Origin of the sequence: Streptomyces sp. CA-106110, assembly GCF_050936285.1 — a bacterium.
Lineage (GTDB): Bacteria > Actinomycetota > Actinomycetes > Streptomycetales > Streptomycetaceae > Streptomyces.
This window is the reverse complement of sequence record NZ_JBNJNB010000001.1, coordinates 10,383,064-10,613,749: the sequence shown is the minus strand read 5'-3', so window position 1 is coordinate 10,613,749 and position 230,686 is coordinate 10,383,064. Positions and strand designations below refer to the sequence as shown.

186 protein-coding genes, 4 tRNA genes, 9 pseudogenes and 1 riboswitch (2 of these 200 running past the window's edge) are annotated in these 230,686 nt (G+C 69.3%); of the genes and pseudogenes, 96 read left to right on the top strand and 103 right to left on the bottom strand.

Annotated features, from left to right (window positions below; all coding sequences use genetic code 11):
• Window positions 1-590, top strand: the 3' portion of a protein-coding gene (locus ACQEXA_RS48980) for an SGNH hydrolase domain-containing protein (protein WP_433133097.1). The gene continues 10 nt to the left of window position 1, outside the view; 590 of the gene's 600 nt are visible here — the last part of the coding sequence; its start codon lies off the left edge, out of view; its stop codon occupies window positions 588-590.
• A 323-nt stretch (window positions 591-913) separates the two neighbouring features.
• Here the strand turns inward: ACQEXA_RS48980 and ACQEXA_RS48975 are convergent, their stop codons facing one another.
• The gene (locus ACQEXA_RS48975) at window positions 914-1,486 is read right to left on the bottom strand and encodes a TetR/AcrR family transcriptional regulator (protein ID WP_359411385.1); all 573 of its coding nucleotides are present in this window, start codon (window positions 1,484-1,486) and stop codon (window positions 914-916) included.
• Between the two features lie 828 nt (window positions 1,487-2,314).
• Between ACQEXA_RS48975 and ACQEXA_RS48970 the strand changes: the two genes are divergently transcribed.
• The 3 genes and pseudogenes from ACQEXA_RS48970 to ACQEXA_RS48960 all read left to right on the top strand — a co-directional run bounded on the left by ACQEXA_RS48970 (window position 2,315) and on the right by ACQEXA_RS48960 (window position 5,497).
• Window positions 2,315-3,583: an FAD-dependent monooxygenase gene (locus ACQEXA_RS48970; RefSeq protein WP_432923805.1), complete on the top strand. Its 1,269-nt coding sequence runs from the start codon at window positions 2,315-2,317 to the stop codon at window positions 3,581-3,583.
• Window positions 3,584-3,760: 177 nt separating this feature from the next.
• Window positions 3,761-4,136 (top strand): annotated as a pseudogene (locus ACQEXA_RS48965) (VOC family protein).
• 122 nt (window positions 4,137-4,258) lie between these two features.
• Window positions 4,259-5,497 carry an IS701 family transposase gene (locus tag ACQEXA_RS48960; protein ID WP_432938892.1) on the top strand — a complete coding sequence of 413 codons (1,239 nt, stop codon included), beginning with the start codon at window positions 4,259-4,261 and terminating at the stop codon, window positions 5,495-5,497.
• 247 nt (window positions 5,498-5,744) lie between these two features.
• Here ACQEXA_RS48960 and ACQEXA_RS48955 read toward each other — a convergent pair whose 3' ends face one another.
• Window positions 5,745-7,073: an IS701 family transposase gene (locus tag ACQEXA_RS48955; protein ID WP_432933157.1), complete on the bottom strand. Its 1,329-nt coding sequence runs from the start codon at window positions 7,071-7,073 to the stop codon at window positions 5,745-5,747.
• A 414-nt stretch (window positions 7,074-7,487) separates the two neighbouring features.
• Here ACQEXA_RS48955 and ACQEXA_RS48950 point away from each other — a divergent pair.
• The 4 genes from ACQEXA_RS48950 to ACQEXA_RS48935 all read left to right on the top strand — a co-directional run bounded on the left by ACQEXA_RS48950 (window position 7,488) and on the right by ACQEXA_RS48935 (window position 10,209).
• Window positions 7,488-7,559, top strand: a tRNA-OTHER gene (locus ACQEXA_RS48950).
• An 8-nt stretch (window positions 7,560-7,567) separates the two neighbouring features.
• A tRNA-Asp gene (locus ACQEXA_RS48945) sits at window positions 7,568-7,639 on the top strand.
• A gap of 30 nt (window positions 7,640-7,669) precedes the next feature.
• Window positions 7,670-9,010: an SDR family NAD(P)-dependent oxidoreductase gene (locus ACQEXA_RS48940; protein WP_432923807.1), complete on the top strand. Its 1,341-nt coding sequence runs from the start codon at window positions 7,670-7,672 to the stop codon at window positions 9,008-9,010.
• Window positions 9,010-10,209, top strand: a complete 1,200-nt coding sequence (locus tag ACQEXA_RS48935) for a ribonuclease inhibitor (protein WP_432923809.1) — start codon at window positions 9,010-9,012, stop codon at window positions 10,207-10,209. Before ACQEXA_RS48940 ends, ACQEXA_RS48935 begins: the two co-directional genes overlap by 1 nt.
• An 84-nt stretch (window positions 10,210-10,293) precedes the next feature.
• On the opposite strand, the gene ACQEXA_RS48930 is transcribed toward ACQEXA_RS48935, so the two are convergent.
• A complete protein-coding gene (locus ACQEXA_RS48930) occupies window positions 10,294-12,120 on the bottom strand; it encodes an AAA family ATPase (protein ID WP_433133095.1) in 1,827 nt (608 codons plus the stop codon).
• A complete protein-coding gene (locus tag ACQEXA_RS48925; RefSeq protein WP_433133093.1) occupies window positions 12,121-13,536 on the bottom strand; it encodes a DUF2201 family putative metallopeptidase in 1,416 nt (471 codons plus the stop codon).
• A gap of 90 nt (window positions 13,537-13,626) precedes the next feature.
• Between ACQEXA_RS48925 and ACQEXA_RS48920 the strand changes: the two genes are divergently transcribed.
• Window positions 13,627-13,701: transfer RNA gene (locus ACQEXA_RS48920), tRNA-Trp, on the top strand.
• A gap of 12 nt (window positions 13,702-13,713) precedes the next feature.
• Here ACQEXA_RS48920 and ACQEXA_RS48915 read toward each other — a convergent pair.
• Window positions 13,714-14,556: a hypothetical protein gene (locus ACQEXA_RS48915; RefSeq protein WP_432923815.1), complete on the bottom strand. Its 843-nt coding sequence runs from the start codon at window positions 14,554-14,556 to the stop codon at window positions 13,714-13,716.
• A 223-nt stretch (window positions 14,557-14,779) separates the two neighbouring features.
• Complete coding sequence (locus ACQEXA_RS48910) at window positions 14,780-15,676, bottom strand: adhesin (protein WP_432923817.1); 897 nt, start codon at window positions 15,674-15,676, stop codon at window positions 14,780-14,782.
• A 600-nt stretch (window positions 15,677-16,276) separates the two neighbouring features.
• Here ACQEXA_RS48910 and ACQEXA_RS48905 point away from each other — a divergent pair.
• Entirely contained in the window at window positions 16,277-16,972 is a 696-nt protein-coding gene (locus ACQEXA_RS48905) for an alpha/beta fold hydrolase (protein ID WP_432923819.1), read from the top strand.
• Window positions 16,973-17,063: 91 nt separating this feature from the next.
• On the opposite strand, the gene ACQEXA_RS48900 is transcribed toward ACQEXA_RS48905, so the two are convergent.
• The 5 genes from ACQEXA_RS48900 to ACQEXA_RS48880 all read right to left on the bottom strand — a co-directional run bounded on the left by ACQEXA_RS48900 (window position 17,064) and on the right by ACQEXA_RS48880 (window position 26,795).
• The gene (locus ACQEXA_RS48900; RefSeq protein WP_433133091.1) at window positions 17,064-18,479 is read right to left on the bottom strand and encodes a hypothetical protein; all 1,416 of its coding nucleotides are present in this window, start codon (window positions 18,477-18,479) and stop codon (window positions 17,064-17,066) included.
• A 242-nt stretch (window positions 18,480-18,721) separates the two neighbouring features.
• Window positions 18,722-19,264 (bottom strand): HAD domain-containing protein, encoded by a 543-nt coding sequence (locus ACQEXA_RS48895; protein WP_432923823.1) that lies wholly within the window; start codon window positions 19,262-19,264, stop codon window positions 18,722-18,724.
• Between the two features lie 250 nt (window positions 19,265-19,514).
• Entirely contained in the window at window positions 19,515-20,069 is a 555-nt protein-coding gene (locus ACQEXA_RS48890; protein ID WP_432923825.1) for a GNAT family N-acetyltransferase, read from the bottom strand.
• Between the two features lie 256 nt (window positions 20,070-20,325).
• Window positions 20,326-24,501, bottom strand: a complete 4,176-nt coding sequence (locus ACQEXA_RS48885) for a S8 family serine peptidase (protein WP_432923827.1) — start codon at window positions 24,499-24,501, stop codon at window positions 20,326-20,328.
• A gap of 791 nt (window positions 24,502-25,292) precedes the next feature.
• Window positions 25,293-26,795, bottom strand: coding sequence for an alkaline phosphatase family protein (locus ACQEXA_RS48880; protein ID WP_433133089.1), 1,503 nt, complete (start codon window positions 26,793-26,795; stop codon window positions 25,293-25,295).
• 134 nt (window positions 26,796-26,929) lie between these two features.
• On the opposite strand from ACQEXA_RS48880, the gene ACQEXA_RS48875 reads away from it, so the two are divergent.
• Window positions 26,930-28,390 (top strand): IS1380 family transposase, encoded by a 1,461-nt coding sequence (locus ACQEXA_RS48875; RefSeq protein WP_432923289.1) that lies wholly within the window; start codon window positions 26,930-26,932, stop codon window positions 28,388-28,390.
• 585 nt (window positions 28,391-28,975) lie between these two features.
• Here the strand turns inward: ACQEXA_RS48875 and ACQEXA_RS48870 are convergent.
• Complete coding sequence (locus ACQEXA_RS48870; protein WP_432920489.1) at window positions 28,976-29,302, bottom strand: PH domain-containing protein; 327 nt, start codon at window positions 29,300-29,302, stop codon at window positions 28,976-28,978.
• An 88-nt stretch (window positions 29,303-29,390) separates the two neighbouring features.
• Between ACQEXA_RS48870 and ACQEXA_RS48865 the strand changes: the two genes are divergently transcribed.
• On the top strand, window positions 29,391-29,711 hold the full coding sequence (locus ACQEXA_RS48865; protein WP_432923833.1) for a helix-turn-helix domain-containing protein: 321 nt from the start codon (window positions 29,391-29,393) through the stop codon (window positions 29,709-29,711).
• Here ACQEXA_RS48865 and ACQEXA_RS48860 read toward each other — a convergent pair.
• Entirely contained in the window at window positions 29,680-30,036 is a 357-nt protein-coding gene (locus tag ACQEXA_RS48860) for a hypothetical protein (RefSeq protein WP_432923835.1), read from the bottom strand. The two genes, ACQEXA_RS48865 and ACQEXA_RS48860, sit on opposite strands and share 32 nt — an antisense overlap.
• Window positions 30,037-30,812: 776 nt before the next feature.
• On the opposite strand from ACQEXA_RS48860, the gene ACQEXA_RS48855 reads away from it, so the two are divergent.
• On the top strand, window positions 30,813-31,562 hold the full coding sequence (locus ACQEXA_RS48855) for an SDR family NAD(P)-dependent oxidoreductase (protein WP_432938894.1): 750 nt from the start codon (window positions 30,813-30,815) through the stop codon (window positions 31,560-31,562).
• A gap of 36 nt (window positions 31,563-31,598) precedes the next feature.
• Here ACQEXA_RS48855 and ACQEXA_RS48850 read toward each other — a convergent pair whose 3' ends face one another.
• A complete protein-coding gene (locus tag ACQEXA_RS48850; protein WP_433133087.1) occupies window positions 31,599-32,957 on the bottom strand; it encodes an IS4 family transposase in 1,359 nt (452 codons plus the stop codon).
• A 375-nt stretch (window positions 32,958-33,332) separates the two neighbouring features.
• On the opposite strand from ACQEXA_RS48850, the gene ACQEXA_RS48845 reads away from it, so the two are divergent.
• Both ACQEXA_RS48845 and ACQEXA_RS48840 read left to right on the top strand, forming a co-directional pair.
• The gene (locus ACQEXA_RS48845) at window positions 33,333-35,267 is read left to right on the top strand and encodes a P-loop ATPase, Sll1717 family (protein ID WP_432923837.1); all 1,935 of its coding nucleotides are present in this window, start codon (window positions 33,333-33,335) and stop codon (window positions 35,265-35,267) included.
• A 33-nt stretch (window positions 35,268-35,300) separates the two neighbouring features.
• On the top strand, window positions 35,301-35,537 hold the full coding sequence (locus tag ACQEXA_RS48840; protein ID WP_359391840.1) for a hypothetical protein: 237 nt from the start codon (window positions 35,301-35,303) through the stop codon (window positions 35,535-35,537).
• A 10-nt stretch (window positions 35,538-35,547) separates the two neighbouring features.
• Here the strand turns inward: ACQEXA_RS48840 and ACQEXA_RS48835 are convergent, their stop codons facing one another.
• Entirely contained in the window at window positions 35,548-39,261 is a 3,714-nt protein-coding gene (locus ACQEXA_RS48835) for a WD40 repeat domain-containing serine/threonine protein kinase (RefSeq protein WP_433133085.1), read from the bottom strand.
• A gap of 815 nt (window positions 39,262-40,076) precedes the next feature.
• On the opposite strand from ACQEXA_RS48835, the gene ACQEXA_RS48830 reads away from it, so the two are divergent.
• From ACQEXA_RS48830 to ACQEXA_RS48815, 4 genes are all read left to right on the top strand, one after another.
• A complete protein-coding gene (locus tag ACQEXA_RS48830) occupies window positions 40,077-41,066 on the top strand; it encodes a nitrilase-related carbon-nitrogen hydrolase (RefSeq protein WP_432923841.1) in 990 nt (329 codons plus the stop codon).
• Between the two features lie 49 nt (window positions 41,067-41,115).
• Complete coding sequence (locus ACQEXA_RS48825; RefSeq protein ID WP_432923843.1) at window positions 41,116-41,820, top strand: hypothetical protein; 705 nt, start codon at window positions 41,116-41,118, stop codon at window positions 41,818-41,820.
• A gap of 560 nt (window positions 41,821-42,380) precedes the next feature.
• The gene (locus tag ACQEXA_RS48820) at window positions 42,381-42,827 is read left to right on the top strand and encodes a nitroreductase family deazaflavin-dependent oxidoreductase (protein ID WP_432923845.1); all 447 of its coding nucleotides are present in this window, start codon (window positions 42,381-42,383) and stop codon (window positions 42,825-42,827) included.
• A gap of 105 nt (window positions 42,828-42,932) precedes the next feature.
• A complete protein-coding gene (locus ACQEXA_RS48815) occupies window positions 42,933-43,802 on the top strand; it encodes an aldo/keto reductase (RefSeq protein WP_432923847.1) in 870 nt (289 codons plus the stop codon).
• A gap of 264 nt (window positions 43,803-44,066) precedes the next feature.
• Here ACQEXA_RS48815 and ACQEXA_RS48810 read toward each other — a convergent pair.
• Window positions 44,067-44,297: pseudogene (locus tag ACQEXA_RS48810) on the bottom strand (NADPH-dependent FMN reductase); the annotation flags it as partial.
• Between the two features lie 30 nt (window positions 44,298-44,327).
• Window positions 44,328-45,596: an ISL3 family transposase gene (locus ACQEXA_RS48805; RefSeq protein WP_433128623.1), complete on the bottom strand. Its 1,269-nt coding sequence runs from the start codon at window positions 45,594-45,596 to the stop codon at window positions 44,328-44,330.
• 207 nt (window positions 45,597-45,803) lie between these two features.
• Between ACQEXA_RS48805 and ACQEXA_RS48800 the strand changes: the two genes are divergently transcribed.
• Window positions 45,804-46,421, top strand: coding sequence for an IS607 family transposase (locus ACQEXA_RS48800; protein ID WP_433133083.1), 618 nt, complete (start codon window positions 45,804-45,806; stop codon window positions 46,419-46,421).
• Entirely contained in the window at window positions 46,418-48,385 is a 1,968-nt protein-coding gene (locus tag ACQEXA_RS48795) for a zinc ribbon domain-containing protein (RefSeq protein WP_433133081.1), read from the top strand. The genes ACQEXA_RS48800 and ACQEXA_RS48795 overlap by 4 nt, the downstream gene beginning before the upstream one ends.
• A 9-nt stretch (window positions 48,386-48,394) precedes the next feature.
• Here the strand turns inward: ACQEXA_RS48795 and ACQEXA_RS48790 are convergent.
• Window positions 48,395-48,790 (bottom strand): annotated as a pseudogene (locus ACQEXA_RS48790) (flavodoxin family protein); the annotation flags it as partial.
• 305 nt (window positions 48,791-49,095) lie between these two features.
• Between ACQEXA_RS48790 and ACQEXA_RS48785 the strand changes: the two are divergent.
• Window positions 49,096-49,725, top strand: coding sequence for an HAD family hydrolase (locus ACQEXA_RS48785; RefSeq protein ID WP_432923855.1), 630 nt, complete (start codon window positions 49,096-49,098; stop codon window positions 49,723-49,725).
• A gap of 133 nt (window positions 49,726-49,858) precedes the next feature.
• On the opposite strand, the gene ACQEXA_RS48780 is transcribed toward ACQEXA_RS48785, so the two are convergent.
• The 3 genes from ACQEXA_RS48780 to ACQEXA_RS48770 form a co-directional block, all read right to left on the bottom strand.
• Window positions 49,859-49,932, bottom strand: a tRNA-Gln gene (locus tag ACQEXA_RS48780).
• 78 nt (window positions 49,933-50,010) lie between these two features.
• Window positions 50,011-51,384, bottom strand: a complete 1,374-nt coding sequence (locus ACQEXA_RS48775; protein WP_432923857.1) for a hypothetical protein — start codon at window positions 51,382-51,384, stop codon at window positions 50,011-50,013.
• A gap of 40 nt (window positions 51,385-51,424) precedes the next feature.
• On the bottom strand, window positions 51,425-52,030 hold the full coding sequence (locus ACQEXA_RS48770) for a DinB family protein (RefSeq protein ID WP_432923859.1): 606 nt from the start codon (window positions 52,028-52,030) through the stop codon (window positions 51,425-51,427).
• A gap of 410 nt (window positions 52,031-52,440) precedes the next feature.
• Between ACQEXA_RS48770 and ACQEXA_RS48765 the strand changes: the two genes are divergently transcribed.
• Window positions 52,441-53,079: an HD domain-containing protein gene (locus ACQEXA_RS48765; protein ID WP_359391900.1), complete on the top strand. Its 639-nt coding sequence runs from the start codon at window positions 52,441-52,443 to the stop codon at window positions 53,077-53,079.
• Between the two features lie 242 nt (window positions 53,080-53,321).
• Here ACQEXA_RS48765 and ACQEXA_RS48760 read toward each other — a convergent pair whose 3' ends face one another.
• From ACQEXA_RS48760 to ACQEXA_RS48750, 3 genes are all read right to left on the bottom strand, one after another.
• The gene (locus tag ACQEXA_RS48760) at window positions 53,322-53,627 is read right to left on the bottom strand and encodes a hypothetical protein (protein ID WP_433133080.1); all 306 of its coding nucleotides are present in this window, start codon (window positions 53,625-53,627) and stop codon (window positions 53,322-53,324) included.
• A gap of 57 nt (window positions 53,628-53,684) precedes the next feature.
• Complete coding sequence (locus ACQEXA_RS48755) at window positions 53,685-54,074, bottom strand: hypothetical protein (RefSeq protein WP_433133078.1); 390 nt, start codon at window positions 54,072-54,074, stop codon at window positions 53,685-53,687.
• A gap of 134 nt (window positions 54,075-54,208) precedes the next feature.
• Window positions 54,209-54,574 (bottom strand): DUF4440 domain-containing protein, encoded by a 366-nt coding sequence (locus tag ACQEXA_RS48750; protein ID WP_432923864.1) that lies wholly within the window; start codon window positions 54,572-54,574, stop codon window positions 54,209-54,211.
• Between the two features lie 316 nt (window positions 54,575-54,890).
• Between ACQEXA_RS48750 and ACQEXA_RS48745 the strand changes: the two are divergent.
• Window positions 54,891-55,313: pseudogene (locus ACQEXA_RS48745) on the top strand (DUF2083 domain-containing protein); the annotation flags it as partial.
• A 22-nt stretch (window positions 55,314-55,335) separates the two neighbouring features.
• Complete coding sequence (locus tag ACQEXA_RS48740) at window positions 55,336-55,986, top strand: histidine phosphatase family protein (RefSeq protein ID WP_432923866.1); 651 nt, start codon at window positions 55,336-55,338, stop codon at window positions 55,984-55,986.
• Window positions 55,987-56,499: 513 nt separating this feature from the next.
• Here the strand turns inward: ACQEXA_RS48740 and ACQEXA_RS48735 are convergent.
• The 5 genes from ACQEXA_RS48735 to ACQEXA_RS48715 all read right to left on the bottom strand — a co-directional run bounded on the left by ACQEXA_RS48735 (window position 56,500) and on the right by ACQEXA_RS48715 (window position 60,649).
• Complete coding sequence (locus tag ACQEXA_RS48735; protein ID WP_432923868.1) at window positions 56,500-57,252, bottom strand: CbtA family protein; 753 nt, start codon at window positions 57,250-57,252, stop codon at window positions 56,500-56,502.
• A 21-nt stretch (window positions 57,253-57,273) separates the two neighbouring features.
• Window positions 57,274-57,495, bottom strand: a complete 222-nt coding sequence (locus tag ACQEXA_RS48730; protein ID WP_031170427.1) for a CbtB domain-containing protein — start codon at window positions 57,493-57,495, stop codon at window positions 57,274-57,276.
• Window positions 57,496-57,532: 37 nt separating this feature from the next.
• Window positions 57,533-57,673: riboswitch (cobalamin riboswitch) on the bottom strand.
• 160 nt (window positions 57,674-57,833) lie between these two features.
• Window positions 57,834-58,910, bottom strand: a complete 1,077-nt coding sequence (locus tag ACQEXA_RS48725; protein ID WP_433133076.1) for an enoyl-CoA hydratase/isomerase family protein — start codon at window positions 58,908-58,910, stop codon at window positions 57,834-57,836.
• Between the two features lie 299 nt (window positions 58,911-59,209).
• Window positions 59,210-59,773, bottom strand: coding sequence for a hypothetical protein (locus ACQEXA_RS48720; RefSeq protein ID WP_433133074.1), 564 nt, complete (start codon window positions 59,771-59,773; stop codon window positions 59,210-59,212).
• 198 nt (window positions 59,774-59,971) lie between these two features.
• On the bottom strand, window positions 59,972-60,649 hold the full coding sequence (locus tag ACQEXA_RS48715) for an ArsR/SmtB family transcription factor (RefSeq protein WP_432923874.1): 678 nt from the start codon (window positions 60,647-60,649) through the stop codon (window positions 59,972-59,974).
• A gap of 85 nt (window positions 60,650-60,734) precedes the next feature.
• Between ACQEXA_RS48715 and ACQEXA_RS48710 the strand changes: the two genes are divergently transcribed.
• From ACQEXA_RS48710 to ACQEXA_RS48695, 4 genes are all read left to right on the top strand, one after another.
• Window positions 60,735-62,117 carry an MBL fold metallo-hydrolase gene (locus ACQEXA_RS48710; RefSeq protein ID WP_432923876.1) on the top strand — a complete coding sequence of 461 codons (1,383 nt, stop codon included), beginning with the start codon at window positions 60,735-60,737 and terminating at the stop codon, window positions 62,115-62,117.
• Window positions 62,114-63,394, top strand: a complete 1,281-nt coding sequence (locus ACQEXA_RS48705) for an MFS transporter (RefSeq protein ID WP_432923878.1) — start codon at window positions 62,114-62,116, stop codon at window positions 63,392-63,394. The genes ACQEXA_RS48710 and ACQEXA_RS48705 overlap by 4 nt, the downstream gene beginning before the upstream one ends.
• 139 nt (window positions 63,395-63,533) lie before the next feature.
• On the top strand, window positions 63,534-63,992 hold the full coding sequence (locus tag ACQEXA_RS48700; RefSeq protein ID WP_432923880.1) for a hypothetical protein: 459 nt from the start codon (window positions 63,534-63,536) through the stop codon (window positions 63,990-63,992).
• Window positions 63,993-64,097: 105 nt separating this feature from the next.
• A complete protein-coding gene (locus tag ACQEXA_RS48695) occupies window positions 64,098-65,021 on the top strand; it encodes a hypothetical protein (protein ID WP_432923882.1) in 924 nt (307 codons plus the stop codon).
• 141 nt (window positions 65,022-65,162) lie between these two features.
• Here the strand turns inward: ACQEXA_RS48695 and ACQEXA_RS48690 are convergent, their stop codons facing one another.
• The 3 genes from ACQEXA_RS48690 to ACQEXA_RS48680 form a co-directional block, all read right to left on the bottom strand.
• Window positions 65,163-66,428 carry a DUF418 domain-containing protein gene (locus ACQEXA_RS48690; protein WP_432923884.1) on the bottom strand — a complete coding sequence of 422 codons (1,266 nt, stop codon included), beginning with the start codon at window positions 66,426-66,428 and terminating at the stop codon, window positions 65,163-65,165.
• A 316-nt stretch (window positions 66,429-66,744) separates the two neighbouring features.
• Window positions 66,745-67,641: an N-acetylmuramic acid 6-phosphate etherase gene (murQ, locus tag ACQEXA_RS48685; protein WP_359391816.1), complete on the bottom strand. Its 897-nt coding sequence runs from the start codon at window positions 67,639-67,641 to the stop codon at window positions 66,745-66,747.
• 78 nt (window positions 67,642-67,719) lie between these two features.
• On the bottom strand, window positions 67,720-68,667 hold the full coding sequence (locus tag ACQEXA_RS48680; protein ID WP_432923886.1) for a MurR/RpiR family transcriptional regulator: 948 nt from the start codon (window positions 68,665-68,667) through the stop codon (window positions 67,720-67,722).
• A gap of 214 nt (window positions 68,668-68,881) precedes the next feature.
• Here ACQEXA_RS48680 and ACQEXA_RS48675 point away from each other — a divergent pair, with 214 nt between their 5' ends.
• From ACQEXA_RS48675 to ACQEXA_RS48660, 4 genes are all read left to right on the top strand, one after another.
• Window positions 68,882-69,883, top strand: a complete 1,002-nt coding sequence (locus tag ACQEXA_RS48675; RefSeq protein ID WP_433133072.1) for an N-acetylglucosamine kinase — start codon at window positions 68,882-68,884, stop codon at window positions 69,881-69,883.
• Between the two features lie 8 nt (window positions 69,884-69,891).
• A complete protein-coding gene (locus ACQEXA_RS48670) occupies window positions 69,892-71,478 on the top strand; it encodes a sodium:solute symporter (protein ID WP_432923889.1) in 1,587 nt (528 codons plus the stop codon).
• An 85-nt stretch (window positions 71,479-71,563) separates the two neighbouring features.
• Window positions 71,564-72,742, top strand: a complete 1,179-nt coding sequence (locus ACQEXA_RS48665; protein ID WP_432923891.1) for an anhydro-N-acetylmuramic acid kinase — start codon at window positions 71,564-71,566, stop codon at window positions 72,740-72,742.
• Window positions 72,743-72,795: 53 nt separating this feature from the next.
• Window positions 72,796-75,663: an FAD-binding and (Fe-S)-binding domain-containing protein gene (locus ACQEXA_RS48660; RefSeq protein ID WP_432923893.1), complete on the top strand. Its 2,868-nt coding sequence runs from the start codon at window positions 72,796-72,798 to the stop codon at window positions 75,661-75,663.
• A gap of 225 nt (window positions 75,664-75,888) precedes the next feature.
• Here the strand turns inward: ACQEXA_RS48660 and ACQEXA_RS48655 are convergent, their stop codons facing one another.
• Window positions 75,889-76,560, bottom strand: a complete 672-nt coding sequence (locus ACQEXA_RS48655) for a TetR/AcrR family transcriptional regulator (protein ID WP_432923895.1) — start codon at window positions 76,558-76,560, stop codon at window positions 75,889-75,891.
• Window positions 76,561-76,618: 58 nt separating this feature from the next.
• Between ACQEXA_RS48655 and ACQEXA_RS48650 the strand changes: the two genes are divergently transcribed.
• The gene (locus ACQEXA_RS48650; RefSeq protein ID WP_432923896.1) at window positions 76,619-78,232 is read left to right on the top strand and encodes an FAD-binding oxidoreductase; all 1,614 of its coding nucleotides are present in this window, start codon (window positions 76,619-76,621) and stop codon (window positions 78,230-78,232) included.
• Window positions 78,233-78,305: 73 nt separating this feature from the next.
• Here ACQEXA_RS48650 and ACQEXA_RS48645 read toward each other — a convergent pair whose 3' ends face one another.
• On the bottom strand, window positions 78,306-79,127 hold the full coding sequence (locus ACQEXA_RS48645; protein WP_432923898.1) for an MBL fold metallo-hydrolase: 822 nt from the start codon (window positions 79,125-79,127) through the stop codon (window positions 78,306-78,308).
• A gap of 47 nt (window positions 79,128-79,174) precedes the next feature.
• Between ACQEXA_RS48645 and ACQEXA_RS48640 the strand changes: the two genes are divergently transcribed.
• The gene (locus ACQEXA_RS48640) at window positions 79,175-79,600 is read left to right on the top strand and encodes a MerR family transcriptional regulator (protein ID WP_432923900.1); all 426 of its coding nucleotides are present in this window, start codon (window positions 79,175-79,177) and stop codon (window positions 79,598-79,600) included.
• A 104-nt stretch (window positions 79,601-79,704) separates the two neighbouring features.
• On the opposite strand, the gene ACQEXA_RS48635 is transcribed toward ACQEXA_RS48640, so the two are convergent.
• A complete protein-coding gene (locus tag ACQEXA_RS48635; RefSeq protein WP_432923902.1) occupies window positions 79,705-80,400 on the bottom strand; it encodes a TetR/AcrR family transcriptional regulator in 696 nt (231 codons plus the stop codon).
• A gap of 112 nt (window positions 80,401-80,512) precedes the next feature.
• Here ACQEXA_RS48635 and ACQEXA_RS48630 point away from each other — a divergent pair, with 112 nt between their 5' ends.
• On the top strand, window positions 80,513-81,889 hold the full coding sequence (locus tag ACQEXA_RS48630) for a serine hydrolase domain-containing protein (RefSeq protein WP_432923904.1): 1,377 nt from the start codon (window positions 80,513-80,515) through the stop codon (window positions 81,887-81,889).
• 371 nt (window positions 81,890-82,260) lie between these two features.
• On the opposite strand, the pseudogene ACQEXA_RS48625 reads toward ACQEXA_RS48630, so the two are convergent.
• From ACQEXA_RS48625 to ACQEXA_RS48610, 4 genes and pseudogenes are all read right to left on the bottom strand, one after another.
• Window positions 82,261-83,772, bottom strand: a pseudogene (locus ACQEXA_RS48625) (glycoside hydrolase family 15 protein); the annotation flags it as partial.
• Window positions 83,773-83,789: 17 nt separating this feature from the next.
• Window positions 83,790-84,899, bottom strand: coding sequence for an enolase C-terminal domain-like protein (locus ACQEXA_RS48620; RefSeq protein WP_432923906.1), 1,110 nt, complete (start codon window positions 84,897-84,899; stop codon window positions 83,790-83,792).
• Window positions 84,896-85,222: a pyruvate decarboxylase gene (locus tag ACQEXA_RS48615; protein ID WP_432923908.1), complete on the bottom strand. Its 327-nt coding sequence runs from the start codon at window positions 85,220-85,222 to the stop codon at window positions 84,896-84,898. Before ACQEXA_RS48615 ends, ACQEXA_RS48620 begins: the two co-directional genes overlap by 4 nt.
• 43 nt (window positions 85,223-85,265) lie before the next feature.
• Window positions 85,266-88,346, bottom strand: coding sequence for an FAD-binding and (Fe-S)-binding domain-containing protein (locus ACQEXA_RS48610; protein WP_432923910.1), 3,081 nt, complete (start codon window positions 88,344-88,346; stop codon window positions 85,266-85,268).
• A gap of 485 nt (window positions 88,347-88,831) precedes the next feature.
• Between ACQEXA_RS48610 and ACQEXA_RS48605 the strand changes: the two genes are divergently transcribed.
• Window positions 88,832-91,138 carry a SpoIIE family protein phosphatase gene (locus ACQEXA_RS48605; RefSeq protein WP_432923912.1) on the top strand — a complete coding sequence of 769 codons (2,307 nt, stop codon included), beginning with the start codon at window positions 88,832-88,834 and terminating at the stop codon, window positions 91,136-91,138.
• Window positions 91,139-91,252: 114 nt separating this feature from the next.
• On the opposite strand, the gene ACQEXA_RS48600 is transcribed toward ACQEXA_RS48605, so the two are convergent.
• The 8 genes from ACQEXA_RS48600 to ACQEXA_RS48565 all read right to left on the bottom strand — a co-directional run bounded on the left by ACQEXA_RS48600 (window position 91,253) and on the right by ACQEXA_RS48565 (window position 100,125).
• Window positions 91,253-91,939 carry a response regulator gene (locus ACQEXA_RS48600; protein ID WP_432923914.1) on the bottom strand — a complete coding sequence of 229 codons (687 nt, stop codon included), beginning with the start codon at window positions 91,937-91,939 and terminating at the stop codon, window positions 91,253-91,255.
• Between the two features lie 61 nt (window positions 91,940-92,000).
• Window positions 92,001-92,657: a response regulator transcription factor gene (locus tag ACQEXA_RS48595; protein ID WP_359391898.1), complete on the bottom strand. Its 657-nt coding sequence runs from the start codon at window positions 92,655-92,657 to the stop codon at window positions 92,001-92,003.
• Window positions 92,549-94,237 (bottom strand): ATP-binding protein, encoded by a 1,689-nt coding sequence (locus ACQEXA_RS48590; protein WP_432923916.1) that lies wholly within the window; start codon window positions 94,235-94,237, stop codon window positions 92,549-92,551. Before ACQEXA_RS48590 ends, ACQEXA_RS48595 begins: the two co-directional genes overlap by 109 nt.
• Window positions 94,234-95,550, bottom strand: coding sequence for a universal stress protein (locus tag ACQEXA_RS48585; protein ID WP_432923918.1), 1,317 nt, complete (start codon window positions 95,548-95,550; stop codon window positions 94,234-94,236). Before ACQEXA_RS48585 ends, ACQEXA_RS48590 begins: the two co-directional genes overlap by 4 nt.
• A gap of 12 nt (window positions 95,551-95,562) precedes the next feature.
• The gene (locus tag ACQEXA_RS48580; protein ID WP_432923920.1) at window positions 95,563-96,096 is read right to left on the bottom strand and encodes a potassium-transporting ATPase subunit C; all 534 of its coding nucleotides are present in this window, start codon (window positions 96,094-96,096) and stop codon (window positions 95,563-95,565) included.
• A 93-nt stretch (window positions 96,097-96,189) separates the two neighbouring features.
• Window positions 96,190-98,268 (bottom strand): potassium-transporting ATPase subunit KdpB, encoded by a 2,079-nt coding sequence (kdpB, locus tag ACQEXA_RS48575; protein WP_433133070.1) that lies wholly within the window; start codon window positions 98,266-98,268, stop codon window positions 96,190-96,192.
• A gap of 79 nt (window positions 98,269-98,347) precedes the next feature.
• A complete protein-coding gene (gene kdpA, locus ACQEXA_RS48570; RefSeq protein ID WP_433133068.1) occupies window positions 98,348-100,036 on the bottom strand; it encodes a potassium-transporting ATPase subunit KdpA in 1,689 nt (562 codons plus the stop codon).
• A complete protein-coding gene (locus tag ACQEXA_RS48565) occupies window positions 100,036-100,125 on the bottom strand; it encodes a potassium-transporting ATPase subunit F (protein WP_189308987.1) in 90 nt (29 codons plus the stop codon). Before ACQEXA_RS48565 ends, kdpA begins: the two co-directional genes overlap by 1 nt.
• A 515-nt stretch (window positions 100,126-100,640) precedes the next feature.
• On the opposite strand from ACQEXA_RS48565, the gene ACQEXA_RS48560 reads away from it, so the two are divergent.
• From ACQEXA_RS48560 to ACQEXA_RS48535, 6 genes are all read left to right on the top strand, one after another.
• Window positions 100,641-100,787 (top strand): hypothetical protein, encoded by a 147-nt coding sequence (locus ACQEXA_RS48560; RefSeq protein ID WP_432923926.1) that lies wholly within the window; start codon window positions 100,641-100,643, stop codon window positions 100,785-100,787.
• Between the two features lie 190 nt (window positions 100,788-100,977).
• Window positions 100,978-101,715: an SDR family oxidoreductase gene (locus ACQEXA_RS48555; RefSeq protein WP_432923928.1), complete on the top strand. Its 738-nt coding sequence runs from the start codon at window positions 100,978-100,980 to the stop codon at window positions 101,713-101,715.
• Between the two features lie 298 nt (window positions 101,716-102,013).
• On the top strand, window positions 102,014-102,511 hold the full coding sequence (locus ACQEXA_RS48550) for a hypothetical protein (RefSeq protein ID WP_433133066.1): 498 nt from the start codon (window positions 102,014-102,016) through the stop codon (window positions 102,509-102,511).
• 69 nt (window positions 102,512-102,580) lie between these two features.
• Entirely contained in the window at window positions 102,581-103,477 is an 897-nt protein-coding gene (locus ACQEXA_RS48545; protein ID WP_432923932.1) for an RNA polymerase sigma-70 factor, read from the top strand.
• 153 nt (window positions 103,478-103,630) lie between these two features.
• Window positions 103,631-104,269 (top strand): TetR family transcriptional regulator, encoded by a 639-nt coding sequence (locus ACQEXA_RS48540; protein ID WP_432923934.1) that lies wholly within the window; start codon window positions 103,631-103,633, stop codon window positions 104,267-104,269.
• Window positions 104,266-104,919 carry a class I SAM-dependent methyltransferase gene (locus tag ACQEXA_RS48535; RefSeq protein WP_432923936.1) on the top strand — a complete coding sequence of 218 codons (654 nt, stop codon included), beginning with the start codon at window positions 104,266-104,268 and terminating at the stop codon, window positions 104,917-104,919. Before ACQEXA_RS48540 ends, ACQEXA_RS48535 begins: the two co-directional genes overlap by 4 nt.
• Window positions 104,920-105,081: 162 nt before the next feature.
• Here the strand turns inward: ACQEXA_RS48535 and ACQEXA_RS48530 are convergent, their stop codons facing one another.
• Window positions 105,082-107,604, bottom strand: a complete 2,523-nt coding sequence (locus ACQEXA_RS48530; RefSeq protein WP_433133064.1) for a SpoIIE family protein phosphatase — start codon at window positions 107,602-107,604, stop codon at window positions 105,082-105,084.
• Between the two features lie 375 nt (window positions 107,605-107,979).
• On the opposite strand from ACQEXA_RS48530, the gene ACQEXA_RS48525 reads away from it, so the two are divergent.
• The 6 genes from ACQEXA_RS48525 to ACQEXA_RS48500 all read left to right on the top strand — a co-directional run bounded on the left by ACQEXA_RS48525 (window position 107,980) and on the right by ACQEXA_RS48500 (window position 113,814).
• Window positions 107,980-109,041: a bifunctional class I SAM-dependent methyltransferase/NUDIX hydrolase gene (locus ACQEXA_RS48525; RefSeq protein ID WP_433133062.1), complete on the top strand. Its 1,062-nt coding sequence runs from the start codon at window positions 107,980-107,982 to the stop codon at window positions 109,039-109,041.
• Between the two features lie 795 nt (window positions 109,042-109,836).
• Window positions 109,837-111,066: a GH25 family lysozyme gene (locus tag ACQEXA_RS48520; protein WP_433133060.1), complete on the top strand. Its 1,230-nt coding sequence runs from the start codon at window positions 109,837-109,839 to the stop codon at window positions 111,064-111,066.
• A 74-nt stretch (window positions 111,067-111,140) separates the two neighbouring features.
• Window positions 111,141-111,920, top strand: a complete 780-nt coding sequence (locus ACQEXA_RS48515; protein WP_432923942.1) for a D-Ala-D-Ala carboxypeptidase family metallohydrolase — start codon at window positions 111,141-111,143, stop codon at window positions 111,918-111,920.
• Between the two features lie 56 nt (window positions 111,921-111,976).
• Entirely contained in the window at window positions 111,977-112,291 is a 315-nt protein-coding gene (locus tag ACQEXA_RS48510; protein WP_432923944.1) for a hypothetical protein, read from the top strand.
• 45 nt (window positions 112,292-112,336) lie between these two features.
• On the top strand, window positions 112,337-112,627 hold the full coding sequence (locus ACQEXA_RS48505; RefSeq protein WP_432923946.1) for a hypothetical protein: 291 nt from the start codon (window positions 112,337-112,339) through the stop codon (window positions 112,625-112,627).
• Between the two features lie 509 nt (window positions 112,628-113,136).
• Window positions 113,137-113,814 carry a hypothetical protein gene (locus ACQEXA_RS48500; RefSeq protein ID WP_433133058.1) on the top strand — a complete coding sequence of 226 codons (678 nt, stop codon included), beginning with the start codon at window positions 113,137-113,139 and terminating at the stop codon, window positions 113,812-113,814.
• A gap of 46 nt (window positions 113,815-113,860) precedes the next feature.
• Here the strand turns inward: ACQEXA_RS48500 and ACQEXA_RS48495 are convergent, their stop codons facing one another.
• The 6 genes from ACQEXA_RS48495 to ACQEXA_RS48470 form a co-directional block, all read right to left on the bottom strand.
• Window positions 113,861-114,979, bottom strand: coding sequence for a PP2C family protein-serine/threonine phosphatase (locus ACQEXA_RS48495; RefSeq protein WP_433133056.1), 1,119 nt, complete (start codon window positions 114,977-114,979; stop codon window positions 113,861-113,863).
• A 291-nt stretch (window positions 114,980-115,270) separates the two neighbouring features.
• Complete coding sequence (locus ACQEXA_RS48490; protein ID WP_432924069.1) at window positions 115,271-115,789, bottom strand: GNAT family N-acetyltransferase; 519 nt, start codon at window positions 115,787-115,789, stop codon at window positions 115,271-115,273.
• 174 nt (window positions 115,790-115,963) lie between these two features.
• Window positions 115,964-116,425, bottom strand: a complete 462-nt coding sequence (locus ACQEXA_RS48485; protein WP_432924071.1) for an SRPBCC family protein — start codon at window positions 116,423-116,425, stop codon at window positions 115,964-115,966.
• 82 nt (window positions 116,426-116,507) lie between these two features.
• Window positions 116,508-117,140 (bottom strand): helix-turn-helix domain-containing protein, encoded by a 633-nt coding sequence (locus ACQEXA_RS48480; RefSeq protein WP_432924073.1) that lies wholly within the window; start codon window positions 117,138-117,140, stop codon window positions 116,508-116,510.
• Window positions 117,140-117,829, bottom strand: coding sequence for a hemerythrin domain-containing protein (locus ACQEXA_RS48475; protein WP_433133054.1), 690 nt, complete (start codon window positions 117,827-117,829; stop codon window positions 117,140-117,142). Before ACQEXA_RS48475 ends, ACQEXA_RS48480 begins: the two co-directional genes overlap by 1 nt.
• Window positions 117,830-118,304: 475 nt before the next feature.
• Window positions 118,305-119,036, bottom strand: coding sequence for a MerR family transcriptional regulator (locus ACQEXA_RS48470; RefSeq protein WP_432924077.1), 732 nt, complete (start codon window positions 119,034-119,036; stop codon window positions 118,305-118,307).
• Window positions 119,037-119,090: 54 nt separating this feature from the next.
• On the opposite strand from ACQEXA_RS48470, the gene ACQEXA_RS48465 reads away from it, so the two are divergent.
• A complete protein-coding gene (locus tag ACQEXA_RS48465; RefSeq protein ID WP_432924079.1) occupies window positions 119,091-119,378 on the top strand; it encodes a hypothetical protein in 288 nt (95 codons plus the stop codon).
• A 203-nt stretch (window positions 119,379-119,581) separates the two neighbouring features.
• Window positions 119,582-120,061 carry a DUF6210 family protein gene (locus ACQEXA_RS48460; RefSeq protein WP_432924081.1) on the top strand — a complete coding sequence of 160 codons (480 nt, stop codon included), beginning with the start codon at window positions 119,582-119,584 and terminating at the stop codon, window positions 120,059-120,061.
• Between the two features lie 45 nt (window positions 120,062-120,106).
• On the opposite strand, the gene ACQEXA_RS48455 is transcribed toward ACQEXA_RS48460, so the two are convergent.
• Together ACQEXA_RS48455 and ACQEXA_RS48450 are read right to left on the bottom strand one after the other, a co-directional pair.
• A complete protein-coding gene (locus ACQEXA_RS48455) occupies window positions 120,107-120,232 on the bottom strand; it encodes a hypothetical protein (RefSeq protein ID WP_432924083.1) in 126 nt (41 codons plus the stop codon).
• A 142-nt stretch (window positions 120,233-120,374) separates the two neighbouring features.
• Window positions 120,375-121,139, bottom strand: coding sequence for an alpha/beta hydrolase (locus tag ACQEXA_RS48450; protein WP_432924085.1), 765 nt, complete (start codon window positions 121,137-121,139; stop codon window positions 120,375-120,377).
• Between the two features lie 364 nt (window positions 121,140-121,503).
• On the opposite strand from ACQEXA_RS48450, the gene ACQEXA_RS48445 reads away from it, so the two are divergent.
• The 3 genes from ACQEXA_RS48445 (at window position 121,504) to ACQEXA_RS48435 (ending at window position 124,759) form a co-directional block, all read left to right on the top strand.
• Window positions 121,504-121,902, top strand: coding sequence for an OsmC family protein (locus ACQEXA_RS48445; RefSeq protein ID WP_432924087.1), 399 nt, complete (start codon window positions 121,504-121,506; stop codon window positions 121,900-121,902).
• A 276-nt stretch (window positions 121,903-122,178) separates the two neighbouring features.
• The gene (locus tag ACQEXA_RS48440; RefSeq protein ID WP_432924089.1) at window positions 122,179-122,727 is read left to right on the top strand and encodes a DUF1062 domain-containing protein; all 549 of its coding nucleotides are present in this window, start codon (window positions 122,179-122,181) and stop codon (window positions 122,725-122,727) included.
• 676 nt (window positions 122,728-123,403) lie between these two features.
• Window positions 123,404-124,759: a purple acid phosphatase family protein gene (locus ACQEXA_RS48435; protein WP_433133052.1), complete on the top strand. Its 1,356-nt coding sequence runs from the start codon at window positions 123,404-123,406 to the stop codon at window positions 124,757-124,759.
• A gap of 88 nt (window positions 124,760-124,847) precedes the next feature.
• On the opposite strand, the gene ACQEXA_RS48430 is transcribed toward ACQEXA_RS48435, so the two are convergent.
• Window positions 124,848-126,071: an MFS transporter gene (locus ACQEXA_RS48430; RefSeq protein ID WP_433133050.1), complete on the bottom strand. Its 1,224-nt coding sequence runs from the start codon at window positions 126,069-126,071 to the stop codon at window positions 124,848-124,850.
• A gap of 167 nt (window positions 126,072-126,238) precedes the next feature.
• Between ACQEXA_RS48430 and ACQEXA_RS48425 the strand changes: the two genes are divergently transcribed.
• Both ACQEXA_RS48425 and ACQEXA_RS48420 read left to right on the top strand, forming a co-directional pair.
• Complete coding sequence (locus ACQEXA_RS48425; protein WP_432924094.1) at window positions 126,239-126,514, top strand: hypothetical protein; 276 nt, start codon at window positions 126,239-126,241, stop codon at window positions 126,512-126,514.
• Between the two features lie 9 nt (window positions 126,515-126,523).
• Entirely contained in the window at window positions 126,524-126,904 is a 381-nt protein-coding gene (locus ACQEXA_RS48420) for an alpha/beta hydrolase (protein ID WP_433133048.1), read from the top strand.
• Between the two features lie 184 nt (window positions 126,905-127,088).
• On the opposite strand, the gene ACQEXA_RS48415 is transcribed toward ACQEXA_RS48420, so the two are convergent.
• The 4 genes from ACQEXA_RS48415 to ACQEXA_RS48400 all read right to left on the bottom strand — a co-directional run bounded on the left by ACQEXA_RS48415 (window position 127,089) and on the right by ACQEXA_RS48400 (window position 133,565).
• Window positions 127,089-127,673 (bottom strand): DUF1707 SHOCT-like domain-containing protein, encoded by a 585-nt coding sequence (locus ACQEXA_RS48415; RefSeq protein WP_433133046.1) that lies wholly within the window; start codon window positions 127,671-127,673, stop codon window positions 127,089-127,091.
• Between the two features lie 313 nt (window positions 127,674-127,986).
• Window positions 127,987-128,337 (bottom strand): hypothetical protein, encoded by a 351-nt coding sequence (locus ACQEXA_RS48410; protein WP_359400163.1) that lies wholly within the window; start codon window positions 128,335-128,337, stop codon window positions 127,987-127,989.
• Between the two features lie 177 nt (window positions 128,338-128,514).
• Window positions 128,515-130,638, bottom strand: coding sequence for a SpoIIE family protein phosphatase (locus tag ACQEXA_RS48405; RefSeq protein WP_433133044.1), 2,124 nt, complete (start codon window positions 130,636-130,638; stop codon window positions 128,515-128,517).
• 539 nt (window positions 130,639-131,177) lie between these two features.
• Window positions 131,178-133,565, bottom strand: coding sequence for an ATP-binding cassette domain-containing protein (locus ACQEXA_RS48400; protein ID WP_432924103.1), 2,388 nt, complete (start codon window positions 133,563-133,565; stop codon window positions 131,178-131,180).
• Between the two features lie 454 nt (window positions 133,566-134,019).
• Here ACQEXA_RS48400 and ACQEXA_RS48395 point away from each other — a divergent pair, with 454 nt between their 5' ends.
• Entirely contained in the window at window positions 134,020-134,586 is a 567-nt protein-coding gene (locus tag ACQEXA_RS48395) for a CGNR zinc finger domain-containing protein (protein WP_432924105.1), read from the top strand.
• Between the two features lie 514 nt (window positions 134,587-135,100).
• Here the strand turns inward: ACQEXA_RS48395 and ACQEXA_RS48390 are convergent.
• On the bottom strand, window positions 135,101-136,330 hold the full coding sequence (locus ACQEXA_RS48390) for an IS701 family transposase (protein WP_432923500.1): 1,230 nt from the start codon (window positions 136,328-136,330) through the stop codon (window positions 135,101-135,103).
• A 60-nt stretch (window positions 136,331-136,390) separates the two neighbouring features.
• Here ACQEXA_RS48390 and ACQEXA_RS48385 point away from each other — a divergent pair, with 60 nt between their 5' ends.
• Complete coding sequence (locus ACQEXA_RS48385) at window positions 136,391-137,527, top strand: HoxN/HupN/NixA family nickel/cobalt transporter (RefSeq protein ID WP_433133042.1); 1,137 nt, start codon at window positions 136,391-136,393, stop codon at window positions 137,525-137,527.
• A gap of 94 nt (window positions 137,528-137,621) precedes the next feature.
• Window positions 137,622-139,865, top strand: coding sequence for a SpoIIE family protein phosphatase (locus ACQEXA_RS48380; RefSeq protein WP_433133040.1), 2,244 nt, complete (start codon window positions 137,622-137,624; stop codon window positions 139,863-139,865).
• 179 nt (window positions 139,866-140,044) lie between these two features.
• On the opposite strand, the gene ACQEXA_RS48375 is transcribed toward ACQEXA_RS48380, so the two are convergent.
• On the bottom strand, window positions 140,045-140,497 hold the full coding sequence (locus ACQEXA_RS48375) for a MarR family winged helix-turn-helix transcriptional regulator (RefSeq protein ID WP_433133038.1): 453 nt from the start codon (window positions 140,495-140,497) through the stop codon (window positions 140,045-140,047).
• A 383-nt stretch (window positions 140,498-140,880) separates the two neighbouring features.
• On the opposite strand from ACQEXA_RS48375, the gene nthB reads away from it, so the two are divergent.
• The 8 genes from nthB to ACQEXA_RS48335 all read left to right on the top strand — a co-directional run bounded on the left by nthB (window position 140,881) and on the right by ACQEXA_RS48335 (window position 147,886).
• Window positions 140,881-141,552, top strand: a complete 672-nt coding sequence (gene nthB, locus ACQEXA_RS48370; RefSeq protein WP_433133036.1) for a nitrile hydratase subunit beta — start codon at window positions 140,881-140,883, stop codon at window positions 141,550-141,552.
• Window positions 141,549-142,148 (top strand): nitrile hydratase subunit alpha, encoded by a 600-nt coding sequence (gene nthA, locus ACQEXA_RS48365; RefSeq protein WP_432924112.1) that lies wholly within the window; start codon window positions 141,549-141,551, stop codon window positions 142,146-142,148. The genes nthB and nthA overlap by 4 nt, the downstream gene beginning before the upstream one ends.
• Window positions 142,145-142,519: a nitrile hydratase accessory protein gene (locus ACQEXA_RS48360; protein WP_432924114.1), complete on the top strand. Its 375-nt coding sequence runs from the start codon at window positions 142,145-142,147 to the stop codon at window positions 142,517-142,519. The genes nthA and ACQEXA_RS48360 overlap by 4 nt, the downstream gene beginning before the upstream one ends.
• A gap of 379 nt (window positions 142,520-142,898) precedes the next feature.
• Window positions 142,899-143,921, top strand: a complete 1,023-nt coding sequence (locus ACQEXA_RS48355; RefSeq protein WP_432924116.1) for a hypothetical protein — start codon at window positions 142,899-142,901, stop codon at window positions 143,919-143,921.
• Window positions 143,922-144,131: 210 nt separating this feature from the next.
• Complete coding sequence (locus ACQEXA_RS48350; RefSeq protein ID WP_432924118.1) at window positions 144,132-144,791, top strand: hypothetical protein; 660 nt, start codon at window positions 144,132-144,134, stop codon at window positions 144,789-144,791.
• Between the two features lie 453 nt (window positions 144,792-145,244).
• Entirely contained in the window at window positions 145,245-146,003 is a 759-nt protein-coding gene (locus tag ACQEXA_RS48345; RefSeq protein ID WP_433134771.1) for an NPP1 family protein, read from the top strand.
• A 268-nt stretch (window positions 146,004-146,271) separates the two neighbouring features.
• Complete coding sequence (locus ACQEXA_RS48340) at window positions 146,272-147,276, top strand: helix-turn-helix domain-containing protein (RefSeq protein ID WP_432924120.1); 1,005 nt, start codon at window positions 146,272-146,274, stop codon at window positions 147,274-147,276.
• Window positions 147,277-147,460: 184 nt separating this feature from the next.
• Window positions 147,461-147,886 carry a GNAT family N-acetyltransferase gene (locus tag ACQEXA_RS48335; protein ID WP_432924122.1) on the top strand — a complete coding sequence of 142 codons (426 nt, stop codon included), beginning with the start codon at window positions 147,461-147,463 and terminating at the stop codon, window positions 147,884-147,886.
• 153 nt (window positions 147,887-148,039) lie between these two features.
• Here the strand turns inward: ACQEXA_RS48335 and ACQEXA_RS48330 are convergent, their stop codons facing one another.
• From ACQEXA_RS48330 to ACQEXA_RS48310, 5 genes are all read right to left on the bottom strand, one after another.
• Window positions 148,040-148,699, bottom strand: coding sequence for a protein-L-isoaspartate(D-aspartate) O-methyltransferase (locus ACQEXA_RS48330; RefSeq protein ID WP_432924124.1), 660 nt, complete (start codon window positions 148,697-148,699; stop codon window positions 148,040-148,042).
• A gap of 53 nt (window positions 148,700-148,752) precedes the next feature.
• On the bottom strand, window positions 148,753-149,049 hold the full coding sequence (locus ACQEXA_RS48325) for an antibiotic biosynthesis monooxygenase (protein ID WP_432924126.1): 297 nt from the start codon (window positions 149,047-149,049) through the stop codon (window positions 148,753-148,755).
• 672 nt (window positions 149,050-149,721) lie between these two features.
• Complete coding sequence (locus ACQEXA_RS48320; protein WP_432924128.1) at window positions 149,722-152,031, bottom strand: SpoIIE family protein phosphatase; 2,310 nt, start codon at window positions 152,029-152,031, stop codon at window positions 149,722-149,724.
• Window positions 152,032-152,808: 777 nt separating this feature from the next.
• Window positions 152,809-153,819, bottom strand: coding sequence for a DUF427 domain-containing protein (locus ACQEXA_RS48315; RefSeq protein ID WP_433133034.1), 1,011 nt, complete (start codon window positions 153,817-153,819; stop codon window positions 152,809-152,811).
• Entirely contained in the window at window positions 153,791-154,660 is an 870-nt protein-coding gene (locus ACQEXA_RS48310) for an alpha/beta fold hydrolase (RefSeq protein WP_433133032.1), read from the bottom strand. The genes ACQEXA_RS48315 and ACQEXA_RS48310 overlap by 29 nt, the downstream gene beginning before the upstream one ends.
• Before the next feature lie 494 nt (window positions 154,661-155,154).
• On the opposite strand from ACQEXA_RS48310, the gene ACQEXA_RS48305 reads away from it, so the two are divergent.
• The gene (locus ACQEXA_RS48305) at window positions 155,155-156,915 is read left to right on the top strand and encodes an MOSC domain-containing protein (RefSeq protein ID WP_432924132.1); all 1,761 of its coding nucleotides are present in this window, start codon (window positions 155,155-155,157) and stop codon (window positions 156,913-156,915) included.
• A gap of 243 nt (window positions 156,916-157,158) precedes the next feature.
• Here ACQEXA_RS48305 and ACQEXA_RS48300 read toward each other — a convergent pair whose 3' ends face one another.
• Window positions 157,159-157,986 (bottom strand): enoyl-CoA hydratase/isomerase family protein, encoded by an 828-nt coding sequence (locus ACQEXA_RS48300; RefSeq protein WP_432924133.1) that lies wholly within the window; start codon window positions 157,984-157,986, stop codon window positions 157,159-157,161.
• Between the two features lie 162 nt (window positions 157,987-158,148).
• Here ACQEXA_RS48300 and ACQEXA_RS48295 point away from each other — a divergent pair, with 162 nt between their 5' ends.
• The 5 genes from ACQEXA_RS48295 to ACQEXA_RS48275 all read left to right on the top strand — a co-directional run bounded on the left by ACQEXA_RS48295 (window position 158,149) and on the right by ACQEXA_RS48275 (window position 165,920).
• The gene (locus ACQEXA_RS48295; protein WP_432924135.1) at window positions 158,149-159,048 is read left to right on the top strand and encodes an alpha/beta hydrolase; all 900 of its coding nucleotides are present in this window, start codon (window positions 158,149-158,151) and stop codon (window positions 159,046-159,048) included.
• Between the two features lie 158 nt (window positions 159,049-159,206).
• Complete coding sequence (locus ACQEXA_RS48290) at window positions 159,207-159,704, top strand: winged helix-turn-helix transcriptional regulator (protein ID WP_359400229.1); 498 nt, start codon at window positions 159,207-159,209, stop codon at window positions 159,702-159,704.
• Between the two features lie 114 nt (window positions 159,705-159,818).
• On the top strand, window positions 159,819-160,823 hold the full coding sequence (locus ACQEXA_RS48285; RefSeq protein WP_432924137.1) for a YihY/virulence factor BrkB family protein: 1,005 nt from the start codon (window positions 159,819-159,821) through the stop codon (window positions 160,821-160,823).
• Window positions 160,824-160,993: 170 nt separating this feature from the next.
• Entirely contained in the window at window positions 160,994-161,899 is a 906-nt protein-coding gene (locus tag ACQEXA_RS48280) for an NAD(P)H-binding protein (RefSeq protein WP_432924139.1), read from the top strand.
• A gap of 328 nt (window positions 161,900-162,227) precedes the next feature.
• Window positions 162,228-165,920 (top strand): S8 family serine peptidase, encoded by a 3,693-nt coding sequence (locus ACQEXA_RS48275; RefSeq protein ID WP_432924141.1) that lies wholly within the window; start codon window positions 162,228-162,230, stop codon window positions 165,918-165,920.
• A gap of 122 nt (window positions 165,921-166,042) precedes the next feature.
• Here ACQEXA_RS48275 and ACQEXA_RS48270 read toward each other — a convergent pair whose 3' ends face one another.
• The 8 genes from ACQEXA_RS48270 to ACQEXA_RS48235 all read right to left on the bottom strand — a co-directional run bounded on the left by ACQEXA_RS48270 (window position 166,043) and on the right by ACQEXA_RS48235 (window position 179,275).
• Window positions 166,043-167,839 (bottom strand): FUSC family protein, encoded by a 1,797-nt coding sequence (locus ACQEXA_RS48270; RefSeq protein ID WP_433133030.1) that lies wholly within the window; start codon window positions 167,837-167,839, stop codon window positions 166,043-166,045.
• Between the two features lie 211 nt (window positions 167,840-168,050).
• Window positions 168,051-170,246 (bottom strand): alpha-galactosidase, encoded by a 2,196-nt coding sequence (locus tag ACQEXA_RS48265; protein WP_432924145.1) that lies wholly within the window; start codon window positions 170,244-170,246, stop codon window positions 168,051-168,053.
• Between the two features lie 88 nt (window positions 170,247-170,334).
• Entirely contained in the window at window positions 170,335-171,696 is a 1,362-nt protein-coding gene (locus tag ACQEXA_RS48260; protein ID WP_432924147.1) for an ABC transporter substrate-binding protein, read from the bottom strand.
• Window positions 171,693-172,730 carry an acetylxylan esterase gene (locus tag ACQEXA_RS48255; protein ID WP_432924149.1) on the bottom strand — a complete coding sequence of 346 codons (1,038 nt, stop codon included), beginning with the start codon at window positions 172,728-172,730 and terminating at the stop codon, window positions 171,693-171,695. Before ACQEXA_RS48255 ends, ACQEXA_RS48260 begins: the two co-directional genes overlap by 4 nt.
• On the bottom strand, window positions 172,724-175,141 hold the full coding sequence (locus tag ACQEXA_RS48250; protein WP_432924151.1) for a glycoside hydrolase family 95 protein: 2,418 nt from the start codon (window positions 175,139-175,141) through the stop codon (window positions 172,724-172,726). The genes ACQEXA_RS48255 and ACQEXA_RS48250 overlap by 7 nt, the downstream gene beginning before the upstream one ends.
• Window positions 175,142-175,176: 35 nt before the next feature.
• Window positions 175,177-176,115: a carbohydrate ABC transporter permease gene (locus ACQEXA_RS48245; protein WP_359400253.1), complete on the bottom strand. Its 939-nt coding sequence runs from the start codon at window positions 176,113-176,115 to the stop codon at window positions 175,177-175,179.
• Window positions 176,116-176,126: 11 nt separating this feature from the next.
• Window positions 176,127-177,152, bottom strand: a complete 1,026-nt coding sequence (locus tag ACQEXA_RS48240; RefSeq protein ID WP_433133028.1) for a carbohydrate ABC transporter permease — start codon at window positions 177,150-177,152, stop codon at window positions 176,127-176,129.
• A 56-nt stretch (window positions 177,153-177,208) separates the two neighbouring features.
• Window positions 177,209-179,275, bottom strand: a complete 2,067-nt coding sequence (locus ACQEXA_RS48235) for a fibronectin type III domain-containing protein (protein ID WP_432924156.1) — start codon at window positions 179,273-179,275, stop codon at window positions 177,209-177,211.
• A 349-nt stretch (window positions 179,276-179,624) separates the two neighbouring features.
• Between ACQEXA_RS48235 and ACQEXA_RS48230 the strand changes: the two genes are divergently transcribed.
• The 3 genes from ACQEXA_RS48230 to ACQEXA_RS48220 all read left to right on the top strand — a co-directional run bounded on the left by ACQEXA_RS48230 (window position 179,625) and on the right by ACQEXA_RS48220 (window position 183,067).
• Window positions 179,625-180,776, top strand: a complete 1,152-nt coding sequence (locus tag ACQEXA_RS48230; protein ID WP_432924158.1) for an ROK family transcriptional regulator — start codon at window positions 179,625-179,627, stop codon at window positions 180,774-180,776.
• Window positions 180,777-181,189: 413 nt separating this feature from the next.
• On the top strand, window positions 181,190-181,405 hold the full coding sequence (locus tag ACQEXA_RS48225; RefSeq protein ID WP_432924160.1) for a hypothetical protein: 216 nt from the start codon (window positions 181,190-181,192) through the stop codon (window positions 181,403-181,405).
• Window positions 181,406-181,711: 306 nt separating this feature from the next.
• Window positions 181,712-183,067, top strand: a complete 1,356-nt coding sequence (locus ACQEXA_RS48220; RefSeq protein WP_432924162.1) for a mycothione reductase — start codon at window positions 181,712-181,714, stop codon at window positions 183,065-183,067.
• Window positions 183,068-183,177: 110 nt separating this feature from the next.
• Here the strand turns inward: ACQEXA_RS48220 and ACQEXA_RS48215 are convergent, their stop codons facing one another.
• Both ACQEXA_RS48215 and ACQEXA_RS48210 read right to left on the bottom strand, forming a co-directional pair.
• On the bottom strand, window positions 183,178-183,402 hold the full coding sequence (locus ACQEXA_RS48215; protein ID WP_432924164.1) for a hypothetical protein: 225 nt from the start codon (window positions 183,400-183,402) through the stop codon (window positions 183,178-183,180).
• Complete coding sequence (locus tag ACQEXA_RS48210; protein WP_432924166.1) at window positions 183,399-184,034, bottom strand: AAA family ATPase; 636 nt, start codon at window positions 184,032-184,034, stop codon at window positions 183,399-183,401. The genes ACQEXA_RS48215 and ACQEXA_RS48210 overlap by 4 nt, the downstream gene beginning before the upstream one ends.
• Before the next feature lie 240 nt (window positions 184,035-184,274).
• Between ACQEXA_RS48210 and ACQEXA_RS48205 the strand changes: the two genes are divergently transcribed.
• Window positions 184,275-185,507: an FAD-dependent oxidoreductase gene (locus tag ACQEXA_RS48205; protein ID WP_432924168.1), complete on the top strand. Its 1,233-nt coding sequence runs from the start codon at window positions 184,275-184,277 to the stop codon at window positions 185,505-185,507.
• 82 nt (window positions 185,508-185,589) lie between these two features.
• Here the strand turns inward: ACQEXA_RS48205 and ACQEXA_RS48200 are convergent, their stop codons facing one another.
• Both ACQEXA_RS48200 and ACQEXA_RS48195 read right to left on the bottom strand, forming a co-directional pair.
• On the bottom strand, window positions 185,590-186,366 hold the full coding sequence (locus ACQEXA_RS48200) for a polysaccharide lyase family 7 protein (RefSeq protein WP_433133026.1): 777 nt from the start codon (window positions 186,364-186,366) through the stop codon (window positions 185,590-185,592).
• Window positions 186,367-186,402: 36 nt separating this feature from the next.
• Window positions 186,403-186,873, bottom strand: a pseudogene (locus ACQEXA_RS48195) (RICIN domain-containing protein); the annotation flags it as partial.
• 5 nt (window positions 186,874-186,878) lie between these two features.
• Between ACQEXA_RS48195 and ACQEXA_RS48190 the strand changes: the two are divergent.
• A pseudogene (locus ACQEXA_RS48190) lies at window positions 186,879-187,136 on the top strand (ABC transporter permease); the annotation flags it as partial.
• Window positions 187,137-187,271: 135 nt separating this feature from the next.
• On the opposite strand, the gene ACQEXA_RS48185 reads toward ACQEXA_RS48190, so the two are convergent.
• A complete protein-coding gene (locus ACQEXA_RS48185; protein ID WP_432924172.1) occupies window positions 187,272-188,156 on the bottom strand; it encodes a helix-turn-helix transcriptional regulator in 885 nt (294 codons plus the stop codon).
• Window positions 188,157-188,337: 181 nt separating this feature from the next.
• Here ACQEXA_RS48185 and ACQEXA_RS48180 point away from each other — a divergent pair, with 181 nt between their 5' ends.
• From ACQEXA_RS48180 to ACQEXA_RS48170, 3 genes are all read left to right on the top strand, one after another.
• A complete protein-coding gene (locus ACQEXA_RS48180) occupies window positions 188,338-189,297 on the top strand; it encodes an SDR family NAD(P)-dependent oxidoreductase (RefSeq protein WP_432924174.1) in 960 nt (319 codons plus the stop codon).
• A gap of 306 nt (window positions 189,298-189,603) precedes the next feature.
• Window positions 189,604-190,788, top strand: coding sequence for an acyltransferase family protein (locus ACQEXA_RS48175; RefSeq protein WP_432924176.1), 1,185 nt, complete (start codon window positions 189,604-189,606; stop codon window positions 190,786-190,788).
• Between the two features lie 557 nt (window positions 190,789-191,345).
• Window positions 191,346-192,140: an SGNH/GDSL hydrolase family protein gene (locus ACQEXA_RS48170; RefSeq protein ID WP_432924178.1), complete on the top strand. Its 795-nt coding sequence runs from the start codon at window positions 191,346-191,348 to the stop codon at window positions 192,138-192,140.
• A 151-nt stretch (window positions 192,141-192,291) separates the two neighbouring features.
• Here ACQEXA_RS48170 and ACQEXA_RS48165 read toward each other — a convergent pair whose 3' ends face one another.
• Window positions 192,292-192,933, bottom strand: a complete 642-nt coding sequence (locus ACQEXA_RS48165; RefSeq protein WP_432924180.1) for a GAF and ANTAR domain-containing protein — start codon at window positions 192,931-192,933, stop codon at window positions 192,292-192,294.
• Between the two features lie 545 nt (window positions 192,934-193,478).
• Window positions 193,479-194,039 carry a Fur family transcriptional regulator gene (locus ACQEXA_RS48160; RefSeq protein ID WP_433133024.1) on the bottom strand — a complete coding sequence of 187 codons (561 nt, stop codon included), beginning with the start codon at window positions 194,037-194,039 and terminating at the stop codon, window positions 193,479-193,481.
• 477 nt (window positions 194,040-194,516) lie between these two features.
• Here ACQEXA_RS48160 and ACQEXA_RS48155 point away from each other — a divergent pair, with 477 nt between their 5' ends.
• The 3 genes from ACQEXA_RS48155 to ACQEXA_RS48145 all read left to right on the top strand — a co-directional run bounded on the left by ACQEXA_RS48155 (window position 194,517) and on the right by ACQEXA_RS48145 (window position 199,347).
• Window positions 194,517-195,653 carry a PP2C family protein-serine/threonine phosphatase gene (locus tag ACQEXA_RS48155; protein WP_432924184.1) on the top strand — a complete coding sequence of 379 codons (1,137 nt, stop codon included), beginning with the start codon at window positions 194,517-194,519 and terminating at the stop codon, window positions 195,651-195,653.
• 315 nt (window positions 195,654-195,968) lie between these two features.
• Window positions 195,969-198,452, top strand: a complete 2,484-nt coding sequence (locus ACQEXA_RS48150) for a SpoIIE family protein phosphatase (RefSeq protein ID WP_433133022.1) — start codon at window positions 195,969-195,971, stop codon at window positions 198,450-198,452.
• Between the two features lie 22 nt (window positions 198,453-198,474).
• Window positions 198,475-199,347, top strand: coding sequence for an amidohydrolase family protein (locus ACQEXA_RS48145; protein ID WP_432924188.1), 873 nt, complete (start codon window positions 198,475-198,477; stop codon window positions 199,345-199,347).
• 78 nt (window positions 199,348-199,425) lie between these two features.
• Here the strand turns inward: ACQEXA_RS48145 and ACQEXA_RS48140 are convergent, their stop codons facing one another.
• The 4 genes from ACQEXA_RS48140 to ACQEXA_RS48125 form a co-directional block, all read right to left on the bottom strand.
• Window positions 199,426-199,902 carry a (2Fe-2S)-binding protein gene (locus ACQEXA_RS48140; RefSeq protein WP_360992187.1) on the bottom strand — a complete coding sequence of 159 codons (477 nt, stop codon included), beginning with the start codon at window positions 199,900-199,902 and terminating at the stop codon, window positions 199,426-199,428.
• Between the two features lie 8 nt (window positions 199,903-199,910).
• Window positions 199,911-202,247: a molybdopterin cofactor-binding domain-containing protein gene (locus tag ACQEXA_RS48135; RefSeq protein ID WP_433133020.1), complete on the bottom strand. Its 2,337-nt coding sequence runs from the start codon at window positions 202,245-202,247 to the stop codon at window positions 199,911-199,913.
• A 191-nt stretch (window positions 202,248-202,438) separates the two neighbouring features.
• Window positions 202,439-203,659: an RNA-guided endonuclease InsQ/TnpB family protein gene (locus ACQEXA_RS48130; RefSeq protein WP_433133018.1), complete on the bottom strand. Its 1,221-nt coding sequence runs from the start codon at window positions 203,657-203,659 to the stop codon at window positions 202,439-202,441.
• A gap of 811 nt (window positions 203,660-204,470) precedes the next feature.
• Window positions 204,471-204,986: a lamin tail domain-containing protein gene (locus tag ACQEXA_RS48125; protein WP_432924195.1), complete on the bottom strand. Its 516-nt coding sequence runs from the start codon at window positions 204,984-204,986 to the stop codon at window positions 204,471-204,473.
• A 431-nt stretch (window positions 204,987-205,417) separates the two neighbouring features.
• Here ACQEXA_RS48125 and ACQEXA_RS48120 point away from each other — a divergent pair, with 431 nt between their 5' ends.
• On the top strand, window positions 205,418-205,756 hold the full coding sequence (locus tag ACQEXA_RS48120; protein WP_433133016.1) for a hypothetical protein: 339 nt from the start codon (window positions 205,418-205,420) through the stop codon (window positions 205,754-205,756).
• Between the two features lie 54 nt (window positions 205,757-205,810).
• Here ACQEXA_RS48120 and ACQEXA_RS48115 read toward each other — a convergent pair whose 3' ends face one another.
• Both ACQEXA_RS48115 and ACQEXA_RS48110 read right to left on the bottom strand, forming a co-directional pair.
• On the bottom strand, window positions 205,811-207,103 hold the full coding sequence (locus ACQEXA_RS48115) for an MFS transporter (protein ID WP_432924199.1): 1,293 nt from the start codon (window positions 207,101-207,103) through the stop codon (window positions 205,811-205,813).
• A 274-nt stretch (window positions 207,104-207,377) separates the two neighbouring features.
• Entirely contained in the window at window positions 207,378-208,013 is a 636-nt protein-coding gene (locus ACQEXA_RS48110) for an isochorismatase family cysteine hydrolase (protein WP_432924201.1), read from the bottom strand.
• A gap of 168 nt (window positions 208,014-208,181) precedes the next feature.
• On the opposite strand from ACQEXA_RS48110, the gene ACQEXA_RS48105 reads away from it, so the two are divergent.
• Both ACQEXA_RS48105 and ACQEXA_RS48100 read left to right on the top strand, forming a co-directional pair.
• Entirely contained in the window at window positions 208,182-208,748 is a 567-nt protein-coding gene (locus ACQEXA_RS48105; RefSeq protein WP_432924203.1) for a TetR/AcrR family transcriptional regulator, read from the top strand.
• Between the two features lie 142 nt (window positions 208,749-208,890).
• Window positions 208,891-209,592 carry a TetR/AcrR family transcriptional regulator gene (locus ACQEXA_RS48100; protein WP_433133014.1) on the top strand — a complete coding sequence of 234 codons (702 nt, stop codon included), beginning with the start codon at window positions 208,891-208,893 and terminating at the stop codon, window positions 209,590-209,592.
• Between the two features lie 143 nt (window positions 209,593-209,735).
• Here ACQEXA_RS48100 and ACQEXA_RS48095 read toward each other — a convergent pair.
• Window positions 209,736-210,791 (bottom strand): annotated as a pseudogene (locus ACQEXA_RS48095) (PP2C family protein-serine/threonine phosphatase); the annotation flags it as partial.
• Window positions 210,792-210,949: 158 nt separating this feature from the next.
• On the opposite strand from ACQEXA_RS48095, the gene ACQEXA_RS48090 reads away from it, so the two are divergent.
• Window positions 210,950-212,653: an IS1634 family transposase gene (locus tag ACQEXA_RS48090; RefSeq protein WP_433129969.1), complete on the top strand. Its 1,704-nt coding sequence runs from the start codon at window positions 210,950-210,952 to the stop codon at window positions 212,651-212,653.
• Window positions 212,654-212,766: 113 nt separating this feature from the next.
• Here ACQEXA_RS48090 and ACQEXA_RS48085 read toward each other — a convergent pair.
• Window positions 212,767-212,955 (bottom strand): annotated as a pseudogene (locus tag ACQEXA_RS48085) (PAS domain-containing protein); the annotation flags it as partial.
• 397 nt (window positions 212,956-213,352) lie between these two features.
• Here ACQEXA_RS48085 and phoU point away from each other — a divergent pair.
• A complete protein-coding gene (gene phoU, locus ACQEXA_RS48080; protein WP_432938915.1) occupies window positions 213,353-214,021 on the top strand; it encodes a phosphate signaling complex protein PhoU in 669 nt (222 codons plus the stop codon).
• 32 nt (window positions 214,022-214,053) lie between these two features.
• Here the strand turns inward: phoU and ACQEXA_RS48075 are convergent, their stop codons facing one another.
• From ACQEXA_RS48075 to ACQEXA_RS48060, 4 genes are all read right to left on the bottom strand, one after another.
• Window positions 214,054-214,251 carry a hypothetical protein gene (locus ACQEXA_RS48075; RefSeq protein WP_433133012.1) on the bottom strand — a complete coding sequence of 66 codons (198 nt, stop codon included), beginning with the start codon at window positions 214,249-214,251 and terminating at the stop codon, window positions 214,054-214,056.
• A gap of 25 nt (window positions 214,252-214,276) precedes the next feature.
• On the bottom strand, window positions 214,277-214,702 hold the full coding sequence (locus ACQEXA_RS48070) for an SsgA family sporulation/cell division regulator (RefSeq protein ID WP_432924209.1): 426 nt from the start codon (window positions 214,700-214,702) through the stop codon (window positions 214,277-214,279).
• Between the two features lie 221 nt (window positions 214,703-214,923).
• Entirely contained in the window at window positions 214,924-215,232 is a 309-nt protein-coding gene (locus ACQEXA_RS48065) for a hypothetical protein (RefSeq protein ID WP_432924211.1), read from the bottom strand.
• A 215-nt stretch (window positions 215,233-215,447) separates the two neighbouring features.
• Window positions 215,448-215,828, bottom strand: a complete 381-nt coding sequence (locus ACQEXA_RS48060) for an isochorismatase family protein (RefSeq protein ID WP_432924213.1) — start codon at window positions 215,826-215,828, stop codon at window positions 215,448-215,450.
• A 402-nt stretch (window positions 215,829-216,230) separates the two neighbouring features.
• Between ACQEXA_RS48060 and ACQEXA_RS48055 the strand changes: the two genes are divergently transcribed.
• From ACQEXA_RS48055 to ACQEXA_RS48045, 3 genes are all read left to right on the top strand, one after another.
• Entirely contained in the window at window positions 216,231-217,112 is an 882-nt protein-coding gene (locus ACQEXA_RS48055) for a hypothetical protein (RefSeq protein ID WP_432924215.1), read from the top strand.
• Between the two features lie 146 nt (window positions 217,113-217,258).
• Window positions 217,259-218,005 carry a class F sortase gene (locus ACQEXA_RS48050; protein WP_432924217.1) on the top strand — a complete coding sequence of 249 codons (747 nt, stop codon included), beginning with the start codon at window positions 217,259-217,261 and terminating at the stop codon, window positions 218,003-218,005.
• Between the two features lie 512 nt (window positions 218,006-218,517).
• The gene (locus ACQEXA_RS48045) at window positions 218,518-219,939 is read left to right on the top strand and encodes an MFS transporter (protein ID WP_432924219.1); all 1,422 of its coding nucleotides are present in this window, start codon (window positions 218,518-218,520) and stop codon (window positions 219,937-219,939) included.
• 268 nt (window positions 219,940-220,207) lie between these two features.
• Here ACQEXA_RS48045 and ACQEXA_RS48040 read toward each other — a convergent pair whose 3' ends face one another.
• The 5 genes from ACQEXA_RS48040 to ACQEXA_RS48020 all read right to left on the bottom strand — a co-directional run bounded on the left by ACQEXA_RS48040 (window position 220,208) and on the right by ACQEXA_RS48020 (window position 226,828).
• On the bottom strand, window positions 220,208-222,127 hold the full coding sequence (locus tag ACQEXA_RS48040) for a glycoside hydrolase family 5 protein (RefSeq protein ID WP_433133010.1): 1,920 nt from the start codon (window positions 222,125-222,127) through the stop codon (window positions 220,208-220,210).
• Window positions 222,128-222,750: 623 nt separating this feature from the next.
• Entirely contained in the window at window positions 222,751-223,332 is a 582-nt protein-coding gene (locus tag ACQEXA_RS48035) for a recombinase family protein (protein ID WP_432924223.1), read from the bottom strand.
• A gap of 177 nt (window positions 223,333-223,509) precedes the next feature.
• Window positions 223,510-223,881 carry a VOC family protein gene (locus ACQEXA_RS48030; RefSeq protein ID WP_432924225.1) on the bottom strand — a complete coding sequence of 124 codons (372 nt, stop codon included), beginning with the start codon at window positions 223,879-223,881 and terminating at the stop codon, window positions 223,510-223,512.
• A 212-nt stretch (window positions 223,882-224,093) separates the two neighbouring features.
• Window positions 224,094-224,795, bottom strand: coding sequence for a hypothetical protein (locus ACQEXA_RS48025; protein ID WP_432924227.1), 702 nt, complete (start codon window positions 224,793-224,795; stop codon window positions 224,094-224,096).
• A gap of 350 nt (window positions 224,796-225,145) precedes the next feature.
• Window positions 225,146-226,828, bottom strand: coding sequence for a recombinase family protein (locus ACQEXA_RS48020; RefSeq protein ID WP_432924229.1), 1,683 nt, complete (start codon window positions 226,826-226,828; stop codon window positions 225,146-225,148).
• Here ACQEXA_RS48020 and ACQEXA_RS48015 point away from each other — a divergent pair, their 5' ends adjacent.
• Window positions 226,829-227,161, top strand: a complete 333-nt coding sequence (locus tag ACQEXA_RS48015) for an antibiotic biosynthesis monooxygenase family protein (RefSeq protein WP_432924231.1) — start codon at window positions 226,829-226,831, stop codon at window positions 227,159-227,161.
• Between the two features lie 321 nt (window positions 227,162-227,482).
• On the opposite strand, the gene ACQEXA_RS48010 is transcribed toward ACQEXA_RS48015, so the two are convergent.
• Window positions 227,483-228,406 (bottom strand): NADP-dependent oxidoreductase, encoded by a 924-nt coding sequence (locus ACQEXA_RS48010; protein ID WP_432924233.1) that lies wholly within the window; start codon window positions 228,404-228,406, stop codon window positions 227,483-227,485.
• A 249-nt stretch (window positions 228,407-228,655) separates the two neighbouring features.
• Between ACQEXA_RS48010 and ACQEXA_RS48005 the strand changes: the two genes are divergently transcribed.
• The 3 genes from ACQEXA_RS48005 (at window position 228,656) to ACQEXA_RS47995 (ending at window position 229,987) form a co-directional block, all read left to right on the top strand.
• Entirely contained in the window at window positions 228,656-228,961 is a 306-nt protein-coding gene (locus ACQEXA_RS48005) for a hypothetical protein (RefSeq protein WP_433133008.1), read from the top strand.
• A gap of 217 nt (window positions 228,962-229,178) precedes the next feature.
• Window positions 229,179-229,448, top strand: coding sequence for a hypothetical protein (locus ACQEXA_RS48000; protein ID WP_359392828.1), 270 nt, complete (start codon window positions 229,179-229,181; stop codon window positions 229,446-229,448).
• Complete coding sequence (locus tag ACQEXA_RS47995) at window positions 229,445-229,987, top strand: hypothetical protein (protein WP_432924237.1); 543 nt, start codon at window positions 229,445-229,447, stop codon at window positions 229,985-229,987. Before ACQEXA_RS48000 ends, ACQEXA_RS47995 begins: the two co-directional genes overlap by 4 nt.
• Before the next feature lie 47 nt (window positions 229,988-230,034).
• Here the strand turns inward: ACQEXA_RS47995 and ACQEXA_RS47990 are convergent, their stop codons facing one another.
• On the bottom strand, window positions 230,035-230,686 hold the end of the coding sequence (locus tag ACQEXA_RS47990; protein WP_433133006.1) for an MMPL family transporter. 1,583 nt of this gene lie beyond the right edge of the window; only the last 652 of its 2,235 coding nucleotides appear in the window; its start codon lies beyond the right edge, outside the window; the stop codon is at window positions 230,035-230,037.

The following is a 230,686-nucleotide window of genomic DNA, read 5'->3' as shown; positions in this document are numbered from 1 at the left end:
TCGGGGATTCCTGGGCTCGGGACGCGGCTACCGGGATCACTGCGGCCTTTGGCGGAAAGGGGCAGGTCAAGGATGCCTCAGCACTCGCCTGCGGGATCCGCAAGCCGATCAATCCGATGCCGAACAGGAATTGTCCGAACTGGGAGGTCGAGTGGCCTGCCCTGATGGACAAGGTGCGACCGGACGCGGTTCTGCTGAGCGTTCAGTGGGATGCGGCCGAGCAGCAGATCGGCCCAGGCGGGAAACTGGTGACGATTCGCGACGACGAGGCGCGCAGGAGGTTTGTCACCAATCTTGACCGAGCCATCCGGATCCTCTCCCGGAGGAGGACCCCGGTCTACGTCTTCGAGTCCACCTTTCAGCACTCCCCGGGTTCAGTGGGGACCTTGCTGTCCGGGATTCTTCTGGAATTCAGCAAGAAGTATCCTGGGGTACATTACCTGGATATCTACCACCAGCTCTGCAATGATTTGAATCAATGCCCGAGGGAGATTTCCGGAGTACCGGTATACGGCACCAACGTGCACTGCAGCAAGGAAACCAAAGTGCGCCTTGGGAATTGGATTCTCAATTCGATGTTTCATCGATAGACGGCGCGCAACGAAAAATGCAGTCCAGCGACTAAAGGAATGAAGTTAGTACGCCAGCCGTAGATCGTGATCTCCGCTGGGTGCTAGCTGGCGCAGTCAGCAAGGATGTCGGACGCGTATTGCATCGGGTCCTTTCCTTTTCTGGCGGCCTCAGCGACAGACACTAGATACGCCGTCAGTTCACTGGGGTCTATGTCCCTGGGTGGCGCTGAATGAGGTCATCCCGCAGACCGCGGCGGCGTCCCTCGCTATGAGTGCTCAGTACGGCCTACGGCGCCATCGACAGGGATCTCCCAGCAGGGGGCGACTTCTGCGCGGCCGACTCACGCGCCTGGCGATCCTTCCCGGTCTGCGGGGGCGGGTCCCTTCGAGACCGGGAGGTGGCCGTGCAAGAGGAGGCTGACGAGTTGGTCCACCACCGCCTCGCCCGGCGGTATGTGGTTCACCGCGGCCAGGTACACGACGGTTCCGGAGTAAATGTCGACCATCAGTGAGGTATCGGTGTCCGGCGGCAACCGGCCTTCGAGGCGGGCCCGCTCCAGCAGGTTCTCGACCGACGCGCGGCGGGGTTCGATGAGTTCGGCGAAGGCTCCGGTGCCGGTGGGATCCTCGATCACGTCGGCGAGAAGCGCTGGGAGGATCAGGCAAGTGGGCATGGCGGAGACGAGCTCGATAGTGAGACGGACGGCCGTGCGGAGGTCGGCTTCGAGGTCGCCGGTCTCGTGGATGGGAGGCAGGGGGACTTCCCCGCTGAGGGCCTCGATCACGAGTGCGGCCTTGTTCGGCCACCACCGATAGATGGTGGCCTTGCTGACTCCGGCGCGCCGGGCGATGCCTTCGAAGGTTAGCCGCTGGTATCCGACCTCGCCGAGGAGGTCTTTCGTGGCTCGGAGCACGGCTTCGTGAGATTCCCGGCGACGCCGACGCGAGTCAGGCGCGATGTGGTCGGGTTGGGCGTACTCAGGAGCCACAGTGCTCTGGCGGCCGTCTTGCCTCCTGGGAGTGTCCACCGCATGTCTCCCTTGTGAGCCACTGGAACCCATTGATTTTGCCGGAAAAGTGGCCCTATATTGACGAAACGGTGCGTTTCGTACTGTATGCTCCGTCTTGTACTCAATAGTAAGATCCGCAAGCCTGCTTGGAAAATGCTGGGACGTGGTTCAGCAGGTCCGGCGGGTGGATCACCACGCGTCAGACCCGCGCGCAGGATCTGGCGCCTATGGGCGTTCCCCCTGAGCGCCCGAGATCCCTGTTGCGACCCCCCGGAAGGGGGACATCATGCGCGCAACTACGAGCAGGATGCGGCGGATAGCCGCTGTGATCTGCACGGCACCCATCTTTGCCATCGCGGCCGGAGCCGGCGCTGCCAGCGCGGCCGTCTCCCCCCCGTCGTCCCATGTCGCTTCGGACTACAGCAAGAGCCTGGGAGATCGCCTCTCCCACGGTGACGGCTGGGGCTGGGGTTGGGGAGACGGTGGCGGCTGGGGTTGGGGAAACGGTGGCGGCTGGGGTTGAGGAGACTGCGGCCACTCCGGTGACGGCTGGGGTTGGGGAGACCGCGGCGGTGGCGGGCACGGCTACTGACGCTCCAGCGTGGTGAGCTCGCGATCAACGTTCGGCAGTTTCGTGAGTGCCGAATCCGGATGCCCGGACACCTCGGGCATCCGGACCCGTCTGAAGCGACAGGCCTCTCATCCGACTGATAGTCGGGGCGGTGGGTAGCGGTGAGGATCGTGTGCGTCGGTGCGGGGCCTGCGGGACTGTACTTCGCGATCTCGGCCAAGTTGCGCGATGCCGGGCACGAGATCACCGTTTATGACCGTGACCCGCCCGCGGCCACCTACGGCTGGGGCGTCGTGTACTGGGACGACCTGTTGGACGTCCTCTATGGCAACGATCCGGAAAGCGCGCAGGAGGTCACCGCCAGGTCCGTGCTGTGGCAGGACCAGGAGGTGCGTGTGCACGGCTCGGGCGGCGAGCAGACGGCGCACTTCGGGGGTTACGGATACAGCATCAGCCGATCTGCATTGCTCGACGTCCTGGCCCGGCGTGCCTCGCAGCTCGGCGTCGACGTCCAGTATGGCCACCGCGTTGCAGAACACTCGACGCTTCCCGAAGCGGACCTTCTCGTTGCCGCCGACGGAGCGACCAGCGGGATCCGGGGACAGAGCGCAGCGTTCGGAACCCGCATTGAAATCGGTCTCAATCCCTACATCTGGCTCGGCACGGACCAGGCGTTCCGCAGCTTCGTGTTCAGCTTCGAGCAGACGTCCGCCGGATGGATCTGGTTTCACGCCTACCCATCGGTCGCGGGAATCAGCACCTGCATCGTCGAATGCTCACCGCAGACCTGGCACAGTCTGGGACTCGACGTGCTCGGCCGCGACCAGGGAGTGGAACTGCTGGAGGACACGTTCAAGCGCGCGCTCGACGGCCACCGCTTGATCAGTCGATCACGGGGCGCACCGGCGCACTGGCAGCGCTTCGCGCACGTGACCAACAAGACCTGGTACCACGGCACGACGGTGCTCGTCGGCGACGCTGCCCACACCACCCACTTCACGCTGGGGTCGGGCACCAGACTGGCGATCATCGACGCGATCGTCCTCGCACACAGCCTGCAGAAATACCTTGACGTGCAGGACGCCCTGCGGGAGTACGACCGCCATCGCCGCGCGGAACTCCATCCGGTGCAGGCGGCCTCGCGTACGAGCATGGCGTGGTTCGAGCACTTGGACCAGTACATCGACCGCGACGCTGTGGCGTTCGCGCACGCCATGTCGGTACGCCACGGCGGCCAGAGCCCCTGGCACCACCAACTGCACCTTGCCACCCAGATCGCTGCCGTACGCACGGCACGCCGCGCCTTTGCCACTGGCCGACGTTGGTACCTCGCCCGCCGGCGAGGAGAAGGAAAAGACGACCAGTCACGTCAAACTGGCCGACTACCCTGCCCGTCCGGACTTGATCAGCAGGGAAGCCGTGACGGGTAGACAGTGGAGGTATGGGCCTTCGACGTCGCATTGCAGATCTCCTGCCGACGCGGTCCTGCGCGACGACGTAGCCATGATGGTGAGTCAATCCTTGCTCATGCGGTAATAACTTCGCTGTTCAGGAGGCTGGTACTCCAGCTGCAGATCGTGATCAGGCGTCATGAGACGCTGCCCTTCGTGATCGCCAAGCTGCAGTGCGTGGCGTTGGACTGTGCCGATGTCGTTGAGCTGTCCGGTTCTACCAGTCGCTTCTCGGTGGCGTAGTGAACCAGCCGGACCCGCGGTGGTCGCTCGGCGAGGGCTGGGCGACGCTCCACACCGACGGTGGGTTCGTGCTGGCCTTCCATCGCGTGGAAGACCATCGGCCGCCGCGGTGGCCGGACTCCGCTCACCCTCAGCAGTTCCACCTCGACCTGGGGTCAAGGACCTGGAACGAGCCCAGGAAGACGTTCTCAGGCGGGGCGCCACACTGCTCGACGAAGGTGATGGAAAGCGGAGTTGGCGCATTTTTGCGGATCCGGCAGGACACCCGTTCTGTCTCGTCCGGGACTGACAGGGACACCGAAAAGGTGCGGCCACCGGTGATCATCATGAGTTGTGTGGACTAACGACGAGACGGTGGCCGCAGGCCACAGCATAGATCCCGCCCGATGGCGGGAGGCGTTCGAGGTGGCCATGAGCCGGATCGCGGGCCGCTTCAGCCGCTACGAACCGCGGCTGCGGGCCGGGCGGCTGGTGCTGGGCCTGCTGTCTGACCTGCCGCGCAAAAACTGCTGGACGATCGCGGAGTGGGCCGGGGAGACCAGCCCGCACGGCATGCAGCATCTCCTGTGCCGGGCTGTCTGGGACGCCGACGCCGTCCGCGACGACGTGCGCGAATACGTCGTCGAGCACCTCCACGACGAGGCAGCGGTGCTGGTCGTCGACGAGACCGGCGACGTGAAGAAGGGCACCCATACCGTCGCCGTCCAGCGCCAGTACACCGGCACCGCCGGCAGGATCGAGAACTCCCAGGTCGCGGTCTTCCTCGTCTACGCGGGCGAGCGGGGACACGCGGCGGTGGACCGGGAGCTGTACATCCCGCGCTCCTGGACATGCGACCCGGATCGCTGCCGGGCAGCGGGGCTCGGCGAGGACACCGTCTTTGCGACCAAGCCGGAACTGGCCCGCACGATGATCGAACGCTTCCTGGACGCCGGACACCACGTGGGCTGGATCACCGGGGATGAGGTCTACGGCGGCAACCCGAAACTGCGCACGGCTCTGGAGAAACGCGGCATCGGCTATGTCCTCGCGGTGGCCTGCTCGGCCGAAGTGACCACCGGTGCGGGCACCTTCCGCGCCGATGCCCTGGTGAAGAAGGTGCCGAAGCGGGCCTGGCAGAAGCTCTCGGCTGGACGCGGTGCGAAGGGACAGCGGTTCTACGACTGGGCCGTCATCGATCTCACCGAGGCGGCGCCGGGCAGCCGCCAACTGCTGATCCGCCGCAGCCGCACCACCGGCGAACTCGCCTACTACCGCTGCTTTTCACCCCGGCCGGTGCCGCTGACCGAGCTGGTGCGGGTCGCCGGATCCAGATGGCGTGTGGAGGAAACCTTCCAGACCGAGAAAGGGCTGGCCGGACTCGATGAGCACCAAGTCCGCCGCTACCCCTCCTGGACCCGCTGGGTCACCTTCGCGATGCTCGCCCACGCCTTCCTCGCCGTCGTCCGCGCCGACGAACACGCCCGCAACCCCGCCCCGGACGGGCTGGTCCCGCTGTCCTGCAACGAGATCCAGCGCCTGTTCATCACGCTCGTCGCCCAGCCCCTCCACGACATCGCCCACCGACTCGGCTGGTCCGACTGGCGACGTCGCCACCAGCAGCGATCACGCACCAGCCACTACCAGCGACAAGCCGCATCCCAGACATGAAGATCACGATCTACAGCTGGAGTATTAGTTCCTTCAGTTGGAGATCAGCGGCCCCGCTGTAGTTTGAGGACCGGTGGGTGGCGGCCGTGCCGTGGGGTGTTCGGCTTCGCGGGCACGGTTGCGCCGCCTGTGACAGGCGCGGGCGACGGCCTGGTGGCAGCGTCGCCACCAGGACCAGTGCAGGCCGTGGCGGATCCGCTCGGCCGGGGTGGGCTGGGGTGCCATCACCCACAGCAGTCGGGCGATTTCATACGCCGTGAACGCGATAGCGGCGGTGCCGGTAGGGCTGGTGGGATCGGCGAGGTCCCCCTGTGTGGCCGGGAGGCGTGTCCAAGCTGGCGTGCAGGATCTCCGCGACGCGGTCGGGGCCGGGGGCGGGCTCCTCGTCGCGGGTGGCGGCCGCGGCCTGGACAGCCAGGAAGGCCGCGGCCAGCTGGGCCAGGGTGATGTGCCGGTACCAGCCGTGGAAGGAACGCACCTCGTAATCGGCCATCCCGGCGGCCGACTTCGCGAGCTTGATCGCTTCCTCCACTCGCCAGCGGGCCCCGGGTACACAGACCAGCTCTTCCACGGTGGTCTCGGGCGGGCCCCAGGCCAGGTAGTAGTCGCGCCCGGTGGGGGTCTGCGGCCGTCGCCGGGCGATGAACCACCGCGCCCACGCCCCGTCGCCGGTCTCCGCCTCAGGGTCGGGGATAGGGCGTACCCACCACTGCCAGACGCGGGAGTCGAGCTGGGAGGGGCCGGCCGGCAGGGTGACCCAGTCGTCCTCGGCGGCGTGCCGCTCCACCAGCCTCGCGGCGTGCCGCCAGCCGGGACGGGGCAGCACCGTGTGGTTGGCCTGCACGTTCACCGCGTAGGGCAGATGGTGCTCCTCCAGGAAGACGCGGAAGGCGCCGTCGCGTCCATAGACCTCATCGGCGGCCACCCACACCCGGTCCTCGGGAAGGTTGGGCAGCGTACGGGCGATCATCTGCTCGGCCAGGCGGGGCTTGGTGGCGAAACCGACGGTGTCGGGGACGTGTGCGGCGCGGCAGCGGGCCCGGTCCTCGGTCCATTCCCGGGGCTGGTAGATCTCCCGGTCGATCAGTGCCTGCCCGCGTCCGGTGGCCCAGGCGGCCATCACCCCGATCTGGCACGGGAAGACCCCGCCGAGCGTGCCGGAGTACTGCCTGGCCACCCCGACCGAGGCCCGGCCCTTCTTGGCGAAGCCGGTCTCGTCGACCACCAAAACCCCCGCTCCGCCGGGCCCAGCTCCCCTCCCGCCGTCGTCCAGGCCATCGATGACGTAGCGTCGGGTGAAGTCCCGCAGCGCATCGACGTCCCAGACCGAGCGGTCCAGCAGATGCTGCTGCCCCCACGGCTCGGCGTCGCCGCCGTACTCGGCAAGCTGCCAGCCATTCTTGCGTGACACCGGGGAGAGCAGGCCGCGGATGCACCGCGCGGCCCGCATCCGCAGATCCGCCCGCGGGAAGATCCCGCCAACCTCCACCAGCAGGTTCTCCAACTGATCGGAGAACTCCTCGGCCCGCTCCCGATCGGTGATCTCCGGCATAATGTCCAGTAACTCCGCCTTCATACAAGGCAGTTACCCCCACACGATGACCGAGGAACTACAGCGGGGCCGCTGATCTCCAACTGAAGGGTTAGTTGCCGGGAGGAAGCCCTTCGGGCGGCAACAAAAACACGTGCCCATGCTCTAGCTATTGCCATTGCCACCACCCGCTCTGACGTGGCGGCGGCTAGGGCGCGCACGGCCTGTGTGTGGCGCCTGCCCTCGGCCCGCTTGCGGTCACCGATCTGCGCCGTGCCCGCCCCACGCCGCTGATCAGCATGTGGGAACGCCTCGAACAACCTCGCCGTGAATGTCTCCAGGTCCTTCCGGGCTTCGGCAATTCCCTGGGTGGCATGACATGACGACGCCGCCCGCGGTCGAACAGACATGCCCCTCCTGAATGCAACTGAGCAGGCTCTACTAGGATCTGGGGCGCGTCCGGACATAGCGCAGAGGCAGGCGCACGCACTGCGTAGGCGAATCACGCCGGTTCGAATCCGGTCGTCCGGACGCTTCCGGGTCCCGTAGAGCAGAGGCAGACTCGCCGCCTTGTCAGGGCGGATACGCCGGTTCGAATCCGGCCGGGACCACGGTGCGGCACGGACACGGGGCGGGAACGGATGGGCGAGGCGACCGGCGGGACGTTCAGCGAGGCCGAACTCGCGGTCTTCCACCAGGTGGTGGGCAAGCTGCGGGCGCTGCCCGTCGACGACCCGGTGCGGCTGCAGGCTGAGCAGGTCGCGTCCTCCTTCGCGCGCGACGGGCGCCTCCGTCGGCGCAAGGCCCGGGGCACCGAGGTGTCCGCGGCGGATGCCGCCGTGATGGCCGCCACCGCGACCGGCGCCCCGGACCGGCGCGAGGACGCCCCGCTGGCGGTGCCCGGCAGTGGAGGAGTCTTCCGCAAGCCACGCCACTGCTATGTCTGCAAGTCGTCCTACCGACAGGTCGACACGTTCTACCACCGGCTGTGTCCTGACTGTGCCGCCGACAACCGGCGCCGCCGCGCCCTGAGCACCGACCTCTCCGGCCGCCGTGCCCTGCTGACGGGCGGCCGGGTGAAGATAGGTTTCCAGCTGGCGCTGATGATGCTGCGGGACGGCGCCGAAGTGCTGGTCACCACCCGCTTCCCGCACGACACCGCTCGCCGGTTCCGCGCCGCGCCCGGCAGCGAGGCATGGCTGGACAAGCTCACCGTCCTCGCCGTCGATCTGCGCGACCCGCGCCAGGTACTGGGCCTGTGCGAGGAACTGCGGCAGGAGGGGCGGCCGTTGGACATCCTCGTCAACAATGCGGCACAGACCCTGCGTCGGCCGCCCCAGTCGTACGCACTGCTGGCCGCCGGCGAGTACGACGCCCTGCCCGAGGGCGCCCGCCGGGCGCCCGGCTTCACCCCGATGCGGATACTGCCCGGCTCGGCCGCGTCCCTGCCTGCCGTGCTGCGCGAGGCTGACGAGGCCGGGCTGCTGCCCGACCCGTCCCCCGAGAACTCCTGGTCGGCCCGGCTCGGCGCACTCGACCCCGCCGAGGTGCTGGAGACCCAGCTCGTCAACGCCCTCGCTCCGGCGCTGTTGTGCGACCGACTGCTACCGCTGCTGCTCGCCTCCCCGCACGCGCGTCGCTACGTGGTCAACGTCACCGCTGTGGAGGGCAGGTTCGCCGTCCGCAACAAGACCTCCGGCCATCCGCACACCAACATGGCCAAGGCCGCGCTAAACATGCTCACCCGCACCAGCGCCGCCGAACTCGCGGAGCAGGGCGTCCATATGTGCGCGGTCGACACCGGCTGGATCACCGACGAGAACCCCGCCCCCAAGAAGGCCCGGATGACGGGCGCCGGGTTCCGCACTCCGCTGGACATCGTCGACGGCGCGGCCCGCGTCTACGACCCGATCGTGCGTGGCGAGGCCGGCGACCCGGTCTCCGGCGTGTTCCTCAAGGACTACCAGGAGGCGGCGTGGTGATGGTGGACCCGATCGAGCCGGAGGTCGGTTTCGCGGGCGTGCCGTCCGTCGTGCCGCGTCCGGTGGCCGACCTCGTCCCGCTGCTGGACTGGCTTCGGGCGGGCCGCCCGGCAGGGGAGCGCCTGGACTTCACGGCCGGTACGGCACTGCCCGACGGCCGGCTCGACCTGTGCAAGCAGGCGCTGGGCGCGCAGGGCGCCGCACTGGTCGCCGAGGCTCTCGGTCAGGGCCCTTCCCCGGTACGGCACCTGCTGCTCGGCACGGACGCCCTCGGCGACGAGGGCGCCGTCGCGGTGGCCGGGAGCGCCGCGCAGGTCGATACGCTCTACCTCGGCTGCAACGGCATCACTGCGGGCGGCGCATGCCGCATCGCCGACCAGCTGCGCGCCTCGCCGCACGTCGTCACCGGCATGTGGCTCAAACGGAACCCGCTCGGCAGCGCCGGAGGCAGCGCGGCGGCCGCACTCATCGACTCCGCACGGTCGTTGCGCACCCTCGACCTCGTCCAGACCGGTCTCGACCCGACCGGTGCCGCCGCACTCGGGGACGCTCTCCTGGTCGCCGCCGGCAACGGCCGCCGCATCGAGCGGCTCTTCGTCGGCGGCAACCCGCTGGAAGAGGCCGGAGCGCAGGTGCTCGCCGCGGTGATCGCCGAGGGCGCGGTGAACGAACTGTACGTGTCCGCCGCCCGGTTGGGCGACGCGGGCGCCCTCCGGCTCGCCGCCGTGCTGGAGCGGGCGCCGTACGGGCGGCTGACGCGCCTGTCGGTCGCGAGCAACGGCATCGGACCGCAGGCCGCGGCCCGGCTGGTCACGGCCGCCACCGCGGCCGGGGTCGCCCTGCTGGACCTCGGCCGGGTCCGCGCGGCGGCCGTGCTCGGCGCGGCCGACAACCACGTCGACCTGGCGGCCGCCGAAGCGATCGCCGAAGCCCTCGCCACCGCCGAGCACCGCCTCGCCCACCTGGTCCTCAGCCACACCGGGATGCGCAGCCGTGAGGCCCACCGCCTCCTCGACGCCGCGCCCCGCGCCGCCATGGCCACTCGCTTCGTACTCGGCCCCGGCATCGCCGGTAGCATCAAACGCCGCCTCGCCGCCCTCAGCGCCCACATCCCGGCACCCGCCGTCCCGCCCGACGTGGCCGCCGTCCGCAGCGTCCACCGGACGGCGGCGCCGCGTGGCGCGGACACCGGCGCGTAGCGGGTCGACGCACAGCGGGTCGACGCACACGACGCATAGCGGCTCGGCCCGCCGGACGGGACCGGCGCCGTGACGTCCGGCTGCTCAGCGCTTCCGCATCCCCATGAACACCTCCGTCCAGAACCGCTGCTGCTTCTCCGACACCCCCACCAGATAGGTGGCCCGCAGCTTCGCCGGCAGCAAGGCCACCAGCCGGGTTACCGCGGCGCGGTGCTTCTTCAGCTGGGACAGCTCCGCGTTGGCAAGGATCTGGTGGACGACATCACTGTCGCCACCGCCCTCCGCGGACTGATCGGCCGCGCGCCGCAGCCGTGCCTCCCACGCGTCCACGTCGCGGGCCAGTTCCCGCAGACCGGTCACGGGGCGGCCGCGCAGGCGGTCGATCAGCGCGGTGAGCGGCACCGGTGCGTACTCCCCGTCGCCGAGGTAGACGGTCGCCATCTCCAGCGGCAGCCCGCGCCGGTGCAGCTTGATCAGCCGCTCCAGGGTCCGCTTGGTGATCCAGGCGCGGCCCTCCTCGTCGATGTCGTGCTTCCACCACTCCAGCACCGTCTCGGCGTCCTTGCCGTACCGGGCGATCAGCCACTCGTTGGCCGGGATGTCCTCCGGCTCCACCTCCAGCGAGGCCGTGAACCGGGTCGCCTGCGCGATGTTGTTCCGCGACACCAGCAGCTTGCGGCCCAGATGGTACGGCGGGTTCTGCACTGCTATCTGCGCCCGCAGGTTCTCGATCGGCCGTCCGGCCAGCGACCACTCCTGAGTGATCTCCATCAGCTTGGCGAACGCCGCCTTGTCCTTGGGCCGGTTGTACTCGTCCCACACGATCGCCTTGGGCTCGGGCCCGGTGAACTTCGCGGCGAGCAGGTTTTCCAGCGTGCCGTCCGGCGAGGGCACCGGAGCGCAGAGGTCCTCCACGTTCGTCACCGGTAGCGAGAAGTACAGCGCGTCCCGGCCCAGGCCTTCACGGACCGTCTCCCGCACGAGCTCCGTCTTTCCGCAGCCGGGCGGGCCCTGCAGCAGCACCGTCCAGCGGTTGCGCAGCGCCGCCCGCAGCACCCGCCGCACCGGGTCCGGAATCCGCGCCGGGTCGGGCACCCCGACGGCTCGTGCGATGCGGTCCAGGATCTCGGTCGTGCGGTTCTGGCCGGGCCGGCCGTCCGGGCTCGGCTCGGCTAGCCGAAGCCGCTCGCCGTCCACCAGGGGCAGCCCCCACCGCAGCGGGAAGCCCTCGCGTGCGTTGGCGAGGACGTGGTCGAGTGTGCGTGGCGAAAGGAGTTCGCGCAGCGCCGGCGGCAGCGACGCCCACAGCGCGAACACCTCCGTCAGGTCCCACGGGCGGTACTTGGCCGCCAGATGGCGCCGCCAAGAGGTGTCGTTGGCGGTGATCCGCATCGTCACCATGCGGTCCAATAGCGCCAGATCGCTGCGCCGGGCCGATGTCTCGGCCAATGACTCGTTGTCCGTGAGGAAGACGCCGATGCAGCCCAGCGCCCGCAGATCATGCTCGCCGAGCGTCCAGTTGCAGGCGATCTGCATCAGCTGCGACTGGATCGTGTCGCCCGCCTGTAGCGAGTCGTCGATGAGCAGCACGTAGGGCCGGCTCGGCTTGAGCTGGCTCATCACCAGCTGGCGCAGCACCAGTTCGCCCGTGTGCGGATCCTGCACCGGCGCGTTGACCAGCAGGTCGTCGGGCGTCAGGTTCGCGGCCGGGACGTACACCAGCGTGGCGTCGGGGTGGGCGCGAGCGATGTGCGAGAAGAACGTCGCCGTCTTGCCGATGCCGTGCTCGCCGAAGATCTGCCCCGTCTGGCCCAGGTCGATCATCGCGTCGATGAACTCCTCCAGACGCGAGGGGTCATCGGGCCGACGCCGGCCGAGGGTTGCCATCAACTCCGGTGTCTCAGTGCTCATTTACCGCGATCCTGTCGTGACGCGATGGCAGTCCATCGCCGGTGTGTGCGTCTCAGGCCACTCGTTGCCGACCTGCGTGATCAGCCAGATCCACTTCTCCGGCTCGGCAGGGGTGATCGGCGCCGCGTATCCGTCGGTGAGCACGACGACCGCGTCCGGGGTGACGTCGAACCGGCGGCCGTTCACCTCGGTGCGGCCCTCGACGTAGTCCGCGACCACCTGGAAGCTGGTGCCGCCCCCGCCGTAGACCCGCTCCCCCGGCCGGAACGGCATCACCACGGCGTCGAAGGACAGCCAGTGCGCCTCGACGCCGTCGATCCGGCCGACCAACTCGGTCAGCCACCGGATGACGTGGTCGGGCATCGATCCGGAGGTGTCGTAGGCGACGACGAGGACCTTCTCCCGCACCGGGCCGCGGCGCGCGAGCAGCGGGGCCTGGCCGAGGGCCATGAGCAGGGCGCCCCGCTTCTTCGGGTACACCAGCCGCTCGCCGTCGCGCAGTTTCGAGCCGAGCACGTCGACCAGCCAGCGCTGCCACCAGTCGACCGTCTGCGTGCGCGCGGTCTCGCCGCGCAGCATGCCCGCACCCAGGTTCCCCCAGATCCGCGCCGCCCGCGCGGAGCCCTCTTCCGTACGGCCCATCAGATCCAGCAGCTCCCGCTCCACGCCGGCGTGCCCGCGCCGTGCCGCCAGCAGGGAGTTGAGCAGGGCCGGGAAGGTCACCTGATCGACGGTCTCCTGGTCCAGCGGTACGGCGGCATCGTCCGACGCGCCCAGATGCACGCACAGCCGGCGCTCCGGCACCGGTGGGTGATGCATCCGCTTCAGCTCGCCGTACACCCGCATGTCCGTCTCGGTGAACGCCTCGTACGCCACCGGCTCCAGCCCGTGGGCCGTCAGATCCGCGACATAGGCGTCGTACACCTGTCGCGGGTCGACACCCGTGGGCCGCCCGTCGAGCAGGGGCAGTTCCTCGCGGCCCAGCCGGACCAGCGCCACGTGGTTGATGGACACCTCGGCGGCCAGCTCGAAAACCGGGTCGGCGCGCAGTTCGGGCTCGGCGAACAGATGCCGGTGTACGAGGTGGCGCGCCTCGTGGAACAACACGAACTTCACGCCGTCCAGGCCGAGTCCGACGAAGAAGTCCGGGTTGTACAGCAGCAGGCAGGTGCCGTCCCCCGAGGCCACCACGGCGGCCGTGTCCACCGCCGTCGTCGGGATCTGATGACGGCACTTGGCGTACAGCCACGACGCCACCGCGGACTCCTTCAGCCCGAAGTCCAGCAGCGCGGCCTCCTTCAGCCGCCGCGCCTCGGCGACGAGATCGGAATCCGCCGGACGGTACCGCTCCAGCGCCCTGCGGTCGGCCAGTTCCACCACCGGAGCGCGCAGCCGCCCCCCGTCCCCGTACGCCATGTGCTCTCCCCCGTGGTGCAGGTCCCCCGGGTTCCATTGGTACCAGCCGCCACTGACAGCGAGCCAAGGCATTACGCTCGGCGGCAAGGCGGGGTCGTAGCGCAGAGGCAGTCGCACCGGTCTCCAAAACCGGACCACGCTGGTTCGAATCCAGCCGCCCCGCCACTCACCCACCGGTCAGGCGATGGCGCCCGCGGTCGCGATCAGCTCGGGGGCGGTGCCGTAGAAGGTGCCCATCAGCCGTGCCAGAACCGCCCACGCCTCCTCGCGGTCACCCAAGTGGTCCCGGACGAACGGGCGCAGAGCGTCCCTGGCGGCTTGGATCCGCGCCGGGAAGAGCAAGGGACCGAGGGACAGCACGTCCAGGACGCGGACCGCTGGGCCGTGGGCAGTCGCGTACTCCGCGGGTCCGTCGAGGACACCCGCCTGCCGCACCCGATGGGTGAACCTGGGGTGCGAGCCGAACTGTGCGCGCAGCGCGGGCGGGCAGTCCGGGCGTACGGACAGCGCCCAGCGCGCGTAACCGGGCAGCGGGTGCTGGGTGTCCGCCTCGGTGACCGTCCGCCAGTCCGCGCGGGTCAGGACCATGGACGCGGCCTCGCGTCCCCTGCGCATGGAGTCGGCCTCGCGCAGCGCGCCGACGAGGCCGAGGCGCTGGTAGCTCTCCGGGACTTGGGGTTCCTCGGATTGCATCACGCGGTTCACGGGGACGGACTGCGCGCGGCCGGGGCCGAACGGCACTCCGCGGGCGACGGCCCGGCGCAGACCGGTGTCGGTGATGATGTGCCGCCACACCACCGCGTTGAGCTTCGGGTCGTCCTCCTCCAGGATCCACAGCGCCACGGAGGCCGGCAGTCCCTCCCGCGCCCAGGTCCAGGCACGTTCCAGCCGCAGCCGGGCAGCCGAGATGTCCTCTGGTCCGGGCAGTCCGGTGCGCGCCCGGACCCGGGCGGCGGTCTCCTCGTCGGTGAGGCCGAGCAAAAACCCGGCCGCCCGTTCCGCGGCGCTGTTGTCAGACATGAGGGCATGATGCCGCAGGCCAAGGCAGCCCCGCACCGAGGAATCGACCTTGTGTACGACCGTTGTTGCGCGCCCTCAGTCCGGTCCGGCCCGAAGGTGTGCAAAGACCTGCGCCGCTTGCTCCTCGAGGCCATCCGTCCAGGGGCCAGTCCCCGTCACCGATGGCCCCACTCGGCTTCTCGCACCGTTGGATCCGTGGCAGCCCGCACGTCTGACCCGGCTCTCAGGGCCCAGCCTGGCAAGTGATCTTCATCTGGGCCGCCGCATGGTGGGCGTACGTAGGGCCGTCGTCGTCCCAGTCCTGACCGCGGTCAAGCATCCGCACCGCGATACGGCCCTCCTTCAGACGGTACGTGCCCGCGTTGACAAGCGTGCCCCGGTTCGCCCGCTGATCGACCTGGAAGGTGGCGTACGCGCTGTTCTCGTCTCGCGGGTCGGAAAGCACACGGTACGTCGTCGGGTCGCCGCCCACATCTCGGCTGTCGCCGGTGGGTACGAAGACGCCGATCGCGCACGTGCCGTACGCACGGTCCACCGACCACCACCACAGCGCCCCGTTGTCGTTGTCCTGCGTCCGACTGCCCGACATGGGCACGGCGGCGTAGGAGCCGTCGCATGAACCGCCGTCGTAGCCGCCGTGGTCAACGGTGTACCAGCCTTCGATGCCGTCGGAGTAGCGGCCGTACTCGGCGTAGCCGCCGTATGCCCCGGAGGCGCAGCCGTGTCCGACCCAGGCCGAGTAGTGGGCAGGTTCCGGCTTGGGGTCGGCGCCGGAGTTCTGGGTACCGCTCGGCTTGGCGGAGTGAGAGTGGGCGGGGGTGGAGGTGGAGGACGCGGGGGATCCGGAGAGAGTCGGATCCGGCAGCGCCGGGGCGTCCGTGGGCAGGATCAGCCTCGGGTTCGACACGTGATGTGCCCCCGCGCTTACTCCGCCGCTCCGCGTCGTCCCCGCATCGGAGGTGAGGGACGATGCAACAAGCGGGATCCCGGCGCCGACCACCCCAGACAACAAGACCAGGGCGCCCAGCGCGACGCCTGCCTTGTGCGGACGCGACAGCGCCTTCCAGCGGCCGTAGGGCGTCTCGCGGACTATCCACGGATCCCGGCTCTGCTTCCTCATTCGGCCGAACCCGCAGGAGCATGGAGTTCCTGGGAGCGTGTTTCCATTCCCGCCGCACCGCTCACATGCCATCGAAGGTCCCTCTGGTCTGTACTAACCAGGCGATCAAGGTTTTTCGAGGGGGACCACTATGCACGAGGTCACCACGCAGAGGTAGTGGTCTGCCATGACGAGGAAGACAAAGGCGAATCAGGCGAGTGGTTCCGACGGGAATGCGACGAAGTGAGCACCCTTCGGCATGCCGAGTGACGGGCCGCCCGCCAACACCTCGTTGAGACGCTCGTCCCAATCCGCGCCGGCGGGCCACCGCCCGCATGAGCACAACGAGTTGGGCCAGATTCCGAGCCCTGAGAGCACCGGTGCTTGCTCGCGGGCCGAGTTACGGCCGTCGCTTGCGGCCCTACAGATGGCTCGCCTTTCCCGCAGGCCACTTGCCCATCGCGGCGTAGCCGACAAGACCGACCGTCAGCAGCCATCGGCGCGGTCAGCCATTGAAGTTCGGGGCCTGGGGTTGAGGGCTCGGGCCGCTGGCCCGGGATGGTGGTTCGCCGCCGGTGAACGCCGATCCTGCGGCAAGGTTTTTGTGCATACTCTCCCTACATGGTTGATCAGCACTCGGTCGATGTGGGAGAAATCCGGCTGGCCTATCAGGTGTCGGGTCCGCCGGATGCGCCGCCACTGGTCCTGTTGCACGCGCTGGGCGAGGACGCGACCGACTGGGAATCGGTATTGCCCGTCCTCGCACGTTACCGACGCGTGTATGCCCCCGACCTCCGAGGGCATGGCCGCAGCACCTGGCCGGGGGAATACTCGCTCGAACTCATGCGAGCCGATGTGCTCCGGTTCCTCAACGAGCTGGACTTGGCCCGAGTGGATGTGATCGGGCATTCCATGGGCGGGATTGTGGCCTACCTGCTCGCGGCGGACCATCCGCAGCGAGTGAGCCGGCTCGTCCTGGAGGACGTTTCGATTCCACGTCCCCGGAAACCGAGTACCCCGACCAGGCCGGACGGCGATCTGACCTTCGACTGGAATATGGTGCTGGCCGTCAGGCGGCAGATCGACGTGCCTGACCCCAGATGGCTGGAGCGGCTCAGCATGATCACCGCCGGGACCCTCGTGGTGGCCGGCGGTCCAGGCAGCCATGTGTCTCAGGACGGCGTCGCCGAGCTGGCCGACCATATCCCCGACGGGCAGATGGTCACCATCCCGGTCGGGCACCTGATCCACCGTGCAGCGCCGGAGGCATTCGCAGAGGCGGTTGTGGCGTTCCTGCTGACGGAGAAGAACGCCTGACCCACCTGCCGACCCCGAGCGCGCGGTCACAACCCATTGCGGGGCGGCACGGGTGCCGACCGACCTGGTCGGCACCCGCCTGCCGAATGCGTCAGCGGCGCCAGATCACAGCAGAGGTGTTGTTCGCGTCGAGGGTCACATCGCCGCTCCAGGTCAGGAACGACTGCTGGGGACGGTAGTCCTGGCCGAGGAAGAAGCCCCGGTTGATGCCGGTGACGTGCACCGTGGCGCCCGTGTCGGTGCCGACGACCACTCGATGGACGCTCACCTCGGCGATGTCCTCGGCCTTGGTGCCGGCGGGCAGCTCGACCGTCGTGGCCGCCGGGAGGTCACGGCTGATCGACCAGGTCGGATCGACGTGGTGGGAGAGGTAGACAGTCTGGCCGGAGACGATACGCACACCGAGCGAGACTCCGACCCAGGACGCACCCGTATTGGCCGGCTCAGTGCTCTTCTTGACCACCGCATACAGGTAGTTGCGCTGGTCGCTCATGTCGGGCGTGAACTGCGTGGACGCCGACGGAGCCTCGACCTTGTGCTCGCGGAGCATCTCCTTGGCCATGATCTCGTAGGTCCACGGGTTGACGTCCATCAGGTACTCACGAGGCTGGCCGGCCGGCAGCGTCTGGAGAGTCGAGAGGAAGAAGCGCATCGGGTCGTCGACGACGTCGCACATGTTGTTGTTCGACGTGCAGGTCTCCAGCAGGGCGTGATCGCCCTCGTACTTGCCACTGAAGTGCAGCGTCCCGTGGTTGGGGGCCTGGTACGTGTCGCTGCCCGCAACCCGGTTGCCGTGCTCGTCGACCTCGACGGAGTAGATCCACTCGATGTCGGTCGTGCGACCCCAACGAGCCATCAGCGCCGGGGTGTTCGTCCCGCCGTCCTCGTTGCTCCAGACGACCGAGTAGGTGAGGATCTGGTGACCGGGTGTGGCCGCCGGGACGACCTCATGCCATGCGATGAGCGGCGTGTCAGTCGTCGCGTTCTGGTACGGGCTGCCGAGGTCGGTGAGGCTGCGCCCGTAGACGACCGGTGCGTAGCGCAGCACCAGATACTCGGGGCTGTCAGGGGCGTAGGTCGTGACCCGCAACGAATCCACAAGAGCGGAGGTGGCGGCCGCCGGGGAGCGCTCGTCGGAGAAATGCAGGCGCAGGATGTGCACGCCCGCCTTGAGGTGACCGAGCGCCAGCTGCCGGTGAAGGGGCTGCCCGCCGGAGACGACAAGGTCGGTGGCGTAGTGTCGGTCCACGGAAATGGAGACCACCGCCGACTCGGCACCCGCCACGGCCCAGTCGGTGCCCGGCGCCTCGGCGTTCAGGTCGATGACGGCCTCGCCTGATCTCGACACGACGACCGGCACCCGCACATCCGGGTGATCCCGGCGCACCTGGATGTGTCTCGAGTGAGAGCTCTTGCTCGGCAGGGTGTCTGCCGTGGCCGGCGCGGAAAGTCCCGCTACGGCCATGAAGGCGACGACCGGCGCGGTTATCAGTTGGACGACTCGCATCAGATTTCCTTGATCGAAGGGAATCCCTCACGGGCGGTCAAGGTGGTGCGGTGCGACCGTGCGACGTGACCCGCGAGCGACACTGGTCAGCGGCAGGTCTAGTGGGCGAGATTGACCAGGGGACGAAAATCTGGGGTCAGTTCGCCAAAGGACTTAGAAGTTCGCCGATTTCCGTCCCGTCGGCGGAGCTGGACCACGTGGGAAGGGGCGTGCCAGTACGGACCGTTGAGGTGCGCCCTCACCTACTGACTCCCCACTGCCCCGGCGCCGTTTGACACGGCAGTACGGAGCCAGCCGGCAAGCGCGGAGAAGTCATCGTCGGTGAGGCCGTCCTTCGGATCTACGCGGTGAAGCAGCGATGGTTCCGGGTGCTGTGCCGCGACCCAGAGGCGGTCCATGGCGGTGATCTCGTCGTCGACCCAGACGAACGGTCGGCGGCCGGCCCATTCGACCAGGTGGCGGGTCTTCCAGTGCAACCCGCGCGGGCGGTCGTCGACGGACGGCTCCGGCCACTCCACCACAGGCAGGCGCGGTAGCCCGATCCGCGGGGCGACGAACACGTTCGCGTCGTCCATCCATGTCGAGGCCCACACCAGGTCGCACCCCAGCGCCATCAGGCGCGGCCCCACCGTGGGGTCGAGCCGCTCCAAGAGGGGATTTTCCTGATCAGGGAGCTTCTCTGAGCCAGGAGCAGCGGCCTGAAGCCGACTGGGTGACGACCCGAACGCAATCAGTGGTCCGTCTACGTCCAGGAACAGGAGAGTGCGCTCCGCTGAGCCGGTCATATGGGCACGATAGCCCTGTGAGGCGCAGAGGCGGCCCCGGGCATTCTGCCGTGCTCGTCGTGCCCAGTCGCGCCGATCGTGCGAGGAACCACGCGCAACCAAGGTGGCGAGTGGGCACAGCGCCAGGCACCAGTACCTCCTTGACCGTCTCTCCTGGTCAGGCGCCGTTTCGCGTGGCGGCAGGGGTGGATTTTGAACCCACGCCGGCCAGCGCCATGACGGCTTTCAAGACCCTGTGGGACTGACTCGTCTACTGAGAGCCCGCCGTCGCACGCCCCTGGGAGGTCCATTCGTCGGCGAGGAGGCCAAGGACGACTTCATCCTTGAATTCGCCACACACCCAGGCCGCGCGCCGCAGCGTACCCTCGATGACGAACCCCGCACTCCTCGCAGCCGCGATCATCGCCGCGTTGTCGGCCAGCGTCTCCACCTGCAGTCGCTGCATACCGCGTACCACGAAGCCGTACTCGCACAGTGTGTGGACGAGGTCCGAGCCGAGCCCACGCCCCCGGAAGGAGGGGAGCAAGGAGAGCCCGAGGTGCGCCGCCCTGTTGTGCGTGTCGATGCCCCACAACGCTGCCGCACCGGCCAGGGCCTGCGTTTGGAGCTCGACCACCGAGAACGAGGCCGCCTCCTCCGACAGCTCAGTGACCGAAAAAGGTGAGTCGGTTCCGGCGGCTATGGGCCGCCAAGGACGAGGATCGGTACCTGACCGGACCGCCACGTCGTCGTAGAGCTCCTTGTGAAGGACTGCCACGTCCGCCTCGTACCGGGCCCGCAGCCCGATCTCTTTACCGCGTATCACCTGGTATGAGTACCGCACACGCAGGTGCCGATCAAGGGATTTCCGGACCGCCGCCGAGCCCACAAAGGCGACGACGTCCCCCACGCCACGCTTGGCGTCGCCCGCCTGCGCAACCTCACGCTCACCGGATGACAGCCGTCCGGGAAACGGATGGGCCGCCGTCACGCGGAACGCGTGCCTGGGCAGGTGCCGCACATGCCGCAGGTCCGCGGGCGCCGTGGCGCCCGCGGACCCGGGGTGTCGAGCAGTGGTCGGATCAGTAGGAGAACTGCTGGATCTGGCTGCCGTCGCCTGCGTACGTCCAGCCGGTCCGGGTTTCCGGGTCGAGCTGGACGGCGCGTTCGTGATGGCTGTCGAGCCGGCCGTTGTAGGAGCCGAACTGCGGGTACTCCACGCCGGTCACGGTGCCCACCGTCTGACCCGTCTTCAGGTCTACGACGACGATGCGGCCGGTCGCGTTGTTGTCGGTGAAGCCGTACTGCTGAAAACCACCCATCGGCTTCAGGTCCGGCAAGCGGAAGGCGAACAGCCCCAGTTGGTGCTCACCGTCGACGGCGAGCGCGACAGGCGCTTGCTGCATTCCGAGATTCACCGGGTCCCCGCTGGGCAACTGCCCGAAGTACCCGGTGCCGGCAAAGTTGACGCTGAACGAGTGGTACCACGTTTCGTAGAGGTTGCCCTTCTCGTCGGAGGCGAGGTTCCCGGCGCAAGGCGTTCCCCCCTGGCTGTGAGTGACCGTTCCGTTGTCCAGGTCGACCGCGGCCACCGTGCCGGACCCCATCGAGGCCAGACAGTTGATGGTGCTCCCGGTCTTCTGCGCGGAGAAGACGCCGGTCGACTCGTCCACGTCCAGCAGGCCGTAGGTGGTGCGGCCGTCCGGGGTGGGGTCGAGCTGAAGGGCCGTGCCCAGGGCACCGGTTGCCGTGTCCACGGGGAGCGCGAAGCCCGCACGGTCGCTCGAACGGTAGGCGAGCACCGCTGCGCGGTTTCGCTTGGTGTCCACGCGTCCGCCCGTCACGACGTACTGGTCGTCGACCCGGACGGGGCTGCCGACCGCGTCGCCGGTGCTCGTGTCGTAGGTCTCGAGCCACTGCTCGCCGGTGGTGGTCTGCTTGTGCAGGACGAGCGTGTGGTGGGCGGAGTCGACGCCGAACACCTCGTAGATGGAGCCGTACGCGGGGTCGCTGGTCAACTTGCGCCCATAGGTTCCGGTGGCGGCGTTGTAGTCGTACACCGAACCTTCACCGGTGGGACTTTCCACCGACGCGACGGACGTGCCGCCGGGGACGATCGCGAAGTTGGTCAGGTTGGTGCCGTCGGGAGCCAATCCGTCGTCGTATGCCAGCAGCGACGTCGGCGAAGCCTGGCCGATGGTCTTGCCGTGCCGGTCGACGGCGAACACCCGCAGGTCGTAGGCGATCGACGAGGGCAGCTTGAGGTCGAGGGCGTCGAGTTCCACCGTGCCTCGCGTGCCCTTCAGCGACCGGTCGAGCGTGGCCGGGCTGTTCACCCCGTCGTGGTCGCGGACGGTGCCGTTCTGGTTGCTGACCAGGTTGTACGAGTTGTACATGTTCGGTCCGGGCGCGGAGAACTCCAGCAGCGTGCCGGTGGCACCCTCGACCCGCGATACGTCGTAGTGCACCGAGAACCGCGGTGAGGACCGGCCGATCTCCAGCAGGTGCCCGAACTCTCCGGATGCCTTTGCCGCCAGAGACGGCGCCGCCGGGCGTTGCGAGGGAGAACCGCCGTCGACCCGGAGCGAGGCGAACTCGCCGTACGCCGCGGCGCCCCTGGCGCCGCCAGCGGGATTCTGGACGATACCGATCCCGTAGATGCCGCCGCCGGCGGAGAAAGCGCCGGCCGGGACGGTGACCGTGCCGCGAAGTCCCGTGAGCGGAGCGGTGTAGGAGGCGGAGAAGATGGGCGCCGCCGCGGGGTTCCAGTGGCCGACTCCCGACACGACCAACTGGGGCGAGTTGACGTTGCGCACTCCGGTGAGGTCGTAGCTCACCTGCACGGAGTGCCCCGCCTTGACCACGGGCTGGACCACAGGGGCCAGGGCCTCGGCATAGCCCCCGTCGGTGGGACCGAAGGTCAGCTCGTGGCCGGCCGAGGCCAGCACCTGGTGGCCGCGGCGCACCTCGAAGGTCAGCGAGACCTGACGGTCCGTCGTAGAGACGACCGGCAGCCCGGCCGCGGTCAGCATCTGGCTGGGTGTCAGCCGGATCGCCGGCACATCCGAGGTGAACTCGTGACTCCCGATACGGAGTGCGTAGCTGACGCCCTCCTGGTCGGGCAGGCCGGTCACGTCGGCGCCGATCGTCACCGGCCCGACCAGGCCCTCGCCGGTGGCGCCGGCGCCCGTGCCCGGTCCGGCCAGGTCGATGCGTCCGGGGTCGGTGGCCTCGAGGAACGTGCCACCGAGCCCGCCCGTGGTCTGGCGATGCGCCACCGAGACCCGGACGATCCGGGGCGTGCCCGTGCCGGCGTCGCTGCCGTGTGCCTTGGCCAGGACCGCCTGCACAGCGGCTGTGACATCGAGCTGCGGGCCTACGTGCAGCGGCTGGTCTATCTGCGGCGGGGTGGCCACGGCCCGGCCGGTGCGCTCCAGCAGCGAACGGACGTCATCGGGCGACGGGTGCTGCCCGGTCAGCCGGGATGCCTGCAGCACGACAGCGGCAGCGGCAGCGATTTCGGGCGCGGACGCCGAGGTTCCTCCGCTGAGGACCTCCGCCACGGACTGGGCGCTCTGGCCCTGGTGCTCGAAGGCGGGGATGCCGTCGCTGGGCGCCGAGACGTCCACGCGCGTGCCGAATCCCGAGGAGAAGATTCCGGAACCGTTGAGCCTGGTGGTCGCCCAGGTCCCGTTGGCCGACGCGGCTCCGCCGTTCTGCGGCGGAACGGACAGCGTGTCGTCGGTCGTGGTACCGCCCGCGGCGATCGCGCCGGAGTCCAGCACCTTGCTGGGCGTGGTCGACACCTGGTCGTCGTCGATCCGGGTGGTGTCGGCGGCCTTGCGCGTCACGTCGGTGGCGGTGCTGCCGCCGTCGGGGCCGACGGCGGCGTTGGTGTAGAGCCTGGTCCCGTCATTCGACGAGACCACCACGGTGATGCCGTACTGCTTCACGATCGACGCGATCACGCTCTGCTGGACCGGGTCGTCCTCAAGGTAGCGGCCGGGGAACCCCATAGCGTCCGTGCCGTAGCCCAGGCTGGCGGTGATCACGTCGGGGCGCGGCTGCTGCCGTGCGGCGGCCAGCAGCGCCACCGCGATCTGACTGAACGTCGGCTGCTGCGGGACGACGAGCCGGTACTTCGCCCCCGGGGCGATGCCCAGCAGATCGGAGTACCCACTGCCCTCCATGCCCGGGCGCTGCCGTTCGTGCGGAAGCGGCGCCATCACGGAGAAGTCGAGCAGCACCTCACCCAGTGCGGAGTCCTGCCCCTGGGTCGAGCCGGTCGCGTCGAGTGCGCCGGTCGCGTCCGCGGTATAGGTAGGGATCAAGGGCATCGTGGGGATGTCCAGGTACCGCTGCCCGTTCTGGACGACGGTTGTCGGCCCCGCTGCGCCCAGGTTCGGCGTCGACGCGTCGGTGAGGTCGCCGACCGAGACGTTGGTGATGGTCTCACCGGTACCGGGCAACTGGTCGAACTTCTGCTTGAGCACGCTGTAGGCGCCCGTCGCGTTGACGCCACCGGCGTTGAGGAAGCTCTGCATCGAAGTACCGAGAGCCGCGTTGCCGGGCACACCGTCGGAGCCGGTCGAACGGCTGCCCTGCCCCTTCGCCGACGAGCCGGCCTTCCCCGCCATGGCCTTCAGCGAGGAGGGCAGCGGCACGGAGCCGCTGTTCATCGGGGAGACGGTCTGATCGGGCTCGGCGTAGACGACACCGGGTGTGGCGGCCAGCGCCCGGGCAGCCGCCGCAGTGTCACCACCGGCGAGCTGGACGACCTGGACCTTGGACAGGTCGATCGCCCCGGTGCCCAGCTTGGCCTTGGCGGCCGAGCGCAACTGCTGGGCCTGGGCGGTCGGGAGACCCGGCACCAGGGGGCGCATGGAGACCGCGTGGGCACGGTGGAGCGCGGTGTTGACTGTGGTGTCTGAGGTCAGCGGGGTACGGACCTGCAGATTGCGCTGCTTGCCCAGCGACTTGCCCGTCACCTGGGTGGCCGAGCCGAGGACCACAAGCACCTGGTGAGGGCTGTTCTTCGCCGACTGCGCGGGTGTGGGCTTCAGGAACGAGCGCCACGGACCGAGCGCTGAGGATCCGGGTGTGGAGGGCGAAGCGACCCCCGCAGACGTACCTTTCGCACCGGAATCGGCCGCCGTCGCTCCGGTGGCCGTCGCGTACTGCACGGGTGTGCCGAGCAATACGGCCGCACTGGCTATGGTGACGACGCCGCGAGCGATCGCTCGTCTCCGCCGATTCATGGGCACTCCACTTCTTCTTACGAAAGAACTCGGAGGAAGCACAGAGAAGGCGCCAGCCCCCGAACAGCGCCCACGCTGGTGGGGAATCTTTCAACGTGGAAAAGCCGGCACAAGATGACGAGGGTGGCGGACTTCCGTCAACTGGCGAGAAGTCGCCACCGAATCGACGAAATTGCGCGGTATTTAACATGCCGGGTATTGACGGCGGAATCAGAGTGACTCCAACACATGCCTGCCGCCTGCCGCGGTGAGCGCCCGGGGTCGGCAGACGGCGGCAGGGACGGCTCGCGACGCGGATCCGGCCGCAGGACTCACCGCGCCGCACCAGCTCCCGACGGCGGCCCTTCGCGGTGGCGTTCACGCTCGCCGCACGGGCGCAGTAGCGTTGGCGAGCTCCCCGGGTACCGACTGCGGGGCGCACGAGCAGATGGGCCCACGTCGACGTATCCGATCCTGGCCGGCCCCTGCTGCGGGTCCTGACACCGACGACATCGCCTCCACGTCGCCGTCGCCGGGGGCTCGTTCTGCGACGTCGGGGCATGGCGCGGCCTGCGCCTCCACTGGACCACGGGATGTCCGAGCCGCCGATGACGGTCACCGTACGTCGCGGCGAATGCTGGGCCATCACCTTGCTGGGGTTCAACTGATCGGAGCTTGCATCGATATGGCGGAGCCCCCCGTCGGCGAGCCGAGGCTGCAGGACGGAGGCCTTGACGATCGCCGGAGCTGGCGCTGGCGCGTGGATCCGGGTGCGGCCCACGGAAGGCCGCACCCGGCGGGATGTCGCGGTGTTACGGCGTGGGCAGGGTGTTGGCGTTGACGCCGACGTCGACGGTCTGCCAGCCCACGCTGCCGTTCGGGCCCTCGGCCTTGATCCGGTAGTACCCGGCCTGGGTGAAGGTTGTGACGAACGAGGCCCAGCCGTCGGTGAGGTTCACGGTGCTCGGGAAGTTCGCGGGCACCGCTACGCCCCTAGGCGGGGTGATCGTCAGGGTGACCGGCCCATTGGCGGCGGAGTCGAGCGAGAGCCCGCTGCCGTTCGCCTCCAGGTAGAAGGTGGCCTTGGAGTTCAGCTTGGGGATCGGGGCGTGGGAGGTGTCCGTGCCGCCCCGGAAGGCGAGCGTGTCCGCGGGCGCCACTGGCATCTGCGGCGCGGGCAGGGGCGCCTGGTCGAAGTCGAAGGCGTCGCTCAGGTCGTTCTGCTTGGCGTTCAGGTTGTTCAGAGGCGGCATGTCCCACTGCTTCTGCATGAACGACAGGATCGACATGTTCGTGGTCTCCGGGTGGAAGACCCCCTCGCGCACGTACGGGGAGACGATCATCGTGGGCGTGCGCGACCCGTAGCCGTACTGGTTGTTCATCGGCGGGGCAACGTGGTCCCAGAAGCCACCGCCCTCGTCGTAGGTGACGAAGATGGCTGTGGAATTCCAGTCGGGGCTCTTGGCCACGGTGTCGACCAGCTGCCCGATCCAGGCGTCAGGGTTGCCGAGGTCCTCCTCCGGCTCGCCGCTGTAGTCGACGCCGGGGCGCACGAAAGAGAAGTCAGGCAGGTTACCTGAGGATGCGTCGGAGATGAACTGGTCCGTAGTGCTCAGGTCCGTCAAGTCCGGCGGGACGATCTTCTCCCAGATGGTGCCCGTCAGATGGGTCCGCGGTACGCCGTAGTACACCTTGCCGGTGCGGTTGTGGGCCGCGAGCTCGTCGAAGATCGAGTTCCAGGGCTTGGTGTCGTTCGGGTTGAGATCGTTGTACATCCAGTCGTGACCGTCGGCGTTCAGCGCGTACATCACGTTCGGCTGGGTCGGCGCGATCACGGGCTGGAAGTTGTGGTCCTCCAGCGCGTAGTGGCTGGCGAGGTACTGCTGGTTCGGAGTGAACTCCGGTCCGAACTCGGTGATGGACGCCATGCCCTCGCCGGGGAACATGGTGTAGTGGTCCATGAGGTAGCCCTTGTGGGGCTCGTAGTCCATCATCATCTGCTCGGCGGCCCGGCCGTTGGCTATCCCGCTGTAGACGTCGCCCTCGTTCGGGGAGGCCCACACCGGACTGACATCGGGGGCGGAGTGGTACGTGGCGTTCGGGTTCTGCAACGAGGTGCCGGACGGGATGCCGTCGGCCCCCGGGAAGTTGCCGAACAGGTTGTCGAACGAGTGGTTCTCCAACATGATTTCGACGACGTGCTTGATCGGCGACGCGCTGGTCTGAGCCGCGGGCGCGGCCGCGGGCGTCGGCGCCGCGGACGCGATCTGCGTCGTCAGGCCGACGAGCGCGGCGATCGACCCGGCGGCCATCATGAGCCGTGTGCGCTTGACCTCATGAATTCAGCTGCGACGGTCACCTGACGCACCAACAGGAGAAGGGTGCCTCCCGCCTGCGATGATCTGGACTGTCTAGATCAAAACCGTCGCAGAGAAGAGGCACCCAACAGGTGCAGGCTACCGAATGGGATCACCGGCTTGCTGTGCGGGCCGACGGCAAGAACCTGATCGGCCACGCGGGCGTGGTGCTGCTGCGGAAGGTCGCCGACCGCGTCGGTCTGGCCACCGCGCTGAGTGCGGCGTTACCGAAGGGCACCGGGCCGGGCTGGCGGGACCGGGGCATGGCGCTGGTCCAGCTGGCCTGTGCGATCGTGCTCGGCGCGACGAACGTCCTTCAGGCCGAGCAACTCCAGTACCACTGGCGGCCGGTGTTCCCGCGGCCGGTCTCGGACAGCACCCTGCGCCGCGCCCTGGCGGCGATCGACGGCCCGGTCGCGGCCCGGGTGGAACGCGCCCGCGCCGCGATACGCCGCGTGGTGTGGATGCTGCTCGCCCTGCGCCCCGGCGGCTTCCCCTGGATCGCGGTGTGCGGCCGGGAGGTGACCGGCTGGTACGTCCTCGATTTGGACGCGACCATCGTCACCTGCACCAGCCGGAAGGAAGGCGCGGCGGGCACCTTCAAGGGCAGCTTCGGCCACATGCCGCTGGGGGCGTGGGTGGCCAACACCCGCGAGTGCGTCGCCATGCTGCTGCGGCCCGGCAACGCGCCGCCCAACGACGTCGCCGACCACAAGAGGGTCCTGGCCGCCGCGCTGCGGCAGCTCCCGCTGCCGCTGTGGTCGAAGCTGCTGGTCCGGATCGACGGCGCGGCCTTCAGCCACGACGTCCTCGACCACCTCCAGCGCCTGACCACCAGCCGGCGCCGGGTGCGCTGGGTGACCGGCTGGGCGATCAACGCCACGGACGAGCAGGCCATCGCGCTGCTGCCCGAGACGGCGTGGACGGCCGCGCTGCGGCAGGACGGCGAGGTCCACGAGATCAAGGGCCCCGACGGCGAATGGATCTCCTACCAGGTCGCCGAGCTGACCGGCCTGCGCGACCTGACCGGCTGGCCCAAGGGGATGCGGCTGATCGTGCGCCGGGTCAAGCCCTCGCGGCGGGACGCGAAGAAGCTGACCGCCTTCGAGAAGCGCACCGGCTGGCGCTACCAGATCATCGCCACGAACGTCCCCGCTCACCAGGGACTTTCCGGGATTCCCGGCTCCGGGCAGGTGTGGTTCGTCGACGCCCTCTACCGTGACCACGCAGAGGTCGAGGACCGGGTGAAAGCCATCAAGCGGGTCGGCCTCGGGTTGCTGCCCTCGAAGTCCTGGCAGTTGAACGCCGCCTGGGTGCTGGCCGCCACGATCGCCGCCGACCTCGACGCATGGACCCGGCTCCTCCTCCTGCACGACGAGCCCGAACTCGCCGCAGCCGAGCCGGAGACGATCCGCATGAAGCTGTACCACCTGCCCGCCCGACTCACCGCCCACGCCCGCAGGCGCACCCTGCACCTCGACCGCACCTGGCCCTGGACAGCAGCGTTCACCACCGCCTGGCAGCGGGCCACCCAGCTCCCGGCCCTCACCTGACGGCCGGCCACCGCCCCGACGACACCGGAAAGGACAGCACCGCACCACCCTCGGGCCCGTGGAACCCGACGCCCCCGCAGCGTCACGCGACGGCCAGTCCCGACACGGCACGGGACATATCGGGCAGCCAGCCGCTCCCGGCGTCGCCATCAGCCCTCGGAAAAATCGAGGTTGACAGGTCGGCGCATCCACATTCTCCTTGGCATTTCACGGTTCGGGGCTTTTGCACCCCGACTGCAACCGACCCACGTTCAGCTTTCAACCGCAATAAGATGCATCATGCACTCAACGGAACGGCCGCATTTCCGTGAATGCTTGTCCAAGGGGTGCCCGAATTCGCCAAGTTGGTGAGCAGACGCGTCGGTTAATTCCTGCGGTTGACTTAGGAGAACGGGCGCGAGGCGGGGCGATTTCAAAGGCGGGTTGACCTTGTAGGTGTGCAGGACACGGCCATGTGACGATGTCCAGCGGGCGCGTCACCCAAGTAACGAAGCTCCGGTTCAAGACGGATGACCTTCCTAAGTGGTCCGTGCCGGAAGTCCTTCGGGGGTTGACGCGGGAGCCGACGTTGCGTGTATCGCCTGGTCAGGTGCCGAGTGCGGCGAGGTGGAGGTGGCAGGCGCAGTCGAGGGCGTCTTGGGGGGTGCCGGCGAAGCCGCCGGTGGGCAGGAGGGAGTCCTCGTAGCGGTCGCTGCTGGCGTAGTAGAGGGCGAAGCCCCACCTGCTGGCGGTTCCGCCGTAGCGCAGGCGCATCAGCGTGACCCGTTCGCCGTCCGCCAGTTCCGCCTCCACGTAGGCAAAGGCTCCGCGGTGACGGACGTGCAGCCGCCTGATCTGCGGCCAGGTGGTGCGGGCATGCTCGCCAAGGCGCTGCTCGAGCGAGAGCCGGGTGGACTCCGAGGGTGTGGGCATGGCAGCCATCCTGCCCGAGGGGCCGCAGGGCGGGGCACGGCAGGATACGGGCTGTCGTGATCCACTTCTCCCGATCGGCCGTCGTTGCATGCCCGTTGCCCCGGCCCGCCCGATAACCCTGACCGCCGCCGAGCGAAAGCGGCTGAAGAAGATGGCCTACGGCCACAAGACCGAGTACCGGCTGCGGATGCGCACGCACATCGTCCTGCACGCGGCACGCGGACGCTCCAACGCGCGTATCGCCCGAGAGACGGGCCTGCACCTGGACACGGTGCGCCTCTGGCGGAGCCGGTTCGCCGAACACGGCCTGCCTGGGCTGTCCGACCGTGAACGCAGCGGCCGTCCGCCGGTGTTCACCGCGCTGCAAGTCGCCGAGGTCAAGGCCCTGGCCTGCCATCGTAGTCCTTGATCTTGGTGCGGAAGCTCTGCCACACCCAGACGTATCCGTAGTTGCGCTTGCAGGAGGGCGAGTAGAACTGCTTGACGGAGGCCGCGTGGGCTCCCGCCCGGTCGATGTAGGCGGTGGCGCCGATCTGGTACGCATCCGCGCACACGCCCGCGGTCTGTGCGCTGACGCTGAGCGGGTTGCCCGCCTCCGACGGGGCGGTGGAACGGGCTGTCAGGTGCTGCTTGCCGGGCGACGGGGCCGGGCCCGTCCCCGCGACGGCTGAAGCCGCCGGAAGCAGAGCGGCGGCCGATGCCGCCGCCACAACCAGGATGCTGCGAGCACGCATGAGAAAGCTCCCCCTTGCTCCAGGTGACTGACTTCGCTGGTGACGATCGGGCACGCCGGACAGTGCACAAGGCGCGGCAAAACACCGCATAACCCGTCACACCCCGTGAAGAGCACTGTCCTCGCGTATCGGTCATCAGGTCAGACCAGCCGGGCCTCCGAATGGTTGTAGTGCAGACCACATCCACTTCACGAGCAGCCCGGTCCCACACCGGAAAGTGCCCCCACCAGTAGAAACACCCCCCAAGGTCGGTCGTCGCAGAGTGGGCGCCGCGTCGAGCACGTCTTCGGCCGGATGATGAACTACAAGTTCCCGCGCGATTGCGGAAGGCCGTGATCAAGCAGCCTGAACTCGGACTGTTGACAGCGCAGTTGACCGGCTACGGGGTTCGATGACGCCGGCCGCGCACGAACGAGCGCTTTGAGCATCGCGGCGCCCGCCCCCACCACTGCCAGGTGCAGGACTGCCGCGAGCGCGAGTTCTTCCGGCGCTGAGCTCGGGGTCCGGACGGCAGTGCCGCACGGCGGCACCAGTCCCGTCCCGTGCTGGACCACGACAGAAGCTCCACACTTGACGGCGAGCAATCGTTCACGCATTCGATTCTCGGCGCATTCCGACTGGCCAGCGCCCACGGCCCGCCGACCCGCGACTCGCAGTCCGACCGTTTGCCCTCGACGACCGTCACCCACGGGAATACCGCCGCAACCGGCAGCGCTGCAGATGCATTGAAAGCTCCCATATACAGCGAAATGTGCTACTTCAAGGAAGTGGGCATCATGGGACAGCTAGATGAGAAGGTGACCCTGGTGACCGGTGGCTCCACCGGAATCGGTCTGGCCATCGCCCGTCGGTTCGCCGAGGAAGGCGCCACCGTCTACCTCACCGGCCGTCGCAAGGGCGAACTGGATACGGCCATGGAAACCATCGGGCCACGGGCCATCGGCGTTCAGAGCGATGTCTCTCATCTCGATGATCTCGACCGGCTCTTCTCCACCATCAAGGAGCGCAGCGGGCGGCTTGATGTCGTCGTGGCCAACGCAGGAGTCGCCGAACTCGCCCGACTGGGGGAGATCACCGAAGAGCAGTACGACAAGGTCTTCGGCATCAATGTCAAGGGGACGCTCTTCACCGTCCAGAAGGCACTCCCCCTGCTTCCGGACGGCGCCTCGGTGATCGTGCTCTCCTCGATCAACGCGTCGAAGGGTTTGGAGGCGATGGGCGTCTACAGCGCCACCAAGGCAGCCGACCGCAACCTGGCCCGCACCTGGGCCGCCGAGCTCGCGGCCCGCGACATCCGGGTCAACGCCATCAGCCCTGGCCCCATCGAGACCCCGGGCATCCGTAGCCTGGGGAGCCCGGCAGAAGGCGAACAGCAACTCGCGGACGCCCTCACCCCGATGATTCCGCTCGGCCGGATGGGCCGCGCCGACGAAGTCGCCGCCGCAGCCGTCTTCCTCGCATCGGACCAGAGCTCCTTCACCACGGGAGCCGAACTCTTCGTCGACGGGGGCTTTGCCCAGATCTAGAGCCAATGCCGTGTAGATAGGCGGCTGGGCTGGGTGTCAAGGTCCTGGTGCGGTCAGGATGTCGATGCTGATGGTGGCCTTGTAGCTGGTCCGGTCGATGGTGCCTTTGGCGTTGTACTTGGAGATCGCGCGTTTGACGACGCGGGGCCGGGTGCGGATGCGTCGGTCGGGCATGAGGTCGGCCAGGACGCGGCGGCCGATGGCCCCGACGAGGTCGACGACCGTGTCGGCGATGACGCCCGCGGCCTGGATGACCAGGTCGCGGGCGGTGTTCAGGGCGGTGGTGAAGCTGGCCCGGTCGGGGTCGATGCCGGGCCGGGCGGCGGTGGCGTCGGCCATGGCCAGGCGCAGGGCCTGGTAGGTGACCAGCAGGGCGTAGAGCTCTTGGGAGACACCGTCCGGGGTGCGGGCGCGCAGGACACGGCCGCCCAGGGTGGTGGACTTGATCTCCAGATACGCGGTCTCGATCTCCCAGCGCTGGCGGTACAGGGTGATCAGTTCGGCGACGGGGTGGGTCCTGTGGTCGGTCAGTGTGGTGACGAGGCGGTAGAGGCCGGTGCTGCGTCCCGTGGCCGTGGTGATGGTGATCTCGCAGTCGATGACCCGCACGGGGACGGCGCCGATTGCCGAAAGGTAGGAGCCGTCACCGCAGCGGCCCAGGACGGGCAGCCGACGGCCGTTCTTCACACGGGTCAGCACGTGCGCGCCGGTCCTGGCCATGGCGGTCACCAGCGCTTGGGCGGCGAAGTTCCGGTCCAGCAGCACGATCATGCCCTTGCGCAGGCTGCGGAGCAGGCGCGGCGCGTACGTCGTCTCGCCGTCAGTGGTTGGTCCGAACACCGCGTCGATGACCGTGCGGGTGCCGCAGGACACCAGCACCAGGAGTCGCAACGCTGGATATCCCGCACCACCGTTGTTGCAGCGGTGTTTAGTGTATTCGGTCAGATTCGCCGGGCTGTCGGGCACCGCCATGGTGGTGCCGTCGATCGCGCAGACCAGCAGCCCGCGCCACCACACGCCGGTGGTGGCGATGCCGGCGGCCGGTCCACGCAGCAGGTCGAACAGCCATCGCAGCGGCTCGGCCCCCACCCGCCTGCGGGCCTGTGCCAGCGCACCACCGGTCGGGTCCGCAACCGTCAGCCCTTCCAGTCCCGCCGTCAACCGCTGCCACACCTGCCGCCAGCCCAGCCCGGGGAACAGACACCCTGCCAGCAGCAGATACACCACCACCCGGGACGGCAGGTCCCGCACCCGCTCCTGCACCCTGCCCGTCTGCGTCAACGCCTCGTCGACCATCTCGAACGAGATGATCCGGGTCAACTCGCCCAGATGGCCGGGCGCGAACGCCCCGGCGGCAACAACAACTTCACGAGAAATGACAGACTGGGTACCCAACGGAGCTCCCGCCGAACAGTGATCTTGGTCGACACGGTTCTAGCAGGAGCTCCGTCCCGTTTCAGGCCACTTGGCACACAGGCCCCACGCGCTATCTACACGGGATTGGATCTAGAGCTCGACCACCCCCCACCCGCCACCCGAACTTGACACTCAATCCCAGGAGCACGGCCTCGAGCATCGGCGACACAGGAGGACGAGCTGATGGATATTCAACTCAGGCTGTGATGTGCTTCCGGCTGGATGCTCCGGGGCGTTCAGAAGGAAGGCCTCCCGCTCGGTCCACTTCGCCTGGCCTGTCATGGTGACTGCCCAATACCCTGATCAGCGCGCGGAGTTCCCCGTAGTCAGGCGCCAAAGGGAGAGATGCAGTCCATGGGCGAACCGGCCGAGTCGGCACCAGTCAAGCGCCTGTACTTCGGCCACGAGGACGCCGAACGTGACATCGCCAGTGGCCTGCTGCGCGCGGGCTTCGTCCGCACCACGGCGTACGACGCGGCGCTGTCGGGGCGGAAGATGCTGATCCTCGGCCGGAAGGGCTCCGGTAAGAGCGCGCTCTGCATGCAGCTGGCCGTCGGTGGCCATCCGGGCGGCACCGTGCTGATCACCCCGGACGACGCGGCGGGCGACGAGATCCGCCGGTTCGAGTTGCAGGGCCTGACCGGTGATACGGCCAAGTCCCTGATCTGGCGGTACGTATTCGCCGTGCAGGCGGCCCGGCACCTGGTGGAACACGCCCGAGTGCACGGCTGGCGGCAGCCCCGGGCCGTTCGCCGTCTGCGCAAGTTCCTGCACGCGAACGGCGAGTTGCTCCAGGACCGGCTCTACGACCGGCTCGCCACCGGGGCGCGCGGACTGCAGACGTCGCTGTCCCTGGAGGTCTTCGGTGTCAAGGCCGGTCTGGACGTGACCGGTTCGACCACGGAGGGCGCTCGGGCCACTCGGCAGCTGGAGGTGGTCGAGCAGGGAGTGGCGGACGCCTTCGACGCGCTCGGCTGCGTGGACTCCCACGGCCGTCTGCTCCTGCTCGTGGACCAGCTGGAGCAGGTGTGGTCCAGCGATCCTGACAGCCACGCCATGGTGATCGGACTACTGCTGGCCGCCAAGCACATCGCGGCCCGGTACGGCGACTGGATGCGCTGCCTGCTGTTCCTGCGCTCGGACATCTACGACATGCTCGCCTTCGGCGAGGGCGACAAGTTCCATGGCGACGAGCTGCGTATCCAATGGACCCTCGAGGACCTGAGTGAGCTCGCCCTCGCCCGGGCGCGCGCGTCCGCCGGGGTCGAACTGACGCGGGATCAGCTATGGGGCGGAATCTTCCCGCACACGGTCGACGGCAGGGACACCGTCGAACGACTCCTCGGCACCTGCCTTCCGCGTCCCCGCGATGTCATCCAGTACCTCAACCTGTGCCGTGACACGGCGGTCGAACACGACCACCAGGTGGTCACCGAGGCGGACATCAACGAGGCCACCCGGCAGTTCTCCCAGTGGAAGCTGCAGGACCTCGCGAACGAATACCTGGTCGCCCACCCGTATCTCGGCCGTTTGCCGCTGCTCTTCGACAACGCCGGCTACGTGGCCACCCGGAGCGCGATCGAGGAGCGGTTCGCGGCGTACGTGCCGACCCTCCACAGCACCTTCCCCGCGTACACCGAGGCGCTCACGCCGTCCGCCGTGATCGACACGCTGTTCGCGGTGAACTTCCTCGGGGTACGGCGGGGCGGCGACGTGGTCTACGTCAGCAGCGGCAAGCTTCCGGTACAGCCGCATGAGACGGAGTTCCACATCCACCCGTGCTTCCGTCCCGCACTGGGGTGCACCCAGCCGACCGCGTTGCGCTCCTTCCACCCTGGCTTGCTCTCCCCCGATGGATCTCCGCCACCCTCGTGGGGGTCGCCGCAGAGCGGTCACCGCTCGGCCGGTTCGGCGGCGGGCCCACCGGTGGGGCGGGACTTCGCGCTGCTCGACCGGCTGTCGAGGTCCTGCGGTTCCGTGCAGGCCGCCGTGGGGCGGGCCACCAGACTGCCCGACGACACCCGGGCGCAGGTGCTGTGGCAGTTGACGCGGATGATGGGCCACGCCCAGGACGGCCTGCTGCGGCTGCGCTCGGGACGCCCGGTCGACACCGGCGTCCTCCTGCTCGATGCCGCACGTTATTTCACGCTGCTGGCCGGGCAGTTGCGGGCGAGTCATGTGGAGGACGACGGTAGGGACAGCGTCGCGTGGAAACTGGACGACGAGGCCGAACGGTTGGTCCGCGCGGTGGGCGGAAGCACGGGCGGTTCGGGCGACTTCCGCAGCTGACGGCTCGTCGGCACATTGCTATCGTCTGGTGGCATGACGGTGATGATGTGTTCCGGGGGATGTCCCCGTCTGCTGTCCGTCTCCAGGATCGCGGGCGGCAATCCGATTGCGGTGAATGATCCGGAGAATTGGGCAGTGGTGTTCTGGCACTGCACGACCTGCCCCGGGTACTACTGCGACCGCTGCGTGACCCAGACCGGAGGCGCCGTCCCGCGCTGCTCCAGGTGCGGTTCGGTGATGTCCGCCCCGGACCTGGACCAGCTGCACTGAACAGCTCGGCTCACCAGTCTCCTTCCCACTCCGATTCCCGGGCCGCGGCCGCTCGTTCCAGTTCGGCCCGCACCCCCTCGGGCCGCAGCCAGCCGTACCCGGCGCGTCCCAGGTTCCGCAGCAGGGTGGCGACATCGTCCTCGCCCCACACTGGAGGCCCGGTCCTGGCCAGCCGGGACGTCACGGGCCCGAGTCCGAGCGAAACGTCGCGGGGCGAGCCCTGCTCCTGCTGCCATCGGTAGCGGGTGCGCAGGTCGAGGAAGGCGTTCAGGTACGGCCGGGCCCCTTCGTCCCAGTCCGCGGGCAGCCGCGGCTCCAGTTCCCAGTCGATCTCCCACCGGCGCAGGGTGCCGTCCGTGCCGCCGGACACCGCATACCGGCCGTCGGCGCTCAGGTGGACGGTCGTCACCCAGTTGGTGTGTTCGGCGAGCGTACGCAGCCTGCGTCCGGTCCGGAGGTCGAGCAGGCGTACGGCTGTGTCCCAGTTGGCGGCGAGCGCGAAGCGGCTGTCCGCCGAGACGGTCACCGCGGTCATGACGTTCGCCCATCCGTCCTCGGTCGCGTGCTGGTCGGCCACGTGCAGCAGGCGGCCGTCGGCGATGTTCCACACCCGTACCCGGCCGTCGGAGTTGGCGGTGACCGCGAGCCGGCCGTCCGGGGTCAGCCGGGCGTCGGAGACGATGTCGGCCTTGAGGACGGTCGGGTTCACATTCGGCTCGTGGAACTCGCGTACTCTCAGTGCCTGTTCCAGGTCCCACAGCATCACCAGGTCGCCCCGGCCGCCGGAGAGCACCAGCCGGCCGTCCGCGCTCGGGCACAGGGCCTGTGTGGCACTGCTGTGCGGCCGGTACTGGGCGAGCGGCCGGCCGCCGTCGAGTTCCCAGCAGCGCACCGAGCCGTCGGCGCCGCCGGCGAAGGCCACCAGCCCGTCCGGGCTGAACCGCACGCTTTCGATCCGGCCGCAGTAGCCGTCGATCACCCGCAGACATCGCCCGTCGGCCAGGTCCCACAGCCGTACGGTACCGTCCGCACCGCCGGACAGAGCCCGCCGCTCGTCCGGGGCGAGCGAGACGCACCGGACATCCCCGGCGTGCCCGGTGAAGGCGCGCAGCGGGCGTGCGGCGTCCAGGTCCCACAGCCGCAGTCCGTCCAAGTCGGCACACAGCGCCCGGCGGCCGTCGGCGGTGGCCTCGGCCTGATATACGTGCGAGCCCACCCGGACCGCTCCGGCCGGCCATGCGCCCCGCACCCCGACGCGCACACAGCACAGCGACAGCAGGTGCCAGGCGGCCAGAACCCGTTCGTCGCGCTCATGCCCCGGCAGCGCCCTGGCGTCGGCGACCAGGCCGATCGCCTCGGCGTAGTGGTGCTGCCGACGGGCCCGTTCGGCCGCCTCCAGCAGCCGGTCCACGCGGTCCTGGTGCAGGGCCAGTTCGCCGTGCGAGCGGGGGCGGCAGATCTGATACGGAGCGGTGTACGCACCCGGCGCCGGCAGCTGCCACAGCCGTACGGTGTCGCCGCCGGTCAGCGCCCGGAGGCCGTCGGCGCTCAAGGTCAGCGAGGAGACGACTCCCAGGTGCGCCGGGACGGTCCACAGGCAGCGTCCCCGGGTCAGGTCCCACAGGCGCAGGGCGCCGCCGACGGCACCGGTGACGGCGTGCCGTCCGTCCGGCGCGACCGCTGCCGCCACCGTCCCCCTGGGGTCCGCTCTCATGGCGCGGGCGCGCTCGCCGGAGGACAGGTCCCACCAGATCAGACCGCGGTCGCCCCCGGTCAGGGCGTGCCGTCCGTCAGGGGCGAGCGCGGCGGGCGGCTCATGGCAGCCGTCGAGTGTGCGCAGGCACCGGCCGGTCGTCAGGTCCCAGACCCCGACCACGTTCCCGGCGCCGACCAGCAGAGTGTGCCCGTCCCCGGCCAGGGCCAGGGCCCCGACGGAGGCCGGATGGCGTGCGTCGCGGCGGGGCGGTTCGAGCACCCGCAGACAGCGCCCTGTCGCGGTCTCCCACCAGCGCACGGTCCCGTCCCAGCCCCCCGTCACGGCGGTCCGCTGGTCCGCGCCGAAGACGCAGGACCGCACCGAGCCCGTGTGCCCGGCCAACTCGCGCACAACCCGCCCGGTCCCGGTGTCCCACAGCAGGACCCGGCCGCTGTGGTCTCCGGTGAGGGCCCGGCCGCCGTCCGCCGTCAGGGCTACCGCGTGAACGGCTTTCTCGTGCCCGGCGAACTTGCCCAGGAGCCGCCCGGATTCGGCGTCCCACAGCAGCACCTCGCCCTCCTCGCCGCCGGACAGGGCACGCCGGGCGTCCGGGGTGAGCGCGACCGCGTGCACGAACTTCTCGGTGCCGCGCAGCGTACGCACCAGCCGTCCGGCGGCCGTGTCCCACGTGGGGGACTGCGCCGCCTCCAGAGCCGCGGCCACCTCCACGTCGTCTGGCGCCGTCCGGCGGGCCCGGGCCAGCGGCGGCAGCGCCGCCTGAGGGTCGCCGCGCTCCAAGTGGACTGCGGCGAGGCCCAGTTCGGCCCGCCATCGGCTCCCGCTGTCCGCGCTCTCCAGTGCCGAGGACAGCCTCGCCAGCAGCATGTCGTCCGCGGTGCCGCCGGAACGCCAGCGCAGCAGGCCCAGGTTGTGCACCGCCTCCGGGTGCTGCGGGTCGGCCTCGTGCGCCTCGGCCAGCAGCGCCTCCGCGTCGGCGCTCCGGCCCAGGTCCAGCAGCGACATGGCACGGTTGGTGAGTTCGTCGGCGCGCAGTTCGGCCGCGGTCGGAGCCCGGCGGGGGTAGGGGCGGTCCAGTTCGGCCGCGTATACCGCGGCCAGTTCGGCCGCCACCGCGGTCATCCGTGCCGGGCGCCCGGCGCGGTCGTCGTGCAGGCAGCGTTCCAGCAGCGCGGCAAGCCGGCCGGGCAGTGACACCAGCGGTGGCGGGGGCGGCGGGCTGAGGCGATACGCTGCCAGGGCCGGTCCGGCCGCGGGTCCGAAGCCCCAGGTCACCTCGCCGGTGAACATCTCCAGGATGCTCACCGCCAGGCTGAACACATCCGTACGGCCGTCCAGCGGTGCCCCACGCACCTGCTCGGGCGAGGCATAGGCAGGAGTCAGGCCGCCCTGGGTCAGCAACGCGGTGGCGGCACTCTCGGCTCCGCCGGACGGGACGCCGTCGAAGGACACGGGCTGCTCGTCGGCACCGAAGCGGCGGGCCCTGGCCAGCCCGAAGTCGGTGATCTTCGCGACGCCGTCCGCGCCGAGCAGCACGTTGCCGGGCTTGACGTCCTGATGGACGACACCGCGCTGATGGGCGTGCGCCAGCCCCCAGGCCGTCTGGATGGCGATGTCCAGCACCCGGGCCAGAACCTCCTCGGGCGACCCCCGGTACAGCCGCCGGTCGTCGATCCGTGCCCGCAGGCTGCCGCCGTCCACATACTCGGCGAAGACTCTCGGTACCCCGGCCACGGTGCGTACGTAGTGGCAGGCGCACACATGTGGATGCAGCCCCAGGTCCACCCAGGTCTCGGCCTCGCGGACGAACCGCTCCCGGTCCGCCGGGCCGCGCAGCAGCTCCGGCCGCGGACTCTTGACGGCCAGGTCGACGCCCCATCCCAGGTGCCGGACCCGGTGCACCAGCCCCATGCCGCCCTCGCCGTGCACCGCGGTCACGTCGTACAGGCCGAGCACCCGCTCACCGACGCGCCAGCCCGAGCCGTTTTCCCGCGTCTCCCCCGCCAACACCGCATCCCCTTCGCCATGTCACCCACCTCAACGCTACGCGCTGGTACGGGTCGTGACACATCCGTCGCCACACCGGGTCTCCCTGTTCCAGCGAAGTCCCCGCGGGGGTGGTTGTCCCACACCCGCGCGGCCCGAGCCGCGCAGCGGGGCTTGTCTTTGCCTCGAACGTCGGCCCGGGCAGGGGCGGTTGAGGCGAGGCGGCCCCTTGTTGCACCACTGCGCCCTCGCCAAACGTAGCCCCGCGCCGGGCGAGCCCTCCCGTCAGTCCCACTTGGACCGCCGGCCGAGGCAGCAGCACCGCCCCCAGATGCCCCATCATCCCCTTCCAGCCTCAGCCAGAGTCCGACAGAGGACCGGATCCCGAGCGGCAGTCAGCGATGCGCACGGTGGGCGCTTCGCGGCGACGGGCGGCGGCATTGCCGGACGCAGCCCAAGATCGCACCGCCTCAGTGACGGGTCGAGAGCTCCGCCCGCGGCGGGCGCGGGTGCCGTGGACCTGACAGAAGCAGAAGGGGTCTGAGGGGCGGGTGCGGGTCGGCGTCCGGGCAGGGGCGCCGGGTCGGCGAACCACCTGTGCCTTACGCCGTCGCCCTTGCCTCTCTCCAGATACGCGCATATGCTCCTATCCATCGCCAGGACGCCTGCTGCCTACCGGCTACTGCAGCAGCCGGCGCCTCGGTGGAGCGGGAGCCTGCCTGGCGCCCAGCGGGGTCTGCCGCCTGGACGACCCGGGGCTTCCGTTCCTTATGCATCGATATTCCAGACACACGCAACACCACGAACCTGCCTAGTGCGCATTTCGAAGGAGTCATGTCATGACCGTCGTGAAAGCCGCCGCCGTCCAGATCAGCCCCGTGCTCTACAGCCGTGCGGGCACGGTCGAGAAGGTCGTGCGCAAGATCCGGGAACTTGGCGAACAGGGTGTCCAGTTCGCCGTCTTTCCCGAAACCGTCGTTCCCTATTACCCGTACTTCTCCTTCGTGCAGCCGCCCTACGCATCGGCCAAGGAACACCTGCGCCTGCTCGAGGAGGCGGTGACCGTACCGTCCGCCGAGACGGATGCGATCGGCGAAGCCGCCCGGGAAGCGCACATGGTCGTCTCGATCGGCGTCAATGAGCGTGACGGCGGCACCATCTACAACACGCAGCTGCTGTTCGACGCGGACGGCACGCTGATCCAGCGCCGCCGCAAGATCACGCCGACTTATCACGAGCGGATGGTCTGGGGCCAGGGCGACGGTTCGGGCCTGCGCGCAACGGACAGTGCCGTCGGCCGCATCGGCCAGCTCGCCTGCTGGGAGCACTATCTGCCGCTGGCGCGCTATGCCTTGATCGCGGACGGCGAGCAGATACACGCCGCGATGTACCCGGGCGCCTTCGGCGGCCCGCTGTTCGCCGAGCAGATCGAGGTCAACATCCGCCAGCACGCGCTGGAATCTGCCTGCTTCGTGGTCAACGCCACCGCCTGGCTCGATGCCGACCAGCAGGGCCAGCTCGCTCAGGACACAGGCGGCCCCGTCGAGGCGTTCTCCCGCGGCTTCTTCACCGCCATTGTCGACCCCGATGGCCGCATCCTCGGCGAGCCGCTCACCTCCGGTGAAGGCGAAGTCATCGCCGACCTGGACTTCGAGCTGATCGACCGGCGCAAGCGCCTGATGGACGCGCGCGGCCACTACAGCCGCCCGGAACTCCTCAACCTGCAGATCGACCGCTCGGCGGTGGCCAATCTCCACGAGCGCGGCACGCACGTTGCGGCCCGGGCCGGACGGGCGATCGAAGAAGACCGTCCCACCCAGGACCGGTGAGGCGGCAGTGCGCAGGGTCCTGACTACGGTTCGAGTAAGGGAAACTTTTATGTCTATCAAGAACAAGGCGCTCGCTGCGGCGGCGGTGGCGACCATGGTCGGTGGCTTCGGTGCGGCGGGAACGCTGTCCGCGAACGCGGCCACCCCGGAGTGTGGTGACAGCTGCATCCAGATCTACAGCGCCAAGTTCGGCACGTCCGAGCGGCCCAACCTGGTCGAGACCGTGTATCGGGGGGTGGCGAGGGTCGGCCAGCCCACCGCGATGTACCCCGTCAGCACGTCCGATGCGGCCGGGGACATCGTCGGCCACCGCGCGGGCCAGGTGTCCGACTTCTACAAGGACGGCCTCGTGTCCGCCGAGGTGAACAAGCACTACGGCAAGCTGCGCGCAGTAGAGGTCGAATACGCGCCGCACGGCAAGCGCACCGGCCTGTGTGCGGGCCTGGCTCACACCGCGTACCAGGACGAGGGCCTCACCCTGCAGAAATGCGGCGTGTCCGCCAAGACCGTGTGGATCATCGACACCGCGGACTCCCCCACGACCGTCTCCCCGGGGCACTTCCCGCTGGTCAGCGGCTCGACTACGAACTTTGCCCACCCCTACGCGATGACCTTCACGCACAACTCGTTCCGGCACGGCGGCTACGAGCGCGGCGATCGCCGGACGGCGGTGCCCGCGCAGATCCGGGTCGACAGGCTGATGGGCAACCCGTCCCACGTGCCCGACGGCCAGCTCTGGGGTACGACGAAGTAGAACGCCTTCCTGGAGCGCTGATCGGCTCTGCTGTGGCGCCGCCCTGCCGGGGCGGCGCCACGGTCGCGTTCGGCATCCGATGCGCGAGCCGATGGACGGCCGCTGCCCGGCCAGAGACGCCGGCCGGTTGTATGGCTCACCATCGCCGCCCGTGAAGACGCTGGCGCCGAGGAATCAGCCCACGGGCCGCCGGGCGGCGCGCCTGCCTGGCTCCAGGGTGACGAGCGCCTGCACTGCCCCGCCCTTCGGTACCGACCACCCATTTACGGCTGCTCCTCGATCCGGGCTGAGCAGCGGTCATCAGCAGCCGCAGCCGCCCGAGCGGCCAAGGGCGTGACGACCGGGCGACATGCCTTGGCGTCCGTTCCCCGACGCCAAGCCCGCATGGACGACCCCATTGCGGCGCACACGTTCCTTTCCGTGCGAAGACTCACACTCTCTGGACGGCGAGGGTCGCATGGACCCCAATGGAGATGTGGTCTACTTTGGAAACCCATAGGCCATACCCGGGCTGCGAACCCCACGGCCCGTGCCTCGAAGAACTGCTAGGAGCACGAGCAATGCCTCTCCATGGTGAGTACGAGCCGAGCGCCACCTCGTGGGTACGCGACCAGGTCGCGTTGTACGAGGCCACCGACGGCGAGGAGGGCGGCACCTTCCTGGACCTGCCGGTCATCATCCTGACCACCATGGGCGTGAAGTCCGGCAAGGTCCGCAAGATGCCGCTGATGCGGGTGGAACACAACGGCTGCTACGCGGTGGCCGCCTCCAACGGTGGCGCTGACCAGCACCCCGCCTGGTACCACAACGTGGTCGCCCATCCCCTCGTCGAGGTGCAGGACCGGGCAGCCAAGCAGGACATGATCGCTCGCGAGCTTCACGGCGAGGAGAAGGCCGAATGGTGGAAGCACGCGGACGCCGCCTACCCGCCCTTCGTCGAGTACCGGGCCGGGACCGATCGGGACATCCCGCTCTTCGTCCTGGAGCCGGTCACCGACGCGCACTGACCGCCTCTCACTCACGTGAGGCTGCCCCTCACTCCGAACGACTCCTGCCGGTGCCCACAGCCGCCTACAGCTCCAGGCCCGGCACAACAACAGGAAGTACAGACCATGACTCAGGGAACCTCACGTCCCGCCGACGCTTCCGGAGTGTTCCGGATCGGCGGCAGCCTGCCCGTCAACCGGCTCGGATACGGAGCCATGCAACTGACCGGCCCCGGCGTATGGGGGGCGCCGAAGGATCCGGAGGAGGCTGTGCGTGTGCTCCGCCGGGCCGTCGAGCTGGGCGTGAACTTCATCGACACCGCGGACTCCTACGGCCCGTTCGTCAGCGAGCAGCTCATCCATGAGGCGCTGCACCCCTACCCGGCGGGCCTCGTGATCGCCACGAAGGGCGGGCTGTCCCGCTCGGGCCCGGACGGCTGGCAGCCGCTGGGCCGACCCGAATACCTGCGACAGCAGACCGAACTGAGCCTGCGCCACCTCGGCGTGGACCGCATCGACCTCTACCAGTTGCACCGCATCGACCCCCAGGTACCGCTCGCCGACCAGGTCGGCGAGCTACGCCTGCTGCAGGAAGAGGGAAAGATCGGCCACATCGGCCTGTCAGAGGTGACGGTCTCCCAGATCCAGGAAGCGCGCACGATCGCGGACATCGTCTCCGTGCAGAACCTGTACAACCTCGCCGATCGCCATGCCGAGGATGTACTGGAGTACGCCGAGCGGGAAAACCTGGGCTTCATCCCGTGGTTCCCGATGGCCACCGGCCAACTGGCACGTCCCGGCGGCCCGCTGGACACGCTTGCCAAGACGTACGGTGCGAGCCCCTCCCAGCTGGCCCTGGCCTGGCTGCTCCACCGCTCCCCCGTGATGCTGCCCATTCCCGGCACCTCCCGCGTGTCTCATCTCGAGGAGAACACCCGGGCCGCGCAGATCACCCTGCGCGACGCCGAGTTCCAGGCGCTGAGCCAGGCCGTGTAAACGGCGGCCTGGCCGAGGCCGGTCACCAGCCAGGCGAATGCCACCTGGCCCGGCAGATCACCACCGGGGTAGGACGAGAGACGCCGGCACGCTCTTATTGGCGCCACGTCGCCGACATCATCGGCCTCACCGCGAACAAAGCACGGCCGCACACCTGACGACGTCGGCGGCGGCTGACCGATCCGCCGCTCGGCGGGCGGAGGCGACGTGGTGGTGGTGATCCCGGGCCGGCGCCTCGGGGTAGACGTGATCCCGGGCGACCGCTCAGGCGTCGGCCGAGCCGGCCAGAGCGGCGCGACCGGCGACGAATGCTGCGGTCTGCTCCGCGACGCGCGCCCCGAGGTGTTCGGCAGTGGCGACGTCCGAGCTGTGCACCGTGTCGACTCCACCGTCCAGCGGGGTCTGCGCGCCGGCGCCGGTCCAGAAGCCGAGCCGGTTGAGGTCGTCCTCGCCGGCCTCCAGGGCGTTCCAGCCCGGGGCGAGGCCCAGGCTCATCAATTTGGGCTCTCCGGGCATGGATGTGGGTCAGCCGGTCCGGGTTCGGGGTCGTTCGTGGGGTAGGACAAGGGTGATGGGTCCGCAGGTGAGCATGACGAGGGCGAGGGCGGCTGTGGCGGTGTGGAAGCCGTAGGCGCGGCGGATCAGTAGCCTGACGTGGTTGTTGAGGCCTTCGGCCCGACCATTGTTGATCTTCAGGCGGATGGAGGCCAGGATCCCGTCGCGGAACTTGCGGATGGTCTTGGCTGCCTTGATGAACGCGGGCAGTTGGGAGCGTTGGGCCTGCGAGATCCAGCGGTCGATCAACTCGCCTGCCTCGCCGGCGTCCAGGTCCCCGGCGAAGATCGCGCGGAAGGATTCCTTGAGCCGGTAGGCTCGCCAGACTCCGCCGCCCTTGCGTTTGAGCTTGCGCAGGGTCGTGGCCTGCTCGTCGGTGAGGTTCTCCGGGTTCTTCAGCAGGCTCCAGCGGGCGCCCTTGAACTTCTTTGCCGCAGCCTGATCGCCGAGTTGGCGCAGCTCGTTCCATGCCTCGCGGCGCACGGCGTCCAGGGCGTCACCGACGAGCTTGACCGCGTGGAACGGGTCGATGCAGATCACGGCCTGCGGGGCGTGGCCTTCTTCGCCAACGCTCTTGGCGAAGGCCGGCCCCATGTCCATGCTGACCGCGGCCAGTTCTGCAGCGCGCTCGGGGCCGAGTTCATCGAAGAACTCGTCCAGGGTCTCGCTGTCCTTGCCCTCGGATCCCCAGACGATCTTCTTGCCGGTGTGGTCGGTGACCAGGGTCAGGTAGTTGTGGTGCTTCTTCCAGCTGACCTCGTCCACCCCGATGGTGACCAGGTGGTCGAGTCTGTCCTCGTCGAGGCCGTCGGCGACGACGCGGGCGCAGATGCGGCCCACGGTGTGCCAGTCGATGCGCTGCAGGCGAGTGATGGTGGTCTTGTCGGTGCGGGTGGCCAGGTAGGCGATGACATCCTCGAAGTCGCGGGTGAAGCCGCAGTGGTGCCGGGCGAAGGGCACGGCTTCGATCTTGACGCCGTGCTCGGGGCAGCGCAGGCGGCGCAGGCCGGCCCGGACGACCAGGCCCCAGCGGCCCAGGTCCAGGTGCCTCCAGCAGGAGGACACCGGCCTGGTGTCGTAACGCGTGCGGGTGGTGAAACCGCAGCCGGTCTCCGGGCAGGCCAGACACCGGCGGGTCAGCGCCACGTCCACGATCACCCGGTCCTCGCCGAACGACACGTCGGTGACGCTCACGCCAGGAAGCTCCAGGAGGCGGTTGAATGCGGTGGTGACGCGCACGGTGCGTGGACTCCTGTAGCTTCGGTACGGCCTTCGACAGCCTCCGAATCTACGGTCCGCCCCGTGCGCGTCCTACGTTTCACCACCCCAGGCGGAACGATCCAACCCGATCAATACATTGACCCCGAGATCCCACCCACCAGCCCACACTCATGCCCGGAGAGCCTCAATTTGCTTAGAGTTCCTCAGTGATCGTACGGTGATTGTGTGGAGCTTCTTCGACTCTCAAAGGCCGCCAAACGCTTGGGTGTTCACCCCGTGACGCTTCGGCTTTGGGCTGACTCAGGCAAGATTCCGGTGACTTGGGTCGGGCGTGAGCGCCGGTTCTCCTCGATCGATGTGGAAGCGATGAAGGTCTCCACCGGTGGCGAGCGTGTCCGCCTGGAGGGCCTGTACCTGCGCGTGTCCGGCTCCCACGAGCAGGAAGCCTCGCTTCAGACGCAGGAGAAGGAGCTGCGGGCCACCTCCACCGGCGAGATCGTCAAGGTCTTCCGTGACCGGGCCTCTGGCCTGCGGGAGGACCGGCCCGGTCTGAGCCGGCTCCTGCGGGCCGTTGCTGACGGCTCGGTGACCGTCGTGCGGGTCACGCACGAGGACCGGCTCGCCCGGTTTGGTGTCGGCTGGCTCAAGCACCTGCTGTCCGTGTACGGCGCGCGTCTTGAGGTGCTGCACCCAAAGAAGCTCGGCGACCGGGACGAACTCCTTGAGGACTTCGCGTCGCTGGTCACCACGTTCGCAGGCCGCCTGTACGGGATGCGGTCGGCTGAAAACCGGCGTCGCCTGCTGGCCGAGTCGGGCCAGTGCGACGCAGGGCGCGCCGCGTGAGTCGAAAGCTGCCGATCGGTAAGGGCGAGACCTCCCGCACCGCGTGCGCCCGCACCCTTGTGCGCACCGGCGTGGATGAGAAGACGGGCGAAGTCCTGACCCAGGCCGTGCTGGCCGAACGCATCGGCTGGTGCAGCGACCTGGTGGCGGGCATGGTGTCTGTCGTGCTCGCCGAGCGTTGGAACAGCCGTGATGTGAAGGTACTCGCCTCCGGCGTGGACGCGGGCGGCCGGAAACTGCCGTCGAACGCGTGGATGGCGCTGCGGCGTCTGGGCTGGAGCGCCGCCCCGCCCGAGGGCGTGAAAGTCAACGACCGGATCGTGCGCATGGCCCAGGAGCAGGCCGGGCGGGCGCTTCGCTCGGCGAAGTGGCGTGCCGACCTGACTGCCGGAGTCCTGGCGGCATGGCCCATCGATCCGGGCAAGCGCACTCCCCGCGAGTGGGACGCCGTACGCGCAGCGGTCCCTGGTGGAAAGTATCTGCCGTCCAGCATCATCAAGGCCCGCACCCGGCAGGCCGCCACGTATCTCAAGGCCAACGGCCGTCTGCCCGTGGACGTGTTCGAACTCGAAGGCACCCCGAAGGTGGCCCGCATGCTGCTGCTCGCCGCATGCGACGGGCAGCAAGCCACGATCGAACGCTCCGAAACCGACACCGGGCAGGCGCTGCTACGGCTTCAGCTACCCACCCGCCCCGACCCGCAGGCATACCGGGACTGGACGTGGGTGGCCTGCCCCATCGCGCTGCCGCCGACAGTCCCCGCATCGGCGGTGCTCCACCTTCCCACCCTCCGCTGCGCGGGTGACACCGTGCGCGCCGACCTGGCCTACACCCACGCCGTCCCCAAGGCCAACCGCACCGGTCATACGGTGGCGCTCGGCGTGGACTGGGGCCTGAACACGCTCCTCAGCACGGGCGCCGTGCAACTGAACGGCGAGGGGCGGATCACCGCGCTCGGTGCCGGCGCCCAGTTCCGGGCCGCCGGTGTGCTCGCCAAGCAGCACCGCCTGCGCCGCCTCTCGGAGCGACTGCACACCAAGGCCGACCAGTATGAACGGCTGATCGCAGGCCACGACCACCAGCTTGCCCCCAAGCTGGACGTGCTCCGCAGCGAGATCCAACACGTCTCGCAGCGCCGGTCGAGCCTCAACGACGCCCTGGCATGGGCTGCCGCCAGGTGGACCGTCGACCAAGCGATTGCCGCCGGGGCCACGGTGATCTATGTCGAGGATCTACGGTCGATGGAAGCCGGGGGCATGGGCCGCACCCTGAACACCCGCCTGTCCCAGCAGGTCCGCGGACAGATCGCCGACCGCACGCGGCACCTCGCCACCGAACAGGGCATCGCCGTCGTCACGGTTCCGGCCCGCAACACCTCCAAACTGTGCCCGCACTGCCTGACCCCGCTGCGCCACCGCAAAACCCCCGACCGGCCCACCCTCGCGGGATGGAAATGGGCCATCTGCCCCCACCAGGACTACCGTTGGCAGGGCGACCGCGACCACGGTGCCTGGCGACGAATCGCAGCCCGCGGCCTGGCCCACCAGGCCACGACCGTTACCGACCACACCAGCGGCCACATGGCGATCCGGACGGTCCTCGACAACCTCGAAGCGAACGCAGTCCTCACACCGACTCCCAAGACCAGCCGGAAGGACCGGACCAAGACCGGCCCCACCCGGCCACGTTCCCCACGCCCCGCGCCCAGGCGACGCAGGGCACCCTCCCCAGCACGGCCTCACGGTCGTGCCGGCCAGCGTCCGGAGGGACACGCTCACACGGACCGGACCCGGCTGCCCCGCGCAGCCCACCGACACCAGGGCATGAACACGACCAGCACACCCACCACCGGCCACCGGCCACAAGGAGCAGCACTCGGCGCGGGATTCCACCTCCACGCCCACGCCCCCCCCACCACGGTGGGAAACGATCCCGGAAACTCAATCCGACTCGGGATCGCATAGCTAATCAGAGACGCTCACCCAGATCATGCGGTGCTGTGCCGCGAAGGCGGCGAGGAACGTCAGCGTGTTCAGCTTGTCACCACTCTTCGAGGACGAGTTGGTGAAGCCGGCGGCAATCTTGTCGGCCCATGCCCCGTCGACGAACCGACGGCCCGTGGCCTCTGCAAACGTGTGGAAGCCCGCGGACGCACCGCCCATGTAGGTAGGCGTTCCGAAGATCACCGCATCGGCGGCGTCGAGCTCGTTCCACTGCTCATCGGTGATGGCATCCACCGGAATGAAGGCGACCTGCGCCCCGGCCTTCTCGGCACCCCGCTGTACCGCCTCGGCCAGGACGGCGGTGTGACCGTAGCCGGAGTGGAAGGCGATGGCGATGCGCGGCTGCGGGGGGACGTGCTGGGACATCAGAGATTCCTATCCTTGGAGGGCTGGTTTCTAAAGTAGACCATATCTCTATTGAAGATCTAGCCTGTGGTGGAGTTCATCCAGAAGCTAGTCGACGCGCGGTGGGCATGGCGATGGCGAAGGCCGCGGCTGTACCGGTGCCTGACGATTGGGCCGGTCGCGTCGGCGTCTCGCGACCGGGCTGTCACAGGATTCAAGATCGCTTGACCTCGTCCCGGACGGAAGAGCAACAGTGTCTCCACGGATCTCCTGAGCGGCGGTGTGTGCGCTCGGTGAGCCGGACGGGACCAAGAGGGGGAGTTCACGTGACCGCGACCTGCGTCATTCTCGACATCGGCGGAGTACTGGAGATCACGCCGGACACGGGGTGGGTGCAACGGTGGGAAGACCGGCTGGAGTTGCCGCTGGGCACGGTGAATGACCGGATGCGCGACGTATGGCGTGCTGGAAGCATCAGCGAACGCGAGGTGCACGAGCAGGTGGCAACACGCCTGGGTCTCGACGCCTTCGAGGTCGAAGCCTTCATGGCTGATCTCTGGGCGGAGTACCTGGGGACGCCGAACGAGGAACTCATCACCTACGTGCGGGGGCTACAGGGAATGTGCAGGCTGGGCATCCTGAGCAACAGCTTCGTCGGTGCCCGGGAGCGCGATACGGCGCTGTACCACTTCGACGACCTGGTGGAACAGATCATCTACTCGCACGAGATCGGCATCGGCAAACCTGACCCGCGAGCCTTCGAGGCCGCATGTGCCACCTTGGACGTACGCCCGGAGAATTGTCTCTTCATCGACGGTGTTTCCGTCAACGTCGAGGCCGCCCAGGCGGCGGGCATGCAAGCGCATCTGTTCGAGGACAACGCCCGGACGATCGCACGCGTCGCAGCTCATCTGGATGCTGGGCCCCGCGTTCCAGGGCGCGTACCGCTCGGATGACAGCGGCCTGGCCTACACACCGCACCCAGGGCTGCCGCGGCACATCTCCCTGGAACTCAGGCGCCACGCGCTCGGCGGACTCGTCGGCCGCAAGAGCACACGTCGGGGCGCTTCAGACAGGTACGTAAAGAGGCGACGAGGGCAGGATTCGAACCTGCGTCCACCCGGAGATCAGAGCCGGACGCTCCTCCACAGAGCTTCCTCATCGCCACCCTGATCATTTCTGGGGCCACCGCGTAGGTCAACTGAATTACCCGGTCGCGCCCGGCCCTCCGTTGCCGTAGATCACCACCACTCTTGAGCGGCAGCACGCTTGTCCTTGCCGGAGAAGACGCCTGCCGACCGGAGAGCGCCGGCCATGAGCGGGTCGGCCACGGCGACTCCGTGTACCAACTCGGGCGTCCGCCGGAAGACGACAGCCGCAGCCACCGGCCTGGGGGCGGTCCAGGCGCCCGCCACCGGGTCCACCCCATGCCGGGCGCAGACCGCTTCGACGAGTGAGCGCGGGCATTCCCTCTCCCCCCGAAGTACCTCCCAGGGCAGCGGAAGTTCGGCCCAGACGTACGTGTCCGGGTGCAGCCCACCGCCGCTCATGCGGTGCCAGTACGCCACGTCCGCCGCCATCAGGCGGGGCACCTTGCCGGGGCAGAACCGATCCAGGGTCTCGTCCTGGCCCAGCTCGCTCAGCAGCGCGAACCAGTGTGCTCGGGCCGTGTTCCACGCTTGAGCGGACTGGTTCCACGTGGACGCGTCGTCGCCGCGGCGCACGATCATCGTGTCGCGTTCCAGCGGATGCCGGCTCCAGGCGTCCTCCAATAGGTTCGCGACCTGACGCAGGAAGCCGTTCCATCGAATGAGCAACTGTGTGATGTCCTCGTCGGACACATGGGCCAGTACTTCGGGCGTGGGACGCACATGCGCGACCGCGTACCAGCAAGTCCGCTCGGGGATGTCCCGAAGGCGTTGGAACAAGGCTTCGGCGACCTCGTCGTATACCTGACGCTGCCTGCCGTTGGTGAAGATGCTGCGCATGTGACCGCGCGCCGTGAAGTACGCAATGAAGGCCGCCGTGTCCAGGTCCATGGCGAACAGCTCGTACGGGAGGACGTGGGCGAGCGCACCCTTGCCGGTCATGGTCACTTCACGGCGGCGCTGCTCGTGGATGAGCCGGGCCAGCTTGGCCTCCATCCGGCGCAGCAGCCGGAAACGCTTGTTGTACTGCCGTTTGGAGATCTCACCGAAGCCCGCCGCTGTGCGCTCGGCCCGGTTGAGGCGATCCATACCGAAGTCGTTCTGCCCGTACGAGCGGCCGATCTCCTCACCAACTCGCCGGATCACCGCCTCGATCTGGACTGGATCATCACCGGCGCCGGCCGGGAGTTCCGGCACGCTCGTGAACAGGCTTGCCGCTCGGGCGAGCTGGCGCTGTGCGCCGACCGGACGGGCGAACTCCTCGAGCATGGAGGTGTATCCGTGCCATAGGTTGCGAAGCGAGTTCTCAGCGGCCTTGGCGAGCGCCGCCTCGGTGGCTGTATCGAGGTCAGCGCCCTGGACAGCGTAGAGATCCTGGATGAGCCGGGCCACATCCTCCGGACGCTTGCGCTGGGTGAGCGACGCGTGCAGATCACGGAGAAGTTGTTCAACCATGTGCGACGGCATGGGCTTTACCTTGTCATCGCCGCGAACACGTCTCCACTGATTATTTGTCCACGGCGGGCTTGCGCGCTGCCTCCTCGGCCACGCGCTCGAGCCGGCTGCGGTAGTTCTGCCACCCCGTCGAGTCGCCCGGTCCCATGCTGGTGTTGCCCTCGTTCATCCCGACAGCACCGTCGATGAGTTCACGGACGATGTCGGCGTGCCCGGCGTGCCGTTGTGTATCAGCGATCACGCGCACCGCGGCATGATGCAACGTCACTTCGTCCCTGTCCTTGGGCCACCAAGGCACCCTGCCCATCGTTTCCAGCCCAAGTGCGTCGATCGTCGCGTCCGCGTGCGCCCAGGCACGGCGGTACAGCTCCACGATCTGCTCGCGTGACTCGTCGGCGGTGGCCCACATGTCCGCGTTGGGCTCAGCACCGTCTTCGAGCCAGGGCAACGGCTCGCCGGACGGCCGTCCGAAGGTGTCGCCGAGATAGCCCAGCTCCACGCCGGCCACGTGCTTGACCAACCCGAGGAGGTTGGTGCCGGTCGGCGTCAGGGGGCGGCGGATGTCGTACTCCGAGAGACCTTCGAGCTTCCACAGCAGGGCATCACGGGCGGACTGCAGGTAGAAGTGAAGGTCGGCTTTGGGATCCGGTGCGGTCATGAGCCCAGTCTCGCGCCTGAACGATCTCTGTCCACGCCTTTTGCGAGACGGGAACGAGCGATGCCTCGCTCTGGACGCCGTCGTCAGAGCCTCTCGACGGGCGGTTCGCGTCGGACTGTCCGACTGCGGATGTCCGGCGACATCGCCGAGGAGCAGAAGCGCTCCGCGAAGCGTGGACGCAACGGCAGCCGCAACGTGGAAGCGCTCGTCATGATGCGCTGCGCCTTCCAGGAGAACTCCGTCATCTGACCCACCGGTGCCCTTCGCCCACCGTGCTGAGACCGGTCAGGCCTTCCGCATGTCCGAATCCGTGGGTTTTACGGCCGACTGCACACATGACCGGGATCGCGGAATGGGGAGACCCTGGATACATACATCGCCACCGATCACAGAACCGATTGGAGTCCCTCATGAGCGAGATCATCGCTGGCGTCACGATTCCCGACACTCCCGTTGTCACCGATGCAACCGCCCTGATCAGGGAGACGACCACTCCTCTGATTTTCAACCACTCGCGGCGGGTGTTCATCTTCGGCAGCCTCCAGGCCCGCAAGCTGGGTCTGAAGCCCGATCCGGAACTGCTGTACGTCGCTGCGCTGTTCCATGACACGGGCCTGGTGCCGCCCTACCGCAGCGATGACCAGCGGTTCGAACTCGACGGCGCCGACCAGGCCCGTGCGTTCCTGCTGAAGCACGGCTACTCCGCCTCGGACGCCGATCTGGCATGGACCGCCATCGCCCTGCACACCACTCCTGAGGTCCCGTGGAAGATGGCACCGGAGATTGCGGCGACCACCGCGGGCGTCGAGACGGATGTCCTCGGAATGCGCCTGGACAATCTCAGCGAGGCGGACATCGCCGAAGTGACGAAGGCTCACCCCCGCCCCGATTTCAAGAACCAAATCCTCCAGGCGTTCACGGACGGTTTCAAGGATCGTCCGGACACCACCTTCGGCACTGTCAACGCCGATGTACTGGAGCATTTCGTTCCCGGTTACCGGCACATCGACTTCGTCGAGGTGATTCAGAACTCGGCGTGGCCGGAGTAATTACAAGATGACTCGGGGCACCCGCCTGGTGCCCCCAAGACCGCCGGGCACGGGAAGCGCTCATGGCTGTCCCGTGACTGCCGGCCCCGAGCCCTTCTCGTCCTGGACGTCGATGTGCCCGCCGCGAGCGTTGTCAGTGGGCGAGGGCACACTGACGGCATGAGCACCGCTTCTTGGGCGCGTAGTCGCCGGTCCGACCTGCATGAGGTGCCAGCCCGCTGAATCGACGGGCGAGCCCGGCTTCAGCGGACCCAGCGGCCGGGCAGGTCCTTGCGCACGATTTCAAGATCGGCAGCCGTACGCCCACGCGCGTGGATCCAGGACCGGTCCTGGATCCCGTCTCGGCGCACCAGCCGACCGGGCGCTGAGTACCAGCGCACGGGCGAGTCGTCCTCGCTGGCCCACATGGGATGGTCAGGCAGGTCCACTCGGGCGTAGCGCTCGTGAAGGCTCGGCAGCAGCGCGTCCGGCAACTCGCAGGCGTCGTAATGACTGTCCGAGCCGAAGAGCGACTCGCTCAGCACGAGCTCCACCCATGCCAAGGACATCCGATCGAGAAAGGGGATCCAGCCCCCGTGTGATTCCACCACTACGGGTGGGTCGTCCTACTCGATCTCTGTCAGGGGGATCCCCCAGTAGGCGCAGTCCTGGTTCTCACGCCGGAAGACCAGGATGCCGTTCAAGGCGTCATCAACGTAGAGACCGGTCGGCCGGACCAGTGGGTCCTGCTGTCGGGTGAGGTCGTCCCGACGGCCGAAGAGGGTGTAGCCCTCCCGCAAGGCAGCCGGCAGTTCAAAGCCCAGATCAGCTTCTGCGGCCGCCAACTCCTCTTCAGCGCAACCGTCTTCCCGTTGCAGTGGGCGGCCCGCCCAGGCGTCGGCGAACCACTGCACGAAGTCCAGGGCTTGGGACTGAGTCTGCACTCCGCCCACCAGCACCACTGACACGTCAGGACCATCCGGCATGGCCAGGACGCTACCGCCTTCCTCGCCCACGCATGGAGCCACCACCAGCCCGACTTCATCGTCGCCTCCGTGTCTCGACTTGACCCGTCGACGACAAGAGATGTCTCGGGCTGTGGGGCAATGGTGCGGCCTCGGTCGGCCCGGGGCCGCGGAACTGTCTCGCCTCAGCTGGTCAAAGTCCCCTGGTGGAAGTACATGCGCCAGCCCGTTGCCGTCAGCCGCCACAAGGAGCTTCGCCAGGCCCGACGCCCTTGGTTGTCGGCGAGGTACGTCAGATGCACGATGCCGGGAGCAAGGACGACCCCGGTCATCTCACTGACCTTCACCGGAGACTCCGGGGACACCGTTCCGGCGCTCGTGACCGCCAGGATGGACTCCACGTCCCACCGGCGTCCCGACGCTCCGAACTCGGTGAACTCCGGATCCAAGAGCTCCAGCACAAGCGCGGGAGAAGCACGCACCTCAGGATCGAGCAGCCGCATTTCTGCCTCTATGGCTGCTTCCACCGCCCGCTCGCTCTCGTCGGTCATGCCGGAACCCTACGAGCCCTTCTCGCCGGCGTACAACGAAGATCACCCGTCGCGAGCCACGGCACCCGGGGCGCTGTAAAAAAGACTCGCGGGTCGAGTGACCGCACCGACCACACGTCCATCGCCGTAGGGAGAGTCACCCGATGGGCCCGTGTGGAGGGGCGGTGATCAGCTGAGAGCGAGCGGACCGCACCATCCGTCGTCGGGATGTCGGCCGCGCCACCAGGGAGAAGTTCCAGGGCGGGCGAGAGGAGATTTGAGCTTCACGGATGAATACGACCTCATCGCTCTCCGTGGCGACGCGGCATCCAGAGGTGCGCGGCAGTCGGCCACCGACTTCCGCTTCTCCCGTATGGGCGGCACATGTCCGCTGTGGACGGTGTACGAGGCCTTCTCCGCACCGGGCCGGATCTTGACGCAGGTGGCGGAGATGCCGGACGGGAAAAGGTACTTCTGGGTCGCGCGGACCCTCACCCGCGGCGGATACGGCCACCACGCCCCGCGCGCCGAGTTCGCCGTGGCCCTCGGGTGCGAGCTGCGGCACGCCCACCGGCTCGTCTACGCCGAGGGAATCGCCCTGGACGACCCCCGGGCGGCGACGCCCATCGGCCTGGGCTGCCGGATCTGCGAGCGCCGCGACTGTGCACAGCGGGCCCGTCCGCCGGCCGGCGGACGGCTGGCCATCGACCCTGACCGGCGTACATACGTTCCGTACCCTGTGGAGACCCGCACCCCATGACAAGCGCAGGAGGAACAGGCACGTGACCAGCCGCGTCACCTTCGTCTCGCCCGCGACGAGCCCATCGCTGCGGCACGCCCGCTTCTATGACGGCGATTCGATCGACGACATCGGGGCGGCCCGCGCCCGTTCGGTGGCCGGGTCGCTGCCCTCGCCCGTCCGTGTGCTGACCTCCCCGAGCGTGCGCTGCCGGGAGACGGCGTCGTCGCTCGGCCTCGACGGCGTGGAGACGGCGGAGCTGGGGGCCCTGGATGTGGGCCGCTGGCGAGGCCGCACTCTTGAGGAGGTGGCGGCCGCCGAACCGGAGGGAGTGGGCCACTGGCTCGCCGACGCCGACTGGGCAGGACACGGCGGAGAATCGGTGCGGGACGTGTGCGAGCGGGTCGGGCGCTGGCTGGACACCGCGCAGGACACGGACGGTCGTACCGTTGCCGTCGTCGAGCCGGAGGTCGTACGGGCCGCGGTCGTCCATGTTCTGGGCCTGCCCCCGGCTTCCTTCTGGCGGCTGGACGTGCCGCCGTTGACGGCCACGGAGCTCAGCGGGCGGGCCGGCCGGTGGAACCTGCGGCTCGGACAGCCTCTGGGAGCGTCGGGCACCACAGCTGACACGGTGTCTGGCCCGGCTTCGGACATCGCCTCTGTCGCCGCGTCGGGCACTGCTTCGGTGCGCTGAGGCGGGGCGGACGCCGTGGTTCGGAAGGCCGCGGTCCGGTGGCGGCGCAGCAGCGCCGCTATCGCGCAGCGCAGGCAGTCGGTTCCCTCGTCCCACTCCGCGGCTCGGCCCGCGGGACAGGGCGCCGGGCACTCCGGCGGCACCCCACCGTCCTGCTCGTGGCAGTCCATCGGGTCCTGGACCAGCGTTTCCAGTTCCCGCAGGAGCTGTTCGGTCCGCTTCGCCTGCTGGGCGAGCACACGCACCCGGGCGCTCTGGCCGCCGATCTGCCGTCGGCTGGCGATCAGTTGCTCGTACTCCTCGACGGTGAGGGCGACCGCCTCATGGCCCCCGAGGGTGATGCGGCGCGGCTGAGGGTGTCTGGCCACTCGGTTCATCCGCTCCACGGCTTGGCGGTGCCTGCCTCATCGGTCGGTGTTCTGTGCCCTGCCCGTGATCCGATCGCGTCGGTGCCCGGGAAACGCGAGAGGGCCCCCGGATGGTTCCGAAGGGCCCTCTCGTGTCCCAAGACCGTCAGTGCGAGGCGGGAACCGTCCGCCCGGACGGGGCTGTCGCGGGCTTGGGATTCAGCTGCCGCTCGGCCAACTCGCCGAAGAGCAGGCCGAATCCGCCCCAGAGGACAGCCTGGATGGCGAGGGCCGAGAGACGGAACCGCCACAGCAGGGTGGCGGGGAAGTCCTTCGGTACCTCGTTGATGGCCGGCAGGAACTCGTAGGCCAACCCGATCACCACGGCGAAGCCGGCCACGGCCACCACGGTCGCCCACCAGGTGCCCAGACGGGGTGCCAGTCGCTTGCCCAGGATGGTGGCAGCGACCGCGAGGAGGATGCTGAGCACCATCATCAGGAAGTACAGGGTGGTCCGCTTGCCGATGGTGTCGGGGTTGCCCACCGACGGCGGATTGGCCGGGTACTTCAGGAACGGCACGACGTACACGGCGAGCAGCGCGCAGCCCGACAGCAGCAGCGCGGTCGCCCGCGGGCTGAAGCGGCCGATCCGGCCGAGCGCGAAGCAGTACGCGAGCGCGGCGATACCGCCGAAGGCGACCCCGTAGACCAGGACGCCGGTGGCGAGACCGGCGGTGGACTGCAGCGAGCGGGAGACGACTTCCATCTCGTGCTCGTGGGAGTGGGCCTCCTCGAAGCTGATCGCCTTGTCGACGTTCGGCTCACCGAGCAGATAGGCGGCGACCAGGGCGAGCACACCGGCGGCCAGGCCGGCGAGCATGCCTCGTACCAGGAGGTTTCTTACTGTTGCGGAGTTCATGAGCGTGCGGCGTCCCTCGCGTCAGTGGCAGGGGAAGCCGAGCAGGTGGCGGGCGTCGTGCACCCACTCGTGGACGTCCGTGCCGTTGAACACGGAGGTGGCGCCCTGCTCGGCGCCGACGAAGTAGAGCAGGACCAGCATCAGGATGCCGAAGAAGACCGCCCAGGGAGCTATCGCCTTCAGCGGCAGCGTGGCGGGAACGACGGGGGTGGTGGCTGTCGGCTGGGCGACGGTCTGCGCCATGGCAGAACCTCCTCTGGGAGTTCGCGTCCCATCTCGGTGGTGCACTGGACGACAGCCACGGGTCTGACTCACGAAACGCCTCACGAGGCGTCTCGCATACAGTGGCGCGACCGTGCCGGATTCCCACCGGCTTCCGTCTCGCCGTCGTCGATATCGGACCGACCGTACCGCGTGACGGGTACCCGGCCAAGACCGCGCCACCTGGCGTGATCTTCCTCTCGCGGCGGGTGGCCGGTCCGTCGGATGTCAGCGGTGGCGGCCGCTCGGGCGGGCCGAGCGGCCGATCTCGTCGCAGGGAACGCCTCTGTGTCGGGGTCCGAGGAACGCGATGGTTCGCTTCACCAGGCCTCCTTCGGAACTGAGTTGGGTCCGGCAAGTCCCAACTCGTGCTCGCCGAGAGGGGTGAAGAAGCGCTCGACGTCGGCGTCCGTGACCTCGCCGAGGGTCGCCGGCGACCAGCGCGGGTTGCGGTCCTTGTCGATGATCTGGGCGCGGATGCCCTCCACCAGGTCGGGAGAGTTCAGGGCCGCGCAGGAGACGCGGTACTCCTGGTCGAGGACGGGCTCCAGCGCGCCGAGCCGCCGAGCACGGCGGATGGCGGCCAGGGTGACCTTCAGGGCGGTCGGTGACTTGGTGAGCAGCGTCTCCGCCGTGTCCTTCGCGGCCGGGTCGCCGTGGGCGAACAGCCGCTGCACGATCTCCTCGACCCGGTCGGCGGCGTAGCAGGCGTCGATCCACTCACGGCGTCCTGCCAACTCCCCTGGGGGCGACGGCTGCACATGCCGGGCGACCGCCTGCTCCACGGGCATCTCGGCGAGATCGGCGACGAAGTGCCGGAGAGCGGCGGACGGCATGTAGTGGTCGGCGAGCCCGCACAGCAGGGCGTCGGCGGCACCGATCTGCGCGCCGGTCAGTGCGAGGTGCGTGCCCAGTTCGCCAGGGGCGAGGGCGAGCAGGTAGGTGCCGCCGATGTCGGGGGCGAAGCCGATACCGGTCTCGGGCATGGCGACCCTCGACCGCTCGGTGACGACCCGGACGCTGCCGTGCGCGGAGATGCCGACACCGCCACCCATGACGATGCCGTCCATGACGGCGACGTATGACTTGGGGTAGCGGGCGATACGGGCGTTGAGGTGGTACTCGTCGCGCCAGAAGGCGGCCGTGGCGGTGCCGTCACCGTCGCGGGCGTCGCCGTGGACGGCGCGGATGTCGCCGCCCGCGCACAGGCCGCGCTCCCCCGCCCCCGTGATGACCACGGTCTCGACGGCCGGGTCGTCTTTCCAGGCCTTCAAAGCCTCGTCGATGCGCCGCACCATCGCGTGGGACAGCGCGTTGAGGGCCTTCGGCCTGTTGAGAGTGATGTGGGCGGCCCGCCCTGCGGTGTGGAGGAGGACGGGTTCCTCGGCGCCGGTCATCCGAAGTCCTCCGTCAGGCCACGGGCCACGGTCACGCGCATGATCTTGTCGGTTCCTTCTGGCGCTGCCCTCGGGAATGCACTGGCGCCGCGAGTCTAGGCGCCCGGCCTGGGCCGATGGGCGCGGGGCCTACCTGCGCGGCGTGTGTGACGAAGCATCGTCGTCTGCCTGTGATCGCAGAGAAGAGGCAGGTCGGAACTTGGTTGTTCCCGTCGGCGTGCGAGTAGTGAGCGCGACTGTCTGTGACTCGACGGCTGAAGGTCGGCGCATCTGCCCGAGGACGAGCGTGGCCGGCGCGCTCACCCGCCCAGCCGGGTCAGATCGCCGGCCTGGGCGGCGGGAGCTCGGCTACGACGCCTGGCGCAGCGAACGCCCGTCGGGAGCCGGGCGGTCCAGGATCGCGGCACTGAGGTAGCCGAGTGCGAGGACGATCGCGGCGGTCCGTACCGCGTGAGCGATCTGCCAGCGGTCACGTCGTGTGCCCAGTCCGCAGGGGGAGCCTGGACGTTCCAGCCCAGTTCCTCCACGTTGATGGGACCGTTGACCGCGAGCGTGACCAGCAGGGCCAGCAGGGCCAGCAGGAGCAGCCCGAGGGCGATGGCCGCCGGCCGCAGGATGGGGCTCTGCGCCTTGCGCGCGTAGATGACAAGTACGGCCACGGCGACAAGGGTCGGTACGGTGATGGCCCCGATGTACCAGGTGAAGAAGGTGAACTCCACCTGGCGTACGCGGACGTACGCCGGGCCGTTCAGCCGTCGGAGCGCCAGTTCCAGAAAGAGCACGGTGACGGCGACCCCCGCCAGCATCCCGCAGCACAGCAGGCTCACGTATCGCGTGGCCTTCACCAGCGTGGCACTCCTCATCGCACACTCCCTTGTGAGACGCAGACCCTCCTGTGCCCTGACGGCTGATGTCGTCTCTGTGTGACAGTCCTCTGCCGAGATCACCTCTGCGGACGGGTTCGGGACGGCGGACGGGATGGCCCGCCGAGGTGATGGCACCGGCCGGCTACGGGTTCTGGCCGCGTCTCCGCGACAGCTGAGGCCGAGTCAGGATCCGCGTCATGCCGGGGCGCCGGCGTCGACGGGCAGGTCGGCCAGGCGCCACTCGAGCATGCCGTCGTTGAGGCGGACGGCCCGCCGTCCGAGATCGGTCAGCAGCCGCACCGCGTCGTAGGCGAGCACGCAGTACTCACCGCGGCAGTAGACGACGATCTCCGTCTCCTCGGGCAACTCGTTGATCCGGTCGGCCAGTTCCCCGACCGGGATGGACACCGCACCCGGGATGTGCCCGGCCATGTACTCCTCCACCGGCCGTACGTCGAGCACCACCACGTCCCCGGCCGCCGTGCGGGCGCACAGTTCCTCGTGGGTGACCTCCACCGCGCCGTCCTCGCCGAGGTAGGCGTCACGCGCCGCGGGCACAGCGGCCTGGTGGGCTTCGGCGACCTTGCGCAGCAGCGCGAACAGCTGGGCCACGTCGTGGCCGGCGAGCCGGTAGTAAATGCGCACCCCCTCGCGGCGGGTGGCGACGAATCCGGCCTGTTTCAGGGTCTGCAGATGCGCCGAGGCCGTCGTCAGGTTCAGCCCGGCGGCCTTGGCCAGGGCATCGACGGTGCGCTCGCCCTGGGCCAGCAGGTCGATCAGCTCCAGGCGTTTTCCGCTGGCCAGCGCCTTGCCGCTGGCCGCGAACGCGTCGTACAGGTGCGACTTCGTACCGGCCGTGGTGGTTCCCGCCATGCGATCCTCCATAAATCCATGGAATAGTGTAAGTGAAGGTGGGCGCGGTGACCACAACGCCGACCACGCCCCTCGCATCCGGACCTTGGAGGACCTGATGGGCTTCGCCGACGACCACCTGATACCACTGATCGACACCGGGCTCGGCAACAGCGCCTACCTCGTCGACCTCGGCGACGGCCGCGCCCTGGCGGTGGACGCGAGCCGCGATCTGCGTGCCCTGCGCGAGGCCGCCGAGCGGCGCGGCCTGGCAGTGGCGTACGCCGCGGACACGCACCTGCATGCGGACTTCCTCTCCGGCGCCGTCCAGCTCGGTCACGACCACGGGGCCACCGTGCTGGCCTCCGCCGCAGGGCACCGGGCTTTCGCGCACCTCGGTCTGGCCGACGGCGACGAGGTCGACCTGGGCGGCCTGACACTGCGGGCCCTGGCCACACCCGGCCACACGGAAGAGCATGTGGCGTTCCTGTTGCTGGACGGGGACGTGGCGCTCGGGGTGTTCACCGGCGGCTCACTGATCGTGAACTCCGCCGCCCGCACCGATCTGCTCGGCGCCGGCCGTACCGAGGAACTCGCCCGGGCCCAGTACCGCTCGCTCAGGCGCCTCGCCGCGCTGCCGGACAACGTCGCGGTCTGGCCCACCCACGGGGCCGGGTCCTTCTGCTCCACCGTGGGCGGCGTGGAGCGCATCTCCACGATCGGCAGGCAGAAGCAGACGAATCCACTGCTGGGCGCCCCGGACGAGGAAACCTTCGTACGCCGGCTGGTGGCCGGCCTCGGCAGTTACCCGGACTACTTCGCCCGGCTCGCCGAGGCCAACCGGCTCGGCCCCTCGGTCATCACCTCCGCCCCGGTGCTGGCCGCCCTCGACGTCGGGCAGTTCAAGTCGCTGCTGGCCGACGGCGGTCAGGTGGTCGACGTGCGCCCTGCGGCCGACTACGCGGCCGGCCACATCCCCGGCTCCCTGTCCATCCCGCTGCGCGGCCAGTTCGCCACCTGGCTGGGCTGGCTCCTGCCCGACACCGTCCCGCTCGCCTTCGTGACCGGCGAGGACCAGGACCTCAACGAGATCGTCTGGCAGGCGTACAAGATCGGCTATGAGCGCCTCGCCGGACGGCTGGCCGGCGGCATGACCGCCTGGCTGGACGACGGCAACCAGCAGGCCTCCACCGCGTTCGTCACCGCCGACCATGCCGAGAACCGCCCCTACGTCGACGTGCGGCAGGACGCGGAGTTCGCCGCCGGACACGTGCCCGGTGCCGTGCACATCGAGCTCGGCGGGCTCATCGCTCGCACCGACGACGCCCCCCAGGGGCCGGTCGTGGCCTGCGGCCACGGCGAGCGGGCCATGACCGCCGCCAGTCTCCTCGAACGCGCAGGCCACTCCGACATCGCCGTTCTCGACGGCGGACCGGCGGACTACGCGGCGGCCCACGGCCGGCAGCTCGCCCAGGGCATCAGCGCGTGAACGCCAGCCCCGCAACCACCACTCCGGCCGACGCGTCGGGCCAGCCGATCCGCCTGGGGCTGCGGGAGAACTGGCTCCAATTCACCCTGCTGGTCATCGTCAATGTCTGCGTCGGCGGCCTGGTCGGCCTGGAGCGCACCACCGTCCCGTTGATCGGCGCAAACGTCTTCGGCCTGACCAGCGACCTGGCCGTCTTCGCCTTCATCATCGCCTTCGGCGTCACCAAGGCCTTGACCAACCTCGCCGCCGGCGCGCTGACCGCCCGCTTCCGCCGCAAGCAACTCCTCGTCACGGGTTGGCTGATCGGCATCCCCGTCCCCTTCGCCCTCGCCTGGGCGCCGTCCTGGGGCTGGATCGTCGCCGCGAACGTCCTGCTCGGCCTCAACCAGGGCCTGACGTGGTCGATGACCGTCAATATGAAGATCGACCTCGTGGGTCCCGCGCGCCGTGGTCTGGCCACCGGTCTCAACGAAGCCGCCGGTTACACCGCCGTCGGCGCCACCGCCCTGATCACCGGCTACCTGGCCACCGCCTACGGCCTGCGCCCCACGCCCGAGCTCATCGGCGTCGTCTTCGTCGCCGCCGGACTCGCGCTGTCCCTCGTCGTCCGCGACACCGCCGCCCATGTCGCCCTCGAACTCGCCCAGCACACCAGGCCCGTTCCCAGCGGTGAGGACAGCGGCCTGGCCGCCACTTTCGCCCGTACCTCCTGGCACAACCGCTCCCTGCGCGGGGCCAGCCAGGCCGGTCTGGTCAACAACCTCAACGACGGCCTCACCTGGGGCGTCTTCCCCCTGCTGTTCACCGACCACGGCCTCGGCCTCGCCGCCGTCGGCCTGATCAAGGGCCTCTACCCCATCCTGTGGGGCATCGGGCAGATTCCCACCGGCCATCTCGCCGACCGCATCGGCCGCAAACGACTGATCGTCCACGGCATGCTCGTCCAGGCCTGCGGTTTCGTCCTCGCCCTGGCCCTGCTCAAGACCCCGCTGCTCGCGGGCATCGCGTCCGCCGTCGTTCTCGGCATCGGCACCGCGATGGTCTACCCCGCGCTGATCGCTTCCATATCCGATCACGCCCACCCCACCTGGCGGGCCAACGCGCTGGGCACCTACCGGTTCTGGCGCGACACGGGCTACGCGGTGGGGGCTCTGGTGGCCGGCGTCCTCGCCGACACCCTCGGTCTCAACGCCACCGTCGTCGCAGCCGCCGTCCTCACCGCCGGCTCGGGCCTCCTCGCCTCCCGCTGGATCACGGAGCACCGGCCGGTTCGGTGAGCACCCCCGCCACCGCTCTGGTCGGGATGAGCACAGGCCGCTGCCTCATACGGCGGTGGTTCACACCGCCATACGGGGGCTGCAGCACATGCGGACAGTACCCCCGCCGGGTATCTTGCCTTTGCGACAGAGGACGGGCATGGCACGCAGAAGGGAAGAGGCCACGATGGGGAGCCGACGCACTCGCGGCCCGGGCATCGCCCGGCTGTCGGCGTTGTGCGCGGTGCTGTTCGGCCTGTTCCTCATGCACGGTGCCCCGACCGCGGCAGCTGACGGCTGCCACGGCCAGATGCGCGCCACTCTCCCGATGTACGAGCCCCATGCCTCCTCGATGGCATCGGCCCACGCCATGCCGGCGGAGCCGGATGACGCCCAGGCCGAGCCTGCCGACGACATGCGTAGTCACGGGGATCTCTGCGTCGCCATTCCCGCCCAGAACCAGATCCCCCTGCCCACCGCCCCACTCGTTGCCGTCGTCACCCCCACCGTCCTGGCGGCCTGGATCCTGCAGCGCGCATGGAGCCCGGGTGGCACCGGTCGGCGCGGCCCACCGGGCGGACGCGATCTTCTCCTACAGGTGTGCATCGCGCGGACGTGACCGGACCTGCGCCGGAATCCGCTAACCAGCGGTCTCCGGCTCCAGCGTCCTGCTCACCTCGCGTGCCACCCGGAGTGGTGCGCCACCCGGAAAGACACTCAAGCGATGTTCGCCACCACCCGTTCCACGGTCCGCCGCCGAGTCCTGCTCGCGGCCGGCACCGCAGCCGCTCTCGCCATGACACTGACGGCCTGCGGCTCCTCCGACGACTCCGCCATGCCCGGCATGAACCACAGCACCATGCCGTCCGTGACCCCCTCGACCGAGTCCAGTAGCCCGATGGGCGACATGCCCGGAATGAACCCCGCAGCGGACGGCAACGGCCTGTCTGACGCCAAGGACGGCTACCGCCTCACCAGCCCCGACAGCACCCTCGACAGCGGCAAGCGGACCCCCTACCGGTTCACGGTCGACGGCCCGGACGGCACGCCGGTCACCGACTTCGCACTCGACCAGACCAAGCGGATGCACTTCTACGCCGTCCGCTCCGACCTGACCGGCTTCCAGCACCTGCACCCGGCGATGGCCTCCGACGGCATCTGGACCGCGGATCTGTCCTCCCTCACGCCGGGCTCATGGCGCATGTTCACTTCGTTCGTTCCCGCCAGTGGAAGCGCCAAGGGCAAGGACCTGGTCCTCAGCCGGACCGTCACGGTCCCCGGGTCCGCCCCGAAGATCCCGCTGCCCGCTGCGGCCGGCAGCGCGAAGGCGGACGGGTACACGGTCACCCTCGAAGGCAAGCCGATGGCCGGCATGGCGCATCCGCTGACCGCACGCATCACGAAGGACGGCAAGCCCGTCACCGACCTCCAGCCCTACCTGGAGACCTACGCCCACCTGACGGCCTTCCACGAAGGCGACGCCGCCTTCGCCCATCTCCACCCCACCACCGAGGTCAACGGTGATCAAGGCGGACCGGAGCTGTCCTTCCACGCCGCACTGCCCACCGCCGGCAACTGGCGGCTGTTCGTGCAGTTCCAGACCGGCGGCAGGCTTCACACCGCTGCGCTGACCTTGCACGTCGCCTGACGCCGAAACGCGCCGCCCGCCGACACCGCGGTCGAAGGTGTCGGCGGGCGGCGCAGCCCCGGTCATTTCATGGCCGCGGCCCGCCCGCACCCCTCGTGCGCACCGACCCGCGGCCCATCCTGACCCCGCACCGCGGCTGCCTCACTTGATGTGCCGTGCGGGCCGGCAGGCCATGTGCAGCAGGTGCTCCATGGGGCCACGCCGGAACAGGCGCATCCAGACGGTCGCCAGGAGCGCGGCGGCACCGATGAAGCCGAGCAGCACCGGCAGCGCGGACATGGTGCCGTCCTCGACCAGGGGCACGTACCAGACCTCGGTGAAGAACCAGAGGGCGATGATGTGCAGGACGTAGACGGTCAGCGCCATCATGCCGACCGCCGCGACGGGTGTGGCGAGGCGTGTGACGCGCGGCATCCTGGCGGCGACGGTCAGGCACGCGGCCATCACCATGATGGCGACGCCGGTGTTGCCGACGATGGAGAAGGTCGTCTCGCTGTGCGGTGCGCCCACCAGCAGCCATGCGAGCGGAGTGTGGCCCTCGGGATCGCCGACGATGTCGGAACACCACGCAGACGACGCCGAACCGCCGTCCGCGGCGGCCGCGACGGTGGTGAGGGCGTGCGGGACCAGGTGCAGGGCCAGCCAGGACCCGCCGTAGCCGAGCACGGCCAGCGCCCCGCCGGTCGGAGCGAGCCGGGACCGGATGTCGGTCCGGGCGAGGTCGAGTCGGGCCAAGGCCATGCCCGCGATCAGGAACGGCATCCAGGTGAGAACCGGATACGACCCCGTGAACAGCAACTCGACGACGCCGTCCGTGCCGGTGATGTGGGCCAGCGGGTCCCGGGCCACGACGGCGTGCGCCCAGTGCCCGTCCTGGATCGACCTCTGTATCGCGTACAGAACCGGGGGCATGAGGAGCGCGCCCCCGGCGGCGATGAACGCCAGCGTCCGTGCGCGCAGCCGGTACAGCGGGAGGACGGCCACGAAGAGCACCGCGTAGAAGCTGAGGATCACCTCGATCGAGGTGTCCAGTGCGGTCAGGGCATAGCCGAGCGCCGCCAGGATGACGGAGCGGGTCACGATCCTGCCCATCGCCTGTCGGCCGGAGCGCCCGGTCCGAGGATGCGGACGGCCGGTGATGATGATCAGTGAGAACCCGGCGAGCACCGCGAAGAGGGCGGAGGAGCGACCCCGCGCCAGCTCCAGCAGGAACCCGACCGGCCCGCCCACCGTCACGTCGGGGCCGACGTGTGCGGCGTACATGCCGAAGACCGCGAGCCCACGGGCCAGGTCGATACCGATCAGTCGGGCAGTCGAAGAAGTGCCGGCTGAGGCGGAGGAGGAGCGATCCGTCTCGAGCCGGCTTGGCGCTTCTGCCGGCGCGACCGACAATACGTTCTGCGTCATGTGCCCAAGGGTTTACGGTGACGCCGCCTCAGCCACTCCGGCAGCTTTCCGGAAGCACCCCGCCGATCGGCTGGACCTTTCCCGGCCTACCGGCGGGAACTCTGACGCCGACCGGCGGGGAGGCGCATCCGAACCGCCACTGACGGCTACACGCGGTACGCATCCGACGCCTGCATACGACGGACGGAGCGCGACGGTTCCCGGTGCTCCTGGCCGCGAGACTCGCCCCCTCCGGCATCGGCGACACGACGCACTCTGCGCACCGTACCGTCACACGGCCATGTCAACGCAGTGCCGAGCAGTCCGCAACCCCGAGTCAGAGGCCTGCGACGGCGGTACGGGTGTCCCCGTCGGCCTTCTTCAGGGCCAGGGCCGCCTCCTGGGCGGTGCTGTGGGTGAGGAGCATCACGATGGCTGTCTTGGCGTGGCCGTCGGCCGCCCGCAGGGCCTCGGCGGCGGTGTCGGGGTCGGCATCGGTGGCCTGGACGACCATGCGGCGGGCGCGGTCGACGAGCTTGTCGTTGCTGGCCCGGACGTCGACCATCAGGTTCCCGTAGACCTTCCCGATGCGCACCATCGAGGCGGTCGAGAGCATGTTGCAGACCATCTTCTCGGCGGTGCCGCCCTTGAGCCGGGTCGAGCCGGTGAGGATCTCGGGGCCGGTGGGGACCTCGATCGGGATGTCGGCGTAGCGGCTGACGACCGCGTCGCGGTTGCAGGCGACCGACACCGTGACGGCGCCCTTGGCCGCGGCGTGCTTCAGGCCGCCGACGACATAGGGGGTACGGCCGCTCGCGGCGAGTCCGACGACCGTGTCCCGGTCGTTCACGCCGATCTCGTCGAGGTCGGCGACCGCCCTCGCGGGCTCGTCCTCGGCCCCTTCGACCGCCACGACAAAGGCACCCGGGCCGCCCGAGAGCAGGCCCACCACCTGCTCGGGGGAGGTGCCGAAGGTGGGCGGGCACTCGACGGCGTCGAGCAGGCCGATGCGGCCGCTGGTGCCGGCGCCGATGTAGATCAGCCGTCCGCCCCGCCGCAGCGACTCGGTGATCGCCTCGACGGCGGACCCGATCTCCGGGAGGGCGTCGCGCACGGTGAGTGCGACGGTCTGGTCCTCGGCGTTCATGACCGAGAGCAGTTCGGAGACCGGCATACGGTCCAGCTCGGCGGTCCGCTCGTTGCGGGTCTCGGTGCCAAGGGTGCTGAGGTCCACGGCGCGGTCGTCCTTTCAAGGGTGGTGCTCAAGGGTGGTGCTCTAGGGGGCTGAGCGGGGGCCGGGGCGGGTCGGCGGTCAGTCGTCGGCCGGTGTGCGCCGCTGCGGCCGCGGCCGTCTGCGGCGCTGGACCGCCCCGTAGGTCTTTTCCAGCGCGGCGGTGGTCGCGTCGAAGGAACGTTGCGCCACGCCGACGAAGAGGCAGTCGATGAGTGCGAGCTGTGCGATGCGGCTGACGGTCGCGCCGGAGCGGAAGGGAGTCTCCCGGGCACAGGTCGTCAGCACGAGGTCCGCGCTCTTCGCGAGGGTGGAGCGCGGCACGTTGGTGAGGGCGATGGTGGTGGCGCCGCGTTCGGCGGCGGCCTGAAGGGGCTCGACGGTGTCCTCGGTCTCCCCGGAGTGGGAGATGGCAAGGGCGACGTCGCCGGGCTCAAGGAGAGCGGCGGCGGTGAGGGCGGCGTGCCGGTCGGTCCAGATGAAGGCCATGTAGCCGATCCGGTGCAGCTTCTGGTGCAGGTCCTGGCCGACGAATGCGCTGGCGCCGACACCGAAGATGTCGATGCGCCGGGCTTCCGCCACGGCGTCCACCGCCCGGCCCAGCACCTCGACGTCCAGCCCGGCACCGGAGTCCTCGAGGGCGCGCACCTCGTTGTAGATGATCTTGCTGACGATCTCGTCCAGCGTGTCGGTGGCGCTGATGTCGGTGCCGGGCGCCGGGCGTTCGCCGCCGAGGGCGTACTCACGGGCGGCGGCCGCCGCGAGCGCGAGCCGCAGTTGCGGATAGTTGGCTATGCCCATGGCGCGGCAGAAGCGCATCACCGTGGCCACCGAGGTGTCGGCACGCTCGCCGAGGGCGCTGATGGACAGCTCCGACGCCTGCGCCGGATCGGCGAGGACGGCGTCGGCCACCCGGCGCTCCGAGGGGGCCAGGGTCGGCAGTGCGGCCCGGATGCGCGCCAGGATCCCGGTGGCGGCTGTGTCCTCCGCCGACCGGTCCGTTGCGCTGGGTGTTTCCTGGCGGGCCATGGAACGTTCCCTCCTGAGTGGGTGGGCGACACATTAACCACGCCTCGGTGGCGCGTCAAAAACTTACGCGGAAACTTGCGTGAAGTTACTTATTGACATTCGGAGGTCGACCTTCCGATACTCGCTGGACCGCGATCCGCGCCGGTCGCCGGCATTCCACCAGTGCCGTGACCGCCCGACGAGCCGGATCCCTGGAGACACGAAGGCGTGCCCCATGACAGCAGCAGTTGCGGTGGACCTGGGCAAAACCGGCTGCCGTGCCGTGCTGTGGAGCGGTGACGGCCCCGCCCACGACGTCCACGAGGTGCCCGGAGCCCCCGGGCTCGCCGCCGACCACGGAGTGGCCGCGGCCCGCAACTCCGTGTGCGCCGCCGTCCTGCCGCTCCTGGAACGGGAGCCGTCGCATCGCCTGGCGGCGGTCTGTGTGGGCGCCGCGGGAGCGGCCGCCGCACCGGAGGCGGCCCGCGAGCTGGCCGCCCTGCTTCTTGCGGATCTGCCCACCGACGAGGTGGCCGTCACCAGTGACGCGGTCACCGCCCACGCGGGCGCCCTGGGGGGCCGTACCGGCGTGGTGCTGGCGATCGGCACCGGTGCGGTGGCCATCGGCATCGGCGACGACGGGACGTACGCCCGGGTCGACGGCTGGGGTCCCTGGCTCGGCGACGCGGGCAGCGGGGCCTGGATCGGTGCGGCCGGACTGCAGGCCGCACTGCGGGCGCACGACGGACGGGGCCCTGACACCGCGCTGCTGGCCGCTACGGCCAGGCGGTTCGGTGACCTGGACAAGCTGCCGTCCGCGATCACCGGTGACGGGAACCCCGCCCGCACCGCCGCTTCCTTCGCCCCGGAGGTGGCTCGCGCCGCCGCCGCGGGTGACGTCGCCGCCTCCGCGATCGTCCGGGACGCGGCCGCCGCCCTCGCGGAGGCCGTGCTCGCGGCCGCCCGCCGGATCGGCGGCGACGGCGAACTGCCTGTCACCGTCACCGGCGGTCTGACCGGCCTCGGGGAACCGCTCATGGCACCCCTTCGAACGGCGCTCGCCACGGCGGCGCCCCCACTGAGCCTGCGACCCCCGCTGGGGGACCCGCTGGACGGTGCGCGCCTGCTGGCGCTGGACACCACCCTTCCGCACGAACCCCTGCTCGTCCGCGTACGCCGGACGACGCCCCCATCCCCTGTCCCCTCTGCGCCGGTATCCCCGCCGGCTGTTGCTTAGGAGTGAGCGTGCGCCAACTCGACCTTGTCGTGGTCGTCGTCTATCTGGTCGCGATCGCCATGATCGGACTGCGACTGGCCGGACGGCAGAAGACGTCGAAGGACTACTTCGTCGGCGAGGGCCATATGCCCTGGTGGACCGTGTCCTTCTCCGTGGTGGCCACCGAGACCAGCGTGCTCACCGTCATCAGCGTGCCCGGCGGCGCGTACAGCGGACAGGGCTTCGGCAACGTCGAACTCGCCCTGGGCTACGTGATCGGCCGCGTCGTCGTCGCAACGGTGCTGATCCCGCTGTACAAGCGCGGCGGGTTCGTCAGCGCCTACCAATACCTGGGCGACAGATTCGGTCTGAAGCTGCAGGGGCTCGCCTCGGTCACCTTCGTCTTCACTCGCCTCCTGGCCGAGGGTGTGCGGCTGTTCGCTTCCGCCATCCCGATCAAGCTGCTGCTGGACGAGTTCGGCGTGCACGCCGACTACCGGGTCATCATCATCGTGCTCACGGTGATCACCGTCGTCTACACCTACCTCGGCGGTATCAAGGCGGTCATCTGGACCGACGCCATTCAGATGGGCCTGTACCTGGGCGGCGCGATCCTCGCCATAGCGGTGCTGTCCGGTCATGTGGGCGGCGACGGTTTCGCGAACGCCCTGCACTCGGGCCACTTCAAGCTCTTCGACGCCAACTTCGACCTGGCACACGTCCTCACCAGCCCGTTCGCCCTGCCCACCGCGATCATCGGCGGCGCCATCTTCGCGATGGCCAGCCACGGCTCCGACCAGCTGATCGTCCAGCGCGTCCTGGCCACCCGCTCGCTGCGTGACGGCCAGAAGGCCATGATCGCCTCCGGTGTCTTCGTCACCCTCCAGTTCGCCGCCTTCTCCCTGGTCGGCGCGCTGCTGTGGTCGTACAACCAGGGCAAGGACTTCAAGCAGCTGGGCCTGGCCAGCGCCGACAACCTCTACCCGAACTTCATCCTGCACGGGCTGCCCGTGGTGATCTCCGGCCTGCTCGTGGCCGGCATCCTCGGCGCCGCGATGGGCTCCCTGTCCTCGGCGCTGAACTCCATGTCGAACTCGACGGTCGCGGACATCATCCACAGCTTCTTCCGCAGCACCCCCTCGGAGGAGTCGCTGCTCAAGCTCGCCCGGGTGATGACGCTGGTGTGGGCGGTGCTCATGGCCGTCTTCGCGTGCGCGTTCAGCACCAGCACGGGCAATGTGTACCTGACCGGTCTGACGATCGCGGGCTACACCTACGGCGCTCTGCTCGGCGCGTTCCTGCTCGGGCGGCTGGTCAAGCGGGCCAACGAGGTCGACTCGATCGTGGCCTTCCTGGTGACGGTCGGGGTGATGACCTACATCGTGCGCTCGGTCAAGATCGACGTGACGGTGGCCGGTGCGACGGTGCCCACCGCGATCGCGGCCCAGTGGCTCGTGCCCATCGGTGTGGTGATCACGCTGGTCGTGGGCGGTGTGATGAGCCTGTTCCACCGCGCGCCGCAGGTGCCCGAGGTGAACGAGGTCGCCGTGTCCGGCGGCGAGCCGGAGTCCGGTTCCGGGTCGGGCCGCCTGGTGGCGGGCGCCGGCCGGGAGTGACGGGCACGGGGTGCGGGGCCGCTCACCGGAGGCGGCCCCGCACCCCGGCCATCCGTCCGTCCCACGATCCTCACCGGGAGAAGCCATGCGCGTGATCGGCCTGATGTCGGGCACCTCGTACGACGCCATCGAGGCGGCGGCCGCCGACCTCACTCTGGACGGCGATGCCCTGCTCATGCGGCCGCTCGGCCACCTGAGCGTCCCCTACCCGGACGAACTGCGCGACCTGATCGCCGCCACGCTGCCGCCCGCGGCCACCACCACCCAGGCCGTGTGCACGCTGGACACCGAAATCGGGCAGGTCTTCGCCGGCGCCGCCCAGCGCGCCCTGAGCAAGCTGTGCGCCGGCGCCGCCGATCTGGTGGTGTCGCACGGCCAGACCATGCACCACTGGGTGGAGGACGGCACGGTCCGCGGCACCCTGCAACTGGGCCAGCCCGCCTGGATCGCCGAGGCCACCGGACTCCCGGTCGTGTCCGATCTGCGCAGCCGGGACGTGGCCGCGGGCGGGCAGGGAGCCCCGCTGGTCGGCATGACCGACACCCTGCTCCTGCGAGGGCTGCCGGGGGTCCCGGCGGCACTCAACCTCGGCGGCATCGCCAACGTCACGGTCGTCGCGCCGGGCGCCGAACCTGTGGCTTTCGACACCGGTCCCGCCAACGCACTGCTGGACGCCGCCGTACGCCACTTCACCGACGGCGCCGCCTCCTACGACGAGGACGGCCGCCGGGCAGGTGCCGGCCGCGTCAGCGCCGAACTGCTCGCGGCCCTGCTGGACGATCCGTACTACCGCAGGCCCGCACCCAAGAGCACCGGCAAGGAGCACTTCCACCTGCCGTATCTGCTGCGGGCGCTGGCCGCGGTGCCCACGCCCGACACGAACGACGTCCTGGCCACGCTTTCCAGGCTGACCGCCGTCACGGTGGCGGACGCCTGCCGGGCGCACGGTGTCACGAGCCTTGTGGTCTCCGGCGGCGGTGTGCGCAATCCTGTGTTGATGCGCATGATCGCCGAAGAGCTGCCCGGCGTGGCGCTGCGCCCCAGCGACGATCTCGGTCTGCCGTCGGACGCGAAGGAGGCGCTGGCGTTCGCCGTGCTGGGCTTCCTCACCGTGAACGGTCTGCCGGGCGCCCTTCCGTCGGGCACCGGTGCGCGGCGTGCCGCGCTGCTGGGGAGCATCACCCCCGGCCTGTCGCCGCTGCGTCTGCCCGAGCCGGCCGCGGTGCCGCCGCGCCTGCTGCGGATCCCGGCCCCCGTCCACTGACCGCCCCGTAACGAGGAACCAGTCCCGTACCGAGGAACCAGTACCGAGGAACCATGAGCACCCCCGCTGTCACACCCCCGGCCGAGCCGACCGCCCACGACCCGGCCGTGCCCGGCCTGGCCGAGATCCTGGCCGAATGCGTGGACGACCCGGCGCGGGTGTCCACCGAGGTGCCCCGCAGGGTCGCGGTGGCCCATGACGCCTCACCGTATCTGTTCACGCCCCGAGCGGTGGTGCGTGCGGCGTCGGCGGCCGAGGTGGGTGCGCTGATGGCGGGGGCGCGCAGAGCGGGGGTGCCGCTGACGTTGCGTTCGGGGGGCACCAGCCTGGCGGGGCAGGCGGGCGGCGACGGCATCCTGGTCGACGTCCGCAGTCACTGGCGCGCCGCGGAGGTGCTGGACGAGGGCCTGCGGATCCGGCTCCAACCCGGGCTGACGGTGCGTCAGGCCAATGCGCGGCTCGCCCGTTACGGGCGCCGGCTGGGCCCCGACCCGGCCAGCGAGTCCGCGTGCACCATCGGCGGACTGGTCGCCAACAACTCCAGCGGCATGAACTGCGGCACCCGCGACAACGCCTACCGCACCATGGAGTCCCTGCAGTTCGTGCTGCCATCGGGCACCGTGGTGGACACCGGGGCCCCGGACGCGGACCAGGCACTGCGCGCCCGCGAACCCGAACTCCACGCCGGGCTGCTGAGGTTGCGGGACGGCGTCCGCGACTCGGCGGCCGCCCGGGCCACAGTGGAGCGGCTGTTCGCGATGAAGAACACCATGGGCTACGGGCTGAACTCGTTCCTGGACCACACCGACCCCGCCGACATGCTCGCCCACCTGATGATCGGCAGCGAGGGGACCCTGGGCTTCGTCGGCGAGGCCGTCTTCCGTACCGTGCCGCTCCTCCCCCACACCGCCACGGGTCTGCTGGTGCTCCCGGGCCTGGCCGAGGCCACCGACGCGCTGCCGGCGCTGCTGGCCGCCGGTGCCCGCACCGCCGAGCTGCTGGATGCAGCGTCGCTGCGCGTGGCGCAGCAGGCCACGGACCCCGTGGACGAACTGCGCGGTCTGCGCGTGGAGCGGCACGCAGCGCTGCTGGTGGAGTTCGCCGAGGACAGCACCGAGGTGCTGGACGCGACCGTGGCCGCCGCCCAGCCGGTCCTGGACCGGCTGCCCGCCGTCAGCGGCACCACGCTGACCCGCGACGCGCGGGTGCGGGCGCGGCTGTGGCATCTGCGCAAGGGCCTGTACACCGCGGTGGCGGGAGCACGCCGCCCGGGCACCACCGCCCTGCTCGAGGACATCGCGGTCCCCATGGAGCGGCTGACCGGCACCTGCGAGGGACTCATCGGCCTGTTCGACCGGTACGGCTACCAGGACGCGGTGATCTTCGGCCATGCCCGGGACGGCAACCTGCACTTCATGCTCACTCAGGACTTCGACACGCGGGCCGAGGCGGAGCGCTACGCCCGTTTCACCGACGCCATGGTCGACCTCGTCCTGGACGCCGGCGGCACCCTGAAGGCCGAGCACGGCACCGGCCGCGCCATGGCCCCGTTCGTACGGCGCCAGTACGGCGACGAGTTGTACGACGTCATGGTCGAACTGAAGCGGCTGTGCGACCCGCACGGCGTCCTCAACCCCGGGGTGTTGCTGACCGACGACCCGGAGGCGCACCTGCGCGACCTGAAGAGCGTCCCCGAGGTCGATCCGGCGCTGGACGCCTGTGTGGAGTGTGGCTACTGCGAACCGGTCTGCCCGACCGCGGACGTCACCACGACGCCGCGTCAGCGCATCGCCCTGCAACGCGAGATCGCGCTGGCCACCGCCGCCGGTGACGAGGAGACCCGCCGCGCCCTGGAGACCGACTACGCCTACGCGGCGGTCGACAGCTGCGCGGCCGACAGCCTCTGCGTGACCGCCTGCCCCGTCACCATCGACACCGGTGCGGTCATGAAGCGCCTGCGCGCGGAGCGCCACAGCCCCACGGCCCAGCGAGCCGGCGACACCGTGGCCCGGCACTGGAGCGGCGCGGTCACCGGCGTGCGCGCCGCACTGAACACCGCCCACGTCGTGCCCGCTCCCCTCCTGCGTGCCGCGACCGGCACCATCCGCAAGGCGGGGGCCGGCGAGCTGGTCCCCGCCTGGTCCGACGACATCCCCCGCGGCGGACCCGCCCGTCCCACGCCCCAGCGCCCCACCGAGGCGCAGGCGGTGTTCTTCGCCGCGTGCATCGGCAGCGTCTTCGCCCCCGAAGGCAGCTCCGGCGGTGCGGCGGCTGCGTTTCTGCGCCTGTGTGAACGCGCGGGCGTCCCCGTGGCCGTGCCCGACAAGCTGGTCGGCCTGTGCTGCGGCACGCCCTGGCAGTCCAAGGGCTACACCGCCGGACACCGCACCATGGCCGCCCGCACGCTCCAGGTGCTGTGGGAGGCGAGCGACCACGGCCGTCTGCCGGTGGTCTGCGACGCGTCGTCCTGCACCCACGGCCTGGAACAACTGGCCGACGTCCTCCCGGAGTCCGAGCGCGCCCGCTTCAGCGCGCTGCGCTTCGTCGACAGCGTCGCGTTCACCGCCGAGCACCTGCTGCCCGCTCTCCCCACCCCCCGCCGGCTGGGCAGCCTCGCCCTGCACCCCACCTGCTCCACCGTCCACCTCGGCATCGACGCCGCCCTGCGCACCGTCGCCGCCGCCGTCAGCGCCGAGGTCACCGTGCCCGACAACTGGGGCTGCTGCGCCTTCGCCGGGGACCGCGGACTGCTCCACCCGGAGGTCACCGCCTCCGCCACCGCCGCCCAGGCGGCCGAGATCACCGCCGGCGACTTCGACGCGTACGCCTCGTGCAACCGCACCTGCGAGATGGGGATGTCCCGCGCCACCGGCCGGCCCTACCGGCATGTGCTCGAACTCCTCGACGAGGCCACCGCATGACTCGGTCGACACCGATGCGCTCAGCAGGGGCAGGGGAGCCTGCTAGCGAAGCGGGCGTGACCCAAGGCATGGTCGCGTAGCGACACGCGTGCCGCTCTGACGCTTCACCGACTGTCTCCGTCGGCCCGAGCTCGGGGCGGACCATGGTCGGGTCATGGAGCAAGCGCGGCGCATCAGGTGGACTGACGCGCACTCCGCCATTGACGCAGCGCTCGGCGCAATGCCTCAGGCGCCGTTGCGGACGGCGGAGATCAGCCGGGCGCAACGCGCGCTCATGTCGTCTCCGGACAGTTCGGGGTGGGAGATCCACCAGCCGACCAGCGCACTGACCATGCCCGTCCACACATGCTTGAGGGCGTCCGCGTCCAGTGCGTCGTCATTGCCCTGGCCGTGCAGCAGACCGGCGGTACCGGCAGCGGCCAACTCGTCGATGGCCTCGCGGTGCCGGTTGGCCGCGTGCCACGGCTCGGAGCCGTGCGGCAGCGTCCGGTCGTACAGCACGAACCAGGCGTGCCGCCGCTCCTCCAGCGTCCGGAAGACCGCGGCGAGCACCGTGTGGGGCAGCCGGTTCTCCGACGGGCTCGACGCCATGGCTTCGCTGATCGCCGCGAGCAGGCGGGGGCCGATGTGGTCGACACAGGCCGTGTAGAGGCCGTCCTTGGACCCGAAGTACGTGTAGAGCATCGGTTTTGTGACGCCCACGCGCCGGGCGATCTCGGCCATCGACGCCGCGGCGTGGCCATGCCGCCCGAACTCCTCCAGGGCCGCGCCGAGGATCTGCTCCTCCCGGCGAGCGCGCGGCACGCCCTTGGTGCCGGCGCCACGGCCCCTGTCCCGGTTGCCCTTCGAAGGGCCGTCGGCCGGATCCGGGGCGGCCGAGGCTCTTGCTGTCGTCATGCCGAATACCCTACCCTGCGGTAAATTACTCAGTGGTAAATTATCGAGAGGTCAGCTCGTGGCCGACAGCCGCACACCGCCCGTGTCCCGCTCCCGGAGCCGCTCCTGGTGGGGCTGGGGCGCTACGGACCAGGCACTGCCCGACGCCGAGTGCGTCGCCCTCGGGTCGCTGGTCCCCGGTGCGGCACAAACCCCGCTGCCCGTGCCCGACATCTCCGCCCTCGCACTGCCCGAGGTGCGGATCGAGCCGCCCGCCGCCCTGGCGCCTCTGATGTCGGCCGCGCCCCAGGACCGGGCTTCACACACCTACGGCAAGGCCTACCGCGACGTGATCCGTGCACTCGACGGAGACGTCGCGGCAGCACCCGACCAGGTCGCCCGTCCGCGTACCGAGCAGGACGTGATCGACGTCCTCGACTGGGCGGCGGACACGCACGTGGCCGTCGTACCGTACGGTGCGGGCAGTTCGGTCGTAGGCGGGGTCGAATACCGCGCGGACCGGCACCGCGCCGTGGTGTCCCTGGATCTTTCGTCCCTCGACCAGGTGCTGGAGATCGACCGGGTCAGCCGGGCCGCCCGGATCCAGGCCGGCGCCCTCGGCCCCGCTCTCGAGACCCAACTGCGGCCGCATGGACTCACCCTTCGCCACTTCCCGCAGAGTTTCGAGTTCTCCACTCTGGGCGGCTGGCTCGCCACCCGGGCCGGCGGCCACTACGCCACGCTCTACACCCACATCGACGACCTCGTCGAGTCCATGCGCGTGGTGACGCCCGTCGGGGTCAGCGAATCGCTGCGGCTGCCCGGTTCAGGAGCGGGCCCCTCCCCCGACCGCCTGTTCCTGGGCTCCGAGGGCACCCTCGGCGTGATCACCGAGGCCTGGATGCGGCTGCAGGAGCGCCCGCGCCACAAGGCGTCGGCCACGCTGCTGTTCGACGACGTCCACGCAGCCATGGACGCCGTGCGCGCCGTCGCCCAGTCGGGTCTGCACCCGGCCAACTGCCGACTGCTGGACCCCGGGGAGGCCGCCCTGGCAGGAGTCGCACAGGACGGCCGGAGCGCGCTCATCCTCGGCGTGGAATCGGCCCACGTCCCGGTCGGCGGTCGCTTGACGGAACTCGTCACCCTAGCCCGCGACCACGGCGGCTCGCCCGCGCCGACAGCACCGGGCTCCGCGGACGCCGCCGCCGACACCTGGCGCTCGGCGTTCCTCAGAATGCCGTACCTCCGCGATGCATTCGCCCGCATGGCGGTGATCACCGAGACGTTCGAAACAGCCTGCACCTGGGACCGTGCGCCGGAGCTGTACGAGTCGGTGCGCACGCAACTGGCCGACGTCGTACGGAAGGTGACGGGCGCCGCAGGCACGATCAACTGCCGCTTCACCCATGTCTATCCGGACGGGCCCGCGTCCTACTTCACCGTCATCGCACCGGGGCGGCGCGGTGAGGAGGTCGCGATGTGGGACCGGATCAAGTCGGCCGCCATGGAGATCCTCCACGACCTCGGCGCGACCGTCACCCACCATCACGCGGTCGGCCGCGACCACCGGCCCGGCTACGACCGCCAGCGCCCGGAGCCGTTCGCCCTCGCACTGGGTGCCGCGAAACAGGCGCTCGACCCGGCCGGGATCCTCAACCCGGGTGTACTTCTCGATCCCACAGCCGCCGGGTGACACCGGAACCGCGTCGCAAGCGCGCCCCTGCAGGCGCTCGCGCCGACCCGAGAGCTCCGCATCCGAAGCGACCTCATCCCAGGCCCAACGTGACGTCACTCCGGTAGCGGGCCAGCTCCCACGGGTCGTGTGCACAGAAGACCTCGACCTGGTCACCGTGGTCGCGGACCAGCTCGCGCAGCCGGGCCTGCGTTCCGAGCCGCAGGTCGCGGTGCACCTGTGAGCGCGTCTGCACGATGTCCAGCAGTGGGTGGGGTTCATTCAGTTCCTCGATTTCGCGGTGGTAGTAGTACGCGTCGCCGCAATGGAGGAGCCAGCGGTCGCCGTTCCGCACGGCGACCCCGGTGTGGCCGGCCGTGTGACCGCCGAGGGGGACGAGTCTGACCTCCGGCGGGAGCCCCTTCGGCTGCAGCGCGGTGAAGCCGAACCACTCTTCGCCGGGCTCGGGACCGTAGGTGGCCCAATGCGGTTCGTGTGCCCAGTGAGCCGGGCGGTAGCGGAAGCTGGGCGCCTGGGCGAGTGCCGCGTCGAGTTCGGCGGCCATGACGTGGACCTGGGCGTCGGGGAAGTCGGGCAGGCCGCCGCAGTGGTCGACGTCCAGGTGGGTGACGATGATGTGGCGCACGTCGGACCGGGCATGGCCGAGCCGGGCGATCTGCCGGATGGCTGTCTCCTTCTCGTCCAGTGTGGGTTGTGTCATCTCGACCCACTCGGTGCCGAGCGTGGCGCCCGGGTCCCGGACGTCGCCGAGTCCCAATCCGGTCTCGACGAGGACCAGGCCGTCTGCGTCGGTCTCGATCAGCAGGCAGTGGTTCACTGCGGGTGCGGGATGCGGGCCGTCGTAGGTGGCCTCGATCGTCCGCACCGATCCGCAGTTCAAGTGATGGATTTCCATGGCGACTAGGCTGCGACTTGAACCGCGATTCAAGTCAAGGAGGCGGAATGGAAGCATCGTTGCTGGACATCGCGGAGGTCGCGGAGCACTTCGGTCTGGCGCCTTCGGCGCTGCGGTTCTACGAGAAGAAGGGTCTGATCGCCGCTGCCGGCCGCAACGGCCTTCGCCGTACCTACCACCCGGACGTGCTGGAGCGCCTCGCGCTGATCACATGCGCGCGCAGCGCCGGATTCTCCATCGCCGAGATCGAACGCTTCCTGGCGGCGCGTCCGTCCGACGTGGACCTGCGATCCCGTATGGCCACCAAGGCGCACGACCTCGACGAGCAGATCGGCCGGCTCACACGGCTCCGCGACAGCCTGCGGCACGCGGCCGTGTGCGACCACGAGCCGATCGTCGACTGCCCTGACTTCAAGCGGGCCGTGGGCAACGTGGCGGCGCCCGCTCTCGCCCCGGGCAGGTCCTGCTCCTGACCCCGCCGAGCAGGCGGACCAGACGTCTCACCAGGCGTCCGGGGAGGGGCAGATGACGTGTCTACGCCGGCGCGAGCCGTCCGACGGGTGCCGGCCGGTGAGGGCTACGCGTCACCGGCCCGGCGGTCGGCGTCGATGCGACCCTGGAAGCCGTCGAGGATGGCCTGAAGGCCGAACTCGAAACTGTTGTCGGGTGCATTGGCGTAGTCGTCGGCGGCCGGGGTGTCGAGGCGCTCGCGCAGTCGCGGGAACCGCGCGGCGATCTCGGTGGCCCGTGCCATGGTGTCGGCCAGCAGTTGCCCGGCATCTTGGCCGTTCTTGCTCAGCCTGCGGGTCAGCGACACCTGCGCAGCGGCCCCGAGGGCGCTGCCGAGCACGAAGATGAAGACCGTGGCGGCCGCCCGGTCCGCGTCGGCGGCCACGAATCCCGCCTTCTCGTAGACGGCGAGGCTGTAGTCGTCGTGGCGGGCCTTGCCGGGGCCGTAGAGGAGGTGGCTGCCGAACGCCTGCCCGTACCAGGGGTGCCTGGTGAGCATGGCGTGCATGCCGGTGGCGAAGGCTGTGGCGGCGGTGCGCCAGTCGGTGACATCGAGGTCGGGCAGTTCGACCTCGTCCCAGATCGCGTCACCGGCGAGCCGGACGAGGTCGTCCTTGGTCTTGATGTGCCAGTAGATCGCCGTGGCGGCCGAGCCGAGTCGTTTGCCCAGGCTGCGCATGTTCAGGCCGTCCAGTCCCTCGTCGTCCAGCAACTCGATGGCGGCACGGACGATCTGGTCTGCGGTCAGCGTGTCTCGCGGCATGACCACCATCATACTTGAACTTAGTTCAGAACCTCTTGCACTTTGTTCAAGAGGGGCCTAGGTTCTGAATTGCACTTAGTTCAAGTGCCTACGTGCGGGAGGGGTAGGAGCAATGACACAGGAGACGCTGTCCGATTTCGTCGAGGCGACGGCCAAGGAGTTCGGCATTCCCGGCGTCGCCGTCGGGGTGCTTGCGGACGGTCAGGAGGTCTACGCGTCCCACGGTGTGACGAGCATCGACGATCCGCTGCCGGTCGACGAGAAGACGCTGTTCCCCCTGGGCTCGGTGAGCAAGACCTTCACGGCGACCACGCTGATGCGCCTGGCCGCCGAGGGACGGGTCGAGCTGGAGGCGCCGGTGCGCCGGTACATCCCCGAGCTCAAGCTCGCCGACGAGCAGGCGGCGGAGCAGATCACCGTGCTCAACCTGCTCAACCACACCGCGGGGCTGGACTGGAACCTGATCGAGACCGAGGAGGGGGACAGGTCCCTGGCGGCGTTCGTGGCGAAGCTCGCCGAACTGGCCATGATCGCACCGCCCGGCACCCGTGCCTCGTACAGCCAGGCCGGGTACAACCTCGCCGGGCGCATCGTCGAGAAGGTCACGGGCCTGGCCTTCGAGAAGGCCGTCGCCTCGCTGGTGCTGGAGCCCCTGGGGCTGTCCAACACCTTCTTCGACGTGGACGACGTCATCGTCCGTCGCTTCGCCGTGGGTTACAACCGCGGCGAGGACGGGACGCTGCGGCGCGCCCAGCCGTGGAAGGCGTTCCGGGCCGGTGACCACGGCAACAATCCCGGCGGAGGCATCGTGTCCTCGGTCGACGACCTGCTGCGCTGGGCCCGGTTCCATCTCGGCACCGGCGACGCTGTTCTGCCCGCTGAGGCGCTGGCTCGCATGAAGGAGCAGACGGTCGAACTGCGCGGCAGCACCCTCGGAGACGCCTTCGGTATCTGCTGGTTCCTGCGCGATGTGGACGGTGTCCGCACGATCGGGCACGGCGGGTCGGGCAACGGCCAGTTCTCCGAGTTGCTCGTCGTACCCGAACGGGACTTCGCCGTGGTCTCCCTGGCCAACGCCGGCCCGGACGGCTACCAGTTCAACCAGGCCGTCGTCCGCTGGGCACTTGAGCACTACCTTGGCGTGGTCGAACGTGACCCGGAACCGATCCCGTACGACGAGGGGCAGGCGCGAGAGGTCGCCGGCCGCTACGAGATCGACGCCATGAACCTCGACATCGCCACCGACGGGGCCCTCCTCACGCTCGCAGTCGGGATCAAGCCGGAGATCCGCCAGGCATCGGACGTCGAGATGCCCCCGGACTACCCGGCGGCCACGATGGGGTTCCTGCCCGGGCCGGGCGACGAATACATCATCACCGAGGGCGGCCTGAAGGGACAGCGCGGCTTCTTCACCCGCGACGAGACCGGCGCGGTCACGGGCATCGACCTCGCCGGACGACTCTTCGGCCGGGGAACGCACGCATCCTGATCCAGGGAACACAGGGGGCGGTCCCAAGGATGAGCACGGCATCTCGCCGGGTCGCGACCGCCCTCTGAGCCGGAGAACCTGCGGCGCTGCGGCTCCGCCCCCAGCCGCAGGTCAGCCCCCAGATCGGCGTGTGCCGTACGGATCAGGCGGTTCGGCGAGGCGGGCCGCCGTCTCCAGCAGCAACGCGTGGACGAAGGCCTGGGGATGTTGCCGCGCAACTGGCGCTGGGCGATGTCGAACTCCTCCGCGTACAGACCCGACGCGCCGCAGGCGCCACGGTTTCGTTCGAACCAGCGGTGCGCGTCGACCGCGTGACCCTGCTGGTGTTCGGCGAGCGCCATGACGAACCCGCACAGCAGGAACGCCCCCTCGGCCTCCTCCAGAGGCCGCTCGTCGTGACGGAAGCGGTAGATGAAGTGGTCTTGGGTCAGTTGCTCACGGCAGGCACGCAGGGTGGCGCGCGTGCGCACGTCGTCGGCGGGCAGCGCCCCGCGCACGGGGGGCAGCAGCAGCGCGGCGTCGGCCGAGGGGTCGTCGGGCGTGCGCTGCCAGTGGCCGTCGGGATGCACGCCGCCCGCTGAGGTGGCGGCTACCAGGGTGTCGGCGAGGTCGGTGCACGTGCCGGCGAGTGGGCGGTGGGGTGCCGCGGCGGCCAGGGCGCGCAGCCCGGCGGCGCAGATGAGCCGGCTGTGGGTCCACTGCCGGGCGTCCAGTTCCCAGATCCCCGCGTCGGGCTCCCGCCATCGCTCGGCGATGGCCCGCACTGCGAGGTCTGCCGCCTTCCAGGCGTCGGAGTCCAGCCGGTCCCCCCGCTCGGCCGCCGCGAACAGCAACAACGCCTCGCCGAAACAGTCCAGCTGGAACTGCTTGCGCACGTGGTTGCCGATCCGGCTGGAGCCGCCGGGGTAGCCGGGCAGGGCGAGGTCTTGCTGGCCGGGGACGGCCGTGCCGTGCACGGTGTAGGCGGGAGCGAGGTGTGGGCCGTCGGCCAGCAGCCGCTCGCTCACGAAACGGACGGCGGCGTCGAGGAGTTCGGGGGCGTTCGCGGCGGCCGCCGCCTGTCCGGCGTAGCTCTGGTCCCGGATCCACACATACCGGTAGTCGTAGTTGCGTCCCGCCTGGGCGCGTTCGGGCAGGCTAGTGGTGGCCGCGGCGACCATTCCGCCGCCGTGTGTGGTCAGCCCGCGCAGCACAGCGTAGGCGCGTCTGGCGTCGCCGGGCGCGATGGTCTGCTCCAGCGCGGGCACGGCCTGCCGCCAGGCCCGCTCGGTGGCGGCCCAGGTCTCTGCGGCGCGCGGAAGGGCGTGCGGCAGCCGGGAGCGGGAGCACTCCAGAACCAGGTCGTGGCTTTCGCCGGGCCTCAGCACCAGATCGGCGGTCAGGCCCTGCTCACCGGCGGTTGCGGACGGGGCGCCCTGCCAGCGCAGGTGCCGGCGGCCGGTGTTCAGGTGCCAGACGCCGTCGTCGTCGCGGTGCGGGGACGTCAGTGGGGCACGGCCGTAGTCGGCACGCGGGTCGAGCACGACCCGGAGACGGGCCGGGCGGTCGACGGCAAGCACCTGCCGCAGCAGGACCAGACGGTCCTCCTCGCCGGGCAGGGCCAGGCACTCACGGCACTCGATGACGCCCTCGGTGGTGACCCAGCGGCTGCGCCAGATCAAGGTCCCGTCCTCGTAGTAGCCGCCGGGGACCCAGTCGGCGCGCGGGGTCACGGCGTAGACGCCACCACCACCGATCAGCGAGGCGAAGACGGCGTCGTCGTACCAGGTCGGGGCGCACAGCCAGGTGAGGGCGCCGTCTGGTCCGATGAGCGCGCTCCGTTCCCCGTCGGCCAGCAGTGCGTAGTCGTGCAGCGCGTGCGGCGGGAAGGATGTGGTGCTCATGGTGCGGCCTCCTGCAGTCAGACCACTCGGTAGGGCTGTGCGCGCTCGGTGTTCAAGGTCAGTCCCAGCCCCGGTGTGCCGTCGGCACCCGGTGCGATGGTGCCGCCGGTGGCGTCGAGGACCCCGTCGAAGAGGATGCGCTCGATGCGGACGTGGTCGTGGAACCACTCCAGGTGCCGCAGGTTGGGCACCGCTGCGGCGACGTGCGCGTGGGCGTGTGGGGCGCAGTGCCCGGAGATGTCGATCCCGCGGGCCTGGGCGAGGGCGGCCGCGCGCAGCCAGACGGTGATGCCGCCGCAGCGGGTCACGTCGGCCTGCAGGCAGTCCACGGCACCGGCGGCGAGCATGTGCTCGAAGTACGGAAGTGTGTAGCCGTATTCGCCGGCGGCGACCTCCGAGGTGAGCCGGTCGCGGATCATGGCGAGAGTGGTGAGGTGGTCGGAGGAGACCGGCTCCTCGAACCAGGTCACGCCTTCGTCGGCGAGTTCCCTTCCCATACGCACTGCCTGCTTGGCGCCGTAGCCGCCGTTGGCGTCGACGAACAGGTCGGTGCTGTCACCTGTGCAGGCGCGAGCCCTGGCGACGCGTTGTCGGTCGCGGTCCTCACGGCGCCCCCAGGACTCGGCAATCTTGATCTTGACCCGGGGGATGCCCTCCTCCTCGACCCAGCCGCGCAGTTGACGCTCTTGCCGCTGGTCGTCGTACGTGGTGAATCCGCCGCTGCCGTACACCGGCACGGCGTCGCGGGCGGCGCCCAGCAGCCGCACCAGCGGCAGTCCGAGCAGCCGCGCCTTCAGATCCCACAGGGCGATGTCGACGGCCGCGATGGCCTGGGCGGCCACGCCGGGCAGACCGGCGTTGCGCACCGCGCGAAGCATGGCCTCGTTCAGGCGCGGCACGTCGAGCGCCGGTGACCCGGTGACCACTCCGGCGAGGAGGTCGTCGACGGCACGTGCCGTCGCGGCGGGCGCGTAGGTGTAGCCGAGGCCGCTGACATCACCGCATCGGACGGTGGCCAGAACGAGTGTGGTGCTGTCCCAGCTGAGGGTGCCGTCGGCTTCGGGCGCGTCGGTGGGAATGGTGAAGACGGCGCTGTCCAACCGCTCCACGACCGGGGTGTCGCTCACTGGTCGTCCTCCGTACCGGGCCGCTCCCGACGATGGCGGCTGCCGGGCGGAAGCTCCTGGCCCTCGGGTTTGGGTCCCTGCCGGACCAGGGCGACGCGGTCGCCGTCGCCCTTGGGGGAGACGCAAGCAACGGCCTCGATCTGGTCCGGAGTCACGTGTGGCGAGATGGGCGGTACAGCGGGGCCGGTCATGAAGTCGAACACACAGGGTTTGTCGGCCACCGGCGCGGCCTCCCAGACGCCGTGCCCATCGCCGGGGCCGGCGAGGACGTGCTCCAGTCCCCAGTCACGCAGAGGCCCCAGGACGTGCTCAGAGACCTTCATCGGCATGTTCCTGGCCTTTCCGCAGTTGCTCTCGGGGCCGCGGTCATGGGCGGCGCAGGTACCGCACGGCTCCCCGCCCGGCCGCGGTCGCGGCCGTCGCCGTGAGGGCCGCGACGCCCGCGGTGGTCGCCCACTGGGCCGCGCGAGAGGGGTGAGGAGGCCGTTGGGCCAGGCGTTCGGGCTGCTCGCTCGGAAGGTTGCCGTCGAGGCCGAGGGCGAGGACCTCGGCGAGGTGCAGGGCACGGCGGCCGGTCGCGCCCTGTTCGATCTGGGTGCGGCAGCTGAAGCCGTCGGCGAGCACCAGAGCACCCGGGGCGGCCTGGCGTACGGCGGGCAGGACCCCCTCTTCCCCGACGGCCATGGAGACGTCGTAGTGGCCTTGTTCGAAACCGAAGTTGCCGGCCAGGCCGCAGCAGCCCTCGTCCAGCACCTCGGCGTCAAGGTGGGAGCGGCGCATCAGTTCCCGGTCGGCGTCGAACTTCATGATCGCGTGCTGGTGGCAGTGGGTCTGCACGAGCGCCTGGCGGGCGAGCTGCGGCGGCCGCCAGCCGTCAGGCGCATGGTGCACGAGCTGCTCGCTGAAGGTGCGGACCTGCCCCGCCAGCCGCTTGACGTCCTGGTCGGCGGGCATCAGCTCGGGCGCGTCGGCTCGGAACACCGCTGTGCAGGAGGGTTCGAGGCCGATGATCGGGGTGCTCGACTCGAGGTAGGGCCGCAGGGCGTTCACGGTACGCCGCAGCACCGTCTCCGCGGTGGTCAGCTGGCCGGTGGAGATCCAGGTCAGTCCGCAGCAAACGGGCCTGGTCGGTACGGCGACCCGGAATCCGGCGTCCTCCAGGACGCGGACGGCGGAGATCGCAATCGACGGATGGAAGTAGGTGCTGAAGGTGTCGGGCCACAGCACCACGGTCCGCGGGTCGGCCGGATCGGGTTCCTCGGCATCCCGCTCCTTCCACCACTGCAGGAAGGACTGCTGGGCGAACACCGGAGCTTGCCGGGACTCGGCCACGCCGGCCAGGGCCTTCCCCACCCGGGCCACGCCGGGAGCCCGTAGCAGGTTGTTCACCAGGGACGGCGCGAGGCGGGACAGGCGGGCCCACAGCGGCAGCCAGCCCATGGAGTAGTGGGCGGCGGGGCGCAGGCGTCCTTCGTAGTGGTGAGCGAGGAACTCGGCCTTGTAGGTGGCCATGTCGACGCCCACCGGGCAGTCCGGCTTGCACCCCTTGCAGGCCAGGCACAGATCGAGCGCGTCCCGCACCTCGGTGGAGCGCCAGCCGTCGGTGACGGCCGAGTCGGCGTGGCCGCCGAGCATCTCGAACAACAGCCGAGCCCGGCCCCGCGTCGAATGCTCCTCCTCCATCGTGGCCCGGTAGGAGGGGCACATCACCCCGCCTTCGTGGCCGCGGCAGTTGCCGATGCCGACGCAGCGCATCACCGCACGGGTGAAGGAGTGCTCGTCCTCCGGGTAGCCGAAATGCGTGTCGGGCGTGGCCGGCCGCCAGCCGGGGCCGAGCCGGAGCTGCCCGTCGACCGGGTTCGGGTCGACGATCTTGCCCGGGTTCATTCTGTCGCCGGGGTCGAACAGCGCCTTCAGCTCACCGAACGCGGCCACGAGCCGCTCACCGAACATCCGGTGCAGCAGCTCTGCCCGCGCTTGACCGTCACCGTGCTCGCCCGACAGGGAACCGCCGTAGGAGGCCACGAGGTCGGCGGCCCGCTCGACGAAGCGGCGGAAGTCGGCCACGCCCTCGGCGGTCTTCAGCCCGAACGGGATACGGGTATGGACGCAGCCCTGCCCGAAGTGCCCGTAGAGCGAGGGGTGGTCGTAGCCGAACTCGTCGAACAGGTGCTTGAGGTCGCGCAGATAGTCGCCGAGCCGCTCCGGCGGGACGGCTGAGTCCTCCCAGCCCTCCCAGGTCTCCCGGTCGTCCGGCGGCCGCGCGGTCACGCCGAGCCCGGCCTCGCGGGCCCTGAGCATCTTCTGCTCGCGCTCCGGATTGTCGGAGAAGGCCACGTCGGGGTCCTTCTCGCTGCGGCCGATCGCGCGCAGCAGCGCGTACGCCTGTTCGTCGGCGGCCTCTCGGCTGTCGCCGCTGTAATGCACGAGCAGCCAGCTGTCGCCCTCGGGGAGGACGCCGAGCGAGTCCAGGTAGGCGCCCTCCTCGCGCATCAGCTGCGCCATCCGTCCGTCCAGCGCCTCCAGCTGGCTGGGCGAACAGTGCTCGAGCAGGCGGGACACGTCGTCGCCGGCCCGGCAGATGTCGTCGTAGCCGAGGACGAGGAGCGACTGGTAGGGCGGCACCGGCACCAGATCGAGTTCGGCGCGCAGTACCGTCACCAGGGTGCCCTCGCTGCCGACCAGGGCCCGGGCGACGTCGAAGCCGTTCTCCGGCAGCAGCGAGTCCAGGTTGTAGCCGGAGACCCGGCGGGGGATCTTCGGGTAGCCGCGCCGGATGTCCGCCAGGTACTCGGTGACGATGCGGTCCATACCGTCGTAGATCTCGGCCTTGCGACCACCCTCGGCGCTGATCCGTGTCCGCTCCGTCGTCGAGGTCGGCCCCACCCACATGCGCACGCCGTCATAGGTGAGGACCTCGAGGCGGCGCACGTTGTCGACGGTCTTGCCGTACGCCTGCGCGGAGACGCCGCACGAGTTGTTGCCGATCATGCCGCCCAGAGCGCAGTGGGTATGGGTGGAGGGTTTCGGCCCGAACTGCAGGCGATGGCCGGAGAGCCGCTTGTTGAGTTCGTCCAGGACGATTCCCGGCTCGACCACACAGGTACGCGCCTCGGGATCCACGGACAGCAGGGCGTGGCAGTACTTGCTCCAGTCGATCACCACGGCGGTGTTCGTCGACTGACCCGCCAGGCTGGTGCCGCCGCCACGAGACAGGACGGGGGCGCCGAAGCGCGCACAGACCTGAACCGCGTGCGCACCGGCCTCCACGGTGCGCGGCACGACGACGCCGATGGGCACCTGCCGGTAATTGGAACCGTCCGTCGCGTATGCGCCCCTGCTGCCCGAGTCGAAGCGGACTTCGGCATCGACCTCGGCGGACAAGGCAGCTTGCAGACCGACCATGTCCGTGTCGGTGGCCGCGCTCGGCAGAGGCCCGCCCGTCATCGGGGAAGCCGGCCGATGTGTCGCGAGCATGGCGTGGGTGGAGCCGCGCTCCTGCTCAGGCGCTCGGACCTCTGCTCATGGCCATGGCTGACGGCGTGGTGTGTCCTGCGGGCCTTCTCACTCACGATCGACCTCCGGTCCCTGTACACCGTGCGGTACGAGTCGCCGTGTACCCCGACATTGCGGGATGCAACGGTGGCCCGCACAGGCCATGCATCGCGCTGGGGCGCTCGGCACCTTCAGGGCCCTGCCTGAGCGCTTCGCCAGGCTCGTGACGCTGGGTCCTTCGCTGGATCTGCACTTGCATTGCACTTGCGCAGCGACATCGGGTCACCGACGTGACCGGTGCTCGGCACGGAAGGTCGTCGGCGCCGGGACGACGCCCGCGACATCCGGCAACCCTGCCGCCGATCGGTGCAGCTATCGGGCGGGCAGTCCTGCCGACCGTACGGAGCGGGCAGGGATGAAGGCGGAGGTGCTGTCGAATGCGCAGCGGTGACGTGCTCGTTCTCATTGATGAGGGCGGCCGGGTGGTCGAGTGGGGGCGTCCGGCCGAGGAGCTGTTCGGGTGGTCCGCCGAGGAGGCCGTCGGCCGGTCGGTGACCTCGCTGACGCAGGGGATCTCCGCGGACCGCCCAGGGCGGTGGGAGGGACTCCTCGAGTCGGACGCACTACTGGTCAAACCGCTGCTGCGCGGCACTTCCGTGGTGTGGCAGGTGCTCACGCCCGGGGACATGCCGGCCGCGCGGGACCTGGCGGTCCTGAAGGCGCTGTTCGCCCATTCCCCGGTGACTTTCCATGTACTGGACGACCGGCTGCGCGTGGTCCGCACAAACACCGCTTCCGAGGGGCCGAGCGACACGCCGGCTGGGCAGCTGCTGGGCAGACCCTTCACTGAGGCCTGGGCACTCGAGGACGCCGTGGCGGAGACCGCCGTGGCGCAGGGCGTCCTGGACAGCGGATGCCCGGTGCTGAACCGGCTCGTGCGAGGCGCACGGGCGTCCGGCCGGCCCGGGCGTCATATCCAGTCCGTCTCGTACTTCCGTCTGGAGGACTCCCGCGGCCATGTGCTCGGGCTGGTGGCCACCGCGGTGGACGTCACGGAGCGGGAGAGCGCGGCCGGCCGCCTGGCCCTGCTGGAACAGGTCCGCTCACGAGTGGGGCACGTGCCGAACGTGGGCGTGATCTGCCAGGAGCTGGTGGACGCGGTTGTGCCCGCCTTCGCGGACCTGGCCGTCGTCGAGGTGGTCAACGACGTCGTCCGCGGCGAGGACCCTCCGCAGGTACCCGTACGCCAGGACGTGCCCCTGCGCCGGGCTGCCTTTCGCGGTGGCGTCACCCCGGCATACCCGCTCGGAGAGGTCCGCCCGCTCCCGCCCGGCACCCCCTTCTCGTTCGTCCTGTCCGACCTTCAACCACGTCTGGTCCCGATCGAGGAGAACAGCTCGTGGCCGGCCGCCGACCCCGCCCGGGCCGAGGCCATCCGGCGGTCCGGAGCCCACTCCCTGATCGTGGCACCGCTGGCGCTGAGAGGTCAGGCCCTGGGCGTGGTGAGCTTGTACCGCTGCCAGGACCAAGACCCGTTCGACGAGGAGGACGTCGCGCTGGCGTCCGCCGTGTGCGCGCACGCCGCACTGTGCATCGAGAACGCCCGCCGCTACATGCGCGAGTGGATCATCGCCTCCACCGTCCAGCACCGACTCCTCCCCCAGGACTCCCCCGCACAGACCACCGTGGAGATCTCGCAACTCCACCTGCCGGGCCCCGAGGGCGGCGGCGCATGGTCCGACGCGATTGCGCTGCCCGGCGCACGGACCGCTCTGATCGTCGGCGACGTGGCAGGTGAGGGCATGCTCGCAGCCGTGATGATGGGACTGGTGCGGACGGCCATCCACACACTCGCCGCCCTGGACCTGCCGCCCGACGAACTCCTGGCCCGACTGAGCGACTCCGCCGCTCGCGTGGCGCCCGCCTACGCCGCGCTGCCTGTCGCGGATCCCGAGCCCACGCCGCTCGCCATCGGCTGCGTCATCGCGGTCTACGACCCGGTCGAACTCACCTGCACCATCGCACGCGCCGGCCTCGCGAAGCCGGTCGCCGTCCTTCCCGACGGCTCGACGGTGACGCTCTCCGTCCCCCCGGGCCCCTTGCTCACCGGGGCGGACAACGCCCCCTTTCCCGCAACCACCGTCGTCCTCCCCGAGGGAACCACGCTCGCCATGGGGACGGCTGCGCTCGCCGACCGCGTGCTGGCGCCATCGGGTCCGCTGCGCCCCCTGCTGGACGGCGCCGGTTCCAGGCCGCTGTCCGATCTGCGGGACGCCATTGCCGACGCGTGCCCCGAAGACCACCGGCTCGGCGAATCCATGCTGCTCCTCGCCCGTACCAAGGCACTGCCCGCGGACCGGGTCCTCACCCGCGCGCTGCCGGAGGGGCCCGAGGCCGCACCGATCGCCCGAGCGGAGACCCGTCGCCGGCTGGAGGCGTGGGGCATGGACGAGGAGACGGCGTTCACCACCGAGCTCATCGTCAGCGAGTTCGTCGGCAACGCCGTCCGCTATGGAGCCCCGCCTCTGCAACTGCGTCTGATCCTGGACCGCATGCTGACCTGCGAGGTCAGCGACGCCGCACCCAGCGCCCCGCATGTGAAGCACGCCCGCACCCTGGACGAGACCGGCCGCGGGCTGTTCATCATCGCCAGCTTGGGCGAGCGGTGGGGCACCCGCTTCCAGGCGGACGGGAAGACCGTCTGGGCCGAGCAACCCGTCAAGCCGCCGAGAGCCGGCCCATGACACCGATCGTCCTGGGAAGACCTCGGTGACTACGCCGACCCTGTACCTCACCCCTGATTCCGGTAGCGCAGGTAGATCACGCCGCCGTCGAAGCGGCGCCGATCTCATCGGAGATCAAGGTACGAAGCGGTAGCCCATGCCGGGCTCGGTGAGGAGATGCCGGGGGCTCGTCGGGTCGGGCTCCAACTTCCGCCGCAGGCTCTGGAAGTAGACACGAAGGTAGTGGGTCTTGTCGTCGTGTCCCGGTCCCCAGACCTGCTGCAGGATCTGTCGGCTGGTCACCAGCTCCCCCGGGCGGTGGCGAAGCAGTGCGTCGAGGATGCCCCATTCGGTCGGGGTGAGGCGCAGCCGCTCGCCGTCGCCGTTCCCGCGGCGCACGGTGGCGGTGTTGAGGTCGATCGTCCACTCGCCGATGTGCGCGACGGTCTGAGAGGGCTCCTCCCTGGCCGGTCGGCGCAGCACCGCCCGCAAGCGGGCGAGGAGTTCGTTCATCGCGAAGGGCTTGGTGACGTAGTCGTCAGCACCCGCGTCGAGGGCGGCCACCTTCTCGTCGGCCTCGGACCGCCCGGAGAGGACGATGATCGGCACCTGGCTCCAGGCGCGCAGGGCCTGGATCACCTGGTGGCCGCCGATCTGCGGCAGCCCGAGGTCGAGGAGGACGGCGTCCGGCGGGTTCGAGATGGCCTCTGCCAGTGCCTGACGGCCGTCGGCCGCGGTGTCGACCGTGTAGTCGACCTGGAGGCTGATCTCCAGGGCCCTGAGCATGTGCGGTTCGTCGTCGACGACCAGAATGCGGGGCATCGTGGTGCCCTTTCGTCTGCGGGCCCCCCTCGGAGGCGAGCGTTCTGAAGACCCGAGCTGATCAGCGGGCCGTGGGAGCGGGTTCGACGGTGAGTCGGTAGCCGACGGAGGGGTCGTTCTGCAGGAACCGGCCGGTTTCGTCGTGCAGTTTCTTGCGGATGCGGTAGGCGTAGACCTTGAGGTAGTGCTGTTCGTTGGCGTACGCGGGGCCCCAGACGTGCTCCAGGATCATGCGCCGGGTGCAGACCTTGCCGACGTGGCGTGCGAGGTACGCGAGTATGTCGAATTCCTTGGGGGTGAGGTCGAGCGGCCGGCCATGGTAGGTGGCCTGGTAGTGAACCAGGTCGAGGGTGAGCGGGCCGGCGACCAGTTCGGTCGGGTGGCCGGCGTCGGCAGCGTGGTGGCGCAGCGCGACCCGGAGCCGGGCGTCGAGTTCACGCATGCCGAAGGGTTTGGTCATGTAGTCGTCGGCGCCGTTGTCGAGGGCGTCGACTTTTCGGTCTTCGGAGCTGTCCGCGGACAGGATGATGATGGGCCGGTCGGTCCACGTGCGGATGCGGGTGCAGACGTCGATTCCATCGAAGTCGGGCAGGCCGAGGTCGAGCACGATCACATCGGGGGCGTGGACGGCGGCGTCGGCGAGGCCGGCTTGGCCGGTTTCGACGGTGCGGACCTGGTGGCCGAGGGCTTCGAGGCCGACTCGGCAGGCGGCGAGCAGCGCGATGTCGTCATCGACGATGAGGACAGTGGCCACGGTGGGTTCTCCTCGGACAGGCCGGCCGCGACCGGCAGGGTGAAGGTGAAGCGAGCGCCGCCGCCGGGGTTCTGGTCGGCCCAGATGCGTTGGTGGTGGGCTTCGATGAAGATTTTGGCGATGGTCAGTCCGAGTCCGGTTCCGGTGTCGGCTTCGCGACGGAAGAAGAAGCCGAAGACCTGTTCCCGTTGACCGGGCGGGATACCGGGGCCGTGGTCGGCGACCGAGACGGTCACCGTGGCCTGGTTGTCCTGGTAGGCGCGGATGGTGATGGATGTGCCGGGCGGGGCGTAGCGGGCGGCGTTGTCCAGCAGGTTGGCGAGCACCCGGCCGATGAGCACGGTGTCGACGTCGACGAGCGGCAGGTCGGCGTCGATGTCGGTGATGATCTGCCGCGGTGGAGGGCCGGGCAGGTCCCGCAGGACGGCAGTGATGAGAGCGCTCGCCGTGGTCAGGCTGGTGCGCGGCCGCAGGACACCGGCTTGGACCCGGCTCATGTCGAGCAGGTTGGTGACCAGGGCCGCGAGCCGATCGGTCTGGGCATCGATGAGCTGGGCCAGCTCACCGCGGGCGGCGTCGGTCAGCGCCGGGGCGAGATGGGCGTCGGCGAGCACCGAGGATGATGCCTTGATCGAGGCCAGGGGGCTGCGCAGGTCGTGGGAGACGGCGGCGACCAGGGTGCGGGCGAGGTGCTCCACCTCGTGGGTCAGCTGTGCGCGCAGCGCCTCTTCACGCAACTGGGCTCGTTCGACGGCCAGGGCGATCTGGTTGGCGAACAGCAGCAACGGCTCGCGTTGCTGCTCGGTGATCGTGACGCCGGTGATCGCCAGCATGCCGATGGGGCGCCCGGCCGCCACGAGGGCCAGCTGTACGGGCTCGCCTCTGCGCGCCTGGCCGGTGGGTGCGGCGAGCATGTCGAGATTGGTGACCTGTCCGGGCTTGGGGTGAAGTCGCTGTAGCTCGGCCGGGTCGAGGTCCTCGCCTGCGGTGGCCGCGACTCGGAGCTGGTCGCCGTCGGGGAGCAGCAGCGCCACATGGCCGGCGTCGAGGACGTCGGCCAGGGCAGTCACGATGACGCTGAGCAGTTCGGGCAGCGGCCGGTCCTGGACGAGCTGGGTGGACAGGTCGAACAGCCGCCGCACCAGCAGACCGCGCTGGCGGGCGGCCGCCCTGGCGGCGTTCATGCCGGCCACCACCCGGGCTACGGGCAGCATGACCGCCACGTAGATGCCCAGTGCGGTCCAGTTCTCGCTCGCGCCGACATCCAGCGTCAGATAGGGCGGGATGAAGAAGAAGTCGTAGACCAGGAAGCCGCAGACGGTGCTGAACGCACCCGCGAAGAAACCGCCTATGGTCACGCCGACGACGACCGGCACGACCAGCACCAGAGCCGTGGTCGCGATGCTCAGATGCGGCCGCAGCGGCAACATGGCGAGGGTGAGCACGGCCATGCAGGCCAGGGCGGCCAGCGATCCTGCCAGTTTGCGGCGCGCGGTCTCGGTCGTGTGGGCTCCTCGCGGGTGCTGCATTCGGTGACCGATCATCGACATTTTTTCCACCAGCCATCCTGCCACCAGATCGTCGCCGCTGGTTTGCCCTGGTCAGGCGCGGTCGTCGGGTCGGCGCTCCCCTCCGGCCACGCCTGGCCGAAGTGCGGGTCGCCCGCCGCCGAGATCGTGGGGCGGGCGATGATGTGCACGTCGATACCGGCGTCGCCCGCGAGGCGCGTGAGACGCCGGACGGTGGAACCTCCGGCGAGCAGATGCAGCCAGCGGCTGCGGCGGCTGGGTCCGAGCACGATGTGCGTGGCGCTGTGCTCGGCGGCGGCTCGCATGAGCGCCCGTGCCGGATCGTCGTCCTCGATCTCGATCCAGGTGCCGCCGGACTGCTCGGTCAGCTGCCTGATCGGCTGGAGCGCCACCGTCCACGGGCGCCCGAGGCCGTCGCTCGGGTGGACATGCACCACGTATAGGTCGGCCGCGAGGCCGGCGGCTATTCGGCAGGCCCGGCGCCACACCGTCTCCGTGCCGGCTTCGTCGGTGACCCCGACCAGGACCCGTTCCACCGCGCCCCCGGAACGGCCGGCCGCGGTGCGGCGCAGCTGAGCGAGTGTCTCGTCGTCGGTCTCACCGCCCAGGAAGCGCAGGGTCAGATCGCGCAGATCGGTGAGATTCTCGGTCTGGAAGAAGCCGTTGAGGGCCGGGCGGATGCGTTCGGCCGGGTAGATGTTGCCGTGCAGCATCCGCCTGCGCAGTTGTTCGGGCGATGAATCGACCAGCTCGATCTGGTCGGCTCTGGCCAGCACCGCGTCGGGGATGCGTTCGCGCACCCGGGTGCCGGTGATCGCCTCGACGGCGTCGGCCAGGCTCTCGATGTGCTGGGTGTTGAGTGTGCCGATCACACTGATGTCGGCGTCGAGCAGTTCGAGGACGTCCTGCCAGCGCTTCTCGTGCCGCCCGGAGCCGGGCACGTTCGAATGGGCGAGCTCGTCGACGAGCACCAACTCCGGCCTGCGAGCGAGGATCGCGTCGAGGTCCATCTCGGCGAATTGGGCGCCCCGGTAGGTGACCGTCTTCGGCGGAACCACCTCCAGGCCCTCGAGCTTGGCCGTCGTGGCCGGGCGGTCGTGGGTCTCCACGATCCCGGCCACGACGTCACATCCGCGGGCAGCCCGGCGGACGGCCTCGTCGAGCATCGCGTAGGTCTTGCCGACCCCGGACGCCATGCCCAGATAGACGCGGAACCGTCCCGCGGCGGCGACCGGCACGTCCCTGCCTCGCTGCGGCGTCGACGCTTCAGCCAGGTGGGACATGTGGTCTCCGGAGGGTGCGGCCCGCTGCGGGCTGTCTGCGGACATGGGCATGCGGCTCTACCGCAGCCCGGCCAGCGCCTCGTTGAGTTCGAGGACGTTGACGTGGGACGCGCCGAGGAAGCCCCACTGGGGCCCCTGCACATGCGCGGCGACCAGAGAGTGCACCTGGTCGTCGGACAGGTGCCGTGCCGCCGCGACCGTGTCCACCTGGGCGTAGGCGGCCTCGGGGCTGATGTCGGGGTCGATCCCGCTGCCCGACGCGGTGACCAGGTGAGCAGACGGTGTGACGCCCTGCTTCTCCAGGGCGTCGGCCCGCTTCTTGTAGGTGTCGACCAGTTCCTTGGAGCGGGGACCGAGGTTGGACCCTCCGGTCGCGGTCGGGTCGTCACCGTCGGGGCGGCCCTGGAACCACTGCGCGCCCTTCCACTGCTGGCCGACCAGGGCCGATCCGTTCTTGCCGAGCGAGCCGTTGGCCTGGTCGTGGAACAGCGCCTGTCCGACGCCGGTCGTGGCCAGTGGATAGGCCAGTCCGAGCAGGACGAAGAAGATGGCCGAGACGATCAGGCCCCGCCGCAAGTTCACCCACAGCATGACAACTCCATGACGAATCCCATCCGGTGCCGCGCCGCGCGCGACTTGGGCAATGCAGTTCTTGAGGTGCGGTTGTTGGTAGGCATGCGGGTCTCAGTAGGCATGCAGGGCGGTCAGGATCAGGTCGATGAGCTTGATCCCGATGAACGGGACGATCAGCCCGCCGACGCCGTAGATCAGTACGTTGCGGCGGAGGATCGCCGTCGCGCCGGCCGCCCGGAACCGCACGCCGCGCAGGGCCAGCGGGATCAGTGCGACGATCACCAGCGCGTTGAAGATGACCGCGGACAGTACCGCCGAGGTCGGGCTGTGCAGGCCCATGATGTTGTACGCGTGCAACTGCGGGAACGTCGTGAGGAACAGCGCCGGGATGATCGCGAAGTACTTCGCGATGTCGTTGGCGATGGAGAACGTCGTCAGGGCACCGCGGGTGATCAGCAACTGCTTGCCGATCTCGACGATCTCGATGAGCTTGGTCGGGTTGGAGTCGAGGTCGACCATGTTGCCGGCCTCTTTCGCGGCGGTGGTGCCCGTGTTCATCGCCACGCCGACGTCGGCCTGTGCGAGGGCGGGGGCGTCATTGGTGCCGTCGCCGGTCATCGCGACCAGCTTCCCGCCTTCCTGTTCGGCCTTTATCAGCTGCATCTTCCTGTCCGGAGTCGCCTCGGCCAGGTAGTCGTCCACGCCCGCCTCCTGGGCGATCGCGGCTGCGGTGAGCGGGTTGTCACCCGTGATCATCACGGTGCGGATACCGATGGCACGCAACTCGGCGAACCGTTCGGCGATGCCCTGCTTGACCACGTCCTTGAGTTCGATCACGCCGAGCACCTCGGGGCCGTCGGCGACCACCAGGGGGGTGGCACCGGCCTTGGCGACCCGTTCGACGATCGGGTCCAGCTCCGACGGCAGGGTTCCGCCCTGCTCGCCGACCCAGCGCTTGACGGCGTCCGCGGCGCCCTTGCGGATAAACCGGCCGGCGATGTCCAGCCCGGACATCCGGGTGGTCGCGGTGAACGGGACGAACGTGTGGGACGGGCCCAGGTCACGCTCGCGCAGCCCGCAGCGCTCCTTCGCGAGGACGACGATGGATCGTCCTTCCGGCGTCTCGTCGGCCAGCGACGCCAGCTGTGCCGCCTCTGCCAGATCGGCCTCACTGTGGTCGCCGACCGGGTGGAACGCGGACGCCATCCGGTTGCCGAGGGTGATGGTGCCGGTCTTGTCCAGCAGCAGGGTCTGCACGTCACCGGCGGCCTCGACGGCGCGGCCGCTCATCGCGAGCACGTTGCGCTGCACCAGCCGGTCCATGCCGGCGATACCGATCGCGGACAGCAGCGCACCGATCGTGGTCGGGATCAGGCAGACCAGCAGCGCGATGAGGATGACCACCGACACCTGCGTGCCGAAGAAGCTGGCCATCGGCTGCAGCGTGACCACGACCGGGATGAAGATGATCGTGAGCGCGGCGAGCAGGATCGCCAGCGCGATCTCGTTCGGGGTCTTCTGCCGCTTGGCCCCTTCGACCAGGTGGATCATCCGGTCCAGGAACGTCTGTCCCGGCTCGGCGGTGATGCGCACGACGATGCGGTCCGAGAGCACCCGGGTTCCGCCGGTGACCGCGGAACGGTCGCCGCCGGACTCGCGGATCGTCGGGGCGGACTCGCCGGTGATCGCCGACTCGTCGACCGACGCCGCGCCCTCGATGATCTCGCCGTCGGAGGGGATGACGTCCCCGGCCTCGCACACCACGACATCCCCCGTGGTCAGGTCTCCGGCCGCGACACGCTCCTCGGTACCGTCGGCCGCCAGCCGGCGGGCGTTGGTCTCCGTTCGGGTGCGACGCAGGGTGTCGGCCTGCGCCTTGCCGCGGCCCTCGGCCATCGCCTCGGCGAAGTTGGCGAACAGCACCGTCAGCGCCAGCCATACGGTCACCAGCCAGGTGAACACGCTGGGGTGCGCGATCGATTCGATCAGGGTGACCACGGTGCCGATCAGCACCACGAACATGACCGGGTTCTTGATCTGCACGCGTGGGTCGAGCTTGCGGACCGAGTCCACCGCGGCCTGCCGCAGGATCTGTCGGTCGAACAGGCTGCGCCGGTTCACCACGCCGCGCGGCCCGTCGGGTGCACCTGGCCCCGCAGCCGACTTGTCAAGGACACGAACGTCCTGCATCACAGCATTCCTTTCCACGCGCGCAACGACCGCGGTGACAGGGGGTTTACGCATTCAGCACGCACCGGATTCACACGCCTCAGAAGAATCCGTGGCTGACCTGCTCGACCAGCGGGCCGAGGGCCAGGGCCGGGAGGAAGGTCAGCGCGCCCACGATGAGGACCACACCCGTGAGCAGGCCCACGAACATCGGCTTGTCGGTGCGGAAGGTCCCGAGCCCCGCGGCGACGGGCTTCTTCGCGGCCAGGCTGCCGGCCAGCGCCAGCACCGGGATGATCATCCCGAACCTGCCCAGCAACAGCCCGATGGTGCCGGTGATGTTGTAGAAGGGGGTGTTCGCGCTGATACCACCGAACCCGGAACCGTTGTTGTTGGTCTGCGACGTGTAGGCATAGAGGATCTCGGAGAACCCGTGTGGCCCGGCATTAAGCGGACCGGCCCGTCCGACACCGATCGCGGCAGCGATCGCGGTCAGCACCAGCACCGTGATCGGCATGACCAGCACACCGAGGGCGGCGAGTTTCACTTCCTTGCCCTGGATCTTCTTGCCCAGGTACTCCGGTGTCCGTCCGACCATCAGGCCGCCGATGAACACGGTGATCACCGCGAACAGCAGGATGCCGTACAGCCCGGTCCCGACACCGCCGGGGCTGACCTCACCGAGCATCATGCCGGTCAGCATCGCGAACCCGCCGATCGGCGTGTACGAGTCCGCCGCCGAGTCCACCGATCCCGTGGAGGTCTGCGTCGACGTCACGTTGTAGAGCGACGAGGACAGCACCCCGAACCGGGTCTCCTTGCCCTCCATGTTTCCGATGCCGGCGTCACTGATACCGGCAGCGGCCATGGCCGGGCTGCCCTGGTGCTCGGCCACCGCGGCCATCGTCAGCCAGCCGGCGAACAGCACCGTCATGACGGCGAGGATCGCCAGACCCTGGCGGGTGCTGAACACCATCTTGCCGAACACGTAGGTGAACGCGACCGGGATGCACAGGATCAGCAGCACCGACATCAGGTTCGTCAGACCGGTCGGATTCTCCAGCGGGTTGGCACCGTTGGCGTTGAAGAAGCCACCGCCGTTCGTACCGAGCTGCTTGATGACCTCCTGCGAGGCCATCGGGCCGCGGCCCAACACCTGGCTGACACCGTTGAGTTCGTTGTGGATCGGCGCCGCACCGGCCAGCGTCTCCACCGCACCCTGTCCGATGAACACCAGGGCCGCCACAAACGAGATCGGCAGCAGCACGTAGACCGTGCCGCGGACGAAATCGACCCAGAAGTTGCCGATCGTCGGCGATCCCTTGCGGGCGAAACCGCGCACCAGCGCGATCGCGACCGCCATTCCGACCGCGGCGGACAGGAAGTTCTGTACCGCCAGTGATCCCATCTGCGACAGATAGGACATGGTCGTCTCACCCGAGTACGACTGCCAGTTCGTGTTGGTCACGAACGACACGGACGTGTTCCACGCCGTGTCCGCCCGCACCGCACCGAAGTGCTGCGGGTTGAACGGGAGAGACCCCTGAAGCCGGAAGATGCCGTAGGTGACCAGCAGCGCCACGGCCGTGAAGCCGACCACGGACGCGGCATAGCGCTGCCACGTCTGCTCCGACTCCGGTGACACCTTCAGCGCACGGTAGATCGGCCGCTCCAGCCATGAGAGCCAGCGCGAACGCCCCTCGTACACCGCGACCATGTACGACCCCAGGAACCGCCAACACAGCCCCAGGACGACGACCATCACGACGATGGTCAATGCGAACGCCATCAGAATCGCTCCGCCTTGAACAGCGCCACGCCCAGATAGATGAACATGACGAACGACAAAACCAACAGCAGGACGTCAGTCGCGCTCACACTCGCTCCAAGCACCGAATCAGGCCGAGCATGGCGGCCAGGAAACCGACGATTCCGATCACAACCCAGATATCTGCCACGCACGCAGCCTGGCGCCGTCCCCGGTAGCCGCGCGGTGAAAGCACCGGCCCGGCCGGTGGAAAAAGAGTGAACGGGCCCAAAGGGCCATGCGACCGGTCAGGGATGCGATCGACGAGGAGCCCTCCGGCGCGGATGGGCACCGTAGAACGGACGGACGGTTTCCGGTCCCCGGTGGTGCGGGCCGCCGCCCGACCGGCCGGCCCGGCCTGTCGCGGGCCATGACGCACAGCGCATCGGTGGGATCGCCCCGGGGAGACGCACGTCACGTACTCCTCTTGTCACACGGCGCCTGGCCGTGTTGTCGAGGGTGCGTGGATCAATACGGCGCTGGAGAGCGCACGAAGGACGTCCTTGTCATCAGTGGAGGATTCACCGGCGTGTGGAGTGCGGCGAGAGCCGTGCGTGCCATGCGTGAGTCAGGTACGCAGGTGCGGGTGACTCTGGACCGCTGTGGCGACGATCTGGTCGTACGTCCCCGACTGCACGAGGAGGATCCGCAGGCCAAGCCGGTGCCCCGCACCGCACGAGTCGACGACCGCGAAAAGATCCTCGCCCAGATCGGCCGCCTCTCTCACCTCTGACAGCGCTGAGGGCCGCGCTTCCCGGCCGTCGAACCAGCGGGATCACCACCGGTGGCACAGACGAACGCTTCGCGGACAGGCACCGTACACGCTCGGCCGGTGCGGTGCCTGCACGCCGCCACCGGGAGGCCGGCGAAAGAATGCCACGCGGACGCATATCGGACAAAATTCCCGCAAGGAGGACCATGCCATGAAGCTCGCAGTCATCGGCGGCACCGGGCTGATCGGGTCGCAGGTCGTCAAGAACCTGAACTCGGCAGGCCATCACGCCGTCCCGCATTCCCAGTCCACCGGCGTGGACATCATCACCGGCCAGGGCCTGGACGAGGCCGTGACGGGCACCGACACCGTCATCAACCTGACGAACTCCCCGGCCTTCGACGAGACCTCGGCCGCCTTCTTCCGCACCTCGATGGACAACCTCCTCGCCGCGAGCGAGAAGGCGGGCGTCGGGCACTTCGTCATCCTCTCCATCGTCGGCGTGGACCAGGTGCCCGACCTGGACTACTACCAGGCGAAGGTACTCCAGGAAGACATCCTCAAGGCCGGCCCGATCCCCTACTCCATCGTCCGTGCCACGCAGTTCATGGAGTTCATGGAAGCGACCCTGGCCATGACCACCGAGGGCGATACCGTCCGCCTGCCGCGTACACCGCTGCAGCCGATCGCCGCTGCCGACGTCTCCCGAACTGTCGCCGAGATCGCCGCCGGCACCCCGATCAACGGCGTCCTCGACATCGCAGGGCCCGACGTCTATCCCCTCGACGAACTCGGCCGGCTCACGATCACCGCCAAAGGCGACGGACGCCGCGTCGTCACCGATGACACCGCCGGAATGTTCGCCGCCGCACACGGTGACGTCCTCACCGCCACGAACGAAGCCCGCATTGCCGCCACCCACTACACCGACTGGCTGTCCCAGCACTAACGGCGACCTCCGGTCGGACGACTTGGCCATCGCCGGCACGGTCGTACGCCGAACAGGCGGCAGCACACCTGCCGCCTGTTCGGCGTGCACGGATTCCGATGGGTCATCGCCCGACCGCTCAAGCGGTTACCGCTCCCGGACGGCCTCCCCGGCACCGGCCCGGCCGCCGTCCGGTTCTCACGGCTCCTGCCGTCCGTTCGGGTGCTGTGTCGCCGCCTCGGCACGGTCGAGGCACCCCTCGACGGACTACGCGGTCCTAGCTATGAGGAGCACGTCTCGTACCGGCCGAGGAGCACACATGCACGCCCGTGAACGGCGGATCGCCCTGTCCGTCCGCGAGCTCTCCGGCATGCCCTTCGCCCGCGATGAGCAGTGCCCCAGATCCCAGTGGTTCTTCGGGGAGCACCCCCGCCCCTGCACGGCCCACGCGGTACACGCCGCCGAGACCCCGCGCACCGTTGCGAGGCGCGCCACCCCCCTCGGCGTCCGAGCCCTCGCCGACACGTATGTCACAGGGCTGATCGTGGACGCGCACCTGGTCTTCGGCGCCTACGGCTGCGGCCTCAAGGGAGGCAGCCGCGTCGCCGTCCGCGCCGACGAGGTCCTCCTCGCCGCAATCAGCCTCGCTCACACGCGGCACCGCAGCGCGCGCGATGATCGAGGCCTCACTCAAGCGTCGCGAGACCCGCCGCCGCCCCACCCGGTCCGGCTGCCCAGAGCTCGGCCCATCGCTGCGGGTCACCCTCGCAGGTCGGTCCGGGGCTGGACAACGACAGCTCGTCCCGCCGATCCCTGACACCATCACAGCACCCGTGCGCGAGATCAGGCCGTCGGCCAACTCGTCGAGGAGCAAAGGTTTCAAACAGTGCCGTCGAACAATGATCCAGCGAAAGACGCCGAGAGCCTCGAAGAGGCAGCGGCTGTGTTCTACGCTATCCGCCGTCGTCTGTTCGGGATCGCCTACCGCATGCTCGGCACTGTCAGCGAGGCGGAGGACATCCTTCAGGACGTCTGGATCCGCTGGCAGACCTACGACCGGTCCAAGGTGCACAACGCGCATGCGTTTCTCACGACGACCACGACAAGGCTCGCGATCAACGCCCTGCAGTCCGCAAGGGTCCGCCGTGAGACCTATGTCGGTCCGTGGCTGCCCGAGCCGGTCGACACCAGCAGTGACCCGGCTCTGGGCGCCGAGCGCGGGGAAGCTCTGGAGGTCGCGGTGCTGATGCTGCTGGAGAAGCTCACCCCCACACAACGGGCGGCATACGTTCTTCGAGAGGCGTTCGACTACCCGTATGAGGCGATCGCAGAGATCATCGGTCAGACGACGGCGAACGTGCGCCAGCTGGTAAGCCGGGCGCGGAAGCTGCTGGCCGCGGGGAAACGTGCGACGGTCGCGACCGCCGAGCATCAGCGGTTCCTGACGGCGTTCATCGCGGCCGCGAAGGTGGGCGATGTGGCCGCTCTCGAGGAGCTGTTCGCACAGGACGTCGTCTCGTACTCCGACGGTGGAGGCGCCGTTCGTGCGTCGAAGTTCCCCGTCGAAGGCCGTCATCGTGTGGCGCGGTATTACCACGCGTTCGCCGACCGCTTCTGGGTCGGGGTCACGGTGGAGCCGGTGACGGTCAACGGCCAGGCTGCGATGCGCCTGTCCAGCGAGGGGAACGTGATCGCCGTCATGACGGTGAACGTCACTGATGAAGGCATCGACCAGCTGATGTGGATCATGAATCCGGCGAAGCTCGCCGGCATGGCCTCCTGAGCCCGATCCCGCACGGCTGCGGGCGGGTAGGGGTCCGCGGGGCTTCGGCGTCCTTGATCCGCTCGGCTTCGGCCCGGAGGGCCGGAGGTTCCCTCTTGTAGACCTGCGGTAGTACATTCCCGAGTCGCCAACCAGGAGTGAAGGAGCGCCGGCGTGTCCGACCCGCGGAAGCCCAGGCCGGTGCAGCGGCTGCCTCGGGCCGAGCGCCGCGAGCAGATCCTCGCGGCAGCGGCGGAGGCGTTCGCCCGGTCCGGGTTCGCAGCGACGAGCCTGGACGACATCGCGGCACAGGCAGGCATCACCCGGTCGATCCTCTACCGGCATTTCGACTCCAAGACCGACCTGTACCAGGGGGTGCCGGACCGCATGTGCGACCGCCTGGACGCACACGTTGGCGAGCCGGTCGGCGGCTTCGGCGACGCCAGCGTCGACGGACTGCTGGCCGCCGCGGCCGAGTCACCGGCGGGATTTCGCCTCCTGTTCCAACACGCCCTGCGCGAACCGGAGTTCAAGGAGCGCATCCAGGACTTCCGCGCCGACACCACCGCCGCCGTCCTGGAACAGGTCTCCGCGTTCGTTCCCGACCGGGCCGTGGCCCGGTGGGCGGCGCAACTGGCTCCGGTTCTCGCGATCGAGGCGATCATCGCGTGGCTCGACGCGGGTCAGCCCGAGCCCGCCCTGGCAGCCGCACGTGTTCGCCAGGCCGTCATGGGTGTGATCACAGCCGCTGTCGCGTGCGATGTGCACTGTTCCCTTCCCAGCCCCGCAGCAGAGGAGAAATCGCCCCGATGACCAGCGGCGGAACCAACCCCAAGGCATCTGAGACCCCCGCCGCCAGGCAGCGCAGGGTCTGGGACAAGGCCGCGCCCGTCTACGACAAGCAGATCGCCTTCTTCGAACGCATCCAGTTCGGCGGTGGCCGGGAGTGGATCGGCTCCCGCGCGCACGGCCGCGTCCTCGAGGTGGCCATTGGGACCGGCCGCAACCTCCCCTTCTATCCGGCCGACGCGCACATCACAGGGATCGAGCTGAGCCCGGCCATGCTGGCCATTGCCTCTCAGCGCGCAGCCGATCTTGGTGTCGACGCCGAACTCCGTGAGGGCAACGCGGAAGCGCTTCCCTTCGAGGCCGGCACATTCGACACGGTCGTCTGTGCGCTCTCGCTGTGCACCATCCCCGATCCGGCCAGGGCGGTCGGTGAGATGGCCCGCGTGCTCAAGCCCGGGGGCACCCTTCTGCTGCTCGATCACATCGGCAGCAGTTGGCCGCCTCTCTACGCCGTCCAGTGGCTGCTGGAGCAGATCACGATCCGCGCCGCCGGCGAGCACTTCACCCGCCGTCAGCGTCCGCTCGTCGAAGCCGCCGGTCTAGAGGTCGTGGAGTCCCAACGGCTCAAGGCCGGCACCGTGGAGCGCATCGCGGCGACCAAGCCGGCCGGGTAGGTACGCAGAGCGGGTGCCGCGATGCACGTCGGACCCGGGCCGCAGCGACGCTTCGGGTCGGACGAGGCCACATGGCCCCCGCCCCGCTCGGCGCCGTGTCGGATCCGTGGCTGGACTCCTTCGTCAGGGACCTGGAGAGGGCCGTCGCACGGCTGTGTGCGATCACGACAGAGAGGCGTGGACCGTTCGCTCCTCGAATGCGGACGGCGTGCCGGGGGCCGGTTCGGTCGGGGGTGTGCCGGCCAGGTCCTCCTCGGCCCAGACCACCTTGCCGCCGGGTACGGAGCGGAATCCCCACCTGCGGGACAGCTGGGCCACCAGGAAGAGACCGCGGCCGCTCTCGTCGACGGTGCGTGCGCTGCGCAGACTCGGGCAGCGGGCGCTCGTATCGAACACTTCGCAGGTCAGGGCTTCATGCTGGATCAGACGCAGACCGATGGGACCGGTGCTGTGGCGGACGGCGTTGCCGACCAGTTCACTGATGATCAGATTCGTGGCGTCCTCGAGACCGTCCAGACCCCATTCGGTCAGCTGGCGGGCCGCCAAGTGCCGGGCACTGCGGACGGAGGCCTGGTCACCCGGCAGCATCCATGAGGCGACCTGGTTCGTGCCGAGTGAGCGGGTCCGGACCAGGAGCAGGGTGCCGTCGTCGCACGGCGCCTGCCTCGGAAGGGTCTCCGTCACGCGGGTGCAGAGCTCTTCCAGGGAGCGACCCGGCTGCGACAGGGCGGTCTCCAGACGGCGCATCCCCGCGTCGATGTCGTTGCCGCCGGTCTCGATCAGGCCGTCGGTGTACAGGGCCAGCAGACTTCCCTCGGGCAGTTCCAGCTCCACGGCCTCGAACTCACCGCCCAGGCCGATGCCCAGTGGTGTTCCGCTGGGAAGGTCGGGGAAGACCGCGCGGCCCTCCGGATCGACGATCACGGGCGGGGGGTGCCCGGCCCGTGCCATGGCGCACTTCCGGGTGACCGGGTCGTAGACGGCGTACAGGCAGGTGGCGCCTGCCTGCGCGGACGTCCGGTCCGGGGCGTCGGTGTCTTCCTCGGCCAGTCGCTGGACCGTGTCGTCGAGACGGGTCAGCAGTTCGTCGGGGGGCAGTTCCATGTCGGCGAGCGTGCGGACTGCGGTGCGGAGCCGGCCCATGGTCGCGGCGGCGTGGAGACCGTGGCCGACCACATCGCCGACGACGAGCGCCACCCGGGCACCCGACAGCGGGATCACATCGAACCAGTCGCCTCCGACACCGTGCCGCAGGTCGGCGGGCCGGTAGCGCGCGGCCGCCTCGACCGCCGTACCGCCCATCAAGTGGTGCGGCAGCAGCATGCGTTGGAGCGCGAGGGCCGCCCTGCGTTCACGGGCGTCCTGGCAGGCGTTGTCCAACGAGCGCGCGGCGCGACTGACGAGTTCTTCGGCCAGTAGGAGATCGACGTCCTGGAACGGAACCGGGTTCTGGGTGCGGATGAACAGCGCCACGCCCAGCAGGGCACCCCGCACCCGGATGGGTACGACCATCAGGGAGTGCATGCCGTTCTCATGGATCTTCTGCGCGCGCGCCGGGTCCCGGTCGATCCACGTGCCGGGAACGGTGTCCAGGATCGGCACCAGGTGGGACCGCCCCGTGCGCAGGACATCGGTGAAGGGTGGAGCGGACGGCACGAGGACCTGCTCACCACGCATCCACGGGGATTCGGAGACCCCTTGGTGGATCGAGGCCACACCGGCACGCCGGAACACCGGGAGGCGCTCGCCCATCGGACCGGGGCGGACCTGGCGCCCCTCGCCGAACGGGACCGACTGCTCCAGGTCGACGGCCGCGAAGTCGGCGAACAGGGGCACGGCAAGCTCCGCCAACTGCTGGCTGATCTGCATCACATCAGGGGTGCCGCCCCGGCGCGTACCGGCCTCGCCGAGGAGGACGAGACGCTCGACGGCCCGCCTTCTCGCAGTGACATCGACGCTGACAGCGCATACGCCCAGTGCTTGGCCGTCGGCTCCTTGGAGACGGACGAACGAAGCCGCGAATGTGTGCTCCCGACGCGGGCCCGTCATCGGCCACGTCCGGTACTCGTGAACCCCGGTGGCGCCGCTCTCCAGCACCTGCCGCATCATCACCTCGAGCGCTCCGGCCTTGAGACCGGGCAGCGCATCGGTGAATCGACGACCGAGCAGCCGGTCGCGCGAAACACCTTCATGGCTCTCCACGACGTCGTTCACCCAGGCACAGCGCAGCTCCAGGTCACGAACGACGATGCCGATCGGCACACGGGCAAGAAGCGACTCCCGCACCGATCCGTTCCCCGCTGCCCTGAGCGGCGTATCGACGCAGGCCACGGTCATGAGCCACCGCACTGCCTCGTCCCGCCCCCGCAGCATCGAGACCCTGAGGCTGACGTTGATCATGCGGCCGTCCCGGTGGCGCACCGCCGTCGTGCCCGACCAGCCATGTCGGGCACGACATCGCCCGACGAACGCCGATGTCGTCGGCGCTCCCCCGGGGCGGGGCAGTACAAGTGCCACAGACCGGCCCACCACGTCCCCGGCGGAGTAGCCGAGCAGCTGCTGGGCGGCCTGCGTCCACGCGACCACCGTCCCTTGCTCGTCGATCATCGCGACAACCGACTCGGACGTCTCACCCGTGTCCCTACGGTCACCAAGCGTCACATTGTCGATGCTGGTCGTGGTCATCGGACTGCCCTCCTCACTCAGGCGAGGGAAAGGAGTGATATGAGGTACGGGCAGCCGAGCCGCAGACGACTGCGGCCACCAGAATCACGGCGAGGCGAACACCTGCGGCAACACGTGCCTCGTCTCCGCGCTCGGTTCCGGAAGCAGGTGCAGGTATCGAACCGAATCGATTTGCACCTTTTGCACCCTCGACCGGATAGCGCACCGCTCTGTGACAGCACGGCAGCCGCCACCGATACCGCGATCCGGCACGCTCCCCGTCGCCACACCGCACGAGAAGCACAGCCCACCTGGAACTCATCGAAAACACCCCGCGCGCCCTGCGCACCCACACCTTCCCCTGATCACCCCTGGGCCAGACAAGGAGCCTTACCGGTGGGATACACAACGCCCGGCGAGTGGGACGCTCACTACGCCGGCGGCAACACCTTCCGCGACCTCGGTGACGCCGAGCGACGCCTGCTCGCAGAGCACACCCCGCCCCCGCAGGACGGCCTCGCCCTCGACATCGGCTGCGGGCTGGGCGCACTCGCCCGCCACCTCGCCCACCTCGGCTATCAGGTCGACGCCGTCGACTACGCACCCTCCTCACTCACCGTCGCAGAAGCACGGGACCCCTCCGCCGCGGTGACGTACCGGCTGTTCGACATCGAACGGGACAGTCTCGACAGCCTGCCCCATGCGGCCTACGACTTGATCACCTTCCGCCTCAGCTGGGCCTTCATCCGCGACCGCACCCGTGTCATGAACCGCGTGCGCGAGCGGCTGCGCCCCGGCGGTGCTCTCTGCGTCATCACGCCCGTCGCCGACGCCGTACCGAAGGACAAGCGAGACATCGCTCTTGACGAGGACGAACTCGAACTGCTGTGTGCGGACTGGTCGGTTGCGGACCGATACGACGCGGACGGTCTTGCCCTCATCGTTCTTCGGCACTCCTCCCCCGCCCCGCCTCAGGTGGCCTGCGCCGAGACCAGGCGGCCCAGCCCACACGCCCTCAGCGGTGTCGGCGTCGTCGTCACCGACTCCGTAGGGCGGATCCTGCTGGGCTACTCGACCCGCGGCGCCTGGGAGCTGCCAGGCGGCAAGAACGCGGCCGACGAGCACTGCCTCGATACGGCCGTGCGGGAGCTGGAGGAGGAGACGGGTCTAAAGGCCGACCCGTCCGAGGCACGGCTGCAGGCCTTCCTCATGGACTCCACCGACGGCGTCCCCCGCCTCACGGCCGCCGTCACCGTCACCACCTTCACCGGCGAACCCACCGTCACCGAACCGCACCTGATCCACCGATGGGAATGGCACGAGCCCACCGACCTGCCCGGCCTCGCCCAGCCCCTGTTCACCCCGAGCGCCCACGTCATCGACACCGTCCGGCCCGGCCTGCTGACCGGCCTTCCTCCCGTCCACCGCTACCGGATCACGACCGCCGACGCACCGTGACCACGGCCCAGCGGCCGACGGCGTCACGCAACTGCGGCATGCGCGTGTCCGAGCGCCCCCGGTCGGGGGCGCCGGAACGCTGACGCTCATGTGGAGGAATAGACATCGCTCAAGAGGAACGTCAGACCACAATCGCTCTGATGCGTCGGGCGTGAATCAAGGTAACTCGCCCGCGTCAACGTCCCAGCGCAGCATGACGCTCCGCTGCCTGGGTCGGCGTAGCTAGTGCCAATACACGACACGCGCGAGACGTGTGGCCCGTGTGAGTGTTGATGGTGCTGGGGCAATCGCTTCTGCTGGTCAGTGGCCAAATCAGTGGCCAAAGTTGGCGCCGGACCAGCCGAGTTCCCCGCCGCCGGTGGCTGTGGCATCCGTATGAGCGGCCCGGTGACGAGGGAACAACTCCCCTCGCTTCCACACCTGTTGGGCGCCACAGAGGCCTTAACAAGAAATTCACTGCCGAGCTCTACCCGCGTAGTCCCTCCATGAGCTGTCATGAGCGCAACACAACACCACGGAGAGGAACACGCGTCCCCTCGCTACCGCGGCACCGCTTCAGCCTCAGACCCTCACGTACCGCCCAACTGCGCAGTACCGCAGCACCTTGCGGCGATCGAGCACCCACGCACCCCTGCAACAAGGCCGCCGGCCCCGCCGCGGAACGCCCCCCGTCGCAGAGCGCGCCACGGCACCCGCCACACCGATCGTCGGACCTGAAACCTGGAGGGACACATGCCCGCAGCCACCACGTCCCGGCTCAGACCCCGTGCAGGCCTGCGTCTGCGTCATACAGTCGTGGGACCGCTCGCCGCCTCCTTGTGCCTGTTGGTCTCCCTGCCCGGCGTCGCCTCCGCGAAGACCGTGCCGGGCTCGGTCCCCACGGCCATGACGCATCCGGAACAGGACTACGCCGGATCCGGGCTGCAGCGGCTCGGCAGAGGTGTCCCGCACGCCACGACCCTCGCCGCATCCGTGAGCACCGGACCCGCCGGTCTCGACGTGAGCTCCTACCAGGGAACGGTGGACTGGGGGGCTGTCAAGAGCAACGGCGGAGCGTTCGCCTACGTCAAGGCCACCGAGGGAACCACCTACACCAGCCCCTCCTTCTCCCAGCAGTACAACGGCTCGTACAACGCCGGACTGGTGCGCGGCGCCTATCACTTCGCGTTGCCCAACAACTCCAGCGGCGTGGCGCAGGCCGACTGGTTCACCAGCCACGGCGGAACCTGGTCCGCCGACGGCAAGACCCTGCCCCCGGCGCTGGACATCGAATACAACCCGTACGGGTCCTCGTGCTACGGGCTGAGCCAGAGCGCGATGGTCTCCTGGATCCGGGCCTTCAGCAACGAGGTCCACGCCAAGACCGGGCGCTATCCCACGATCTACACCACCACCGACTGGTGGACCACCTGCACCGGCAACAACAGCAGCTTCGGCGCCACCAATCCCTTGTGGATCGCCCGCTATTCCAGCAGCCCGGGCACGCTGCCGGCCGGCTGGTCGAGCCAGACCATCTGGCAGTACGCCGACTCCGGCATCTTCCCCGGTGACCAGGACACCTTCAACGGCACCTCCGCCGACCTGCAGGCCTTTGCCCGGGGCGGCGGATACACGCCGCCGCCGACCACCAACTGGCCCACCGTACAGCAGGGCGCCACGGGCGAACGCGTCAAGACCGTGCAGTACCTGCTCGACGCCCACGGTGCCTCACTCACCGTGGACGGCAGCTTCGGTCCGGCCACCGACAGCGCGGTGCGCTCCTTCCAGTCCGCCCACGGCCTGACCGCCGACGGCATCGTCGGATCCAACACCTGGCAGGCGCTGATCACCACCGTGCAGAAGGGCGCCACCGGGCCCGCGGTCCAAGCGGTGCAGAGCCAGCTCAACGCGCACGGTGCCTCGCTCACCGTGGACGGCAGCTTCGGTCCGGCCACCGACAGCGCGGTGCGCTCCTTCCAGTCCGCGCACGGCCTCACCGTCGACGGCATCGTCGGATCCAACACCTGGCAGGCACTTGTCGCCTGACCTGGTCAGGCCCCTCGCGAAAGTCAGCACAGTCCCTTGCAGCCAGGACTTTTCCCATCGAGGAGTGAACGCTCATGAACCCTGCAGCAAACGCCCGACGCGGCATGGACCGGCGCAGCATGCTCCGCGGTGCCCTGGGCCTGACGGCCGCGGTCGGTACGGCGGCGGCCATCAACCTCGGATCGGCGTCCCGCGCCTCGGCCTACACGTGGACCCGGACCGTCCAACAGGGCACCACCGGCGCCGATGTGAAGGAACTGCAGATCCGTGTCGGCGGCTGGGCCGCATCCAGCGCCCAGCAGACCTACATCGCCTGGGACGGCGCCTTCGGCCCGGCCACGGACAGTGCGGTCAGGCGGTTCCAGTCCGCGTACGGCCTGACGGCGGACGGCGTCGTCGGCCCGCAGACCCAAGGCGTGCTCAACAGCCTCGAGAGCAGTGACGGCTCCACCGCGCACTTCGAGTGGAGCGAGTTCTACTCGCACGACGGTTCCGGCTTCGGTGGCGGCAAGGTGGGCTCCACCGAGGTCAAGGAGAACATCCGCCGGTTGATGTACAAGCTCGAGGCCGTGCGCAAGAAGGCGGGCAACAGCGCGATCACGATCAACTCGGGCTTCCGCAGCGTCTCCTACAACGCCTCGGTGGGCGGCGCGTCCAACAGCATGCACGTATACGGCGACGCCGCGGACATCGTGGTCGCCGGCCACACGACCCTTCAGGTCTACCGGATCGCCGAGACCTGCGGGTTCTCCGGCCTCGAGGCCTACACCCATTCCTGGCAGCACGTGGACAGCCGCGTCCAGTACCCCTCCTACGGCTCCGGCTCCTGGTGGTGGGAGAGCGGCACCGTGTGACCCCTCACCGTTCGAACGCGTCAATCAGCACCTGCTCTCAGTGGAGTTGATGCCTCATGAAGTCCCTCAACAAGGCCCTGACGGTGGCGGCCGCCGCCGTCGCGGTGGTCGCCCTGCAGCAGTCCGCGGCCAGGGCCGACGTCCCGCCACAGCACGCGGTCATCGTGTGCCAGACGGCCAGCTTCTACGCCAACTACAACAGCGCCTCCGGCCCCACCGGTTTCCTGCGCACCCTCACGTACGGCAACAAGGTCGGCCACACCCAGGGCGTGCACCCGGTCTACAACGGCTGGGCGGCCACCTTCGACTACGGCCCCAACGACTGGGGTTACGTGCGCATCGAGTGCATCGGCGGCTACAACTCCTGGTGATCCGGCCACCGGTTTCCCCCACACAACAGCACTGAAAGGATCCCGATGTCCGTATTCCGTTCCGGCCGTGCGGCCGCCGTCGCCGCCGCGGTCAGCGCCGTACTCCTGCTCGGCGCCGGGCCGGCACTCGCCTACTCCCCCGGCACTGTCGGCGTCCGAGAGACCGTGTGCGCCAACGACCTGTACGTCCGCACCGACCCGGGCGGCGCCTGGATGGGCACCCTCTACAAGGGCCAGATCTTCCTCGTGGAGAGCAAGCAGAGCGGCTGGGCATACGGCTTCGCCTACGGCGACATCAACCGCCATGGCTGGGTTCAGGACGGCTGGTTCTGCTGACGACGCGGGGCGCACCGACCGGCCGAAGCGGCACCGACTTCACCTCCAACGGCGGACACTGGGCGGATCCCGCGGGCTCCCCGTCCGGCACGGTCATGTACCGCTTCACCACCCGCGACGGCCAGGCCGCGGTAGTCCGCGACTCCAACCTCGGCTGGGGTTTCCTGCCGATCGGCTGCGTCACCCGGCCCTGCGCCCTCTACGACGACAACGACTGGGACGACGACCGACGACAGTCCAGGCGCATCCGCGCGCATCGCGGCCTGCAGACGGCGGGGCCGGTTCTCCCGGGACCGGCCCCGCCGGCGTGTCCCGGGTCGAAGGGTTGCAGGCAGCCGCCCGCTCGGAGCGATCCATCGGATCCTGCTCCATCGGCGCTGGACGGGGCACTCGGCTACGAAGGACGGCAATTGCTCGGCCTGGTCTGTCACGTAGCACGAACCACTGGACTACCGGCGGTCACGGGCTCGGTCGACGGAACGGTGCCGCCGGGAATTGGAGGGTGCTCTATGTCGCCCGAGACGCGGGCCCATGAGGAGTCGCTGGCCTCGCCCTCTCTAGCGGAGCAGCTGATCGAGGCGGCTTCGCATGTCCAGGTCCGCGATCTGAACACATTGCGTCGGCACTTCCCCGGCCAGGGCCCGGAGGAGATCGCCGATCACCTCGTCACCGGGGCGGTGCACGGTTCCGAGGCCGTGGGAGCCGGCGTGGGATCGGCCGCGGCCCTGCCCACTCCGCCGGCGATGCCCGCCGAGCTGGCCGCGGGCATCCTCGGGACGACAGCCGTCGAGTTCAAACTCATCGCCGAACTTCACGAGGTGTACGGCCTGCCTGCGCCTGGCACGTCACGGCAGCGGGCCGCGCTGTATCTCGCGGAGTGGACCGAGGGGCGCGGCCTGAACGTCACGAAAGCTGCCTCCGCGGTCAGTCTCATGCTCAGCGTTCGAGTGAAACGGGAGCTCCGCCGGCGACTTGTCCGTCTCGCCGTCCGCCGGATTCCCACGCTGGCGCCCTTCATGGTCGGCGCTGCCATCGGCGCCTCGCTGAACGGCTACGACACCACAAGGCTCGCCCGGTGTATCCGTGCCGACCTGCGGGCGCGCCGGGTCCACTGGGAGGCGCTGCCCGGACAGGAGTCCGAACCCCCCACCGCCGGTTCGGAGACCACGGCACCGCCGGAGCGCTGAAGTCGACGCCCGCGGAAGCCAGGGGCGACCGGGTTGCGGAAAGTGCTCAATGCCGTCTTTGACCGGTAGTGGCACCGACCGCTCGACCAACCACCGGTTCGCTTGCTTCCTCGTCCAGCCGATCAACGACGAGCATCGCCACATCGTCCGCCAGAGAGCCCTCGGTGTGGCGGATCAGTCCCAGGTGCAGGTGCTGGAGGAGTTCCGGCGGGGTGCAGGCGGCCGCCGCCGCCTCCACAGCCTCGGGCAGAGGGAAGAAATCGTTGTCAGGGTTGCGGGCTTCGATCACGCCGTCGGTGTGCAGCAGCAGACGGTCGCCGGGTCGGAAGGAATAGCTCTCGACCTTGACCGGAGGTTCAGTCATCAGGCCTTCCATGCCCAACGGCGGCAGGGGCGAGGTGGGCGTCAGGTGCTGCATCTTCCCCCCGCGCAGCAGTAGCGGAGGCGGATGGCCGCGATTGACCACTTGGACGACGAATTCGTCACCGACCTGGACCACGAGCGCGGTGGCGAACTCCTCCGCCTCGTCCTCCTCCCTCCCCTCACCGAGCCGCTCCTCGTCACCGTTCTCATCGCACACACAATGCATCGCACACTCCCGGTTGAGCGCCGCCGCGCAGTGGTTCATCACCTCTTCCAGCTCACCCTCATAGTGCGCGGCCTCCCGGAACGCCCCCAGCACCGCTGCGGCCGAGCGCACTGCGGGCAGCCCCTTGCCACGGACATCCCCCATGATCACCCGCACGCCGTACCGGGTCGGCACAGCCTCGTAGAAATCGCCGCCGATCTGCGCTCCCGTCTCCGCCGCGAGGTACATGCACGCCATCCGCACCGGCCCCACCCGGGCCGGTACCGGTCGCAGGAGAACCCGTTGGATTGCGGCGGCGATCCGGCGAACCTGGTCGAACTCGGCCTGCCTCCGCGTACGCATGAGACTGCTCATGGTGACACTGGCGATCGACACCAGAAGGGCGGCCAGGAGATTGCTGTAGACGAGGCCACCCCAGGTGTGGTGCAGAGCGGCCGTGAGCGCGGTGACGGCCAGAGCTCCGACCGCTGCCAGGATGGTGCCTCTCGGACCCATCACCAGCGAAGCCAAGGCCGGCATTGCGGCGAGGACAGGACCGGTATAGACCGCGTGTGCGGGCGAGAGCTCGATGCCCACGGCGATCAGTATGACCATGAACTGCACACCCTGCGCGACCCTGAAGAGGGTCCTGCTATGACCGCCGGCCGCCGAGGGGCCAGATGAACGGAAGAGCGACCCCATGGGTACAACCTGCCCCTCCCAGGCTGTGCGTTCCACTCGGCCGCAGTTGCCGGAGCAGAACGGGAACGGCCTGGTGAAGCGGCTGCACCAGGTCATCGCCGCGGCGATGAGCCCCATCCCGCCCGCCGGCACCGTGAGTGGGTGTTCCGCCCGCTCAGCTGCAGGACAGCGAAAACCTGGGGATCGTCATCGCCTGATACTCAGGCGCCATCGGATCTCGCCGTCGTGCCATTCGTCGGTCGGCGTGAGTCCGGCGGCAGCGGCGACTGCGGACGATGCCCCATGACCGGGGTGGATGTGGGCCATGACGGTCTCCACCGGCTGCCGGCTGAGCCAGTCGACGAGTCCTCTCGTTGCCTCGGTGGCGATGCCCCGCCCTTGCCACGGAACCCCCACCACCCAGGCGATCTCGGCGACGGTCTCGTCGCCGGAGGAGTCGACCGTCGCCTGCACCGTGCCCGTCAGGCAGGACTCGTCACGGAGCCGGATCACCCAGTTCAGCCATGAGACGTCCGGATCGGGCGAGCCTGCCGTCAGGCGCTGGTAGCGCTTGCGCAGGGCTTGCGGCGTGTGCGGAGTGCCGCCGATGAAGGCGTGCAGGGCCGGATCGGACAGCACCGCCGCCATTTCCTCGGCGTGCTCGACGTCCAGCGGCAACAGGTCCAGCCGCCTAGTGCTGATGGCCTGGGCGGCGAGAGCGCTCATGCGGCCACCGCCTCAGGGCGTTCGAAGCGATGGCCGCATGCGGAGCGGGCTCCGGCGTGAAGAACGGCGACGGGGCGGGGTGCGTCGACGGCCCACAACCGCTCACCGGTCTGCTCGTCGACGCGCCTGACATTCGCCCGCGGTGTCGTCACCTCTGCCCCTCAACGCTCAATGTCATTGTCGCGCCGCGGCGCCCTCCGCGTCGCGGGCCGCGATGGTACCGATCCGACGCAGATCGTCGGCGAGGGCGTCGCCGCGGTCGAGATGCATCGGCACCATGACCCCCGCGATCCACCGGAACCAGCGAGGCGTGTCCCTCATCTGGTAGGTCTGCACTACCCGTGTCCTGGTGCCGACCGGCTCCAGTTCGATGGTCCAGTCGGTGCTGTCGGGGAACACCGTGGTGGCGATGGTGCGCCAGGTGATCCGGTGGGGTGCCTCGACGGCCACGATCTCGCAGTCCCGGCTCCACCGCAGTCGGCCTGATCGGTTGTGCCCACGGAACCGCGCGCCGGGCGCCGCCGTGGTCGCGCCGCGGAGCCACGTGATCCGGTGGCATTCATGGCTCCATTCACTGGTCCGAGTGATGTCTGCGACGACGCGCCACACGGCCTCGACCGACGCGTCGACAATCACCTCGGTACGACATGTCGGGGCGACGCTCCGACTCTCTTTGCTGACCAATTCTCTCTCCCCCTCGAGATCGCATCCGTGGGTGTCATGCGTCGAGCAGCCGGTCGATGACACCGGCCGCCCACTCTTCGTACTGCTGCGGTGTCCAGCCGGAGATGTCGGTGAGCAACTGGTAGACCTCGACGGCGAGGACGGCCCACAGCCCGTCGAGTTCCTCGCGGGTCACGGCACGACCTGTGACATAGGTGATGCCTTGCTCGATGCTGATCCGCCGGCGGTGCTGGTCGTCCCGCAACTTCGCAGCCAAGTCGCTGTTCGAGGCCGCCGCCTCGCGGAGCGCGAGATGCATACCCGCGGTGCGCTGGTGGATGACGGTGACCAGCCGGGCGGCGGCCGCGATCCGCTCCTGCCGTGTCCCGGATCCGAGCAGGACGAACTCCGGTCGTTCAGCGAGCGCTTGCGGTTCCGCGTCGCCGACCACGGCGACGTCGAGCGCCGCCGCCAGCAGATCGCTCTTCGACCGGAACCCCGCGTACACCGTCTCGACCGACACGCCCGCCTCCCGGGCGACCTCACGCATCCCCGTCGCCGCCCAGCCCCGCTCCCCGAACAGCCGGACGGCCGCGGCGAGCACCGCGGCCCTCGTCTCCCCGGCCTGCTGCTCGCGTCGCGGTGACCGGTACTGACGTCGGGCGTGCGGCGCCTCTCCAGATGCCATCAGTGCTGGACCACGCTCTGCGCGGGGGTCTGCGGCTGCCACCATGCCGCGGTCCGACGCTGGTAGGCGCGGGCGAAACCGCGCAGCAGTATGAACCGTGGCACCGGGGGCACCAGATGGACCACGATCTGGCAGCCCTCGGGGTCGATGCCGTCGAGCAGCCAGTGCCCCTCCATCCCGAGCTGCTTCAGGGACTTGGGCTTCACGTTGTACTTCTGGTCCCAGGCGTCCCATTCGACATTCGTGAGGGCCGCCGCCACGACCGGCATGGCCTCATCGACCTCGCGTTCCAGATGCGGCACCAACACGCCCGTCAACGTGTCCAGTGCCGCGAGGAGTTCGACGCGCACCTCGTCGGTTGCCGTGCTCGCGTACCGCCGGCCGGCGGCCGTCAGGGCCACAGCCACCGGGGTGATCCGGCGGTGGTCCGCATCCAGCGAGTCGAGGAGCGGCCCCGCAGCCGGGTCGCGCTCGCGCACCAGCGGCCACAGGCCCTCGTCCTCGCCGGTGTGGTGCGCGTGCAGGAACTCCATCATCCACACGACGTGTTCTCCGAGCGCGCGCCGCCGCTCGTGCTCCGGATACGGCTCGGATGTCAGGACCGCACGTACGCGGTCCAGGTCGCGGCGCAGCGCGCCGTGCACGATCCCCATCATCCGCGTGTCGGCCTGGGTCGAACCCGTTCCCATCTCGCCCTCCCCCTTGGTGCCTTGAGAAGAGACTAGAACGCTGTTGTTTTCTCTACAAGGCTGTTCCAGTGAAATCTCGCGGGGTGCACGCCGCGGCCCGGTGAGTCACGGCCGGTTGTGCTCACCCTGGTGGTCGAGAAGCGACGGCGGCTCCCCAACGGGGCCTGTGCCGCGCGTACTTGGCCGGTGAACACCCGCAACGGCCACCGTGGCCACACGGGCACCACCGCAGCTCGGGCCGGGTCGATCGATGCCGGGCAGTCGGGTCCCGGCCGGTCCCAGCTGAGCCTGGAGCAGGCTCTGGACGAACCATCGTGAAGCCCGGCGGAGCGCATGCTGCCGCCACACACGACTGAACGGCCCCTGGAGCTGCTCTTATGGATCCAGTGCCGCATCAGGCACCGTTCGCCCTGAAGGTCGCTGCGCGCTGGCTGTTCACCGCGCACAGCCGGAACCATGTGCCCGTGACGTCGAGTCACGCGTCCAGTTGTGCGCGGATGAGCAGGTCGATCCGCCGCCATGCTGGGGACGCGGCATTGACCGTGCCCTGAATCAGGGCAGGGATCTGGGATGCTGCATCCAGCTCGGGCCGATAGTTGGCGCCGTAGCGTTCTCGGGTCGCATCGGCGATCCGGCGGGCGAGGTCGTCGATGCGGGGATCGTCGGCGTCGAGGTCGTAAGCGCGGTCGTAGTCAAGGAAGAACTGCCGCAGCACGGGTTCGGCCACCATCTCCGCTTGCTCCTGAAACAGCGTGATCGCTTGGTCTGGTTGGGTGGCGAACACGAGAATCCACAGGTCGCGTTGCAGATCTACCCACCGAGGGGTGAATCCCCAGTGGACCAGGCGCTCCAGATAGGTACCGACCGCGGCGGGCAGCGGTGCGAGGTTCCCGGCGGCGAGCTGACGCAGACGCCCTTGCGTCGCCCGCAGGTCATGGATGCGGGCGGTGAGCTCGTCGTCGATCTCCTGTAGCGCCTGCTGGAACTCTGCGTCGATCGCTGACCTCAGGTCCCTGATCCGGGCCAGGGGAACACCGGCCTCAGCGAGGGTGCGGATCTTGATCAGATCGACGACGTCGTTCGCGTTGTACCGCCTGTAGCCGGACGCGTCGCGGTCGGGCTCGGGAAGGAGCCCCTTGTCGTGGTAGACGCGAACGGTCTTGGTCGACACGCCGACATACCTGGCCAGCTGCCCGATGGTGATCACCTGGGCATCATCTCACTTGACCTTTCCCTAAGGGCAGGGTTGCACGATGACGTCATGGTGAGCATGAACATCGATCGGGAGACCCTGCGCGAGCTGGCCGACGAGGGCAACGAATCCGCTCTGGACCGGCTGGCCGACCTCGCCGACGCAGCCGGCGACCTTGAGGAACTGAGCGAACTGCTGGACGAGGGGTCCATGCGAGCTGGGTTCCTCCTCACGCGACGTGCGGCCGCGACCGGCGACCTGCGCGAGCTTCAGCGGATCTGCGACGCCGGTTACGACGACGCCGGGAACGAACTGAACCGACTGCTGAAGGAACCGGCCGACGAACAGAGGGACTGAGCCCGCCCCGGTCGCAACTGCCTTCGGGGCCGCGGCCCATCGGGTACGGCCCGTAGCCGGCGTGCTCGGGCCAGAGAGTTACGCCATGGCCGAACCGGTATGCATCCATGAGATCGATGACGACGAGGGGGCAGGGCCTGCTGCGGATCATCCGTAGGGGCACCGGGTCGACAAGGCCGAACGTTGCCTGACACGGCACTGGTGTGCGCCTGGTCTGGTTCTGTGCGACGCTGCCGGTCGTGGCTGGCGGAGTCGATGGCAAGCGGTACATCTCCCTCGATCCTGACGGGACGGGCTCCGGTCAGGGGTGGGTGTTCGTCATCGTGGCGGCGCCGACAGGGGTGGTCTACGAGGTTCAAGGCGGTGGCCTTCGCTGCATTCCGTACGCACAGGAGGGTTACCTGCTCCCGGTACTCGGGCGGGCGCTGGACGAGGAGCTCAAGGCGATCTTCGTCGAAGAGTTCAAAGGGTGGGTAGCACGCCGGCTGGACTGGCCGACCGACCTGCTGGATCGGCTCAGGGCTGCAGTGGCGTTCCATGTCTACGGGTCGGCGAACCGCGAAGATCTGTTCCCCACCGCGCTGGTGCTCGACGAGTCCCGCCTCGCTGAGGTCGACGAGGCGTGGGTTCCAGTGGTGACACCGGATGGTCCCGGAGTTCTCGTCTGGGAGAACTCCGATTAGTTTTCCTGAGACGCTCTACCGAAGGTCCGTGCTTGGTTGGCGACGTCAATCCCATCCCGGGTACCGGTCCGCGAGGAACTGATTCGCCGGCAGGATCTCGAAGTGGTTGGTGTCGATGAGGCCGTCGAAGCCACCGAGAACATGACGAAGGAAGGCCCGGGCCGCGTCCATGGACTCGCACCAGACATAGATCCTTCGCGACTGCCACTCGTAAGTCGACGGCGTGCATCACGCCACGCTTGGCATCGCAGCCTCAACCCGGGGCCGCGGTCGCGGCGCCCGGCCGGCAAGCCATGCGCCGCAACCGCACACGTCAGGCCAGCGACGTGACCGCTCGGCCGAAGTGCCGGGCGAAGAACCGGACCGCGCTGTCGGCCTCGAACCTGGGCAACTCCTTGTGCCTGCCCGCGTTGGCGTGCAACGTCTTCTCCTTCGAGGCGAAGGCGTCGAACAGTGCGAGACCGGCCTCCCGCGGGATGTGCTCGTCATCCCACTGCATGTCGAACTCGATCGGGATGGTGATCTGCTTCGCCTTCTCGGCCAGGACATCGGGCCAGTGCTGACCGAAGACAGCGGCCGTGATCCTGGGTTCGCTTGCCACAAACGGCACCCCGATCGCGGTGCCCATGTTGATGCCGAAGTAGCCGACCGGCCCATCGGTGCCGATCTCCGGAAGTTCCTGGAGAGCGTCCAGGGTCGCCCGCCACTCCGGCACGGCGAGCTCCGCCAGGTGGGCGTTGTAACGGACGACGATCGGGCCTTCCGGCTCGCCCGCCGCCCTCGCCCGGAACAGCGCGGCGGTCTCCTGCTCGTCGTGCGCCGTGCGCGACCGGTCGCCGTGACCGGGTGCATCGATGACGGCGACGTGGAAGCCGCAGCCGGTCACGAGGAGGTGGGCACGGCCCGCCATGGCCGGGGCCTTCTTGTGCGTACCGCCGCCGTGCCCCATCAGCACCAGGGGTGCGTGACCGGCGCCGGAGGCCGGCGACCAGAGGACGCCGGGGATCTCGCCCACGGTGAAGTCACGTTCGACCATGCCGTTTGCCGATGATTCTGCGGTGAACTGCAGAGAGTACATAGGTGTTGCCCTTCGGGAGTGCCCTGTTGTCGAGGCGCCCCCGGCGACACCTACGTCAATCGCCCGGCCGTGATGGGAAGGGGGAGCACCCACATCGATAGATCGTTCATGGGTCTCACCTCCTCGCTTCGGTCACGGTGTCCCGGACACTACAAGCCCGATGATCAGCCCGTCCAACCCTTTTCCCCGGTCGTGTGATCGCAACTCCCGGCAGAGTGATGGTCAGCGGTGTGAGCGCAAGGAGCATCGTGCCGGGGTGGACACCGGCATCCGAAGTCCCCACCTGTCGCCCCGGGTTGCGCCATGATGCGTGGACGGATCCGGGTTGGGATGCAGCTACGCAAGCGGCCACGGGAGGCAGTTCATGGATGAGCAATTCGCGGTGGTGGCAAGTGCGGGGTCGTTTCTGAAGGAGGACGGCGACGACGTCCGGCTCCCGCACCGATGGACGCCCGGCGGCGTCGGGGTACGGTCGGCGTTCACCGGAGGCCACGTGCTGAACCTGGCGGTGGCGGCGTGCGTGCTCAACGACCTCTACCGCGAGGCCGCGGCCGGCGGGGTGGAACTGCGAGGTGTCCGGGTGCGGGCGGAGGGCGGCTTCGACACCTCCAGATGGGAGTCGACCGGCATCTCCTACGCCGTCGAGGTCGACAGCGACGCGCCACAGGCGACCATCGCGGCACTGATCGCAACCGTCGACGAGGTCGCCGAGATCCCCCGCGCCCTGCGCCAGGGTGCCGCGGTCACCCGCTCGGCGGGCTGAGGCGCAAGGCGAGCCCCGCGCGACAGCGCGGAGGCCCGTCCGACTCCGCGTCAGGTTGATCGCCGTTCACCGTCGTCAAACTGGCGGTGGGGCGCTCGAAAACCAGTGGAGCAGCGCCGCTGTGCGCCGTTACCGTGCTGCCGGACCAAGTCGTCTAGTCAAGGACGTGCCGTTGTACACCCTGTGAGACCTCCCAAGCGCTGATTTGTCGCGCGTCGCACATGTGCGCCGCGCTGCTTTTTGCTGCGGACTTCTCACTGGAATCGGTGTACTTCTGTGCTCGAAGACTGGGTGGTCATGCCCACCTGCCTGCCTCTCGTTCTCCGCCGTTGCCATACGTGCGCGTCCGAGCGCTTCCGGGCAAGCGGTAAATTTCGCGTCAACGCAAACCACAAGCTCATCGACGCCTGGCTCCTCGCGCTCTGTACCTCTTGCGGGGAAACTGCGAAGCTCACGGTCCTGGAACGGATGAATGTGCGCTCGGTACGACCCGAACTGCTGGACCGGCTGCATGACAACGACCTTGGCCTGACAGCTGAGCTGCTCCAGGATCCGGTCGTGCGGCGCCGTAATCACATCGCTCTCGACTGGGACAACGCCTGGCGCCTCGACACCGGCGGATCGGATCACCTGGACCGCGAGGTGATCGACGTCTCGGTCCGCTTTGCGGCGCGGATTCCTGTCCGGCCGGTGCGACTGATCGCTGAAGGTTGCGGTCTTTCACGGGCCGAGGTCGAAAGACTGATCACGGAGGGGAAACTCGTTTCGGCAGTCCGGCTGAGCGGCAAGCTCTCCGGCGACTTCACCTTCACGCTCAAACGCTGAGCCCTCCTCAGGACTGGGACCTGTCCGGCAGATCCGCCGGACAGGCCCTAACTGTATTGACCTGAGGCGTTGTTGACGCGACGGATCAGTGGGTGGCCGCCGAACCAAGGCGTACGGGGAAAGGCCCAACCGGTCCCGGACACGGCGCTCCAGCGTGCGCCGTGTGGTGCCCAGCGCGGCTGCCGCGTCCGCCACGCCGATGTCCCGCTCCAGGTTGGCCCGGATCCACGCCTCGAACTCGGTCACGAGGTCGTCGGCCGAGGGCAGACAGCCGCCCGCAGCGTCCACGCTCCGCGGCGCGGAACCGCCAATGGCTGCGTGTGCACTATCACTGGGACCTCACCGACGCCCTCACGTTCGGCGACACCGTGGCCGACCACCTGTTCACCCACACCTTGCTGCCGATCGGACCCCGCCATCGGGCAGGACGGTGAACGGCGCCCTAGCCCCCAGTATGTGAAGAGCGTCCCCCGACCGGTTGTAGCCTCGGTGTGGCGTCGGCGGCTCACCGGTAAAGACCTGACGGACCGTGAAAATCCGTGATTTCAAAGCCCAAAGAGCTCCTCGACCCCCACTGCCTGGGCATTCTCGCCGCGCGCCGCCGAACCGGCGCTTGACCGTGCTCTTTCAAGACAGAGTTTTGGTAAAGCGTGTGCGGCCGGGACGCCATCCGCTCGTGGTCTCCTGGATCACCGACGGTCCGGTGCAGCGCCCGCGCGTCATGTACGGGACGCTGGAGCACGGGCTGGGCAACAGCGCCGAGGCACAGACCCGCACGTACGTCGACGGCAAGTCCGGGCGCACCGTGTACGTTCATCACGCGTCGCTGTCACGGCTGAAGCCCGGCACCGACTACATCTACCTGGCCGCGCACGAGGGCACCACGCCGGACAGCGGCAGCTTCCGGACCGCCCCCCGCGGCCGGGCGCCCCTGACCTTCACCAGCTTCGGCGACCAGGCGGCACCGCATGTGTCCTGGACTGCCGACGGCAGCGTTGTGACCGACAACAACTCCACGCCCGCCAGCAAAGACATCGTTGCCGGCATCGAGCAGGTCGCACCGCTGTTCCACCTGCTCAACGGCGACCTGTGCTACGCCAACCGGGATGTCGACCGGGTGCGTATCTGGGGCAACTTCTTCGCGAACAACTTCCGTTCGGCGCGATTCCGCCCCTGGATGCCCGCGGCCGGCAACCACGAGATCGAGTCCGGCAACGGTCCGATCGGCATGGGTGCCTACCAGGCGTACTTCACCCTGCCGTCCACCGAGACCGACCCCGAACTGGCCGGTCTGTGGTACGCGTTCACTGCCGGCTCGGTCCGCGTGATCGCGCTGCAGAACGACGACTACTGCCTGCAGGACGCCAGCGACTACTACGTCAGCGGCTACTCCGGAGGCCGCCAGCTGGCATTCCTCGAGAAGGAGCTGCGCGCCGCCCGCGCCTCAAAGGACATCGACTGGGTGGTCGTCGCCATGCACCAGGTCATGATCAGCTCCGCTGACGCCAGCGGCGCCGACCTCGGGCTGCGGCAGCACTACGGGCCGCTCTTCGACCGGTACGGCGTCGACCTGGTGGTGTGCGGCCACGAGCACAACTACGAGCGGTCGCTCGCCGTGCGCGTTGTCGTCTCCGGCAGTGAGACGCTCACTCCCAACCCGGTCTCCCAGGCGACCGACAACATCGACACCTCGATGGGCACCGTGCACATGGTGCTCGGCGGTGGTGGTGTGTCGGGCACGACCAACCAGTCGTTCTTCAAGGACGGCACGGCGAAGGTCATCACCGCCGTCACCAGCAACCCCGGCGGCGGTCACACCTCGGTGTACGCCAAGGAGGAGGCGATCTGGATGGGCACGCGCGATGTCGACCACCCCTACGGCTTCGCGGCCTTCACCGTCGATCCCGGCCGCTTCCCGGGTGACACCACGCGGATGCACGTGACGTACTACAACGTCAACAAGCCGCATGGTGAGCTCAGCGTCTTCGAGCAGTTCACCCTGCACCGCAAGCGGTCGGACGGCCGTCACTGAACAACGGCGCGGGGGCGGTGCCCAGCAGGCACCGCCCCCGCACCTCAGGGCTCTGGACGCCGGCGCAGACCGCTGCCAACCGTGGTGTTCATGCACTGACCTTCTCGACCCGGACCACATGGGCGCGAACCACGAACGGCCGGGAGAAGACGGTGATGGCGACGGAGATCGCGGCCAGCACGGCGATGGCCGTCGCTGGGGAGTGGTGTTGTGCGATGCCGCCGGCGATCGCTGCGCCAATGCCCTGCCATGTCATGCGGCCTGCGGACTCGACGCCCTGGACCTGTCCGCGCACCGCGTCGGGGGTCAGCGCGAGAAGCCGTTCCTGGAGCGGCAAGGTGGCTGCGAACCCCGCACTGGCAATGAACACCGCGGCCGTCACCACCAGCAGGGGCGGGTGGAGGGTGAACAGCAGGTAGGGCGCGGCGAGCAGCAGCCGCAGGGCGAACGCGCAGCGTCGTCGCTGGTCGGCGGTGAGCAGTCGTCCGACACTCAGGTCCCCGAGAAGCATGCCTGCAGATCCGGCCGCCAGGAGGGCGCCGGCCTGGTCCGGGGCGTAGGAGATGAACAGAGCCTCGCAGCCTACGATCAGGCCGTTGGGGACCCACAGGTTCAGCAGCAGCGCCCGCCGCCCGGGGTGGGAGAAGAGCGCGACGTTCGTTGTCCAGGTCTGACGGAGTCCGGGGCGAGGGGTCGTACGGATCGAGTGTTCGCGGGTTGCCGTGGCGACGACGACCAACCCGACGCCGGTCAAGGCTGCTGCGACGACGAAGACCCCTTGCGGGCTCAGATACCGCAGCAGTACGGCCCCGATGGCGTAGCCGAGCACGGACATGCCGCCCGAGGTGACGTTCATGAGCGAACGGGCAGGCACATACGCCGAGACCGGCACGACCTCGGCGAGCAACCCCATCCGCGCTCCGGTCGCCAGGGACTGGAACAGGCCCAGCACCAGGAGCAGACCGAACCGGACCGACAGCGGCAGGCCCGGCGTCGCCTGGGCAGCGATACCCACCAGCGACACCCACTGAAGTGCGACCAGGGTCCGGCGAGGACGGCTCGCGTCCGCGGCCGACATCAGCGTCAGGGCACCGAGCACCGTCGCGAACGTGGCGCCGTACATGCTTATGGCCGTCAGGAACGGGGATTTCGTCTGGTGGTCGACCAGCGTGCCGAGCGCGAAGCCCGACAACGTGCTTGCGGCGACCGTCAGTGTGAAGCCGGCGTACAAGCCGGCGAACTCTCGGTTCTGGAGCAGGGCACGGTAGCCGGTGGTGGGAGGCGCGATGTGCGCGGATGTGTCTGGAGGCATGAAAAAAGCCTCCGGACGCACCCGCTGAAGCGCCGAAGGCCAACGAGGGAATTGTAGCAGTTGCCCCGCAAGGCCAGCAGCTTCGTAGCAGCCGGCAGAAGGAACGGGAGCCGAGTTCCTGGCTCGGCGGCCCTGCGGCGCCGTACTGGTGGCGTTCGTTCCGCCGAGTGAAGGGGGCACTGCTGGTACCCCCGACAAGCAGGCTCTCCCACACCGGCGAAAGCGGCGCAGCCCGGACGTACGGGCTCGACCCGACCGGCCGGGCCCTTCACCGCAACGACAGCTGGGAACGACCAGTGGACGCCGTCACCTTCCTCAACGGCCCGATCACCATGGCGGGCAACCTCTACCTTCCGGCGGACTTCGACCCCGAGGGCAGTTACGCTGCGATCGTCACCGTCCACCCCGGCGGTGGCGTGAAGGAGCAGACCGCGGGCCTGTAAGCGAGCAGGATGGCCGATCAGGGCTTTGTCGCGCTCGCCTTCGACGCCTCCCACCAGGGTGAGAGCGGTGGTGAACCGCATCACCTGGAGGACCCGGCGGCACAGGTCGAGGACGTGCGCATCTCCAAGATCTTCGCTTTCGACGCCTTCCACCTGGTGGAGGATCTGCTCACCCAGTCGGTCCTCATGGTGGCCGGCAGTGACGCGGGCTCGCTCTGGCACACCACCGAGTTGCACTCCCGGGTGCGCGGACCCAAGAAGCTCGTGGTCGTCGACGGCGGCACCCACATGGACTTCTACGACGTGCCCAAGTACGTGGAGCGCGCCGTGGCCGAGGTCGCGCCCTTCTTCCAGGAGTACCTCACCGGCCGGGCCACCGACCGGGACTGAGGCCTCTCTGACTCGCGAGGGACGGGAATGGCGCGGGCGCTGCTCCATTTCCCCTCCCCGCCGCTTCAAGCCGGAGAGTTCTCCCGCAGCCGGCCTTCCGGCATCGCTCCCCGCCGACATGCGCCGGCGCGGCGCGCACGCTGCTGGTCAGGAGGTGGCGAGGAGCCGTGGCCTGTGCGGCGTCTCAGACTGGGCTTTCTCCGCGCATCCACTGCGCGAGCGTCCGCCTCGGGTACCTGACCACCACGTCACCGCCGCGCAGTCGGCCGGTCACCTTCACCCGGAGCACGACGGGCACATCCGCTCCGGCACTGGTCGTGCGGACCTTGACCTCGCCCACCCGTACGTTCAGTTCATCGGTCGCCACCACGATGCCCGGCTTGGTCACGATCACCAGATCTCCGCCGATGCTCAGATCGACATCGATATCGAGGGTGTCCTGACCGATCACCGCCTCGGTGAAGTCGAGTTTGACGTCACCTCCGACCATCCGGATGTCCATCCGGCGCGGGACCACCCAGGAGCCGGTCCGGTGCAGGGTGCCGAAACGCTGGTTGATCTCCACCACGTCCGTCGACCGCGTGCTCGAGTCGGCGGGAGAAAGAGAGATCGGCAGATCGCGGGTCAGCCCGGCCAGTTCGCCGATGGTGCGCGCGCTCAGCGCCGCCTCTACGCGCTCGTCGAGCTCCTCCGACGTCAGCCGACCGTCACCCGCGGCATCGCGGAGGATCTCCACGACCTGGTCCCGGTCGGCGTGTGAAGCCCTCATGTCAGCTGCGGACACTTCCCCGGCACCGTCGCCGCCTGACAACTTGTCATCGGTCATGGGCCCAGCCTGATCTTCCGTCGGGAGAATCACAAGACGGCTCCGGCCAGAGCCGGGCATGGGTCGGTTGTCCAAGCTGATGATCACGGAGTACGGCGATCGGCTCAGCTTGGCCGACGGCGAAGGTGTCGGCCGATCGGGCCAGCCCGCGAGCATCAGCTGACGGCGTTTCCGACGATCCAGTGACCGCGTGCCCCGGAGAATCTGTGGAAGCGGGCGCCGGTGACGCGCTCATCTGACCCACCGCCAGACGGCTTTACGTGTCCGCCCCGGTCTCGAAGTGCAGAGAGATCGACTGCAGGACGTCCGCCGAACTCACGTCCGTACGCCCTTGATCGTGAAGCTCGGCGAGCTGCACGAAAGCGAGCGCGAATGCCGAGGCGATCTGCACGATGGCAGGCCCGAGTTCCCGGCTGACGGCCCCTGCGACCTCCTGGGCGCTCGCGTCGGCAGGCACCTCGATCCTCGGCAGCATCTCCTCGAGCAGCAAAGAGACCGCCTCGCTCTGCATCAGCCCACCGTCGGGATTCTCGCGGGCTTGGCGCCGCATCTCCAACGCTTCCGTCAGGATGCCGACCACTCGCTGCATGATCTCTCGCTGCTCCATGCGGGCACGGTACGCCGCAGCGGCGGCCGATCGGAGCCCCCCCGCCCGGACAACTCCGAACGGGCGCCCCGCGAACGGCCACGACCGCCGCCGGATGGTGCAGCGGACCGCACGCGCGCCGCCCGGGAGGCGGCATGAGACTCACTTGAACACGGGGCGAGTTCCGCGGCCCGCGGATCACGTCGTGGTGTGTATGAGGAGCAGGGCGATGTCGTCGGTGGGGGTGATGGTCTGTGCCGCCCGATGGAGGAGTGCCTCGATGAGAGTCTCCATGCTGTCGCCGTCGCGGGCGCGGGCCAATTGATCGGCGAGGCCGGCGATGGCGTGGTCGATGTCGATCCCCGGAGCCTCAATGAGACCGTCGGTGTACATGGCGAGGGTGGTGCCCGGGGGCAGCGGGATGTCGGCAGTGGGGTAGTCGGCATCCGGGGTGATGCCGAGGAGCGGGCCGGGCTGCAGCAGGAGGGTTTCGGTGCGGCCGCCAGGGTGGCGAAGCAGCGGCGGGGGGTGTCCGGCGACGGCCAGTCGGGCACAGTGCCGGGTCAGGTCGAGGTGGGCGTACAAGCAGCTGGCGAGGAGTCCTGGGTTGAGATCGCACAGGAGCCGGTTCGTACAGGTCATGAGTGCGCCGGGCTCCATACCGACGGCAGCGTGGGCATGGACGGCGGTGCGGAGTTGCCCCATGAGGGCGGCGGCCTGCACGTCGTGCCCCTGGACGTCGCCGATGACCGCGTAGGCGCTGGTGTCGTCGCCGCGTATCAGGTCGTAGAAGTCGCCGCCGATGTCCATGCCCTGGCCGGCGGCGAGGTAGCGGGCGGCGACCTGCAGACCGGGGATCCGGGGCAGTTTCTGCGGCAGCAGGCCCTTTTGCAGGGTGCAGGCGAGCGTGTGCTTGGCGTCGTAGAGGCGGGCCCGGTCCAGGGCCTGGGCGATCAGGCCGGTCAGCGAGATCAGGATCGTCCGTTCGGCCGGAGGGAAGTGCCGGGGCCGGTCGTAGGACAGAAGCAAAAGGCCGATGGGACGACTGGAGGTGATCAGCGGCAGAAACGCCCACGCGTTCCTGTCGCCGTAGCGGACGGCTCCGGGGTAGACGCGCTGGAACTCGGCGAAGCTGGAGAAGAAGATCGGGGCCCCTGTCGTCAGTGCCCGTACGCGTGGTGTGTGCGAGGTCAGCGACTCGCCGTCGAAGCGGGCCGCGAACGCGCGGCTGTATCCGCGGTGGCTGGCGATCCGCAGTCGTCCGTCGTCCACCGTCATCAAGGCCAGGCCCTGAGCACCGAAACCGGGCACCAGCTGATCGGCGACCCTGTCGGCCACGTCCTTGACCCCCACCGTCTCGGTGAGGGTCGCCGCCAGGTGCATGAGGTGGTACAGCGCCGCGGCCCCGGCCGGTCCCGCGGGCGGCTGGGTGGACGTCTCGGACGCGGCGGCCGGATCGTGCGGGAGAGGAGCGATGTCGATGCTGACGCCGAAGGCGTCGGGGTAGAGGTGGAAGGACAACCGCCGATCCGGTGGGCGCAGGGCGGTGAAGACGGTGGGCCGGCGGCTGATGACCGCGGCACGGAAACGATCCTCGAAGGTGGGATCGCTGAGCCAGCGAAGATGCTCCCACGGGCGTACGCCCAGCAGGCCGGAGGCGACGCCGTCACCGAGCAGGTCGGCGGCTGCCTCGCTGAGGTAGGTGATCCGGCCTTCCAGATCCATCGAGAGCGCCCCGGGCAGGCGGGCGGCGAAGGCATGGGCGGCCAGGGCTTCGGCCCGGTCCGGGATACAGGAGCGCACCGGTTCCAGCACCCGCGGCTCGGCCGTCGGCAGAAGGGGACAGCTGCGGGCGGCCGCCCGCTGAAGCAGCGGGCCCGCCTGGCGGCAGAAGACATCGAGCGCCTCGCGTTCGTCCGGGCCCAGCCGTGGTGGGTGCCAGGCGGGCCACAGCAGACACGCCGTACCCCACACGGCATCGCCGGTGATGATGGGCGCTGCCGCCACCACGTGGTCGTGCGGCACCACGAACCGGAGCCTCGGGTAGTGAGTGGCCAGCTCCTCCGGGCTGCCTACCCACACCAGACGCCGCTCGCGTGCCGCCTCGGCTGCCGGGATCGCCTCGTCCACCCCGATCCGCGCCCAGGGGGCGACGATGTGCCAGGAGGACCCGTACACCATCGCCAACTGCAGCACCCGCTCCCCCGGCGGCAGGAGGAACAGCATGCCGCCCGAGGGACCGGCATCCTGCACGAGGCGGCGCAGGAGACCGTCCAGGTCTGCCCAACCCGAGACGGAACCAGGGGCGGTAAGTCGTTGCACACCTCTTCACCGCCCTCCTGAAACCTGAACGGTCCTGGGCCGGACTGAACCCCAGGGCGGCCGGGCGCTCAGGCCCGGACCGGCGTCGCACTCCGCCCTGTCGGCTCCCTGCCGACCCGTCGGCATCGGCCACGTGGTCGGCGCGGAACCATGGGCCGGCAGCCTCCCCCGGCCTGCTGCGGCCTTATGACAGACGCCGGCAGCGCCGCGGCCTGCCTCTCTGCACCGGATCTGCGGCTGCCTGCGTCATCGTCGTACGCACCTGGGCGGCCTGCTGCCACCGAAGCCGCGCACCGTATCGACCTGCCGGGACGCATGCCCGGCGCCGGTGCCCAGGGCCCGTCGGCCCCGGCTGCGCAGCACCGCGTCAGCACTACGGGCACGTCGGCGCCGCCCATACAGGGACGATACGCCCGCCGAACGGTGACCAGCATCCAGAGCCACCGCGCCCGGCGCACCGCAGTGGGTGTCGGCTCCGTGAGCGAGACGAGTCCGAGCGGATGAACGGACTCGTCTCACCGCGTCCTCAAGGAACCGGGTCAGGCGCCGACGTAGGCCGCGAGGTGCTCGCCCGTGAGGGTTGAGCGGGCGGCGACGAGGTCGGCGGGTGTGCCCTCGAAGACGATCCGCCCGCCGTCGTGGCCTGCGCCGGGACCGAGGTCGATGATCCAGTCGGCGTGGGCCATGACCGCCTGGTGGTGTTCGACGACGATGACCGACTTGCCGGAGTCGACGAGCCGGTCGAGCAGGCCGAGCAGCTGCTCGACGTCGGCGAGATGCAGACCGGCGGTCGGCTCGTCGAGGACGTAGACGCCGCCCTTGTCGGCCATATGGGTGGCCAGCTTGAGCCGCTGCCGCTCGCCGCCGGACAGCGTCGTGAGCGGCTGGCCGATGGCGAGGTAGCCGAGCCCGACGTCGACGAGTCGCTCGAGGATGCGGTGCGCGGCCGGCGTGTGCGCCTCGCCGGCGCGGAAGAACTCCTCGGCCTCCGTCACCGGCATGGCCAGCACCTCGCTGATGTCGCGACCGCCGAGGTGGTAGTCGAGGACCGAGGCCTCGAAGCGCTTCCCCTCGCAGTCCTCACAGGTGGAGGCGACACCGGCCATCATCGCCAGGTCGGTGTAGACGACACCGGCGCCGTTGCACGTGGGGCAGGCGCCCTCGGAGTTGGCACTGAACAGCGCCGGCTTGACGCCGTTGGCCTTCGCGAACGCCTTGCGGATCGGTTCGAGCAGTCCGGTGTACGTCGCCGGGTTGCTCCGCCGCGAGCCCCGGATCGGGCTCTGGTCGACCGAGATCACGCCCGCGCCGGCGGGGATGGACCCATGGACGAGCGAGCTCTTGCCGGAGCCGGCGACACCGGTGACGACGGCCAGCACCCCGAGCGGGATGTCGACGTCGACACCTTGCAGGTTGTGTGTCGCCGCGCCGCGGATCTCCAGCGTGCCGGTGGACTTGCGCACCGTCTCCTTGAGGGAGGCCCGGTCGTCGAAGTGGCGGCCGGTGATGGTGCCGCCGACCCGCAGGCCCTCGACGGTGCCTTCGAAGCAGACGGTGCCGCCCGCCGTACCGGCGCCGGGGCCGAGGTCGACGACGTGGTCCGCGATCGCGATGACCTCGGGCTTGTGCTCCACGACGAGCACCGTGTTGCCCTTGTCCCGCAGCCGCAGCAGCAGGTCGTTCATCCGCTGGATGTCATGGGGGTGCAGGCCGGTGGTGGGCTCGTCGAAGACATAGGTCACGTCGGTGAGCGAGGAGCCGAGGTGACGGATCATCTTGACGCGCTGTGCCTCACCGCCCGACAGCGTGCCCGCGGGCCGGTCGAGCGAGAGGTAGCCGAGCCCGATCTCCACGAACGACTCGAGCGTGTGCTGCAGCGCGGTGAGCAGCGGCGCCACCGACGGATCGTCGAGCCCGCGGACCCATTCGGCCAGGTCGCTGATCTGCATCGCACACGCGTCGGCGATGCTGATCCCCTTGATCTTCGACGACCGGGCTCCCTCGCTGAGCCGGGTCCCCTCGCACTCCGGGCAGGTGGTGAACGTGACCGCCCGGTCCACGAACTCCCGGATGTGCGGCTGCATCGCCTCCCGGTCCTTGGAGAGCATCGACTTCTGGATCCGCGGGATCAGACCCTCGTAGGTCATGTTGATTCCCGCGATCTTCATCCTGGTCGGCTCGCGGTGGAGGAAGTCGTGCAGTTCCTTCTTCGTGTACTTGCGGATCGGCTTGTCCGCGTCGTAGAGGCCCGACTCGCTGTAGAGCCGGTAGTTCCAGCCGCCCGACTTGTAGCCGGGGACGGTGATCGCGCCCTCGTTGAGCGACTTGGAGTCGTCGAAGAGCTGGGTGAGGTCGAGATCGGTGACCGAACCCCGGCCCTCGCAGCGGGGACACATGCCGCCGGTGCGGGTGAAGGTCGCCTTCACCGCCTTCTTGTCACCGCGCTCGACCGTGATCGCACCGCTGGCCCGGACCGAGGGGACGTTGAAGGCGTACGCGCTGGGCGGGCCGATGTGAGGCTGTCCGAGCCGGCTGAAGAGGATGCGCAGCATGGCGTTGGCGTCGGTGGCGGTACCGACCGTGGATCGCGGGTCGGCCCCCATCCGCTGCTGGTCGACGATGATCGCGGTCGTCAGCCCGTCGAGGACGTCCACCTCGGGTCGCGACAGCGTCGGCATGAAGCCCTGCACAAAAGCGCTGTAGGTCTCGTTGATCAGTCGCTGCGACTCCGCGGCGATGGTGTCGAACACCAATGAGCTCTTGCCCGAACCGGAGACGCCGGTGAAGACCGTCAGCCGTCGCTTCGGGATCTCGATGCTGACGTCCTTGAGGTTGTTCTCGCGCGCGCCGTGCACGCGGATCAGATCGTGACTGTCGGCAACGTACGGCGCAGGCGATTGCGTGTCGGTCCTCATGGCCATGCTCATCGTGTCTCCATCTGTCGGCTGTTTACCTTATCGGCGGTGTCGACCGGCGTGGTGCGGCTTCCGACCGGCTGACGTCGTCCTGGGGCGCGCCCGGCGAAGGCGCCAAGGCGGCCTCGCCGCTTCGGCGCGTCGAGCCTTTGGACCGCGGCCGTACGGAGCGCGCCGGCCAGACGTCCGACCGGCCGGCTGCCATCGTGCGGCAGCTGACGGACGGGCATCCCAGCCTGGATGCGGCGGGGGAAGATGCGGACGGAACCAGCGGCACGTGGCCGGCTCACGCACGTCGCAGCGGATTGCGCCACGGACCTCACCCTCCACGCCTGTCGGCAGCGCGTCGATCTCGCGGACTTCGCCTTCACCCTCGCTGGAAGGCCGCGGATGCGTCGGGGTCGTCATGCGGCAGGAAGGTCCAGTGAACGGTGATGCCCATGGCGGTCAGGCTAGACGTGGCCGGGTGACCTTGGCTTCTCCATTTCTGACCGGTCCGGTCACCGCAGGCGAAGGGCCCTCGCCCACGATCTCCGCCGGCAAGCCCCGCACGGCCGGCCTGCTGGCGGATCCCGCCGAGGCTCAGGCCTGGCTCGACCAGGCACTGCCCGAGTGGAGCCGGGTCACCGGCACTCCCCTGGCCGGCATCGAGCTCGCCCCTCGGGACCAGGAGGAGCTGCGAGCCTTCCGGGACGATCTGCGCCGGGCCACCGGACAGGGCCGCGACGCCGCACTTCCCCCGCTGCACACGGCGGCCATCGCCATGCAGCTCGGCGGGAATGGAAAGGTCCACCTGGAACCGCGTGGCACCGGGTGGCGGCGGGTCGCAGCCCTGGCCCTGATCGAGATCTTCGAGGCCCAACAGGCCGGGACCTGGCCGCGGTTGAGGATGTGCCGCAACGACCGGTGCGGCACCGCGTTCTTCGACCGGTCGAGGAACAACAGCGGGGTCTGGCACGACGTCAAGGTCTGCGGCGACGCGGCGAATCCGCGGGCCTACAGGGCACGGCAGCGGGCCGAGAACGCGTCGTAGGCGCGACCTCCCCAGCACGACAGGGCCGGCCGTCGCCGTGACCGCGGCGTAGTCGCCGAGAGTGCCTCAGCCGGTGGCCGTGCCGCGCACACAGAGGAGTACGGCTGTACGCCCTCGGGCAGCTCGGACTCATCCAGGGTCCGGAGTTGGACGAGCGCTGACTGCCCTTCCCGCGGGAAGGGGGGCGCGGGACTCGACACTGTGACTCAGCTCCCTTTGGGGACCGCAGTCTGTGCTCGTCCGCATTTAAGAGCATATGCTCCTGAATGCGGAATGGGGCAGGACGGCCCCGAGAGCCGGGCCGGCAGCGCACAGGACTTCCCCGTCAGCCAGGAGACCGGCCACGGCACCGCACGAAATCCATCCATGAGGCGCTGGAGAGGCTGGCCCTAGTAGGGCTTGGTCAGGTAGGGGGCGAGCGTGTCGTATCAGGGCCAGGGTCTTCGGCAGGTGGGGCACGCCCCGGCCCAGCAGACGAGGAGGACTTGGAGCCCGGCCACGACCTGGTAGATCGTCAGACCGTGGCCGGTGCTGGCGGGCACAGTCGCTCCAGGGTGCAGAACGCCTGCGCCACCGAGGCCAGCGTGAGATGTCGCAGGAAGCCCTGGTAGGTGCGTCCCTCGAAGTGGCCCAGCCCCAGGGCGGTCTTCAATTCCCGGTAGTCGTGCTCGACCCGCCAGCGGATCTTCGCCAGCCGCACCAGGCGCCGCAGGGGAACGTGGGCGGGCAAGGTGGACAGCCAGTACTTGGTCGGCTCCGGCTCTTTGGCGGGCCACTCGGCCAGCAGCCAGCACACCGGCAGGTCCTCACCGGGGTGCGCCCGGCGGACCCGCGCTCCGGCCGGCCGGACCCGCAGCGCGACGAAGTACGAGCGCAGCGGCCCCTTCGAGCCGCGCCGCCAGGTGACGCGGTGCCGTGCGCCGCGCCCGGCGGCCAGCACGATCTCGCGGACCGACACCGGCTTGTCCCGGTAGCAGGGCACCGGCGGCCGCCCGGTGCCCGACCACGGCGGGGCGGTGCGCGCCGCCGTCTGGGGCAACACCGCGGTATCCGACCGCACCCCGACGACATACGCGATCTCCCGCTCCTCCAGTGCCAGGCGAAAGGCCCCGTCCTGCCCGTAGCCCTCGTCGGCCACCACCAGCGGCGGATCCAGGCCCCAGCAGCGCAGCTCGTCGACCATGTCCACGGCCAGCTGCCACTTCGGCACGTGCCCGACCTCATCGGGGACGCGCGCCCGACGGCGCCGCAGGACGGCGCTCTCGGGCTCGTCTGCGGTGGCCGGATCCCATTCGGCGGGCAGGAACAGCCGCCAGTTCACCGGGCAGGAGGCGGCGTCGGTGACCAGGTGCAGACTCGGCGCGACCTGGCAGTTGGCGGTCTTGCCCAGCGCGCCGCAGTACTGCGCGGCCACCCCCGGGGAGGCATGACCGTCCTTGGGGAAGGACACGTCGTCGATCACCCAGGCTGCCGGGTGGATGGCCGGCTCCATCCGCCAGGCCAGCTCGGCCAGCACCATCTGGTGCGACCACGGGGAGTCGGCCAGGAACTGCTGCAGGCCCTGCCGGTCCACCCCCAGCCGGGCGGCCATCGGCTCCATCGACTTGCGCCGCCCCGCGCCCAGCAGCCCCCGCACATACCGCTCGCCCCACCGCCGCTGATCCACCCGCCCGAACGAGCCGAACACCTCGGCCGCGAGCGACTCCAACCGCTGTTGGGCCTCCGTGAGCTCCTGCGGTGTCATTCCCCTCACCTCCGAGAGACGACACACCGCTACTCACCCAAGGTAACCAAGCCCTACTAGATGACTCTGCCCGAAAACCCTTACCCGACCGCTGTCCTTCCCCGCGCGATATCAGCCGTGCCGATCCCTCGCTGGGAGCGCCGGGACTGGTGGCGCACCGGCGGGCTGCTGGCAGTGATCGCAGCGCTGCACCTGGTGGCGTTCGGCATCCTGGCCGCGCTCGTGGCCCCACACCATTACAAGGTCGGCGGTGAGGTCTTCGGCCTGGGGCTCGGCGTGACCGCCTACACGCTCGGCGTACGGCATGCGTTCGATGCCGACCACATAGCCGCGATCGACAACACCACCCGCAAGCTCATGGCCGACGGCAAGCGCCCCGTGTCCGTCGGCTTCTGGTTCGCGCTCGGCCACTCCACCGTCGTGGCGCTGCTGGCCGCCGGGATCGCCGCGGGTGCACGGCTGACGACGACGCTGACCAACGACGACTCGAGCACTCGCCGCCATCTGGGGGTGGTCGGCACGCTGGCCTCGGGCGGGTTCCTGTACCTGATCGCCGCTCTCAATGTGCTCGCTCTCGCCGGGATCTGGCGGGTGTTCAAGGCGATGCGCGCAGGCCAATTCGACGAGCACGAGCTGACCAAGCACCTGGACAGCCGCGGCTTCATGAACCGCGTCCTGGGCCGGCTCACCCGGTCCGTCTCCCGTCCTGGTCAGATGTACCCGGTAGGGCTGCTCTTCGGAATCGGGTTCGACACCGCCACCGAGGTCACGCTGATGGTGATGGCCGGCTCCGGCGCCGCAGCCGGGCTGCCGTGGTACGCGATCGTCTGCCTGCCGCTGCTGTTCGCCGCCGGGATGAGTTTGTTCGACACCTTGGACGGGACGTTCATGAACTTCGCGTACCACTGGGCTTTCTCGAACCCGGTCCGCAAGGTCTACTACAACCTCACCATCACCGGCCTGTCCATCGCCGTCGCGTTTCTGATCGGCACGATCGAGCTGATCGGCTCCCTGCACGACCAGCTCGGCTTGACCGACCCGATCACCGGCGAGATCTCCGCGGTCGATCTCAACAATGTCGGCTTCGTGATCGTCGGAGTCTTCGTGCTCGTGTGGGCATGCGCAGTGGGTTACTGGCGCGTCGCGAAGGTCGAGCACCGCTGGAAGCATGCGGCCGGCCGGGCCGGCAGGGGCTGAGAGCACGCGTGGGTTCCGCCGAACAGTGCCCCGGCGCGCGGAAGCGACAGATCACCGCTCAACCTATACTCGCGCTTGAGGGAGCCGTTCTGTGATGAACAGCAGCGCCGTCGGACAACGCCGCCGTAGATGCCGGTCCACTCTGAGCCCGGATCTCACGGCGGTCTTGCACTGCGCCGTGCGCGAGGCTCTCTGCCGATTGAACGCGGTGGCGGCAGGGGTGTACCTCCTCGACGAGGATGCCACCGAGATCCGAGTCGCGCTGATCGTCGGCGGTCCCCCCTCCCTGTTCACACTTCCGGGACGGATGGAGCTGGACGCGCCCTACGCCTCGGCACGCGCGCTGGCCTCGGGACGTGTGGAGATCCTGGCCGATCCGTACCAGGCCGAAGCGGGCCATGAGCAGCATGTGCCGCCCTATCCGTACGTCGCCCTCGCGGCCCCCGTCATCGCCGCCGACCAGCGCTTCGGTGCCCTCACCGTCCTTCGGACGGAGGAACAGGGCGACTACCAGGAGCATGACCGATCGCGCTTGCAGCAGATAGGGAGCGAGCTTGCGACGGCCCTCGCCAAGCTCGCCGCGAGCGGGGCGGAGATCAAGCCCGGTCCCATGCCGGTGCTCGTACCGGCCGGGACCGATGCGGACACGAACGTCTGCACGCCGGGCTGGGGAGTGGCTGACGTCCCCGGCTCCGGGGGCATGAGCCTCATGTATCCGGTACGGCGACTCGCCGACCTGCTGAACCAGATCACGACCATGGATGACATCGTCGCGGCAGCCCAGTACTGCGTCATGGACCCGTTCGACGCCCAGGCCTTGGTCCTGACCTCGGCGTCCGAGGACCGCCTCTGGGTCCTCGGACACAGCGGGGCCTCGTGCGGCCTGGTCAAGAGCCTCCATGGCGCCCGGTTGGACTCCAGTATCCCGGCAGCGGAGGCGGTCCGAGGGCGCCCGCTGTACATCTGTGCGCGGCCGGCCGACTCCGGGAGGTCCGACAGCGACGTCCAATCCGAGGCGTACCTGCCTCTCATCGGATGCCGGAAGGCCACCGACCTCCCTCTCGTCGGGAGCAGGAACGTCGTCGGCGCCTGCTGTCTGACGTTCCAAGGGCCCCGCGGCTTTCCGCCCGAGGAAAGGGCGGTCCTGAGCATGATGGCGGAAATGCTGGGCGCGGCCTTGGAACGCGTCGAACTGAGTGAGAGGCAGCATGAAGTCGCCGAATACCTCCAAAGGACGCTTCTCCCCTCCACGCTCTCCGAGCTGCCCGGACTGACCACCACAGCGCGTTACCGACCTGCCACAGCCACGTCCATGGTGGGTGGTGACTGGTACGACGTGATCAAACTGCCGGGTGAACGGATGGTGCTGGTCGTCGGCGACGTGGAAGGCCACGCCATGGAGAGCGCCGCCGTGATGGGCCAGGTGCGCACCGCGGTCGCCGCTTATGCGACCGAAGGACATCGCCCCGCGGCGGTGATCGACCGTGCCGGCAGGTTGCTCACCGAACAGGGTACGGACCTGCTTGTGACCTGCTGCGTCGTCGCCCTGGACACGACCGACGGCATGTCCGAGGTGGCCCTGGCCGGCCATCCCGAACCGCTGGTACGCGGCCCCGACGGGAGTATCCGCACCCTGGAGGCCCCCGCGAACGTGCCCCTGGGCGTCAGGGTGCCGGATGCCTACTGGGGGCGTGAGCACGTCCTTGAGCCCGGATCCGTCGTGATGCTCTACTCCGACGGTCTGGTCGACTGGCACGCGAGCGACCCGGGATCCGGTGCGCGAGCACTGCTCCGCTCCGGCAGCCACGCAGCCGGGGCCGATCTGGAACAACTGGCCGACCACCTCATCGCCGAGGATCCCGGCCCCCAGCACCGCCGGGACGACGCGGTGCTGCTCCTGGCCCGCTATGAAGGTGCCGTCGGCGAGGATGCGCCCCGAACGGGGAATCTGCAGATCCCCCGCCGTGACCTGCAGGGAGTCAAGACGGCCCGCGGCTTCGTGGCCGACCGGCTGTCCTCCTGGGGGCTGTCGGGCATCTCCGACGACCTTCAGCTCATCGCGTCCGAGGTCGTCACCAACGCGCTCATCCACGCGGACAGCGACGTCGATGTCCGGCTGCGGGCCTTCGCGGATCATGTCCGGCTGGAGGTGAGGGACTCCGACAGCAACCCGCCCATACCCTCGCACCTGGCGCTGACCGAAGGGGAGAACGCGGCAGCCGAGCACGGCCGCGGTCTCCTCATCGTCGAGGCCCTGGCCGGACCGTGGAACAGCTCCCCCAACGGGCGGGGCAAGACGGTGTCACTGGACATGCGCATCCCGCTGGACGAGCCGTGACGCGTCCCGTCCGTGCCCGCCGGCACGCGTTGTGCCGAGACCGTCGCTCCGGGCGGCCGATGGTCTCGGTCGGCGCATGACGGTCGGGCCTACTGCCGGCCGATCGGACGTTCTCGGGCCCCGGTGACGTCCGGACGGCCCCGGCTTGCTCCCCGGTACCGCTCGGAGCGAGCGTGTCGTCACTCGGCCCAGGGCTGGAAGCCGGTGCCGAGGACGGCTTCCAGAGAGGCGCGCAACTGGGCTGCGTCGCCGGCTCCGAAGCTCTCCTCGAATCGGGCTTGGACGGCGCGCCACAGCGGCAGCGCCGCTTTCATGCGGGAGACGCCGTCCGGCGTGATCGTGACGATCCGCGCGCGGCGGTCGGCTGCCGACGGTTCGACGGTCACCAGACCCTCGCGCGCGAGCGGCTTGAGGTTGGAGGCCATCGTGGTGCGGTCCATGGCGATCCCCTCGGCGAGGCTGGTGATCGTCATTTCGCCCGCCGCACTGAGCTTCTGCAGGATGCTGAACTGCGTCGCACGAAGACCGACCGGCGCCAGGGCCTTGTCATAGGTCGCGCCGAGATACCGGGACGCTTTGCGCAGTGCCAGGTTGTTGCAAGTGTCGGCGAGGTCCGTCGGCGTAGTGGGCATGGTCTCCTCCAGGGCTCTCGCACCCATGATAGGAGTACGTGCTCGCAAATTGAAGGGGCGGCCGGCATGCCGCCGATGGGCGGGACCTGCGATATCGCCCCTTACGGACACGAGCACCCCGCGCGAGGCCGCGACGAATGCACGGCCGCCTCGATAATCCGGTCTTGCCGTCCCATCAATACGCGCATATGCTCGTAAGCGCCCGTCCTGCCTTGACGCCCCCTGCGGGCGCCGACACAAGGGCGGCGGACCGGCGGATCCCTGGATGCAGGGCACTCCGTTCGGCGGGCTTGCGGACGATCGCCGCCGTGGAGACGGATGCGTCTGACTGAATACGATTCGAGTAGCCATTTCCGTATTGATCTCATATGCGAGGTTGTGCCGTGGATGGTATTGCCGACATGGGAGGAACCCCGGGATGGGGCCCCGTTCACCCGCCGAGGCCTGATGAACCGGTCTTCGAGGAACCGTGGCAGCGCCAAGCCTTCGCGCTGGGGATCCTCTCCAGCCGCGTTGCGTGCGGCGGCGTCAACGCGGACGCCTTCAGACACGCGCACGAGCGCCTGGGCCGGGCTGCCTACCTCGACGACGGCTATTACGGGCGCTGGCTCAACGGCGCGGAACTGATGCTCACCGAACGCTCCATCCTGGCGCCGGGAGCGATCGACGCCCGCGCCCGCAATCTGCGCGGCGAACACGTCGAGGAGCCGCCGATCCCGGAGCCCGCCAGGCCCGACTACGCCCCGACCGCCGAGGGCTCACTGCGTACCGTGGACACCGCCCCGGTCTTCGCCGTCGGCGAGCGTGTACGGGCCAAGGACATGTCGCCGCCCGGGCACACCCGACTGCCCGGCTATGCGCGCGGACACATCGGTGTCGTCGACGCCGTCCAGCCCGCCGCCGTACTGCCGGACACCAACGCCCACTTCCAGGGCGAGAACCCGCAGCACGTCTACTCGGTGCGATTCGACTCACGCGAACTGTGGGGCGCCGACGTCGAACCCTTCTCGATCACCGCGGAAATGTACGAAAGCTACCTGGAGACCACCTCATGACCACCACCGCCGGATCCGGCGAGCGCCTTCCGGTCGCACTGCGCACCGAGGCGCTCGAGCAACTGCTCACCGAGCGGGGCCTGATCGACCCCAAGGTGATGAACGGGATCATCACCGAGTACGAGACCAACGTGGGCCCGCTCAACGGCGCCAAGGTCGTCGCCAGGGCCTGGACCGACCCGGACTACCGGCGACGGCTGCTCCAGGACGGCACCGCCGCCATCAAGGAACTGGGCTTCTCCGGTGCGCAGGGCGAGCACATCGTCGTCGTGGAGAACACCCCCACCACCCACAACGTCGTGGTATGCACGCTGTGCTCGTGCTACCCGTGGCCGGTGCTCGGCCTGCCGCCGAGCTGGTACAAGGACCCCGCCTACCGCTCGCGCGTGATCAAGGAGCCCCGCACGGTCTTGTCCGAGATGGGACTCGAACTCGACGACGACGTACGGATCACCGTCCACGACTCCACCAGCGAGGTGCGCTGGCTGGTCCTGCCCGAGCGCCCGGCCGGCACCGAGCATCTGACCGAGGAAGAACTCGTGCCGCTGGTGACCCGGGACGCGATGGTCGGCGTGGCCAAGGTGACAGCATCATGAGCGCGCCGCTGGACATCGAGGGCCCCGCCGCACCGCCGCGCGCCAACGGCGAGCTGGTGTTCGCCGAACCCTGGGAGAGCCGCGCCTTCGGCATGGCCGTCAGCCTGTACGAGGCGGGAGCGTTCACCTGGCCGGACTTCCAGGCCGCACTGATCGCCCGGATCAGAGCATGGGAGACCACGGCGGCGCAGGACGAGCCCTACAACTACTACCAGCTGTGGCTGGCCGCCCTCGAGGACGTGCTCGTCGGCCTGTGCGCGGTGTCCACGGACGAGGTCACCGCACGCACCCAAGCCCTGTCAGAACGCCCCGCGGGCCATGACCACCGGGACGATCACGGCCACGGCCACGGCCACCACCACGACCATTGATCCAGGCCGCTCTCCCTCACCGCCGACTGCGACATCGACGCCGAGCCCCGGATCGTCACTGAACGGCCCGGGGTCGGCGGACTGTCTCTCGTCCGGATGAATGGGCGAAGCAACCGTTAAGACATTGCCAATGTTGGCCTAGAAGGCCGAGCGCGACGCGTTCGTCTCCGGCTCGCCCCATAAACGGCCTGTGTACTCGGTTAGTCCCTTCCGCACACACACCGCGTGCCGAGCCGTGGCCGATCACTCTGCTGGGTCACGTTCAGATCACCGGTCAGACATAAGCTAACCTCGCATGGTCATGTTGCTCAGGGCTCAAAGGAGAGCTGTCGAGTGTCCCGCTACCACCGGTCCAGCCTCGAGACTCAAGGAAATCCCCATGCAGCCCGGTTCCACCGCTGAACTGCACGACAGCACGGCCGTCCACCCGCCCCAGGAGCCGCCGACCAAGCGGACACCCGTCCGGGCTTGGTTGCAGCCGTCTCTGATCGGGCTGATCGTGGTCTCGGCCTTCATCAGCTGCTACGTGGGGCTGGCGCGCGCTCCGAAGCCACATCACCTCCCGGTCGCCGTGGTCGGCAGCCACCTGTCCACGCAGATCCAGCACGCCCTCGGCGACAGCATCGACATCCATCCGGAGCCGGACACCGCTGCGGCGGACCATGCGCTGAAGCACCGGGACGTCGTCGCGGTGGTGACCAAGCGGGGACGAGGCAGTCTGTCCCTCAGGGTCGCCGGAGCCAACGGGCTGTCCACCACCAGCGCCGTGGAGAGTCTGGTGTCCGCCTATGCCCACGGCGCGGGCAAGACCGTGAAGATGACCGATGCCGTGCCGCTGGCCCGCTACGACAGCCGGGGCCTGGCAGGTTTCTACGTCGCCTTCGGCGTCACCCTCTCTGGCTTCGCCCTGGCGCAAAGTGTCCTCGGGCTGTCCCAGCTCCTGCATCTCCGGCACCGTTTCACCCTGATGGCATGCTTCGCGGTGGCCGCCGGCATCGTCGCCGCCACACTGGCCGGGCCGGTCCTTGGCGCTGTACCTGCTCCCTTCCCTCTGCTGGCGATGACCCTGGCGCTGCTGTCTGCTGCCGTGGCCTTCACCACCAAACTCCTCGGGACCTATCTCGGCCCGGTGGGTATTCCCGTGGCCACGCTTCTGCTGCTCACGATCGGCAACGCGACGAGCGGGGCGACCATCGGAGCGGATCTGCTCCCCAGCGTCGCGCACGCGGTCTCAGCCGTTCTGCCTCCAGGAGCGGCCGTGCGCGCGATCACCGACCTGAGCTACTTCGACGGAGCCCACGCCATCGCTCCCCTGGCGACTCTCGCCGCCTGGGCCGTGGCATCCGCACTGCTGGTGTGGGGACGCTCCACCTACCACGCGGCGAAGCGCCGACAGGGGTGACCGAGCCTCGACGGAGGCGACAGCCATCGGCGGACGGACATCCTTCGTAACCTGCTTGGACCAGCCAGCACGCACTCCCTCGCGTCGGGTGGAACCGTAGAGGTACAGGCTCCGGGCACCTGCTTGCCTCGAACGCGCACCGCGCAGCTTGCGGCCAGGACGAACTTCCACGCGAAGGGAAGAGCAGCGTATGACCTGCTCGAAGGGTTCATGCACGAGAAACTGCTGAGCAAGATCGCGGACGAGCTCCTGCGTCTGCGCCATGACGCGTCCCGCAGCTCGCAGGACCGGTCGACGCCCACCGGCTACGGCTTGGACACCGCGCTGATCGGTGACTTCGTCGCGGGCACGCTGGATGCCCCGCGTGAGGCGGCGCTCGCGGACCAAGTAGCACGGCTGCTGCCGTCCCACTGGTCCCTGCCCAACACACTGGCCGGGGCGATGACGCAGGTCATCGACTACCTGGAGGGTCATCAGGGTCTGGTGACGTGGCTGGACCGGTACCCGGGCCGGCCGCGACTGGTGGCACGGCTGTATGTCTTCATCGGGCTCCTGGACCAATTCAGCGAAGAGTCCGCGGTCGTCACCGCCCTGCGCGAATCCAGGGAACGGACACCCTACCCACCGGGACTCCAGGGTTATCTGGTCCCGGAGACGGACGACGAGACGCTCGGCGGCATCGCCTTCAAGATCGAGGAGTTGCTCGGCGACGGTCAGGTACACAAGGCCGTCGAGCTGGCTCTGGCCACGGTGGCGTGGCTCCAGCAGGTGGCGCCGCGCGCCGCGGAACTCGACTCCAAGATGGACGAACTGAGTGAGCTCATGGACCACACACGCCGTGAAATCGAGTCCGCCGCAGCAGAGTTGTAAACGTCGCTGCACCATCGACCAGTAAGCCGGGGCCGGCTCAAGCCGGTACCCGGCTCGAACTCGTGTCAGCGCCGCTGCAGACCCAGAGTCTCTCGCGAGCCTGCCGGTATGGGCCGCTCCCCCACGTTCAGTCGCGCTCGCAGTAATGCTCAGCCGCCCTTTGGGTATCGCGCGCTCCTCCTGGGGAGGATCACCTCCCATCCATCCGCACTCCTGCCTCGGCAGTCGCCGCAACAACTTCGGCCGCAACTGGACCACTTGACGTCGAACGGCACCACAGGGCAGACGCGGTTGCACCTGCCGGTGCCGCCTATGCGATGTCCAGCACAGCAAGACAGTCCGAGGCGAGTGGGGAACGAATCCCAGCGAGGATCGATGTTCTCAGTACTGATGCACCGTCAGAAATCTTCTGGGAGACGGCTGGTACGGAGGTCGTCCGGAGCACGGCGCTCTCTGCGGCTGCGGTGGTCCGCGCTCGCGAGCGCCGTCGGCGCGGCAGCACTGATCATTGTGACTCCGACTGTCGCCAACGCCAACGTCCTGACTCTGCTGCCGCAGAACGCCGACGGCCTGGAGCAGAGTTTCTCCCCCGCCTACGACTACGACAAGGACGGCTGTTACGCCACAGCCGCCATCGGCGCCGACGGCACCATCAACCCGGGCCTGAAGCTCGGCGGCGACGTCAACGGGCACTGCCACGACTACGCCCAACTCGCCAACGTCAACACCTACTCGCGCGAGAAGTGCAACAACGGCTGGTGCGCCGTGATGTACGCCAGCTACTTCGAAAAGGACCAGGCCACGCTCGGTCCTGCCGCCATCGGCCACACCCACGACTGGGAGCACGTCGTGGTCTGGATCAACAACAACGAAGTGCAGTACGTGTCGGTCTCCCAGCACAGCGGCTACCAGGTGGCACCGCGCTCCTCCGTGCGCTTCGACGGAACCCATCCGAAGGTCGTCTATCACAAGGACGGCGTTTCGACGCACTGCTTCCGTTTCGCCAACAACAATGACGAACCGCCCGAGAACGCTACGGGCGGTTGGTTCTATCCCCGCCTCGTGGGCTGGAACGGCTACCCGAGCGGCTTCCGTGACAAGCTCATGAGCGCCGACTTCGGCGCGGCCACCATCAAGATCAGGGACAGCGACTTCAATTACCACCTCGCCCACTCCATGCCGTCGGGCATCCCCTTCGACCCGAATGCCTGAGCGCGGCCGCTGACGGTTGACGGGCCACCGTAGGAAGAACCGTTGATCACGGTGGGGCGGGCGGCCTCGTCGCTGCCCGTCCCACTCACGCGCGCCTCGTCGTGCGAGGTGGTGGCGCCGTCCACGGCCGGTCCGAACTGCTGCCACCACCTGACGGCGGAGAAGCCCCGTGGTGGAAGATGTCAGCGCAGCGCAGCTGGCACAAGGGACTGTGGACGGCCGAAGTTCACCATGTGGCGAAGGCCGCCATGAGCACGGCGGAGGATCAATGGGACTTGACGTCCTGGGGCTTGCGGAGGAAACAGAGCGCGTCTACGTGGCCCTGGTGGCACATCCGCGCTGCACCGCGTCGGAGCTCGGTGCGGCCTGCGGGCTGCCTTCGGCCAAGGTGGGGCGTCTGCTGTCGAAGCTCGTGGCCGACAGATTGGCGACCAAGGCGGCCGTACGTCCGCCGCGCTATTCGGCCACTGCCCCCGATGTCGCCGTGACCGCACTCATCCAGGAACGGGAGGAGCAGCTCAACGAGGCCCGCTCCGCGGTGCACCGCTTGATGGACATGCATCGTGAGGCCACGCGGGTCGCCCATCCGGATCTCGGCGTCGAACTCCTCACCGACCGGGACGAGCTCAGCAGAGTGGCCCGCAGGCTGATCCTCGACGCCCGCGAGCAGGTCCGTGCGTTCGACCGGCCACCGTACGTCAACCGGCCCGGCACCAACCTGGACGTGCAGACGCAGCGCCAGCGGGCCGGAATCGTCCATCGGGTCGTCTACGACCGGGAAGCAGCCGCCTGGCCGGGGCGGATGCAGGGCGACATACTTTCCAGCATCAGAACGGGCGAGAAGGCACGGATACGGCCCGAACTGCCCCTGAAGCTCGTGATCAGCGACAGTGAGGCGGCCGTCGTCCCCTTCAGCCTCGCGTCCCAGGGACAGTCGGCCGCCTACCTCATCCACCGCTCCCCCCTTCTCGCGGCCTTGGAGGCCCTGTTCGAGGCGGAGTGGGAACGGGCCGTCCCGCTGCGGGACACCGACGGGACCGGCACCGCTGGGCCCGAAGCAGACTCCCCGTCCTTCGACACGTCTAAGCCCGACCCGGAGACCCAGTCCCTGCTGAACCTGCTCGCCTCGGGTCTCACCGACTCCGCCATCGCCCGCGCCCAGGGCTGGAGCGAGCGGACGACTCAGCGGCGTATCCAGCGGCTGATGGAACGCCTCGGGGCGTCGACACGCTTCCAGGCGAGCCTCGCCGCGGCCCGCCGCGGCTGGCTGTGAAGCGCATCAGCCAGCGTGCGCCCCGATACGTGCTCCCCCAGGTAGGCTCGGGGCGTTCCCGGGACTGGAGGTACTCGTGGGCGTTGAATGGGTTCGGCTCAAGCTTGATCTGGACGCGTTCGACGATGCTCGGTTCGAGCCGTACCTTCGTCGCTGTCGGCAGGCCGGCGTGGAGTTCACGACCATGGCAGCCGTCGGCGACGTGGCCGGGAATCGGCGCGCACTCTATGACCTGAACAGGACGTGCTCCGCCGACATCCCGGGGCGGGGCGAGTTCTACACGTTCGACGAGTACCTCGCCCAGCGCATCGAGACTCCCACATATGACCCCCGAGGTGTCGTCCTCGCCGTGGACGGTAGGTCGTGGGTCGGCATGGCGGCGACGTCGATCCGCCCGGAAGGACACGCTTTCAGCGAGATGACCGGAGTCCTGGCCAGCCATCGCGGCAGGGGACTCTCGCTGGCCATGAAGCTCCTGGCCATCGATTACGCACGCTCTGCCGGCGTGCGCTGGCTGCGGACGCTCCATCACCCAGGCAACGCGCCGGCCATCGGAATGAACCGACGACTGGGATTCGTCGACGACGCTCCACCAACCGCGATGGCATGACGGCCCACGCGCCAAGCCACACTCGCTCCGGCCACGACCACGCCGAGGCAGAACTGAGCTTGCCTCTCGGCTGGGGCGCCGCCAGGTCAACAGCCCCGTGGGGCAACGTCGGACGACACTGCCTGCTCGGGAACCCCGGCAGTTTGGGTCCGGCTATGCCCCAGGGGCTTCCGTATTGTCCGGTGGAAAGCCGTACCGTCCTTGGAGCCGGACGAAGCACGCCGCGGTCAGGACACGCCGCTGCTCCAGTCCCGAAGCGGTGCGCACGAAGCACACCACCTGCTCGTCCCCGCCCGGGCCCATCGGCTGGACGAGGCGGCCGGACGGCCGTATCTGCGCCACCAGCGGTGCGGGTACCTCCGGGAACGCGGCCGACACGACCACCGCGTCGAACGGGGCTCGGTCCGCAACGCCTTCGGTGCCGTCTCCGACCCTCAACTCCACATTCCGTACACCCTGTCGGGCGAGATTCTCGCCGGCCTGCCGTGCGATGCCGGGCCGGGTCTCGATGGTGACCACGTCGGCAGCCAGCCGGGCGAGCAGGGCGGTCTGGTAGCCGAGACCGGTACCGACTTCGAGGACGTGCTCGCTCCCGTCGAGGTCAAGGCTCTCGATCATCATGGCGGACAGCGACGGCTGCGTGGTGACCTGCCCTTGCCCAATGGGCAGGGGCTTGTCCTGGTAGGCGGAGGCCGCCAGAGCGGCCGGCACGAATTCCGCCCGGGGCGTCATCCGCACCGCCTCGAACAGCCGCTCGTCCCTGACCCCGACAGCTCTGAGGGCCCGCACGAGATCCTCGGGCCTACCGGACACGACATCCACGGGCCGCTCACCCCACCGGAGACGTAGGCGGCGGAACTGCCGTTCTAGCCCTGAGGGACGGCCAGTTCGCGGCCTCGGTAGAAGAAATTTTCCTCCTGAAGGACGTACGGTGCCATGGCGTCCCGTCGGCGTGCCTCTTCGTCGGAGGACCGCCATGCGTCACACGACTTCTGGGATTCCCAGAAGGACACGCCCATGATCTCCTGCCCGTCGTCGGACCAGTAGGCGAAGGCACGACTCATGCCGCCGGGGTGCGAGTGCGGACGCCATGCCCGCTCGAACTCCTCCAGGCTGCCCGGCTTGATACGGCGCGTCGTGATCCAGACGTACTTCTCTTCCATCCTGGCCTCCTTCGATGCGACCGCCCCGATGAAGGTCCTTCCCACCACCATAGGAGCCGACCACGGGTTCCGCCTGGGCGAGCAGGGCCGCCGGCACCCCGCGGCGACAGCGCACGCGGGAGAGATGCGCCGTATGACTTTCTGGGGGACGCTGGCAGCACACGCACCCTCTTCTGGTGCGGCACCCCTTCCACCACACGCCCCGGAGGCGGGTCATGACCATCTCGCGTTCCAAGTCCAACCCGACCATCCTCTCGAACCTGGCCGCGCGCGTGTCCCATGCCCTGCCGCGCCGAGGAAGAAGACACGACTCCCGCTGGTCCGGTTACGCGAAGACGTTGCGGTCCGTCCGGCCCGGACGGTCCCGCCGGCCCAGCCGCGCAAGGAGCCTCTGGCCGGGGCACAAAGCCTGACCGACGTCCCGCTCTCCGCCATGGCGGAGCCTGTGCACGCCGCGGGACTTCGGACGGCCGGGCCCGCACGCCCGTGAGGCCGGCGGGTGGTGCGCCCCGGAGTCGACATGACCCGTTGATCCCACGCGTCGGCCCCGTCTCCTGAGGCGCCGTCGGGGCACGTGCCACAGGAGGCGTCACGGCAGTGCGGAACGCCTCCTGGCGACCATCACCTTCTCCATCGCACCACCCGTGCCGCGGGCTCCGGCGGAACAGCGCGTCAGCTCGGCTGGTACGTGGGCGGTGTGCTCTGGCTCGCTCCGATGGGCTGCTGCGCCCACACGGTCTTTCCCTGTGAGTTGAAGCGGGTGCCCCAGTTGTCGGCGACGTTGGCGATGATGAACAGTCCCCGTCCGGTCTCGTCGACGGTGCGGGCGTGTCTGAGGTGCGGGGCGCTGGTCGCGGAGTCCCTGACCTCGCATGTCAGCAGCCGATCGAGGATGAGGCGCAGCCGGATGGGCGGGGTGCCGTAGCGGACCGCGTTGCCGACGAGTTCGCTGGCGATGAGCTCGGTCGTGAAGGCGCTCTCTTCGTCGATCTGCCAGGTCTTGAGCTGGCGGCGGACCGCCGCACGCGCGAGGGGCGCCGCCTCGGGGTCGGAAGGCAAGGGGCAGGTGAGGACTCGATCCGGGGGCAGCGCTTTGGTGCGGGCCACCAGCACGAGCTTCTCGCGATCGTCGCAGTCCCTGAGCGCGTAGGCGATGGTGTCGCACAGGTCGTCCATGGGCCGTGCCGCGCCCTCTTCCAGGAGAGAGTCCAACGACGCGGACGGCATGCGGATTTCCTCGTTGACCACCGCCAGGACGCTTCCCTCGGGGACGGTGATCTTGGTGGCCGGGAACGGAGCGCTGCCCGTGCCGGCGAGCAGCGGGCCTGCCGCCACGGGCACTCTGACCGTGCTGCTGCCAGGGGCGACGGCGAAAGGCTCCGGCAGTCCGGCTCGGACGATGGCGCACTCCTGCTCCACCGAGTCGTAGACCACGATCAGGCAGCCGGCGGTGAGCGGCTCACGGTGCAGCGGGTCGCCGGCCGGCAGCGCGGCTCGTTCGGCGGCCAGACGGGCGGCGGTGTCACTCAGGCGTGCCATCAACTCGTCCGGCTCCAGGTCCAGGGCGGCCAGGGAGTGCAGGGCCGTCCGCAGTTGCCCCATCGTGGTGGCCGTGGCCATCCCCCGTCCGGCGACATCTCCGACGATGAGCGCTGTTCGCGCACCTGCCAACTCGATCACGTCGTACCACGCACCCCCGCCTCCGGGTCCGGGAATGTGCAGGTGGGAGATCTCCACGGTGGACGGCTTCGCCGGCCGCTGCGGAAGCAGTTTGCGCTTCACGGTGGCGGCGATGGTCCGCTCCTGGGTGAAGCGGCGAGCATTGTCGATGCACAGCGCGGCATGGGCGCAGACGTCGGACGTCAGCGCGATGTCCTCTTCGTCGAACGGATCCTCCCGCCCGTGGCGATAGAAGCTCACCACACCCAGGGCCTCACCCCGCACGGACAGCGGCGCGACGATCAGGGAGTGGGCGTGGGAGCGTTGGATGGCCTCTGCTCGAGCCGGGTCGGCGGCAAGCCAGACGCTGTCCTCCTGCACCTGTACGACCCGTGGCCGCAGATCGGTCAGTACCCGAGAGAAGGGGGTGCCCTCCGGCAGCTTCCGCACCTCGCCCACGGGATACGCCGATGCCTGCCCCCGAAATGCGGCCCGGCGCAGTGGTACGGCCGGATCGACCGGGGCCAGCGGTGGCTGCTCACCGCGCACCACATCCTCGATCACCTCGATCACCACGATGCCCGAGACCGCGGGCACGACCGCGTCGGCCAGTTCCTCACACACGCCCACGACGTCCAGCCGCTGCCCCACCCGTTTGCGGACCTGTTCCAGCACCTTCAAACGCTGCAGTGCCCGTTCCCGTTCGGTGACGTCCAGCGTGGAGACGGCGAGGCCCACAACGTCACCGCACCCGCTCTCGAGACGTGCGTAGGAGACGGAGTAGATCCTCGGCTTGCCGCCTGTGGAGCCCACCATGGATCGCACCAGACGGTCCAGCGCCGGCTTGCCGCTCTCCAGCACCCCGCGCGCCGCCGCCGTCTCCTCCTCGGGCGCCGTGATCCGGTAGGCCTCACTGAACACCTGGCCCTGCAGAGAGTCGACCGGGAAACCACGCAGACCACTCACCGCCGTGTTCACGCGGACGATGCGCAGCTGGTCGTCAAGGACGTGCACGCCCACCGGCGACTGGGTGAACACGACCCGCAGGAGTGCCAGGTCCCGCAGCGAAAAGGCACCTGCGGTGGCCCGCAGCTCCCACACCACCGAAGATCCGGTCAGTACCGGCATCACCACCAGAGCGTGCATAGCCGTGCATGTAGTCCGCAGCCATTCGTCATCGATCCCGGCCTCACGCACCAGTTCGCCCACAGTCCGGCCGATGACCTCCTCCGCGGCCCACCCGAACGCCTCCGCCGCCAGGGGCGACCAATCGATCACCCGTCCGGCGTCATCGATTCGCATGAGCACGTCACTACTGGACACGGAACACACACCTCCGCTCCCACTCACACCGGGCGGCAGGGCCACCGGGCCGCGAACAGCCACCGGACGACGCAACGCGCCCGTCTCCCCATGGTGAGTTCCGCAGGCGGGCCACCGCCAACGGCAGACAGCGCTGACCCCATGGAACCGCTCAATCAGACGCGCTGCCGCCTGCCGCGGGGGCGCCCCAGGTCGGACGGGCGTCATGCCGCCCGCCCCAGGTCGGACGGGCGTCATGCCGCCTTCCGGGCTACCACGGAAGACCGTTCCCCATCACAGATGGTCACGGTCGAGTGGCATTGAGTGAAAACGGGCTCACCAGTTGGATTAGCGAAGCGTAGTGAACCTGTGGCAGAGTGTTAGGCGCACGCCCGGCGCCCAGGCGACGTCGGGCACCCTCCTCGGTCGGGTCTTGCGGCCCGGTCGACCAGCGTCCGGAGGGACGTGCCACGCGGGCTGGCGGCTCCTGTCGTTCAGTACCAGGGCACGAAGGCGATTGGCTCCCAAGGCTGAGCAACGCTCAGCCTTGCTAAGCCAGTCAGAGACGCTCGGATCTGGATCAGCGCGACGCGACCCGTCCCGTGGAGCCAGTGCCGGTCGAGGACAAGGCGGTCGCGCAGCCCCCCGATGACGGCCACGTCCCGGCCGGCGAGTCCGTCGAGCGTGGGCGCGGATCGCGCCGCCCACGATCCTGACCGGCGCAACCGGACACCCTGAGCGGGCAGTGCCCGGGTGTCCGGTCGTCGGGATCCGTTTCCGGTCGGTCCCCCGTTGCCGTCAGGCGGCCCTGCCCTCGTCGGCCTCCAGCCCCCGGTCGACACCATGGGGGACGACCGTCTGGCCGGGCTCCAGGTGGAGACGCTCGCCGTCGAGGTAGACCTCGACCTGGTCCGGCTCGAACGACACCATGTCGTTGATCCGGTCGACCTCCCGGTAGGCGTCGGGGTACGACCAGGCGGTACGGCGGGCGTCGCCGATGTCGTAGTAGTCGCACAGGCCCTTGTAGGGGCAGAACGTCTTGCCTTCCACCGGGCGCAGCAGGGTTTCGTCGATATCGGCGCGCGGGACGTACCAGCGCGGGGCGAATCCCGACTCGTAGAGCACGACGGGGTGTTCGGAGCGGGCCACCACGGTGTCGCCCCGGCGGACTTCCAGGGTGCGGGACGTGTCACGGATGTCGATGCGGTGATACTGGTCCGCGGCGTGTCCCAGGATGCGTTCGTCCTCTTCGTAGAAGGCGTCCATCGCGCGCCAGGCGAACGCGATATGGCCGTCGAGTACGGCGGCGTGTTTGGGCAGCGCGGTGAACTCCCATGCGGCACGTTCGGTGGTGCGGTCGCCGGCGTGGACGGCGTACCAGGCGGTGTCACCGAGGTCCTTGTGCTGGGTGACCTTGCCGCCCGCGACCAGGGCCTGCTCATCCACGTCCTCGCGGGGGAAGTAGGCCACCGGGTACCGGCTCGGCTCGTACAGCACGATCACGTTCTCGCTGTCGGCGATCCAGGCGTCGTTGAACCGCACACGCATGCGGCGACGCAACCGCTCGGCGAACAGCATGCGTTCCGGCGGGGGTTCGGGGGTGAGGAAGTGTCCGTTCGCGCCCGGGGAGAGGGGGCCTTGCTGCCAGGACAGTCCCATGGTGTTTTCCTTCCTGGTGCGGGGTGCGGGGTGCGGGGTGCGGCGTGGTGGCTGCACCTCGGGGTGCGGGTGGGCGTCGTGCCCGGTCAGGGCCACCGCAGCCGCCTCGACCCTGAGTGCGTCAGGCCAGGACGCGGCCGAGGAAGTCACGGATGTGCCCGGTGATGGTCTCGAGGTGGCTCTCCAGGGCGAAGTGCCCGGACTCGAGCAGATGGATCTCGGCGTTCGGCAGGTCCTGGCCGAACGCCTCCGCTCCTGCGGGGCCGAAGATCTCGTCGCCCGCTCCCCAGACCGCCAGCAGCGGGACCTGGGAGTCGCGGAAGTACTGGTGGACCTGCGGGTAGAGGTCCACGTTGGTGGGATAGTCGCGGAAGAGCTTGAGCTGGATCTCGTCGTTGCCGGGCCGGTCCAGCAGTGCCTGGTCGTGGACCCAGTTGTCGGGGCTGACGAGGCTGGGGTCGGCGACTCCGTTGAGGTACTGCCAGCGAGTGACCTCGGCGGTCAGGGCGCCGCGCATGGGGGCTTCGGTGTCCGGTCGCGGGTCCTTGGCGTAGGCGAACACACCGTCCCAGAAGGGCTTGACGAAGCCTTCCTCGTAGGCGTTGCCGTTCTGGGTGACGATCGCGGTGATGCGGTCCGGGGCCTGGAGTGCGAGCCGCCAGCCGATGGGGGCTCCGTAGTCCTGTACGTACATCGCGAACCGGTCGACGCCGAGGTGCTGGAGCAGCCCTGAGGTGACCTCTGTGAGGGCCTCGAAGGTGTAGCGGAAGTCCTGCGGCGACGGCATCGCGGACTGGCCGAACCCGATGTGGTCGGGGGCGATGACGTGGTACCGGTCCGCGAGCGCCGGGATCAGGTGGCGGAACATGTGCGAGCTGGTCGGGAAGCCGTGGAGCAGTACCACGGCGGGTGCCTTCGGATCGCCGGCCTCCCGGTAGAAGACCTCGAGGCCGTCGATGGTGGCAGTGCGGTGGTGGACTGCGGGAGCCATGACCCTAACCCTTCTATTGAGCTTGAGCGGTTACACAACCAGTCGACCACGGTCCAGCTAACCTGTCAATCCACCTTTAGTGGTTATACCGAGAGTCCCGAGACGGGTGCCGCCGCGCCCGGACGGAGCGCACTGATCGGTCACCGGAGGCCGAGAAGGACGGGATCGGACCCGCGGCCTGGTTCCAGTCTCCGCCCGTGGACGGTCATGAGCCGACTCAGCCGATCAGGGGCGCCCCGGGCAGCGGAGGCCGACCCTGGAGCCTCGCAGCAACCCCGCGACAGGCTTCATGGCGGACTCAATGGGGCCCTTTCTCGGAGTCGGGCCCGGTGCGCCCCCCACCCCCGTTCCCGACATGGTCACGCCATTCGACGATCAACCCGTCCCTGCACGCGCGGTCTTGCTCACCGAACCTCACTAAGATCGGTCATATCGCACAGATCCGACCGTCAGAGGAGCCTCACCCCGCCGGCCATCCACACGGGAGAACCGCAATGGCGACGCTGCTGTCCGTCAACGTCGGGACGCCGAAAGACGTCTCCTGGCAGGGAAGGACCGTCCACACCGGAGCGTGGAAGGCCCCCGTAGAGGGCTCCCGGATGGTGCGGCGGCTGAACATCGACGGAGACGGCCAGGGAGACCTGGCCGGGCACGGCGGCGAGATGCGCGCGGTGCTGGTCTACCAGGTGCAGTCCTACCAGTACTGGCAGAAGCAGCTCGGCCGTGACGACCTGACGTTCGGGATCTTCGGTGAGAACTTCACCGTCGACGGCCTGCCCGACGACGAGGTGTGCATCGGCGACCGGTACCGCATCGGCGAGGCCGAGTTCGAAGTCACCCAGCCGCGCGTCACCTGCTACCGAGTCGGCATGCGCTTCGGTGAACCGTCCCTCGCCTCTCTCCTGGTCGCCCACCACCGCCCCGGCTTCTACCTGCGGGTCATCACAGAAGGACGCGTACAGGCCGGCGACGAGATCACTCTCACCCGCAAGGGCCCGGAGGAACTCAGCGTCGCCGACATCGACGCGCTGCTCTACCTCCCCGACCGCGACCCGGTGAAGCTGTGCAGAGCTCTGAACATTCCCGCCCTGAGCCCGGGATGGCAGCAGTCCTTCCGTGAACTGGCCGCCGCTCAGCAACCCTGCCAGGAACCGGGATGGCCGGGCGAACGCGCCGCCGCGCAGCAACCGAGACAACAACCGGTGTGGCCGGGCTTCAAGCGCCTGCACGTCGCCCGCATCGTCCCGGAGACCCCCACCATCTCCTCGATCTACCTCGACAGCGCCGACGACACCCCACTGCCCGAGGCCCGAGCGGGGCAGTACCTCTCCATCCGTCTCGCCACCGGCGAAGGCTCCCCCGCAGTGCGCAGCTACTCCCTGTCCTCCGCGCCCGAGGCCGGCACGTACCGCATCAGCGTCAAGCACGAGCCCCACGGTCTGGTGAGCCACTACCTCCACACGAGCCTCCGCCCCGGGGACCTCGTGGAGATCGCCAGTCCCCGTGGAAGCTTCGTCCTCGGCGGTGGAGCCGGCCCCGTCGTCCTCATCTCGGCGGGCATCGGCGTCACCCCCGTGCTGGCCATGCTCCAGCAACTCGCGGCCGCACGAGACCCGCGGCCCGTCTGGTGGATCCACACCGCCCACGACCGTGCCCACCACGCCTTCGCGGCCGAGGCCCATACCCTCCTGGCCCAACTCCCCGACGCCCACGAGCACATCTACTACACCGCCGAAGCCCCGGGCCCCGACGAGCCCCACGTCACCCAGGGTCGCCCGGCCGCAGCTTCGCTGGCGGCCATGGGCATTCCCTCCGCCGCGGACGCGTACCTCTGCGGGCCCTCTGCCTTCATGGACGACATCGGCGGCTACCTGCGCGATCACGGTCTGCGCCCCGAGCGGATCCATACGGAACAGTTCAGCGCCCTGCCCGCCATCAACCCCGGCATCTCGCCCACCGCCGCGGTCAGACCCCACCAGCCACCCGGCGCGAGGGGCACGGGCCCGCTCATCACCTTCGCGCGCAGCGGCATCACCACCCCCTGGTCGCCGGCCCACGCTTCACTCCTGGAGCTCGCCGAGGCCTGCGACATTCCCACCCGCTGGTCCTGCCGCACCGGCGTGTGCCACACCTGCGTCACCCACCTCGTCTCGGGCGACATCACCTACACCCTGCAGCCCCTGGAGCTCCCCGAGACCGGCACCGTCCTGGTCTGCTGCAGCGAACCCGCCACTGAAATCGTCCTCGACCTCTAGCCCTGTGATCCATGCATCCGCGGTCGAACACGCAACGGCGCCCCCCGCGGTCCGGCCCTCTTACCTGCCTGGAGCTCCAGTGCCCTGCCGACCACGCCTTCGCCGACTGAACGGCACCCGGACGACAGGCACGGGCGACCGGCTGCGGCCGAGCGCGGCAGAGGCGCGTCGCCCGGCAGCCGGAAGCCCATCGGCCCCGGAATGCGTCTCACTTCGACGGATGTTCCCGAAGATCCATCGCGCTCACAATTCCCCAATGGCTGCGCCCAACTCGAGTTCGGTGCGGGAGCGCTCCTGCAATCCGCGCTGCATGAGGGCGCCGAGCCGGGCGGTGCTCGACGGGTCGCGCGCCAGGATCTGGAAGAAGCCCGAGTCGACCTGGACGTCCTCCTTGGGCGCGAGGCCGGCCGCGTTGATCCGGCGCTTGGCGAGTCGCACGGCGGCCTCCGGGAAGCCGGCGATGCGCTCGGCGAGACGCTCGACGTAGGGGACCAACTCCTCGTCCGGCAGGGCCTTGTTGACCACGCCGATGCGCTCGGCCTCCCGTGCGTCGAGGTCCTCACCGGCGAGGACGATCTGCATGGCCCGGCCACGGCCGACGAGACGCACGAGGTGCTGGACCGCGCCCGCGCCGGGATAGGTGCCCAGGCCCACCTCGGGCTGGGCGATCACCGCGCGCTCGAGGGACGCGAACCGCATGTCGCACGCGTACAGGAACTCCCCGCCGGCGGCGCGCGCACGGCCTTCGAGGAGGGCGATCGTGACGGGCCGCGCCTCACTGAGCCGCCGGTACAGCGCGCCGAGGCTGACGTCGTCCGGTCCGCCGGACGTCGCCGCCGTCGCCGTGTACTGGGCGATCCGCTGCACGTCCACGTGCGGGATGAAGAAGTCCTGATCCGCGCTGCGGAAGACGACGACACGAGCGCTGCCGTCGGCCTCGGTGTCGTCGAGCAACGCGATCAGGTCCGCCACGAACCGCTCGTCGATCAGGTTGATCGGAGGGTTGTCGATCGCGGCCCACAGGACCCCGTTGCGCAGTTCCGCCCGAATCGTGGAGTAGTTCCAGGGCATCGGCTCCGACTCCTTCGCTGTTTTCCTTCATCAGTGGTCACTTGCGATTTGCAAGTGACATGACTACCTTGGCCGAATCGCTTGCGATCTGCAAGCGGCCGAAAGGACCGCAGGTCACCGCCAACGGCACCGCAGTGCGGACATCACGCAAGGAGACTCGGCATGGTCGAGCGCACAGAAGAGTCCATTCACCTGCCCGACGGCACCGTGCTCAGCGCATGGCTGTTCCTGCCGGACGGCGCCGGACCCCACCCGGCCATCACGATGGCGCACGGCTTCGGGGGCACGAAGTACCACGGCATCGAACCGGTCGCGCGCCGACTCGCAGAGGCCGGCTTCGCCGTCTCGCTCCACGACCACCGCGGCTTCGGCGAGAGCGGCGGCGAGCCACGCCAGGACATAGACCCCTACCAGCAGATCGAGGACTGGCGGCGGGTCATCTCCCACCTGCAGACCCTCGACGTGATCGACGCCGACCGGATCGGCGTGTGGGGCACGAGCTACGCCGGCGGACACGCCCTCGTCCTCGGAGCGACCGACCGGCGGCTCAAGGCCGTCTACTCGCAGGTGCCCACCATCAGCGGCTCCCGGAGCGGGCAGCGACGCGTGCCGCCGCACCTGACCCGCGGGCTGGAGGAGTCCTTCGCCGCGGACGAGCTGGCACAGGCCCGAGGCGAGGCCCCGGCCGTGCAGGAGTTCGTGAACGCCGACCCGGCGGTCACCGCGTCCTACCGGAACGAGGACGCGATCAACTTCTATCTGGGCCACGACATTCCCGAGGGCGTCTGGGAGAACCGCGTCACGGTCCAGTCCAACCGGCGTGCCCGGTCCTACGACCCCGGCAACTGGATCGACCAGATCTCCCCGACCCCGCTCATGATGCTGGTCGGCACCCATGACACCGTCGCCCCGACCGACCTGGCCCTGAGCGCCTACGAGCGGGCGCTCGAGCCCAAGGAACTCGTCCTCCTGCCGGGCGGCCACTTCGATCCGTACCTCGACGGCCTCGACGCGAGCACGGGTGCAGCCGTGCGCTTCTTCCGCTCGCATCTGACCAAGTGACGCGACGGGGTGCACCCCCGCGGGGCGGCGGGCTGCCCTGAGAGGGGCCGGCCCCGATGCCCCGATGCCCCGGCTTCCGGACACCCAGCCTCCGGTCCGGAATCCGGGCATCACCACCTTGCTCTACAATTGCAAGGAACCTGTGATTGGGGGCACCGATGAAACGTCGAGAGCTGGTCAATTCGCCCTGCCCGATCGACCGCTCCCTGTCGGAGGTCGGCGACACCTGGACGCTTCAGATCCTCCGCGACGCCCTGCACGGCGTGACACGGTTCACGGACTTCAACAAGCACATCGGCCTTGCCACCAACGTCCTGTCCGCCCGGCTGCAGAAGCTCGTGGCGGTCGGGATCCTCGAGATCCGCGAGTCGGCACTCGGCAACTCCCACGAGTACGTCCTCACCGAGAAGGGGCGGGATTTCCACACCGTCCTCGCGGCTCTGCGCCAGTGGGGGCAGAAGCACCTGTTCGAGGACGACGAGCCGATGAACCGCGTCATCGACGCGCGCACGGGGCAACCGCCACGGCCGCTGACGCTCACCGCCGAGGACGGCAGGGAAATGTCGCCCGACGACATGCTCGTGGTCCAGTCGCGGGCGGCGGACCCCATCGAAACCGCCGTACCGATCGACACGCCTCGCCGCCACCAGCCCTGAACCGCCGGCCCTCGGCGTCACCAGAGGACCTCGATACGACTTGTCGTTCCCTGCGAACGGTCCGTGTCTCCCCTATCGTGAAGAAAAGACCGGCAGGCTGCTGGGGAGCCCTGGATGGGACTGTCTGCGCGGATGGACGCCTTCCAGCGGCGTCACAAGACGGCGGGTATTGCCCTTGCCGTGGCCTACAAGTTCTTTGACGACCAGGGCACGTACCTTGTCGCTCTGCTGACCTACTACGCCTTTCTGTCGCTGTTCCCTCTGCTTCTGCTCCTTGTCTCGGCGCTCGGAGCGCTGCTCCAGGACAACCCGCAGCTGCAGGAACGCGTCCTGCACTCGGTGCTGAGCAAGTTCCCGGTGATCGGGGAGCAGCTGGGGCACAACATCCATTCCTTCCGCAGCAACGGCTTCGCGCTGGGAGTGGGCGTGGTGGTCAGCCTCTACGGTGCGCTCGGCGTCGCTCAGGCCGCACAGCTCACCCTGAACAAGATCTGGGCCGTCCCGCGCTACCGGCGCTCCGATCCGCTGCGATCACGGCTGAAGGGCATGCTGTTCCTGGGCGTTGTGGCAGCAGGCCTGGCCGCCACGACCGGTCTGTCCGTCGCGGCATCGGCCAGTCGCGTCTTCGGCAGCCACCTCGGGGTCGAGGTGCGGTTCGCTGTCACCGTTGCGGCGATCGCGCTCAATGCGGTGGTCCTCCTGCTGACCTACCGCATGCTCACCCATCGCGAGATCCCGGCACGGCGCCTTCTGGGAGCCTCGATCGGCGCGGCCTGCGCGTGGCAGGGCCTGCAGTGGGCCGGGACGTACTACGTCAGCAATGTGCTGCGGGGTGCCAGCGCCACCTACGGCATGTTCGGCATCGTGCTGGGACTGGTCGCCTGGATGTATCTCACGGCTCTGGTGTTCGTCGTGGCAGCCGAAGTGAGCGCGGTGCGCCTGCACCGGCTGTGGCCCCGCAGCCTGATGACTCCCTTCACCGACGATGTACAGCTCACCTGGGCGGACCGGCGGGCCTACGAGTCCTACGCGACCACGGAGCAGTACAAGAGTTTCGAGGAGATCAAGGTCTACTTCCACCAGAGACCTCCGCCACCGGACGACACCGAGAACTCGTAGCCGATCGACGCCTGAGCCGACGACCGTCGGGTCCACGTTCGGCAGGACGGCAGCCGAACCGCGGGTCCAAGGTGACGAAGCGGACGTGTCGGAGCGGCGTGGCCATCCGTTCTCCTTCTGGTCGTCCGCCGGCTACTGGCCTGCCCACCCACTCACAAGGAGATCGACCGATGGTCGCCAGCAGTCTTGTCCTCATCTCCAACGCAGGTGGCGTGGGCCGCAGGGTCCTCGACCGGCTTCGCGCAGAGGACGTGCCCGTTCGGGTGATGGTCCGCCACGACGACGACCGTGCGGCCGACATGCGTGCCCTCGGCGCGGAGGTCGTCACCGGCGATCTGACCCGGCCCGAGAGCGTCGCGGCCGCGCTGGAGGGCGCCGGGCGGATGTACTTCGCGATGCCTGTGTCGCCGGACCATCTGCTGGCGACAACCGTGGTGGCCAGCGTGGCCCGCGAGTACGGAGGGCTCGACGCTCTGGTCGACATGTCCCAGATGACCGTGTCGCAGATGACCGCCACCAGCACCGCGGAGTCGCAGCAGCAGCGGCTGCACTGGCTGGCGGAGCAGGTACTGAACTGGTCGGGCCTGCCGGTGGTGCACATCCGGCCCACGTCGTTCCTGGACAACGCGCTGTTCACCACACTGGCGGCGCGGTCGATCCGGGAGAACGGCACGATCGCGCTGCCCTTCGGTACCGGGCGCACGTCGCCCGTCGCCATGGACGACGTCGCGCGGGTGGTCGCCACCGTGCTGCGCGACCCGGCCCCGCACGTCGGCAACGTCTACGAGCTCACCGGGCCCCACACGGTCGACATGAGCGAACTGGCCGAGGAGTTCTCACGGGCGCTGGGTCGCCCGGTGTCCTATGTGGACGTGCCGCTGGACCAGTGGCGCACCCAGGTGCTCGCGAAGGTGGGCCTGCCGCCGCACACCGAACAGCACATCGCCACCATGGCCCGGCTGCACCGTGAGAACCGCTACGACCGCGCGTCCGACGACGTCGAACGTGTGACGGGCGCACCCGCCCAGACGATCGAGGCGTTCGTGGCCGCGCGCAAGGACATCTACCTCGGCTGAGCCGCACCCACCGGCCCCGTACACGCGCCACGGAAGCATCGGCCCGCGCCCCGGCCCTGCCGGAACGGCGCGGGCTGTGACAGGGGCCGGGCTGGACGGCGGTCACGGCGAACACCGTTGCGGTGTCAGCAACGGTCTGTGTCACTCAGTGCGGCCGGAACGAAATGTGCTGTGACGGGCGGCAGTTGGGGAGCCGCTCCTCGAGTGATCCGGCCGTGTCGCAGTTGCGTAATGGCCAGATGTGCCATCCCCCGACCATTGCCCCGCGCAGGAAGCGACCCGATCCTCCAGTTGGTTTTCCGATCTTCGCTTCCTTGAGGGGTGCTCCTTGCCTATCGTTCCGAGACTCAGAACAGGGCCGCTCGCGCTAGCCGTCGTAGCCGCCCTGGCGGCGGGCGGCATACCGGCCACCGCCGCGCTTTCGGGGGATGCGGCCGGTCCGGTACCGGCCGTCGACGCGGTCCAGCAGCACAGCGTCACCCTGATCACCGGTGACAAGGTCACGATCGGCACCGCCGCCGACGGCAGCACCGTCCGCTCCTTCGAAAGCCCGGACGGGCGCACCGCCGGTTTCCACCGCGCCGTCATCGACGGCTCGACGTATGTCTACCCCGACGAGGTCCTTCCCTATGTCAGCGCGGGGAAGTTGGACAAGCAGCTGTTCAACGTGACCCAGCTGATCGCGGACGGGTACGACGACGCGCACGCCGCCCGGTTGCCGCTCATCGTCCGTTACTCCGATGCCGCCGCCAAGTCCCGGACCACGCCGAAGGTGGCCGGCTCGACCGTCGTCCGGCGCCTCGACAGCATCCAGGGCGCGGCCGTCGCACAGAACCGCAAGCAGGCCTCGGCCTTCTGGTCCGCGCTCACCGGCGCTTCCGGTGCGGCGGCCCGTTCGGCGAGCCCGGCGTTCGCGGGCGGCATCGCCAAGGTCTGGCTCGACGGCAAGGTGAAGGCCGACCTGGCCGACTCCACCGCCCAGATCGGCGCGCAGCAGGTCTGGGCGGAGGGCGACACCGGCACGGGCGTGAAGGTCGCGGTGCTCGACAGCGGTGTGGACACCGAACACCCCGACCTGACCGGACAGGTCGACACCAGCGCCAGCTTCGTCCCCTACGAGGAGGACGTCGCCGACTTCAACGGTCACGGCACCCACGTCGCCTCGACCATCGCCGGCACCGGCAGCGCCTCCGACGGCAAGGAGCGGGGCGTCGCCCCCGGCGCCAAGCTGGCCGTCGGCAAGGTGCTGGACTCCGAGGGCCGAGGCCAGGAGTCCTGGATCATCGCGGGCATGGAGTGGGCCGCCCGGGACCAGCACGCCAAGATCATCAGCATGAGCCTGGGCGGCGGCGGTGACGCCACCGACCCGATGAGCCAGACGGTCGATCAACTCAGCCGCGAGACCGGCGCGTTGTTCGTTATCGCGGCGGGCAACGGCGGCCCGCACGCCATCAGCAGCCCCGGCGCCGCGGACGCCGCGCTGACCGTCGGCGCCGTCGACTCCGCGGACCATCTCGCCGACTTCTCCAGCCAGGGCCCGCGGGACGGCGACGCCGGACTGAAGCCCGAGATCACCGCGCCCGGCGTCGACATTCTCGCCGCCCGCTCGCACTACAAGCGGGGTGCCGGCTACTACACCACGATGAGCGGTACGTCGATGGCGACGCCACACGTCGCCGGCGCAGCCGCGCTGCTGGCCTCGGAGCACCCCGACTGGACCGGCTCGCAGCTGAAGGAAGCACTGGTCAGCAGCGCGAAGGCGACCCCGTCGTACACGCCGTACCAGGCGGGCGCCGGGCGGCTCGACGCGCTGGCCGCGGTGCACGCCTCGGTCTTCGCGACCGCCAGCGCCTACTCCGGATTCCACACCTGGCCGCCGAAGCCGGGAGAGACCGACGTGCAGAAGGTGACGTACACCAACGTCGGCGACGCTCCGGTCAGCCTCGACCTGGCGGTCGACGGCACTGTCCCGGCGGGGTTGTTCTCCCTCTCCGACGACCGGATCACCGTTCCCGCGCACGGCACCACTTCGGTCGACCTGACCACTCAACTGGACCGGTTGACGGCCGACCAGCCGATCAGCGCCATGATCACCGGTACGGACGGCAGCGGAACCGTGCGGGCCCGGACCCTGATCGGCGGCGCCCGCGAGGGTCAGCGCCAGCACCTGACGGTCGTCGCGAAGGACCGGTCGGGCAAGCCGCTGGCGGGCAGGGTCGTCCTCAGCGCCGAGCACCTCTTCACGGTGATGGACCTCGACGCGTCCGGCACCGGCACGCTGCGGCTGCCCGTCGGCAACTACAGCGGATGGCTCACGGCCGACGTGCAGGGGGCCGACGGGCCGCACTCGCGGGGCATGGCACTGCTCGCCTTCAACGACGTGCAGTTGGACCAGGACCGCACCGTCACCCTAGACGGCCGGAAGGCCCGTCGGATCCTGGCCCGTGTGCCGCAGCAGACCACCGCTGTCGCACCGCGCCTGGACGTCCACCGGTCGTTCACCGACAGCCTGGTCGAGACGTCCATGCTGCCGGACCCGTCCTACGACAGCATCTGGGCGCTTCCGACCGGCAAGAAGGTCACCACCGGCGAGTTCGAGTTCGGTGCCCGCTTCCGCCTGGAGCAGCCGGCGCTGACGCTGGGCACTTCGCGTACGACCTACGCCGACCCGCTGGTCAAGCGCGCGGCCAAGCCGCTGCCTGCCGGCACCCGGACGCTCACGGCGGTCTACGCCGGCGAGGGCACGGCCCAGGAGCTTGCGTGGCAGGACGTGCGCGGCAAGGCCGTGGTGGTCCGGGGCAGCGACCCGGCCACGATCAAGGAGCAGGCCGAGGCCGCCGCGACCGCGGGCGCGCAGGTGCTCGTGGTCGTCAACGACGGCATCGGCCGGCTGCAGCCCTGGGACGAGACTCCCTGGAGCCCGGAGAGCCCGGCCCCGCTGACCGTGGCGACCCTCAACGCGGACCAGGGCGCCGACCTGATCGACGCGCTGCAGCACGGAGCGGTCAAGCTGAAGGTCGCCTCGCACCCGACCACCGACTACGTCTACGACGTGGTGCACCACTGGTCCGGCGCGGTCCCGGCGGACCCGACCTGGCGGGAGGAGTCCAAGGACCTGGGCAGGGTGGACGTCTCCTTCCGCAACTACCGCCAGGGTAAGGCGATGGAGTTCCGCCCCGACGTCTGGCGCGGCTGGGCCGTCGGCAACCAGATGACCGTTCCCGCCCAGGGCGAGCGGACCGACTGGGTCACCTCCGACGCCAGCTGGCTGGACGACGCCTTCATCCAGGGCGAGACCGGGCAGCACTCCTTGGACGTTCTGCGCTACCCGGCGCGGAAGACCGGCAAGGTCTCCTGGTTCGGGCCGATCCAGCGGCCCCGGATGGGCCCGATGGGCTATCAGCCGGTGCGGTACCTCGACACCATGTACATCACCGCGCCCGGCTGGGGTGACTCCGGCGCCGGCCACGTCGGCGAAGCCGGAGCCAACTTCGACGTCAAGGACTGGGCCGGGCTCTACCAGGGCGACCAGCTGCTCGACTGGGGCAACGCCGAGTGGCTGCAGGTTCCCGCGCTCGCCGCGGAACAGCTGCCCTACCGGCTGGTGGTCGACAACGACCGGGGGGCCTGGGCCAACCCGTACTCGACGCACACGCTGACCGAGTGGAACTTCACCTCCGCGGTCACCGGAAGCGATTCGACCGTGTCACTGCCGCTGATCCAGCTCGACTACGGCGTGGACACCGACAAGGCGGGCCGGGCGGACCGGCACACCCAGCTGACGGTCACCGCTTCCCACCTGCCCGGCACGACTGCCGGCATCGGGAAGCCCTCCCTCGAGGTCTCGTACGACGACGGGGCGACCTGGCAGCGGGCCGACCTGGCCGGCCACGGTGACGGCTGGGCCACGGCCCTGCGCGCGCCGAAGTCCGCTGGCTTCGTCAGCCTGCGGGTCACCGCGCGCGACAGTGCGGACAACAGTGTCTCGCAGACGATCACCCGGGCCTTCGGCCTGCGCTGACGTCGCCTGACATGCTCACCCGCCGGTCGGGGCCGCCTGCTGCGGCTCCGGCCGGCGTCAGGCTGTGCGGTCCATGACGACCGGCGGTCGCCGACGATCGGGGACGATCCGGTGGTCCGGGATCAGTTCCACCGACGGTGCAGGAGCTGGTCGAGCAGCAGATAGGCCCGTTGCTCCGCCGCGGCGAGCTCGGGGGGATCGATTCCCGCGGACCACAACTCACCGGCCGCGGCGTCGTCGGCCTCGCGCAACTCCACCACCGCCGCCGCCAGATCCATCGAGACGTTCGGGTGCGGTGGCCCGGAAGGGGCGGCGAGCGCCCGCTCCGCGCGTTCGGCCGCGCCCTCGCACGCGGCGTGCGCACGCTCCACCCGCACCGCGGCATGGTCGTGGACCACCACCAGTGCGCAGACCAGGCCCACGACGATCCCCAGGAGGCTGGCCAGCCCCCGGTCACGGACGAGTTCGCCGGCGGACACCGGGGCGGCCAGGTCGCTCAGCAGCAGGGCCAGCGGCGTGAGGAAGACGACGCCGAGGCCGTAGTTGCGGACCACGACGTATTCCAGCAGGAACTCCATGAGCACGATCACCAGGGCGAGGACCACGGGGCCGGGGTGTGCGGCCAGCACACCGAGGGTGAGCAGCAGTCCGACGACCGTGCCCAGAGTCCGCTGGGCCGCACGCTGTGCCGTCGTGCGGATGTTGACCGAGTGCAGCACGGCGGCCGCCGAGATCGCCGCCCAGTAGCCGTGTCGTAGCCCCAGCAGAGCGGCAAGCCCACCTGCCACCCCCGTGCCGAGGACCATCCGCAGCGCGGGAACGATCCGGACCGGGACACGGCCGGGGCCGCCGGGGGGCCGCTCCATCATCAGTTCGGAGGCACGCCGTGCGGCGGGACCGGACTGTGCCACGGCTGTCCCGGCCGCGCGGGCGACCGCGTCGTCCGGTGCCTTTGGAGCCAGGGGCACCAGCTCGGGCAGCACCGGGGGAAGTCGGCGGCGCCGGTCCGCGAGGAGACGGGCCTGCCGGCGCAGGGCCTGCGCCGTGGCGCTGGAGTCGTCGGCGGACCGGCGCGCGGAGCTGATCAGCAGCGACCAGGACACGTCGGTCAGGGTCACCACGGTCCCGGTCCCGCCGGGTTGCTGCGTGTGCGTCGGCGGCGTGAGACCGAGGGAGTCGTATGCCCGCAGGACGGCTGCCGTCGCTCGATGGCGCGTGCGGCCGGTCGCGAGCCCGCGGTCGGCTGCTTCCAGCAGCTCCGCGAGGGCGCGCAGGGCGGCGGCGACCGCGAGTCGTTGAGGGCGGTCCGGATGGACGAACCGGCCTGCCACCGCCAGCGCCCAGGCCACCGCCGATGCCGCCGCGGCCAGCCCGGTCTGCGGGAGGACGGCGGCCGGAGCGGTCGAGCTGTTGGCTGCCACCGCGAAGGAGAAGAGCAGCAGAACCGCGCCCAGGCCGCCCAACCGCGTCGCATCACAGACGAACTTGGCCAGCCCGGCGACCAGGGCCGTAGCCGCCACCACCACGACCTCGCCGGTTCCTCCCGCGCGTGGATCGAGCCATGCGGCGAGCGCCGAACCGCAGCCCACGCATGCCGTCATGGCCACCCCGACCAGCGCGAGAACGCGAGCCCGGCGAGGGTAGGGCAGATTGCGCCCGAACGTGGTGGTGAACGAGCCCAGCATGGCGTAGACAGCGAGATCCGGCCGCCCGGCCAGCGCGATCGGCAGCGCCACCATTGCCATGGCCAGGGCCGCGCGCAACGCGAAGAGGAAGGCTCCGTCCACCTCTTTCAGGGCCAGCGCACCGCGGGGAGAGAGCACCCGCGTCACCCGGGCGACCGATCGCCGCCGTCCCTGCCGTCTGTCAGGGCCGTCGCCGGGCTGACCGGCGGGGGGACCGCTTCGGTTCTGGCTCATGACTTCCCGGTTGCCGCTGTCCGCGGTTCCCCCGGCTCGCCGCGGCCGCAGTCGTCGAAACGGTGGCCGGTGTGGGCGTCCGCGCGACGTCAGGTATCGCCGCGACACAGACATCGCCCGCTCATCACTGTGCCCGATGTACGCGGGGCAGGCCTCTCGGCAGAGGTCCTGCCCCGCTCCTGTACTCGCCTCCGTCCCCTGCCCGTGGGCGTCAGCCCTGGGCGGGCTCGCCGATCCGCCTGACCTCCAGCAGCATCGCCTGGTCGGGGTTGAGATTCGGCATGGGCAGTCCTGCGACCGCGAGCACCGCGCCGGGCAGGGTCAGCCCGCCCTCGAGTGCCTGGGGCAGCCAGGCCGGGCCCGAGGTCTGGTGCAGGGACGGCAGGCCCAGTTCCGTACGGACCCTGACCTGGTAGGTCGCATCGGCGGCCAGTCCGGGCAGGCGTACGCGGCCGGACTGCCCTTCGGGGGACGTGGCCACCCGCGCCCAGCAGTACAGCGCGGCGGACTGGTCGTGCGCCACCACCCCGTGCAGCAGTGTCGCGTCGCCGGCGAGGTCGGCGCGGACCGTACGGCCTCCGTGCAGCAGGGGCCGCAGTTCCCGGTAGAGCGCGGTCCAGGCGGTGAGCCGGGCGAGTTCCTCGGGGGTGCACCGGGTGATGTCCTGCTCGATGCCCGTGTGCCCGAACAGGGCTGTGGCCAGCCGAAAGCTGTCGTAGCTGATCCGGGCGGTGGTGTGGCTGGTGGCCGCGCCGACGTGGGCGCCGATCAGCTCGGGCGGCAGAAGCTGGGTGGTCCAGCGTTGAATGGCCTGGCGCTCCACCGGGTCGTTGCAGTCCGAGGCCCACACCCGGTCGGTACGGGCGAGGATGCCCAGGTCGATCCGGCCGCCGCCGCTGGCGCAGCTCTCGATCTCCAGCCCGGGGTGGCGCTCCTTGAGGGCGTCGAGCAGCCGGTAGAGCCCGAGCACCTGGGCGTGCGCGACCGGGCGGTCGGCATCACCGTGCACGGCCTCGTGCAGCTCCCGGTTGTGGTCCCACTTCAGGTAGGCGATGCCGTACTTCTCCACCAGTGCGTCCAGCGCACCCAGCAGGTAGTCCCACACGGCGGGGTTGGAGAGGTCCAGGACGTGCTGATGACGGGAGGACGGGCCGACTCCGCGGGCCGGGCCGAGCACCCATTCGGGGTGTTCCCGGGCCAGGTCCGAATTGAGGTTGACCATCTCCGGCTCGACCCACAGCCCGAACTCCATGCCGAGCGAACGCACATGGTCCACCAACGGCGTCAGTCCCTCGGGCCACACCACGGGGTCCACGGTCCAGTCGCCCAGCCCGGAGTGGTCCGAGCGGCGCCCGCGGAACCAGCCGTCGTCCAGCACGAAGCGCTCGACACCGACCTCGGCGGCCTTGTCGGCCAGCCGCAGCAGACGGTCCAGGTCGTGGTCGAAGTAGACCGCCTCCCAGCTGTTGAGGATCACCGGGCGGGGGGTGCGCGGGTGGGCGGGCCGGGCCCGCAGCAGGGCGTGGAAGCGGTCGGCGAGTCCGTCGAGCCCCTGGCCGGACCAGGCGAAGTGGCATACCGGCGTGGTGTAGGACTCCCCCGGGGCGAGCCGGATCTCCCCGGCCCGCAGCAGCTCTCCCGCGCCGAGCACCGCGGCGTGGGCGCCGGCGCCCTCCGGCAATTGCTCGACCAGATACCGCTGGTCGCCGCTCCAGGCGATGTGCACACCCCACACCTCGCCCTCGCGGAAACCGAACCCGGGCACGCCCACCGCCACGAGGTACGGCGAGTCAAGGCCGGGCTTGCCCCGCCGCACCTGCCGGGCGTAGGTGCCGTAGGCCAGCGGGCGGCGCTGGGGAGAGCGCTCCCGGCTCCACTTGCCGGTGAAGTCCAGGATCTCCCCGGCCCGGCGGGGCAGCGGAAGCAGGGTGGTGACCTGCGCGAGGTCGTAGGGCGCCGGGTCGGCGTCCTGCTGCCGGGTGATCCGGGTCTGTACGCCCAGCACTCCGGAGGGCTCCAGCCGGTAGGTGACGGTGGCGTCGAGTCCGGCTCCGGGGTCGGTGAGCCGCAGGGACAGCTCGCCGCCCTCGGCCTCGGGTCGGTAGGAGGTTTCGGCAAGGCTCAGCCGGGGCGCGGCCGAGGTGCCGGCCAGGTGGCCCTCGTGGGCCGGGGTGCCGGACCAGCCGTCCGCCTCCGTGGGCCAGACGGTGAAGCGTCGCGGGATGTCGATGGAGTTGTTGAGCACGGCGGGCTCGTCGGTCAGCGCGAGGGCAGCCAGTCCCTCCTCGGACAGCTCGCCCAGGTCGGCCCCCCAGTGCAGGACTCTTGGCACCGGCTCGGTGAGCTCCACGACGAGTGAGGTGCCGGCCGTGCGCAGGGCGAGGATCCCCGGGATGGTGTCGGACATACAGAGCCCTTTCCCTTTGTCCGGTCCGCCGGACGCGCCCTGGTCGTGGGCCGCGTCCGGCGTCCGGTCACCAGTTGCTGTCGGACGTTCAGTGCTGCGCGAGCAGCGTCTTGCTCTTGTCCTGCATGTCGTTGAAGACGGAGTCGTTCTTCTGGCCGGCGAAGTAGGCCTCGAACAGCGGCTCCAACGCGTCCTGGATGGCGGCGCCGTTGCCGTAGACCGGGGACGGGTAGAGGACATTGTTCTTCATCATGTCCGTGAACACGGACAGATCCACGCCGTGGGCGGCCAGGGCCTTGGCCGACGCGTCCATGGCGGCCGGGATCGAGGGGAAGAAGGTGCCGGTCTGCGACGCCTTCGACTGGCAGGACTCGGAGCCCATGAAGGAGATCCACTTCCAGGCCAGGTCCGGGTTCTTCGTCCCGGCCCAGATGTTGTTGCCGTTGGAGTTGCTCAGAACGGCCCGGGTCTTGCCGTCGGGGCCGTACGGGGTGGGCGCGATGCCGACCTTGATGCCCGGGAGCTTCACGAAGGTCGCGGCCTCCCACGAGCCGGCACTTTCCATGGCGACCTTACCGGACGCCAGGAGGTCGACGTCGCTGACGCTGTTGGCGAAGTCGCCGATCTTGGGCGCGTAGCCCTTCTGCGTCAGGGAGCGGATCCAGTCCATGGTCTTCACGAACCGCGGGTCGCTGTAGTCGAACACCGTCGGCCAGGTGGGCTTGTCGCCCAGGCGCCAGCCCGTGGTGTCGACCAGAGGGCTCCATGTGGTCTGGCCGATGAAGTCCTTGGCCGCGACCTGTCCGTAGCCGTAGGTCTTGATGTGGGACTTGTCGAAGCCGGGCTGGTCGCCGCGCCGGCCCTTGGAGTCGATGGTCATGTGGGCGATCATCTTGCCGAGCGTGCCGCCGTTGTCGGGGTTCCAGTTCAGCGAGTCGACGTCCTGCTTGGTGTACCCGGCCTTGGTCAGCGCGTCCGCGTTGTAGTAGATGCCGGTCGCCGCCCAGTCCAGCGGGAGCGCGTACTGCTTGCTGTCGGTGAACTTCCAGGCGTCCACGCCCACCGAGAAACGGGACAGGTCGAACTTGTCCTTGGAGATGAAGCTGTCGAGCGGCATCAACTGGTGCTGGGAGGCGTAGGCCTGGAAGAACTGGACGCTGTTCTGGAACGCGTCGGGTGCGTTGCCGGCCACGAACCCGGCGGTCAGCTTGGTGAAGTAGTCGTTCACGTTGTACTGGGAGATCTTCACCGTGACGCCGGGATTGACCTTCTCGAAGTCCGTGGCGCACACCTGGTAGGCCGCGGCCTGCTTGTCGTCCCAGGTCCACCAGTTGACGGTCTTGGAGCCGCCGGCGCTGGAGGAGCCGGAGGAGCAGCCGGAGACCACTGCCGCCAGAGTGAGCGTGGCGCCCAGGGCGACGGCCTTTCGTATGCCCGTGATTCTTTTCATCGTTCCTTCTTTCGGGGTGGCACGGGGGGTGCGTGGGACGGCGACGCTTGCGGACGGGACGACGATTTGAGGAGCGCGCCGAACGCGCTCAGGGCCATGACCAGGTCTTCGGGGCCGCCGGCGTCATGGCCGTTGAACTCCCACAGACGCAGCTGCTTGGGCCCGGAGTAGGCCTGGTAGGCGGCGATCGCGGTGACCGGCGGGCACACCTCGTCGCGCAGCCCCGCGGAGAACCAGGCCGGAGCGGTGGCCCTGCGGGCGAAGCCCAGTCCGTCGAAGTAGCTCAGCGTGCGGAACGTCTGCTCGACCCGGTCGCGGCGGGCCCCCAGATAGCCGATGAGCTCGGCGTACGGATCCGCGTCGGTGAGCCGGGTGGCCTGCCGGATGTCGCAGAGGAAGGGCGCCTGGAAGTGGGCGGCCGACAGGTCGGGTACGAGTCCGGCGACCGCGAGCGCGATGCCGCCGCCCTGGCTCGGGCCGACGACGGCGACCCTGGCCGCGTCGACGAGGTCGGAGCGGCTGCGCAGGGCCTCGACGGCGCGGACGGCATCGGTGAACACCCGCCGATAGACGTAGGTGTCCTTGTCCTCGATACCGCGGGTGAGGAAGCCGGGATACGCGGGGCCGCTGCCGACCGGGTCGGGGGTGGCACCGCCGCCCGCCCATGCGCCTCCCTGTCCGCGCGTGTCGACCAGCAGGTGGGCGTACCCGGCGGAGGCCCACAGCAGATCGTCGATGGGTGCGCCGCGTCCGCTGCCGTAGCCGTGGAACTGCACGACGGCGGGGAGTGGCTCGGTCCGCTGCCGGGGCATGCGCAGCCAGCCGCGGACCGGATGGCCGGCGAAGCCGGGAAAGACCGCGTCGTAGACGTCCACGGTCTCCAGACCGGTCGCCACGGACGTCAGCTCCAGCACGGCTGCCTGATCGGCGCGGGCCTCGGCGAGGGTGGCTTTCCAGAAGACGTCGAAGTCCGCCGGCTCGCGGTAGGTGCTGCGGTAGGAGAACAGCTCGGGCACATCCTGCTCCGTCAGCACGGCACCGGCTCCCCCCGCTGGCGCAGGTCCGCGCCGAGCGTGACCTGGGTGCCGACCGGGATACGGACCTCGACGACGCGCTCTCCGTGGCGGATCCGGACCGGCTCGGCGCCGTCGCCGGCGATCCGGCGCACGGTGGCCGAGTTCGGGGCGCCGTCGCTCCAGGTGAAGTCGACGGCGAGACCGCCGCGGCAGCGCAGGTCCGTCGCCTGGCCGTCCGGCCACTGCGCGGGCAGGGCGGGCAGCAGATGGACGGTGCCGGTGTGGCTCTGCACCACCATCTCGGTGAGGGCGGCCATGAAGCCGAAGTTGCCGTCGATCTGGAAGGGCGGGTGGGTGGAGAAGAGGTTGGGCAGCAGCCCGCCCCAGCGGGACCCGTCGACCGGGGCATCGGTGCCGGGATCGCCGTCGAGCGGGCGACTCGCCTCCAGCAGGAGGGATCGGGCCGTCGCGGCATCGCGCAGCCAAGCCCGTAGAGCGATCTTCCACCCCCAGGACCAGCCCATGGCGCCGGGGCCCCGCCGGTCCAGCAGCTTCAGCGCGGCCCGGGCCAGTTCGGGCGTCCTCTCCGGATCGATGAGACCGAGGGGGTGCAGAGCGATCAGTTGGGAGAGGTGACGGTGGTGGGGGTCGGCCTCGGGCAGGTCGTCGGCCCACTCCTGCAGCCAGCCGCCGGCCGAGATCCGCGGCGGCCGCAAGCGGGGCAGGGCGGCGCGGATCTCGGCTGTCAGCGGGCTGTCCAGGGTCAGGAGCTCGGCTGCCTGCAGGGTGCGGTCGAAGGTGGCCTGGATCAGCGCGATGTCCATGGCCGAGGAGCGCGTCAGGGACCTGGGGCTGCCGTCGGTGTCGAGGAAGAGGTTCTCCGGTGAGGTGGACGGGATCGTGTCCAGAAAACCGGTGCCCTCGTCGACGAGCCAGTCCAGCAGGAACTCGGCGCAGCCACTGAGCAGCGGCCAGGCCCGGTTCCGCAGGAAGCCGAGGTCGCGCGTGAACTCGTAGTGGTCCCACAGGTGCTGGGACAGCCAGGTGCTGCCCATCATCCAGATCGCCCACGAGGGGTTGCCATGACCCATGCCGACCGGCAGCGCCCAGCCCCACATGTCGGTGTTGTGGTGTGCCACCCAGCCACGGGTGCCGTAGACCTCTCGCGCGACCTCGGTGCCACCCGCGGCGAGTCGGTCGAGCAGATCGAACAGCGGCTCGTGGCAGGAGGCGAGACCGGCCGCTTCCGCACCCCAGTAGTTCATCTGGGTGTTGATGTTGATGGTGTAGTTGGAGGACCAGGCCGGCCGCAGGTCGGCGTTCCAGATGCCCTGGAGGTTGGCCGGAGGCCCGACGTGCGGGCGGGAGGCGCAGGCCAGCAGATAGCGGCCGAGCTGGAACAGAACGGTGGCGGTGAGGAGTTCGTCGTCCCCGCTGAGGATGTCGCGCGCCACGTCGTAGGTGCCGGCGCGACGCGAGCCGATACGCAGGGCGGTGCCGCCGAGCAGGGCGCGCACTTCGTCCTCGTGTGCCTTCAGCAGGCTGCCGGCGCCCTGGGCGGCGGCCCGCTCGGCCGCCACGGTCGCGGTCGCCAGGTGGGTGGCGCGGTCCACGGTGGCCTGACCCTTCCAGTGGAGGGCGGCGTTGGTGGAGCTGGCGAGGGTGATCAGGAGGTGGGAGGCGCCGAGGACGAGGAGGCTGCCGTCTGCCGCGGTCACCTCGCCGTCAGTGGTCAGAGCAAGTGCGAGGGCACCGAAGGGGTCGTAGCCGTCGACGGGTCCGTCCGCGTACCGCAGTGGTTCGGCGACACCGGGTTCGTGCGCGGGCGCTCCGTCGACCGGTATCTCCACGCCCAGGGTCAGGCTGCGGACGGTGGACGAACGGTGGACCTCACGCAGCGGCGTGGACAGTTCCACCCGCAGGTCCACGGTGCCGCCGTCCGCGTCCACCGCCGTGCACAGGGCCCCGGCGACGGCATCGGCCCAGACCCGGCGGCGGACGGTCGTGCCGTCCAGGCCGAATCCGTCCTCGGCGACCGCGGAGTCGAGGTCGAGGGTCCGGCCGTGGTAGTCGGCCTCTTCGCCGCCCTCCACCGTCAGCCAGAGGTCGGCGTAGGGCAGGTACTCCTGGCTGTACGGCCCTTCGAAGGTCATCAGCAGCGCCTCGGCCCGATCCTGGTCCCCGGAGCGGATCGCGGCGCGGACCTCTTCGAGCCGCTGGGGGCCGGCACCGGCCGCGCGCACCGCGGCGAGGGCGGCGGCCGGGCCGCCGGGGGTGCCGGACCACACGGTGGAGTCGTTGAGCTGGATCCGGGCCCGGTGGGCGCCGCCGAAGACCATCGCGCCGAGCCGGCCGTTGCCGACGGGGGCGGCCTCGGTCCACCGGCCCGCGGGCGCGGGCCACTTCAGCACCAGGTCGGTGGGGTGCATGGCTGTGCCGTCCTATCGAGGTGTGCTGCCGTGGGTTACTTGAGGCCGGAGAAACCGATGGAGTTGACGATGCGCTTGCCGAAGGCGACGAAGAGCAGCAGCATCGGCAGGGCCGCGATGAGGGCGGCGGCCATCAGGCCCGCCCAGTCCGGCGCCGCCTGTGGCGAGGACTGCTTGAAGACACCGAGCGCGAGGGTGAGTGGCTGCACGTCCGGGCCGTTGGTGATGAGCAGCGGCCAGAAGTAGTCGTTCCAGGCGTTGACGAACATCAGCAGGGACACGGTCGCTATGGGCGCGGACGACATCGGCAGGATGATCCGGAAGAAGATCCGCAGCGGTCCGGCGCCGTCGATGATCGCGGCCTCTTCGACTTCGCTGCTCAGGCCCAGCATGAACTGCCGCAGGAAGAAGAGCGTGAACGCCTGGAAGAGGCCGCCGGGCAGGATCAGTCCGGCGAAGGTGTTGGTCAGCCCGAGATCCTTCACGAAGACGAAGTTGGGCAGCAGCGTGAACACGCCGGGCACCATCAGGGCGCTGATCAGAATGTTGAACACCAGGTTGCGGCCACGCCAGTGCAAGCGGGAGAAGGCATAGGCGGCTGCCGCGGAGAGCAGCACGATCAGCGCCGTCTGAACGGACGCGTAGATCAACGAGTTGCGCAGATAGAGCGCGATGTCGAGGGAGGCGCCGGAGCCGCCCTGAGCCTGGGCCTGCGCGGTGGAGGCGATGCCCAGGGCCCGTTCGAAGGCCCCCCAGGTGAAGCCCACGGGCAGTGGTGAGGACGGGTCGGTCGCCAACTGGTAGTTGTTCGACAGCGCGGTGCGCAGAATCCAGTAGAACGGGAAGAGGGTGACCACCACGACGACGGCCAGGTAGATCCAGGCAGCGATCCTGCCGGGTGAGAGCCTGCGGGTGTCCTGCCGGGGCCGGCGGCGCAGGACGGCCGCCTGGCCGGGAGTGATGCTGACAGCCATGTCGGCCTCCTTCAGTTCAGGTCGGATTCGTTGGCGCGGGCGAGCCGCAGCTGGGTGAAGGTGACCGCGATGAGAAGCGCGAACAGGGCCAGCGACATGGTGGCGGCGTAACCGAAGTCGAACTGCCGGAAGGCCTTGTCGTAGATGTACATCTGCAGCACGTTCGAGGCATTGGCCGGGCCGCCCTTGGTGGTGACCTGGACGATGTCGAACACCTGGAAGGAGTTGATCACGGTCAGGACGACCACCATGACCAGGATCGGCCGCAGCAGAGGGACCGTCAGCCGACGGAACATCTGCACTTCGCTCGCTCCGTCGACCCGGCCGGCCTCGTAGATGGTCGGCGGGATCGTCTGCAGGCCGGCGAAGATCAGCAGGGCGTAGTAGCCCATCCACTTCCAGACGCTGATCGCGGCGAGCGAGGGGATCGCCCATCCCCCGCTGCCGAAGAAGAGGATGGAATGGCCGGTCAGATGCTTGATGACAATGCTGATGATGCCGAGGGTCGGGTCGAGCATCCACTGCCACACGAGGGCAGCGATGACGTTGGAGATCAGGAACGGCAGCAGGATCACGCCGCGCAGCGCTGACGATCGGGTCACCCGATGCAGCACCACCGCCGTCGCCAGCGAGACCAGGGTGCCGAAGCCGACGGACAGCACGACGAAGTAGACGGTGACCAACAGCGAGTGCCAGAAGACGTCGTCACCGAACATCTCGCGGAAGTTGGCCAGTCCCACCCACTGCGGCGGGCTGAGGACGTGGAAGTCGGTGAAGCTGAGGTAGATGCCACGCAGGGTCGGATAGGCGAAGAAGACCGCGAATCCGGCGACGGCGGGGAGGATGAGCAGCAGTGCGACCGGCAGGTCCCGGCGTCGGGCCGCCGCCGACCGGGTCGTGGTGGGGGAATGCGGCTTGCGGACCTGACGGGTCATTCGGATCTTGCGGAGCTTCGTGGAGGCGGCGGCCGTGGTGGTCACCGCGGCGGACGACGGTGTGGCCGACGTCGTGGGGTTGCCCTGTGATGTGACCACCACGGCACACTCTCCTCGGTGTCAGACGGATGGAGGACGGGGCGGAGCCGGACGGCTGATCAGAGGGTGATCCGGTCCACGTCGGACACGTAGGCCGAGGGGTTGCCGAAGGTGATCGTGTTGGCGCCCGCCTTCAACTGCACGGGCACGGTGATCGACTGCGGGCGGCCCCAGTTGTTGTCGTTGCTGCCGGGCAGCGGCAGTTGGAAGGACTTGCCGTTGGCGGTGACGACGACGGTGCGGCCGGAGGAGCCGTCGGTGTAGTCGAGCTTCATCAGGTACGTGCCGTCCTTGGGCGCGGTCACGTTGCCGATGGCCACCGATCCGGTGTAGCCGAGATTGCCGACCTTCTTGCCGCCGGAGCACTCGGAGCAGTCCGAGAGGGAGGCGTTGCCACTGAGGGTGTTGCCGGGCGCCTCGGCCTCGTACGAGACCGGTCCGCCTGCCGCGGGCGTGGTGATCGCCACGGCCTTGCTGGGCGAGGACTCGTGCCCCTTGGCATCGTGGGCGACCACGGTGAAGGAGTAGCCGGTGCCGGCGCTGAGGCCACTGAGGGTGGCGGAGGTGCCGGTGACGGTGACGGCCTTCGAACCGTTGGCGTAGACGTCGTAACCGGTGGTGGCGGTGCCCGAGTTCACCGCGTCCCAGGCGAGCGAGACGCTGGTCGCGGTGGAGGCGGTGCCGTGTACGGCGAGCGGGACCGCGGGGTTCTTGCCGGTGCTGGGCGGCGTGATCCGCAGAAGACGCGAGCCGTGCGGGGGCAGGTTGTCGGTGAAGGAACCGCCGACCGAACCCAGGTTCTTGTGGCTCCACAGATCGCGGACCGCGGCCTTGCCACTGATGCCCAGGTCGCTCCAGTCGGCGGTCACGTCCGAGTAGCCGCCGCCGAGGTTGAACAGCGCCACGGTGTAACTGCCGTCCGCGTTACGGGCGTACCAGACCTGCTGCGGGGTGTCCTGGCTGACCGGCTTGGCCGGGTTGCCCGCCTGGTCGACCGCGATGACCTCGTCGTTGGTGAGCAGCTTGAGGCCGTAGGAGTCGAGCTTGGTGAGGTCGTCACCGATGTACAGCGGGGCGGACTCGATGGCCCAGAGCGTCATGTAGCTCTGCCGCTCGGTCTCGTTGATGCCGTCGAGGGGACCGGCGCCGACGTCGAGGGAGTCGAGGTTGTTCCAGTGCCCGGGACCGGCGTCGGGTATCCACTGCACGACGTCGTTCCAGCGCTGCTTCACCGAGTTGTTCCAGGTCACCAGCGTGTCGCAGTAGCACTCGACGTCCGTGTCGACCCGCCACCCGTTGGAGTTCGCCTTCCAGACGTCCGCCTGGTTGTGGCTGAGCGACCAGGACAGGATGAACTCGATGGGACGGCCGGTGTTCTGCAGCGCGGTGTGCCACGCCTTGATGTCGGGGACGTTGTTGTGCGCCTCGTCGCCCTGGTTGGAGCCGGGTCCGACTCCGTCGATCTTGAGGAAGTCCACGCCCCAGCTGGCCAGTTCGTCGGCTTCCGACTGGATGTACTTGGTGGTGCAGGGGCTGGCGAAGTTCAGCTGGTAGGAGACGTTGTCCCAGCCGCTGGTCTTGCGCAGGTCCGGGTAGACGATGTCCTTGGTGGTGCAGCCGGGAGCGTTGTAGATCGGCGTGTTGCCGTTGTTGTAGTAGTCCTGGTAGAGGCCGACCGCCAGGTAGAGGCCGAACTTCAGGCCCTTCATGTGCAGGTAGTCCCCGACGTACTTCATGCCGTGGGGGAACTTCTTGAGATCCGCGGTGGGACGGGCGTAGCCGTCGCCGACGTTCTTGCCGTTGTCGACGTTCCAGCCGGCGTCCACGTTCACGTGGTCGTAGCCGTGGGACTTCAGCTTCGATGCCAGGACGTCGGCCTGCTGCAGCACATGGGCTTCGGTGAGCCAGTTCTCCCCGCCGTAACCGGGGAAGTTGGTCGATTCGAGGCTCCAAGTGCTGTAGCCCATATACGGCTTGGCGGCCACGACGGGCGCGGCGGCGGAGGCCTGGGGGCCGGAAGACACTTCGGGATCGGCGGCGCGCGCGGCGGCGGGCACGGCGAAAGCCACCGCGAGTGCGGTGGCACAGGCGAGCGTGAGACGTGCGGGTCGAGCTTGACGAGCCATGGATGTACTCCGTCTGGGCGCGACTGCAGGCGGACTTCCCGCCTGAGGGATCGGGGGTGCCGGGAACCCCTCGGCGGTGGTCGTCCCGGAGCACCACCGAGGGAGAGCTGAGACCGTCGGGGACGAGTGGCCTCGCTCCTCCCCGGCGCGACACCGTCCAGTCCGCTCCGGCGAGGAGTGCGGCGAATGTAGCCAGGCTTTCCTTCCAGCGTCAACATAGTCGGCACCAATAAATCCGATGTCTTCTTCGGAAAGCCTGTACAGCGAGGCGTTTTCCCTACCACGGGGGCATATAGATGGGATGACCGGCGCCTTGTCTTAGTTTCCTCAAGAAATGTATGGTCACAGCATGACCCTTGCCGACCAGCCGCCCGCCGCCGTCCTGGTCTTCCAGACGCTGCTGCAGCACGGCCCCCTCAGCCGCGCCGAGATCGGACGGCGTACCGGGTTGTCGGCGGGAGCCGTCACCAAGGCGGCCACTCCGCTGATCGCCGACGGCTGGATCACCGAGGCCGGCCGCCCCGTGGAGCGGGCCAATGGCCGTCCGGCGACGCCGATCGCCGTACGGGCGGAACGTGCCCGCTTCGCCGGGGTGAAGGTCACCGGGGACGAACTCATCGGCGTACTGGCCGATCTGACGGCCCAGCCGCTCACCTCCCGGCGCACCGCCCTGAGTTCGCGTGACGTGGGCACCGTGGTGCTGGCGATCGCCGGGCTGGTGGATCAACTGCGGGCCGCGGCGGGCTTGGAGGAGGCCGACGCGATCCACAGCATCGGCGTGACCATCTCGGGCGACGTGGACGGACAGACCGGCACCGTGCAGTACTCCCCCTTCCTGAACTGGCGCCGGGTGCCACTGGCCCAGCTGGTGGAGTCGGCCACCGGGATCGCGACGGTCATCGAGAACGACGTACGGGCCCTGACCGTGGCCGAGCAGTGGTTCGGCGCGGGCGCCGGCCTGTCGTCCTTCGCCCTGGTCACCGTCGGCGCCGGCATCGGCGCCGGGCTCTCGATCGGCGGCCAGGTGGTGTCCGGGGCGCACGGAGTGGCGGGCGAGGTCGGCCACCTCCCGGTGGGCGGCAGCGACCGCATCTGCACCTGCGGCAACACCGGCTGTGTCGAGGCGGTCGCCTCGACACACGCGATCATCGAACAGGCCCGCCAGGCCGCCGTCGACCCCGCACTGACCATGGACGAGGCGGTACGCCGCGCGCACGCCGGCGACCCGGCCGTCGGGGCGGTCTTCGCCCGCGCCGGACATGCCATGGGCCTGGCGCTGGCCTCCATCGCCAACCTCATCGGCCCGGAACGGATCATCATCTCCGGTGAGGGCGTGGCCTCCTACGACCTGTTCGCCGACCAGATCCGGCAGACCTTCGCCGCCCATGCGTTCGGCGCCGCCGCGGACTGCGACCTCGTGGTCCGGCCGCTGCCGTTCGAGGAGTGGGCCAGAGGCGGCGCCGCGGTCGCGGCCCAGCGGGTGTTCGCTCCGGCCAAGTAGGCCACCCGGCAGTCGCTCCGGGAGTGGCGCTCCGGGGGTGTCGGTGCCGGCTGTTTCCGTCCGGCTCCGACGCCGCGCGCGAGCCGGCTCAGGTCGCGCCGGTGCGGCGAATTCGTCCGCCTCGTGCAGCAGATCCATCAGGGTCGCCCGGGCGCGGGCCACTCGGGAACGGACCGTCGTCATGCGTGGGTACGGCTTCTTGCCCGGCGTCGCACTCAATCCACCTGGCGTGATGCGAGCCGGTGCGAGGGCCGGGAAGCGCGAGCGCACGCCGTCCCCCTTCCCCGGCGCCCCGGCACACGGGTGACACGCGCGTCTTCCCACGGCACGCCGGGTATCCCTCGGGCAGTCCCCGCGACCGCCGGTCCCGGACACCGGCGCGCCGCAACGGCACGCCCACGGAGGTAGCAAGCATGACCGACATCAGCGGGCTGCAGCCCGTCGCCACGTTCTGCGGCAACTGCAACTGCGGCTGTCCGCAGTTGTTCGTCGACCCGAGCGCACCGTCCGACCGCCGGATCGTGCTCACCGATGACTTCGGCCAGCGCGTCCAGATGAGCGCCGACCAGTTCTCGTCGCTCGTCGACGACGCCAAGGCCGGAAAGCTGGACGGCATCGCCCTGCCCTGAAGCCGGATTCCGGTCACGCCATCGGCTTGCGCCCGGGCCCGGAGGAACGCGGCCTGCCCTGGGCGGCCGGCATCTCCTCCACGTCCGGGACTCGTCCGTGTGCCGGATACAGCCACCAGCACGGGGGGCGGGCCATGTTTCACGGTGGCATTACCGACAGACGCGCCGTTTTCCGTGATAACTACTCAAAACGCATGTGTTCGGAAGCTGTGGTGAGGCCGGAACGCGGGTCGAGATGATGCACGGTCCCGCCGGACGGCCATGCGCTGCAAGGCCACACATCTCACCGACGAAAGGTGGACGGGCGTGCGGCATTACGATCTTGTGGTCGTGGGGGCGGGCACCGGCAACATGCTGCTCGGCGATGAACTCGCCCGTCTGCGCACCGCCGTCGTGGAACCGGGCCGTTTCGGCGGCACCTGCCTCAACAGAGGCTGCATTCCGAGCAAGATGTTCGTCCTCGCGGCCGACGCGGCCAGGGGCGCGCGGGCGTCAGCACGGCTCGGTGTCCACGCGAGCGTCGACCACGTGGACTGGACCGCCATCCGCGACCGGATCTTCCACCGCATCGATCCGCTGCACGACAGCGCGCTGACGTATCGCAGGAACAACGGCATCGATGTCTACACCGAGGAAGGACGCTTTGTCGCGCCGAAGGTGCTCGAGGTCGGAAACGAGCGGATCACCGCCGACACGTTCGTCATCTCCGTCGGGTCACGACCTGTGGTGCCGGACATCCCCGGCCTCGACTCCGTGGCCTACCACACCTCGGACACCATCATGCGGATCGACGAGGTGCCCGCATCCCTGGCCGTCATCGGCGGCGGTTTCATCGCGGCCGAGTTCAGCCATGTGTTCGGCGCGTTCGGCAGCGATGTCACGATCGTGCAGCGGGGGCCGCGCCTGCTGACCGGAGAGGACGAGCAGATCTCGGCGCGGTTCACCGAACTCGCGTCGCGGCGCCACCGCGTGCTTCTCGACGCCGCGGTCACCTCCGTCGAACCGAGCCCGGAGGGCGTGACACTCACCGTGTCGTGTCCGGACGGCGAGCATGTCGTCAGGGCCGCGGCGCTACTGGTCAGCGTCGGCCGCCGGCCCAACACCGACCGCCTGGACGCGGCCGCCGGAGGCCTGGAACTCGACGAACACGGCCACATCACGACCGACAGCGCCTACCGCACTTCGGTGCCGGGGGTCTGGGCACTCGGCGACGTGGCCAATCACTTCCAGCTCAAGCACATGGCGAATGCCGAGTCGCGTGTCGTGCGGCACAACATCCTCCATCCGCAGGACCTCCACACGCTCCCCTACAAGATCACCCCGCATGCCGTCTTCACCGACCCGCAGATCGCGAGTGCCGGACTGACCGAGCAGGAGGCAAGCCGCCGCGGGATCGAGTACCTGGTGAGTGTCCGCGACTACGCGGCGACCGCGTACGGATGGGCACTGGAGGACACCACCAGCTTCGTGAAGGTCCTGGCGAACCCTCACGACCGGATGATCCTCGGCGCACACATCATCGGCACACAGGCCGCGACACTCATCCAGCCCCTGATCCAGGCGATGACGCTGAACCTGACAGTGGACCGCATCGCCCGGGACGTGCTGTACATCCACCCGGCACTCACCGAGGTCGTGGAACAGGCCCTGCTGGCCCTGTGACTGTGAACGGGTCGCGCGTGCACGGGTCCGACTCGCCCCCTGGAGGGGCGCCATGACCGTACCCCGATGACGCCCTGCTCAAGCGGGGTGCAGCCCCGGTTCCTGCCCCGTCAGGTGGTGCGGCGCAGAGGTCGCAGTACCGCGGCACCTGCGCGCGCGATCGCGGACACCGGAGCCCCCACCCATTGGATCAGGTCCCGTGACAGGGCGGTGTCGAGCTCGATGGTCACCCGCACGTATCGGGTGTGCAGGCGGGTGACCTTGGCGGGACGCGGTGCAGCAGCGTCCGGTTCGCGCTGCAGGGCGGCTCGGTAGGTGTCCTTGCGCTGGTTCACGCCTTGTCCTGACGCTTGATGAGTTCGTCCGCGAGGTCCATGTACGCCGAGCCCTTGACCTCGACGGGGCCGCCGAATGACTGGGCGTACAGGTCGAGCCGCGGAATATGGGTGGACAGCACGTCGAATCCCCGCTCGGTGAGGGCTTCGCGCGCGTCGGCATCGGGACCGGTGCGCGTGGCGTCGGCACGATTCGTGCGGTTCAGCAGGACGGCCGCACGGGCCGGCCGGGCGCGCAACGACTGCACGTCGCCCATCTCACCGCCGATGGGTGCCATGCGGTCCAGCTCGATGGGGGCCGGGGTCACCGGCACGATCCACTCGCTCGCGTATCTCATGATGCTGCGGGCGATGTGCGCGTGGTCCTCCATCTGCGGGGCGTCGAACACCACGGCCTGCCGGTGGCCGAGGAAGTCGTTCACGCGCCGGTGCACATCACCCACCGGGAGGGCGATCACAGGAAACGGGAAGCCACCCGCCAACTCGCTCCAGCGCAACGCCGAGGAGGCGGGGTCACTGTCGACCAGAAGGGGTGAGATACCGGACTCGTGAAGTGCGTGGGCCAACCAGACCGCGCTGGTCGTCTTTCCCACTCCGGGCTTCAGATTCACAAAGGCGTAGCTCAGCGACACAGGGGGGACGCTAGTGGTCGCGAGCGGCTGGTCGCCGTCGGCGCGGGGCGCAAGGACACGCCGTTCACCCTGCCGCGCGGTGGATCACTCGTATGGGCCAGTGCCGGGGCCGCCGGGCCGCGAGAGTGTCGTGTGTGACGACACGTCGCGGACTGGGGATTCACCTGGTGTCGGCGTGGGGCGCGGATGTCACCGAAGCGAAGCAATGGGAAGCGAACGGAAACGAAGGGAAGGGCTGCGATGGAGCAGACGACGTGCTGTGTGGTGGGCGGCGGGCCCGCCGGAATGGTCCTCGGTCTGCTGCTGGCCCGGGCCGGCGTCGCCGTGACGGTCCTGGAGAAGCACGGCGATTTCCTGCGCGACTTCCGCGGTGACACCGTCCATCCCTCGACTCTGGCGCTGCTGGACGACCTCGGTCTGGCCGAGCGTTTCTCCCGTCTGCCGCAACGTCGGGTGGACACGGTACAGCTGCCTCTCGGCGCGGAAGGGGCGCTGATCACCGTCTCGGACATCAACGTCCTGCCGGGCCCGTACAACTACGTGGCGATGGTGCCGCAGTGGGATCTGCTCGACCTGCTCGCCGACGAGGCACGCAAGGAGCCGTCCTTCTCTCTGCGCATGAACACCGAGGCGACGTCCTTCCTGCTGGAACACGGACGGGTCACCGGCGTGCGGTACCGCACGCAGGACGGCCGCACCGGCGAACTGCGGGCCACCCTCACGGTGGCCTGCGACGGCCGGGGTTCGCTGGCCAGGTCCAGGCCCGAACTGGGGTTGCAGGAGTTCACCTGTCCCATGGACGCCTGGTGGTTCCGGCTGCCACGACGGGAAGGCGACCCGCAGGGCCTGGTGGGAGGTGCCGGCGACCGCATCCTCACCGCACTGATCGACCGTGGGGAGTACTGGCAGTGTGCCGTGCTGATCCCCAAGGGGACCGACGCCGAGCGTCGCGCCGCCGGACTCGACCGGTTCATGGCCGAGTTCTCGGGAGCCGTGCCCTGGCTGGCGGACCGGACGGATGCGCTGCGGTCGTGGGACGAGGTGAAGATGCTCGACGTACGGCTCGACCGCCTCCGGCGCTGGCACCGCCCTGGCCTGCTGTGCATCGGCGACGCGGCCCACGCGATGTCACCGGTCTTCGGCATCGGCATCAACCTCGCCGTGGAGGACGCGGTGGCCGCCGCACGGTATCTGGTCGAACCGCTGCGCAGGGGTGCGGTCGGCGTAAAAGACGTACGCGGCGTTCAGCGGCGCCGGTGGGCAACCACGGCCGCGACGCAGGCACTGCAGCGGATCGCTCACGCGCGGGTCATCGCGCCCGTGTTCGCGGGACGGCCGCCCCTCGGAAACGCCAGGCGGGCGGAGCGGGTGGGCGACCTGCTCACCACGTCACCGTGGGTCAAGCGGGTACCGGCGTACTTCATCGGCTACGGCGCGCTGCGCGAGCGTCCGCCTGCCGCGTCGGTGCGGTGAGGCGGCGCACGGACGGGACCGCTCCCCACTGCCGCCTGCGAGCGACACAGGCAGTGAGGAACGGCCCCGTCCGTGCGGTCGATCAGCTGTGGGAGACGGTCAGTCCGTAGAAGGCGACCCTGGCTCCCTTCGTGGTGCTGTCCGAGGACGACTGGTTGTAGGAGCCGGCCTTGAAGTACTGCTTGTACGGCTTGAAGGACGACGGGATGGCGTAGTGGGTGGTGCTGCCGTTGACCGTCAGGTCGATGGTGTTCCCGCCGGAGACGCCGATGGTGTACCGCCAGGTCTTGCCGATGGACACGTGCCCCACCGTGTGCAATGTCTGGCCGCCGGACGGGGAGTTCTCGGTGCCCAGCACGATGTCGCCGTTGGAGTGGTAGTACAGCTCCAGGAGCGGCTTGGTGGACGACCCCCCGGTGCCGAGGTGGATCTGCCCTACGCACACGTTGGACGTCACCGACACCACGCGCAGGGTCGCGTTCAACCGGTGGGTACCGCTGAGCGACCAGTTCGCGGCGCTGCCGTCGCGGTTCATCTCCCGGAGTTCCGAGCGGGCGTAGTTGGAGTTGGGCGTGGTGACGCCCTTCTCCGGGGCCCAGAATGTCATCGCACCGTCGCGCGAATCGGTGTAGAAGTAGGCGTCCTGGTAGCCGTTGGGTCCCTGGAGCCGGGACGACGGGATGGTGGTCGGGGAGCCCGGCGAGCCGATCGGCTCCTGCAACTGCCAGATCGACAGGTCGAGGTTGCCGCCGGGCGCGACGTTCGGGTCTGCGGCGTCGGCGCTGCCACCGCCGAAGACCGCCAGCGCGCCGACGACACACGCGACTGTCGCCGCCGCGAGGAACTTGGAACGGGTCATGTGGGGGCCTTCCGAGGAGTCGGGAGGAGAGCGGGGTCAGTGCGCGGTCAACTGGAAGCTCTGGGCGGCTGATCCGTCGCAGCTGCGCTGGGTCAGCTGGACGCTGTTGCCGGCCGTGGCGGCGGCACTGAGGCACTTGCCGCTGTGGCGGGCGACGAAGTGGTAGCGCCCGCCCGTCTCCTGGACCGGCTTCCACTGCTGGTTCTGGCCGTCGGCGTAGGACCACAGTTGCAGTGGCGCGTTCTCCGCCTGCGAGCGGTCGGTGACGTCGATGACCTGCTGGGGGTTGCCGCGGGCGGCGATACGGGAGTAGCCGCTGTCGGTCGAGCGGAACTGGAACTGCTGCGCCACGGTGTTGTTGCAGGTGTACTGCTGGACGACGGTGCCGTTGGCGGTGGCGGCGGCTCGCGCGTCCACGCACGTCCCGTTGCCGGAGTTCCGCACGGTGTACCAGGCGGTGTCGGAGATCGGGTCGGAGGGCGGCTGGGTGTCACCGGCTCCGCAGAGCCGTCTCGGGTGTGACGATCCTCGGCTCCGGGATGGAACTCGAGGCGATCTCGGCGGTCGTCATCGGCGGCACTCTGCTCACGGGCGGGTTCGGTTTCATCAGCGGCTCGCTCGTCGGCGTGGCCCTGTTGAAGGTGATCCAGAACGTGATCAACCAGATCGGCTCCCTGGACTCCGCCTACCAACAGGTCGTCAGCGGCGCGTTCCTGGCGGTCGTGGTCGTCGCACAGACCTGGCTCGGGTGCCGTCAACGCGTGTTGTAACCCCGGGCGGCGAGGCCGAGTCGGACGCTCCGGCGTGCAGCGGCGCCATCGCCCGGCCCCGGGCGCCGACGGCGCTCGGGGCCTCGCTGCCTGCTCAGGGCTTCGCGTGGGTCGCCACGTCGACGGGCGCGGTCGTCAGGCGGCCGGGTGCGGGTCCACCAGTGGTTCGCCGGTCCAGCTCGCGAGGAGGCCCAGAGCCTCTTCGGACGCGCTGCCGGGTTCAGCGGTGTAGAGGCCGAGGATCTGGTCCGGGTCGCCGGTGACGGCCAGCGCTTCGTAGTCCAGGGTCAGGTCGCCGACCAACGGATGGTGGAAGTGCTTGGTTCCGTACGTACGGCGCTTGATGTCGTGATCGGCCCACCAGGTCCGGAAGTCGGTGTCTTTCAGCGACAGTTCACCGACGAGTTCGGCGAGCTGCGGGTCGTGCGGGTGCTGACCGGCGTAGAGGTGCAGGGCGGCGACGCTCGAGCGGGCGATGCCCTCCCAGTCGTCGTAGAGGCTGCGGGCGGCATCGTCGAGGAAGATGAACCGCGCCATGTTGCGCTCTCGCCGGGGCAGTGCGTCGAAGTCCGTGTACAGGGCCCGGAACAGGCGATTGGTGGCCAGGACGTCGGTGCGGCGGCCGATGACCAGCGCCGGTACGTCGGTCAGCTTGTCCAGGAGCCGGTACAGCGCGGGGCGCACCCGTTGCGGCGGCAGCGGACGAGGCCGGCGCCGGGTCGGCCTCGCCAGAGCGAACAGATGACTGCGTTCGTCGCCGCTCAGTCCCAGCGCCCGTGCGACGGCGTCGAGGACGGCATCGGAGACGTTGGTTCCGCGTCCGCGTTCCAGACGTACGTAGTAGTCGACGCTGACGCCGGCGAGATGGGCGACCTCCTCGCGACGCAGCCCCGGCACACGACGGACCGTGGAGGCGGGGGGCAGGCCGGCCTCCACCGGTGAGATCTTCGCCCGGCGGGTCCGAAGGAACTCCCCGAGCTCGCTCATGGGGCCGCCGGTCGCAGCATCGTGTGCACTCATGCGTGCCACGCTACGCCGCCGGACCGCCCGGATGGCCGGCGAAAGGGGTACTGCTGGGCCCCCGGTCGGAGCGTACCCCTTGTGGCCCTCTGACCAGCGATTTCGGCTGATTCCATGGAGTCATCCGGAAGGATTCCGGGCCCTGCCGCGAGGCGGGGGACACAGGGAAAGGCTGATCTTCATGACCGACGACGGACGCATCACCACACCGTTCGGCGCCCAGACCACCGCCGCCGAGGTGGTCAAGGGTGTCGATCTCACCGGACTCCGGGCGATCGTGACCGGAGGGTCCTCGGGCATCGGCGTGGAAACCGCGCGTGCCCTGGCGGCCGCGGGGGCCGAGGTGACCCTCGCCGTACGCGATCTCGAAGCGGGTAAGAAGGTCGCCGAGGACATCAGCGCCGGCACGGGCAACGACCGGGTCCTGGTCGCGCCCCTGGACCTGGACGACCGGCCGTCGATCAGGGCATTCGTCGCGGACTGGCGTGGCCCGCTGCACATTCTGGTGAACAACGCGGGAGTGATGGCCTCCCCCGAGACCCGTACCGCCGAGGGGTGGGAACTCCAGTTCGCCACCAACCACCTCGGGCACTTCGCCTTGACGACCGGTCTGCACGACGCGCTGAAGGCGGCCGCCGGCGCACGCGTCGTCGTCGTCAGTTCGGTGGGGCACATCAACGGGGACGTCCGCTTCGACGACATCCATTTCGAACGGGACCCGTACGACGCCTGGGCCGCCTACAGCCAGTCCAAGACGGCGAACATCCTGTTCGCAGTGGAGGCGGCGAAGCGCTGGGCCGACGACGGCATCAGCGTCAACGCGCTCAACCCGGGGCGCATCGCCGAGACCAACCTCGCCCGGCACATCGGCACCCCGACCAACGCCCCGGCCTCCTTCGAGCCCGGCAAGAACTCCGGGGTGTCCGTGAAGAACATCGAGCAGGGCGCCGCCACATCTGTTCTGCTCGCCGCATCCCCACTGGTGGCAGGCGTCACCGGCAGGTACTTCGAGGACTGTAACGAGGCCGGTCCGCACCAGCCCGGTCTTCGCCGCGGCGTGGCCGGCTACGCCCTGGACGAGCGGAGCGCCGCCCGTCTGTGGCAGGTCTCCCTCGACATGCTCTCCTCCGCCGCCAACTGAGGAGTAGCGGATTCCGCCGAACCGGTTTCGTCACGGGCGCTTCCCGGTCCGTCCGCAGCGGATCCCACGAGACTCCCCCCGCCGCTGGTCATGTGCCGGACGCGCCCCCTGCGCGGTCCGGCCGGACCGGGTCCACAGCGGGCTCCGGCCGCCCGGCCCTTTTCGGACCTTTGGAGAAACGCCGACGTGCAGCTTCGGTACTCGTCCACGCCAGTGTGACATTGCCTACGGGACCGGATTGAAAAACCGCGAGCGGGCAAGGTGCCCCTCCATGCCATGCACAAACGCCCCCAGGCAGGTGACTCGATGACGACGGCGACCAAGGCGGTACGCGACCCGTCGGCCACCGCGACCCGCGCCAAGGCTCCTCCGACGGTGCCCGTGTTGCCGTCCCTCACCGGACTGCGGTGGGTGGCCGCGCTGCTGGTCTTCGGACTGCACGTGCGCAATTTCGGCTACTTCTCAGGCACCGGCGACCACATCATGACGTGGGCGTTCGGGGCCGGAGCGAACGGTGTGTCGTTCTTCTTCGTGCTGTCCGGATTCGTACTGATGTGGTCGGTGCGGCCGAACGACCGTCCCCTCGCCTTCTGGCGGCGGCGCTTCGCCCGTATCTACCCGGTCCATCTGGCCACCGTCGTGATCGCCCTGTTCATGGCCTACACGCTGGCCCATCAGGCAAGACCGACACCGACCCAGGCACTGGCCAATGTGCTTCTGGTACATTCCTGGTGGCGCCCGTGGTGGCAGACGCTGAACCCGGTCAGCTGGTCGCTGACCTGCGAGGCCTTCTTCTACGCGGCCTTCCCGCTGCTGGTCCTTCTGCTGCGCCGCGTCGGCACCCGGGGAGCGGCGGCCGTGGCCGGCGGATCGGTGCTGGCGGTACTTGCCCTGGCCTGGGCGGACGCGCACGACACGCTGGGCCAGCCGCTCAATTCCTTCCCCGCCGCTCGACTGCCCGAGTTCGTCCTCGGTGCCGCCCTCGCCCGGCTGGTGCTGCTCGGCCGCTGGCGTGGACCCGGCCTTGAGGCCTCTCTTGCGCTGGCCCTCATCGGCTACTTCTTCGTCCCGCAGGTCACCGCCGGGTATCCGGCCACGACCTGCACCATCGTGGGCTTCGCTCTGCTCATCCCGGCGGCCGCCGTCGCAGACCTGCACGACCTGCCCTCGCTGTGGCGCAACCGGCGGATGGTACGGCTGGGCGAACTCTCGTTCGCCTTCTACATGGTCCACCTGCTGGTCCTGCGGGCGGGCACCGATCTGCTCGGCACCTCGCCGCGCTTCGGCCTGCTGGGGGCCCTGGCCGCCACCGCCGTCGCGTTCACCGTGTCGCTCGGCCTGTCCTGGGTCCTGTACGAGGCGGTGGAGCGTCCCGCAAGACGGCTGCTGCTCCGCAGTCGCCGTCCGGCCAAGAAGCTTCCGGCACCGGCGACCGCCGGGTCGGAGCCGAGCAAGCCCGACCGTGACGCTTCGCGCGCTGCGCCCGACTGAGACGTCCGGCCGGCCCGGCTCGAGCCAGGCCGGGCGATGGCCGCTCCGCACGTCCGGGCGGCCGACGGCGCCTCAGCTCCCCGACCGCACGCTCCCTGCTGCTCCTCTTGAGTGAAGCCTCTGCCTCAAGTGGAGCTTGAGGGTGTGTGAGCGTCGCGAGGCGCCGAGCCGAAACGGCACCGGCGCCGGTGGTGGTCAGCAGGGCCAGGTCCACGCCCTCGAAGCGCCCTGCGGCCTGCCGCCGTTCGACCTGAACCGCGGGGCCCGACGGGGGAGCGCCCCGGCGCGCCCCCTCGGGCGGCCCCGGCAGTCTTGGCGCGACACGCTGGAGGGGGCTCCGCAACTGACGCCGAATCAGTCCCCGACTCGGCCTCCTTGAGCTGCACTTCTGAGCTGGGCACATCTCAACCGCACGCTTCAGGCCCGTTGGCCGAATCACGCGCCTATCTGGCATGAACGGGGTGTCTACGCGCAAAGAATCTTTGACATGAACACTTCCGCTGAGTCGTTGCTGGTTGTACCAAATGAGAGCCAGCATTCCCGCTCCGGGAGGTTCCGTGAGACGCATCAAGTCGCTGTCAGCTCTTGCCACGCTGAGCGTCGCGATCATGTTCAGCCTGGTCATCGGTGGTCCGGCCTACGCTGCCGGGCCCGCGTACGTCGCCCTGGGAGACTCGTACTCGGCCGGTAACGGCGCAGGTAACTACGACAGTTCGAGCGGCTCCTGCCACCGCAGCTTCAGCGCCTACCCGTACCTGTGGAAGAACGCCCACGCCCCGTCCTCGTTCGCCGACACCTCATGCTCGGGCGCAGTCACCACCGATGTGACGAACAATCAGCTCGGTCCGCTGAACTCCTCCACCGGACTCGTCTCCCTCACCATCGGGGGCAATGACGCCGGGTTCTCGGATGTCATGACCACCTGCGTGGCCGGCTCCGACTCCGACTGCGTCAACCGGGTCAGCCAGGCCGAGAGCTACGCTCAGAACACGCTTCCCGCCCGTCTGGACGCCACCTACAACGCCATCCGTGCCAAGGCGCCCAACGCCAAGGTGGTCGTACTGGGTTACCCGCACATGTACACCCTCAACGTCTTCTGCGTCGGTCTCAGCGACACCAAACACCGCAAGATCGACGAGGCCGCCGACGTCCTCGACAACGTCATCGCCAGCCGCGCGGCCGCGCACGGCTTCGTCTTCGGCGACGTACGCAACGGCTTCAGCGGGCATGAGCTGTGCTCCGGCGACGGCTGGCTGCACTCCCTGGTGGTCTCACCGAGCTGGGAGTCGTACCACCCGACCGCAACCGGCCACTCGAGCGGTTACTACCCCGTGCTGAACGCGAACAGCTGACCTTCCTCACGAACGAACTGGCGCCTGGCGGGCCTCTGTCCACGGCGATCTGTGGACAGGGGCTCTGCCGCCGTTCGATGCAGGCCCCGTACGGCAAGGGCGACAGCCGTGACGTCGACGAGCACGTGAGGCGGGTTCAGGTGGTCACCGTTCACCGCCCCCGTCCGTCGCCACCACCGCCACGCCGACCGCTGTCCTGGCCGTGACTGCCCTTCGGCTCCGGCCCGAAGCCGAGCCTGCGGGAAACGACGTCCCGGGCCACTTCACTGACCGTACGACCCTGAACGAACGCACGGGCCCGCATACGGTCCAGCGCCTGGCCGGGATCCGCATTGAGCTGCATCATCACCATCCCGACCGCCTGATGGACCTCGCTGTGGTCGGCCTCACAAGCATCCACCCACCACGCGACATCGTCCTCGGCTCCCCGCCCGGCGCTGTCATACACCGGCTGCAGGTTCAGCACCGCGAGCGTCACCGCGTCCCGCGTCCACAGGGCGATCCTCAGTTCACGTTCCGACAGCGGTCCGGCCGTCTCGCGATAGAGGTCGAGCGTTCCGATCGCCGCGCCGCTGACGCCGAGCGGCAGCGAGAACACCGCACGCACACCCAGCTGCACCGCCTCATCGGCGAAGACAGGCCAGCGGCGGGCATCCGCCCCCCGGCCCAGGTCCGCGGCGAGCACCGGGACGGCACGATCCAGCGCCGTCTGGCACGGGCCGTCCCCCAGGGTGTACTGGGCCTCGGCCAGCCGGGCGGCCGTGCTGTCACTGGCACACCAGGTGGCCCGCACACCTGGTCCACCGGCGATCGACACGGAGGCGCCGCTGATCGGCAGCAGCCCCAGACAGGCATGGCACAGGGCTGCGGGAACCCGTCGTACATCGACACCTCTGGCGGCGGTCCGCAGGATCCCAGTGATGCGCAGTCGTTCGTCCGCCCCTGACGGCCGGCCGTCGCCGGGCTGGTCGGGGTGGTCTGACCGCATTGTCATCACCCCCGTGTCGTCACGCACGGTCAGCAGACCTGATCCACCGGTGTCGCCGTCCGTCGGCCACTGGACGCCCGACGGCGCCTGCTCGCGCACCGGTGACGACCGTGGTCGACCGCGCTTTCTGCTTCTCAGCGTGACGAGTGCCCAAACCCTGGCCGCACTGCACGTCCCCTGTGCACGGTTTCTCGCGTCGGGCGTGCCCATCTGAGGGGCGGTCACGCTCTGCCATCGCGCGGCTGCGTCGACCGAGCGGGCAGAGCCGGCCGGGGGTCGCAGCAGCTGGGCATCGCCACCGGAGGCGGTCCGGCGGCGATGTCCTCGATCGTGGTGCCGCGCCGGTCCCCTCAGCCGGTGGCCGGGCCCTCAGACAGGTCATTCGCGGGACTGTCCCCTTCCGCCCGGTCGGAACAGTCGGGACAGGTGCCCCAGAAGGTCACTGCGGCCTCGCCGATCAGGTAGGTGGGGGGAAGCTGCGGCTCCAGACAGGGTGCGGCGCCGATCACGCACTCGACGTCGACGACGCAGCCGCAGGTCCGGCAGACGAAGTGGTGGTGATTGTCGTGCCTGTCGACCTCATAGCGCGCGCGATGGCCGGCGATGTGGGTGCAGCGCAGCAGAGCGGCTTCGGTGAGGACGCGCAGGACGTCGTAGGTGGCCTGGAGGGAGAGACGGCCGAGCACGCCCTGTGCTCGGTTGCGGATCGAGTCCACATCGGAGTGACCGCCGAGTTCCTCCACGGCGGCCAGCACGGCCATACGTGGAGCGGTGACCCGGAGCTGGGCCCGCTGCAGCCGGATCGCGGCGTCGGCCATGGGGTCGACCGTGGCGGTGGGCGCGTCCACTGTGGTCCGGGGGGTGCGATTCATGATGATCTCCGCCGAGGTGGCGACCTTGGGTGACCGCATCGCTGCGGTCCTGTTCCTCTCAGGTCCGTCCGCTCTGGAGTCATTCCAGAGACTACACATAGAGAACACCAAAGGTTCCTAAAATAGAGTGAACTTCTCTAGCCGCTTGAATCACTCCAAATTAGCGTAACAGGGAAGCAGCACGGCAAATACGGACACAAGTCTTCAAGTGCTCGTGAGACGCAGTTCCGGTCTCCAGGAGCGACCGCTGCCGCGCGGCTCCCTCGCACCGGATTGGACGTGCAGACATGAGCGATCCGACGGCATGCATGACGCCGACCCGCCCCAATCCGACGCGCCTCCGACGGGGCTCCGGCGAACTGGGGATGAACGATGGTCCCTGAGACCAAGGCGGTCCTCGCGGCCATCAGACGCGCGATTCGCCCGCTCGGCCAAGGCCTCGCACGCTTCAGGAGGCCACCGAACACGGCCGCCCGACGGTTCAGACCGGCGTTGCTGAACCCTCCCTTGGTCATCGTGGCAGTGGTCGTCGCCAATGCCCTCGACGACCGCATCATGGTCTACCGCTTGCTGGGAGCGGCCCCCGCGCTGGCCGCCGCCACCTTCTCGGCCGTCGGAACCCTTGGGATCGGGATCCTGGCCGTGGGCGTCGGCGTGGCCCTGGTAGACGCCGACCATGCCCTTTTCGAGACACCGGGCATGGTCACCTTCGGTGCGCTCGCGGTGATCACCCTGGCCGGTGTACACGCCAGCCGGGAGCGACAGAAGCAGGAACGCACTCTCGCCCAGGTCCGCCTTGTGGCCGACACGGCACAGCGGGCACTGCTGGGGCCGATGTCCCAGCACTGGGCGGAGGTCACCATCGACGGGCTCTACCGGGCAAGCGCCGCACAGGCCCGGATCGGCGGAGACTTCTACGAGGCGTACCGCACCCCGCACGGGGTCCGGATGCTCTTCGGAGACGTGCGGGGCAAGGGACTTCCGGCCGTCGACGCGGCTTCGGCCATCCTCGGGTCCTTCCGGTCGCACGCCCGGCGGGCGCCGGATCTTCCCGCGCTGGCGCAAGAGCTGGAATCCCATATGAACCACTACTACGAGGACTCCGTCGGCCAGGACGCCGGCGAGCACTTCATCACGGTGCTGCTCGTGGAGATCCCCGCCAGTGAGTATGTCGTCAGACTGCTCAACTGCGGCCACCCTGCCCCGCTGCTGCTGCACGACGGCGAGATGCACGAACTGGAACCCAGTGCCCCGTCACCGCCGATCAACATGGCGGGCCTCCTCGACGGCGCTTACCACGTGGACGTCGTTCCCTTCACGGTCGGGGACCGCCTGCTCCTCTACACGGACGGCATCACCGAGAGCCGGGACCGCACCGGGACCTTCTACCCGTTCACACAGCGAATCCGGCAGTGGGCCTCACAACCGCCGCGCCAGCTCCTGGAGAGCCTCGACCACGACCTGGCCACCTACAGCGACAGCCACGACGACGATCTCTCCGCCCTGGTCGTGCACCGTCTCAGGGCGGGCGAGCACGAGCAGGAGACGCCCTCACCGTCCCCGACCCTGCCGCAGCAGTCCCCGCAGACATGGATGACGCCCAACCGGTCGCCCGGCGGGCAGAGACGAGCCGTCGTGACCGAAGGTCTGTGACGGGCGGCGACCTCCCTCGGCAGGGAAGCGGGAGCCGCGGACCGCTCCGCTTCCCGCCCGTGAAGGACCCGTACACGGCAGAGGCATCAAACGGCAGAGGCAGCAAAGGAGACAGGCGAGAACGATGCACCCGGCAGCGGCTTTACCCCGCAGCCCGATGAAGCGAAGGGACGCAGAACCAAGCAGTAGCACAACGTCATTCCGAGCTTTCTCAACCGCTGACCAGTCAAGGGACGGCACGGCAGCGGGGAAGAGGAGGCGTATGTGATGCCCAGGCACAAGCACGACAGGCGAACACAACGAGGTCTCGCCAAGGTGACAGCCATCGCAAGTGGGCTACTCGCGGTGCTGATCAGTGCCATCTTCGCGCTCTTCATCTGGTCGGGTGACAACCTGCGCGAGACCGGGTTGGCAGAACGACAGTCCCATGCCGCTCTCGCCCAGAGCCGACGGGTCTCCTCCCTCATCTTCGACGTCGACTCGAGCCAGCGCGGCTTCATCATCACCAGAGAGCCCCAGTTCCTCGAGATGTGGAAGACCGCGCAGGCCCGCTTCCCCACGCAAGCCCAAGACCTCGTACGCGCCAGCGGCACCCTCGCCGAACGGAACCTGGCGCAGCAGATCAGCCGGGCCGGCCAGTCATTCATCGGCCAGTACTCGATTCCTCTGATCGACGAGGCGCGGCACGGGGACCCGAAAGCCGGCAGCCCGGAGGCAACCCTCGAAGGCCAGCACAGGATCGACGCGTTGCGGGACCTTCTGCGCCGATACGTCGCGGTGGAACAGTCCGACGTCACGGCACGCGAGGCCGCCGCCGACGCGAGCGCGGGACGGGCGAAAGCCGTAGCGGCCGCGGGTACCGGATGCTCGATCCTCATCATCGCCGGCTACTCCGGATACGTCACCCGGGTCGTCGTCCGGCCCGTCCGCAAGGCGGCAACCGTGGCCACACGGCTCGCCTCGGGCGACCTGAGCGCCCGCATGCCGATGACCGGCAGGCACGAGATCGGCCGGCTGGAGACGGCCTTCAACACCATGGCCGACTCCTTGGAGGCCAGTCTTGGACACGCACGGCAGGCGTACCGACGCGTCAAGCTGCTCTACAAGGCGAGCATGGCGGTCGGTACCACCCTGGACGTGATGCGCACCGCTCAGGAACTGGTCGATGTGGCCGTACCAGGCTTCGCCGACTTCGCCACCGTGGACCTCGTGGTGTCCGTACTGCGCAGCGCGGAACCCGCGCCCGTCGGCGACTCACCGCCCCTGCAACGCGCGGCCCTCGGCGGCATCCACGACGACGTCCCGCTGGATCCTGTCGGCACCGTGCTCCAACGGCCCCAGCCGCCGGTACGAGGCCCCCGCTTCCTGCGGGAGGCGGTACTCGTGGGCGATCTCAGCGCCTGCACACTCGGCTCCGACCAGCCGCGGGAAGCGGGCAGGCTCCACGGATCCGGGATCAATTCGATGATCATCGTCCCTCTGGTCACGCAGGGCGCCCTGCTGGGGATGGTCACGTTCTGGCGTTCCCGTTCCACACCCTTCGGCCCGCCGGACCTCTCCGACGCCGAAGGGCTGGCCGTCAAAGCCGCCGTCGCCATGGACAACGCCCGCCGGTACACCCACGAACGCGAGAGCGCGCTCACCCTGCAGCGCGCTCTGCTGCCGCAGCAACCACCCCAGCAGCCTGCCGTGGACGTCGCCTACCGCTATCTCCCCACCGGCACGCGAGCGGGCGTGGGCGGGGACTGGTTCGATGTCATCCCCTTGTCCAGCACGCGCGTGGCGCTGGTCGTGGGCGACATCGTGGGTCACGGCATCCAGGCGTCCGCCACCATGGGGCGCCTGCGCACGGCGGTACGCACTCTCGCCGACGTCGACCTGCCACCCGACGAGCTCCTCACCCATCTCGACGACCTCGTCGTCCATCTGGGCGACGGGGACACGAGCGGGGAGCGGGGCGCGACCTGCCTGTACGCCGTGTACGACCCGGTCTCCCGTCACTGCACTCTGGCCAGCGCCGGTCACCCACTGCCCTTCCTGATCGGCAAGGACGGCACGGTGGAGCCCGTCGCCGGGGAGATCGGGCCACCCGTCGGGGTGGCGGATCTGCCCTTCGAGAACATCGAGCTCGAACTGGCGGAGGGCAGCACCCTTGCTCTGTACAGCGACGGACTCGTGGTGCACTCCGGCAGGCGGGACATCAGCGAGGGCCTCGCCCTGTTGCGCCAAGCGCTGGCGCCCGCGGCGGAGTCGCTGGAAGCCGCCTGTTCCCGCGTCATGGACACGTTGCTGACCGGCCCTCCCGAGGACGACGTCGTGCTGTTGCTCGCCCGGACCCGGGCTCTCACCCGCGACCAGGTCGCGAGCTGGGTCATCCCTGCCGAGCCGGAGCACGTGGCACATGCCCGCACCCTCGTGACCGAGCAGCTCAAGGCCTGGCGGCTCGAGGAGTCGTCGTTCGTCACCGAGCTGGTGGTAAGCGAACTCGTGACCAACGCGATCCGCTACGGCGCCCCACCCATCCATCTACGGCTGGTCCGTGACCGCGCCCTGATCTGCGAGGTCTCCGACAGCAGCAACACCGCGCCCCATCTGCGACGGGCCCGCACCTTCGACGAGGGCGGCCGAGGTCTGCTGCTGGTCGCGCAGTTGACCCAGCGATGGGGCACCCGCCATGCCCGGGACCGCAAGACCATCTGGTGTGAACAGCCGCTTCCCTCCAGACCCGAGGCGTGTCGATCCCCCGGACCGGAGACCGCGGCGGGCACCGGGGCGCCGGGCGAGTACAGTCCCGGCTGAGAGCGGAGGGAGCGATGTGGCGATGACCGATGCCGAGCGCGTGACGGCGTTCTGGTCACAGCTCGGCCTGCCGGGCCTGATCGACGTGCACACCCACTTCATGCCGACCCGGGTGATGGACAAGGTGTGGGCCTACTTCGACTCCGTGGGGCCCCTGGTCGGCCGGCCCTGGCCCATCGCCTACCGGGCCGAGGAGGATGAGCGGATCGCGACCCTGCGCGGCTTCGGCGCGCGTTCCTTCACCGCGATGCTCTACCCGCACAAGCCCGCGATGGCAGCCTGGCTGAACTCATGGGCCGCCCAGTTCGCCGCCCGCACCCCCGACTGCCTGCACACCGCCACCTTCTTCCCGGAGCCGGAGGCCGCGCGGTACGTGCACGAAGCCGTGGAGAACGGCGCCCGCGTCTTCAAGTCCCACGTCCAGGTGGGGGCGTACGACCCCAATGACGAACTGCTCGAGCCGGTCTGGGGCCTGCTCGCGGAGGCCGGGATCCCCGTCGTCATCCACTGCGGTTCGGGGCCCGTGCCGGGCAAGCACACCGGCCCCGAACCCGTCGGCCGGCTGCTCGCACGCCACCCGAAGCTGCGCCTGATCATCGCCCACATGGGGATGCCCGAATACGGGGACTTCCTCGATCTGGCCGATCGCCACCCCGACGTCCATCTGGACACCACGATGGCCTTCACCGACTTCAGCGAGGAGGTCGCGCCGTTCCCCCCGGCCGAGCTCTCGCGGTTGACCGACCTCGGCGACCGGATCCTGCTCGGCACCGACTTCCCCAACATCCCTTACTCCTATGCCCACGCCCTGGAGGGGCTGGCCCGTCTCGACCTGGGGGACGACTGGCTTCGGGCGGTGTGCCACGACAACGCGGTCCGTCTGTTCGCCCTGTGAACCGGGACCGGGTCACCGGCGAGCCAGATCCGCCGTGCCGCCCCGGGCCCGGCTCACCGGCACGAACCGGACCTCGGCTCAGAACATCTTCGCGCCGGCCTCGATGGCCTCACGGATGCGGTGATACGTGCCGCACCGGCAGACGTTGCGTATCTCGTCCAGGTCCGCCTCGCTGATCTCGCGGCCCTCCTCCCGCGCCGCCCGGACCTTCGCGACGGCGGCCATGATCTGGCCGGGCTGACAGTAGCCGCACTGCGCGACGTCGTACTCCAGCCACGCCTCCTGCATCGGATGGAGCTCCTTGCCGACAGTGCCGGGCAGCCCCTCGATGGTCGTCACCTCGTCCGTCGGGCGCAGGTCCTTCACGGGGACCGAGCAGGGGTTGAAGGCCTTGCCGTTGATGTGGCTCGTACAGGCCTGGCAGACGCCCAGTCCGCAGCCGTACTTGGGTCCGGTCACGCCCAGGACGTCCCGGAGCACCCACAGCAGTCGTACGTCGTCCTCGATGTCCACGGTCACGGCTCTGCCGTTGAGGATGAAGGTGTGTTCGGGCACGGGGACTCCTAGAAGGCGCGGCTGAGACCGTCGGTGGGGGACGCGGGGATCGGCGGTGTGGTGGGCAGCGGTTCGAAGCCGAGCGGTCCACCATGGTTGATCGGGAAGGCCGTCGGCATCGTGCCGGTGGCGCGGCCGTAGGCGCAGGCCACCGCGGCCATCGCGCCGGCAACGGCCAGCTCCCCCGCGCCGCCCGGAGAGCCGGTGGTCGGCGGCATGACGACGATCTCCAGCTCCGGCGGCGTGTTCCACTGCCGGGTGTAGAAGTAGTTGTCCCAACTGCCTTCCAGGAAGTGCCCGTTGTCGAGGTGGAGTCCGGAGGTGAGCGTGATCGCGATGCCGTCCATGATGCCGCCCATCATCTGGGCCTGCAGTCCACGGGGGTTGACGGCCAGGCCCACGTCGACGGCACACACGACCTTGGTGACACGGGGCCCGGTGAAGGCGTCGAGCACCTTGCGTCCGGTGGTCCCGGGGCGGCAGTCGATCTCGGCGAGGACCGCCACGCACGCGTGGTACTCGGGGTGGACGGCGATGCCCTGGGCCGTGCCCGCCGGCATGCTCCGGCCCCAGTCGCCGACCTCGGCGACCTTGTCGAGGACGGCCCGGGCCCGGTCGTCCTTGAGGAATTCGCGGCGGAAGCCGTAGGGGTCCTTGCCCAGCCGTTTCGCCAGCTCGTCCACCACCAGCTCCTGCGCGCACCGCACGTTGGGCGAGTAGATATTGCGCATGGAGCCGGTGTTGAAGCCCTGGTCGGTCTCGCTGAGCAGCTGGGTGACGACGCCGAAGTTGTAGGGCGTCTGCTGGGTCAGCGTGAAGATCGTCTCGGAGAAGGTGAGGCCACCGACCGGCAGTTGCGCCACCTCGGACGTGATGATCTCCCCGACGCCGTGACCGAAGTCGGTGGCCACGGAGGTGTGGCGCTGGTCGTAGGTCAGCACCTGGCCGAGCGCGTAGGTGGCTCTCACGCGCGACGTCGACATGGGGTGCGTACGGCCCTGCCGGAAGTCGTCGGTGCGATGCCACATCAGCTTGACCGGCTTGCCCATCGCCTTGGAGATCTCGGCGGCCTCCGCGGCGGCGTCGTGGAAGAGCTTGCGGCCGAAGGAGCCACCGCCTTCGGTGACGTGGACCTTGACCGCGGTCACCGGCAGGCCCAGCTTCGCCGCGATCTGCTCCTGCGCGGTGATCGGGGACTTGAGGCCGGCCCATATCTCGGCCGAGTCCTGCCGTACGTCGGCTATCGCGCAGTTGGTCTCCAGCGCGCTGTTGCTGGCGAAGTGGAAGGTGAAACGGGTGTCGACGGCCTTGGCCAGCAGACCGAGGGCGGGCAGCGGAAGTTCGGCCCTGCGCAGTTCGGCACGGATGGTGTCGTCGGAGGCTCCCTCCGCCGTACCCGGTCCCCACGTGACCTTCAGGGCGCGCACCGCGTCGATGCACTGCCCGAAGGTGCGCCCGCGAACAGCCACGCCGGTGGAGATCCGTACGACATCGGTGATGCCAGGCATGGCCCGCACCTCGTCGAGGTTGTCCACCGAGCGAACGGTGCCATTGATCGTCGGCGGTCGGCACACCATGGTCGGCAGGGCGCCGGGCACCTGCAGGTCCATCGCGAACTTCTTGCGTCCGGTCACCGCCGCCAACGCGTCGATCCGCCGCTGCGGAGTCCCGATGACCTCGAAGTCGGCCGGCTTCTTGAGGGTGACCTCCACCTGAGTGGTCGTCACCGACGCGGCCTTCTCCGCCAGTTCGCCGTACGTCAGGCTCTTGCCGGTCGCAGCGGAGGTGATGATCCCCGCCTTGGCGGTCAGCGTGTCGATCACCTCACCCAGTTCCAGAGCGGCGGCCTTGAGGAGTCTCCCTCGGGCCACGGCGGCCGCGACCCGGATGGGGGTGAAGGTGGAGATGGTGGTGTTCGACCCGCCGGTGAGCTGGTTGAACAGCAGCTCGGGCCGTGCGTCGGCGAGTGTCACCCGGATCCTGTCCAGCGGCAGATCCAGCTCCTCGGCGATGAGCATGGCACTGGACGTGGTGACGCCCTGCCCGACCTCGGCCCTGGGCAGGGCGAAGGAGGCCGTGCCGTCGGCGTCGAGGCGAATCGTGATCAGGTTCGCGGTGGGCAGGGCGGCGTGCGTGAGCATGTCGTTGAGGTCGTAGATCTCCGCCGGCCCCGGCAGGGACGGCACCGCGGCAGCCGCCTCCTGCGGTGCGAGGGCCCCCTCCCCGAGCTGGGCCGCCACGGTGAGCGTGGAGGCGGCCACCACATAGCCGAGGAACCTCCGGCGGCCGATGCCGTCCGTCGCAAGCGCGGCTTCCGGCTGCTCCGGACGGCTGTGCGCTCCCATCAACTGTCCTCCAGGCAAGGTGATGTCCGCCGCTGATGGCGGGACCTCGACTGTGCATGGTTGGCGCGTTACTCGATAGATCTCGGCAGCGCTTCAGCACGCAACGCGCACAAGTCGCTTCTCCTTTGAAGGCTCCCCTCCCTGAAGGGAGGGGATTCTCCACCCTCCAGGGCTGCGTGGGGATTCACGGCTCAGGCCGCCTCTTGGTCCAGCGGACCAGGAGGTCTTACGCCCTCGGCACCGTCCGGGTTCCAACCTGCCCGGACCAGCATCACGCGGGCGGAGTTCTTGTCCCTGGGCGAGACGGCTCCGCACACGGTGCAGGCATAGGTTCTCATCGAGAGAGGGAGTGCGTGCTTGGTTCTCGCTCCGCACTGCGCGCAGTCCATCGTGGTGTGCGCCGGGTGCACGAGGCGGACGTCCCGTGCGTGCTTGCGCCCCATCTCGACCAGAGCGCGTTTGGTGGCGGCGATGGCGGCATCGGCCGCCTTGCGGGCCATCGTGGTTTTCGCGAGGAACTTCGGGCGGAAATCCTCCACCGCCACCCCGTCATGATCACGCATCACGGACTTGGCCCACTTGCGGCCGGTGTCCTCCCGCTGCCGCGCGACCTTCTTGTGCAGCTTCGCGGCCTGTGCCTGCGCCTTCCGGTAGCCCGCGGATGCGGGCCGGCCCTTCGGACGCCGGCACCGGGCCATCATCCGCTGGTAGCGGGCGAGCCCCTGCGCGGACCGCTTGCCGTGCTCGGCATGCGGGAGATCGTAGGCGTCATCCGTGGTGGTGGCCGTCTCCTGCACACCCCAGTCCACCCCGAGCACCCGCCCCGTGAGGGCAAGCGGTTCGCTCCGCGCGGGGGCGACGAAGGACACATACCAGTGCCCGAGCGTGTCCTGGTACACGCGCACACTCGACGGGTCGACCGGAAGAGCCCGCGACCACACCACGCTCACCACGATCTGGCCCGCAAGGTGCAGACGACCGTCCTTCAGACGGAAACCCCGCCGGGTGTAGTTCAGGCTCGGCCTGGCCTCCCGCTTCCGCTTGAAGCGGGGCATCCCCGCCCGGCGGTGCACCGGAAGCCCGTCCTTGACGTCCTTCAACGCCTTCGCCCGCGACTTGGCGAAGTCCCGAATCACCTGCTGCTGCGGCACCGAGGCACCCTCGGCCAGCCACGGCATCACCCGACGCGCCTCGGTCAGCATCCTGTCCAACTGCGCCGGACCACACGTCAGCTTCTCGCCGGACTCCTTGGCTCGCTGGTGGACCTGCTTGGACTTGGCCACGCATTCATTCCAGAGCCACCGGCAGCGGTCCCACTCCGCTTCAAGTGCGCGCCGCGCGGTAGCCGACAGGCGCACACGGAAGGAGTACCGGGCATGCCCGGCCCCCTCCGTGGTCGCGTCTGTCGTCATGCATCCGAACCTACCCGGGGAGACTGACAGTTGAGACCTCTTGATCGCCACGGGCTCGCTCACCTCGTCGCGGGTGGACGATCTTTCGCCCTGGAGGCGAAACCCCTATTTCCTGTCCTGCTCCGCAGGAGACCGATTCCTCCCCCGCCTGAAGGCCGGGGCATCCTCGGAGGAACCCGGTGAAGCGCTCGCAGCCTCCGGCGCACTGCGCGGCATCGGGGCACCGCCTGCCCGGCGGCGCTTCATCAAGACGCTCACCCGCGAGGTCCACGACACCGGTGCCATGGCAGCGCGCTTGGGCGACACCGGGACGGTCGACGCTGGATCGCCCCTGGCAACACGCCCACGGACCGGCCTGGTCCATGCGCTCCGAGCCTGTCCGACGGCCGCTCTTCCGCGGGGTCAGGGCCGCGCGCTCGGCTCGGCCGTCGGCCGGGGACTGAGCGGTGACGGCGGTGATCGTTGCCTCCCAGTCAGGAAGGGGCGGCGGCGGGTGTGGGGGCTCGGCATGGCGCAGGCGGCAGCGCCTCGGTCAGGGCGTGGTAGGCGGCGCGGCGCAGCGCCTGACGCGTGCCGAGCGGTGCGCCGGGGTCGAGGTCACGGTGGCGACGGACCGTGGGCGGGGCGGCATCAAGTCGGACGGCCGGGCTGCGTCGTTCACCCGGGCCGGTAGCGCGTCCCCGACGGGCCACGAGAGCGTACGACGTACGACGGCGCGCCCGCCCGCGAGGGCCGACGCGCCGTCGGGTCGTGCCGGTCAGACCGCGCTTCCGCGCGCCGCGGTCACCGGCACATCCTTTCTGATGGCTTCTCAGTGGCCCCGGTGGTGCCCTCCGTGGTTCCGGTAGCCGCCGTCGCGGTCACGGTCACCGCCCAGGAAGAAGGTGTCGACGACACGGCCATAGGCGTTTCGCAGCGTGGCGGTGTCGTGGCGGCCTTCAAACACGCTGCGGCGGCGGTCCTGGTAGAGGTCGGTCCGGGTGTCGCGGCCGTACCCGGTGTGAACGCGGACCGTGGAACGGCCATCCAGGCGGTAGTGGTGGAAGGTGTAGGTGTGGCCGTCCCGGTCCGACAGCGTCCACCCGCTCAGGTTCACATCCCTCCGGGTGTTGTTGGTGATCTCCACCCACTCCCTGTTCAGAGAGCGGTTGGAGCGGTCCTGGCGACCCCAGGTGTCGGACTGCACATCGCTGATCTCGACCCGCGCGTTGCGCCCGCGCAGGTCGTGGTCGGCCGCGGACGCCGGCGGTACAAAGGCTCCGACCGCGGCAGCGGACGCGACAGCGGCGGCAGCCAGACGGCGAGCGGTCACGGAGGAAGCGGACACAGGCTCTCCCTGCAGGGTGAGGGCACGCCCTTGCACGGCGGCCGGGCCGCGCAACGAGGTCGTGCGAGTTGCGGCGTGCACGGCCAACCGGCCGCGCACCCACACCTTGATCCCGTAGGCGGGCAATACGAGCGATACATCAGGTGTGTTACGAATTACGGATATTTCTGTAACATTCGCCTGCATATCGCACCTATGAGTGTGAGGTGACGATTCTCCCGCTTGTCCGGTTCAACGCATCTGCAAGCAACGCCTGCGAGCCGGCACAAGGCCATCCATCGCCCCCGTGCGAACCGGGTCGTCACCCGAAAGTGGGTAACAACGATCCGAGGCAGTCACCGCTCCGGTGACCGCCCGCGTGACAGCGCCCCGTACGGCTTCCGGCTCCTGGCTTGTATTGCGGCGGGCGGGACCCGGCGTTGGAACCAAGTGTGAGGCACTTCGGCACTGCCGTGGCCCCCTGCCGCTCCGCTCCCGGCACCGGATCCGGCCGGAAAGGGCTGAAGAACGACGCACTGGGCATGTTCTCCCCGGTCGTCATCGGCCTGGCCTCCACCGCCCCGGCCTCATGCCTCGCCGCCACGCTGGGCGACGACGAAGGACGCCGAGGCCTGTTCATCATCGCCCAGATGACCGCGCACTGGGGGACGCGCTACACCCCCACCGGCAAGACGATCTGGACCGAGCAGACCCTGCCACCGCCGGACACCGAGCACTGTGCCCCAAGCCGACCGGTGGGGTTGACGGGCAGCCAAGGACGTTCGAGCTGACGCCGCCCTCGCAGCGACTACGGCACACGGACATGGGTCAAGGGGATCCGGGCGTCATCGACCGGTCCGGACACGGGCCGCCGCCGAGTGCCGGCTCGTCGGCCGTTGGTGTTCGGCCGGGAGAAGCTGCCGGCGCTTGCCGCGGCCGTCCCGGAGTCGCTTCCGGACGCCATGGACCGTCAGGGTCAGCGTCCCCGTGGCGAGGAAGGCCATGCCCACGCAGACCGTCGCCGTCCAGCCGTGTCCCTGGAAGAGGGCGAGTGCGACGGCGGAGCCGATGGCGCCGCTGGCGAACAGCGCGAACATATAGAGCGTGTTGAGCCTGGCTCGCAGGAGCGCGGGCCCGGCGAAGATCCGGGTCTGATTGGCTATCTGCGCACTGGTGGTGCCGTAGCCCAGCAGATTGCAGCCGATCATGAGGGCCACCACCGAGTCGGCGGCCAGCAGAAAGACGACGAACGCTGTCACGCCGGACGCCAGGGCGATGAGGTTGACCCTGCCGGGGCCGTAGCGGTCGCTGAGCCGGCCGGAGTAACGCGCCGCCAGGGCGCCGGGCACGCTGCTGAGACCGAACAGCCCAGCTGCGGCCGGCCCGAGTGCGAGGGGCTTCTCGGAGAGATGGAAGGCCAGCGTGGCCCAGAACGCCGAGAAGGCCGCGAAACTCGCCGCGCCGAGGACCGCGGACAGGCGCAGGGACGCGTGCCGGACGACGAGCGGCGGCATGGACGCCAGAAGTCGCAAGTAGCCGGGCTTGTCCTCGTCCGTGTCACGCGGCCTGTCCGGCATGTGCCGCGGGAGCACGAACAGGAGGGACGCGGTGGCCAGGGCGGCGGCCACGTAGTCAACGCGCCATGTCCCGGTCGCTTCGGCGAGGGCTCCCGAGACGGTACGGGACAGCAGTGCGCCCAGGGTCAGTCCGGTACCGACGGCGCCGAGGGCCCGGCCTGCCTGACCGGGCGCGGCCAGCGAGGCGACGGTCGGCATGATGATCTGCGGAAGCACCGTGGTCGTCGACAGGACGAGGGTCGCCACGCTCAGCAGGGTGATCGACGGAGCCAGGGCTCCCGCCAGCAGGGCCAGCGTGGTGATGACGAGCAGGATGCGGGAGACCTTGCGCAGCGGGGCGCGGTCGGCGAGGGGGACGATCGCGACGATTCCCAGCGCGTAGCCGATCTGGCCGGCCGTGGCGACGACGCCGGCGGCTTGGGCGGGGGCGCCCAGATCCTGCGCGATCCGCTCGAGAAGCGGCTGGGTGAAGTAGATGTTGGCGACAGTGACGGCGGTGGCGGTCGCGAAGACGGGGATGGTGGCGCGCTTCACGCCCGGGACGGGCGACAGAGCGGTCATGGAAGGCCCTTACAGCGGGAGGAAAGCGGAGGTGGACATCCGAGTGGGGCTACGCCTGGGTACGGCGGGGACGTACACCCGGGGGTCGCTCGAGCCGGCGTCCTGATGCGCCGCGCACGCCAGTACCCGTGGGGTACCGGGCGCTGGACGCAGGGGCGCCGATGGCAAGGCGTCGAGTCAGTGGCTCGTCGCCCCGGTGACGGCGGCCGGACAGGTGGCCGCCGTCACCGGGAGGCGTCCGGTCAGGTGGCCGCCGTCACCTGGAGGTGTCCGGTCAGGAACGCGTCCGTGCTGCGTCGAACGCGGTGACGAGCTGGTCGGTGGTGACGATGGCGTGGGCGAAGGTCGGCCCGTTCAGCTCGTGGGCGGCGTGCATCATCTCGGGGAGGAAGGCCGCGGTGGCATCCCGCACGAGTGTCACGTGGTAGCCGAGCTCCATGGCGAAACGGCCGGTCGACTCGATGCAGGTGTTCGCCAACAGGCCGACGAGCACTACATGACTGATCCCGTGCTGCTTGAGCTGGAAGTCCAGATCGGTGTTGGCGAACCCGCTCTGTGCCCAGTGCTCGGCCGCTACGATGTCACCGGTCTGCGGCTGGAAGTCGGGGTGGAAGTCCCCGCCCCAAGTACCGCGTACGAACCTGGGCCGCTCCATCATGCTGCGCTGGGTGGGACTCGGGTGGTCCCAGCTCTCGTAGTCCCCCGGCTCCCAGCGGCGGTGCGGCACGAACACCACGCGCACATCGGCCGCACGGGCCGACGCGATCACCGAACGCAGATGCTCCAGCAGTCCGACCTCCTTGGCCACGGCCTCGACACGGGGCCAGAGCTTGCCGCCCTCGGAGATGAAGTCGTTGAAGGGATCGACGAGCAGCACGGCTGTGCGACGGGGGTCATAGGTCTCGGACACGATTTCTCCTCAGCTCTGGATGATGATTGACATCCTGAATCGAGGATGACCATCGCAATCCTGGAAGTCAAATATGTCCAGCTCATCCCACTGTTTCCACCGTCGTGTATGATGCACATCATCTAGTTCTTGGGCGGCGTTGGCCGTCGCGCACAAGGAGGACCTGACATGGGGCACTCACAGGCGGAGAAGGCGGCCTCCCGCGAGAGGGTGCTGCGCGTCGCGGCCCGCAAGGTCCGCGTGGAAGGTGTGAGCCGCCCCGGCGTCGCGGATCTCATGAAGGAAGCGGGCCTGACGCACGGCGGCTTCTACAAGCACTTCTCCTCCCGCGACGAGTTGATCGCCGAGGCCGCGGCCCTGGCCCTCTCCGAGGGCTCGGCGAAGATGGAACGGGCCGCGCGGAAGAACGAGCGGGAACCCCGCAGCGGTCTGATCGACTCCTACCTCGCCAAACAGCACCGGGACTCCCCCGGCACCGGATGCGCCCTGGTCTCGCTCGGCGCAGCTGCCGGGCGCGGCGACGAAGACCTCAAGAAGGCCTACGAACAGCAGGTCCGCGCCTACCTCGACCTGATCGCCGGACTCGGAGACGGCTCCGAGGAAGCCCGGGCCGAGGCCATGCTCACCCTCAGCGCCCTCGTCGGTGCGGTGCTCATGTCCCGGGCTGTGGCCGACCCCGAACTGTCCGACGCATTGCTGACGAAGGTCGCCGACCAACTCCGGCGACAGGAGTGAGGGACCCTTTCCCGCGGCCCCACTGCATGGCGCCGGCCGTGCCGGGTACGTGCGGCCGAGTAGCGCTTCCAAGCGTCGCGGTGTGCGCTAGCACACGGTCGCGTACCCGTTTTCGAGGGGCCCCTCATGTTAGGCTCACTGCATGAACGCCCGACCGTTTCCGCCCGCGCCCGCGGCGCCGGTCAAGCCGCTGCGGCGTGACGCCCAGCGCAACCGGGACGCGATCGTGGCCGCTGCCCGTGAGGCCTTCGCACAACAGGGCCTCGACGCATCCCTGGAGGGAGTGGCCCGCCAGGCCGGCGTTGCCATCGGAACGGTCTACCGGCACTTCCCCACCCGGCTCGCCCTGGTGGAAGAGCTCTTCACCGCGAAGTTGGCCGAACTGGTCACCGCCGTCGAAGAGGCCGCCGCCATGGACGACGCCTGGCAGGGCTTCTGCCATTACCTCGAGCGGCTGTGCGAGCTTCAGGCCTGTGACCGCGCCTTCCATGACCTGGTCTCCGCCAAGCTCCCCCTCCATGTGCTCAGCCGGGAGATGGTCGACCGCGCGAGAGAACTGGGAGCGCAGGTCTTCCGAGCCGCTCAGGAGCAGGGGATCGTCCGTGCCGACGTCACCCCGGAGGACGTCGCCTTCGTCATCTGGTCCCAGGCCGGCATCATCCAGGCCACGCGCAACGTCGCCCCCCGTGCCTGGCGCCGCCACCTCCACCTCATGCTCGACGGCTTCCGGGCGGACTGCGCCCATCCCCTGCCGGAACCGCCGCTGGCCCCCCGGCAGGTCGACAAGGCCATGGTCATCATCGAATGCCCCGAGCAGGAATGCCCGGAGTGCCACGAGGAGTAGTGGCCCCTGCTGTACAGTAACGGGCCTGCCTCCCCGCGCCGCAGGAGTGGGCCTGGTCAGGCCACGCTCGGGATGACCTGCAGTTTCCGCCTTCCTCACCCATCCTGGGGCGTCGTGGAGCCGTCATCGTGACGCTGTACGAGCTACAGACGGACGACGATCAATGCGATGTCGTCGTCCCCACCACCGCTGACGCCGAGGCGGGACAGCAGGGTGTCAGCCAGGTGATCGGGGCTGAGGCGGGAGTTGGCGGCGAGGGTGTCGGTGAGCCGGCGCAGGCCCACGTCGACGTCCTCGCCGCGGCGCTCGATGAGCCCGTCGGTGTAGAGGACGAGGGCATCGCCGGGGGTATAGGGAAGGGCGGCCTGGGGGCGCGGGACATGCTGGGGGCGGGTTCCCAGTGGCGGGTCAGTGGCCTGGTCGAGCAGAACGAACGTCCCGTCCGGGCGGACGAGAACCGGCGGAGGGTGGCCGGCGCTGCTGTAGGTGATGTGGCAACGGTGGGTGTCCACGACGGCCTTGACCACTGTGGTGGCCAGTGCCCCTTCCACCGAGCGGGCGTACAGGCCCAGGACCTCTATTGCCTTGGCGGGATCGCGCAGCGCGCGTACTGCGGCGGACAGGGCGCTGCGGAGCATACCCATGACAGCGGCGGCCTCCAGGCCGTGGCCGACGACGTCACCTACGGCGACGGTGAAACCGTTGTCGGGCAGGTCCACCACGTCGTACCAGTCGCCGCACACGTTGAGCCCTTGGGCCGCGGGCAGGTAACGCACCGCGACGTTTCGGTGGTTGTCCAGGTCCGGCGACTGCAGCATGGCCTCCTGAAGGGTGACGGCGACCTGCCGTTCCCTGGCGTGAGCCTGCCGCAGTTGCTCGTTCACCAGCTGGAGCTCCCGCGCCCGCGCATACAGTTCGGCCTCCATCGCCTCTCGCTCTTTGAGCGCGTCACCCGGCTGCGACAGGCAATGGGAGAGCACGAAGTCGGTGACGTCCTCCGCCCGGTGGACGATCCACGCCACCTGTCCGTCCGGTCCGAGGACGGGGATGTTGATGGGGGACCACCACCGTTCCTCGAACACTCCCGGGTGGTCGGGCACGGGAATGTCGTACTTCTGCATCGCCATCGTGTCCGGCTCCTTCGAGCGCAGGACTCGGTGCAACGAGGCACTCAGATTCCGCATTCCGTCGGCGTCGGGCCCGGGTTCGACAGTTGTGGGCCGGTTTTGGGCACGGGATCGAATGAAGGTGCAGGTCAGGACGGTCTCCGGGTCGCGAGACCCGTGAAAGCCCTAGTGACACGATTCGCGTGATCACACTGCGTTGACCTGCGAACAAGTGTGTATCGTCTAGCCACGTGTATGTGCGTACGTCCTCGCGGAGGAACAAGTCCGGGCAAGTGGTGCGGTACCTCCAGCTCGCCCACAACGAGTGGGACCCGGCCGCGGGGGTGTCGCGTACCAAGGTGCTGCACTCCTTCGGCCGCGAGGACGAGATCGACCGCGACGCCATCGAGCGTCTGGTCACCGCGCTGACCCGGCTGCTGGACCCGGCCCGCGCCGCCGCGCTGACCGGCCCGGCCGAACTCGCCTTCACCGAGGCCCGCCCGCTCGGCGGCACCCACGTCCTGGACGGACTGTGGCACCGGCTCGGCCTGGACCAGGTGATGCGCCGCCAGCTAACCGGCCGCCGCCTGGACCCACGCGTGGAGCGGGTGCTGTTCGCACTGGTCGCCAACCGGGCCCTGGACGCCTCCAGCAAGCTCGCCGCCACCGACTGGATCAGCCACGATGTCCACATCGAGGGCCTGCCCGCCATCGACGAACAGTCCTGCTACCGGGCCATGGACTGGCTGCTCCAGATAGAACCGGCCTTGGCCAAGGAGGCGTACTTCCAGGTCACCGACCTGCTCAACCTGGAAGTGGACCTGCTGTTCTTCGACACCACCAGCACCTACTTCGAGACCGAGGACGCCGACGAACCCGTCCCCCGCGACGCCGACGGCCGCCGCCTGCCCGAGGACGCGGACCCCGAACTCATCGACAAGGAACGGGGGTTCCGCGCCTTCGGGAAGTCCAAGGACTCCCGCGACGACCTGCCCCAGGTCGTCGTCGGCATGGCCGTCACCCGCGACGGCATCCCGGTGCGCGTGTGGTCATGGCCCGGTTCGACCGCGGACAGCGACCTGATCCGCCAGGTCAAACGCGACCTGCGCGAGTGGTCCCTCTCCCGCGTCGTGTGGGTCGCCGACCGCGGCTTCACCTCCGCCGCCAACCGCCGCGCGCTCATGCAAGGAGGCGGCGGCTACATCATCGGCGAGAAGCTCCGCTCCGGCTCCGCCGAGGTCAAGGCCGCCCTCGCCCGCCCCGGCCGCTACGCGACCGTCCGCGACAACATGCAGGTCAAGGAAGTCAACATCGGCTCCGACGACCGGTACATCATCTGCTTCAACCCCGATCAGGCCACCCGCGACGCCGCCATCCGCGCCCGCCTGGTCACCCAACTCGAAGAGGCCATCACCGGCACCGACAAGCTGAACGCGGCCGAACGCGCCCACCTGGCCGGGCAGTTGTCCACCAAACCAGGGATGAAGCGGTACCTGCGGACCACCCCCGGCGGCCTCCTGCGCATCGACAAGAAGAAGATCGCCGCAGAGGAGAAGCTCGACGGCAAGTACCTGCTGCGGTCCTCCGACCCAGAACTGTCCACCGAGGACATCGCCCTGGGATACAAGCAGCTTCTTGAGGTGGAACGAGGCTGGAGGGACATGAAGCAACTCCTGGACCTGCGCCCGGTCTACCATCGCCGCGAGGACCGCATCCGCGCCCACGTCCTGCTGTGCTGGCTCGCCCTGTTGCTGATCCGCGTCGCCGAGAACGCCACCGGCCAGACCTGGAACCGTCTGCGCGCCGAACTCCAGCGCCTGCAGGCCGCCACCTTCACCGGACCCGCCGGCACCTACCGCCAGACCTCCGAGCCCACCAAGCCCCAGCGCGACATCCTCACCGCCCTCAACCTCCCCGTGCCCAAGAAGGTCATCGAACTCACCGCAACGCGCTGACCAGCACGAACACCCGCGCCTAGTGACACGCGCCTTCAGCGCGCCCCCACGCGTTCCCGCAGGTCAGGCCGCACTTTCGTGTCCTAGGCACGACCCGTAACTGTCGAACCCGGGTCGGGGTCTGCCGGGTTTTCGGGGAACGCCTCGAAGAGGTATCGCCCGACCAGATCTTGCCGAGAGTGGCGGGTGGCGCAGCAATACGCCTCGTTGACTGCGACGATCACAAGATCGGGACCCAGCACGAGATGCGGGCTGGGTGTGACGGCGAACAACGCCTCGTAGTCGACCGGCGCGGTAGCCACAGACACTGCACTCGCCTCTTCCTGTCCGGAAGCCTCCTCTCCCCTTTCCACTATGCGGGCCGTGTGTGGACCCCGCGAGGACGATCAACGATGACAGGCAGCGACCGCTTTCCGTCGGGACCCGGTCATGGAGACTCCGCTGACCTACATCAGTCTGATGTCATCACCACCGCGCCCCGGGTGACCTCTGCCGGCGAAACAGTCCTGCCTTCGCCATGAGACGAATCGCCCATCACAGTGGGTGCAGGGGCCGCCCTTGCCGCCGTCCTTCTGGTCGCAACGAGTGCCCGCTCTCCCCCAAGGGCGCCGAGCACCGCCGCCGGCAGTCCGATGAACACACTGTGGGAGCCTGGTGGCGGCGGAAGTCTGGCACACACGAGTGGACGGTGAGGACGCGATGCGGGCGGCCTATCACGAGGAGCTGGCCTCGATCAGTGACGGCCTGGTGGAGATGGCGAATCTGGTCGGCTCGGCCATCGGCCTGGCGACGACCGCTCTCCTGGATGCCGATCTGCAGCTTGCCGAGAGCGTGATCTCAGCCGACCAGAGGGTCGATGACCTCCAGCGTGACCTGGAGGACCGGGCGATCGCGGTGCTGGCGAGGCAGTACCCGGTTGCCACGGACCTGCGGGTCGTGGTCACTTCGCTGCGCATGAGCGCGGACCTGGAGCGCTGTGGTGACCTGGCCCAGCATGTGGCCAAGCTGGCCCGGATGCGTTATCCCGAGCGGGCGGTGCCGCGCGATCTGCGCCGCACGATATTGGAGATGGGCCAGCTCGCGCAGCGTCTGATGGCGCAGGCCGCCGAAGTGGTCCTCACCCAGGAGGTCGGTGCGGCGCTCCAGCTGGAGAAGGACGACGACCGCATGGACGAGTTGCACCGCATGATCTTCCACCATCTGATGGACGACCGGTGGCAGCACGGCGTGGAAACCGCCGTGGACGTGACGTTGGTCGCCCGCTACTACGAGCGGTTCGCCGACCATGCGGTGTCGGTGGCCCGGCGCGTGGTCTACCTGGTGACGGGCGAGCACTCGGACGAGCTGACCACGGACGGGCCCGCATGACCTGCGCCAGGCTCGGCGAGGGTGCCCGCTTGTCAGGCTCTCCATCTACGTCGTCGCGCGGCACGTAGCAGCGTACGGAAGCTCAGGCAGTGCGGATCGCCGATCATCACAACGTTCGGACATCGTCGCGAGGCTTGTCGCGCGTCATCGAGGCGTTCGTCGCCATCGGGCAGCGGAATGAAGGCGCCTCGGAAATCCTGCTTCTTCTCGGCAGCGAGCGTGCGCACCACGCATCAGTGGTTGGCGCGAACGGCTTCAGCTGCCCGCGAGCAGTTGTGCCAGTTCGGCGTCGAGGTCGAGGTGCTCGGACTCGGCACCTGGCGGCACCACCGAATGCGTCTGGCGCAGGAAGAGTTCCACGCTCGACGCGGGCAGTTCGAGCAAGGCCGATCCGTTGGGTGAGCTGAGGGCGAGACACAGCACATCGTCCGCGGCAGCGCCGGCGGCCGGCCACATCCGCACGTCCCCCTCACCGGCAGGGCCACTCAGGGCCTGCGCCAGCAGGTCACGGCCGAAGACCCAATCCACGCTCTCGCTCCGCCCGACGGGGTGGAAGGCGGCGCGGACGACATAGGGATCGCCGGTCTCGTACCAGAGCGCCACAGACAGGTGCACCGACAGGTCATCAGACCTGATCAGCCGCACCGGCAGCTCGCACGCCACAATGTGCAAGGAAGTCATGGTCCATCACTCCGACAGCCCGCTACGCATTGACTCCGATGGCTCACGCCCTGTTCCGGACCGCGGGACACAGGCAGCCACCACTGCGCAGCGCGCAGCATCGGCAGGGAAGACGGCATCAGCTGCTCCTGTGGGCTTTCGCCTGGTTGGCACGCCTCTGGAAGGCTCTCCCAGGGGGCCGGTGCGGGCACGCACCCCGGGCCCTCGTCCAAGCGGCGGTATCAGCCCTGAGCCAGCAGCAGCTGGTCCACGTACCAACGGTCCACAGCGCCGTGGCGGAGCGGAGTCACATCGATCCACTTGTCCTCGATCCACCGGTACAGGCGGTGACCGTCCCACCGGTAAGCGCCCTGGTGGTAGCCCTGCAGCGAGTCCACACCAGCGCCGGTCGCGACACTGACGGCCTCGGACCGGGTGGGGTGAGCGGGCTGGGAGGCAGCCATCGCCGAGCTCCCGGCACCCACCACGGCTCCGCCTGCGATCGTCGCAGAAGCAACAGCCACCACCACACGCGTGATCAGCCTGTTCATGGTCATCTCCTCGCTGGTTGCCCCGGTCCGGCCCACCGGGCGGTGGGTCATCGCTTCCGCGGACCGTGGCGCACGTTCTGAAAAAGTCGCCGGCGAGATGCCCTGAACAATCTGAGGGGTCCCTCACGTTTTGACTTCACCAGCGTACTTGAGGGGTGCCTCATATTCTCGGTGAGGCTCATCACAGCAGGTGGGAAGGGCTTCTCAGACGGCCTTCAGGCGTTGTTTTCGGGCGGGCGCGCCCCGGCCGGGACAGCGTGCGGCACCACTGCGGGCGTCCGGTCAGGCGTGCGGGCGTGCCGCGTCGAATCGAGTACGTCGACGAGCCGGTCGGTGGTGACGATTGCATGAGCGAAGGCCGGCCCGTCCAGCTCATGGGCGGCGCGCATCATCTCGGGGAGAAAGGCCGCGGTGGCAGCGCACACCGGCGTCACGTGGTGGCCGAGCTCCATGGCGAAACGGCTGGTCGACTCCACGCAGGTGTTCGCCGGCACCCCGGCCAACACCACCCGCCCGATGCCGTGCTGCTTCAGCTGCAGATCCAGATCGGTGGTGGCGAACCCGCTCTGCGCCCCGTCCAGTGCTCCCGGGCCCACGATGTCACCGTCGCCGCCGACCGTTGGCCGTGTGTGCGCGATCGCCCACCTTCATTGTCCGCCGCGGACCGTTCCGGTGCCCCTCCGCCAGGGCGGTCCCGTCCTGGCACGCCGACGGCGGTGGGCCACGCGGGAGCCGGCCGCGATGGGCCAGGCGCGGCCCGACTTGGCCGCTCCCGCTGCCGGACCAGCACGCCTCTACCAGGCCTGATGCAGCGTCATCAGGGGATGTGCCTGCGACAACTCGGTACCGGAACGCGCACTCGCACCTTGGAAATGCCACTGCTCGCTGGTGCTGACGGGATGCTGCCGACCGGGTTGATTTTAGGCCTAAAGGCACTCGAACAGCGTACGGGCTGGGTCGTGGGGCCGTGTCCTTCGGTGGTGAGGGGCACCGGTCGGTTGAGTGTTGTCACGTTGCTGCTGCGATTCCGCTGTGCCGGCGTGGTGCTGGCCTTCGCGGTGGCGGCGAAAGGACTACCTCTGATGCGAGTGACCCGGACAATGTTCGCCTCCGCGGCGGTTGCCGCGGCCGTCGCGCTCTCCGCTCCCGCCGCGCATGCCGTGTCGCTGGTCGGACTTCGGGCGTCGGACGACGGTAATTCCCACAGCAGCCACGGCAGCCACGGCAAACCGCACGGAAAGAATCAGGACCACAAGTCGTCGGGGGAGAAGGGGGAGGAGGGCGGGCGGACTCAGTCCGACGATGGCGCGCAGGTGGACGATGGCGTGCAGGCCGACGGTGGCGCCCCGGACATGGGAGGGGAAGAGTCCGGAGCCGAGGAAGGCGGCAACCCGTGGAAGAAGCACGAGAAGTCGCCCGAGCAGAAGCAGGCCCCGACCGGCGGTGTGAAGGCCGGCGGCGGTGCCCTGGCCATGGCCCTGGCCGACGACGGCGGCAACCCGTGGAAGAAGGGCGGCAAGCCGCACGGCGACGACAGCTCGGCGAGCGGCGGGGAGCAGTCCGAGGGTGACGCATCGGCCGCGGCCGGGCACGACGGCGGAACCGAAGGCGACGCCGGAGCCGCGGCGGGCGCCGACGAAGGCGGCAACCCGTGGAAGAAGGGCGACGCCGGAGCCGCGGAAGGCGGCAACCCGTGGAAGAAGCACGGCAAGTCGTCCGAGCAGAAGCAGGCCCCGAGCGGCAGCGTGAAGGCCGGTGGCGGCGGTCTCGCGGAGTCCGGAAACGGCCTGGCCGCGGGCTCTCTGCTCCTGGTCGGCGGTCTCGGCGCAGGTGCCTACATGCTGCGGCGCCGGAGCGCGTCGGATGCTGTCGGGGCCTGATCGGTCCTTGCCGGGTGCCGTTCGGTCGCGGGCGCTGTCGCCCTGGGAAGGACGACAGCGCCCGCGGCTGCGGCCGCGGTGCCGGCGTCCCGCCGGCACCGCGCATGTCCGACCGCCGCTCCAGTTGATGAACAGGCCTTTGTCCAATGACTCTCTCGCAGCAGGCCCCGCCCGATGAGACCCCCAGCCGAGCCCCCTCGCGTAATGTTCGCCCTGCTCTGCTGTGGCCGGCCGCGGCGGTGGCCCTGGGCGCCCTGCTCATCCACCACTCGCTGGCGCCTCCGGCTGATGCCAAGCCGCCGGAGGTACCGGCCGTCGTCGCCCCGCCCACACCTCTGCACCCGGTCGCACCTCCGGGACCGCCCCCGTCCGTCGCCCCGCCGCTGCCGGGACCGAATGCGATGGCACGTCCCTCGGGGCCCGCGCTGCCGCGGTCGGAACCAAAACGGATCGTGATTCCGCAGATCGGGGTGAACGCACCGTTCACGGACGTGTCCCTGGACCCTTCGGGACAGTTGAACACTCCACCCCTCACCAACAAGAACCTTGCAGGCTGGTACAAGGGCGGAGCCTCACCGGGCGAACGAGGAACGTCGGTCGTGGTGGGACATGTCGACACCAAGACCGGCGCGGCGATCTTCGTGTTCCTGCGCTTCCTCAAGCCGGGCAACACAGTGGACATCACCCGCGCCGACGGCATCACCGCCCGCTTCAAGGTGGACTCGGTCCAGACGTTCAACAAGGCCCACTTTCCCGACACCCGGGTCTACGCCGACGCCCCGACCGCCCAGCTGCGGCTCATCACCTGCGGCGGGACCTACAACCACAGCGCCCACGAATACCAGTCCAACGTCGTCGTATTCGCACACCTCGACACATCGGGACGTTCCTGAGACATCAACCGGCCCGCTGCCTCGACCCGCCGTCCCGTACGGCGGGTCAGTGCTGTGCAGGGCAGGTCGCCGCACGGCCCCGACTCGAGAATCGTGCGGTCCGGGTCGGCTCGGTTCCCGTCGACTCCAGCGACACACCGGCCGCGCGCCTGAGGCATGGAGGACCTGCGGCCGGCGATACGGCGGGCCGACGAACGTACCATCGAGGGTCCGCAGCTCCCGCTCTGCCCGCCGCCTCGGACCACGTCCTCCATGGACGGGCCACTCACACGCTCTCAGCAGCCGATCCGAAGCATGCCCCGACGAGGACCGACTGCCGCACGGGCCGTTGTCCCGCATCGAGTTGGTCGCCCGTTCGAGTGCCGTGGTCCGGACGCGTCGCCTGGCGTCCGCACCTGTCGAGGTTCCGTCCGCAACATGGCGTGCGGCGACCCCCTTAACGGAGCTACTCGTGAGGACGACGTGACCCCCGAGAAACCCCCGAGGAAGCACATGTCCGACCAGGCGCGGCCTTGGGCGAAGCCCTGGACGACGCCGCCGTCTCCGGACTGCACATCAGATTCTGGCTGCTGGCCGGCCTGGGCATTCTGCTCGACGGCTTCGACTTCTTCATCATCGGTGTGGCGAACCCGCTCATCGCCGCGAACTTCTACGTCAGTGCCGCCGAGAAGGGCATGTTGTCGGCGGCGGCGATCGTGGGTTCGGTCTTCGGCGCCGCGCTGCTCGGCCCCCTGGGCGACCGTATCGGGCGCAGCCGGATCTTCCGGGTCGACCTGTGGCTGTTCGTCGTCTTCTCCGTGCTGTGCGCGGCCGCGTGGGATGTCTGGTCCCTGACGGTCTTTCGCTTCGCGCTGGGTGTGGCGGTGGGGCTGGACTACCCGATCGCCGCCAGCTATCTGGCGGAGATCCTGCCGTCCAAGGCCCGCGGACGGTGGCTGGTCAGCGCCTTCAGCTTGCAGGCATTCGGCATTCTGCTGGGGGCGGCGGCAGGTGTGGTGATCCTGCTGACCCGGCCTCACATCACCTCGTGGCGCATCATGCTCGGATTCGGGCTGGTGCCGGCTCTGATCATCATCTGGCTGCGCCGCCGGGTGCCGGAGAGCCCCCGCTGGCTCGCCCAGAACAACCGTGAACGGGAGGCGTGCGAGGTGGGCCGGGCGCTCGTCGGCACTCCCGTCCAGGTGACCCCCGAGGACAAGGAACGGCACGAGCCACCACTGGAGGGCCTGGGAGCCTTCCTTCAGCCGCAGCTCTTCTCGCAACGCTGGCGTCGGCGCACGATCTTCACCGCGGTGCCGTGGTTCCTGATGGACATCGCGACCTACGGGGTGGGGATCTTCACCCCCACCCTGCTGGCGTCCTTCGCGCTGGGCGGCGCGCACACCACGTTCATCGCGGACGACATCGCCTCCACCAAGGGCACCGCCCTGCTGGACGCCTTCCTGGTCGTGGGCTTCGCACTGGCGATCCTGCTGGTCGACCGGGTCGGCCGGGTGCCCCTGCAACTGACCGGGTTCGCGGTCATGACCATCGCTCTGTGCGTCCTGGCCGTGGGCACGCAACTGCCCGGCGGAGCCAACGCCCACCTCGCCCTGGTCATGGTCGGGTTCGGGGTGTTCAACACCTTCATGAACCTGGGGCCCAACGCCACGACCTTCGCCCTGCCCGCCGAGGTGTTCCCGTCCGAGATGCGTTCGGCGGGACATGGATTCGCCGCCGGGTGCGGCAAACTCGGGGCCGCGCTGGGCACCTTCCTCTTCCCGGTACTGCTGGCGGACATCGGTGAGGCCGCTCTGCTGTACGGGGTGGCCGCGGCCTGTGCGGGCGGGTTCCTCATCATCCTCGCCTACCGCGTCGAGCCGCGCGGCGCCTCCCTCGAAGAACTCTCGGGCATCCAGGCCATCAAACTCGCCCCACGCGTCACCCCGCCCTGATCGGCGATCACGAGGACCGCGCTCCCCCGGGGAACGGCCCTCGCGGCGGCCGCTACCGAGAACCGAAACGCCGTGGACCCGCGGGCAGTCCCGGTAGATCGTACTGTTGAGGGCCGCGTGCAGCCCCGACGCCGAGCATGCTGCGGACGGCCGCCGACGCGGCAGCCGTCCGGGTCTGAAGCCCGCATGGTCCGACCGCGGCCCACCGCGAGACCGGACGAGCCGCCGTGCACTCCCCCGGCGCCGGGCCGGCCATGAACGGAGCGCCTCAGGAGATCTTGCGGCAGAGCAGAGCCGCGGGCCCGGCGCCGCTCCCCACACGTGTGGTGAAGGCGATCCCGGCGGCGTACTCGTCGTCCGTGCACTGGCCCTTGTAGTCACCGTAGGCAAAGTCGCCACCCGCGGTGTCGGCGGGGCGGTTGTCGGACCGGTCGAACCAGACCGTGCGTCCCGTGCCGGCCTGCGGGGTGACCGCGGGGACGCACAGGGCCGCCGACACCCGGGCACCGCGACGGCTGTAGCCGATGAGGTACTGGCCGGACGGGCACTGGAGTTTGCTGTAACCCGACGCCCAGTCACCGCCCGCGGGAACGTAGCGTTCGTCGGTGACGACCGTCTGGGCGTTGCCCGCGGCGCGCAGGTCACCGGTCGTGACGTCGGTGCACAGTCCGCGACCGGCGGTGTGGCTGAGGCCGATCAGTCGCAGTCCGTCGGGACAGGCGGCCTTGTAGGCGCCGTTGTCCCAGTCACCACCGGCTCGCACCCGGAGCGACTGGACGTAGTCGCCGTGATCGGTGGAGAGCATGCGCCAGGTCGGCACCGGGTCGACGGGGCCGGTGATGGTCGGTGAGGTCATGAGGTGGTTCCACGCGGTGCTGCGCCAGTCGGCCTGGTCGAGGATGCCGTACCGGTGGCCCGAGCTGTCATAGCGCAGCAGGGCCCAGTCGTCGTGTCCCTCCCAGCCGACCAGGGGCCAGTAGGCGAAGTCGGCGTCGCGGTCGGCGAAGTAGTCGGTGATGTTGCCGAACCACGCGCGGGCGGCGGTTCCCGTCTCGCCCGCTCCGATGCCGAACTCACTGATCCATACCGGTGCGGTGTAGTGCCGGCCGGTGTCCTCGGACACGAAGAAGGCCTCGTCGTAGAGAGCCTGGTACAGCTCGTCGCGGGTCAGGTCCTGGTAGCGGGGGTCGTGGGTCTCCCCGATGCCGGTGGCACCGCTGTGACGGGGGCCCGTGTATCCGTAGAAGTGCGCGGAGTAGACGAGCTTGTGGGTGGCCACGAGGGTGTGCGAGAGCGTGCGCGCGGGCGTCAGGGTGGGGCGGCCGTGCGGCAGCCCGTCGACGGGCAGGCCGGTCCAGTTGATTCCTTCGATGAAGATGAGGAGAGCGGGGTCGGCCTCGGTGAGGATGCGGTCGGCGGCGAGTTGCGCGGCGGCATACCAGTCGTGGTCGTCACCCAGGCCCCAGTTGGGGTCGTCCGTGATGTCTCGGCGCACCTCGTTGTAGAGATCGGCGCCCATGACACGGGGGTTGGCGGCGTAACGGCGGGCCATGAAGACCCAGTCGTCGGCCCATTGCTGGGTGGTCTGAATGCTGTTCCAGCGCTCGTTGCCGTCGATACCGCAGCACCAGCGGGAGGTGTTGGTGTGGTTGTTGAGGATGACGGCGAAGCCGTCCTGTGTGAGGGCGGCCACCACGGCGTCGTAGATCTGCAGCGGCGTCTTGCCACGAAGCTGCGGATTGGCTGTGACGGCGACGTCCGGTACGGCGGCCGTGGTGTGGATCATCTCGTTGGAGAACGGCAGCCGGATGCTGTTGATACCGAGTTCGTGGAAGTCGGCGAGCAGTTCGGACAGGGGGGCACGGTCCAGGCCGAGGGGTATCCCGTAGGAGTCCTGTCCGGCGTGGTGGTTGGTGGCATCGAAGATGCTGCCACTGCCCGTCCACGAGCCCTGCGCACCGTCCCAGTTGGCCGACTTCAGCCGGAAGCGGTTGCCCGCCGCGTCGACGATGTACCGGCCGCGGGTGGACAGCGGCGGCTGCCAGGTGTCGGCTGCCGGGGCCGCGGTGTACGCGGTGGGGGCCGAGGGCTCGGCGACGGCGACGACCGTCCCGGGTGCCGCGGCGAGCAGGAGGAGGGCCGCACCTACCCCGCCTGTCAGGTACTGGACAACTCTGGTCGTTGGCATACGGGCCTCTGTGTGCGAGCGGATGAGCGCGGACAGACTTGGCGCAGCCGGAGGGCGACCCAGTGCACGGAAGCCTGCCGGCGCTTCTCCGCACGGCAGCCGAACATGGCCTCGGGCGGACGACGGCCGTCAGTCTATGACTCAACAGCCCACGTTTCGGGGGTACTTGGAGCGACCACCGGGTTTTCCGGCCACGGGCGGCTCTGCGCAGCGGCCCCTGGCCGGGCGGGTGCCGTCGGCCGAAACCCGCCGGCCCCGTCCCGCCTGTCGGCCACTGGTGACACTCGGTAGGGCAAGCCGCTCACCGTCTCACGGCCGCGGTGCGGCAGGATGGGGCCATGAGCGTAGTAAAGATCAATGAGCATGTAAAGCTACGCACGTTAATTGGACCTGCGGAAACGTTGCGCTTGCCCGCCTCCCTGGAGGAGGCCACGCCGACCGTGGCGGGTCACTGGCGGGCTTTCACCCAGACCCCGGGGGTCTCCATTTCGCGGGAAAGTGTGCGGGTCTTGGGGCCGGGTCCGTGGGGCGCACCCACCCAGAGATTGACCCACCCCCCGGTGCCCAGACATGCGAAAGGCCGTCCACCACAGCGGGCAGACGGTCTCTCAAGTGGGGCCGGGTCACTCCGTGTCGGCAAGCGCCCGATACAGCGTCGCGCGGGACACATTAAGCGCCTTGGCAATGGTCGTGACGCTCTCTCCCTTGGCCTTACGCGCCTTGGCCGCAGCGAGCTTGTCCGCATCCATGACAGTGGGCCGACCGCCGGTCCGACCCTGAGCCTTAGCAGCGTCCAGCCCAGCGCGGGTCCGCTCAACGATCATGTCTCGCTCCAGCTCAGCAAAGGCAACCATCATCGTGAAGAAGAACTTGCCCTCACCCTTCGGGGAGTAGCTACCGGCCAGCGTGCCCGTCAGAATCCGCAGCGCGACCCCCCGGGCGTGAAGGTCCTCAGCGATCGTGAGCACGTCCTTGGTGGAACGGCCCAAACGGTCCAGCTTCCACACGGTGAGGGTGTCACCCTCCCGCATGTAGTCGAGAGCAGCAAGCAGTCCGGCACGGTCGGCGTTCTTACCTGACGCCTTGTCCTCGAAGATGCGGACGCAACCCGCCTCAGCGAGAGCGTCCGCCTGAAGTTGCGCATCCTGCGCGTTGGTACTGACTCGCTGGTAGCCGATCGAGGTTCCGGTGTTCTTCGTCGCCATGACCTGGTCGTCTCATAACCCGTCTCAAAACCTCAAGCCTTCTGGGCATGTTCTGAGACGGGTTTTGAACACCGAAAGCTTCCTTGGACCGCCTCGCACCCGACCGTCTCGATAACCATCGTTTGAGCGACTCCCTGCGATGGTCACGCACAGCAGCGGGGGGCCTGAAACCCCCGGTCAGCCTCTGACGATGCAGAAGGGATGCCCAGCCGGATCGGTGAGAACCCGCGCCTTGGCCCCATGAGGCTGATGATCCGGCTTGCCCGCGCCCAGCTCCAGCAGCCGGGCCTCGGCCTCCTCCAAGTCCTCCTCGACCTTGAAGCAGATGTGAAGCTGCTGAGGAACGGTCTGGTTAGGCCAGCGCGGAGCCCGGTAGCCGTCGACCCGTTGAAAACCGATGAAGAGTCCGTCCTCACGGTTGAGACCCGCGAAGTCGGCGTCCGACTTCGGATGGGGTGCGAGGCCAGTGGCCTGCTGATAGAACGCCGCCAGAGCCAACGGATCGGGGCAGTCGAGTGTTATCGCGCTCAACTTCATCTGCAGGGGCATGACACCTCCGGACGGTCAGTGGACTTCCCTGGTGCGTCACTTTAGAGACGACTGCCTAACGAAGCGCGGGATTATGCGCCTACATGCACGCTGAGCTGCGACTTTCCCACCAGTTTCGGCTATTTCCCGAGCGCGCGCACGGTCGGGTAGGGCGGGGCGCCCAGGAGTGCGCCGGAAAAGTTCCAGACCCCCTTCCTGCCCACCAGCGACCGTCAGTCGTTCAGCGCCACGCCCCGCCAACCCTCGTATCCGGCCAGCTTCCGGCGCGCACCAAAGCGACCGTCCATCGCGGCGAACAGTGCCCGCTTACCCCCGGTGGTGCCCAGCGAGCGAGCAAGCACAGGCTCAGCGGCAGAGAACGCCTCCCAAACGGCAGACGTGCGCACGTGGACGCTGTGTGGCGCCAAGCCGAGACGCTTGACCCACTCGGCAGGATCGCGCAGCGGAGCCCGGAAGGCGTCGAACTGTGAAGCCAGCGATAGGAGGTGAGTCGCGCGGCCGTCGGGCGCCGACAGCATCTCGGACGCCACGGTGTCGAGCGATTGCAGGGTTTTCAGCGTGAACGGAGCCGGGGAAGTGGTGATGGCGGCAGCGGCATGGCGCAGAGACGCAGCTTCCTGGTGCAGGAGCGCCCGTGCTTCCGCTTCGGCGAGCAGTGCGTTGGTCTCGATGGTGCCTGCCCGACGCTCCAACTCTGCGCGCCGCTCGCCGGCCTCAATGGCAGGGGCGTAGTACCAGCGAAGTCCGGCGGCCACGTCCGCCAGCCACTCCCCCACACCCTTGCGGATCAGCGGAAGATCCCGCCACTCCCCGCCGGTCGTCGCCCAACTTGCCCCCGTCCACACGAAGGACAGTGGGTCGCGAGCCTTGTCGGCATGCTCGGCGGCAGTCTCCAGCGCGCGACGGGCGGCCACGTCGTCTATGTACTTCCTCAAAATCCGACTCTCTGTAGTTACGTCCGAGCCTTGCCTTCCCGCTGACCCCAAGATCGCGAAGCGGCGGAGGGCCCACAGGTGACCGGAGGTGGACCAAAGGTCAACCGTCAGGTGACTCCATGGACCCACAAAACTCCAGGTCAACAGGAGAATAGGTGAAAGGAGAGATCAATATAAACATCTACCGCTGTAGGGCAAACCGGGAACGGTGTCACCATCGTCATTCGTCACGGGCCGACACGATCCACAGGGCCACAATGCCCGTAGGAACGCCCACGGCCCGTCGCCAGGGGGTTACCGACAACGGGCCGTGAACGGCGCTCAGGCACTTACTTGGCTGGCGCCTCCGCCCAGTGCACGGCCACCCGTTCCTCTGTGTTCGCGTTCCGGCCCCTACCCACGCTGCGTACCACGCTCACACGGTCAACGAACAGCGCAAGGAACTCCCGTCGTTCGGAAAGGGCCCAACCGGCCCACGTCGACTCCGGCCCCAGCGGGTCACCCTCCGGGTCCGTCCACTCCGAGGGGATCGCCACCGTGCCAGCCTCGGCGGTCCCCAGTTCTTCCACGCGTCCGGCCGTTCGCGCCTCGTGCGCTGTCAACCGCTCCACGGACTCACGGAACATCTGGTCACCCGCGGCACCCGCGTACAAGCCTGCCTGCCGGTCGACATACAGCGTGCGGAGCGCTTCTCGTACGTGTTCCAACTCGGCGCGTGCAGCTGCTAGTTCGGCCTGTCGCTCGCCCGTGTCCGCTTGCGCCGCAAACCGGCGGGCGGCCCCGGCGAGCCATTCGAGATCTTCGGGGTCTTCGGGGTCCAGCGCTGTCAGGCGGGACCACACGGTACGGGCCACCACGCCGTCAGCGGCGTCCATGTTGATGGCCAGACCACCGTGTCCCGGTACGGCGCCGGACTGGGCACGGTTGCACCGATAGAGCTGCTTGCCGTTCCTCCGGTCGGTCACCATGGATGACCCGCAGACGCCACAGAAGAGCATCCCGGCGCCCCCCAGCAGCGACGGCACGGAGCGCCCACCCTGGCGAACCACCTGGGGCGCACGGCCGTCGAGTACGTCCTGAAGGCGCCACCAGTCATCCGGCGGAATGATCGGCTCATGCGCAGCCAGCGGGGCCCCTGAGTTGTCGCGCAGGATGACGCGCTTGGTCCCCTGGCGCTCGGCGGCGTAGCCAGCAAGGCGCGGGTCACGGAGGATGCGGAGCACAGTGGACGACACCCACGTCGTACGCTCCAGCGGCTGGCTTACGCCTCGGGCCCGGCGGGCGGTCACACGCGCTGACATGTCCGCTGCTTTGGTCGGTACGCCCTCAGTGTTCAGCTTGCGAGCCATGGCCGATGCGGTCATGCCGCCCAGTGCCCAGGACACCATATCGCGCACGTACGGGGCCTCAGCGGGATCGGGAACCAGCTTGACCACCACCAGTTCCCCGCGCGGCTCACGCGTCGACTGAAAGCCGTACGGGGCCATGCCGGACACGTGGCTACCCGCTGCCCTCAGCGTCTCTTTCGTCGCCGTGATGTACGCCGACTTCATGTCGGACTCTTGCTGGGCCAGCGCAGCGATAAGGCCGAAGATCGCGACGCCCATGGGGGTGGACGTGTCCAGGTAGGGCTCTTCGACGCTGACGAGCAGCACGCCGTGTTTGGCCAACTCCTCATTGATCAGCATGGCCTCAAGAGCACCCTGTCGAGTGAGGCGGGACAGCGAGAACACGACCACTGCGTCTACGTGCCCGGCGCGAACGGCGGACATCATCTCCTCGAACTCCGGCCGGACAACGTTGGGGTCCCAGCCGGATTTACCGACATCGGCGAAGTGGCCCGCGTTGTCCCAGCCTTTGGCTGTGATCAGCGCCTCGCACTTGGTCCGCTGTGCTTCGGGGGACGACACGGAGTCGTCCTCACGCTTCCTTGACTGTCGGATGTAGGACACTGCGCGCACATGGTCCAGGTTAGGGGTCCAGTCGAGGCCCCGTTTGACGAGAGGTGTCATGTGCCTAGCGTAGTAAAAATCAACGTACTGACCGTTCCAGCCGAGCAGCGGGAGACCCTGGAGAAGCGCTTCGCCTCTCGCGCCCATGCCGTGGAGGGTTCCGACGGGTTCGAGTGGTTCGAACTCCTCCGGCCCGTCGAAGGCACCGACAGCTACCTCGTCTACACGCGGTGGCGTGACGAGGAGTCGTTCCAGGCCTGGCTGGAGGGCCCCATGAAGGCGGCCCATCAGGGCGGTGGCGCGGAGAGCGGCGAACGCCCCAAGCCGGCGGCGAGCGGGTCCACGTTGTGGTCCTTCGACGTGGTGCAGCAGGCGGCACCGAAGAGCGCGTAGGCATTCTGTCGCCGCGGGGCCGGGCGGCGCGCTCGCCTCGCGCCGCCCGGCCCGGACGACGGCGAAGCCCGACTGCCCCGCCGGTCCGGTCCCGGCGCCCGGTCGTACGGCTGGTTCCGGCCATCGCGGAAGCTGCGGCTCAGGACGCGGCGGGTGCCGTCGGTGCCCGGAGCCGAGGCAGGACCGGCCCCTTCCGGTTACTCGCCGTCGAACGCGGGACGCCGTGGCCGTACCTCGGGCTGCTTCGCCGACCACCGGGCAGCCTTGTCGGCCGTGAGTCTCGGGGGCGGCGCGGGCACACCGGCGCCGCCCGGGTGAGGTTCAGTCGACCTCGAGGACGATCTTGCCGCGGGTCCGTCCGGTCTTGCTGAGACGGAACGCCTCGGCCGCCTCGGCAAGCGGCAGGGCGCGTTCGACATGGACGGTGAGTTTGCCGGCGTCGGCGAGTCGGGCGAGTGCCGTCAGGTCCGCACTGTCGGACCGGACCCACACATGGTGTCCACCGCGCTGCTTCACTTCGGCGTCGGCGATGGACGCGACGCGGGAGCGGTCCTTCAGCAGCTCCTGCGAGACGGCGACCGTGCCACCGCCCACGTAGTCCACGGCTGCGTCGATGCCCTCCGGCGCCAGCTGCCGCACCCGGTCGGCCAGGCCCTCGCCATAGGTGACGGGTTCGGCGCCCAGGGAGCGCAGGAAGTCATGGTTGTGTTCGCCGGCCGTTCCGATCACCCTGGCTCCCCGGGCCACGGCGATCTGCACGGCGAACGACCCGACACCGCCGGCCGCCGCATGAACCAGGACGGTGTCGCCCGCGGCGACGGCCACCCGGGCCAGTGACTGCCAGGCGGTCAGTCCTGCGAGCGGCACGCCGGCGGCCTCCTGCCAGCTCAATGACGCGGGCTTGAGCGCGAGGGTGCGCACGGGCGCGGCGACGAGCTGCGCGTAAGTGCCGTGCTGCACCTCGTCCTTGCGGACGTACCCGAAGACCTCGTCGCCGACCGAGTACTCGGGGGCGTCCAGACCGACCGCCTCGACGACGCCCGAGACGTCCCAGCCGGGCACGAGCGGGAAGTGGACGTACATGATCGGGTCGAGGAATCCGGCGACGATCTTCCAGTCGACGGGATTCACCCCGGCGGCCTTCACACGCACGAGCACCGAATCCGGACCGACCTTGGGATCATCGACCTCCGCCGTCTCCAGGGTCTCGGGGCCACCATAGCGATTCGCAACAATTGCACGCATAGCAAACACTTTAGGCCCCAATGCCCGACTGTTCCGAGGCGCGCCGGTACGAGGGCGCGGCCGTCACCGAGAGGGTTCTGCACACCGGAGAGAGGGTCGCCCTTGGCCGGCGGACGGCCGGGGCGGGAACCGGCTGCAGCGACTGAATCGGGCACGGCGGCCGCGCAGCCCGCACAGGCATACAACTCGCCCTCAGGGACACACGGCATGACACAACGAGGACCGGGGTCGCGATGAAGGGGGCCCGTCATGCAGCTGGGATCATCACGTGAGGTACTGGCCATCGCGGGCGCGGCTCTGGTCGGCGCCGTCATAGCGGCACGCTGGTGGGCCTGCCGTATGGCGCGCCCCACACCGCCCGCACGCACCGCGAAACCGCAGGCCGACCGCGTGGAGGAACTGCACCTGGCCTTCCGCGACACCTCGGTGCGGGAACCCCGTGCAGCCGAGGAACTCCTGGAACCGTACTGGAGCCGGCTGCACCCGCTGCGGCTGACCCGCCGGCCCTCGTCCGCTCCCGCCGACTCGCACGCGTCGCATCGCACGGCACCCTGACCCTGCGGCGCCCGGCAGTCGTCCTGGAACGGCAGACGCGGATTCCTGGCGCCCACTCCTGTGTGCCTCCTGTGTGCCTCACATCACGTCCGAATTTCGCCTCTTGGGCGGTCTCCGGGGAAATATCGGAAGGGCTCCCCTTAGTTGGCGCTGATGTGCCTGGGTCTGTCGAGACCCACCTGGGCATCGGACGAACAGGGCAGGAGAAGGGACCGCGATGAGCCACCTCACTCCGGGGATCTTCCGCGCCCGGCCGGAACGTCCAGTGGCGGTCGCCGCCCCGCGCGCGGCGTGGCAACGCGCCGCGTACGTCCTCCTCGCCGTTGGCCTCGATGTGGGAGCCGCGGTGATGCTGCTGAGCCGGCACCTGCCGAGCGCCGTGGCCGGTGTGTTCCTGGCCGGGCTCGGGTGGTTCGCCACAGGGCGCATCACGACCTGGCACCCCGCGTCTTCACTCGGTGCCCACGAGAATTCGGCGCGCCGATGAGCCAGGCAGCCCAAAGGCCGGTGCGCACCACTCCCTTCCAGAGCGCCTCGCGGTCGTCACGCCCGGCTCCCGTGCGCGGCAGGGACCGTGGCGACCGGTTCGAGCGGCGCCGGCGGCACACCATGGAGCTGTTCGCGGTGTCCGCGCTGGGCCTTGCCGCCTGGACGGTGCTCCTGGGTGTCACGCTGCCGTCGGACTACCAGGTCCACCAGTGGCGCACGACCTGGGTCGGCTTCGACATCCTGCTGCTCATCGCCCTGGGCTTGACCGCCGTCCTAGGGAAGCGCCGCAACCCCGCCGTCTTGATCACGGGGCTCGCGACCGCCGTCCTCCTGGTGTGCGACGCGTGGTTCGATGTCTCTCTCGCGTTCGGCACACCTGCCGTCTGGGCGTCCGTCGCACTCGCCGTCTTCGTCGAACTGCCGGTCGCGGCCTTCCTCTTCCGCCGCATATACGGGCTGCTGCGGTTCCAGTGCCCACACGAGGAGGCGGTGGACGCCGGTGGGCGGGACGCGCAGGAGACGAACGCGCACCCTTGATCGGGGCGGGCACTGTGCTTCAGCCCTGTCAGCCCGACGACCCTGCCTCAGGCGTGCAGCCCGGGCAAAAGACGGTCGAGCCACCTGGGTATCCACCAGTTCGCCCGGCCCATCAGGAACATGGCCGAGGGAACCAGGACCAGGCGCACGATGGTGGCGTCGAGCACCACACTGATCGCCAGGCCCAGTGCCAGCATCTTCACGACCACCGTCGGCGAGACGGTGAAGGCCAGAAACACCGCCGTCATGATGAACGCCGCGCTGGAGATGACACGTGCCGTGGCCGACAGGCCCACGCTGACGGAGCGCCGGTTGTCCCCGGTCCATCGCCAGGTCTCGGCGATCCGGGAAAGCAGGAAGATCTCGTAGTCCATGGAGAGTCCGAAGACGATGGCGAACATCATCATCGGAACGTAGGACTCGATGGGGACCGGCTCGGAGAGGCCCAACAGGGCGTCGCCCCAGCCCCATTGGAAGACGGCGACGAGGACACCGTAGGAAGCCGCGGTGGTGAGCAGGTTGAGCAGCACGGCCTTGAGCGGGATGACCACACTGCGGAAGACGGCCGTCAGCAGCAAGAAAGCGAGCACCAGCACGATTCCCACGACGACGGGCAGCCTGCGGCCGACCACGTCCCGGAAATCGGACTGGCCCGCAGTGGTTCCGGTCAGGTAGGCGTGCGCGCCGGTGCCCTTGAGG

What these genes read in the sequence shown, in the direction of transcription:
- ACQEXA_RS48895 (WP_432923823.1), bottom strand. Translation starts at nt 19,264, where the DNA reads ATGACCGGCTCAGCGGAGCGCACTCTCCTGTTCCTGGACGTAGACGGA.
- ACQEXA_RS48040 (WP_433133010.1), bottom strand. Translation starts at nt 222,127, where the DNA reads ATGCCAACGACCAGAGTTGTCCAGTACCTGACAGGCGGGGTAGGTGCG.
- ACQEXA_RS48325 (WP_432924126.1), bottom strand. Translation starts at nt 149,049, where the DNA reads ATGGAAGAGAAGTACGTCTGGATCACGACGCGCCGTATCAAGCCGGGC.
- ACQEXA_RS48935 (WP_432923809.1), top strand. Translation starts at nt 9,010, where the DNA reads ATGGTGGACCCGATCGAGCCGGAGGTCGGTTTCGCGGGCGTGCCGTCC.
- ACQEXA_RS48260 (WP_432924147.1), bottom strand. Translation starts at nt 171,696, where the DNA reads ATGAAAAGAATCACGGGCATACGAAAGGCCGTCGCCCTGGGCGCCACG.
- ACQEXA_RS48505 (WP_432923946.1), top strand. Translation starts at nt 112,337, where the DNA reads ATGTCCGTATTCCGTTCCGGCCGTGCGGCCGCCGTCGCCGCCGCGGTC.
- ACQEXA_RS48105 (WP_432924203.1), top strand. Translation starts at nt 208,182, where the DNA reads ATGGGGCACTCACAGGCGGAGAAGGCGGCCTCCCGCGAGAGGGTGCTG.
- ACQEXA_RS48360 (WP_432924114.1), top strand. Translation starts at nt 142,145, where the DNA reads ATGAGCGCGCCGCTGGACATCGAGGGCCCCGCCGCACCGCCGCGCGCC.
- ACQEXA_RS48500 (WP_433133058.1), top strand. Translation starts at nt 113,137, where the DNA reads ATGTCGCCCGAGACGCGGGCCCATGAGGAGTCGCTGGCCTCGCCCTCT.
- ACQEXA_RS48400 (WP_432924103.1), bottom strand. Translation starts at nt 133,565, where the DNA reads ATGAGCATGGCCATGAGGACCGACACGCAATCGCCTGCGCCGTACGTT.
- ACQEXA_RS48355 (WP_432924116.1), top strand. Translation starts at nt 142,899, where the DNA reads ATGCAGCCCGGTTCCACCGCTGAACTGCACGACAGCACGGCCGTCCAC.
- ACQEXA_RS48205 (WP_432924168.1), top strand. Translation starts at nt 184,275, where the DNA reads ATGGAGCAGACGACGTGCTGTGTGGTGGGCGGCGGGCCCGCCGGAATG.
- ACQEXA_RS48115 (WP_432924199.1), bottom strand. Translation starts at nt 207,103, where the DNA reads ATGACCGCTCTGTCGCCCGTCCCGGGCGTGAAGCGCGCCACCATCCCC.
- ACQEXA_RS48885 (WP_432923827.1), bottom strand. Translation starts at nt 24,501, where the DNA reads ATGAATCGGCGGAGACGAGCGATCGCTCGCGGCGTCGTCACCATAGCC.
- ACQEXA_RS48285 (WP_432924137.1), top strand. Translation starts at nt 159,819, where the DNA reads ATGGGACTGTCTGCGCGGATGGACGCCTTCCAGCGGCGTCACAAGACG.
- ACQEXA_RS48510 (WP_432923944.1), top strand. Translation starts at nt 111,977, where the DNA reads ATGAAGTCCCTCAACAAGGCCCTGACGGTGGCGGCCGCCGCCGTCGCG.
- ACQEXA_RS48660 (WP_432923893.1), top strand. Translation starts at nt 72,796, where the DNA reads ATGAGCACCCCCGCTGTCACACCCCCGGCCGAGCCGACCGCCCACGAC.
- ACQEXA_RS48590 (WP_432923916.1), bottom strand. Translation starts at nt 94,237, where the DNA reads ATGATCGGTCACCGAATGCAGCACCCGCGAGGAGCCCACACGACCGAG.
- ACQEXA_RS48750 (WP_432923864.1), bottom strand. Translation starts at nt 54,574, where the DNA reads ATGACCGACGAGAGCGAGCGGGCGGTGGAAGCAGCCATAGAGGCAGAA.
- ACQEXA_RS48265 (WP_432924145.1), bottom strand. Translation starts at nt 170,246, where the DNA reads ATGTCCGACACCATCCCGGGGATCCTCGCCCTGCGCACGGCCGGCACC.
- ACQEXA_RS48605 (WP_432923912.1), top strand. Translation starts at nt 88,832, where the DNA reads ATGCGCAGCGGTGACGTGCTCGTTCTCATTGATGAGGGCGGCCGGGTG.
- ACQEXA_RS48690 (WP_432923884.1), bottom strand. Translation starts at nt 66,428, where the DNA reads ATGACGCAGAACGTATTGTCGGTCGCGCCGGCAGAAGCGCCAAGCCGG.
- ACQEXA_RS48775 (WP_432923857.1), bottom strand. Translation starts at nt 51,384, where the DNA reads ATGCCGTCGCACATGGTTGAACAACTTCTCCGTGATCTGCACGCGTCG.
- ACQEXA_RS48930 (WP_433133095.1), bottom strand. Translation starts at nt 12,120, where the DNA reads ATGAGCACTGAGACACCGGAGTTGATGGCAACCCTCGGCCGGCGTCGG.
- ACQEXA_RS48430 (WP_433133050.1), bottom strand. Translation starts at nt 126,071, where the DNA reads ATGCCTCCAGACACATCCGCGCACATCGCGCCTCCCACCACCGGCTAC.
- ACQEXA_RS48030 (WP_432924225.1), bottom strand. Translation starts at nt 223,881, where the DNA reads ATGCCCCTGCAGATGAAGTTGAGCGCGATAACACTCGACTGCCCCGAT.
- ACQEXA_RS48465 (WP_432924079.1), top strand. Translation starts at nt 119,091, where the DNA reads ATGGTGAGCATGAACATCGATCGGGAGACCCTGCGCGAGCTGGCCGAC.
- ACQEXA_RS48645 (WP_432923898.1), bottom strand. Translation starts at nt 79,127, where the DNA reads ATGGAAATCCATCACTTGAACTGCGGATCGGTGCGGACGATCGAGGCC.
- ACQEXA_RS48305 (WP_432924132.1), top strand. Translation starts at nt 155,155, where the DNA reads ATGGCGACGCTGCTGTCCGTCAACGTCGGGACGCCGAAAGACGTCTCC.
- ACQEXA_RS48235 (WP_432924156.1), bottom strand. Translation starts at nt 179,275, where the DNA reads ATGGCTCGTCAAGCTCGACCCGCACGTCTCACGCTCGCCTGTGCCACC.
- ACQEXA_RS48005 (WP_433133008.1), top strand. Translation starts at nt 228,656, where the DNA reads ATGCAGCTGGGATCATCACGTGAGGTACTGGCCATCGCGGGCGCGGCT.
- ACQEXA_RS48010 (WP_432924233.1), bottom strand. Translation starts at nt 228,406, where the DNA reads ATGCGTGCAATTGTTGCGAATCGCTATGGTGGCCCCGAGACCCTGGAG.
- ACQEXA_RS47995 (WP_432924237.1), top strand. Translation starts at nt 229,445, where the DNA reads ATGAGCCAGGCAGCCCAAAGGCCGGTGCGCACCACTCCCTTCCAGAGC.
- ACQEXA_RS48600 (WP_432923914.1), bottom strand. Translation starts at nt 91,939, where the DNA reads ATGCCCCGCATTCTGGTCGTCGACGACGAACCGCACATGCTCAGGGCC.
- ACQEXA_RS48445 (WP_432924087.1), top strand. Translation starts at nt 121,504, where the DNA reads ATGGATGAGCAATTCGCGGTGGTGGCAAGTGCGGGGTCGTTTCTGAAG.
- ACQEXA_RS48610 (WP_432923910.1), bottom strand. Translation starts at nt 88,346, where the DNA reads ATGACGGGCGGGCCTCTGCCGAGCGCGGCCACCGACACGGACATGGTC.
- ACQEXA_RS48760 (WP_433133080.1), bottom strand. Translation starts at nt 53,627, where the DNA reads ATGTCCTTGGCATGGGTGGAGCTCGTGCTGAGCGAGTCGCTCTTCGGC.
- ACQEXA_RS48550 (WP_433133066.1), top strand. Translation starts at nt 102,014, where the DNA reads ATGCACGCCCGTGAACGGCGGATCGCCCTGTCCGTCCGCGAGCTCTCC.
- ACQEXA_RS48960 (WP_432938892.1), top strand. Translation starts at nt 4,259, where the DNA reads ATGAGCCGGATCGCGGGCCGCTTCAGCCGCTACGAACCGCGGCTGCGG.
- ACQEXA_RS48020 (WP_432924229.1), bottom strand. Translation starts at nt 226,828, where the DNA reads ATGACACCTCTCGTCAAACGGGGCCTCGACTGGACCCCTAACCTGGAC.
- ACQEXA_RS48135 (WP_433133020.1), bottom strand. Translation starts at nt 202,247, where the DNA reads ATGGGAGCGCACAGCCGTCCGGAGCAGCCGGAAGCCGCGCTTGCGACG.
- ACQEXA_RS48845 (WP_432923837.1), top strand. Translation starts at nt 33,333, where the DNA reads ATGGGCGAACCGGCCGAGTCGGCACCAGTCAAGCGCCTGTACTTCGGC.
- ACQEXA_RS48925 (WP_433133093.1), bottom strand. Translation starts at nt 13,536, where the DNA reads ATGGCGTACGGGGACGGGGGGCGGCTGCGCGCTCCGGTGGTGGAACTG.
- ACQEXA_RS48225 (WP_432924160.1), top strand. Translation starts at nt 181,190, where the DNA reads ATGACCGACATCAGCGGGCTGCAGCCCGTCGCCACGTTCTGCGGCAAC.
- kdpB (WP_433133070.1), bottom strand. Translation starts at nt 98,268, where the DNA reads ATGCAGGACGTTCGTGTCCTTGACAAGTCGGCTGCGGGGCCAGGTGCA.
- ACQEXA_RS48310 (WP_433133032.1), bottom strand. Translation starts at nt 154,660, where the DNA reads ATGGCTCCCGCAGTCCACCACCGCACTGCCACCATCGACGGCCTCGAG.
- ACQEXA_RS48735 (WP_432923868.1), bottom strand. Translation starts at nt 57,252, where the DNA reads ATGAACTCCGCAACAGTAAGAAACCTCCTGGTACGAGGCATGCTCGCC.
- ACQEXA_RS48820 (WP_432923845.1), top strand. Translation starts at nt 42,381, where the DNA reads ATGCCTCTCCATGGTGAGTACGAGCCGAGCGCCACCTCGTGGGTACGC.
- ACQEXA_RS48860 (WP_432923835.1), bottom strand. Translation starts at nt 30,036, where the DNA reads ATGCGTGCTCGCAGCATCCTGGTTGTGGCGGCGGCATCGGCCGCCGCT.
- ACQEXA_RS48480 (WP_432924073.1), bottom strand. Translation starts at nt 117,140, where the DNA reads ATGGCATCTGGAGAGGCGCCGCACGCCCGACGTCAGTACCGGTCACCG.
- ACQEXA_RS48555 (WP_432923928.1), top strand. Translation starts at nt 100,978, where the DNA reads ATGAAGCTCGCAGTCATCGGCGGCACCGGGCTGATCGGGTCGCAGGTC.
- ACQEXA_RS48415 (WP_433133046.1), bottom strand. Translation starts at nt 127,673, where the DNA reads ATGAGGGCTTCACACGCCGACCGGGACCAGGTCGTGGAGATCCTCCGC.
- ACQEXA_RS48715 (WP_432923874.1), bottom strand. Translation starts at nt 60,649, where the DNA reads ATGGCGGGAACCACCACGGCCGGTACGAAGTCGCACCTGTACGACGCG.
- ACQEXA_RS48455 (WP_432924083.1), bottom strand. Translation starts at nt 120,232, where the DNA reads ATGGACGCGGCCCGGGCCTTCCTTCGTCATGTTCTCGGTGGCTTCGAC.
- ACQEXA_RS48915 (WP_432923815.1), bottom strand. Translation starts at nt 14,556, where the DNA reads ATGTCTGACAACAGCGCCGCGGAACGGGCGGCCGGGTTTTTGCTCGGC.
- ACQEXA_RS48580 (WP_432923920.1), bottom strand. Translation starts at nt 96,096, where the DNA reads ATGCTGTGGGTGAACTTGCGGCGGGGCCTGATCGTCTCGGCCATCTTC.
- ACQEXA_RS48640 (WP_432923900.1), top strand. Translation starts at nt 79,175, where the DNA reads ATGGAAGCATCGTTGCTGGACATCGCGGAGGTCGCGGAGCACTTCGGT.
- ACQEXA_RS48185 (WP_432924172.1), bottom strand. Translation starts at nt 188,156, where the DNA reads ATGAGTGCACACGATGCTGCGACCGGCGGCCCCATGAGCGAGCTCGGG.
- ACQEXA_RS48280 (WP_432924139.1), top strand. Translation starts at nt 160,994, where the DNA reads ATGGTCGCCAGCAGTCTTGTCCTCATCTCCAACGCAGGTGGCGTGGGC.
- ACQEXA_RS48675 (WP_433133072.1), top strand. Translation starts at nt 68,882, where the DNA reads ATGACAGCAGCAGTTGCGGTGGACCTGGGCAAAACCGGCTGCCGTGCC.
- ACQEXA_RS48245 (WP_359400253.1), bottom strand. Translation starts at nt 176,115, where the DNA reads ATGGCTGTCAGCATCACTCCCGGCCAGGCGGCCGTCCTGCGCCGCCGG.
- ACQEXA_RS48830 (WP_432923841.1), top strand. Translation starts at nt 40,077, where the DNA reads ATGACCGTCGTGAAAGCCGCCGCCGTCCAGATCAGCCCCGTGCTCTAC.
- ACQEXA_RS48530 (WP_433133064.1), bottom strand. Translation starts at nt 107,604, where the DNA reads ATGACCACGACCAGCATCGACAATGTGACGCTTGGTGACCGTAGGGAC.
- ACQEXA_RS48250 (WP_432924151.1), bottom strand. Translation starts at nt 175,141, where the DNA reads ATGCACCCCACCGACCTGGTGCTGAAGTGGCCCGCGCCCGCGGGCCGG.
- ACQEXA_RS48770 (WP_432923859.1), bottom strand. Translation starts at nt 52,030, where the DNA reads ATGACCGCACCGGATCCCAAAGCCGACCTTCACTTCTACCTGCAGTCC.
- ACQEXA_RS48855 (WP_432938894.1), top strand. Translation starts at nt 30,813, where the DNA reads ATGGGACAGCTAGATGAGAAGGTGACCCTGGTGACCGGTGGCTCCACC.
- phoU (WP_432938915.1), top strand. Translation starts at nt 213,353, where the DNA reads ATGCGGGCGGCCTATCACGAGGAGCTGGCCTCGATCAGTGACGGCCTG.
- ACQEXA_RS48515 (WP_432923942.1), top strand. Translation starts at nt 111,141, where the DNA reads ATGAACCCTGCAGCAAACGCCCGACGCGGCATGGACCGGCGCAGCATG.
- ACQEXA_RS48130 (WP_433133018.1), bottom strand. Translation starts at nt 203,659, where the DNA reads ATGACGACAGACGCGACCACGGAGGGGGCCGGGCATGCCCGGTACTCC.
- ACQEXA_RS48390 (WP_432923500.1), bottom strand. Translation starts at nt 136,330, where the DNA reads ATGACACCGCAGGAGCTCACGGAGGCCCAACAGCGGTTGGAGTCGCTC.
- ACQEXA_RS48955 (WP_432933157.1), bottom strand. Translation starts at nt 7,073, where the DNA reads ATGAAGGCGGAGTTACTGGACATTATGCCGGAGATCACCGATCGGGAG.
- ACQEXA_RS48655 (WP_432923895.1), bottom strand. Translation starts at nt 76,560, where the DNA reads ATGACGACAGCAAGAGCCTCGGCCGCCCCGGATCCGGCCGACGGCCCT.
- ACQEXA_RS48840 (WP_359391840.1), top strand. Translation starts at nt 35,301, where the DNA reads ATGACGGTGATGATGTGTTCCGGGGGATGTCCCCGTCTGCTGTCCGTC.
- ACQEXA_RS48615 (WP_432923908.1), bottom strand. Translation starts at nt 85,222, where the DNA reads ATGAAGGTCTCTGAGCACGTCCTGGGGCCTCTGCGTGACTGGGGACTG.
- ACQEXA_RS48070 (WP_432924209.1), bottom strand. Translation starts at nt 214,702, where the DNA reads ATGACTTCCTTGCACATTGTGGCGTGCGAGCTGCCGGTGCGGCTGATC.
- ACQEXA_RS48200 (WP_433133026.1), bottom strand. Translation starts at nt 186,366, where the DNA reads ATGACCCGTTCCAAGTTCCTCGCGGCGGCGACAGTCGCGTGTGTCGTC.
- ACQEXA_RS48145 (WP_432924188.1), top strand. Translation starts at nt 198,475, where the DNA reads ATGACCGATGCCGAGCGCGTGACGGCGTTCTGGTCACAGCTCGGCCTG.
- ACQEXA_RS48815 (WP_432923847.1), top strand. Translation starts at nt 42,933, where the DNA reads ATGACTCAGGGAACCTCACGTCCCGCCGACGCTTCCGGAGTGTTCCGG.
- kdpA (WP_433133068.1), bottom strand. Translation starts at nt 100,036, where the DNA reads ATGGCGTTCGCATTGACCATCGTCGTGATGGTCGTCGTCCTGGGGCTG.
- ACQEXA_RS48375 (WP_433133038.1), bottom strand. Translation starts at nt 140,497, where the DNA reads ATGCCCACTACGCCGACGGACCTCGCCGACACTTGCAACAACCTGGCA.
- ACQEXA_RS48910 (WP_432923817.1), bottom strand. Translation starts at nt 15,676, where the DNA reads ATGAGGAAGCAGAGCCGGGATCCGTGGATAGTCCGCGAGACGCCCTAC.
- ACQEXA_RS48880 (WP_433133089.1), bottom strand. Translation starts at nt 26,795, where the DNA reads ATGATGGCCGCCGGGTCGATCGCCGCGCTCGTCGGCCTGACGACGCAG.
- ACQEXA_RS48300 (WP_432924133.1), bottom strand. Translation starts at nt 157,986, where the DNA reads ATGCCCTGGAACTACTCCACGATTCGGGCGGAACTGCGCAACGGGGTC.
- ACQEXA_RS48725 (WP_433133076.1), bottom strand. Translation starts at nt 58,910, where the DNA reads ATGACCGGCGCCGAGGAACCCGTCCTCCTCCACACCGCAGGGCGGGCC.
- ACQEXA_RS48035 (WP_432924223.1), bottom strand. Translation starts at nt 223,332, where the DNA reads ATGGCGACGAAGAACACCGGAACCTCGATCGGCTACCAGCGAGTCAGT.
- ACQEXA_RS48700 (WP_432923880.1), top strand. Translation starts at nt 63,534, where the DNA reads ATGGCACGCAGAAGGGAAGAGGCCACGATGGGGAGCCGACGCACTCGC.
- ACQEXA_RS48270 (WP_433133030.1), bottom strand. Translation starts at nt 167,839, where the DNA reads ATGAGCCAGAACCGAAGCGGTCCCCCCGCCGGTCAGCCCGGCGACGGC.
- ACQEXA_RS48000 (WP_359392828.1), top strand. Translation starts at nt 229,179, where the DNA reads ATGAGCCACCTCACTCCGGGGATCTTCCGCGCCCGGCCGGAACGTCCA.
- ACQEXA_RS48865 (WP_432923833.1), top strand. Translation starts at nt 29,391, where the DNA reads ATGCCCGTTGCCCCGGCCCGCCCGATAACCCTGACCGCCGCCGAGCGA.
- ACQEXA_RS48720 (WP_433133074.1), bottom strand. Translation starts at nt 59,773, where the DNA reads ATGAGGAGTGCCACGCTGGTGAAGGCCACGCGATACGTGAGCCTGCTG.
- ACQEXA_RS48380 (WP_433133040.1), top strand. Translation starts at nt 137,622, where the DNA reads ATGAACAGCAGCGCCGTCGGACAACGCCGCCGTAGATGCCGGTCCACT.
- ACQEXA_RS48385 (WP_433133042.1), top strand. Translation starts at nt 136,391, where the DNA reads ATGACTCTGCCCGAAAACCCTTACCCGACCGCTGTCCTTCCCCGCGCG.
- ACQEXA_RS48695 (WP_432923882.1), top strand. Translation starts at nt 64,098, where the DNA reads ATGTTCGCCACCACCCGTTCCACGGTCCGCCGCCGAGTCCTGCTCGCG.
- ACQEXA_RS48230 (WP_432924158.1), top strand. Translation starts at nt 179,625, where the DNA reads ATGACCCTTGCCGACCAGCCGCCCGCCGCCGTCCTGGTCTTCCAGACG.
- ACQEXA_RS48905 (WP_432923819.1), top strand. Translation starts at nt 16,277, where the DNA reads ATGGTTGATCAGCACTCGGTCGATGTGGGAGAAATCCGGCTGGCCTAT.
- ACQEXA_RS48665 (WP_432923891.1), top strand. Translation starts at nt 71,564, where the DNA reads ATGCGCGTGATCGGCCTGATGTCGGGCACCTCGTACGACGCCATCGAG.
- ACQEXA_RS48180 (WP_432924174.1), top strand. Translation starts at nt 188,338, where the DNA reads ATGACCGACGACGGACGCATCACCACACCGTTCGGCGCCCAGACCACC.
- ACQEXA_RS48420 (WP_433133048.1), top strand. Translation starts at nt 126,524, where the DNA reads ATGGCCGATCAGGGCTTTGTCGCGCTCGCCTTCGACGCCTCCCACCAG.
- ACQEXA_RS48050 (WP_432924217.1), top strand. Translation starts at nt 217,259, where the DNA reads ATGACTCTCTCGCAGCAGGCCCCGCCCGATGAGACCCCCAGCCGAGCC.
- ACQEXA_RS48585 (WP_432923918.1), bottom strand. Translation starts at nt 95,550, where the DNA reads ATGTCCGCAGACAGCCCGCAGCGGGCCGCACCCTCCGGAGACCACATG.
- ACQEXA_RS48680 (WP_432923886.1), bottom strand. Translation starts at nt 68,667, where the DNA reads ATGGCCCGCCAGGAAACACCCAGCGCAACGGACCGGTCGGCGGAGGAC.
- ACQEXA_RS48940 (WP_432923807.1), top strand. Translation starts at nt 7,670, where the DNA reads ATGGGCGAGGCGACCGGCGGGACGTTCAGCGAGGCCGAACTCGCGGTC.
- ACQEXA_RS48065 (WP_432924211.1), bottom strand. Translation starts at nt 215,232, where the DNA reads ATGAACAGGCTGATCACGCGTGTGGTGGTGGCTGTTGCTTCTGCGACG.
- ACQEXA_RS48635 (WP_432923902.1), bottom strand. Translation starts at nt 80,400, where the DNA reads ATGCCGCGAGACACGCTGACCGCAGACCAGATCGTCCGTGCCGCCATC.
- ACQEXA_RS48730 (WP_031170427.1), bottom strand. Translation starts at nt 57,495, where the DNA reads ATGGCGCAGACCGTCGCCCAGCCGACAGCCACCACCCCCGTCGTTCCC.
- ACQEXA_RS48475 (WP_433133054.1), bottom strand. Translation starts at nt 117,829, where the DNA reads ATGGGAACGGGTTCGACCCAGGCCGACACGCGGATGATGGGGATCGTG.
- ACQEXA_RS48335 (WP_432924122.1), top strand. Translation starts at nt 147,461, where the DNA reads ATGGCAGCCGTCGGCGACGTGGCCGGGAATCGGCGCGCACTCTATGAC.
- ACQEXA_RS48900 (WP_433133091.1), bottom strand. Translation starts at nt 18,479, where the DNA reads ATGCGAGTCGTCCAACTGATAACCGCGCCGGTCGTCGCCTTCATGGCC.
- nthA (WP_432924112.1), top strand. Translation starts at nt 141,549, where the DNA reads ATGACCACCACCGCCGGATCCGGCGAGCGCCTTCCGGTCGCACTGCGC.
- ACQEXA_RS48160 (WP_433133024.1), bottom strand. Translation starts at nt 194,039, where the DNA reads ATGCGGTCACCCAAGGTCGCCACCTCGGCGGAGATCATCATGAATCGC.
- ACQEXA_RS48825 (WP_432923843.1), top strand. Translation starts at nt 41,116, where the DNA reads ATGTCTATCAAGAACAAGGCGCTCGCTGCGGCGGCGGTGGCGACCATG.
- ACQEXA_RS48490 (WP_432924069.1), bottom strand. Translation starts at nt 115,789, where the DNA reads ATGAGCGCTCTCGCCGCCCAGGCCATCAGCACTAGGCGGCTGGACCTG.
- ACQEXA_RS48340 (WP_432924120.1), top strand. Translation starts at nt 146,272, where the DNA reads ATGGGACTTGACGTCCTGGGGCTTGCGGAGGAAACAGAGCGCGTCTAC.
- ACQEXA_RS48100 (WP_433133014.1), top strand. Translation starts at nt 208,891, where the DNA reads ATGAACGCCCGACCGTTTCCGCCCGCGCCCGCGGCGCCGGTCAAGCCG.
- ACQEXA_RS48450 (WP_432924085.1), bottom strand. Translation starts at nt 121,139, where the DNA reads ATGTACTCTCTGCAGTTCACCGCAGAATCATCGGCAAACGGCATGGTC.
- ACQEXA_RS48290 (WP_359400229.1), top strand. Translation starts at nt 159,207, where the DNA reads ATGAAACGTCGAGAGCTGGTCAATTCGCCCTGCCCGATCGACCGCTCC.
- ACQEXA_RS48350 (WP_432924118.1), top strand. Translation starts at nt 144,132, where the DNA reads ATGCACGAGAAACTGCTGAGCAAGATCGCGGACGAGCTCCTGCGTCTG.
- ACQEXA_RS48175 (WP_432924176.1), top strand. Translation starts at nt 189,604, where the DNA reads ATGACGACGGCGACCAAGGCGGTACGCGACCCGTCGGCCACCGCGACC.
- ACQEXA_RS48535 (WP_432923936.1), top strand. Translation starts at nt 104,266, where the DNA reads ATGACCAGCGGCGGAACCAACCCCAAGGCATCTGAGACCCCCGCCGCC.
- ACQEXA_RS48870 (WP_432920489.1), bottom strand. Translation starts at nt 29,302, where the DNA reads ATGCCCACACCCTCGGAGTCCACCCGGCTCTCGCTCGAGCAGCGCCTT.
- ACQEXA_RS48630 (WP_432923904.1), top strand. Translation starts at nt 80,513, where the DNA reads ATGACACAGGAGACGCTGTCCGATTTCGTCGAGGCGACGGCCAAGGAG.
- ACQEXA_RS48410 (WP_359400163.1), bottom strand. Translation starts at nt 128,337, where the DNA reads ATGGAGCAGCGAGAGATCATGCAGCGAGTGGTCGGCATCCTGACGGAA.
- ACQEXA_RS48295 (WP_432924135.1), top strand. Translation starts at nt 158,149, where the DNA reads ATGGTCGAGCGCACAGAAGAGTCCATTCACCTGCCCGACGGCACCGTG.
- ACQEXA_RS48765 (WP_359391900.1), top strand. Translation starts at nt 52,441, where the DNA reads ATGAGCGAGATCATCGCTGGCGTCACGATTCCCGACACTCCCGTTGTC.